The organism is Scytonema sp. HK-05 (genome assembly GCF_963872035.1).
GTDB lineage: Bacteria > Cyanobacteriota > Cyanobacteriia > Cyanobacteriales > Nostocaceae > Kalymmatonema.
Window position 1 is genome coordinate 1 of sequence record NZ_CAWMYC010000013.1, and the last position, 172547, is coordinate 172547.

At 44.4% G+C, this 172547-nt stretch carries 88 protein-coding genes and 10 pseudogenes; 26 read left to right on the forward strand and 72 right to left on the reverse strand.

Features of this window, described 5'->3' with window-relative positions:
• Positions 1-730: 730 nt before the first annotated feature.
• The 4 genes from AACT52_RS03070 to AACT52_RS03085 all read right to left on the reverse strand — a co-directional run bounded on the left by AACT52_RS03070 (position 731) and on the right by AACT52_RS03085 (position 4945).
• Positions 731-2302, reverse strand: coding sequence for an EthD domain-containing protein (locus AACT52_RS03070; protein ID WP_083630151.1), 1572 nt, complete (start codon positions 2300-2302; stop codon positions 731-733).
• A gap of 9 nt (positions 2303-2311) precedes the next feature.
• Positions 2312-2785 (reverse strand): cupin domain-containing protein, encoded by a 474-nt coding sequence (locus tag AACT52_RS03075; RefSeq protein WP_073629287.1) that lies wholly within the window; start codon positions 2783-2785, stop codon positions 2312-2314.
• A gap of 154 nt (positions 2786-2939) precedes the next feature.
• On the reverse strand, positions 2940-3836 hold the full coding sequence (locus tag AACT52_RS03080; protein WP_073629289.1) for an alpha/beta fold hydrolase: 897 nt from the start codon (positions 3834-3836) through the stop codon (positions 2940-2942).
• Between the two features lie 305 nt (positions 3837-4141).
• Positions 4142-4945 (reverse strand): SDR family NAD(P)-dependent oxidoreductase, encoded by an 804-nt coding sequence (locus AACT52_RS03085; protein ID WP_073629291.1) that lies wholly within the window; start codon positions 4943-4945, stop codon positions 4142-4144.
• A 729-nt stretch (positions 4946-5674) separates the two neighbouring features.
• On the opposite strand from AACT52_RS03085, the gene AACT52_RS03090 reads away from it, so the two are divergent.
• Together AACT52_RS03090 and AACT52_RS03095 are read left to right on the forward strand one after the other, a co-directional pair.
• Positions 5675-6073, forward strand: a complete 399-nt coding sequence (locus tag AACT52_RS03090) for a nuclear transport factor 2 family protein (protein ID WP_073629293.1) — start codon at positions 5675-5677, stop codon at positions 6071-6073.
• 60 nt (positions 6074-6133) lie between these two features.
• Entirely contained in the window at positions 6134-7042 is a 909-nt protein-coding gene (locus tag AACT52_RS03095) for an EthD domain-containing protein (RefSeq protein ID WP_073629295.1), read from the forward strand.
• Positions 7043-7700: 658 nt separating this feature from the next.
• Here the strand turns inward: AACT52_RS03095 and AACT52_RS03100 are convergent.
• From AACT52_RS03100 to AACT52_RS03235, 29 genes and pseudogenes are all read right to left on the reverse strand, one after another.
• Positions 7701-9086 carry an HlyD family secretion protein gene (locus AACT52_RS03100; protein ID WP_073629297.1) on the reverse strand — a complete coding sequence of 462 codons (1386 nt, stop codon included), beginning with the start codon at positions 9084-9086 and terminating at the stop codon, positions 7701-7703.
• A gap of 53 nt (positions 9087-9139) precedes the next feature.
• The gene (locus AACT52_RS03105; protein ID WP_143172733.1) at positions 9140-9328 is read right to left on the reverse strand and encodes a hypothetical protein; all 189 of its coding nucleotides are present in this window, start codon (positions 9326-9328) and stop codon (positions 9140-9142) included.
• A 56-nt stretch (positions 9329-9384) separates the two neighbouring features.
• Positions 9385-10971, reverse strand: a complete 1587-nt coding sequence (locus tag AACT52_RS03110) for a DHA2 family efflux MFS transporter permease subunit (RefSeq protein WP_073629299.1) — start codon at positions 10969-10971, stop codon at positions 9385-9387.
• Positions 10972-11277: 306 nt separating this feature from the next.
• Positions 11278-11889, reverse strand: a pseudogene (locus tag AACT52_RS03115) (magnesium transporter); the annotation flags it as partial.
• A 27-nt stretch (positions 11890-11916) separates the two neighbouring features.
• Positions 11917-12903 carry an ATP-binding protein gene (locus AACT52_RS03120; protein WP_198940866.1) on the reverse strand — a complete coding sequence of 329 codons (987 nt, stop codon included), beginning with the start codon at positions 12901-12903 and terminating at the stop codon, positions 11917-11919.
• Positions 12889-13344, reverse strand: a pseudogene (locus tag AACT52_RS03125) (response regulator); the annotation flags it as partial. The gene AACT52_RS03120 and the pseudogene AACT52_RS03125, both read right to left, overlap by 15 nt.
• Positions 13345-13584: 240 nt before the next feature.
• Positions 13585-14970 carry an ATP-binding protein gene (locus AACT52_RS03130; RefSeq protein WP_073629303.1) on the reverse strand — a complete coding sequence of 462 codons (1386 nt, stop codon included), beginning with the start codon at positions 14968-14970 and terminating at the stop codon, positions 13585-13587.
• Between the two features lie 20 nt (positions 14971-14990).
• Positions 14991-16649: an FAD-dependent oxidoreductase gene (locus AACT52_RS03135; RefSeq protein ID WP_073629305.1), complete on the reverse strand. Its 1659-nt coding sequence runs from the start codon at positions 16647-16649 to the stop codon at positions 14991-14993.
• 233 nt (positions 16650-16882) lie between these two features.
• The gene (locus tag AACT52_RS03140; protein WP_073629307.1) at positions 16883-19054 is read right to left on the reverse strand and encodes an AGE family epimerase/isomerase; all 2172 of its coding nucleotides are present in this window, start codon (positions 19052-19054) and stop codon (positions 16883-16885) included.
• A 175-nt stretch (positions 19055-19229) separates the two neighbouring features.
• Positions 19230-21347 carry a glycogen debranching protein GlgX gene (gene glgX, locus AACT52_RS03145; RefSeq protein WP_073629309.1) on the reverse strand — a complete coding sequence of 706 codons (2118 nt, stop codon included), beginning with the start codon at positions 21345-21347 and terminating at the stop codon, positions 19230-19232.
• Positions 21348-21398: 51 nt separating this feature from the next.
• Positions 21399-21650: pseudogene (locus AACT52_RS03150) on the reverse strand (DUF1830 domain-containing protein); the annotation flags it as partial.
• A 29-nt stretch (positions 21651-21679) separates the two neighbouring features.
• Entirely contained in the window at positions 21680-22309 is a 630-nt protein-coding gene (locus tag AACT52_RS03155; RefSeq protein WP_073629311.1) for a DJ-1/PfpI family protein, read from the reverse strand.
• A gap of 78 nt (positions 22310-22387) precedes the next feature.
• Entirely contained in the window at positions 22388-22954 is a 567-nt protein-coding gene (locus AACT52_RS03160; RefSeq protein WP_073629313.1) for a hypothetical protein, read from the reverse strand.
• 409 nt (positions 22955-23363) lie between these two features.
• Positions 23364-23768 carry a carboxymuconolactone decarboxylase family protein gene (locus AACT52_RS03165; RefSeq protein ID WP_073629315.1) on the reverse strand — a complete coding sequence of 135 codons (405 nt, stop codon included), beginning with the start codon at positions 23766-23768 and terminating at the stop codon, positions 23364-23366.
• A gap of 30 nt (positions 23769-23798) precedes the next feature.
• The gene (locus AACT52_RS03170) at positions 23799-23924 is read right to left on the reverse strand and encodes a hypothetical protein (RefSeq protein WP_272937072.1); all 126 of its coding nucleotides are present in this window, start codon (positions 23922-23924) and stop codon (positions 23799-23801) included.
• Positions 23925-24507: 583 nt separating this feature from the next.
• On the reverse strand, positions 24508-24678 hold the full coding sequence (locus AACT52_RS03175; RefSeq protein ID WP_158054549.1) for a helix-turn-helix domain-containing protein: 171 nt from the start codon (positions 24676-24678) through the stop codon (positions 24508-24510).
• Between the two features lie 485 nt (positions 24679-25163).
• Positions 25164-25614, reverse strand: a pseudogene (locus tag AACT52_RS03180) (RNA-guided endonuclease InsQ/TnpB family protein); the annotation flags it as partial.
• A gap of 1091 nt (positions 25615-26705) precedes the next feature.
• On the reverse strand, positions 26706-27521 hold the full coding sequence (locus AACT52_RS03185; RefSeq protein ID WP_073629317.1) for an MIP/aquaporin family protein: 816 nt from the start codon (positions 27519-27521) through the stop codon (positions 26706-26708).
• Between the two features lie 98 nt (positions 27522-27619).
• Entirely contained in the window at positions 27620-27802 is a 183-nt protein-coding gene (locus AACT52_RS41165) for a hypothetical protein (protein ID WP_096549590.1), read from the reverse strand.
• A 51-nt stretch (positions 27803-27853) separates the two neighbouring features.
• Complete coding sequence (locus AACT52_RS03190) at positions 27854-28366, reverse strand: general stress protein (RefSeq protein ID WP_073629319.1); 513 nt, start codon at positions 28364-28366, stop codon at positions 27854-27856.
• 214 nt (positions 28367-28580) lie between these two features.
• On the reverse strand, positions 28581-28739 hold the full coding sequence (locus tag AACT52_RS03195; protein WP_233153847.1) for a hypothetical protein: 159 nt from the start codon (positions 28737-28739) through the stop codon (positions 28581-28583).
• 41 nt (positions 28740-28780) lie between these two features.
• Positions 28781-28948, reverse strand: coding sequence for a hypothetical protein (locus tag AACT52_RS03200; RefSeq protein ID WP_158054550.1), 168 nt, complete (start codon positions 28946-28948; stop codon positions 28781-28783).
• A 636-nt stretch (positions 28949-29584) separates the two neighbouring features.
• Positions 29585-30223, reverse strand: a complete 639-nt coding sequence (gene hxlA, locus AACT52_RS03205) for a 3-hexulose-6-phosphate synthase (protein ID WP_073629321.1) — start codon at positions 30221-30223, stop codon at positions 29585-29587.
• A gap of 120 nt (positions 30224-30343) precedes the next feature.
• Positions 30344-30940, reverse strand: a complete 597-nt coding sequence (gene hxlB / locus AACT52_RS03210; RefSeq protein ID WP_073629323.1) for a 6-phospho-3-hexuloisomerase — start codon at positions 30938-30940, stop codon at positions 30344-30346.
• Positions 30933-31088, reverse strand: a complete 156-nt coding sequence (locus AACT52_RS03215; protein WP_233153848.1) for a transaldolase family protein — start codon at positions 31086-31088, stop codon at positions 30933-30935. The genes hxlB and AACT52_RS03215 overlap by 8 nt, the downstream gene beginning before the upstream one ends.
• Complete coding sequence (locus AACT52_RS03220; protein ID WP_073629325.1) at positions 31088-31279, reverse strand: hypothetical protein; 192 nt, start codon at positions 31277-31279, stop codon at positions 31088-31090. Before AACT52_RS03220 ends, AACT52_RS03215 begins: the two co-directional genes overlap by 1 nt.
• Before the next feature lie 108 nt (positions 31280-31387).
• Positions 31388-31699, reverse strand: a complete 312-nt coding sequence (locus AACT52_RS03225; protein WP_073629327.1) for a hypothetical protein — start codon at positions 31697-31699, stop codon at positions 31388-31390.
• 423 nt (positions 31700-32122) lie between these two features.
• Positions 32123-35926 carry an AAA-like domain-containing protein gene (locus AACT52_RS03230; protein ID WP_073629328.1) on the reverse strand — a complete coding sequence of 1268 codons (3804 nt, stop codon included), beginning with the start codon at positions 35924-35926 and terminating at the stop codon, positions 32123-32125.
• 171 nt (positions 35927-36097) lie between these two features.
• Entirely contained in the window at positions 36098-37522 is a 1425-nt protein-coding gene (locus AACT52_RS03235) for an AAA-like domain-containing protein (RefSeq protein WP_073629422.1), read from the reverse strand.
• Between the two features lie 831 nt (positions 37523-38353).
• Here AACT52_RS03235 and AACT52_RS03240 point away from each other — a divergent pair.
• The 3 genes from AACT52_RS03240 to AACT52_RS03250 all read left to right on the forward strand — a co-directional run bounded on the left by AACT52_RS03240 (position 38354) and on the right by AACT52_RS03250 (position 40433).
• Complete coding sequence (locus AACT52_RS03240; protein WP_272937073.1) at positions 38354-38485, forward strand: hypothetical protein; 132 nt, start codon at positions 38354-38356, stop codon at positions 38483-38485.
• Positions 38486-39011: 526 nt separating this feature from the next.
• Positions 39012-39617 (forward strand): nitroreductase family protein, encoded by a 606-nt coding sequence (locus tag AACT52_RS03245; protein WP_073629329.1) that lies wholly within the window; start codon positions 39012-39014, stop codon positions 39615-39617.
• Between the two features lie 144 nt (positions 39618-39761).
• On the forward strand, positions 39762-40433 hold the full coding sequence (locus AACT52_RS03250; RefSeq protein ID WP_073629330.1) for a glutathione S-transferase family protein: 672 nt from the start codon (positions 39762-39764) through the stop codon (positions 40431-40433).
• Positions 40434-40764: 331 nt separating this feature from the next.
• On the opposite strand, the gene AACT52_RS03255 is transcribed toward AACT52_RS03250, so the two are convergent.
• The gene (locus AACT52_RS03255; RefSeq protein ID WP_143172734.1) at positions 40765-40944 is read right to left on the reverse strand and encodes a hypothetical protein; all 180 of its coding nucleotides are present in this window, start codon (positions 40942-40944) and stop codon (positions 40765-40767) included.
• 416 nt (positions 40945-41360) lie between these two features.
• On the opposite strand from AACT52_RS03255, the gene AACT52_RS03260 reads away from it, so the two are divergent.
• From AACT52_RS03260 to AACT52_RS03295, 8 genes are all read left to right on the forward strand, one after another.
• Complete coding sequence (locus AACT52_RS03260; protein WP_073629332.1) at positions 41361-42329, forward strand: TauD/TfdA dioxygenase family protein; 969 nt, start codon at positions 41361-41363, stop codon at positions 42327-42329.
• A 137-nt stretch (positions 42330-42466) separates the two neighbouring features.
• Entirely contained in the window at positions 42467-42646 is a 180-nt protein-coding gene (locus AACT52_RS03265) for a hypothetical protein (RefSeq protein ID WP_073629334.1), read from the forward strand.
• Positions 42647-43148: 502 nt separating this feature from the next.
• Positions 43149-43286, forward strand: coding sequence for a hypothetical protein (locus AACT52_RS03270; RefSeq protein WP_158054551.1), 138 nt, complete (start codon positions 43149-43151; stop codon positions 43284-43286).
• An 18-nt stretch (positions 43287-43304) separates the two neighbouring features.
• A complete protein-coding gene (locus AACT52_RS03275) occupies positions 43305-44651 on the forward strand; it encodes an LLM class flavin-dependent oxidoreductase (RefSeq protein ID WP_073629338.1) in 1347 nt (448 codons plus the stop codon).
• Positions 44652-44686: 35 nt separating this feature from the next.
• Positions 44687-44998 carry a hypothetical protein gene (locus AACT52_RS03280; RefSeq protein ID WP_073629340.1) on the forward strand — a complete coding sequence of 104 codons (312 nt, stop codon included), beginning with the start codon at positions 44687-44689 and terminating at the stop codon, positions 44996-44998.
• Between the two features lie 1354 nt (positions 44999-46352).
• On the forward strand, positions 46353-47027 hold the full coding sequence (locus tag AACT52_RS03285) for a cadmium resistance transporter (RefSeq protein WP_073629342.1): 675 nt from the start codon (positions 46353-46355) through the stop codon (positions 47025-47027).
• Complete coding sequence (locus AACT52_RS03290) at positions 47028-47525, forward strand: hypothetical protein (RefSeq protein ID WP_233153850.1); 498 nt, start codon at positions 47028-47030, stop codon at positions 47523-47525.
• Between the two features lie 249 nt (positions 47526-47774).
• Positions 47775-48398 carry a pentapeptide repeat-containing protein gene (locus AACT52_RS03295; RefSeq protein WP_073629344.1) on the forward strand — a complete coding sequence of 208 codons (624 nt, stop codon included), beginning with the start codon at positions 47775-47777 and terminating at the stop codon, positions 48396-48398.
• Between the two features lie 104 nt (positions 48399-48502).
• Here the strand turns inward: AACT52_RS03295 and AACT52_RS03300 are convergent, their stop codons facing one another.
• The 14 genes and pseudogenes from AACT52_RS03300 to AACT52_RS41170 form a co-directional block, all read right to left on the reverse strand.
• Positions 48503-48844: a 4Fe-4S binding protein gene (locus tag AACT52_RS03300; RefSeq protein ID WP_073629346.1), complete on the reverse strand. Its 342-nt coding sequence runs from the start codon at positions 48842-48844 to the stop codon at positions 48503-48505.
• A 13-nt stretch (positions 48845-48857) separates the two neighbouring features.
• A complete protein-coding gene (locus AACT52_RS03305) occupies positions 48858-50504 on the reverse strand; it encodes an FAD-dependent oxidoreductase (RefSeq protein ID WP_233153851.1) in 1647 nt (548 codons plus the stop codon).
• A gap of 30 nt (positions 50505-50534) precedes the next feature.
• Positions 50535-52394, reverse strand: coding sequence for an ABC transporter ATP-binding protein (locus AACT52_RS03310; protein ID WP_233153852.1), 1860 nt, complete (start codon positions 52392-52394; stop codon positions 50535-50537).
• Positions 52391-53113, reverse strand: coding sequence for an HAD family hydrolase (locus AACT52_RS03315; protein ID WP_073629350.1), 723 nt, complete (start codon positions 53111-53113; stop codon positions 52391-52393). Before AACT52_RS03315 ends, AACT52_RS03310 begins: the two co-directional genes overlap by 4 nt.
• A 156-nt stretch (positions 53114-53269) precedes the next feature.
• Entirely contained in the window at positions 53270-54268 is a 999-nt protein-coding gene (locus tag AACT52_RS03320) for an aldo/keto reductase (RefSeq protein WP_073629428.1), read from the reverse strand.
• Between the two features lie 449 nt (positions 54269-54717).
• Positions 54718-55374 (reverse strand): carboxylesterase family protein, encoded by a 657-nt coding sequence (locus AACT52_RS03325; RefSeq protein ID WP_073629352.1) that lies wholly within the window; start codon positions 55372-55374, stop codon positions 54718-54720.
• Positions 55375-55487: 113 nt separating this feature from the next.
• On the reverse strand, positions 55488-56927 hold the full coding sequence (locus tag AACT52_RS03330; RefSeq protein WP_073629354.1) for an NAD(P)-binding domain-containing protein: 1440 nt from the start codon (positions 56925-56927) through the stop codon (positions 55488-55490).
• Positions 56928-57030: 103 nt separating this feature from the next.
• Positions 57031-57846, reverse strand: a complete 816-nt coding sequence (locus AACT52_RS03335; protein ID WP_073629356.1) for a class I SAM-dependent methyltransferase — start codon at positions 57844-57846, stop codon at positions 57031-57033.
• Positions 57847-57947: 101 nt separating this feature from the next.
• Positions 57948-59174 carry an MFS transporter gene (locus tag AACT52_RS03340; RefSeq protein ID WP_073629358.1) on the reverse strand — a complete coding sequence of 409 codons (1227 nt, stop codon included), beginning with the start codon at positions 59172-59174 and terminating at the stop codon, positions 57948-57950.
• Between the two features lie 148 nt (positions 59175-59322).
• On the reverse strand, positions 59323-60291 hold the full coding sequence (locus AACT52_RS03345) for a TauD/TfdA dioxygenase family protein (protein WP_073629360.1): 969 nt from the start codon (positions 60289-60291) through the stop codon (positions 59323-59325).
• Between the two features lie 117 nt (positions 60292-60408).
• Complete coding sequence (locus AACT52_RS03350; protein WP_073629362.1) at positions 60409-60636, reverse strand: hypothetical protein; 228 nt, start codon at positions 60634-60636, stop codon at positions 60409-60411.
• A gap of 95 nt (positions 60637-60731) precedes the next feature.
• On the reverse strand, positions 60732-62270 hold the full coding sequence (locus AACT52_RS03355) for an amidohydrolase family protein (protein ID WP_073629364.1): 1539 nt from the start codon (positions 62268-62270) through the stop codon (positions 60732-60734).
• Between the two features lie 131 nt (positions 62271-62401).
• Positions 62402-63766, reverse strand: a complete 1365-nt coding sequence (locus tag AACT52_RS03360) for an LLM class flavin-dependent oxidoreductase (protein WP_073629366.1) — start codon at positions 63764-63766, stop codon at positions 62402-62404.
• A 351-nt stretch (positions 63767-64117) separates the two neighbouring features.
• A pseudogene (locus AACT52_RS41170) lies at positions 64118-64488 on the reverse strand (GFA family protein).
• Positions 64489-64581: 93 nt separating this feature from the next.
• Here AACT52_RS41170 and AACT52_RS03365 point away from each other — a divergent pair.
• Positions 64582-65085 (forward strand): hypothetical protein, encoded by a 504-nt coding sequence (locus AACT52_RS03365; RefSeq protein ID WP_073629368.1) that lies wholly within the window; start codon positions 64582-64584, stop codon positions 65083-65085.
• Positions 65063-65308 carry a hypothetical protein gene (locus AACT52_RS41175; RefSeq protein ID WP_073629370.1) on the forward strand — a complete coding sequence of 82 codons (246 nt, stop codon included), beginning with the start codon at positions 65063-65065 and terminating at the stop codon, positions 65306-65308. Before AACT52_RS03365 ends, AACT52_RS41175 begins: the two co-directional genes overlap by 23 nt.
• Before the next feature lie 164 nt (positions 65309-65472).
• Here the strand turns inward: AACT52_RS41175 and AACT52_RS03375 are convergent, their stop codons facing one another.
• Complete coding sequence (locus AACT52_RS03375; protein ID WP_158054554.1) at positions 65473-65610, reverse strand: hypothetical protein; 138 nt, start codon at positions 65608-65610, stop codon at positions 65473-65475.
• 506 nt (positions 65611-66116) lie between these two features.
• Between AACT52_RS03375 and AACT52_RS03380 the strand changes: the two genes are divergently transcribed.
• The 8 genes from AACT52_RS03380 (at position 66117) to AACT52_RS03415 (ending at position 109458) form a co-directional block, all read left to right on the forward strand.
• Complete coding sequence (locus AACT52_RS03380; RefSeq protein ID WP_073629372.1) at positions 66117-66374, forward strand: hypothetical protein; 258 nt, start codon at positions 66117-66119, stop codon at positions 66372-66374.
• A gap of 161 nt (positions 66375-66535) precedes the next feature.
• Complete coding sequence (locus tag AACT52_RS03385; protein ID WP_073629374.1) at positions 66536-73291, forward strand: type I polyketide synthase; 6756 nt, start codon at positions 66536-66538, stop codon at positions 73289-73291.
• Complete coding sequence (locus AACT52_RS03390; protein ID WP_073629376.1) at positions 73288-83172, forward strand: non-ribosomal peptide synthetase; 9885 nt, start codon at positions 73288-73290, stop codon at positions 83170-83172. Before AACT52_RS03385 ends, AACT52_RS03390 begins: the two co-directional genes overlap by 4 nt.
• A 3-nt stretch (positions 83173-83175) precedes the next feature.
• Positions 83176-87429 (forward strand): type I polyketide synthase, encoded by a 4254-nt coding sequence (locus AACT52_RS03395; RefSeq protein WP_073629378.1) that lies wholly within the window; start codon positions 83176-83178, stop codon positions 87427-87429.
• Between the two features lie 150 nt (positions 87430-87579).
• Positions 87580-97551, forward strand: a complete 9972-nt coding sequence (locus tag AACT52_RS03400) for a non-ribosomal peptide synthetase (protein ID WP_073629380.1) — start codon at positions 87580-87582, stop codon at positions 97549-97551.
• Positions 97548-106256 carry an amino acid adenylation domain-containing protein gene (locus AACT52_RS03405; RefSeq protein ID WP_073629382.1) on the forward strand — a complete coding sequence of 2903 codons (8709 nt, stop codon included), beginning with the start codon at positions 97548-97550 and terminating at the stop codon, positions 106254-106256. Before AACT52_RS03400 ends, AACT52_RS03405 begins: the two co-directional genes overlap by 4 nt.
• Positions 106257-106386: 130 nt before the next feature.
• On the forward strand, positions 106387-107232 hold the full coding sequence (locus tag AACT52_RS03410; protein WP_233153854.1) for a phytanoyl-CoA dioxygenase family protein: 846 nt from the start codon (positions 106387-106389) through the stop codon (positions 107230-107232).
• A 198-nt stretch (positions 107233-107430) separates the two neighbouring features.
• Positions 107431-109458, forward strand: coding sequence for an ABC transporter ATP-binding protein/permease (locus AACT52_RS03415; RefSeq protein ID WP_073629386.1), 2028 nt, complete (start codon positions 107431-107433; stop codon positions 109456-109458).
• A 452-nt stretch (positions 109459-109910) separates the two neighbouring features.
• Here AACT52_RS03415 and AACT52_RS03420 read toward each other — a convergent pair whose 3' ends face one another.
• Positions 109911-110237, reverse strand: coding sequence for a hypothetical protein (locus AACT52_RS03420; RefSeq protein ID WP_096549592.1), 327 nt, complete (start codon positions 110235-110237; stop codon positions 109911-109913).
• Positions 110238-110585: 348 nt separating this feature from the next.
• Here AACT52_RS03420 and AACT52_RS03425 point away from each other — a divergent pair.
• Positions 110586-111176: pseudogene (locus tag AACT52_RS03425) on the forward strand (IS701 family transposase); the annotation flags it as partial.
• Between the two features lie 41 nt (positions 111177-111217).
• Here the strand turns inward: AACT52_RS03425 and AACT52_RS03430 are convergent.
• Positions 111218-117160, reverse strand: a complete 5943-nt coding sequence (locus tag AACT52_RS03430) for a non-ribosomal peptide synthetase (protein ID WP_073629390.1) — start codon at positions 117158-117160, stop codon at positions 111218-111220.
• Between the two features lie 41 nt (positions 117161-117201).
• On the opposite strand from AACT52_RS03430, the pseudogene AACT52_RS03435 reads away from it, so the two are divergent.
• A pseudogene (locus AACT52_RS03435) lies at positions 117202-117414 on the forward strand (adenylyl-sulfate kinase); the annotation flags it as partial.
• A gap of 898 nt (positions 117415-118312) precedes the next feature.
• On the opposite strand, the gene AACT52_RS03440 reads toward AACT52_RS03435, so the two are convergent.
• From AACT52_RS03440 to AACT52_RS41180, 21 genes and pseudogenes are all read right to left on the reverse strand, one after another.
• Positions 118313-118537: an MbtH family protein gene (locus AACT52_RS03440; protein ID WP_073629392.1), complete on the reverse strand. Its 225-nt coding sequence runs from the start codon at positions 118535-118537 to the stop codon at positions 118313-118315.
• A gap of 266 nt (positions 118538-118803) precedes the next feature.
• Positions 118804-123183, reverse strand: a complete 4380-nt coding sequence (locus AACT52_RS03445; protein WP_073629394.1) for a non-ribosomal peptide synthetase family protein — start codon at positions 123181-123183, stop codon at positions 118804-118806.
• Positions 123184-123216: 33 nt separating this feature from the next.
• Positions 123217-123435 (reverse strand): MbtH family protein, encoded by a 219-nt coding sequence (locus tag AACT52_RS03450; protein ID WP_073629396.1) that lies wholly within the window; start codon positions 123433-123435, stop codon positions 123217-123219.
• Between the two features lie 181 nt (positions 123436-123616).
• Positions 123617-124918 (reverse strand): MFS transporter, encoded by a 1302-nt coding sequence (locus AACT52_RS03455; protein WP_073629398.1) that lies wholly within the window; start codon positions 124916-124918, stop codon positions 123617-123619.
• Between the two features lie 93 nt (positions 124919-125011).
• The gene (locus AACT52_RS03460) at positions 125012-134425 is read right to left on the reverse strand and encodes a non-ribosomal peptide synthetase (protein ID WP_073629400.1); all 9414 of its coding nucleotides are present in this window, start codon (positions 134423-134425) and stop codon (positions 125012-125014) included.
• Positions 134422-139077 (reverse strand): type I polyketide synthase, encoded by a 4656-nt coding sequence (locus tag AACT52_RS03465; protein ID WP_073629402.1) that lies wholly within the window; start codon positions 139075-139077, stop codon positions 134422-134424. The genes AACT52_RS03460 and AACT52_RS03465 overlap by 4 nt, the downstream gene beginning before the upstream one ends.
• A complete protein-coding gene (locus tag AACT52_RS03470) occupies positions 139070-142555 on the reverse strand; it encodes a non-ribosomal peptide synthetase (protein WP_073629404.1) in 3486 nt (1161 codons plus the stop codon). Before AACT52_RS03470 ends, AACT52_RS03465 begins: the two co-directional genes overlap by 8 nt.
• Complete coding sequence (locus tag AACT52_RS03475; RefSeq protein ID WP_143172735.1) at positions 142552-142713, reverse strand: beta-ketoacyl synthase N-terminal-like domain-containing protein; 162 nt, start codon at positions 142711-142713, stop codon at positions 142552-142554. Before AACT52_RS03475 ends, AACT52_RS03470 begins: the two co-directional genes overlap by 4 nt.
• On the reverse strand, positions 142706-146152 hold the full coding sequence (locus tag AACT52_RS03480) for a non-ribosomal peptide synthetase (RefSeq protein WP_083630173.1): 3447 nt from the start codon (positions 146150-146152) through the stop codon (positions 142706-142708). The genes AACT52_RS03475 and AACT52_RS03480 overlap by 8 nt, the downstream gene beginning before the upstream one ends.
• A complete protein-coding gene (locus AACT52_RS03485; protein WP_073629406.1) occupies positions 146149-151053 on the reverse strand; it encodes a type I polyketide synthase in 4905 nt (1634 codons plus the stop codon). Before AACT52_RS03485 ends, AACT52_RS03480 begins: the two co-directional genes overlap by 4 nt.
• A gap of 1 nt (position 151054) precedes the next feature.
• Positions 151055-154747: a type I polyketide synthase gene (locus AACT52_RS03490; RefSeq protein WP_073629408.1), complete on the reverse strand. Its 3693-nt coding sequence runs from the start codon at positions 154745-154747 to the stop codon at positions 151055-151057.
• The gene (locus AACT52_RS03495; RefSeq protein WP_073629410.1) at positions 154732-157944 is read right to left on the reverse strand and encodes a type I polyketide synthase; all 3213 of its coding nucleotides are present in this window, start codon (positions 157942-157944) and stop codon (positions 154732-154734) included. Before AACT52_RS03495 ends, AACT52_RS03490 begins: the two co-directional genes overlap by 16 nt.
• Before the next feature lie 17 nt (positions 157945-157961).
• A complete protein-coding gene (locus AACT52_RS03500) occupies positions 157962-164972 on the reverse strand; it encodes a type I polyketide synthase (RefSeq protein ID WP_233153855.1) in 7011 nt (2336 codons plus the stop codon).
• Between the two features lie 1455 nt (positions 164973-166427).
• A pseudogene (locus AACT52_RS03505) lies at positions 166428-166574 on the reverse strand (ATP-binding cassette domain-containing protein); the annotation flags it as partial.
• Positions 166575-166697: 123 nt separating this feature from the next.
• Positions 166698-167102 (reverse strand): hypothetical protein, encoded by a 405-nt coding sequence (locus AACT52_RS03510; RefSeq protein ID WP_073629414.1) that lies wholly within the window; start codon positions 167100-167102, stop codon positions 166698-166700.
• Positions 167103-167258: 156 nt separating this feature from the next.
• A complete protein-coding gene (locus AACT52_RS03515; RefSeq protein WP_073629416.1) occupies positions 167259-169361 on the reverse strand; it encodes a patatin-like phospholipase family protein in 2103 nt (700 codons plus the stop codon).
• 216 nt (positions 169362-169577) lie between these two features.
• Positions 169578-169979, reverse strand: a pseudogene (locus AACT52_RS03520) (MvdC family ATP-grasp ribosomal peptide maturase); the annotation flags it as partial.
• A 384-nt stretch (positions 169980-170363) separates the two neighbouring features.
• On the reverse strand, positions 170364-170507 hold the full coding sequence (locus tag AACT52_RS03525; RefSeq protein WP_073629418.1) for a microviridin/marinostatin family tricyclic proteinase inhibitor: 144 nt from the start codon (positions 170505-170507) through the stop codon (positions 170364-170366).
• Positions 170508-170987: 480 nt separating this feature from the next.
• Positions 170988-171440 (reverse strand): annotated as a pseudogene (locus tag AACT52_RS03530) (ABC transporter ATP-binding protein/permease); the annotation flags it as partial.
• A 39-nt stretch (positions 171441-171479) separates the two neighbouring features.
• On the reverse strand, positions 171480-171965 hold the full coding sequence (locus tag AACT52_RS03535; protein ID WP_158054555.1) for a transposase: 486 nt from the start codon (positions 171963-171965) through the stop codon (positions 171480-171482).
• Positions 171917-172081, reverse strand: coding sequence for a helix-turn-helix domain-containing protein (locus AACT52_RS41180; RefSeq protein ID WP_443216617.1), 165 nt, complete (start codon positions 172079-172081; stop codon positions 171917-171919). Before AACT52_RS41180 ends, AACT52_RS03535 begins: the two co-directional genes overlap by 49 nt.
• Here AACT52_RS41180 and AACT52_RS03540 point away from each other — a divergent pair.
• On the forward strand, positions 172052-172210 hold the full coding sequence (locus AACT52_RS03540; RefSeq protein WP_233153856.1) for a hypothetical protein: 159 nt from the start codon (positions 172052-172054) through the stop codon (positions 172208-172210). The two genes, AACT52_RS41180 and AACT52_RS03540, sit on opposite strands and share 30 nt — an antisense overlap.
• The last annotated feature ends 337 nt before the right edge of the window (positions 172211-172547 follow it).

Sequence of the window (172547 nt, forward strand, 5' to 3'; positions counted from 1 at the left end):
AATGCCCTTTGACCCACCAGTCACAATGGCAACTTTATTTTTTAGCTTCATGATTCAGCCTCACTAAATTAACTCAATTGGTTGAGAGACAGATGCGTTCAACTGATGATATCTTGCACCTGCTTCCAAAACCGGCTACGCGTGCAAATCGTGAAGCCTGATAGCGCAGCGTGGCGACGCCAGTTAAAAGTGGAGGTTTTCCCAGATTCAGGACTAGGTCACAAAGGTGCTATAACTCTTGATTGTTCGTTCAAAAACCGGATTTTATGCCCCTTGGGGACACGCTTCGCTATTAGGTCTTGTTGAGAATAGTGCAAGATGTGATATCAAATCCGTTTGCATCGGAATTATTTACTACCTGTGTTCTCCTCCTCTGTGTACTCTGTGCCTCTGCGGTTTTTTATCGCTCTTTCATCACTTTGGTAAAAGAAAAATCAAGTCCAATTTTTAAACTTTAGATCCGGCAAAGGTTCGAGAGTTTATTTTTTAACCAAACAGTTGAAACCAAGGTTTTTGGTAAAAGTGATGTGCTGCAAGGATTTTAGATTATCCTCTCACAAAAGTGATGGAAGAGCGTTATAGCGGTTCTCGTTTGGATGCAATACAGTTTTGATTATCTTATGGAACGGGCGTCTCGCCCGTTTTGGGTGGGCATTAGCCCAGACCACAAGAACTGTATTGGATGCAAGTGAAAAGCGCTATAATCATTCAGATACAATGGGAAACGATATCATACCTTGGCGAGCGACCATTTAGACGATACATCAGACCATTTGGGGGCAAATCCCGTTGCTACGCGTTTTTTTCCTTCATCGTGTTCGCTGAAGTACTTCCTGAGTATGCCTGGTGGAGTCAGTCTTTGTCCTTGGCTTATAGTCAATACAGAAGACGTGCTAGGGACAGGAATGGTTTCGTCAGATACGGGATTCGCATCCATAAAAATCCGCAACTCTGAGAATTTGTCGCCCTCTAGTCGGAAGATATCGCAGCAAGGAAGGGTAACTACGGAGCCATCTTTGCGCCAGTAAATCACATCCATTTCAACGAATACGACCTCACCAACTTCCCACATCATCTTGATTTCGTGGTAAAGTGCAGAAACCTGACTGAAAAAAGCATCCACAGATTGCTTGATGGCAGCTTTAGTGAAACATGGTGGAAAGTTGCCAAACTGATACACTGGTGTATCAGTAAAGAATTCAATAAACCCCTCCGAATCAAATGCTTCGCCTCTAGCAAATAAGCGCGTTACAATCTCTGAGGCTGTTCCTGGCAGTCTTTCTAACATGTTGCTTTTCTGGTTTGTAGTTTGACTGGAAACTTTGTTGTCTGAAACTGACTGTTCAGGCTTGATATTCTGCTTACCGTTGGAGAGAGAAAACTGACTGCTCATAAGAGAAACTACGTCCTTCTTTAGTTGATTGATTGCACCGATATTTGTAATTAATTCGGCAACTGTGCAACTTCGCTGACCAGCTATGGTCAACTGACCGTTGTAGACAAAGGTGTATGCTGCTCTTTCTGGAAAAGTGTTAATTTGCTTAATGTATTTTGGCTGGGACTTAAACGTTGAGGTGTACTCATCAGAAGCAAAGAAGTTAGCCATATCCAGGAAATTAGAGAAGGCAATTTCAAAAGCAGCCTGATACTGATTTTTTGGAGGTTCAACATGAATAACCCCCGGTGCATCTGGTCTGGAATTGTCTACTTCTTCAAATAGATGTAGTCGAAATTTGAGAACAAAATTACTTTTGACAATTGCAGGAGCAAAACTGTCTTTCATGTATTTGCGAAAAGCTTCCACACTCACGCCATCTGCTTTTTTGACCATGACGTGAAATTTCGGAATCCCTAACTCTCCATTGGGATCGCCTGTGGAAATGCCATCCACATAAGTTTGAGAATTACCAGGACTAGTGTTATATCCAATCGCTTTGCTGAAAATGTTGTATTCGTCATCCATTAAAATGCCAGAGGCATTAAACCAGGTTTGACGGTCGTTTTCTGTAGCAAAGGTTAATTCGGCAATGCCATCGAATTGGTCTGATTCTAGATAGTTATAGTCTATGCCATCTAAAGTAGGCCAAATACCGCCTTGATTATGAGCTACGTGGAATTGCCAATATTGATATTGACCTGGTAATCTGGCGCAGACTGGACCATGTACATTGCGCCAGTAGTCATCAAACATATTTAAGGTGATGCCTTTTCTTTTCCACAAGAGAACGTAAAAGACGGCTTTCCCAGTGCGATCGCGCGATGCATAATTGGCTTGTGCCGTTTCCTGATTAAGAGTTTTCATGGGTAATAGCTATAGTATTTCGACTCCGTACTTGGGACCAACTTCAAGCATTTTTTTGATTTGGTCTTCGGGTGTGACAGTTACAGGGGTATCCTTGTCCTTCACCAAATAACCCACTTCCTCAAAAAACTTTTCAAGCCCTGCAGGAATAGCTGTTGTCAAAGTTATTGCTGGTGTCGTGCCCATATTTTTAAAGCAATGAGGAACGCCTTTAGGCGCATGGACAAAGCTACCAGCGGACAAAACTATCTCTTGGTCTCCAACTTGGAAAAATAACTCCCCTTCCAGGATATAGAACGTCTCGTCTTCCCGCCAATGAATGTGGGGTGGAGACCCGTTCTGGGGTGGAATGAAAAACTCGAATGTTGAGTACGCTCCGCCAGTATCTTCACCTACTGCCTTAAAGGTATATATATCACCCACGACTGAGTAAGAACGACCTTCACCTGTTGGCGTCACCACTAAGTTATCATTGCCTGCCAATGTAGTTCTCCTTTGTTTGCAAATGTCTGCAAAGATTTTTCCGAATGTAAATTGCATAAATACTACTTAATGTAGTATTTATGCATAAGTAAAGTATGAACCGCTGCTCTAAGCTAAGTTGTCAATGCTCTTTGCAGCGGTTCCAAACCCAATGTTAGGATTTGTAATCTTCGCCAAAGAATTGGAGCATTTGTTCAATTAGGTACTCTGGACGCTCCTCGGGAATGAAATGTCCGCAGCCTTCAATGACAGTACCACGAACGTCCTCAGCGACTGCCTGCATCGCCTTAATTGGGCGATCGCCTAAACCGTAAGACGCTCCTAGAACCAGCACTGGCATTTTGAGTTTCGTCTTGGCGTTTTCTCTGTTTTGTCGTGCTGACTCATGGATAGCGCGGTAAAGTCCAAGAGAACCGCGTACCGCACCAGGAGCAGAATACCAACGGACATACTCGTCAATTTCAGCCTCAGAAATTCCAGACGGGTTATACGAATATTTATTAAAGAAGTAGGAAATAAATACCCGCTCTCTTCCTGCAATCAGTGTCTCTGGGAGGTCAGGCACCGCATTAAAGGCAAAATGCCAAATTCCGCCACCTAGGCGCGAGGTTTCCGATGAATACTGGGCTAGATCCTCCCAGCCAAAACCAGGAAGCGTTGCATCAAGGCTCACAATCCTACGTACATCCTCTGGATGAGCAGACGCATACGCATAGTTCACTGGGGAGCCCCAATCAGACCCAGCTAAGAAAACACGCTCGAAACCGAGATGGCGAACTAATTGGTAAATATCTTCAGCTTCGGTACGGCTATCGTAACCAGTAGCTGGCTTTGAAGAGTCACCAAAGCCCCGCAAATCAACTGCAACTACAGTATAGTGTTCGGCAAGAGCTGGCATAACTTTATGCCACTGACACCAAGTATGGGGCCAACCATGCAGCAAAATCACTGGGTCTCCTTGACCGCCTATTACGTAGTGCAGACGTATGCCGTTGACAAAAGCATATTGATGGGTGAATTTTGTTTCGATATCTGTTAAAGCAGTTGTCATATTTGTATCCTTGTGTAGAAGTGCATTGATCCCTTGTTAGCTAAACGGTGGTTATATCTTTTAAAGCTTTACTCACATCTTGCACCTATCCGTATAAGCCTGAGCTTAGTCAAAAGTAATGCAATAAAGTTACATCAGTTTTGTTGGCTTTTATTGGTAAAACAAAGACTTCAGGCTTAGTACTGAGTTTAAAAATTACATCAATTTTTATTGGTGCAAGATGTCAGTTTATTAGTTTTTTGGCTGCTTTAATGGATACAACCACTGTCACTTTTAAGTTTGTGTCAGAAATGTAAGCGAGCAGATTAGTTAATTGCTCCTACACCCCCGCCGTCCACCCGAATGTTCGCGCCGTTAATGTAATCTGCAAGTGGGCTTGCCAAGTACGCAATTATATTTGCTACTTCTTCAGGACGCCCAAGACGACTGCTTGGGTTAGGCCAATCCTCAAGCACCAAGTGCTTTTCAATCTCCGCCCACTCAGTACCCCATCCTTTAGTTAAAGCAATCTGATGGAAAATACGTTTGGCTCCTTCAGTTGCAATGAGACCGGGGCTTACCGTGTTGACTGTGATACCTGTTTGCGCCAACTCCTTTGCTAGGCTTACAGTCATATTCAAAGTTGCGGCTTTAGTGGCTTGATAGTCAGGTCGAGCAGCGAAGGGCTGAATCGCTAATCCGCTAGCAATTTGAATGATACGTCCCCAACCTAGCTGCTTCATATGAGGTATGAGAAGCTGAATCATGCGCACCATAGAAATCACATTAGCATTATAGATTTCAGCCCATCCGTTTGGAGGGCTGTCCATCCAGCCACGGTCTTCATATATGCCAGCATTATTGACCAAAATGTCTACACCGCCAAGAGATGACAACACTTTATCAACTACTTGACGTGCACCTTCATCGGTTGAGATATCTCCGACAGCAACAAATGCTTTGTTACCATCCGCACTAATCTCCTGAGCCATCCGGTTTGCCTGCTCTTGCTTTCGTCCATGTACGATAACGATCGCACCTTCTTGTGCGAGAGCCTTCGCGATGGCTGCACCAATACCGCTGCTACTACCAGTGATAAGAGCCCGCTTATCACGTAAATGTAAATCCATGAACTTACCTCATGGTTATATTTCTTGTAGCCTCTTAAAATTTGCTCCACACAGTGGAGTAAAAAACCAGTCCTAGCTTGAGGAGTAGTTTAATAAACCGAGGTTTTTACCCAAGGTTGTGGTAAACCTCATGACTAAGAAGATAAATTTAGTTTGTCTGATACTAAAAAACTTTGACCAGGGAATTTCATTATCTTAAGAACAAAGTTATACTCTTTCGCCACAAAATTTTCAAATTAACGTTGAAACTTAGCTTTAGCCTCTGTTACATAATGGTTGTAACAGTTAGGTATATAAAAATACTCAATTGTAAAAACTAGTAGGAGACTCATAAACATACATTTGGTTTTTACTGTAGATGAACAAACATTTTGGAGTTCCAATAATAAGCGTCTAAAAACAAGTATTTGAGCGGGTTTGAGCAAGTTATTTATCTCAAAGCTACTCAGAACACTGATAAAGCGGTTTTCACAGTTGATAGATTAGTGTAGTAACTTTTGATAACAGTAGAGAATACTTGCTTAGTACTTAAGCTTCTTCAGGCAATATAATCTTTTGCAAATATCATTTAATATAGCTTCCAACTTTTACTCATTTACAATCAATTAAATTCAATTAAGAAAATTTTATACAGCGTTCATAAGTTTATTCTTAAAATTATGAACTTCACTGGTTAAAAAGTTTTAAAATAGACAAACTAAATTTACCTTCTTAATTACGAGGTACTCAATGTCAAATTTAGTAGCAACATCAGCTAAAACAGAAATCATTAAGCGCCTGTTTGACGCGTTTGAGTCTGGACCTGATGCTCCAATACAAGCATCTGACAAATATGTTACATACTTGACTGAAGATGTACACTTCCGGTTAGGCAACTTAGATACTTTAGTTGGACGTAAAGCCATTAGAGACTCTTTGGTTGATTTTTGTCAACAAGTAAAGAGTATATATCACGACATCAAGCAAAAGTGGGAGATTGGAGATGTGGTGTTCCTGGATATGGAAGCCACCTACTACCGTCAAGACGGCACTACCGTGACACTTCCCGTAATGGATGTCTTTCGATTTAAGGGTGACTTAATCCAACAACTGCAAATTTTTATGGATATCAATCCGATATTTGGCTGAGTCTACGGTTTAGCAACTCTTTGCAGCCAGAACAATTTTCATAGTATTAGGAGAAGAACTATGGCAAAGGTCGATTACTCAACACGCGATCAAGATGTGAAAATAGTATTATACATACTTATCAAAAAGAGAAAGGAAATAGATTTACATACATTCGATAGCTACTGGAAAAATGTTCATGGCCCAGTAAGTGCACGGTTACCAGGTCAGTACCAATATTGGCAGTATCACGTTACACATAATAGGGATGGTATTTGGCCAAGTATTGATGGAATAGAATATGAAACTCCGGAAGAAGACCAGTTCGATGGAATAGCAGAATTGACGTTTTTATCAGAAGATGACTGCCAAACTTGGATTAATGCTGCTGCTATTCTAGATTCTGACCAGCAAAACTTTGTTAGTAAAGCCGTTATATACGTAACGAATAATGGCAATTCTAAAACGTATGTTGATACGATACAAAATGGTGCTCCAATAGGGAATTTGGATGTAAGAAAGTTCCACGTTATGGTCAGAAAAACAGATACCATAACTGTAAATGATTTTCGGAAATACATGGTGGATAGATTTGCTCAATTTTTTGTAAAAAGCGATTTAGTTCTTAAGTTTAAACTGCATCTCCTTGAAGCACATGACAATTCCCTCCCACCAGCCCCCGGAGTATCTCATTACGAACCATTAGAAAAGCAATATCAAGCAGCGTTTGAAATTGCCTTTAAGAATTGGATAGACATGGAAAAGTTCTTTGATTCACAGGCATATGCTGCTGTAGTAAAAGACCAGAAAAAGTATATAAAGCACTTTGCTACTTTTCCAGAACGGGGTACTTACACTTTTGTGTACAATAGCGAATTGACCTTAGCAGGACAGAGAACTTCCACAGTAGCAGAACTGATTACAAGTCTAGGTGCAACCAATCAAACACAGGACAAAATACTCAATCTTATGTTTGACAATGTTGCCTAGTCTAGTGCTTTTAGCATACATTCACAAAATTCCACAAAATCAATAACTAAGCTAGATAAAATCGTAGTTAAATCTACTCATAGTCTTGCATTAAAAGACAGAAGTCTCGGTTTTGTAGAGATGCAAATATTTGCATCTCTACATCTGTTTTAAAAGTTAAAAGCTTTATCCTTTATACTTCAATACGGGCATTGCATAAAATTCTCTTTTTTTCGAGGCGCTTCTCTTCGAGAGGCGTAGCCAAAGCGAACCCAACCTGCTATGAAAGAAATACTCTTCCTCTGAATTGAGGAAAGCTCAAGCAGGCGGACCCCTTATATCAAGTTCGCTTAATCACTTATAAATCCCGAAACACCCCACCCGCGCTGTCGCGCACCCTCCCCTTGCCAAGGGGAGGGTTGGGGAGGGGTAACGCGAGGACTGCAATGATAACTAATGATCCGAACTTGATATTATCCATTCATAGAAAACCCGCAATGCATGGTTGCAGGGGACGCGGTCTTTTATACAAAATAACCAGCTACCTTTTCTAATAAAACCGCGCCCGCCGCAAAGGCAGTTCTGTTTGAGTAATTTTCGTGAAACCCGCCTACACTCCACACCCCTTACACCCCCACACCCCGTGTTTCTTCAGAGTTTACCGACTTCTAAGCTTTCCTCAACGTGTTTCCACATTCACAATTACAGACATACCGGGAGCAATCTGCGATTCGTAACCGCGAATGCTATCGGAATCGAATACAACTTTGACCGGCAGGCGCTGCACAATTTTGGTGAAATTTCCGGTGGCATTATCGGGTGGTAAGAGGGCGAATTTTGCGCCCGATGCGGGGGATAAACTATTGACTGTGCCTTTGAATAGACGATTTGGGAAGGCATCAATTTTGATTTCAACCTGCTGGCCTGACTTCATCCGACCGAGTTGCGTTTCTTTGAAATTGGCAACAATCCAAGGCTTTTGCGACACCACAGACATTAGCGTTTGTCCAGGCTGGACGCGTTGTCCTGCTTGCACCGTTTTGTTGCCGACAATACCTGCAGTGGGTGCCATAATGGTAGTGTAAGACAACTGGAGTTGCGCGTTATCGACTTGGGATTTGGCTTGATCAATGGCGGCGATCGCCGCTTTATACTGCCGTTGATTGACTTCAGTTTGCTGCTTTGTCGCGTTTGCCTGCTGCAAAGTGCCGCGAGTGGAAGCAAGCTTTGCTTTGGCGTTCCGGAGATTTTCCTGGGCTTGAGCCACCCGTGCCTGAGCCTGTCGTACTTGTTCTTGAGCGGCATTGCGTTGAGCCACGAGGGCATCGTAGGTAGCTTTTGCCGCATCAAATTGGTTACGGGGCACCGCCCCTTCCTTGGAAAGCTTATTGTAGCGATCATAGTCAAGCTTGGCTTTGACCAGATTAGCTTCCACCGCCGCAAGTTGGGATTGGCTTGCTGGAACTCCTGCCTGGGCTTCGCTCAAAGCAGCTTGAGCGGTGGCGATACTGGCACTCGCCGCATCGATATTGCCCTGAGCCTGAGTAGTTTGCCCTGCGGCATTAGTGGAAGTAACGTGAATGTTTGCCTGCGCCACATTAGACTGTTCTTTCGCCACTGCCAAAGCGGCTTGGGCTTGCTCTAAGTTCACCTGATAGTCGCGGGGATCGAGTTTGACCAATACGGTACCTGACTTCACTACCTGGTTGTCATCCACAGCCACTTGCACAACGGTGCCAGCGATACGTGCATTCACTGGATGAATGTCTGCGGTGATGTAAGCATCATCGGTTTCCTGATGGATTTGGGCATACTGCCACCAGTGATAACCGTAGATGGCACCGGCAACAATTCCTAAACCAAGACTTCCGATTAAAATAAGTTTTCGCACTGGAAGATGGAAGGATTGTTTAGGAGGGGGTAGCCGTGATGAATCAGCAGGGGGATGTTCGGGAATGACCACCGCTTGCTCGACTTGTATCGGATTGCTGCTAGGTTCTACACGACCGTTCTGTTGTGTCACTGCTGTAACAGCAGGCGTAGGAGAAGATTTAGGAGACTGCATCGATCACCTCAGTAGGTTTGGAACTAATGATCAACAAGGAGCGAAAAGTTTAGTTAAATTGATTTAAATAGACGTTGACATTCTGGACAATCATAAAAAGCTGGTGGATGGTCTAAAGGTGGTATCCGATAGCCACAAGTTGGGCAGGGTCGGTTAAACCGAGGTGTTTGAGAATTGAAAAATACTAAAACTAAAATTTGAGTTAATAAACCAAGAGTAGAAATCAAAAGTACTAACATCATAATCTTTTACCAAATAATGGATAAAACAGACTCTTAATTCTGATTGAATAAGCGACTTAATGAGCAGCACCTCCTGCACCTGGTTTAACTTTTTGGAAAAACAACACTAAAAAAGCGCTAAGAAATAATACGCAACCCATAAAGAAAAAACAATCATTAAATGCCATTATATTAGCTTCCCGCCGTACCATTTTATCTATCAAAGCGTAGGCTTGATTTTGTGCTTGCGTTGCATCATTAGTATGCTGTAGAAACATCTGAGTCATTTGGTCAATGCGATCGCGTGTCATTGGGTTCGATAAAGAAATAGCATCAACCAGACGATTTGAATGAAAGCGTTCGCGTACCGATTGTAAAGTTCCTAAAGTCGCAATCCCAATCGAACCACCTAAGTTACGTGCCATATTATAGATAGCAGAAGCCGAACCAATTTGTTTAGGTTCAATTCCAGCAGTTGCAAAACTCGAAAGGGGAGTCATTACCAATGGTTGTCCAAAAGCGCGTACTATTTGCGCGGGAATAAGTTGTAGATAACCAGTGTTCTGCGACATGGTGGTGTTCATAAAACAACTTACCCCAAACAGTGTAAATCCTACCGCTACCAACAACCGTAAATCAAACCGCTTCATTAACTTGGGGACAAACGGTGTAATAAATAACTGCGGCATCCCTGCCCACATAATAGTTTCCCCAATTTGCATGGCGTTATAGCCTTGGATTTGTGCTAAATATAGCGGCAAGATGAACGTGGAACCATACAGCCCCATTCCCAAACCCGTTGTCGTCAAAATAGAAATTAAGAAATTTCGTCTTCCCAACAGCCGCAAATTCAGTAAAGGTTGCTTCTTGATAAACTGGATAATGACAAAAATCGGTAGTGTAATACCAGCGAGAATCGCCGCATGTTGAATTTCTTCCGAACCTAACCAATCTTTGCGGTTACCTTCTTCCAAGAAAAATTCTAAAGAAGCAAGCCCAATCGCCATCATTGCAATACCGAGCCAATCACCTTTTTTAAGTAACTCTAATTGCATTGATCTCTGTGGTAAAGCATACCAAACCCCTGCCAGCAGCATTAGTCCCGGTAGCACATTAAGATAAAAAATATACTGCCAACTATAACTATCTGTCAGCCAACCGCCAACCGTTGGACCAAGTGATGGAGCAAGAGTTGCAGAGAGTCCAAACAAAGCCATCCCTACAGGTTGTTTTGGTGGTGGTAGAGTCATTAAAATGACAGTAAATGCCATCGGAATCAGTACACCTCCGGTAAATCCTTGTCCAGCACGAAACAGCATCATCATCGGTAGGTTGGTAGCAAAAGCGCAGGCAACGGAAAAGCAAATAAATAGTGCTGCATTGTAAAGCAAATAACGCCGTACAGAGAATACTTGTGCTAACCAACCAGTGAGGGGAATAACAACAATTTCGGCAACTAAATAAGCAGTAGAAATCCAAGCACCCTCATCTAAACTTGCACCCAAAGCACCCGTAATATCGTTTAATGAAGCATTAGTAATTTGGATATCTAACACTGCCATAAACGCACCCAAAAGTGTTGCAGACACTCCAACCCAATCTTTGAAAGAGACATCTTGTACGGGTTTATGTACAGTTTGATTTGTAGCGCTTGGATTTGTCATAAAATTTTTCTAAATTACAATTTTTTTTGCCTAAAAAATTATTTTTTTAAACTATTAGTAACATTTATTTATGTTTTTTGTCACTTTCAATAATACAAAAAAATCGCTTTTTTCAACGAAAAATCAAGGCTTTTTTAGTTATATGATTGGCAAAAAACCTGGTTTTTGAACTAGGTGCAAGATATAAGAAAACTAAGTTCAACCCCAAGAATCCAACCAAAAAGTCAAGCGATTCCAGTATCTTTAAAAAAGTTGATGTATTCTCTAACTTTGAGAATTGGTATCAGTCCATCCTTCAAATGATATTTATCCCAATACAACTGAAATGAGTGATAAGAAGCTTATAAAACTTACGGCATCCAGCATTGTAGTTAATAACGCTCCACTAATGAGTGCTGGATCAAGGTTTAATTGCTTCAATCCTATTGGTACTAATGCTCCTAGTATAGCTGCTATTAGCACATTAATAGCCATTGCTGTTGCTGCAACTAACCCTACCCATCGCTCACTAGGAGTAAACCAAATTAAGCAAAGGATGCTGAAAGATATCCCTAATGCTGTAGCTGTACCTAACCCTGCTAAAATCTCCTTACGCAGAATTTTCAAAGTATCTTGGGGTGTCACTTCACCTACGCTTAATCCTCGGACTGTCACTGAGAAAGCCTGGATAGCAACATTACCACTGGTATTAGACAGAATCGGCATAATTACCGCTAGTACAGGAACCAGTGAAATAACGTTTTGAAAAAGTGCGATCGCACTGGCAGCACCAATATATAAACCAATGTTTGCTAGCAACCACGGCAACCGTTTACGAATAGTCACTTGGGGAGAGGACAAAGCGGCTTCATCACCACCACGTAAAGAAGCGAGTTTTTGAATCTCTTGAGTAGCTTCCTTCTTTAAAATGTTTTCCACTTTTTGTGTGACAACCTTTTTTCCTGTTCAAGAATGATTGATGGGCAGACGCACCTGAAAGCGTGTCTCGCCTGGTTCAGAAAAGCAGCGAATGTCTCCGTTATGCTGACCCACTACAATCCGATAGGCAATTTCTAGACCTAACCCTGTCCCTGCACCAACCTGTTTTGTCGTAAAAAACGGCTCAAAGATCCGTGACTGAATCTCAAGGGGAATGCCAGGTCCATTATCAGCAATCTCTATTGCAACGTAATTTTTCTCACTTGATGTACGCACCCAAACCTTACCTCCGCTGCCCACGGCATCAATGGCGTTGTCAATCAGATTTGTCCATACCTGATTCAATGCACTCCCGTGGGCTGAAATGTGTGGAAGGTTTTGCAAGTACTCACGCATCACTATGATACTGTGCGATTTTAGCTTGTAGCCTAAAATAGTGAGCGTATTGTCGAGACCTTCATGCAAATCTACATTCTGTAGGGGTTCCCGATCCATATACGAGTACGCTTTGACAGCTTTGACTATTTCAAAGATGCGATCAGTGCTCTGCTCAAGCACATTTACCACACTTGCAGTAGTTAGCGTTGTTTCTAACCAAGTCAGTACATCTTTCAGCGTATTGGTCGCTACTTGTGAGCTAATTGCTTCTAACGTGAGAGTGTTAAGTCCACCCGCAACCAGGGTAGGAGCAAGTCTCCACCCATCGGTAATGCCATGTGACTGCAGCCAGCCCGTTAATTCATCTTCCAAATCAATCAGAGCTAAGGAATCCAAATGCTTGAGCCTAGCAGCGTGCTCAAAGGCATCACGCTTTAGATCCAATATACGCTCAAGTTGAATCGGCGTGAGGTGTTGCTCAATACATCTAACCGCGAAAGTCTGTAGAACCTCCATTTTATGGCACAAATGTCCTGTAGCTCGACGTGCTGCTGTTGCTGGATTATTCAGCTCATGGGCAAGTCCAGCAGCCAGTTTACCTAAAGCTACAAGCTTTTCGTGTTGTTGAGATAACATCTGAAGCTCTTGGACCTTGATTTGTGCCGCTTGTCGTTTCACCTCTTCTGTTTTCTTAAACAACTCGACAAATACCGTGACTTTAGATGTTAGTATTTCTGGCGAAATCGGCTTGAGCAAGTAGTCCACCGCTCCAAGAGAATAACCTTTGAACACCATATTGTCACTTCCGCTGAACCCTGTCAGGAAAATGATCGGGATATAGCGCGATCGCTCTCGTTCTCGAATTAACTTTGCCGTCTCAAAACCATTCATTTCTGGCATCTGGACGTCGAGCAAAATTAAGGCAAAATCTTGATTCAAAAGACATCTTAAAGCTTCCGCACCCGAATTAGCCTTTACCAGATTCTGACGTAGGCTGTCCAGTATCGCCTCCAAGGCCAGCAAATTTTTCGGCTCGTCGTCCACCATCAAAATGTTTACTTTTGGTTCGGGCTGCATATACTCACCTTAATGTGGGGTAACAGTTAATCAAGAGATAACACGCGCTTTATTCACAGAGTGATCAAATACCATCAATTTTTCTTAGTGCAAGATGTGAGCCTCTTACCAGCGCGGCGATTGCGCTCCCGCGCAGTGCCCCTTGGGCAATCGCTCCCGTTACGTATGAAAGAAACACATTTTCCTTGATTGCTTAAAAAGCATGCTATATAAGGGTTTGAGAATGTGTTTCTTAAGAGTTTAAGAATTGTTGATGGGCAGACGCACCTGAAAGCATGTCTGACCTGGTTTAGAAAAGCAGCGAATGTCTCCGTTATGCTGAGTCACTACAATTCGATACGAAATCTCCAGACCTAACCCCGTCCCTGAACCGACCTCCTTAGTTGTAAAAAACGGCTCAAAAATTCGAGACTGAATCTCAGAGGGGATTCCTGGTCCGTTGTCTACAATATCCACAACAACATAATCTTTGTCTTTGGAAGTACGCACCCAAATTGTACCTTGTTCACCTAAGGCATCTATGGCGTTGTCAATAAGATTCGTCCAGACCTGATTTAGTGCACTTCCATGAGCGAGAATGCACGGCAGGTTTTCTTCATACTCGCGAATCACCACGATATTATGCTTTCTCAACTTATAACGCAAAATAGTCAGGGTATTTTCGAGACCTTCGTGCAGATCTACCTTCAGCACGGAAGCCCGATCCATGTACGAGTATTCCTTAATAGCCTTGACTATTTCGGAAACGCGAGCAGTACCCTGCTCCAGCGTCTTCAATAGCCCTGCTATAGTCAGCGTTGTCTCGAGCCAAGTCAGCACATCGATAAGTGTATTAGCTGCTAAATGCTCACTAATGACTTCTAACTTGAGAGTGTTAAATCCACCGGCAACGAGAGTAGGAGCGAGTTTCCACCCATTGGCAACACCATGTAACTCCAACCAATGCGCTAGTTCATCTTCCCAATCACTCTGAACCAAAGGGTCGCAAAGGTTGAGTTTAGCAGCGTGTTCAATGGCAACTTGTCTGAGAGCCAAAAGGTACTCTAGTTGAGTTGGCGTAAGATATTGCTCAATAAATCTCAGTGTAACAGAATCCAACGATTTAATTGTATCGTGCAACTGTCCTGCGGCTCTATGTGCTGCTGATACTGGATTATTTAATTCATGGGCAAGACCTGCGGACAATGTACCTAAAGCAACAAGCTTTTCGTGTTGCTGAGATAACAATTGTAACTCTTCCATTCGGCTTGCCATGTGACCGAGAACAATTTTTCTAACTGAGGGGCATATGGTAATCATTTGCCAAAAATCATTCTCGTGCAGACAATACATATGGCTTCTACGCACTGCTTGCCCACTGGCAAGGTGAAGCGTACCTGCAAGGAGAGGGACTTCACCAAAGAACATACCAGTACCGTATGTAGCCAATACAATTTTTTGGTTAACAATCTCTCGTGAAAGCTGGATGGCTCCTTCAAATACTACATAGAAGTACTCTACAGGATCTCCTTGCTGAAACAGTATGTCTCCTGGATTCAGCCATAATTCAGTACCGTTTAGGAAGCACTCAAGCTCATTCTCAGTTAAGTTTTCAAAAACCGATACCTTACGCAATTTTTCAAGCATGGCGACAACCTGGAATGTTGCTATAAAGATGCAAGATATTGGTGGACTAATTGAACGGCGATCGCTCCTTCGCCGACCGCCGAAGCGACTCGTTTCACTGACTGATGACGCACATCACCAATGGCGAAAATACCTGGCACGCTAGTCTCAAGAAAAAAAGGACTGCGTTCTAATGTCCATCCTTTCGGAGGCATCCAGTTTCGTAATGTGTTAACTCCAGTGAAAATGAATCCATGTTCATCACGCTCTACAACGCTTTCCAACCAGTCAGTATGCGGTTTTGCACCAATAAAGTTGAATAGAGCATTGGTGGGAAGAATTTCGACTTCATCAGTTATTAAATTAGAAAAGGCTACAGCCTCCAGCTTCTCTTTGCCCAACAATTCAATAACCTGAGTTGATAGCTTTACTGCAATATTCTCAGTCTCCTCAATCTGCTCAATCAGGTACTGAGACATACTTTTCTTGAGTGAGTCCCCGCGTGCAACAATGGTAACAGAGCCTGCGTACTTAGAGAGGTACATAGCAGCTTGTCCAGCCGAATTGCCTGCACCAATAACAAAGACGTCTTCCCCTTGGCAGCTAAGCGCTTCGGTGATTGCAGCTCCATAGTACACCCCTGCACCTGTCAACCTTTCACTTCCAGGCACGTTGAGCTTGCGATAAGATACGCCAGTTGCAATAATCAACGTGTGAGTACTGAGTTCCGAACCGTCTGCTAGGGTTATGAACCGATATTGGTTGTGCAAACGAACATCAGTAACTTCTTGCGGAGAGAGAATTTCTGTTCTAAACTTCTGAGCCTGTGCGACAGCACGCTGAGCTAAATCACCGCCAGTGAGACCACTTGGAAAACCGAGATAATTCTCGATTCGAGAACTGGTTCCCGCCTGTCCTCCTGGAGCCTCTCGTTCAATCAACACTGTGCGAAGTCCCTCAGATGCCCCATAAACAGCTGCCGCTAGACCAGCCGGACCAGCACCCACAATAACTAAATCGTAAAACGGCATTTTGGGGCGTGTTTTTAGTCCTATTTTCTCAGCAATTTGGATATTTGTTGGCTCCACAAGATGTGAGCCGTCCGAGAACAGGACTACCGGCAGCTGTTTAATATCACAGTTAGTGTAACTAATTAGGCTATGTGCCTCCTCTGACTCAATGTTTAGCCACTGGTAAGGAATATGATTGCGAGCTAAGAAATCTTTGGCTTGATGCAATTTAGGCGACCAACGGGAACCAATAACGCGAACACCTTCAAACGGTGGGCGGAAAGAAGCCTGCCAAACCTCAAGCAAATCGTTAAGCATGGGATATAAACGCTCTTGAGGGGGGTTCCAGGGCTTCAACAGGTAATAATCAATCTTTGCTTTGTTAATGGCATGAATAGCCGCATTCGTGTCTGCATAAGCCGTGAGCAAGACACGTTTGGTCGTTGGAAAGATTTCCATTGCCTGTTCTAGGAACTCCACACCAGTCATCTGTGGCATTCGCTGGTCTACAAGGAACAGTGCTGCTGAATCGTTACGCAATTTCAACTTTTTTAGCACCTCTAAGGCCATCAAAGCTGAGTTTGCTCGCAGCAATCGGAAGCGGTTGCCGTATTCACTTCGTAAGTCGTGTTCGAGTGCTTGCAAAACTTCCGAATCGTCGTCCAATATCAGTATTACAGGTTTAGCCATAAGTTCGTTAAAAATGCTGCTTGAAGCAACATTTAGCAAAAGACACAATTTTCTTCTCTAGTCGCCATGTATTTGGATTCCTCTCGAGTGTTCTAGGTGAATCTCGCTCCTAGCAGTACGCCGCAAGTGAAATATGAAAGAAACACAATTTGCTGAAAACCTTAGTAAATAAGGGTCACAAAATGTGTTTCTTAGGAGCTTGAATAACAAACTTAAGAGGCTGTTGACCTTATTTACACTATGGCCATTTCAACAGTGTCATACTGCTCCAAAACAGTGACACCCTCACAGAATGCGCCCTTCCTCAGAAAATCCAAGACATGCTCACTAGCGCCAACTACATAGATATCAATATTGCTACCCAGTTTTTGCTTGGTGAAAATCAGATACCGGAGACCAGCCGCGCTTATACATTTCAAATCCTGTAGTAGCAAGACCAAGCGGTTGATTGACTGGGCTGTTGCTTTCTCCAACTCTTCCTCAAACAGCTTTACAGCATTGGCATCTAGTAAGCCGCTTAAAGATATTTTGGCAGTACCTTCGGTGACTTCTAACAAGGTTGCATTGAAAAATACTTGAGTGGGAATAACTCGAACTCTAACTTTTAGTTCGTCCTGAGTAGATGGCAGTTTGATTGTCAGGTTTTCGGCATCAAAGTCGGAATACGATTGCCCATTAATCCATACTTCGCTAATGTACACGCTGCCAGGGGGTAAAATATCTGGCTGAACCCGCAGGATATTATCTTTGAAACCTCCTTGTTTTGGCTTGAAATACAAATCCATTGGCTTCTTAGTAAGCAGCAGGTTAGTATAAACACAAGCCAAGTACGCCAGTTCAAACGAGTGGTAACCACTCATGGAGTGACTACCCTTTCCCCTCTCAGTTCCTAGCAAGTAGGGAATTCCATTTGCCAAAACATTGAAGTAGACACCCCCAGATGCGTAATCCAGGAACCAAGAGTTATAAAAAGCTGACGATTCACGTGCTAATTTTTGATACTGAGACTTATCAAGTGAGCCAGCCAAGATGAGGTAGGCTAATATGGCTTGTTCCTGCTGCCACCAAGCTTTTCGGTCGTGCCAGACAAAGCGGTGTACTTTTTGCCCCTGTTCTAAGATGCGCTCTACCACATCGTACCACCCTCCACGCTGTTGGTCACTGCCAACCGCAGGCATGATGTCTGCAATTTTTTCAGCTAGAGCAACATACTTTTCTTTTGGTTTCAGGTGGTTCATCCGCATTAGATTCCAGGCGATTTTGAGGTTGTGACCCACAACTGCTCGGTTCTGTTGCCATCCCCATGTTGTGTCATGGCTCCAATTTTCATAAAAACGCTCTTGAACAAACGGACTATGATCGTAATCTGGGAAATGCTTTTCAATCGTGTCAAAGGTGTACTCAAGGAAATCAGCGTATTCATCCTTACCAGTTGCTAGCCAAAGATTGATCAGGTACGCTGGGGCATGGTCACCTACCGAGTTCCAATTCTTTTTCGCCCGATTATGACCCAAGGTATCACTATAGGGGCTGAGAGTAATTGGATCGATGTGTGAGAAAAATCCTCCTTTGTCCGTTTTATCTTGAAAATAGCTTTTGAACAGATTTACGGTTAATTCAATGTCGTTCATGATACGTGGATCGCCTGTCACCCGGTAAGTTTGGGTGGGACCAGCTAGTGCATAAATCTGCTCATAAGCTGGAATAGCGTCATAGTCATCCCCAAATTCTGAGGAAAATATTTTCTGCTCAGTACCATCTGGCTTCACATCAATTGCGTGATACCAATAGCAAATTCCTTCGCTCTCATCTAGAAAGCGCATGTGTTCACGCAGATATTCGGTGCCTTTTTCGGCAGCCTCTAGGTAACGGTCATCCCCAGTCATCAGGTAGGCTGTAGCAAAACCGTAAACTAAGCGTGAAATCGTGTCAGTTTCTTGACGATTGCTTATTTCTTTTGTACCAACTAAACCAACATTGGTGCGATAATTCCGATAGTCAATTTCTCCATCTTCAAACTGCGCTTTTAGGTAAAAATTGGCAAGGTTTCGTACTTGATTGACCCACCAGTCTTGCTTTTCAAATACATACTCACTTTCCGTCTTGCCAAGGAAAACGATATGTTTGGCTTCAAACTTATGCTCGCCAGCCTCAGGAAAGAAAGTGCCATACGCGAAAAGGTAGCGATCGCTTACCAACATTGTTCTCATTTGAACAGTGCAATCATAATAAGGCTCTCCTAGATTCCGCACTAGCTCAGCATAAGTCATTGAGGTCAGTGCTACCTCAAACTCCCTTCCATCAGACGTTTTAAGATTGAAAGTTCCAAAAGCTCCCTTCTTTTCATCAAAAGTGGTAACATATCCAGCAATTAAATCTGAGAACGGGAAGGTAATGTTATTCATTGGATTATCTCCAAAAATGTAATATTGATTCAGTAACTCGGCATAAGTTAACGTATTTACCCTAATTAGTAGTTAGTAGTTAGTGGTGAGTTGTTAATTGCTTTTAACAACTACCACTTAACAACTAACAGTCCTTCTAGTTATGTTTATTTACGCCTAGTTACTAACTGGAAAACTACTTTGAAATGAGAACAACAATGCTACGACCTTGAACAAAACAGCCATCCTCTGAAATTAAAGTCTCTTGTCCCGGTTCTAGAATATCCATAGGGGAAGGCTGGGCAGTGTCTACGACTTTGTACCATTTCCTAACAGCAATAGAAGGAATTTCAAATTTGAGAGTATCCCAGTACATATTAAGCATGACGTGAATATCTGCTCCTCCATCAAAGTCTGCTAATGTAAAAGCGAGAACTCTGGCATCAGGGTTATCCCAATCCGGTTTGAACAAATTTAAGCTATGCCAAGAGATGTCCGCTAAACCGCGCTCGTTAACTTCGCCGTTGAAGAAGTGGCGGCGGCGTAATGTTGGGTGACAATAGCACTTACGGAAATTAATCATCAGTTTGAAGAACCTGAATATATCAGTGTTCTTCTCCACAAGATTCCAATCAAACCAACTAATCTCGTTATCCTGGCAGTAGGCGTTGTTGTTGCCCTTTTGAGTACGCCTGATTTCATCACCTGCCACAAACATTGGTACACCTTGGGATAGCATGAGAATGGCTGCGAAATTCTTAATCTGTCGCCGACGCAATGCATCGATTTCTAGATTATCAGTCTCTCCTTCAAGACCACAATTCCAGCTCAAATTGTCATTTATTCCATCCCGGTTGTCCTCACCATTGGCTTCATTGTGCTTATAGTTGTAAGAAACTAAATCATTGAGAGTAAATCCATCATGGCAAGTGATGAAGTTTACACTGTTAATTGGTAAATGTCCGCTTGCTTGGTAAAGGTCGGCACTTCCGGAAATGCGCCAAGCAACTGCCCCAACCAGTCCTGGATCTCCCTTGATAAAGCGCCGAACGTCGTCTCGGAAGCGTCCGTTCCATTCCGCCCAACGATATCCTGGGAAGTAGCCAATTTGATACAGTCCAGCAGCATCCCAAGCTTCAGCAATGATTTTTGTCTCAGCTAAAATTTCGGATGTTTCAATTTGCCATACTACCGGTGGATGAACCATCGGAACTCCGTTTTGGTCACGGGATAGGATTGAGGCTTCATCAAACCGGAAGCCATCAACGTGCATCTCTTTCACCCAAAATTCCAGGCAATCTACAATCAACTTCTGTACTAAAGGATGGTTGCAGTTGATAGTGTTTCCGCACCCAGAGTAGTCCATGTAGTACTGCTTGTCGAAGGGCACTAGGTGATAGAATATGCTATTGCTAAGACCCTTAAAGTTAATAGTAGGACCTTGATGGTTTCCCTCACTCGTGTGGTTAAAGACCACATCTAGGATGACCTCAATTCCCACATTATGTAATGCCTTGACCATATCCCGAAACTCCGTGATTGGGTCTTTCTCACTAGGAGAAGCAGAATACGAGGTTTCTGGGGCAAAATAGCTGTGCGGGTTATATCCCCAGTAGTCTTTCAGTTGTTTACCATTGACTTCTCGAAGAAGTTCCGTTTCATCAAAGTCAAATATTGGTAATAATTCAACAGCAGTGACTCCTAGCTCTTGTAAGTAAGGAATCTTCTCGATAACTCCAGCAAAAGTACCGGGAGATTTGCAGCCAGAGGAAGGTGATTTAGTAAATCCACGAACATGCAACTCATAAACGATACTTTCATTCATGGGTCGGTTTAGAGGGCGATCGCCTTCCCAGTCATAATTCGATATATCGATAACTACACTACGCATTGAGGTAGTCAAGTTATCTTTTGACCCTAAAGCATCAGTGCGCTTCCAAAGTTTATTACTGTTTCCCTTAGCATAGGGATCAATCAGTACTTTGTTTTTGTCAAAGCGGTATCCTTTCCCGTGTAAATTCTGAGGACCATCAATGCGATAAGCGTAAGCAGCGCCGGGTTTTAAGTCTCTTACGTAAATATGCCACAAGAAGAACGTTTTATTGAGCTTTGGGTCTAACTGAATAATTTGTATGGGTTCTGGGTCATTAGGTTGCTCAAACAACAACAATTCTACAGATGTGGCATGCTCGGAAAAGATTGAGAAGTTGACTCCATCTTTATCAGGGTTTGCACCTAAAGGATATGAACGTCCTACTTCTACTTGGTACTTTGTTGTAGCTGATTTTGCTTGATATTGAAGTGTTTTAATCATTTTGCCCCTCTTGTTATTTTGGAGCGTCAATTGGTAATTGACTCACAATTAGTTGATACGTAAAAGGTTGCACGGAATTTTATCTGAGAGAATTGCACTGACCATCATGCTCGTGTGAATTTCCAGCTGGGCGTCGGGCGGTGCTTCAAACCAAAAACGTTGTTCTGGGAAAATAACTCGCTCAAAGTACCAATTGGGAATATTTGCGATCCGAAGTATCTGAATGTGGCTAGTAGCGTTAACGTAGCCACAGACAATCCAACAGGACTGCTCAGGAGGTAGCAGGGTTTTTCTTTCCCACATGAAAGACTCGGTTCTTTAATCCTGGTTTTTTACCTGGTAACTACCTGTAGTTTCTGCTCGTTAATAGCCTTTAAGAAGACTTCCATGAAGTCAGTGACTACATTAGGATGTTTTGCTGTGATGAGATTGTCATCAATATGTATGTTCTTAGTTCCATCACCATCGAAGATAATGATGCCTCCGGCGTTTTGGACATCACAAAGGATGTTATGGGCACAAGTAACCTCACGATTCTTAAGCAGTTCTGGATCAGCACAAAACAGCCAAAGACTATGACAGATAGTACCAATTTTTAATCTGCCAGCATCCATAGCCTTTACAGCTTTGCGGAGAAATTTGACAGCTGGAGATTGATTAGGTTGACCCTTTTTAAGATGCTCTTGATAGCGAAGACGATCCATAGCATATGCACCGATGAGAATAATGCCTTCATAATCGGTAGGCTCAATATCGTTCACTTCTACCGTAACAGTGACTTCTTCTGTTAATTCAATACCCCTAAAGGTCAATTGCTCTTGGTTCCAAAGATGGGATATGTACTCTACCTCGTATCCATTTGCAGGGAAAAACTTATTAAATGCTCGAAACTCAATTTCATCAAAGTGATCCTCAATGAGTACACCTATTTTTCCCAAAGTTTTAGAAGCTGTAGATGCCATTGTGTTCTCTCTCCTTTATACTTAGTTTCGACAGCTTTTTAGCCAATGCAGTTATCTAGTGACTTGCCAGATTTCCTATTAACGCCGGATCAACTTCAGCCATGTACTCGGTGCAAACACATCGCGGTAAAATGTGAGTTGTTCGCATTTTAAGTAACATGCGCCTCTGTGTCCGCGTCGGAGCCAGGTAACGTTTCCCTTGGCGATTGTTTCATTCGTTTCCTCATCCAAACAGTTCCATTCAAAGTAGACGACTTCCCCGTGAAACATAACGAAAGGCCAAGTCATTGATACATTAGGCTGGGCAATAATTGCCCACCAATTTGCCTCTCTCTCTGTCCCGGCTGCTCTACCAAAAAAAGGTCCATCAGAGCACAGATATACTAGATTAGTGGCGTATTCACCTGCTAGAATATCTCCCCTCCCTCGTCGCAAGGCTTCACAGTGGGTAGGCCACCATTCCTTGTTTTCCTGTTCTATTTGGGCTAAGGTATATTCTGGAGTAATATCTGGTAAATTTTCTTCACGAAAAGAAATGTATTTTTCAGCGTCCTCAAGGAGTTTGTCTCCTAACTCTTTGGGAACCAGCCCTGGCTTTGAATAGTCTGCGGATAGTTCTTTGTAGTAGTTGGTTCGCGTTTGCATCTGAAACCCCAGCGATATTGATAGAAATTGTACTGTTCGAATGGATGTAAACTTTTTACTCGGCTGTTTTTAGATAGTAAAGTGTGTGTGGTTCTTGGTTCATTAGCGATAGCGTAATGTACCTTACATATATGCAACTTGGATGCATATTACTCCCTTCCCGATCTAAGATTACCTATAGTGATTCACTCCTAGAAAACACATTTTGAAACCTTTATATAGCAAGGTGTTCAGGGAATTAAGCCAAATGTGTTTTTTGCATGATTCACTTGTGGTAAACACGCCGCTAGTTGGACGCTCATATCTGTGTGTCCTCTCTTGCCTCGTGCAGTTAAAAAATTAGGTAATATAGCTGGCGATTCGGGAGTAGCTTATGATTTGGTGTCCAAGCTCTTGGTCGTGCACTAAATCATTCTGCTATCTTTTTGGTTGGACCGAGAATATCATTAAGGGTACCAAAGCACCCTGCACCCTTATTGAATCCTGCATAAACGCACATGAACAAAAGGACTTCCTCGATTTCTGCACGTGTAGCTCCTTGTTGCATAGCCATATTCACGTGTGCTGCAAAAGGGCTACCAGTTCCTACTTGATCCTGATTAGCAACATCAACAGCAATTGTTATTAATGCCTTGGTTTTTTGGTCAATTAACGGAAGTCCCCATGCTTCACCTGCTACGCGAGTACAAAAATCTCCAAACTTCGGATTGATGCTTTTTAAAGCATCTTGAAGTTTTACATCATCTAAAACAGCGTTTTTGTATACTGTTGAGTTTCCATTTTGGTCAAGGGACGCATAATTACCCTGATTCATAGTTTTTCTCCACCTTGTACATGGGTTTTACTATTCTACAGCCAGAGTTTTTTTGTAACACAAAGAGCCACTAAACTGCTTTGCTTGTATGATAAGACCAAAAACTTTGATGAAGAACTTGACTTGGGTTTCCATCGATAGTGAAAGTGCTGCCATCCTAATCATTCTTCTTTGCACTGCACTGTTAGAAATCAATGAGAACCATCTCTTTATGCATTTTTTACAATTTAGGGAAGTATCACCAGCTAAAAACTTTGAGTTAAGGTTGAACTTAGAGGATGTTTGAAAAGTTAAGAAGGTGCAAATTTTATGCCAATCGCTTTACTATTATTCGGATCATAGCGAGGTAGATAAATGTCTGTGCAGTTTCAGGTAGTAGCTCGTATTTATAGCTTTGTGGCAAAAAGTTTTTCCTAGAGCAGTAATTTTGCTGATATTGAAAAAGTCAAAGTCTAGGTACCATAAGGCTTTTAGCGTATGCGATCGCGTTGTTGGAAAATGGATAAAGTCAAGCTTAGGTAAGGCGTCCGCCAGACTTCTTTTTTTAGTTTTTCACAACTATTCCCGTCTGAAGCGATCGCCTGACTGTAGGCATGTCAGGTCAAATTTTTATGTTATATATTTTACAGCCTATACTTATATTCCTCTTGGTCAGACATAATTGCAGGATATGTGACACTTTAAGGTGCTGATCATTTGCCTTAGCTTCAAAACTTAACAATCGCTCAACCGCCGCTAATCACCGCTCACGCCATTGCCTTACCGTTTCGCGGTGAATGCTCAAAACTCTTGCAACTTGCTGGTTGTTTAAACCATCGCCCGCTTTTAGGATAATTTGAGAGCGTCGCACTAATTGCTGGGAACTGTGCTGATGCCGTGCTATTTTTTCTAAAATCTGCTTTTCTCGCACGCTGATAATAATCCCTTGCGGTTTTAGACCTGGGAATTTTTTTGTTTGAATGCAACTCTCTACTATTCTACCTAACTGACGAATGATTTCCGCGCTGTTGCACTAGTTATGTAATACCGTTTCTGCGTGAAGCTGCAATGTATTTTACCCCCCCGGCTAACGCCGTCCCCCCGCGAACTCGGGGGGACTACAGGGGGGTTTTATAAGGCGCACCTTCATACAGAATTGGTATAACAATACATTCCTAATCACGTTAAGTTTTTCCTTAAATTATCGATCTTCATTAGAAAAAACCTTACACAGATGAAAAACTTAATAATAACCAACCTTAGTACATTAGAACGATTATGAAGACCATCGCCTACGATTTACCTGAGTTTCACTTTGGACAACGCTACTGGGTTCTTAGCCAGACTCATAACGTTCTCGTAGCAAAAACCTATTGACACTATCATGAGACAAACCTTGTGACATACTCCTACAAGTCATGCTATCGCATACTGTGTAGGCTTCTCAGCGACTCCGGCTATTCCGTCGGACATTAACTGAGCTTTAAGAACGCGATGCCCCAGCGCTCTATTTCTTATATTTATGGCTGCATTATGGTCACGCTCCAGTGAACAACCGCATTGGCAAGAATGCCAGCGTTCATGCAACTTTTTAGGGACTTTTGTACCAGAACTAGAACAATTTTGTGACGTACCAGAAGCATTCACCGCTATTACCAACAACCCAGCATTCTCGGCTTTGGTGGTTAGAGTTGACAGGAAGCGGGTGCCCTCCGGCATTATACACAGATTTTGCTAATCGAGATTTTGAAAGCCCTTTAACGTCGAGGTCTTCATGGACAACAACGTCATCTTTTGACAGCAATTGCTTTGCTGTTTTGAAGTGGAAATCTTTGCGTTTGTCAGCAACTTTCTTGTGTTGCTTACCTCATATCTTGTACCAATAAAAATTGATGTAAATGAATAACTCAGTATTAAACTAAAACCCTTAATTTAGCGATAAAAGCTAACAAAAATCAGGTGTCCTTATTGCGTATCTTTTTACATTCCCTGAATTTGTACGGGGAGGTGCAAGATCTGAGTAACCTAATTGCTTGATAGCTTTACGTCCCAGATTCCGCAGGTACGATTGCGCAGAGCGCAGTGGCGAAAGGGCAATCGCACTCGCATTGTATTTTTGAAGCATGACAGCTTCACCGTTTGATATAAGGGTACAGGATATTGACCACTGTGCATCTGTGATGAGATGAACGAGGTCGAGGGGAAAACCTGCACCGAAAGTGCCAACCCTTTTACGATTATCCGTTCTGCGCTCCACGATTAATCATGGAGGCAGCCAAATCAAGCAGTTTATTAGAAGAAATTTTTAATTAACACGAAAAATCCTGCTTGATTTGGTGAGACAGAGAAAGCAGGCGAGTTTCCCACGCCCAGGGGACTGCTCTCCCGTTGGGCAAGGGTTGCGCGTTTTGTGTAGATAAATGCGTCGTCAGGTTATAAAAGCGATGATTCTCAACGGGTTGGGGTACGCACCCGCGCCCCGTTATACCTATCCCTCTTTTATCACTCTTGACAGAAAATAATCTATAATCCTTACAGCATAAAACTTTTAGCAAAAATCTTGATTTGCGCCATTCTGTTAGAAAATAAACCCCCAAACGCTTACTCTACCTACACTTGAAAAATTGGCTCTGATTTTTCTTTTCCCAGAGTGACTAAAGAGGGTTAAAACGTAGCAAGTGGGATCGCTAGGGTTAATCTTTTTTGGACAAGTTTGTATTGTTTCGGTCATGCTTGCTGTTGTGTGATGAATGCCAATAGACATCTCCGAAAAAGAATGTAGAAATCAGACATGCTTAGTCTCTACAAGGTTTTCAGGGAACGCATAATTCATTTCCACCAAATGTCTAATGACTCGTTACTCTCTAGCCTCCTCATTTTTCCACCGTCTTTCTTGGTAAGGGTGCCTTCTCGATTTGGGGATGATGTCTACGATGTCTAACGCACTCAAACCCAGGTCTAGCCGGAATGTTTCTCCTTACGATGTGCTACTTTGACGTTTTTGAAAATACAACGATAATTAGGAACATGAAAAAGTTTGCCTGTCAAAACCTCGCGCTTATCCATAGCGAGTAATCGAAAGGCTGCTACAGCAAACATTGCCCCCATTGGTGGAGCAATGCAATAAAGCCACTGGTCTTTCCAATACCATGAGACTAAAGCAGGTCCAATACTGCGTGCAGAACTTAGACTCGCGCCAGAGATGGGTGCTTCTAACCAGACTATTGTTGCCACTAAAAGCCACGTCATCAGTGGTGTCCAGCGCATTAGCCGATGACTGCTTAGAAATATAAAGATAGACAGCACCAGCAGAAAGGTTATGCTAACTTCAGCAAGAAATACATACCAGAGAGCGTAACTATCCCCTGGTAAAGTCATACCATTCCAGACACTAGTAGCGTAGCTTCCCCAAACAGCTACCACCGCCACAGCAGCAATAATTGCACCAAAGAATTGTGCAATTATGTACCCAATGATGTCATGTTGATGCATCTTGCCTTGTGCCCAAAATGCCAGGGACACGGAGGGGTTGAGGTGAGCGCCACTCAATTTCCCCAGTGGTGAAATCGCAAAGAGTGACCCACTTCCAGCAAATAGCAGCCCTGTAATCAGCAAACGCATACTTTTGTCAGGTATGAGAGCCTCCATCGGTAAGCCCTTACCAAAATTGAAGACAACTGCACTGAGTCCAACAAAAAGATTAAACGTAGTTCCGAGAAGTTCTGCACCATATTCAGACCAGTGCAATTGTCTCCAAAGTGTGAAAGTAACCATGATTTTCTTCCTGCATCATTAGGTGATTTAAGCGTTTCAATCGATAAGCAATTACGAGGGTCACTTGGAAGTAAAACACCCTGAACTGGAGCAGCTAACTATTTTTTCAATGTCAAATCCTCCCTGATATAACACGGGTAGTTACTGCGTGCCAAGTTGTAAAGGGCGGGGATAAGCTTGCGCTTAGTTAAGTCTCCAGCAGCGCCGAAAATTACTATCACACAGGGATTTGTTGGTTGGTCTAATTCATTAGTCAAGTAATTCGTTTTTACAAAAGTCATGGCTTTATTTCTCAATGTCTGATATTGATACACTATTGAGCTAGTGCAACCTCAAACAGCGATTGCCTCATGAATGTTGTACCCGGCATCTTTTAGGACTTGTATCGCCTTTTCTCGCTCTTTTGACGTTCCTCTGGTCATCAAAGCAAACTTTCCTGCTTTGATTTCGTTTTCGTATATGGGAATTTCCAGTTCTCCAAACAGTGCACCGCCTAGAGCTCCTACTAGTGCACCAACAGCCACTCCCAAAGCCAAACCTTGTACGGCTCCCAAAAGCAACCCAAAGATTGGTCCGGCAACAATAATCTGAGCAATTGGGGGAATCAATAGGAATTCAGTCCCCGTTAGCGTACCCAAGACGGCACCTAACACGGTTCCCCAATACCCATATTCTGTTGCTCCTTCCTTTGCAGTATCTTTCCAGCTAAAAAAGTCACGGGTTTGGAAATCTTTACTAAAAATCGAGATTTTATTTATGTCTAACCCTGCCTTTTGCAATTCTAGTACAGCATTTTCTGCCTCGGTTTGAGTGGAAAAAATGCCAATCAACTCATGTTGTATCATGTCATTACTTTGTGATGCAAAAAACTTTAGAAGTATTCAATCAACAGTGTTTAACACTCAAGTGGCAAGGATTGCACATTTACTAACGTTATCCCCTAACTGTGTTGCTCAACGTGCCCGCTAAACTTGTAGAGCATGGCAAGACAGGACTTTCTCAGCAAAAGTATGCTCCTGTCGAGCCCGGAAACGAGCGTAGAGTGCGGCCGATAGTACATCAAGCAGGGACGGCTTCTTCAATCGCCGCCATGATTGTCCAGCGCCCCTCGCCAGAGTCCTGTACATATCCGGTATACTCAAAAAGCCTGGGATTCTCTACCAGTGCCATTGCTGTATTAGCACCCATGCGTCCAAGACCAATTACACCAATTTGCATCGTTTTTCTCCTACAGTAATGCACTTTATACCAAGCTGCGGTTAAACGTAACACTTTGGGCGATGGGGTGGTGTGGTGATATTGTTCTCCCCATCTCCCGATGCCTCAGTTACTATTTTTGAATGCAACTTAGTATTAGCTAGCCAAGCCCCAAACATCACAGTTGGCTTGGGGTGCATACCACTAATAGGCACTGTAGGACTGACCATTACAGTGCTTATCAGTGAATGAGCTACAGCGTCGGTAAGTAATATCGTGTCCAGTTAAAGACTTATCATTAAGACCGCAAGGGGCACGGAGCAGTGAGAGAAAGGTTTTCACTCTTTTTGCACAGATGCGGGAATGATGAGTGATCAGGCGAACAACAGATGCGGGAATGATGAGTGATCAGGCGAACATGATAAAATATCAAAAACCCAGTTTCTTTAAGTTGAACATACAAGATATTAAGCTTTCCGATAGAAAGAAACCGGGTATGCATGCCTCCTTTTTGACTACTGTATCAACGCTCTAGTACTAAGTAAGTCGGCAAGAAAAAACCAAACTATGTAAAGAAAAGTAAAATCTCTGTATTTGGCTCGTAGTAGCGCTATGGCTGACGCCACGCTGCGCGAACAGCGCTAAAGCGCTACTACAAACCAGTGATGATTATTTGCGCCGACTTACTTAATCTCAATTAGTCCAGCTGTGCTTTTAGTGGTTTGTGCCATTACGCTGACACCAATAAGCATGAAGGCAAAGGTTCCTATAAACTCAACAATTAGAGTTCTTGCGTTCATAGCCTTAAGTGTCAGATTGGTCTCTCCCCCGACAGAAGTCAGGGGATTCAAGGTGTGTCCTGCTCGTTATCCTTTTGAATTAATCTTCTCCCGTAAACGACGGGCAGATTCGGCAGGAGACTTAGCGCTGTAGATGGCAGCACCGACTGCTGCTACATCGGCTCCCGCGGCTTCTACTTCCTGAATCGTCTTCTCATTGATACCCCCTGCAGCCGAGAGAGAGATTGAAACCGCACCTCGTAGAGCCGCAAGTTCACTTGCAGTAGAAGCGCACAAATGATTAGCCTGCTCGTCCAACCCGCAGTGCAGCTCCAAGTAATTAACTCCCAGCCTTTCTAAGTTGCGTGCACGTTGCACACGATCTGAAACAGAAATCATATCAGCAGTGACGTACTTTCCATACTTACGAGCAGCAACTACAGCTCCTTCAATCGTGCTGTCATTCGATACAGCTAGGATTGTGGTGAAGTCCGCTCCTGCTTTGAATGCCATTTCAGCTTCTAAGCCTCCAGCATCCATCGTCTTCATGTCTGCAAAAATCAGCTTATCGGGGAAAGATTGTTTGAAGGTTTCGACAACCTTCAGTCCTTCTTGCTTAATCAAAGGAGTGCCAGCCTCAATGATATCCACGTAAGAAACAACATCTTTAAGCAAGTTCATTGCTTGCTCTAATGACAACAAATCTACAGAAACTTGTAACTTCATAAAACAACCTCTCGTTTATTGAAATGGTGTACTCTAGTGCGTTGTTAGTTTTTGGTTATTCTTGACCACTAAGCACTAACTACTAAAAATACGTTTATTTGTGGCGATTTACTGAGTTAGTTATTCTAGATTGGCATGCAATGCCCAAAGATTTTCAGAACTTTTATTTAAATTCTGAGATAGAACGTGGAACAAAGCATCAAATAAAAGCAAGGAGGATTGCTCGAATAAAGAACCACTAAATTGTTCTGACTGTTGATGGCTATGGTCTTGTTTCGCTGCGGCTTCAATCTGGATTAAAAAGTCAGCAATTTTGGCTAAAGGAGAGTCTTTTTGGGTTGTGACACTAGCAATATAAGCGCCAATTTCTTTTGCTTTGTGAGCAATCTCCAAAACGTGTTCCGTGGTACCTGAACCAGAAAAGTCAATCAGTAAATCACCTTGCTGAATTGCCGGAGTAATCGTTTCACCTACGACATAGACCTGCCGTCCTAAATGCATCAGCCGCATAGCAAACATACGAATCACTAAGCCACTGCGACCTTCACCCGCAACAAAGATTCTTTGGGCATTCATAATTGCTTGCCCAAGTTGGGTAACCGATAGGTAATTGACTTTTTCTAAAACTTGTTTGTTCTCGAGTAACACTAATTCAATGGCTTTACCAAGATCGGCATTAATGTCTGTGGGAGTGATGGTTTGAGAAACATTAGTCATAATAATTATTTCCTCTCAAATACTTGAGTTTGATACTCATGCAACTGATCGCAACCAGAGTTACAAAAAATTTCTTAACATTGATGCCCTCACCGATCAGTTCTTGAATGGCAGGGATACCAGCAGGTGTAGCAGGAACTTTAATCATCAGGTAAGGTCGTCCAACTCCTTGCCAAAGCCGAGGCGCTTCTGAAATGGTTCCCCTCGCACCCCATCTTCATCAATTACGCGTTGCACGTCACTGCTAATCAAGCTGCGCCGGATATAATCGAGCCAGATGGACTGCCTATAATTTTGTAAAGCTTGCAAAGGGTTGGTTATTATTTCCAAAGCGGTCATGTTTTAGTCTCCTTAAGCTTTTACTAATTGCGCCTTAGCTGGGACGACGATATTCTCTGGGATGAAGCCAAATTTGTGCTTGCAATTTCATATATTGGTACTGAAGTCCTAACTTAAAGGCTTTAACCGAGAAACTTCTGCCACAAACACGCTTGCTACTGGAACCATTGCTGTCGGTATGCCGGAATGTCCAGATTTTGCTTGTTGAATTGCATCCATTAAGAGAGTACAAATCAATTTGATGCACAGTTCATCAAGTCCTGGGATGAGTACTGTTATTTTCTCCTGTAAGCTAAGGAGCAGAGAACAAGAGAAGGGGAATTGAGAAATAAGGTAAAGGCAAAAAGAGAATAAAAAGTTAACTTTTCGCCTTTGCCTTTTACTGACGTATGCGGCATTAAAGAAGAGAAATACTATCATTAGTATTATTTCGCTTCAAGCCTGTCTTTACCAGCGAAGATCCACACGTTAATGTTGAACTTAAGGCTGTTGATAAAGTTTTCAGAAAAATAACTTATTTTCTACTTGCTGTCACCTTTGCTTTTCTGCCTTCCCTTACAGTAGCAAAGCTCAGATCTTGCACCTCCCCGTACAAATCCAGGGAATGTAAAAAGATACGCAATAAGGACACCTATTTTTTTGAGCTTTTATCGCTAAATTAAGGGTTTTAGTTTAATACTGAGTTATTTATTGACATCAAGTTTTCTTGGTGCAAGATGTGAGAAAGGCAACTGACAATTCATTCAAGCTTCTACTACCTTGCTGTTACTAACTGGCTTGGTAACAGCAAGATTCATGACATGAGGAAGCTTACGCTATCTCCATCGCCGTCAGGAAACATTTCTAATAGTTCTCTTGATGATTGCAAAGCGAGCGTTCCTTGCGGGACTGTGCAGGAGTTTCGCCTTTCTCCACTCCTATATTAGTTTTTAAATAATCTTGCACCAGAGCGCAACCATAAGCCAGTGCATCTAGATTGAGAATCCGCTGCAAATTCCACAGAATGAGTGTGTTATCATCACCCCCTGAGACGAGCAAAGTCCCATCGCGGCTGATAGCAATTTTCCTAATCGCTGCGGTATGTCCTCTGAGGGTCGTGAGTTCCGTACCAAACTCCTGCACAGACGCTGTCTCCTGCCCAGAGGCTGAGTCTTCTGGACTCACAACTTTCCAAAGCTTGATGGTTCCATCCCCACTCCCAGAAGCAAGTATCTTACTGTCGGGACTAAACGCCACCCCCCAAATCGCAGCTGTGTGACCTTTGAATGTTTTGAGCAATTTCCCCCTTCGGGGTGAATCCTTCGGATACGCTTCGCGTTGGCGGAGCCTGCGCTTTGCGCTTACCCCAGTCGCCAGCGCTGAAGGCGCTGGCTCACCGTCAAGTGTCCACAACTTAATAGTATTGTCACCGCTTCCAGAAGCCACCATTTTACCGTCAGGACTAAAGGCAACTACCCATACTGCTGCCGAATGTCCGACAAGGGTTTTGAGCAACTTACCCTCCAGCGTCCATACCTTAACAGTACCATCGTTACTGGCTGAGGCAACCAGCCGACCGTCGGGACTAAATGCAACTTCCCATACTTCGGCTTGATGTCCTTTAAGAATCTGTGGTGCAAGACGATTATTATACCATATCCGGATATTATGGTCAACATTAGCTATGGCGATCGCTTGACCAAACCCCTGCGGGGACGCTACGCGAACGGGACTCAATACCGCACCTGTAATTTTGCCATCAGGGTTTTTGTAACTAGCAATTAATTTACTGTCTTGCCGCTTGAGTTTTACCGTACCATCATTACCAGGAAAAGCAATTAACTTGTTATCCTCACTGAAAGAAACCTGGAAGACTACGCTTTCTTCAGTCAAAGTTTTCCGTAATTTGCCTTGACGACTCCAAAATTTAACACTGTTTTCGTGGCTGGCTGTGGCGATGCTAGAACTATCGGAGGCGATCGCTATTGACCAAATCCCTGCTTTATGAGCTATCACACTCTTTTGGAATGGATTTTCACTCTGCCAAAGTCTAACAAGGTTTTCTGCCCCCGCCGAAGCTATAAAGCTGCCGTCAGGACTGAAAGTAACTCCCCAAACAGATGCACTATGTCCTCTAAGCGTTCTGTGTTCTGTACCATCAATGTCCCAAAGTTTAATGGTTTTGTCGAGACTAGCGGAGGCAATAGTCTGACCATCCGGACTAAAAGCGACTCTCGAAACTCCGGCACTATGACCTTTAAGAGTTTTATATTGGCGATAACTGCCATTTGTGCTGTCTCGCTGCCAAAGTTTGACAGTTGTATCTTCACTCGCCGAAGCAATGGTTTGACCATCAGGACTGAAAGCTACACCGACAACCCAACCTGTATGCCCTTGGAGAGGTTGTAGGGTTTTGGCATTCTGCCAGCCTGAGATGTCTCGTCTCCAGAGTTTTACTGTCCTGTCTAGATTGGCAGCTGCAATGGTTTGACTATCAGGACTAAAAGCAACTCCCAAAAACCCAGCTTTATAACCTTGAAACGTTCTTAGCAAAGTGCCGTCTCGCTTCCAGACTTTCACCGTTGTGTCCCAACTAGCAGAGGCAATAGTTTGACCATCCGGACTAAACGCTAGTCCCCAAACTGAAGCTGTGTGACCTTTGAATGTTCTAGAAATGCGCCACGATGCGTTTTTGGCATCGCGCTGCCAAAGTTTAATAGTACCATCCTCACTTGCCGAGGCAAGTATCTGACCAAACCCCTGCGGGTACGCTACGCGAACAGGGCTAAAAGCAACTGCTTTAACTGCTGCGGTATGACCTTTGAGAGTTGCAACTGGTGTACCATCACGCCGCCAAAGCTTAATTGTTTTATCCATACTTGCTGAGGCAATTAGAGAACTGTCAGGACTAACATCTACTGCCATAACAGTTGCTGTATGACCCGAAAAACGGTTGTATTCATCTGCTCCATAAACTGCTTGCTTTAGTGCATCTTCAACCAGAGGCGCAAGATTTGTGTTTGCTATTCCTAGCTTTTGCAGTCTGTCTTTGGCTTTAATTGCTTCTACAAGCGCATCTAATCTCCGATTGGAGGCAAACAGTCCAACAGAAGAAGATACAAGCGCTCGAATTTCGCTGCTCTTAGCTTGAATTGAGCTTTTCTTGGTTTGACGATACAGAACAAAACTCCCTATCCCCAAACTGCTAGAGACGAGCAACCCAATAGACACTCCAACTAGCAACAACCTTTGCAATCTAGCTGTCTTTTTCTCTTGTACGAGTCGTGCTTGCTCTTGTATAAGTCGTGCTTCTACTTCTTTAGCACGTGCTGCTTCCAATGCCGTTTGCACTTCAATGCGATCGCATTCAGTACTTGCAGCTAAAAACTGATAATCCAAATCGCTCAGACTTTTGCCCTGCGACCATTTTTGGGCATCTCTCAATGCCTGTCCTCGTAGTAGACGCGATTCATCTTGATAGTTTGAGATTACCCAAGCATTGAATGTCTGCGAGTAAGGACGGAGATTGTCTAATTGCTTTACCACCCATTCACTATTGAAAACATGGCGGTAGATAGGATTTTTAATTTTGAGATAGCCGTTGTGTTTCTCCACTAAACCAGATAATAACAGTTCTGTTTGTTCTCGACTATCATCAGTTGGGACAGAATTCTTTAAGAGTTCTCCATTTTCTGTTGAAGAAGCTTGCAACAGTTGCTGATAAATACCCAACAACCGCCCTGCCTGTTGTTCATTGAATAGAAGGCGATCTCTTATAGTACGCAGATGTTCGGGTTCGTCTTGTGATTGCCAATTTTGAATAATGTGCGCTCGCACTAATTCCTCCACCCAAAATGCTTCTGTACCTGGAGGCAGGGTAATCATTCCTGTAGCAGTAAGAGAAGCAAGTTCGGTAATTAAATCACAGAGTTTTTGTGTGAGAAACGGTTGTCCCCCTGTCCAATGAATAACCTGTTGCAGTATTGCTTGTGGTTGACTGACTACTTCCTTTAATCCTTGAAGCAGGGGCGTGGCTTCATGTAGTTGAAAGCCTTGTAACTCAATTGCTTTACCAAGGTTAAAGGGCGTGCGGCGTTTATCAACAATGAGATCTGAGGGACTAGTTACACCAAATAGTGCAAATCCTAAGCGATCAAAATTTGAGTTCTGTGGTCGCAGGTTATAGCACTGACGAATCCAGGCAAAAAAGTCGTTAATTGGGAAACTTAAACTCAGCAGGCTATCAATCTCATCAATAAAGATGAAAATACGCTCAGTGTGAACATTCGGTAGTAAAACATCTTCAACAAACAGGTGTAGTTTTTGCACCGAGGAAATGCCTGTTTGCTTCTCCCACCAACGCTTAAAGTCAACTTCTGACCCTAAATTGAAGCTGTAGAATAAGCTGATAACAATGCCTTGGTACCATTGATCTGGTGTAGTATCTTCAATACCCAAGCGGGTCATATCCAAGTAAACACAGCTATGTCCTTCTTCCCTAAGACGATAACTTGTGCGCTGAAGCAAAGATGACTTGCCCATCTGACGAGAGTTGAAGACGTAACAGAAATTACCAGCTTTCAGACTGGCATAAAGTCTTTCGTCTGCATGACGGATAACATATGTCGGATCGTCACTGCGGAGACTACCTCCTACCTGATATCTCATATTTAACAGTTACCAGTTATCAGTTATCAGTTATCAGTTATCAGTTATCAGTTATCAGTTATCTATGTTTAATCTTCAATTTTTGGTAGTTTTGAACAGAGGCGATAGGCAAAATCATCCGATAATTAAGGGGAATTGTAACTCTCAAATCTCCTTGATTATGGAATTTTGTCAAACAATTGTAGATAGTTGCTTTGCAAAATAGGCACGGTAGAGTTCGCAACGCGGTAACACGCGCTCGCCCTCAAAGCGAATTAATCCCAAACTTTCAAGCTTGTAAGCTTCAATAGGATTAAGAGAAATACCTTGTTTTGCTTCCAGAACTGTAGCATAAGTCTGTGCCAGTCTAGGATTTTCTTGCAGTTTGACAAAAAGTCGCCATAAATGATAGCAGTAGATCCCACCATTGGCAATCGCATCCTCTATCAGTTCTTGCAGGGTCATTTCTTGAGAGCAAAGATAGTACAAACTAATCTGAATTAATGCTGGATGTCCCCTTAGGAGTGACATAAGTTGGTCAACATCCTTAAGCAAACTCCCCTTTAAACCATACCGCCTAGCTAAATCTTCTACTTGTGGTCGGGTAAATTCTGGAAGACGAATAGGTAGACCGATATTAAAAGGGGAGCGGTTAATATTTAGAGAGATGTACTCTTCTGTAGAGTAAACCATTACTAACCTCAGCTTTTGCCAGTTGGGATTGTGTCGTGCTTCTTCACACCAAGATCGCAATAAAGTAAAAAACTCATGACAGATGTGAGGATATTCAAAAAAATGGTCAACTTCATTCAACACCAAAACCACTGGGCTTTGACATTGATTGAGCAAATAGTTTTCTAAATAGAAGCTGCTACTCAAGTTATAGCCAATTTCTTCATCCCATTTTTCTTTGAGGTTAGGGTCAATACCTAATTGAGTTGCAATTCGCCAGCAAAAACGACGCAACAGCTTATTTAAGTCAGTTAGACACTCACTCTCAAATTGGTAGCAATTCAGATTTACGGTATGATATCCTTGTTTGTGTGCAAAGGCTAACAACCGCAATACTAGAGAACTTTTACCCATCTGTTTTGGGGCGCGAATCCGAATCACGCAGCCACTATGTTGTACCTCATGATAAACCTTTTTCTCTAGTGGGGGACGTTCAATATAAAAGGGAGAATCTAGAGCTACGGGACCATCCGGGTATGACCAAAGATTTTCTATCTGTTCAGTTTGTTCATGATGTTCTTCAACAAATGAGGTGAATTCCGAAACTTGAGATGAATCTTCTTGTGTGTATGAACTAAGAGACGATAACTCACTTGTCTCAGTCTCATTCGCTTCATTAACGATAGTGTAGTCTTCGCTATGTAATTCCAGATTAAAAGCGCTAAAGCAGAGTTTTACAGTTTTTTGGTCTACACTTTCACTTAAAGACCATAATTTACTCAGAGTTCTAGTGGAAACATGAATGCGCGAGCTTATTTCTTCTAAACTCAAGTGTTCGCCTTTGTATTCTGCTATCTCCACGGAAAGAATTGCTGACTGTAACCGTTTAACTCCTATGGAAGTGAGTACAACTCCTCGTCTTCGTTTCGTTACTTTTTGCTTCATTTTATACATGGCATTTACAAAAATCACTAGCGTCTAAATTATGCTTAAGAGCTTTTTGTAATATGCTATACTTAAAATCTTAACAATCAACCCGTAGCATTGGTGTTTTTATTATTACTATATTAATCACCCGTAGAGATACTGTATCATCAAAATTTATAAAAAGCAGCGTAGTTATTGATTGTAAATTAATAGACTGGAATTTAAATTTACTTGAGCTATCTCTAATACACTATCAATCGATTTTTCTATAAAAACCATTAAAACTCCAGTTAATTAAACTACACCATATTAGCTTTCTAGTAAACACTTTAAATGAATTTACTTACTTTTCCTACTTTTCTTACTTTTCCCACTTCCAGTGTTTCTGTAACTGTATTGCAAAAACTTTTTTATGAAACCGCAATGCTTGTACAGTTTTATACTTAATTGTAAAAAAAAGGCGTAATAAATTTTACTTATATAATTCGTCATTTTTTGATTGGTTATGTTGCAAAAACAATATCGCTTTGCTAAAAACTTAAACCTCATCCATCTTGAAACCTGGAGTTTTTCAAGAATGTATTAGGGGTCGCCCCCCATAGGTCATGCCGCGCTTCATTGACTCGGTACGTAACAGTGTGATTTAGGTGTCCCACTCATTCGTTAAGCGATCTCATCGTTGGCTGACTTCGTTTGAAGAAGTTGCGTGGTTCAAATGCTTAAAACTACGCACAAACGATTATTCCTTTTAAACGTTGTAGGAATAGGTAATCGAACAGGGCTATTTCATTCTAAATGTAAAAGTTGTATGGTAAAATACAGCCCTAAAAATGGAATGTATCTACTACCATGAGTCAACCAGCAATTATCGAAGCTTTTGTGGAGCTTAGAGATCCCCGTCGCCGTGCTGCTTTTAATTCAAATTGGCAATATTATCGTTCTAATGTCTCTAATCCTTGCAGGCTATACATTCGACAATAAAAGGGTTGATAACACACCTGGACTAAAAATGTAGGATTGAAATCCCCGAAAACTGAAACCCTTTTGGCATAAGTATTTGACAATCCTACACAAACCTAAAAATCAAATCTTAAGATTACCTTTTTTTGGCAAGCTCATGATTCCATTTTTGGGTGACGACAATGTTATGGTTCCAATGCATCAAAAAAGAATGCGATCGCTCGAACGGAAGAATAAGTATTACAGCCCTTAAAGCGGCAATGTTATGGTTCCAGTCGCGGCAATCTTATCCTTCCACCGACAGTAAGATTTTCAGAGCTTGCATGGCGGCTGGTGACAGCTTCGCCACTTTCCCCCCCTACTTGATTAACTGCTGATGGATGCAGTAAGATAATTAAACTTCGATTAATACACGTATTTACAGTAGTATTGAGTGTTAATTCTCTAAACAAGGTTTTTTAACCGCTATAAGCCTTTGGCAAGCCGCAATCAAATATTAATCGGTGATGTAGATCTAGTCAGTTCTCACCCAAGGAAATTTACACACATGACTCAGAAACTTGCCGAAACGCAATACCCTGTTCATGACTTCATTCGGAGTCGCTGGAGTCCTAGAGCTTTTAGCGATCGCGCAGTTGAACCAGAAAAACTACTTTCGTTACTAGAAGCGGCTCGTTGGGCACCTTCTTCCTATAATCATCAGCCTTGGAGTTTTATTGTTGCTACCAAAGATGACGCAACGGAATACAACCGTCTACTTAGTACCTTGGTGGAGTTTAATCAAGGATGGGCGAAAAACGCTCCAGTATTGATACTCACGGTGGCGAAAATTCGCACTGACGATGGGAAGACAAACAGACACGCATTTCATGATCTGGGGCTGGCGTTAGAAAACCTGATTCTTCAGGCAACTTCTCTGGATTTATTTGCCCATCAAATAGGAGGATTTAATCCAGAAACCGCAAGGGAAATATACCAGATTCCGGAAGGCTATGAGCCTGCAACTGTGGTGACAGTTGGCTATCCTGGCGATCCGCAGAACCTCCCTGATGGACTACGCGATCGCGAATTAGCACCTCGTACCCGCAAGCCTTTGACAGAATTTGTGTTTACGGAAAAGTGGGGACATACCTCACGCTTGTTGAAAGGCTAAGACAATTTTAGATTTTAGGTTTTGGATTCAGAATTCATCCAAAACCATGTTACTGACATTAACTATTTAATATTTGGGATTTTTAGATTGAAACTCTATATCCCAATGCCAAACAGCAAATCCTATTTACAGAGGAACTTCAACATGGCTGACATTAAGATTTATAGTGCAGTTGTTTGTCCTTATGCCCACCGTACACGTCTTGTACTTCAAGAAAAGGGCATTGATTTCGATTTAATTGAAATTGATTTGCAGAATAAGCCAGAGGGTTTTACAAAAGTTTCTCCCTATGGGAAAGTACCAGCAATTACACATGGTGAAAGTCCCGTTTGGGAATCGGCTGTAATTAACGAGTATTTAGATGAAGTATTTCCCAATCCACCACTTTTACCTAATAGTCCAATTGCTAAAGCTCAAGCTCGAATTTGGATAGATTTTGCTAATACAAGATTAGTACCTGCTTTTTCTACTCTCTTACGCAGTACAGATTCTCAAAAACAAGAAGAAGCCAAACAAGAACTTTACAAACACCTAGAATTTATTGAAACTGAAGCTCTAGGAAAACTATCTCAAGATGGCCCCTATTGGTTTGGTGAATCTATCAGTTTGGTTGATTTCACTTTTTACCCTTGGTTTGAGCGCTGGCCTGCACTTAAAGAGTATCGCGGTTTCGGCATACCTGCAGAATTTACTCGTGTAAAACAGTGGAAACACGCTCTTAAAGAACGTCCATCAGTAAAGGCGATCGCTAACTCTAAAGAGTTCTACATTGAGCGATATGCAAGGTTTGCTACTCCTACTCCTGTTGCTGCCTAGTAATTATTAATCCGTAATCCTTAATTCGTAATTCGTAATTCTGATGAGGAATTATCAATTACGAATTTTTTTTATTTAATTTTTAACAGAAAGAACTCAGGTGTCAGTCGCCAGAATTCAGAATTGAATTCTGTGCGACTGGTGAACCAGTACTGCAGGAGGTGAGACCAGTGCTGCAGGAGGAGCCAGCACTGCAGTGAGGCAGCGCCCTTTGGAGGGTTTCCCTCGTGCCGGCTCTGCCGAAAGGGTTTCCCACGCCCAGGTGACTGGTGAGTCCAGTCCTGTGCCTCCTGCGGAGGAGCTTCGCTAACGCGAAGCGTGCCCGAAGGGCTTAGGCGGGTTTCCCGCCGTAGGGAACTGGCGAACCCGAAGGGCGTCGGTTTCCCGAACTCACAGCAACTGGCGTAAGCGCAAGCGCACGCCAAGGGCGAACGCGTAGCGTCTCCGTTCGCCCTTGGCGTGCCGCAGCCATAGGAGATACCCGTTCGCCGTAAGGCGTGGCGTTAGCCATAGGGGTTTCCCGACAGCCAGGTAACTAGTGTTCGCGTAGCGTGCCGTGCCTCCTCCGAAGGAGCTGCGCTAACGGCGATAGCCGTGGCCGTACCCACTGGGCATACCCGTAGGGAGGCAAGAGAGGACACAGAGAGAAGAGTTAATTATTATAGGTAATCTTAGACCGGGAAGGGAGTAACACTTTTGCCTATTGGGTATTGGCATCGAACACTATAGGCAATGGTTTGTCTGCAAAATATAGGAAATTACTATTTAGCAACCAATACTACGATAAATTTATCGGAATATAGTATAATATTCTCAGTTATGCTCCCAGCATGGGAATATTGCTGGCAGATATTGGGTAACGGCAAATTCCCTAGGAAATAGGAGAGTGTGAACACCTCCCGACGGATCAAACTCTGGAGAATCTTAATGGGCTACAAACATATAGAAGTTAAACAAGTAGCTGGTTTCATCGGTGCAGAAATCGGCGGCGTAGACCTTTCCCGTCCTCTTTCTGACGAGCAAGTCCAAGAAATTCGCAAAGCGCTATTAAAGTGGAAAGTTATCTTCTTTCGTAATCAGAACATCGATCATGCTGCCCAGGTCGAGTTCACATCTCGTTTTGGCGAAGTAACTTTCGCCCATCCTTTGGGAGAGCCGGAACCAGTTCCCCGATTTCCTCAGATTAAACCTGTAGACCGTAAGCTTTATGAACGGCAGTACGGTTTTCGTACTGGCGGTCCCTGGCACACAGATGTAACTGCGGCCATTAACCCACCAGCCGCGTCAGTTTTACGCGCCGTTAATGTCCCTAGCTTTGGTGGTGATACCCAGTGGAGTAATCTTGTTGCCGCTTATGAGGGGCTCTCAGCACCCTTGCGCGCCCTAGCAGATACATTGAAAGCGGAACATCGCTTCAATGGAGGCGGTTATCAACCCCGCAACGGCAAATTCAACGATCGCATTGCTGTTAATCCCCTAGTTTCTATTCACCCAGTCGTCAGAGTTCATCCGGAAACTGGTGAACGTGCTTTGTTCGTCAACCCTGGCTTTGTCTCCCGCATTGTGAATGTGTCACCAGAAGAGAGCAGACTGTTGCTAGAATTGTTCTTTAACCAAGTCACCAAACCTGCCTATACCACCCGCTTCCGTTGGAACAACGGTGATATTGCCTTCTGGGACAATCGCGCCACCGTGCATTTAGCTCCGCAAGATTTGGATCATTTAGATGTGGAACGTCTGCTCTATCGCACCACCATCACAGGCGATGTCCCAGTAGGGGTTGATGGTTCCCGTTCCGAAGTGGTTCACGGTGAAGCTTTCAGTAGTGAAGTACCAAGTGTTTTCAAGCAGAAAGCTAATTCTCAGGAAGCACAACCAGTACTTTCATCAAACTGAGTTCTGAGCCATAAGTGCTGAGTAAATTAAAAACTACTCAGTACTTATGAACGCAGACATTAACCCTTGTTGCTCTACAAGGGTAACTTGGCATGACCAGTTGATCGTCATAGCCCTAAATCTAAAGAGACCAAATCATGACACTCACAGCCAGCCGGATTGATATTACACCCACCGACGCGGCTCTAGGTGCGGTAATTACCGGAATTGATGTCAGTCGTTCTGTAGATCCAGAGGTGATTTTACAACTGAAGCAAGTATGGCGCGTAGACGCGTCCCTTGCGCGTGTCCCCTTGGGACTCAGCGGCTTGCCGTAGACATCGCCATCTTCTCATCTTCAAAAACCAGACATTAACTGACGAGCAGTTCTTAGCTTTTGCCAATTACTTTAGACATCTCCGAAATATAAAAAAGTCAACTAAAATAAAAATCAATAATCTTTTATAACAACAAGAATATGAGTTCTATATCTGCGTACATTGAACAAAATCGTCAGGATACACAACAATTAGTGGGTCTAAAGTACTGATCTGATTCCAACTGCACTCGATTTGGTCAATCCTAACCATTTTAAAAGCTGGTTTACAAACTGTTGTTATTGTACCTCAGAAACCTGCAATCCACTGTATTACTTAGTTCCCAGCGATTGGCTCCGCCACTACCCCTTGGGCAATCGCATCCGTTCTTTCGCCAGTTGTACACCAAAGCAGAACTCATCGACTAGTCAAGCAACCAGTCAAGCCGTCAACCAGTTAACTAAGACAGCACGACTCAAAGTCGGGTCTCGAAATACTGTCTCTGAAGATATTTTCAAAAAATATGCAATCCTTCTTAGCAACTGTGCAATCAAAAGCAAATGACCCCAACATCCAAAAACTGAATCAATTGGTTGTCGATCCCCAGTTGAAGGATTATATTAACAACTACTTCAAGGGGACGATCGCCCCTGCATTATAAACATGATACGGAGGGCTAATGAGCGGAGCGAAGCAATTGAAACTGGGTGCGTTCATGCGCCCGGTCGCGATACACACAGGCGCTTGGCGCTATCCTGGGGCTTTGCCTGATGCCAATTTCAACTTCCCGGCGCTAAAACGATTCATCCAGAAACTAGAACAGGGCAAATTTGACGCATTCTTCATGGCCGATCACTTAGCGGTGCTTAATATGCCAATCAACGCGCTCAAGCGCAGCCACACTGTCACCTCCTTTGAGCCTTTCACCCTACTTTCTGCCCTCGCCAGCGTCACCGAACACATCGGGCTGGTAGCTACCGCTTCCACCACATATGACCAGCCTTACCACATCGCTCGCCGTTTTGCGTCTCTTGACCATATCAGCGGCGGTCGCGCTGGCTGGAATATCGTTACCACATCAAATCCAGATGCAGCGCTTAACTTCGGCTTGGAAGAGGAAGTTGAGCATGACGAACGCTACGTGCGGGCTAGAGAATTCTATGATGTCGTAACGGGTCTTTGGGATTCCTTCGCGGACGATGCGTTCATCCGGGACGTGGAATCAGGGATTTATTTCGATCCTGCAAAAATTCACGTTCTGGGTCATAAGGGAAAACATCTCTCGGTGCAGGGGCCATTGAACATCGCCAGACCTGTCCAGGGTTGGCCGGTAATCGTCCAGGCGGGCGCATCCGATGCAGGACGACAATTAGCCGCCGAAACCGCCGAGGTCGTGTTTGCACCTGCTGGTAATCTGGAGGCAGGTAAAGCTTTATTTGCTGACATTAAGGGACGGGCGCGGGCGATTGGACGTGACCCAGAAAGCATCAAAATTCTTCCAGGTGCTTTGGTGATTGTGGCCGAAACTGTGGAAGTAGCGATCGCCAAGCGTAAACATTTGGACAGCTTAGTACACTATGACAGTGGGATCGCCAGCTTGAATAGCGCCCTTGGCTACGATGTTTCGGGTTTCGATCCGGACGGCCCTTTGCCAGAAATCCCGCAAACCAACGCCAGCAAGAGCGCGCGAGAACGAGTGATAGCGCTGGCGCAACGCGAGAAACTGACCATTCGACAGCTGGCTCAACGCATTGGCAGTTACAGCGGACTGGCGTTTGTCGGTACGCCCCAAACGATTGCCGATGACATGGAGCAATGGCTGACCGAGGAAGGATCTGACGGTTTCAACGTCATGTTCCCTTTTGTTCCTGAAGGGCTGAACGATTTTGTAGACAAGGTTGTGCCAGAACTTCAACGGCGTGGGATCTTCCGCAAAGAGTATGAGGGGAAGACGCTGCGCGAAAATCTTGGACTGGCGCGCCCTGGTAACCGCTTCTTTGAGACCACAAACGCCTCTGTAAGCTAGATGCGCCCATTCCCAAAATATCAGAGAGAGAAACAATGATTAAGACTCCTGAGAAAGTTGCAGATTCCACCTTCCAGTTTTCAGCTCCTGTCACAGTCCACTCGCCGGAACTCCAGCAGCTTTTCGATTTTATCGCTGCTGGGGCTGCGGAATGCGATCGCCTCCCTGCTGCCAAAGCCCAGGGTGAAGACGCGGAAACAGCAGCAGCACTAGCAGCTTCTTTAAGTGCATCCAAAGCCAAATTGATTGTTGATGACCTAGCGCTACGTTCTGCTACCCTGTTATTTGAAGTTGGTGGGGGCAACGCTATCAAATCGTCACCATGTATGCTCAGATTGTGGATTTGAAATACCGCGTGATGTGGGTAGCGCTTCGGGTAATGTACAACGTTGTGACTAATCAACAACCGGGGTTGGGAACCGGCCTCGATAGTCTTGGATGTCTAAGTACAGCATTTCATTAATTCGTAACGTTTTTGAACGCTGAGGAGCGCTGAGGTCAACGCAGCGAAAAGTTCTGCAGGAGGTGAGACCAGTGCTGCAGGAGGAGCCAGCACTGCAGTGAGGCAGCGCTGCAGGAGGGTTTCCCTCGTGCCGGCTCTGCCGAAAGGGTTTCCCACGCCCAGGTGACTGGTGAGTCCAGTCCTGTTCGCGTTGGCGAAGCCTCTCCGCAGGAGACAGCGTGCCCGAAGGGCTTAGGCGGGTTTCCCGCGCCCCGGGAACTGGCGTTCACCGAAGGTGTGCCGAAGGCATACCCGAAGGGCGTCGGTTTCCCGAACTCACAGCAACTGGCGTAAGCGCAAAGCGCAGGCTCCGCCAACGCGTAGCGTCTCCGTTCGCCCTTGGCGTGCCGCAGGCATAGGAGATACCCGTTCGCCGTAAGGCGTGGCGTTAGCCATAGGGGTTTCCCGACCTAGGAAACTTTTCAAGACAAAGGTATACAGAGTCTTCGTTCGAGTTTTCGCTATGAACTTATGAAATCATGTACTAAGCTCTACTTCAAAGACTGGTAAACGAAAGAATACTGGATCTATGAAGCAACTTGGGCAGATGAAGAGACAAAAATTCAGCAGCGCGGCGGAACCGGGCGAAACCCCGTCCGCCGGGAGCGGCAGGGTAGTTCATTCGTAGAGTTTAGAGATGCTTTCCGCGATTCTGCATAAGCCGTGCTGATGGTTTGGAGTCAGAGACACTCACCATCTAGTAGCTTTCATAATTAAAAATTATTCTCCCTTATATACGGTATCTTTGTGGTGAATCGCTATTTCTACACCATGTCAAAAGTCAGATAGGTCGTCTGTGACTAATTTTTCCTCTAGTCATTTGGACTTATTTTGGTAATTATCTGCTCTTCTTAACGATTATTAGTACTTATCTCATAAATTCTGTTTATTATTAAAAAAAAAAAGAATGTTTGCTCTTATCTGGGTGAAACCATAATATTGAGAACAAGCTAAGTTGTTAAGAAAAAAATCTCAAATTTGATAATAGCGATCGCCCGTATATGCCCGAAGGGTTTCTTTCAGAAACCCTTCCCTCGAATCTCCGATTCGAGGCAACAAAGCGGAGCTTTGTTGGGGCATAGGGCGCGCCTTGCGATCGCATCGAAAGAAAAGCAATTCAACTATCTCCTAAACTGCCTTCACTTCTAGAAGCGGAGAAGGATTAAAGAAGTCATTATGAACCTTTGTGAACAAAAACTATGAGTTGGCTAGTTAGTACTTTAATTCTTGGCATTTCTGCCGCTTTTGCAACTACCTTTGACGACAATATTTACTTGACGGCTTTTTTTGGAAAAGTCAATCATGTCTTTCGTCCTAAGCACATTATCATTGGCGAATTTGTTGGATTTACCGCGCTAGTACTTGCTAGTCTCCCTGGTTTTTTCGGCGGTTTAGTTCTTCCAGAAGCTTGGATTGGATTGCTAGGCATTCTACCAATTGTAATTGGTATCAGCAATCTCATGAGTCGAGATGATGATGGCGATACAATCCAAGATGTGTCAGTTGACTTCCGTCATACAGTCAAATCTAGACGTCATAAGAAATCATTATTTGCGACTCTGCGCGATCCTCAAACTTACCGCGTTTCGGCAGTAACTATTGCCAATGGAGGAAATAACATTGGTATCTATGTGCCATTGTTTGCTACTACTAATTTGCCAAGTTTAGGAGTGATTTTGTGCGTTTGCTATTTCACTGTTGGAGTGTGGTGCTTGCTCTCTTATAATCTGACTCGTAATCCTCTCATGGCTCCGCTTATGGCTCGCTATGGTCGAAAAATCTTCCCATTTGTGTTAATCTGGCTGGGATTCTCGATAATGATGAAAAGCGGTACTTTCCAACTTGTTCCCAGTCTAGCAATGCTTTTCCATTAGATGTCAGGCGATAGCTTCGTTGCTGCGCTCCGCGCAGATCGCGCTTTAGTTGAAAACTTGCTACCATTGTTCCATGAAGAAAAAATTGCTCTTCTACCTCTAGTACTGATTATTCCTCACTTCTGGCGACCTCCCCCTAGCACTGGATTAACAGATTGGGGAGAAAAGCCAAGTTTTAAAGAACCTTCAAAGTTAATTTGCAACGAATCGATGAAACTTTTCCAAATCGCTTTAGTCGTCTTAATGCTTTTAATCAATCTAGTAAGTCCTTTAAGCGCATGGGCAGATGAAGCACCGCACTTAAGTAAACATCCTGACTACTTCGTAGGTCAAAAAGTAGTTTGGCTTTATAAAGCTCGCGCTGATTCTGACAATGTCCAGAGAATTCCTGCCGAAGTAGTCAAGCTAGGCTCAAAGCAAGTACAAGTTAGGGTACGGAAACACAACAACGACTTCGTTAATCGTTGGGTGAATCGAGACAGGTTAGAAAATCATTAAATATAGTATTTTTTTTAATTCACAAGCATAATTGCAGAATTACAAACAAAAATTCAAAAAGCTCTTTTAAAAGGCAAGAGAATATCATCCGTTTGCAGGCTAAATTACTGACTAAAAGAAAACCATAAATATTATTATTGTTAGGAACAATAATAATATTTGCTTTGAGAGTTTGATTGGTTCTATCTTGAAATTAAGGTGAACTAAAAGCAGATAAAAAAGATTACCAAGTTTGAGAGGAATAAACTAATGAACAAACCAAATTCAAAAAAACTAACTTCCTGGATTGTCACTGCTGTATTTCTTGTACTAGTAGCGGGATTTTCTTTGCTTAACCAGCCCAACGCCTTAGCTCAATCAGAAACACTACCTGCACCTACAGAATCCGCACCTGCTCCTGTAGTATCTCCAGCTCCAGCAACACCTCCAACAACATTCTTCGTAGATCCTGTAGCAGCAAATGTTAGACGTTTATTAACAACTAATGAATGTGTTGGATGCAACCTGGCTGAAGCACAACTAGAAAGAGTAAACCTGCTGGGAGCTAATTTGGAAGGTGCAAACTTACAAAAAGCAGAATTAGAAAAGGCGAATTTAGAGGGAACTAACCTACAGACAGCTAATTTGCAAGGAGTAGATTTAAGCAAAGCAAACCTCTCTGGAGTAAATCTACAAGGAGCAAACTTATATGATGCAGATTTAGAGGGGGCTAATTTGCAAGGAGCAAATCTATCTGGGGCAAACCTACAGAAGGCAGATTTACAAAAAACAAATCTCACAACAGCGAACATAGAAGGGGCAAACCTGCTAGGGGCTGATTTAGAAGATGCATTCTTACCCTCAGGAATCGCAACTCAGTATCAGTATCACTAATGAAAAGTATGTAGTACCCTGCCAAGAGAACTTGACGGGGTAAAAGGTAAGGGGTAAAGGTCTTTTATCCCTTACCTTTTGCCTTTTCCGTACAGTCGAATGCTTTAACTTTGATAGGGGCGCGGCAGTTGGCGCAGTTTATGAGCAGTATCTAATTCACTATTGTTTTTTCTGCCATATCCCCAACCCAAAATGCGACGATATTCACCCATAATGCCACTGTCAATTAAATCATCCTCGTTGACTGCAACATTGGTATGAGATTGCGGCGCAACATAGAGCGCATCCGCAGGACAATATGCCTCACACATGAAACAAGTTTGGCAGTCTTGTTGTCGGGCGATCGCAGGCGGTTGGTTGGGAACTGCATCAAAGACATTGGTAGGGCATACTTGAACGCAAACATTGCAATTAATACAGAGTTTATGGCTGACAATCTCGATCATGATACTGCTCCTGCTACAACTTTGATACCGAGGCTGTGGTTTGAGTAGTTAATACTGGTGGTGTAGGGCTGGCATCCTTCACCCAATCCCGTCTCACCCAAAGCCTTTCTAAGCCGCCTGTTGCTTGGTAATAAAGCTGATTTGGATCGGTTTCGGGATAGTCCACGCGAATATGTTCGCTGCGCGTTTCTGTGCGATGTAAAGCGCTAAAATATGCCCATCGTGCTACAGCCACAAGAGCTGCCGCTCGACGAGAAAATTCCACATCGCGCACTGTATCTTGTTTCGGGTTGCCTTGTACTTGCTGCCACAGCGTTTCTAATTTGGCGAGGGAATCCAAAAGTCTCTGCTCACAGCGCAAGTAATTCTTCTCCAATGGGAACATCTCGGCTTGTACACCGCGCACAACTCCCTCGCTATCGAATGTTTCGGAAGCGGAGGAGTGCGATCGCAATCCAGCTTGACCTGCTGGACGCACAACCCGTTCATGGGCATGAGCGCCCAGACTCTTGGCAAAGGCGGCTGCACCTTCCCCTGCCCATTGTCCTGTGGAGATTGCCCAGGCGGCATTAGGACCACCACCCCCAGAAGCTAAACCAGCTAAAAACTCCCGCGATGCAGCATCACCTGCAGCGTAGAGTCCAGGAACCTTTGTACCGCAACTATCATTCACAATCCGAATTCCACCTGTACCACGGACTGTACCTTCTAAAACCAGTGTTACAGGTACTCGTTCTGTATAAGGATCAATGCCAGCTTTTTTATAGGGTAGAAAGGCGATGAAATGAGACTTTTCAATCACTGCTTTGACTTGAGGTGTAGCTCGATCCAAACGAGCATAAACGGGGCCTTTTAAGAGGGCATTGGGAAGGAATGCGGGATCGCGACGACCATTGATATAGCCACCTAAATCGTTACCTGCTTCATCGGTGTAACTAGCCCAGCCAAAAGGAACACCCCTTGTGACTGTAGCATTAAAAGCGGTCGAGATGGCATAGTGGTTAGAAGCTTCCATACTGGAGAGTTCGCCGCCAGCTTCCACCGCCATCAGCAGTCCATCGCCTGTATTGGTATTGCAACCTAATGCTTTACTCAAGAATGCACAACCGCCATTCGCCAGGACTACTGCACCAGCACGAACAGTATAGGTACGATGATTTTGCCGCTGCACACCTCTAGCTCCAGCCACAGAGCCGTCCTCGGCTAATAACAGTTCTAGAGCCGGGCTTTGGTCGAGAATTTGCACACCAACACGCAACAGGTGTTTGCGAAGTACCCGCATATATTCCGGGCCGTAATAACTCTGGCGCACAGATTCCCCATTTTCTTTGGGGAAACGATAGCCCCAATCTTCCATTAGGGGCAAACTCAGCCAAGTTTTTTCGATCACACGTTCGATCCAACGTAAGTTAGCGAGGTTGTTTCCTAGGCGATAACGCTCCGATAAAACTTTGTCCCAATTCTCTGGAGAAGGTGCCATGATACCATTGCCACTGGCAGCAGCTGCACCGCTCGTACCCAGAAAACCTTTATCAACAATGATGACTTTGACACCTTGGGCTGCGGCTGCCCATGCTGCCCATGCGGCAGCAGGACCACCACCAATTACTAGCACGTCAGCAGTTAATTGTAGTTCAGTGTCGCTATAGGCTGTAAGCAATTCCTTTTCCTCCTTAGTTGGCAGTCAAGTTCATACTTTGCTACTTTGAGCGGCTTCTTGTGGCAAAAATCCACCTGCCTGCATTTTCCATAACCTGTAGTAAGCACCTTTGCGTGCCAGGAGTTTAGTGTGGGTACCATCTTCAACAATGCGACCTTGGTCAAACACCAAAATGCGGTCTAGATGCGCGATGGTGGACAAGCGATGAGCTACTACAATCACCGTTTTTCCATGCATCGCTAAATCTAGGGTATCTTGGATCGCTTTTTCGGTGATGGAATCAAGGCTGGAGGTGGCTTCATCTAAGATCAAGATTGGTGCATCTTTGAGGATTACTCGTGCGATCGCAATGCGTTGCCTCTGCCCACCGGACAGCTTAACACCGCGTTCGCCGACCAGAGAATGATAACCCTCACTCATTGGCACGATAAAATCGTGAGCGTAAGCCTTACGTGCTGCTTCCATCACTTCCTCATCGCTTGCTTCCAGTCGCCCGTAACGAATATTTTCCAGTAACGTGCGATGGAATAGAGACGGATCTTGGGGAATCAAGCTGATTTGGGCGTGGAGGGCATCCTGAGTCATATCTCGAATATCCACCCCATCAATAAGAATCTGTCCAGATTGGGGATCGAACAAACGCAAAATCAAATTGACAAAAGTGGATTTTCCAGAGCCGGAAAAGCCCACCAGCCCCACACGCTGTCCCGGTGGGATGGTGACACAAAGGTTATGGAATACTTTTTTCTCAGGTGAGTAGTTAAAATTTACTCGCCGAAACTCAATGCGTCCTTGGGTGATTGGGTGGGCGATCGCTTGATCCCGATCAATCAACTCGTGGGGTTGAACAATGGTGAAGACACCATTGGCGACATTGCCGATATGTTCAAAGAATTCTAGAAAGCGTTTACTTAAATTGCGGGCTTCACTGATGATCAACAGCGACAAACTAGTTGCTACCACAAAGTCAGCAGTAGCGATCTTTCCTTGACTCCAGAGGGAGAGCGAGTAATACAGGGTGCCAATTTTTAGAACGGCTGCTGAGATAAACTGAAACCAGCGGATTCGCTCCGAGTACCAGTTGGACTTTCTCACCTGTTTGAGTTCGCCCCTTAATTGCTCATTCAAATAGCGTCGTTCAAAACCCAGACGAGCAAATAGTCGGCTACTGGTGAGATTTGTGACTGCATCTACGATGATACCAGTTGTCTCACTTCTTGCGGCTGCAGCTTTGCGGGAGTAAATTCGGCAGCGAGTTGCCAGCCAGAACGAAATACTGATGAAGAGAACTGCCCACACCCCCACGAGTGCAGCAAGCGGAGGATAGGCGCGATACAGTAATATTGTACTAACAGTATACACGATGATGACTGGCATAAATTCAGTAATCATCATTTGCATCGTTTGGGTTACACCCAGAGAAGTTTCGCTAATCCGATGTGCTAAAGCCCCAGCAAAACTACTACTCAGGTAGCGATGGGAATGGTGCTGCAAGTAAGCATATAGAGACCGGACGATGTGCTGTCGGTGGATTGGGTGGCGGATAGTCTGTAAGAGTCCAGACGAGCGCCCGAATACCACTTCACCCACACTCAAGGCGGTGAACAGCATCAGGGGTTGCCTCACGGCATCAAAAATGTGCTTGCTGTCGCCCGCCCCTCGCGTCACGCTCCTGATGATCTCACCAATGGCATACGGTAACATAATGCCACAAGTTGCGTGTACTACCTCCAGGATCACCATTGCCACATACCACCAGCGGAACTGGTTAACGAAATAGCAAATGAACCTGAATGGAGTCGCTGGTAAGTCTGGCGCACTAGCAGCACGTTGGAACGGTTGAGATGAACGAGGACTTTTGATTAAAAAACGGCGATCGCGTCGTATCACTTCAGCTTCTCCCTAACATCATCACAATCTCCCAGTATTTCACTGATTTCAGTAAGTCTGCTAATGCGTTCCACTCTTGGAGGAATATCCTCCAAATTGACACCATACCGATCAAGCCAGATCCCAACCATTCCAGCCTGCTTGGCTGCAATCGCATCCAGTTCAAGATTGTCGCCGACAAAAAGACTCTCCTGTGTCTGTACTTCCAGTTGGCTACAAGCTTGGAGGAATATTTCAGATTCAGGTTTGGCAACTCTCGCCTTTTCGGAAATAACAACAATGTCTAGAAAAGGCAAAATGCCGCACCTTTGTAGCTTTTCAATTTGCTGTGTTTCTTGCCCATTTGTAACTACCCCAATTTTATAGTCTTGTAGTTTTGCAAAGCATTCAGTGACATCATCAAAAACTTGACATCGACTGATGTAACATTCCCAATATTCTGCCAATAAAATATCGACTTCTGTATCCTCAAATCGATAACCATACATTGAAAATGCTTCTCGCAGTTTTCCTCGCCCTGATTCTTGAAACGTGACCTGCTGAGCAAAAAACTTCTTGTACCACTCTCGGTTTAATAAGATCCACCTTTCTGTAAATGCTGTGCGCTCTTCTTCTCGATTAGGCAAGACCTGATCAAATAAAGCACCCGTTGCATCTCTGATTGCGGAATCATGATCGATTAGAGTATCGTCAAGGTCAAACAACACAGCTTTGATCATAAGGTCACGACAAAAACGACTGATACCAACTAGCTTTCAACACTCACAGATCTCTTTGGAGTACTTGCCTCACCGATAATATAAAACCGCACAACACGCGAGTAGACGCCTGGATCAACCGTCCGGTGATGTTAAATCAAATCATCATAATTGCTGCTAACGTACAGAATCTCCCTTTCGGTATTCGGCAGTGATGTCGTCTAGCTTTTGTTTTAAACTGTCATCGAGTTTTACTTCCACTGCCTTTAGGGTGTCAGCAAGTTGTTCTGGACGGCTAGCGCCAATAATCGGGGCAGTGATAATCGGATTAGCGAGCACCCAAGCTACCGCTAGAGTGGTGAGTGACAATCCAGCCAAATCTGCTACTGTGCGTAATTCCTCAACAGTATCAAACTCGCGATCGTGCCAATAACGTTCTTGATAACGTTCTGCGGCTGCACCCAAGGTAAAACGAGTTCCTGCGGTGGGTCCTTGAGCAAGATTGTGTTTACCAGTGAGTAGACCACCCGCCAAGGGATTGTAGGGAATGACACCAAGCCCTTCTTCTTTCGCTAGGGGCAACAGTTCTCGCTCAATTTCGCGGAATAACAAATTGTAGCGGGGCTGAACCGAGACAAAGCGAGTCAGATTGCGAACATCGGCCCGACCTAAAGCGCGGCTGAGTCGGTAAGCTAAGAAATTAGAAACCCCAATGTAGCGTGCTTTACCAGCTCGAACTATCGTGTCCAGTGCTTCTAAAGTCTCATCTAGAGGCGTTGAGGCATCATCAGAGTGTAATTGATACAAATCAACATAATCGGTTCCCAGTCGTCTGAGGGAAGCATTGATCGCATCTAAAATATGTTTGCGCGAAGCACCCTGATCCCAAGGGGCAGGACCAACCTTGCCTACAGCCTTGGTAGCTAGGATAAAATGTTCGCGTTTGCCTTTCAGCCAGCGCCCAATAATTTCTTCGGTACGTCCAGCATTAGCAATTCCGCCGCCAAGTGGATAAACATCAGCCGTATCCAAAAAATTGATACCAGCATCGGCGGCTGTGTCGAGGATGGCTGTGGAAGTTTCTTCGTCAGTCTGCAATCCAAAGGTCATGGTGCCGAGAACAAGGCGCGAAACAGTCAATCCAGTTTTACCGAGATTCGTAGTTGGTAAAGTCATGGTGATGTTGTTGATTGAAACTAATTGATTGAAATTAGTTGATTGAGAAAGAGTTGAAATTTCTAAATAGAATGCGATCGCGAAGCGGGCACTCTGTGCCATCGCCTCCGGCGGGGCGTAGCCCATTGCAGAACTCTAGCTTTTCTCAATTGAGTGCAATACATGAAGAAATAAGAACCACAGATGGACACCGATGGACACAGATATATTTGTACTTCATTTAAACCAGAAGTGGTATAAATCGCAGAACTAAGCAGTTACTAAGGCGTGGCGTTAGCCATAGGGGTTTCCCAACAAGCGGGAACTGAGCGCAAAGCGCACGCTCCGCGAACGGGGCATTGCTCAGAAAAGCTTATGTAATAGACATTTGAGATAGTAGTGAGCAATGCCCACCTTACAGAAAAATGCTGTAATGTATTGCACTCAATTGAGAACGGCTAGATTTCGCCTCAGACAGCTACAGAAGTTTTACCACGGCTGTGTGAAACCAGCCATTGTTGCAATTTCGGGTTGCTGTATACTTCATCGGCAATAAAATGATCGCCATCAGGTAGCACTGTAAAATCTACTGTCCCTCCAAGTCCGCGTAAGGTAGCGACAATATACTCTGTATCGTCAATCGGCAGTTTTTCGTCCTTTCCACCTTGGAATATCTGGATGGGAATTTCCTTGAGCGCAGCTAGTTGAGTTTCTTCTAATGTCTTGGGTACACGACCGGAAACTGCTACTAAACCAGCAAAGCGTCCAGGATGGGAAGCGGCGATATGCCAAGCCCCAGCCGTACCCAAGCTGAACCCAGACAGGATCACACGAGATGGATCGATGGGCTGGGAGGCGATCAGTTCATCCAGTAAAGCAATCACATCTGATTCTCGCTCTACCCAAGTCTGTCCTTCAGAAAGCTGGGGAGCTGCAAAGACATAAGGTAACGGGGTTGACACATCCACGAAACGAGGTAAACCCCATTTCAGCAACACATTTAAATCATTGCCACGGTCCCGCGCTCCGTGCAAAAACAGCACAAGAGGCGCGGGTTTGTTGGCAGTGTCAGAGACAGGTGAGAAAAGATAAGGCAAGGAACCATTGCTGATGTGTTGGACGGGCATAGTTGTAACTCCTAAATAATTTGGGTATGAGGCAAAGTATTCTTGTCATAAAATTTCGTAGTAAGCACTTTAGTGCTTAGATAATCAAGGACTAAAGTCCTTACTACGAGCATTTAGCTAACCGCCGCCTTAGCTGGTTGTTTCCACACTGCGGCGACGTACAGTGACTCTTCAAAGTCTGGTGTGATGTCGCTGGTGATGCGTGCTTCGTGCTGCTCCCAGTCGCTGAAAAATAAGTCATGGCTAATGCGCGACACTATGGCAGGCACGTCACGGCGGATACTCGGTACGTCACCAATTGGCAGACCAAAGCTGACGAAACCAGCTGGGTTAAATACGTGAATGTCTTTCAGGTAGGGCGCAGTGCCAGGTACTTTCTCTAGGTATTCGTGGGCACTGCCGAGGTAGGGGTGCGTCCCCAGATCGTCGTCGCGCTGGTCTCTTGGTGGTTGGTAGCGATCGCGCCAAAGTGCGATATGCTGCGCAAAGTCGGCTAGTTCGGGTCGCTTTGTTGGGTCAACGAAGTAACCAGTGCCAGCGATCGCAAAATCAAACTCGAAAATATCGTCGTTCACCTGGGCAACGATACGCCCACCCTTTTCCTGCGCCAATTTCCAAGGTGCAGACAGGTGCAGATGGAAGTTGGAGAAGGCGATCGCTCGCTCAATTGCGTCCGGTGGTGGTGTGGAGCCTACCTGCCGAAAGCGCCAAGCCTGGAACCAGCGAGCTGCATCAGGTAGTTGTGGATAGTTGTAGTAAGCACCAGGATACCCACGCACCCGAATCACTGGGAGGGATGCGATCGCCGAGCGCCGTGCGAACAAATGTACTGCTTTGGCTCCCGATTCCAGCGCTACCCCTGCTGCGTCGAAAGCTGAAGCCGCCGCACCTAGCACCGCCACAGTCTTACCCCGCAGTGCTTCAAAATCTATGGCATCGGCGGTATGTGCATACAGCGTGCGTGGTAAGTCAGCCAGTACAGGTGGTATGTATGCGCCACCAGTGCCAGCTACGCCGTTGGCGAATATAATCTTACGCGTGGTCTCCACCTGCGGGACACCGTTCACTTCAAGGTGCAAGCGAAAGAAACCTGACTCTGGCTCAATTCGCACCAACTTCGTCCGGTAACGAACTGAGATACCGAGAAACTGCCGATACCAGCTGAGGTACTCAGCCCAGGTCACTCGTGGAATGCGGTCGATCGCCGCGTAGGCTTCAGCACCGTGCCGCGCTTCGTACCAGGCTTGGAATGACAGTTCTGGGATGCCTAATTCAGGACCGGGTAGGTTCTTCGGTGTGCGGAGCTTTTTCATCCGCGCTCGCGTCAGCCACACACCAGCATGAGCCTCGTCGTCGGCTGCGTCGATCACCGTCACGCGACCGATGCCAGCACGCCGTAGCGCAAATGCAAAGGTACTACCGCTGCCGCTACCACCTACTATCGTGACATTGTGATCGATGTCTGGGCGATGGCTTACCCAGTTCTCGGGATCGGAACCGAGTAGGCGCAGCGCCTCGCGAGCGGCGATATCAGGGTCAGTCGTTGTTGTCATGTCGCTTTCTCAGGATGAAGGGATTGGGGATTGAGGACTGGGGAAAGGTTAAAGGGAAGAATCGTAGTGGCGTGGCAAGACTAAAATGTTGCATTATTCGGTATTATGCCCAATTTCGCACTACAACAATTTTGAATTTGGTTTCACTAGATAAGTCATAGTCTAGAGAACCGTAGTGTTCTAAAGCCCATGCGCGTAAATCATCAAAGGCTTTGGCAAAGACATCATCACTGAGATGCCAACTATGACGATAGACTCTGTTTTGATAGTGTTCTAGTAATTTTTGAACAGTTAATTCCCACTTCCATTGAGCTGCAATTACTGTTTCTAAACTTGCACCTTGGGTGCGTAGTTCTGTTAAGACCTCTTCCTCTGTTGCACCGTAACGGGGTAAAGGATAACCATAACCAGCAATGATATCTTCCCAACGTTGCTGAAAAGTCAGCCTACCTTGATTGTTATTGAGATTTGTTGAGATGGAATCGAGAGTGCCGTGAGTATATAGGTAAGGACTACCAGGTTTGAGGACGCGGCGGATTTCGGAGAGTGCTTGCTTCCAAGCAGAAACCAGATGGAACACATGAACCGTCAACCCGACATCAAAGGAGTTATCAGGAAACTGTAAAGCAGTAGCATCTCCTTTGACGGCTGTCAGGCGGTGGGAAATACCTTCTAGCTTGCGGTGTAACTCAGCTAACATCTTTTCTGAGACATCTATACCTGTGTAAGAATAGCCTCTTTTGGCAATCGGAATAGCGATTCTGCCGGTACCCACACCAATTTCAAAGAACTTAGTCTCTGATGTTGGTGAAACTATGTTGAGGATAGTGTCAGTTACTTGTTCAGATATTCCTGGTGGTAATCCTCTTGTAGAATCGTAAACATCAGATACACGGTCAAATGAAATTGTTGCAGTCATCTTTTTCTCCTTTGTGGATAAGTTAATTGGCAAAAATTGAATCAAATAGATAATTAATAAATTTGCAATTTGCCAATTTTTTTTAAAGCAAAAAATATATTTTATGAATTATTTGCATTTAAATTCAAGCGAACTAAATTCCGAAAGGTAGAAATTTGCTGCATAAAAATACCTGAACCTGTAATACAAATACTTGCGCCAAGGATGATAGTATTCACAACACCGATACGGCTTGCTAGTGCGCCAGCTATCAAATTGCCCAGAGGAACTGCACCTGTAGATGCCATAACGTAAAGACCTGTGATTTGTCCGCGATTTTCATCGCTGACTAACAACTGAAGTAAAGTACGTCCGGCGATTATCTGCAAAATAAAGCCGAAACCAGCGGCTAACAGTGACAGCAAAGAAAGCCAGAACACACGCGATAGGGCAAAAACAATCAGACTCATGCCCATAAAACCTATACCTAATGCCAAAATTTTTCCTAATCCATGTACATTTTGATGCCTAGTTGAATAGATACCACCGGCTAAAGTTCCTAAGCTGGATGCTGTCATCAGAAAACCAAAAGTGTTAGATTCACCGTGCAAAATCTCTTTGGCAAAAATCGGCCCCAATGCTAGGTAAAATCCCCAAACGCAGCAGACTAAACTTGAACTAATCAAGATAGAGCGAATTGGCAAAAACCCTATGGCATAGTTAAAACTAGTTTTTAATTCTTCTAGAGGTTTGCGTGTAGAAAGGACTGCTTTTTTGTCAGTAGTTCTTATTGCTAAAAGAGCAATAATTACAGCAACATAACTGATACTATCCAATAAAAAACATAGCCCCGCTCCCCACGCTGCAATCAACAAACCTGCAATCGCTGGCCCCACCATACTCGTCACACTTACAAGAGAAGAGTACAAGGCAAGCGCATTACCGAGATTTTCTTTACCTACTGTTTGGGGTAAAAAAGCTTGCCGAGTTGGAATATCAAAGGCGTTAATCGTCCCTAACAGTACACCCAAAAAAGTAATGTACCAGACGTTAATTGTACCACTCAAGGCTAACCACGTTAGAGCCAGAGACCGCAACATCCCCAAAATTTGGGCGACAAGCAGAATGCGGTGACGATTAGTGCGATCAGCAATAATTCCACCCAGAGGAATCAAAAGCAATGTGGGAATTTGGCTGGCAAAACCCACTACACCCAATAACAAAGCAGAATCAGTAAGGCGATATACCAGCCAGCTAGTAGCTACCTGGGTCATTGAAGTACCAATTAGAGAAATGGCCTGACCTGTGTAGAACAAGCTAAAATTTCCAGAACTAAAAGCACGGAGCATGACTTATGATTTTCTGGTGTCTGCATATGAGCATTATAATACGGTAAATTTATAGGTTTACCGTATTATAAAACGTGATTGCTTTGTGCGATCCCTTAATTTGTCTTATATATATTGTTAGCCTTTGACCCAACTAGCACTTCATAACTTAATTGAGTGCTGGTTCTGCTAACACCTTCTCGGCTTTTTGCTTGAGGACAGCTGGTAATTCACTCGTTAACGGCTCGCCTTCAACTATTTGCGAACGGAAGCCATCAGGCCCGGCTGGAATATTACCCGTAATAGTGGTGCGATAGAGTACGCGCTCAACTTCTATATGATCCAAATCTTGTGGGGCTAAATGCGCGGTAGCGCGGTTATCCCAAAATGCAATATCACCATTGTTCCAACGGAAGCGAGTGGTATAAGCGGGTTTAGTGATTTGGTTGAAAAACAACTCAAGCAGCAGTTCGCTCTCTTGTGGTGACACATCAAGAATGTGCGAGGTGAAGCCAGGGTTCACGAACAATGCACGTTCACCTGTCTCAGGATGAACGCGTACCACTGGGTGAATCGAAACCTGCGGATTGGCAGCAATGCGCTGGGCATATTTGCTATTGCTAGGTATCCGTAAACGTGCATTGAACCGATGCTCGGCTTTCAATCCATCTGCTAGGGCGCGTAGGGGTGCAGATAGACCTTCATAAGCTGCAACTAGATTAGTCCATTGTGTGTCACCACCAAAGCCAGGGACGTTAACTGCTCGCAGAATTGAACCCGCAGGTGGGTTAACAACAGCAGTGACATCAGTATGCCAACGGCTTTCATAGCTAGAACGTCGTAGACCGTTGCGGCGCTCGAAGCGGCTGCGATCAATTGGTAAGATTTGGGAAAAACCTTCTATCGGCTCGTCTTCGTGGGGATGCGCGTAGGTCACTTCACCAAAACGAGCCGTGAAGGCAATCTGTGCAGCATGATTGATGTTCTGATTGCGAAAGAAAATGACCTTCCACTTCAGTAATGCTTGACGAATTTCGGCAACTGCTTCATCGTGCAGAGGACGCGAAAGATCCACGCCGCTGATTTCAGCACCAGTGAAACCAGAAGTCGGTTTAACTTCAATGTGCTTATAGCTCATGTTTATTCTCCAAAGCTTGATCTATGGGTGAATGTTTGTACTCGTCAGCTTCCTTTGGAAGATTTTTATTTCGTCCCAGCAATATACCAAAGAAGCATCGTATCCCATCATTATACTTTAATTCGATAGATTTAACGTAGTATAAAGATGGGCAAAGTCGGCAAATTCAGGTCGCGCCGCCGGATCAACGAAATAGCCGGTACCAGCGATAGCGAAGCGCTGCTGCGAAGCGCAGATCGCAAAATCGAACTCGAAAAGATCATCGTTCACCTGCGCGACGATGCGGCCGCGTTGGTCGTGTGCTGTTCTCCACGGTGCAGATAGGTGCAGGTCAGTTGTTGTCATGTCAATCTTCTAGGGTAAAACGCTATGGGCCTTAGTTCCTGAAGAAGGGGATGTAGAGGAGCCAGGAAATTATTCCCCGATCTCCTCCTAATCTCTTACGCCGTTACCAAACTCTTATCTGCTTGTGGAGATTCGGTCTTACCTACCTTAGATTCAATCGCCGTACCCTTAAAGAAATCGGGGTTAGCTTCGGTGTAAAACTTGTAGGGATTAGCGAATACATAAGCCTTGAAGTCAGCTTCGGAAATCACGCCTTCTTTCACGAGATCCCAGCTTTCAGCTAATGGGGCGGTGAGATCGGGTACATCCCAGTGACCTACATCCGAGGAATAGATGGCGTTGATCTTGACACCCAACGGATTGGCTTTGTCGTTGAATGCTGCTGCGATAGTGCGATCGTCGGACTCGGAACCAAAGAAGAAACTGTTCACCCAGCGATCGCGGATATCTTCAATTGTTTCAATACCTGCTGCGGCAAAATCTTCCAGTTCGCTACCAACTGGCTGACGGCTGTGACGGCTGAAGGAAGAACCTAGCACACTCTTGGTCAATTCCTCTTTATCGAGGGAATACCCTTGAGTAATTTCGCCACCGAAGCGTTCAAACAACTCGAACAGTTCCGAAGCATTGGTCAGGTCTGGGTTGTAATTTTGTAGTGCCTTGAGATTGCGCTTGGAGAAACGATCCACCAAATGAATGTAGACGTGGGCACCCCAATCTGCACCACCTTCAAGCATACCGACTCGCAACTGTGGAAAACGCTTGGTCACACCACCGAAGAACAGTGCCTTGGCAAATGCTTGCGAACCATCAGCAAAATGACCGATATGGTTGTTCATGTAGTTACTGATGGAAGAGCGTCCAGTCCAACCTTGACTACCGTAATGAGTAGTAACTGGTACACCCAATTCGACAACTTTAGCCCAGAAAGGATTGTAGTCGTATTCACTATCCAATCCGTAGAAGTCGATATAGGACGCATACTTGGCGATTTCGGGAAATTTATCCGCTGGATACTTATCAGCGATCGCCTTAATCGGTCGTTTCACACCACCAGGAATATTTGCCACCTTTAGCCCTAGTGTTTTTACGGCAAACTCTAGCTCCTCAATGGCTTCTTGAGGAGTCGTCATTGGAATACCAGCTACCACCGTCAGGCGATCGCTATATGGACGATAAATATCAGCATGATAGTGATTTACCGCACGTTGCAGAGCCTGACGGTTCTCTTGACTTGCTCCAGCGGGTGCCAAGACATTATTGGGAAACAGCACCGAATAATCTGATCCCTGCTCCGCCTGACGCTCATAGAACAGTTCGGGAAGGGTGTAAGTAGCGAGATCCAACGTGTTGCGAGTGACTCTCGCCCACCAAGGTGAGCGAATTGTGCGGTTGTATTGGCGTTCTTCAGGAGTTTGTTGATACCAGTCTTTACCATCACTCTTGGAGTTGAGACGAGAGGATTCCGCCTTGCGCAATTCGTCTACGAGTTTCGCACCGCCGTAATTAGCGATGTAATCTTCAAGTGCTGGGGTGAAATCATTAGTGTGAACGTCAGTGTCGATGACCGGATAGTCAAGAGTGGCTCTAACTGCGGCAGAGGGCGAGGTCTTCAATCGGCTATATTCAGTCATGTTTTTCCCTTGTTTTTAGCTAAGATTTTCAGGCTGCTGTAGAGGGTTCGGCGTACCTTAAACCGGTGGCGATCTACAGAAAATGCGGTTTAAAAAGTATGGTTTAAGCATCCGTGCCGTGAAAAATTTATTTACGCCAGCACCAATTTCTCATCCACTTGTTTAGCGGCAAAACGATTACCCGGACGGCGTAGTCCCAGATTTTCACGCAAGGTTCTGCCCTCGTATTCGGTACGGAACAGTCCGCGTTTTTGAAGGACAGGAACGACTAGATTAACGAAGTCATCTAATCCTGTGGGCAAGATTGGCGGCATGATATTAAAGCCATCTGCCGCACCATTGTTGAACCATTCTTCTAGTTGATCGGCAATGGTTTCGGGAGTACCAAGTATGGTGCGATGGCCTCGTGCGGTAGCTAGAGAGAGATATAACTGACGCAGGGTCAGATTGCCACGAGTAGCCAAATCCTTGACTAGTTTGAGACGGCTCTTGTTGGCGTTGGTGTCGCTGGGCAATTCGGGAGCTAGATCATCTAGGGAATATTTCGACAGATCCACGCCCTTGTAGTAGTTCTTTAAAATACCCCACGCTACATCGGGATGGATCAACGATTGTAGGAATTCGTATTTCTCTTGAGCTTCTTCTTCTGTACGACCAATGATTGGGAAAGCACCAGGCATGATTTTTAGATCATCTGGGGAACGCCCATATTTTACCAACCTGCCTTTGATATCAGCATAGAATTCCTGTGCATCAGCTAGGGTTTGATTGGCGGTGAAGATGACCTCAGCAGTGCCTGCAGCCAATTCCCGTCCTGTTTCAGAGGCTCCAGCTTGCACAATCACTGGGTAGCCTTGCGGCGGACGACCGACGTTCAAAGGACCTTTGACAGAAAAATGTTTGCCTTTGTGGTTAAGTATATGCAGTTTGTTTGGATCGAAATAAATCCCAGATTCTCTGTCACGGATAAAAGCATCATCTTCCCAGCTATCCCACAGTCCTTTTACGACTTCCACAAACTCTTCAGCGCGTTCATAACGCTGGTTGTGTTCTGGGTGATGCTCTAGTCCGAAATTAGCTGCGGCATTCTCATTGCCCGTGGTAACTACATTCCACCCCGCTCGTCCCTGACTCAAGTAGTCCAGGGAGGCAAACTTACGTGCAAGAGTATAGGGTTCTTCGTATGTAGTCGAGGCAGTGGCTATAAAACCAATGTTTTGAGTCACAGAGGACAAAGCAGAGAAGAGAGTCACTGGCTCGAAATGGACTATTTTTCCATTGCGGCTCTGAGTTTCTGGAGCCCCGCCCCAAACTCCTGGACTGTCCGCTAAGAAAACTGCATCGAACAAGCCGCGTTGGGCTGTCTGGGTAATTTCCTTGTAATGCTCGAAATTAAGCCCAGCATCTATTTGTGAATCAGGGTGTCGCCAGGCTGAGATATGATGTCCAGTGGCTTGAATAAATGCACCCAAACGAAATTTACGTGTTTTGCTCATCTGGTTTTTCTTTTCTTAGTAGTGCGTTTTGGCCAAACCCTCATGAATATTTGGTAAGGGGCTTATCAGAAAACGACAGTATTAAGCTTTCAACCGCTGACATACTCCCAAAAAATACTCGGATGGCAGAGTTATAAAATCCTTTTTCTATAAAGTTTTCAGGTACTCGTGTCACGCTTTCAGGAAAACACAAGTGTATTATATACTAATTGTTAGTTTATCAAACATTAAATATTGCAAATTATGATGTATCGGTGAGACAATAGCCACAGATGCTTGCTTAAGCGATCGCATCCTAAATAAAGTAAGATGGATTACAGCTTCAAACCCATCCTGTCTGGACTAAGAAAGTCATACACTATCGCGATTTCGGGAAAAACCGGGTAGTTCAGGATCAATATAAGCCCAAGATACTGCTGAATCAGTCCAAATTTGATCCCTCGGCTTAACCCACTGGGGATTGTCCAGACTTCCTGCTTTGAGCCAGACAAATTCCGGCTTTGCTGGCGCTCTTGTAAACAAGGGTGAACCGCATTCCGGGCAGAATTCGCGAGTGATTTTGTTGCCACTGTCCCCTGTTTTCGTATAACTCCTAACTTGACCTGCTACTATACAGAGTGCGGCTGATTGAAGACGAACCCAATCTTGAAAGCACTACCTGTGGTCTTTCTACAATCTCGACAATGGCAATAATTCGCTGCTCCTAGTTCTCCGTCATACAAACGTGGGTATGCCTTAGTTCTGGACTTTAGACTAAGGGACTTCCAAAGAATAAATTAATCAAAAAAAACTTAAGAGACAGTTATTAAGCAATAATGATAATCATTGGCAGGGGGGGGGGGAGAAAGCGCAAGTGGCAAGAGTATTTGCAGGAAAACGGTATTACAGAACGCGACGCGAATAAACGGATAAAGCTTGTGCGGTTGCCATTGGTGTTATGGCAGGTTGGGACAATCATGGCGCTTCAGTTAGTCACACCGATGATGGAGCCTGTACGAGATTACTTTACCGCGACTGGTGATAAGGTAACTCAAGAGGCTGTGCAAGCCAAGATGGACGACGTGAAGCTGATGCGGAAAATGGAGCGCGAACTACTGGCGGAGGAAGAAGAGGTCAGTGTTTGGAAGGTGGATAAGAATGGGCGACGGTATTGGGAGAGTGGGAAAAGTTATGACCAAGAGGCGGGAGTTGTATTGGAGGAATTGGTCAAAGAAACTGGGAAACTTCCTCAAACAATCATTTCTGAAGCGCTTTTGCAGATGGTAAATGGTGGCGTGAGCGTCTCGCGCCCCAGTGATGGACAAAAATCAGCTTGGTAAACCCACAGCTTCTCCAACGCTACGCTGGGTATTCCAATGTTTTCTATCAATTCACCTTGTCACAGTTTCTGGACACAAGCAGATTGCGAATCTAACTCCTGAGCGCTGCTGGGTTCTTCAGTTTTTCGGCAATCAGGCGAGCAAGCTCAACTCTACTTCAGTCGATGCCTACATCAATCAGGGCTTAACCTACTACCATTTTGAACAAGTTAAAAGTGAGTGAATTTTGTCAATACGTCTATAAGTATATAACTTTGCACGGTTTCTGATTCTCTAAATAGCACTGCTGGGTCGTTTTGTCAATTAATTAGTCTAAAAATCAATAGAGGAAAACAATGTAGAAAGCGATCGCTTCATGTGCCAGTGCCAGAATGCGATCGCTTTTTCTTAGAGGAAATTAGTAACAGTGTAGAAAGCGATCGCTACCACCAAAATAAATATTCCCGCAATCAAAAACCCTGCCCCAATCTCTGGAATTTCAAACCCTAACCCTACCTCATTAAGGAAAATTACCTCAATACCCATAGCTCTATTAATTGCTCGCGGTAGCTGGCAATCCAATCTCCTATTGCTAAAAATCCTTTATTTACGGCCGCGATTGCAAAGGTGCCAGTGCCCGCGCATGGCAATCGCCAGGGGAAATAAGGCTAGACACAATGGCAGGGTATGACGTTAACCAGCACGGCGACGGGGGTCTCTAAGCTCCACAAAAGCTTCGATAATTGCTGGTTGACTCATGGTAGTAGATACATTCCATTTTTAGTGCTGCATTTTACCATACAACTTTTACATTTAGAATGAAATAGCTCTGTGCATTTACCTTGATTTTTTTGTTAATTACTTTCTTAACTTTCTTAACTTTCTTAACTTTCTTAACTTTCTTAACTTTCTTAACTTTCTTAACTTTCTTAACTTTCTTAACTTTCTTAACTTTCTTGTTTTAAATGCTGTTGCATTGTATCTATAAAAATGAGATTATGCTTGAGTTGAAATTATTAAGTATGTTAAGTTAAACTAAGCAAGCTTTTTCAATGATAAATTATAAATTAGTCTTTATTAAAAAAAAAGTAAAGTCATTAGTCATATCAGGAGTTAGTTATGTTGCGGTTGCAGCCGCCCTTACAGCGCTGGGAATTGCGTTTGGTATCGTAGGAGGTATGGAGATGTTTGGTCTAATAACGGTTGTAGGAAATACTCTAATGAGATATGGAATTAAATTTATTATCAAGGCTATTTATGCAAAATGTAGCAAGACCGAATCTGTTAAGATTTCTTCTCAAATAAATTAAAAATTGACTTATTATAGAAGAGCGAAAACCTTGTCATATAATTTAGAGCATTTTTATCAAAAGTGTAGTAAGGTAATATTGATTTTAAAAATACAATATTTAGGAAGATGTAGAAGCTAATACAGTTAAAGAATTAGAGTTAGTTTTGAGTGAGTTGAATTATGAACGATGAAGCAGAGATTAGTAACATTGAGTCAGAGGCGATCGCCATTATTGGTATAGGGTGTAAATTTCCAGGAGCAAATAATTATAATGAGTTTTGGGAAAATTTAGAGAAAGGGGTTAATAGTATAACTGAGATACCTCAAGAGCGATGGAATATTGATAATTTTTATTCTTCAAATATGGAACTTCCCAATACAAGTACTAGTAAATGGGGAGGGTTTATCGAAGATGTAGATAAATTTGACGCAAATTTTTTTCAGATATCAAAGCGAGAAGCTCGGCGAATAGATCCTCAACAAAGGATCATGCTAGAACTGAGTTGGTCATGCTTAGAAGATGCTGGATATTCACCATTAGAATTATCAGGAAATAACGTTGGTGTTTTTATTGGTGTTTGTAATTTCGATTATAAAGAATTACAAGATAAGGGCGAATTCATTGAAGGATATAATTCTACAGGTACATATACTTCTATTATTCCAAATCGAATTTCCTACTTTTTCAACTTTCATGGACCGAGTATTCCTATAGATACTGCTTGTTCTAGCTCACTTGTAGCCATACACCAAGCAGTGAATGCACTCAATCAAAATGAATGTGAGATGGCATTAGTTGGTGGTGTCAGTGTATTGTGTACGCCGACTAGTTATATCTCTTTTAGTAAATTGGGTATGTTATCACCTGAAGGTAAATGCAAAACCTTTGATGCTCAAGCAGACGGTTATGTGCGAGGTGAAGGGGCAGGTGTCATTTTATTAAAACCTTTAAAGAAAGCAATTAAGGATAAAAATTATATTTATGGAATAGTTAAAGGAAGCGCCATAAATCATGGTGGTCATGCGCGTACTTTAACCTCTCCCAATGCTTATTCTCAATCACAAGTTGTGAGGTCTGCATGTATAAAGGCAAATATTACACCTGATACAGTATCTTATATAGAAGCTCATGGAACAGGTACGCCGTTAGGCGATCCAATTGAAATTAATGCTTTAAAACGAGCATATACACAACTATATCAGCACTATGGTATTGAACAAACCGCAGAAAGCTATTGTGGATTAGGTTCAGTCAAAACAAATATTGGACATTTAGAATCAGCAGCAGGTATTGCCGGGATTATAAAAGTATTATTGGCAATGAAATATAAAAAATTGCCAACAATTAACAACTTTCAGCAATTAAATCCTCGGATCAAGTTAGATGGTAGTCCCTTTTATATAGTTAAAGAAACAAAAGATTGGGAACATTTAAAGACAAAAGAAGGAAAAATTATTCCTAGACGAGCAGGGGTAAGTTCCTTTGGTTTTGGGGGTGTTAATGCCCATGTAATTCTAGAAGAGTCGTCAGTGCCAGAAGAAATAGTGGTGACGACAATTGAGCGTCCAAGTCACTTGATAGCACTTTCGGCGAAAACTGATAAAGCTCTAGAAGAACTAGCAAAAAGATATCAAATTTATTTAAAATCTGATTTAAAGATATCGTTAGCAGATATTTGTTACACTGCCAACACTGGGCGAAGCTCCGGAGGAGCCGCTTCGCTAACGCATTTTGACTACCGCCTTGCTATTGTGGCCGACTCTAGAGAGCAGTTGGTCGATCGACTCACTGCTTTCGCATCTGGGAAAGACACCGCCGGCTTAATTAGCGATAAACCTGGCAAAAAGCCAGCAAAGATAGCTTTTTTATTCACTGGTCAAGGCTCCCAGTACATTAATATGGGTCGCCAACTCTACGATAGCCAACCCATCTTCCGCCAAACTATCGAGCAGTGCGATGAAATTCTCCGTCCTTATCTGAAGCATTCTTTGTTACAAGTACTTTATCCTACCCAGGCTCTTGAGCAATCATCTTTGTTGGATCAAACCGCCTATACCCAACCAGCATTGTTTGCTTTTGAATATGCCCTGTATCAACTGTGGAAATCTTGGGGCATTGAACCAAATGTGGTGATGGGTCATAGTGTAGGCGAATATGTTGCGGCAACTGTCGCAGGCGTTTTCAGCCTAGAAGATGGACTTAAACTCATCGTCTATCGGGGGCAGTTAATGCAGCAATTGCCTTCTGGAGGCGAGATGGTTTCACTGATGGCTTCAGAGGAAAGAGTGCGAGAAGTTATAGCGCCATTTCATGACACAGTGGCATTAGCAGCCATCAACGGGCCTGAAAGTGTAGTGATTTCGGGAGCCGGTGAAGACATTGCTGCTATTTGTCAGCAACTGTCAACACAGGGGGTAAAAACGAAGCGGTTACAAGTATCCCATGCTTTCCATTCTCCATTCATGACACCCATGTTGAAGGAGTTTGAGCAAGTAGCTAGTCAAATAACCTACAATCAACCCCAGATATCATTAGTCTCTAATATCACCGGACAACTTGCTAACGAGAATATCACCAATGCACAATACTGGGTGAATCACATCCGGCAAACAGTGCGGTTTGCCGATAGTATGCAGACATTGTATCAACTTGGGCATGAAGTCTTTTTAGAGGTTGGGCCTAAGCCAATTTTGTTGGGTATGGGTCGTGAGTGCTTGCCTGAGGGTGTGGGTTGGTGGTTGCCTTCTCTGCGTCCGGGAGTGCCAGAATGGCAACAGTTGCTTTCTAGTTTGGGTGAGTTATATGTAGGTGGAATGGCAGTAGATTGGTCAGGGTTTGACCGCGACTATTTCCGCAAGAAAGTTACATTACCCACTTATCCGTTTCAACGACAGCGCTATTGGATTGAGAATACACCCCCTAAACCTCAACGGCAACAAAACTCGACAAAACTGCACCCATTATTAGACAAAAAGCTTCAGTTGCCCTTAAGCAAAGAAATTTTGTTTGAGTCTGAATTCAGTACCCAAACCCTACCGTTTTTAGTAGATCATCAAGTTTATAACCAAATTGTTGTGCCTGGAGCCTGTTATCTCTCCTTGCTATTGGGTGCAGCAGGATTGACTTTCGCCAGTGAGTCATGTTTGTTAGAGAATATAGTTTTCCCTCAGGCATTGGTTATCCCTGAAGATAAAGCACGCACAGTGCAGGTGGTGCTGTCTTTTGAGGAGAGTAGCGCATCTTTCAAACTCATCAGCTTTGATACAGTTCCGAATGGGAGTACTCAGGTAAGTCAGTGGCTAGTCCATGCCACAGGGAAAATCTCACAAGGCGTTAACATTACACCAGAAACTGTCTTTCTCCAAGAGATACAGACGCGCTGTACTCAACAAATAGCTGCTGTGGAAATTTCCCAAAGTTTGCAAAAGCGGCAGATTCAATTTGGTGCAAGCTTCCAGTGGCTTGATTGTGTTTGGTGTGGAGAAGGAGAAGCCCTAGCCAAGCTCAAATGGCTTGACCTAATAAATGATTTAGAGGAGTATCAATTATATCCAGGTCTTCTGGATTCCTGCTTGCAACTGACCAGCATTTTCTTCCCTAGCGAAGACACTTTTGTACCCTTCGCAATTGAGAGTTTCCAATTTTACCAACGTCCCCAAAGTAAGCAGTTATGGTGTCATGCAGTACGATGTCTACGAGGGGCTACGCCTACGCAGTCTGAGAACTCCGATTCAGACAACCTTGTAGCAAATATCAGGCTATTTGACGCTAACGGACAGTTGGTTGCAGAAATCAAAGGCTTCGAGGCTAAAAAAGCGACTCCCAACACTTTGTTGCAAAGTCTCCAGCTAGACTTTAAAGAAAATTCTGTAGAGAATTGGCTGTATGAAGTAGAGTGGCTTCCTCAAGTGCGCTTTAGCAATGAGCAACTGTCTCCAAATTACCTGCCAGCACTTGCAGAAATTAGCCGTAAACTTCAGCCACAATATTCTCAATTGATGGCTGAACCACAGCTAAAAGTTTATCAGGCAGCAGCCAGCCAGTTAGAAGCACTCAGCATTAACTATGTGCTGCAAGCCCTGACAGCAATGGGGTGGAAATTACAACTAGGGCAGCGCTTCACAACAGGTGCGATCGCTAACCAGTTAGGAGTAGTCAGCCAACATCAACGGCTATTCAAGCGACTACTAGAGATGTTAGCAGAAGTAGGGGTGTTAGAGGCAAAAGCTTTGGAATGGCAAGTTATCCGCGAGCTAGAAGACATCGCTCCGCAAGCTGAATTAAATGCTCTGTTAACTCAATATCCAATAGCAAATGCTGAATTCACTCTTCTAGGACGTTGCGGCCCATCATTAGCCCAAGTACTAAGGGGCGAATGCGATCCATTGCAATTGCTTTTCCCCGAAAACGACTCAACTACAGCCCAGTTATATGAAAATTCGCCACTGACAAAAGTGGTGAATATCTTAGCTCAACAAGCCATAGTTTCACTTGTCGAGCATTTACCAACTGGACGGGGATTAAGAATATTGGAAATTGGTGCGGGAACTGGTGGAACAACCTCTTATCTACTACCACATTTATCCTGTGAGCAAACCGAATACCACTTCAGCGATATTGGGATCTCTTTTACTCAAAAAGCCCAAGAGAAATTCCAGGATTTCCCATTTGTAAAATATCAAGTATTAGACATTGAAAAAGATCCCTTCAGCCAAGGATTTGAAAAGCAGCAATATGATGTAATTGTGGCTGCCAATGTCTTGCACGCTACCCAAGATTTACAACAAACCCTCAAACACACCAAGCAATTATTAGCACCACAGGGCATATTAATTTTATTGGAAACAACTCAGCGTCAGCGTTGGCTGGACTTAATCTTTGGGTTAACTCCAGGATGGTGGCGATTTAGTGATTTGCACTTGCGCCCAGACTATCCCTTAATTAGTGCTACCCAATGGGAAGAAGTATTGCAAGAAAGTGGGTTTACAAGCACAGTTAATATATCATCTACTCAACAGACTCAAAGCGTTTTATCTCCAGCAATGCTAATGCTGGCACAAGTACCACCATCACCAAACGAGTCGGTACAAGTTGAGCCAAAACATTGGCTGTTATTCGCAGATCAGCAAGGCATAGCGCAACAGTTAGCTGATAAGCTAGATACTCACTCACAACTTTGTACCTTGGTATTTGTTGGTGAGGAATATGAACAATTAGATCAGCAACAATTCAAAATTAACCCAAGCAACCCACAACATTATCAAAAGCTATTGCAGGCAATCAATAGCAAACCCTTGAATTTGTATGGTGTCGTTCATTGCTGGAGTTTAGATACAGTTAAAGCAGCAGAACTCACCGCAACCGATTTAACTGCGGCATCTTTACTAGGATGTGGTAGCACCTTGCATTTAGTCCAGGCATTGACAGGGGCTAATTTATCTGCCCATCCTCGCCTCTGGTTAGTAACTCAGGGAGCAGTGGCGATCAGCTACGCTGGGCGGAATGCGATCGCCAATCTAGAGGGAGTAGCGCAATCAAGCTTGTGGGGAATGGCAAGGGCGATCGCTAGGGAACATCCAGAATTCAACTGTGTGCGGGTAGATTTAGCTCCAAAGGCAGATGCAAAAGTGGTGCAAGCCTTATTTGAGGAAATTTGGTTCCCGACTACAGAAGACCAGGTTGCCTTTACAGACCAACTGCGTTATGTCGCTAGGTTAACTCGCTACCAGAAGCCTAAAGATTATCTAGAAACAGCAGCGCCCAAAGCTCTAAGGTTCCGTGAAGATAGTACCTACCTGATAACAGGCGGTATGGGTGGTTTGGGTTTATTGGTAGCTCGTTGGATGGTGCAACGGGGAGCAAGGCATTTGGTGTTAGTTGGGCGTAGTAGTGCAAGTGTTGCTGTTCATGAGCAACTTCAAGAGTTAGAACAGGCTGGCGCTCAAGTAAATGTTGTTCAGGCTGATGTGTCTAATGTCGAACAAATCACAAAAGTACTCTCGGAAATTGAGCAAACTCTACCACCACTGCGCGGAATTATTCATTCTGTTGGTGTTTTAGATGATGGCGTTCTACAACAACAAAACTGGCAACGCTTTACAAAAGTTTTGGCTCCAAAAGTAGAAGGAGCTTGGCATCTGCATACTTTAACTCAGAACCAGCCTTTAGACTTTTTTGTGATGTTTTCTTCTATAGCTTCTTTACTTGGTAATGCAGGTCAATCTAACCATGCGGCAGCCAATGCTTTTCTTGATGCTTTAGCCTATCATCGCCAGGCTCAAGGACTAGCAGGTTTGAGCATTAACTGGGGAGCTTGGTCACAAGTAGGAGCCTTCGCAGAGCGTCAACTTGATGAGCAAACAAAAACACGGGGTATTGGAACGTTTGCCCCAGAACAGGGATTAGTTGCTTTGGAGCAATTACTGTGTCAAACCTCTACTCAAGTTGCAGTTATGCCTATGAATTGGGTGCAGTTTTTGGAAAAATCCAATTCAGTTTCGCCGTTGTTCACTAACTTTTTGCAAACTTCAGTAAAAACTGTGGTTATGCAATCTGAGATGGTTGAACAAATAAAGACAACAAATATTACCAAGCGCCGAAAACTTTTGCAGGATCATATTTTTTCATTAGTGGCTAAAGTCCTCGGTTGGCATCTATCAGAATCCATTGATATACAGAAAAACTTTTTCGAGTTAGGGATGGATTCACTAACTTCTTTAGATTTGAAAAATCACCTGCAAAAGACTTTAAAATGCTCTTTACCGCTAAATTTGGTTTTTAAGTATCCTACTGTAGATTTGCTAACTGATTATTTATTGAAAGAACTTGGCTTCGATTCTGATGATAAATCAGAAAAAGAAGTTCAAGAGCAAATTAATAAGCCATTTCAACTAGTAAATATCAAAAGTAATAATAGAATTAAAATAGAGTTATGAATTTATTAGAATTTTTACAAGATATTTCTTTTAAAGGAATTGAGTTGGGGCATGATGGAGAAAAATTGCTAATAGATGGTTCGGAAAGTTTATTAACTCCTGATGTCATTGCTAAACTCAAACAACACAAAACTAAAATTTTACAGTTACTGCGCGATCGCCCAGATATTTTAAATATTTATCCTCTTTCCTACGGTCAACAATCCCTATGGTTTCTGTGGCAATTAGCACCTAAAAGCGCAGCCTATAATGTAGCTTTTACCTGTCGTATCTGTTCACCTATAAATGTTACGAATTTACAAAAAAGTCTACAAATTATTCTTGAACGTCATCCACAATTACGTAGCAAATTTTTTAAGCAAGATAATAATATTGTTCAACAGAGCCATCAAACTCAGTTCACAGATTTTCAGCAGATAAATGCCTCTACCTGGAAAGAGCAGGAGCTTGAGCAAAGAGTTTTTCAGGAATACCAACAACCCTTCAATATCGAAAATGATTCGATAATGCGGGTGCGTTTGTTCAGTTGCTCACAGCAGGAACATATCTTGTTAGTGACCATACACCATATTGCTGTTGATGCTTGGTCTGTACTATTACTAATAGAAGAGTTAATAACGGTTTATCTTGCACTAGAGCTAGGTGTTCAGCCATCTCTAACTCCTCTAAAGCACTCCTATATAGATTATGTTCGTTGGCAAAGAGAATTATTAACTAGTACTCAAGGAGAAAAGCTATGGAACTACTGGCAGCAAAAACTGGCAGGGGAGTTACCTGTACTCAACTTGCCAACAGATAGACCAAGACCAGCCATACAAACCTACAACGGCGCTTCTTATAATTTCAAAATATCCCAAAAGCTCACAGAACAACTGAAAAAGCTAGCTCAAGCAGAAGGCGTGACCCAATACATGGTTCTGCTAGCTGCATTTCAGGTTCTCTTGTATCGTTACACGGGGCAAGAGGATATTCTGGTTGGTGCGCCTACATCAGGTAGAACTCAACCGGAATTTATGCCATTAGTTGGCTATTTTGTCGATCCAGTGGTTATGCGGGCGAATCTTTCAGGAAATCCTAGTTTTCAAGAGTTTCTGACTCAAGTTTGCCAAACAGTATCAGAAGCATTAGCGCATCAGGATTTTCCCTTTGCTCTACTGGTAGAAAGATTGCAGCCACAGCGCGATCCGAGCCGTTCTCCTATCTTTGGGGCTGTATTCAACTTCCTTTTCCAGAACTTGGGGCAGTTTCAGCATACGCAACAACTGTGGTTAGGACGTGAAGTAGATAAAGAAGGAATTAAACTCAAACCTTTTGAAATGCCTCAGATGGAAGGTCAGTTTGATCTAAATCTGACGATCGCAGAAGCAAGTTCTTCTTTATCTGGGATTTTCAAGTACAACAGTGACCTTTTTGATGCCAGCACTATCGAGCGGATGCTGGGGCATTTTGTGACCTTGCTGGAAGCAATTGTAGCTAATCCACAACAAAAGATTTCGCAATTGCCAATGCTTACAGAAGTTGAGCAACACCAGTTATTGGTTGAGTGGAACAACACACAAGTGGAGTATCGCCAGGATAAGTGTATCCATCAGTTATTTGAGGAGCAGGTTGAGCGAACCCCGGATGCAGTAGCAGTTGTATTTGAAAATCAACAACTGACTTACCACCAGTTGAACTGTCGCGCTAACCAGTTGGCGCATTACTTGCAGTCTTTGGACGTGGGAGCAGATGTGCTGGTGGGGTTGTGTGTTGAGCGATCGCTAGAGATGCTGGTGGGACTATTGGGTATTCTCAAAGCGGGTGGAGCTTATGTGCCACTTGACCCAGAGTATCCGACTGAGCGTTTAAGCTTCATGTTAGAAGATGCTCAAGTTTCGGTGCTGCTGACCCAACAGCAATTAGTAGAGTCTGTTCCCAAACATCAGGCGCGTGTCGTCTGCTTAGACAGTGACTGGGAAAAAATTTCTCAAGAGTGCGAGTCAAAGCTGAAAAACACCGCGACATCAAGTAATCTAGCTTATGTCATCTACACTTCCGGTTCCACAGGTAAGCCCAAGGGCGTTTTAGTCAATCACTCAAATGTAGTTCGTTTGTTTGCAGCGACAAATTCTTGGTATCATTTCAACCAAGATGATGTGTGGACAATGTTCCACTCTTATGCATTCGACTTTTCCGTGTGGGAAATTTGGGGTGCTTTACTTTATGGTGGACGACTGGTAGTAGTACCTTATTTAGTGACGCGATCGCCCGAATCCTTCTTCGAGTTATTAACTCAAGAGAAAGTCACAATTCTCAATCAAACACCTTCAGCTTTCCGTCAGTTGATTCAAGCCGAACAGTCAACGGCAACTACTGGGGATTTGAACTTACGCTTGGTAATTTTTGGTGGAGAAGCCTTAGAACTCAAGAGCTTACAGCCTTGGTTTGAACGCTACGGCGACCAATTGCCACAGTTAGTAAATATGTACGGTATTACGGAAACAACTGTACATGTAACTTATCGTCCATTGAGTAAAACCGATTTAAATGGCACAGCAAGTGTAATTGGTCGTCCGATTCCCGACTTACAGGTGTATGTGCTGGATGAGTATAAACAGCCAGTGCCGATTGGTGTTCCTGGTGAAATGTACGTTGGTGGTGCAGGGGTGGCGCGTGGTTATCTCAATCGTCCGGAACTTACAGCACAAAGGTTTATATCTAGTCCTTTTGACAATTCAAAATTATATAAAACAGGAGACTTGGCTCGGTATTTGCCCAATGGCGAGTTAGAGTATTTAGGACGAATTGACCAACAAGTGAAAATTCGTGGCTTCCGCATTGAGTTGGGAGAAATTGAGGCACTACTGGCGCAACACCCAGCTGTTTGGGAAAGCGTGGTGGTGATACGAGAGGATGAACTTGACGACAAACGTTTAGTGGCTTACGTAGTGCCGAAGGTGAAACAATCTTCTACAGCCGCAGAATTACGTCAGTTCCTCGCCAACCAACTCCCCAGCTATATGGTGCCAAACACTTTTATGATGCTGGAATCCTTACCCCTAACATCTAACGGCAAAATAGACCGCCGCGCATTGCCAAAACCGGAGTTAGACAGCACACTGCTAGAAAAATTTGTCGCCCCACGCACTCCAATTGAAGAAATGCTGGCACAAATTTGGGCGCAAGTGCTGAAAGTAGAGCAAGTAAGCATTTACGATAACTTCTTTGAACTTGGGGGGCATTCGCTACTAGCAACCCAACTGCTTTCACGCATTCGCAACATTTTCAAAGTAGAACTACCATTGCGTAGTCTGTTTGCCGCAGCAACACTAGCCGAATTGGCACAAGAGATGGGGCAGTTGCAGCAACAAAACTTAGAAAAAACCTCCCTACCCATCTTACCAAGAGCAAGGGATGCAGAATTACCACTGTCCTATGGCCAACAGCGTTTGTGGTTTTTAGACCAGTTCGAGCCGAACAGCGCCATTTACAACATACCTACAGCTTTGCATCTTCAAGGAACTCTCAAGGTTGCGGCGTTAGAACAAAGCTTGCGAGAAATTATTTATCGCCATGAAGCGTTACGCACTAACTTCATCACAGTTGATGGAAAACCTTCTCAAATCATTCAAACACAAACAAATTGGACGTTCTCAGTTGTTGATTATCAGCATTTATCCACAATTGAACAAAAAATTGCCACACAGCAATTAGCGCAAAAACAACTTATTCAACCCTTTGACCTAGCAACTGAAGCATTAATCAGGGCGACATTAGTAGTGCTTAATAAGACAGAACACGTCTTGTTAGTGTATATGCATCATGTTGTCTCTGATGGCTGGTCAATGGGTGTATTTGTTCAGGAGTTAGCAGCACTGTACAATGCTTATTCAATAGGTCAACCGTCATCATTAGCACCACTACCGATTCAGTACGCAGATTTCGCAATCTGGCAAAGACAGTGGTTGCAAGGAGATATTCTCCAAAGCCAATTGATTTACTGGCAACAACAACTAGCAGATGCACCAGGTTTATTGTCGCTTCCCACAGACCGACCAAGACCTGCTGTGCAGAGTTTTGCAGGGGCATATCAACAGTTTGCACTTTCCAAGCAGCTAACTAGTGGGTTAATACAGTTAAGTCAAGAGCAAGGAGTTACCTTGTTCATGACGCTGTTGGCAGCTTATGATACTCTACTTTGCCGCTACACAGGCGTGGCAGACATTTTGGTTGGTTCACCGATCGCAAATCGCGATCGCAGTGAAATTGAAGGGTTGATTGGCTTTTTTGTCAATACCTTAGTGATGCGTACAGACTTATCAGGCAATCCTAGTTTCTGTGAGTTACTGGATCGTGTTCGGGAAATGGCGATGGATGCATACTCTCATCAGGATTTGCCTTTTGAAATGTTAGTAGAAGCATTACAGCCAGAACGGGATCTTAGCCATACACCACTGTTTCAGGTGGCGTTTGTCCTCCAAAATGCTCCCATGTCTCAATTGGAGTTGACTGGGTTAACCGCTAGTCCACTGGTAGTAGAAGGTACAACTTCCAGGTTTGATCTTACCTTATCAATGGAGAATACTGCTACTGGACTGGTTGGGCTTTGGGAATATAACACTGATTTGTTTGATGGCAGTACTATTGAGCGAATGACTGGTCATTTTATGACGTTGCTTGAAGGTATTATTGCTAATCCAGAGGAACGGATTTCTCAATTGCCTCTGTTGACACAAGTTGAGCAGCATCAGTTATTAGTTGAATGGAACGATACTCAAGCGGATTATCCCCAGGATAAATGCATCCATCAGTTGTTTGAGGAGCAGGTAGAGCGCACCCCGGATGCTATAGCAGTTGTGTTTGAAAATCAACAGATCACTTACCGAGAGTTGAACGCCAAAGCAAATCAGCTAGCACATTATCTACAAACCTTGGGTGTGGGGCCAGATGTGCTAGTGGGGTTGTGTGTTGAACGATCGCTAGAAACAATTGTGGGAATATTAGGTATTTTCAAAGTGGGTGGGGCTTATGTGCCACTTGACCCCGATTATCCGGTTGAGCGTTTGCAATTTATCTTAGAAGATGCTCAACTTTCAGGGCTGTTAACCCAACAGCAATTAGTAAAGTCTCTTCCCAAACATCAGGCGCGTGTCATCTGCTTAGACAGCGACTGGGAAAAAATTGCTCAAAAGTGCGAGTCAAACCCGAAAAACACCACCACACCCGATAACCTAGCATACGTTATCTACACTTCCGGTTCTACAGGCAAACCCAAGGGCGTTTTAGTCAACCACTCAAATGTAGTTCGTTTGTTTGCAGCGACAAACTCTTGGTATAGCTTCAACCCTCAAGATGTGTGGACAATGTTCCACTCTTATGCATTCGACTTTTCCGTATGGGAAATTTGGGGTGCTTTACTTTATGGTGGACGACTGGTAGTAGTACCTTATTTAGTGACGCGATCGCCTGAGTCTTTCTATGAATTGTTATGTCAAGAGAAAGTTACAATTCTCAATCAAACACCTTCAGCTTTCCGTCAGTTGATTCAAGCCGAACAGTCAACGGCAACTGGCAATTTGAACTTACGCTTAGTTATTTTCGGTGGGGAAGCCTTAGAACTGAAGAGTTTACAGCCTTGGTTTGAACGTCACGGCGACAAGTCACCCCAGTTAGTGAATATGTACGGGATTACGGAAACTACTGTACATGTAACTTATCGTCCATTGAGCAAAGCCGATTTGAACGGCACGGCAAGTGTAATTGGTCGTCCGATTCGCGACTTACAGGTGTATGTGCTAGATGAACATCTTCATCCAGTACCGATTGGCGTCGCAGGTGAGATGTATGTTGGTGGTGCTGGGGTTGCCCATGGCTATCTCAATCGTCCTGAACTGACAGCACAGAGGTTTATCTCTAATCCCTTTAGCAATAATCCAAAAGCGCGACTATATAAAACAGGTGACTTAGCACGTTATTTGCCTAATGGCGAGTTAGAGTATTTAGGGCGCATGGATCAACAAGCGAAGATTCGGGGCTTCCGCATTGAGTTGGGAGAAATTGAGGCATTACTGGCGCAACACCCAGCTGTTTGGGAAAGCGTGGTGCTGGTTCGGGAGGATGAACTTGATGACAAACGTTTAGTGGCTTACGTAGTACCGAAGACAGAACAATCTTCTACAGCCGCAGAACTGCGTCAGTTCCTCGCCAACCAACTCCCCAGTTATATGGTGCCAAACACTTTTGTGATGCTGGAATCCTTGCCCTTGACATCTAACGGCAAAGTAGACCGTCGCGCTTTACCTGCACCAGAATTAGACAGAACACTGCTAGAAAAATTTGTCGCCCCGCGCACGCCAATTGAAGAAATGCTGGCACAAATTTGGGCGCAAGTCCTGAAAGTGGAGCAGGTAGGTATACATGATAACTTCTTTGAACTTGGGGGACATTCACTACTAGCAACCCAACTGCTTTCACGCATTCGCACCAGCTTGAAAGTAGAACTACCATTGCGTAGTCTGTTTGCCGCCGCGACAGTTGCCGAATTAGCTCATCTTATTGGGCAGTTGCAGCAACAAAAGATAGAACTAATTTCTTCACCCATCTTACCAAGGGCAAGGGATGCAGAATTACCACTGTCTTATGCTCAACAGCGTTTGTGGTTTTTAGACCAGTTACAACCGAACAGCGCCTTCTACAACATACCCATAGCATTACATCTAGTAGGAACTTTCAATCAAGTAGCCTTAGAACAAAGCTTGCGAGAAATTATTCATCGCCACGAAGCGTTACGCACCAACTTCGTCATAGTTGATGGAAAACCTTCTCAAATCATTCAAATACAAACGAATTGGACAGTCTCAGTTGTTGAATTGCAACATCTGCCAACAAGCGAACAAGAAATTGCAAGACAGCAATTAGCGCAAAAACAAGCTATTCAACCATTTGACTTGGTGAACCAAGCATTAGTTAGGGCAACATTAGTAGTGCTGTCCGAGACAGAACACGACTTGTTGGTGTGTATGCATCACATTGTCTCTGATGGCTGGTCAATAGGTGTGTTTGTCAAAGAGCTAGCGGCACTGTACAATGCTTACTCTCAAGGTAAGCCCTTACCCTTAGCCCCATTGCCAATTCAGTACGCAGATTTCGCCATCTGGCAGCGAAACTGGTTGCAAGGGGATGTACTGCAAACTCAACTCTCGTACTGGCAACAACAACTGGCAAACGCACCAGCTTTCTTGTCGCTACCAGCCGACCGACCTAGACCAGCTGTGCAAACCTTTAATGGCGCACATCAAGAGTTTACACTTTCAAAGGAGCTAACTGCTAGACTGGCAAAACTGAGCCAGCAACAAGGAGTAACGCTATTCATGACGCTGTTGGCAGCGTTTGATACCCTACTTTACCGCTACACAGGACAAGAAGATATTTTAGTGGGGTCTCCTATTGCTAACCGCAATCGCAGTGAAATAGAAGGGTTAATTGGCTTTTTTGTCAATACCTTAGTGATGCGTACCAACTTATCAGGCGATCCTAGCTTTAGCGAATTACTTGGTCGCGTTCGAGAAATGGCAATGGATGCCTACTCTCATCAGGACTTGCCATTTGAAATGCTAGTAGAAGCATTACAGCCAGAACGGGATCTAGGCCACACACCACTGTTCCAAGTGATGTTTGTCCTTGAGAATGCGCCCATGCTTCAAATAGAGTTGGCTGGGTTAAATGTCACTCCATTGATGACAGCAAGCACAACGGCAAAGTTTGATTTAACTTTAGCAATGGAGAGCACCGCTACTGGACTAGTGGGGTGGTGGGTATATAACACAGACTTGTTTGATGTATCTACCATTGAGCGAATAACGGGTCATTTTTTGAGATTGCTTGAAGGTATTGTTGCTAATCCCAAAAAGCGAATTTCTCAATTGCCCCTGTTGACACAACCTGAGCAACAACAGTTATTAGTTGAATGGAACGATACTCAAGCGGATTATCCCCAGGATAAATGCATCCATCAGTTGTTTGAGGAGCAAGTTCAGCTTACCCCCGATGCGATCGCAGTTGTGTTTGTAGACGCGCAAAGCGCGGCTTCTCGTTCGCGTAGCGTCTCCGACAGGAGAAGAGTAAATCAACAACTGACTTACCAGCAGTTGAATACCAAAGCTAATCAATTGGCGCATTACTTGCGTTCTTTGGGCGTAAAACCAGATGTACTGGTAGGGTTGTGTCTAGAACGCTCACTAGACATGGTGATAGGACTTTTGGGAATTCTTAAGGCGGGTGGGGCTTATGTGCCACTTGATCCTGACTATCCCCAAGAACGTTTGAGCTTCATGTTAGAAGATGCTCAAGTTTCAGTACTGCTGACTCAACAGCGACTTGTTGACAAACTGTCACAGCATCAAGCAAACCTTGTCTGTTTGGATGAGGTATGGTCACAAATTAGCCAAAACAATCAAGATAATCCCGTCAGTGAAGTCAGAGCTTTTCATATAGCTAATGTAATTTACACGTCAGGATCTACAGGCAGACCCAAGGGCGTGATGGTTGAGCATACCGGACTGTGCAACTTAGCTCAAGCTCAAATTCAAACTTTTGGCTTGCAAAACTTCAGTCGTATTCTCCAGTTTGCTTCCCTGAGTTTTGATGCTTCTATCTGGGAAGTCGTGATGGCTTGGGGATCAGGGGCAACACTTTACCTGGGAACAAAAGACTCTTTACTGCCAGGGAAACTATTAATTGAGCAGTTAGGCAATCATGCCATTACCCATATCACGCTTCCACCATCGGCCTTAGCAGTTATGCCAGCAGAGGAACTTCCGGCATTGCAGACTATGATTGTGGCAGGAGAAGCTTGTTCTTCTGAATTAATAAGGCAGTGGTCTGCTGGCAGAAACTTTTTCAACGCTTACGGTCCGACGGAAGCTACTGTCTGTGCCACGATTGCAAAATGCACTGATGGCGATGAGAAAATTTCTATTGGTAGAGCGATCGCCAATACACAAGTCTATATTTTAGACAAAAATTTGCAACCACTGCCGATTGGTGTGCCTGGAGAGTTACACATCGGTGGTGTGGGGTTAGCCAGAGGCTACCTCAACCGTCCAGAGTTGACACAAGAGAAATTCATCTCCAATCCGTTTGAAGAGGTAGGGAGGAGTAAATTATATAAAACTGGAGATTTGGCGCGTTACTTACCAAACGGCAATATCGAATACTTGGGCCGAATTGATAACCAAGTAAAAATACGTGGTTTCCGCATTGAGTTAGGCGAGGTTGAAGCAGTATTGAGCCAACATGATGATGTGCAGATATGTTGTGTCATCGCCCGTGAAGAAATTCCAAGTAATAAACGCTTAGTCGCTTACATAGTACCGCATCCACAGGCGATACCCACAACCAGCGAACTACGACAGTTCCTTTCTAATAAACTGCCTGGGTATATGGTGCCAGCCGCTTTTGTGATGCTGGAGTCTTTACCCCTGACACCTAACGGCAAAGTAGACCGTCGCGCTCTACCTGACCCAGATTTACATCAGGAAGTATCAGATTATGTAATGCCAAATACGGAAGTAGAAAAAATCATTGCTGGCATTTGGCAAAAAGCGCTGGAAGTAGAAAAGGTAGGAGTTTACAATAATTTCTTTGAACTAGGAGGGCATTCGTTACTACTAGTACGAATTAATCAGCAATTGCAAGAAATATTTGGTTTAGAACTATCAATAGTTGATATGTTTAATTACCCAACTATACATACTTTAAGCCAATATTTGAATACTAAATCCAATCAAGAAAATAAGTCTATAGAAAAGAGTTCTCGTACTCAAGCTTATAGTGATAGTAAATCTTTAAGGAATCAACAATTACAACTTAGACAACAGCATCGTTCTCAGAAAAAAAGGTAAAAAATGAAAGTAAATTCAGTTAATAATAATGATTTAAACAATTCTGAGATAGCAATAATTGCTACTAATGGACGGTTCCCAGGAGCAAAAGATATTGAATCTTTTTGGCAAAATCTACGTGATGGTGTAGAGTCTATCTCCTGGCTGACGGATGAAGAATTAATAAATTATGGGGTTTCTCTAGATTTACTGAGTAATTCTAATTATGTGAAAGCTAGTGCTGCTTTACCAGAAATTGAATTGTTTGATGCAAATTTCTTTACTTATAGTGCGAAAGAAGCTGAGTTAATAGATCCACAACAACGCCTATTTTTAGAATTAGCTTGGGAAGCTGTAGAAAAGGCTGGTTATGATCCACAAACTTACAACGGTTTAATAGGGGTTTATGGTGGTGTGGGGATGAATAGTTATTTGCTCAATAATCTCTATCCTCATCATCAATTATTAGAGACATTTAGCCTGTTCCAATTGGGAATTTCCAACGATAAAGATTTTTTACCGTCACGAGTTGCCTATAAACTCAACTTGACAGGGCCAGCAGTGAATGTGCAAACTGCCTGTTCTACTTCTTTAGTAGCTGTTCATTTAGCTTGTCAAAGTCTATTAAATGGTGAATGTGATATGGCTTTAGCTGGTGGAGTTTCTATCAGTATTCCCCAAAACAGAGGTTATTTGTATCAAGAGGAAATGATTCTTTCTCCTGATGGACACTGCCGTGTTTTTGATGCTCAAGCACAAGGAACTGTTGCCGGTAGCGGTGCAGGTATTGTTGTTTTGAAAAGATTAAAGGATGCAATAAGCGATCGCGACCACATCCATGCAATTATTAAAGGCTCGGCGATCAATAATGATGGTGCAATGAAAGTCGGCTACACTGCTCCCAGTGTCAGTGGTCAAGCAGCAGTCATTAGCGAGGCTCAAGCTATAGCTGGTGTAGATGCCGAAACAATTTCCTATATTGAAGCTCATGGCACCGCTACACCTTTAGGAGATCCGATTGAAATCGCAGCGTTAACTCAAGCTTTTAGTCAAACTACTGATAAAAAAGGCTTCTGCGCCATTGGTTCGGTAAAAACCAACTTTGGACATTTGGATACAGCAGCAGGTGTCACAGGTTTGATTAAGACTGCATTAGCACTGCAACATCAAATGCTGCCTCCTAGTTTGCACTACCAGACACCTAATCCCAAAATTGATTTTGCTAACAGTCCTTTTTACGTCAATACAACCCTGACTGAATGGAAAACAAATGACACCCCTCGCCGTGCTGGGGTTAGTTCTTTTGGTATCGGGGGTACTAATGCTCATGTAATTTTAGAAGAAGCTCCTGTGTTTGAGCGGGGGAGCAGGGGGGCAGAGGAGCAGGGGAGAAATTATCAATTGTTGTGTCTGTCGGCTAAAACTGCGAGTGCGCTTGAGAAGGCGACAGCTAATCTAATAGAGCATTTAAAAGAGCATCCAAAACTCAACTTAGGCGATGTAGCTTATACGCTCAATAGTGGTCGCCGGGGTTTTAATCACCGACGGATGTTAATTTGTCAAGACTTAGAAGATGCTGTTACAGGTTTAGAGTCAAAACAAGTATTTACCAACTATACAGAGATTACAGAACAATCTGTTGTCTTTATGTTTCCCGGTCAAGGTTCTCAATATGTCAACATGGCACGGGAAATTTACCAAACCGAGACAGTATTTAAAGAACAAGTTGATTATTGCTCAGAAATTCTTAAACCCTTACTAGGGCAAGATTTACGTCATATACTTTATCCTAGTGAGGAAAAGATTGATGAAGCATCGCAGCAACTTCAACAAACAGCCGTTGCTCAACCTGCTATTTTTGTAATTGAATACGCCCTAGCTAAATTATGGCAGTCATGGGGAGTGGAGCCACAAGCTGCGATCGGTCATAGTATTGGCGAGTATGTAGCAGCAACTCTAGCAGGAGTTTTTTCCCTAGAAGATGCTTTATCTCTGGTAGCAGCACGCGGACAGATAATGCAGCAACTTCCTAGTGGGGCAATGCTTTCTGTTCCCCTGCCCGTAGACAAAGTAAAATCCCTATTAGGATCAGAAATTTCTGTTGCAGCGATTAATCAACCTTTGCAATGCGTGCTTTCCGGTTCTATAGCAGCAATAGAGGCACTACAAAATCAGCTAGCTACTCAAGGGATTGAATGTCGCCGTCTGCATACTTCTCATGCCTTCCACTCCCAAATGATGGAACCAATTTTAGAGGCATTTGCAGAGCAAGTTAAAAAAGTTACTTTAAATCCCCCAAAAATTCCTTATATCTCCAACCTAACTGGTACTTGGATTACAGTTACCCAAGCCACAAATCCTGACTACTACGCTCAACATCTGCGTTCCACAGTGCTTTTTGCCCAAGGTGTAGAGAAATTATTGGCAACACCTGAGCAAGTCTTACTAGAGGTAGGGCCAGGACACACACTGACTACATTAGCTAAAAGGCATCCAGACAAAGCAGCCGCACAAACGGTGTTGACTTCGTTACGTCATCCTCAAGAAAAGCAATCCGATACTCGTGTTTTATTCAATACATTAGGTCAACTCTGGCTGGCTGGAGTCAATATAGATTGGTTTGGATTCTATAGTCACCAAGAATCTTATCGTCTTCCCTTACCGACTTATCCCTTTGAGCGCCAACGTTATTGGATTGACCCCCCACAAAAAACATCTGGGGGGCAGTTGCAAACCTTACCCACAACATCACAATTGTGGACATCGCTCATAGAAGCAGGCCAGAATCAAGCAAGTGTTAGAGATGGAGAACTCAACGAGTTAACATATCGAGAGAACAGACAGTGGTTGGATCGTTTATGTACAGCCTACATCAACTCTGCATTCAAGCAATTAGGGGCTTTTAAGAATGCCGAAGAAAAGTATTCTTTAGAGAATTTGTTGGCGCAATGCCATATAACTCCCCGTTATCAACAATTGGTGTCTAGATGGTTGCAAATATTAGTAGAGCAAGGACAACTACAGCAGCAGGAGGGGTTATTTACTGGACTAGTGCCATGTTCGCAAGATTTGATTCATGAACTTTTAAAAGAAGTCAGAGTGAGAATGGCTGCTAAATCTCTAACAGTAGATTTAGTGCAGCGTTGTGGTGAAAATTTAGCTGCTGTTGTTGTTGGTGAACAAGAACCCTTAGAGTTTTTCAATGAACTGATTTATCAAGAAGAAAACAACGGTTCAAATTCAGAATTGGCATTACTAAATTACTACAACTCTATCTTGCGCTCAAGCCTGGAACAAGTGGTCAAGTCATTGCCATCATCGGTTCACTTGAGAGTTTTGGAAATCGGCGCGGGTACTGGTATGTCTACGCAAGCATTACTACCTGTGTTGCCTTCACAACAAACCAACTATACTTTTACTGATATTGGTAGCGGCTTTCTGACTAAAGCGCAACAGAAGTTTAACGAATACCCATTTGTTGAATATCGCTTGCTAGACATAGACAAGTCGCCAACTGAGCAAGGGTTTGAGAAGCATAGCTTTGATGTAGTAATCGCTTCTAATGTGTTGCATGCAACTCGGAACATAGATCAAACCCTCCAGAATGTGCGCTCTTTATTAGCTCCTGGGGGCTTCCTCTTATTGTGGGAAATAACTCAGCCGAAAATAGACTTTGATATCAGTTGGGGTCTGCTGTTAAAACTTTTAGACGACGGAAGACGCAGCCCAGGTCAGCCTTTTATCACCAAAGACCAGTGGTTTGAAGCACTACGCGATCGCGATTTTGTCCAAGTTGCTGCTTTTCCAGAAACTGAAGCGTTTGAGCATAAGATTATTATGGCTCAAGCTTCTGTACCAGTCGCATTTAGCACAAAGTTTGGGCAAAAAGAGACTGACCAAAAATCACAGCTTTCATTACAAACAAAGCCGGAGAATTTTCAGCCAGAAAACTTATCCGCACTCCACTCAAGACCCAATTTACCAAATTCATATATAGCTCCCCGCGATGAACTTGAGCAAAAAATTGCTGATATCTGGCAAGAATTCTTGGGAATCAAGCAAGTGGGAATCAATGACAACTTTTTTGAATTGGGAGGAGATTCCTTAATAGCTGTTCAGGTTTTGTCACGATTACGAAATATTTTTTCTATCAAATTATCTTTAGCAAGTTTGTTTGAGTCTCCCACAATAGCTGAAATAGCACTAAATCTAGAGAAACAACATCCAGAACCAGATATTAACTTAGGTGCAATTGATAGAGAAGAAATAGCAATATGAACCGTATCCAATAATTTTAGATTTTAGATTAAAAATATTTTTTAATCTAAAATCTAAAATTCAAAATCTAAAATTGAAAGACCTTTTGTAATCTTTCAATCCAAAATCCAAAATTTAAAATCTAAAATTCGGTATGAAGGTAATAATTATATGAATATCAAGCAATTTGTAACTGAACTTTCCCAGCAAGGTGTGAAATTGTGGGTTGAAGGTGAACAGTTACGTGCTAATGCTCCAAAGGGAGTATTGACAGCAGAAACTCGTGACTTATTAGTTAAGAATAAAACAGAACTTATTTTGTGGCTGCACCAAAAAAATGAGTTAGCGAAGCTCACCGGAGGTATCGCCACTGATACTGATTTACCCCTGATCAAAGGCGATCGCACTCAGAACTTACCTCTGTCTTTTGGTCAAGAACAAATCTGGTTATTGAACCAGTTGGAACCAAATAACCCCTTCTACAACGAACAAGCAGCTCTACGACTTCGTGGTAATCTAAACGTCGTGGCACTAGAGCAAAGCCTCAACAAAATTATTGCTCGCCACGAAGCTTTACGTACCAACTTCCGAACCTTTAACGAGCAGCCAATTCAAGTAATTGCTGAAAGCTTAACCTTAAATTTATCAGTAGTAGACCTAACAAAGCTACCTGAAAGTGAAAGAGAAATCGCTTGCCAGCAATTAGCCACGGCAGAAGCTATTCGACCCTTTGACCTCGCTAACTCTGGTTTAATCCGAGCTTCTGTGCTTAAAGTCACAGAGCTAGAACACGTCTTGTTACTAACATTACACCACATTGTCTTCGATGCTTGGTCAGTGGGTGTATTGATGCGGGAGTTAGCAACCATTTACTCAGCTCTTTGCAATAACTTGTCCCCAGAGCTACCTGAGCTACAAATTCAGTATGCCGACTTTGCTATTTGGCAACGGCAGTGGTTGCAAACAGAGGTACTCCAAAGGCAGCTTAACTACTGGCAGCAACTACTCAAAAACGCTCCTAGCTTACTAGAATTACCCACAGATCGACCTAGACCAGCCATTCAAACTTTCCGAGGAGCGCGTCAACATATAAAACTTTCAATTGAACTGAGTGAAGCACTTGCCAATTTTAGTAAGCAAGAGAAAGCCACCCTGTTCACGACGCTGTTTACAGCATTTGTTACCTTACTTTATCGCTATACAGGCTCTGATGACATTTTAGTGGGTACGCCCATTGCTAACCGCGATCGCTTTGAAACTGAATACTTAATTGGCTTTTTTGTCAATACCTTAGTGCTACGTACCGATTTGTCAGGTAATCCCAGTTTTAAGCAGTTACTGAGTCGAGTGCGTCAACTGATGTCGCAAGCTTACGCTCATTCAGACTTGCCTTTTGAGGAGTTGGTAAAAGCATTGCAGCCAGAACGGGATCTCAGCCATACACCGTTGTTTCAGGTGATGTTTCTCCTCCAGAATGCTTCCGTATCTCAAGTGGATCTGACTGGGTTAACTGTCAGTCCATTAGTGACAGAAAGGACAACTGCCAAGTTTGATTTGACTTTATTCATGGAAAACACTACCACTGGACTAGTGAGTACGTGGGAGTACAACACTGACTTGTTTGATGCAAGTACTATCGAGCGGATGGCGGGTCATTTTGTAACTTTGCTGTCAGGCATTGTTGCTAATCCCAAAGAGCAAATTTCGCAATTGCCCCTGCTGAAAAAACCGGAACAACGAGAGTTACTTGTCGAATGGAACGATACTCAAGCTGAGTATCCCCTTGATAAGTCTATCCATAAGTTATTTGAGGAGCAGGTGGAGCGTACACCAGATGCTGTAGCAGTGGTCTTTGAAAATCAACAACTGACTTACCAGCAATTGAACTGTCGCGCTAACCAGTTGGCACATTACTTGCAGTCTTTGGGTGTGAAAGCCGATGTGCTGGTCGGTTTATGTGTGGAGCGTTCTTTAGAAATGGTCGTGGCACTACTCGGTATTCTTAAGGCGGGTGGGGCTTATGTGCCACTTGACCCAGAGTATCCCAGTGAGCGCCTGAGTTTCATGCTTGAAGATGCTCAAGTTTCAGTGCTACTAACCCAGCAGCGACTGCTTGAGAGACTGCCTGAGCATCAAGCACATATTGTTTGCTTAGATACTGACTGGCAGGCAATTTCTCTTTCAAGTCAGAATAATACCATCACTGGTGTACAAGCAAATAACCTAGCTTATATAATTTACACCTCTGGTTCTACAGGTAAACCTAAAGGTGTAGCTCTTAATCAGCTTGCTCTTTGCAATTTGATCCTGTGGCAACTTCAAAATAATACAATTTCTACTGGAGCAAAAACCCTGCAATTTGCCCCTATTAGCTTTGATGTCTCCTTCCAAGAAATATTTACTACCTGGTTTTCGGGAGGCACATTGTTCTTAATTGGGGAGGAACTACGCCGAGATCCAGTAGCTTTGTTAGGCTTCGTTGAAGAAAAAGCTGTTGAGAGACTGTTTGTTCCCTTTGTTGTTTTACAGCAACTAGCTGAAGTCGCTATTGATAGTGAGTTAGTTAATAATCATCTGAGGGAAATTATTACTGCTGGGGAACAGTTGCAGATTACTCCGGCGATTTCTCAATGGTTGGGCAAACTTAGTGATTGTACATTGCACAATCATTATGGTCCATCGGAAAGTCATGTGGTTACTACTTTTAGACTGACTGATCCAGTGGAAAATTGGCCGTTACTTCCTCCCATTGGAAAGCCAATTGCAAATACACAAACTTATATTTTAGATAAATATTTACAGCCTGTACCTATTGGTGTCCCAGGAGAGTTGTACATCGGTGGTGTCTCCCTAGCTAGGGGCTACCTCAATCGTCCAGAGTTGACACAAGAGAAATTCATCTTAAACCCGTTTGATGAGACAAGAGAGAGTAGATTATATAAAACCGGGGATTTAGTACGCTATTTAACAGATGGCAATATTGAATACTTGGCTCGTATCGATAACCAAGTAAAAATACGTGGTTTTCGCATCGAGTTAGGCGAAATTGAAGCAGCATTAGTCCAACATAGTGATGTACAAGCAGCTTGTGTCATCGCCTGCGAAGATACCCCAGGTGATACTTGTACTGAGCGGAGTCGAAGTAAGCGCTTAGTCGCCTACGTAGTGCCTCATCAGCACTGTATACTCTCAATCAGTGAACTGCGGCAATTTCTCAAAGCAAAGCTGCCAGAGTACATGGTGCCAAATGCTTTTGTGATATTGGAGTCGTTGCCATTAACTCCTAGCGGCAAGGTAGACCGCCGCGTTCTACCCGCACCAGATTTACACAGCAAAATCACAAAGAAATATATAGCCCCGCGCACCCCAATTGAAGAAATGCTGGCACAAATTTGGGCGCAAGTGCTGAAAGTAGAGCTTGTAGGCATTTACGATAACTTTTTTGAACTTGGGGGACACTCGCTACTAGCAACGCAACTAGTTTCACGCATCCGCAACATTTTCAAAGTGGAACTACCATTGCGTGAGTTGTTTGTCGCTGCGACAGTAGCTGAATTGGCGCATCTTATTGGGCAGTTGCAGCAACAAAACTTTGAACTAGCTTCCACGCCCATTTTACCAAGAGCAAAGAATGCAGAGCTACCACTATCATTTGCTCAACAGCGTCTGTGGTTTTTAGACCAGTTAGAGCCAAACAGTGCCATATACAACATATCTTTAGCTTTGCGTCTAGTCGGAACTCTCAATCAAACAGTCTTAGAACAGAGCTTGCATGAAATCATTGCTCGCCACGAAGCTTTACACACTAACTTCGTCATAGTTGATGGACAACCAACTCAAATTATTCACACAGAAACTGCTTGGAGGATGTCAGTAATTGACTGCGAAGAGTTATCGACAACTGAGCAAGAGATTGCTAGTCAGCAATTAGCAATCACCCAAGCTATTCAACCTTTTGACCTGGCAAGTGAAGCATTGGTCAGGGCAACATTAATTGTGCTGTCTGAGACAGAACACGTCTTGAGTATATGTATGCACCATGTTGTCTCTGATGCCTGGTCAATGAGTGTATTTGTCCAAGAGCTAGCAGCGCTGTACAATGCTTACTCTCAAGATCAGTCCTCTGGTGCGTCCGCTAGCCGTAGCTTGCTTTCCGAAAGGGGTACACCCTTAGCGCCACTGCCGATTCAGTACGCAGATTTCGCCATCTGGCAAAGACAGTGGTTGCAAGGAGATGTACTACAAAGGCAATTGATTTATTGGCAGCAACAATTAAAAGATGCACCAGCTTTATTGTCGTTACCAACTGACCGACCCAGACCTGCTGTGCAGAGTTTTGCTGGGGCATATAAAAAGTTTGCACTTTCTAGGGAGCTAACTAGTGGGTTAATACAGCTAAGTCAAAAGCAAGGAGTTACCTTGTTCATGACGTTGTTAGCAGCGTTTGATACCTTACTTTACCGCTATACAGGATCTGATGACATTTTGGTTGGTTCACCGATCGCAAATCGCGATCGCAGTGAAATTGAAGGGTTAATTGGCTTTTTTGTCAATACCTTAGTCATGCGTACGGACTTATCAGGCAACCCCAGTTTTAGCGAATTGCTCAATCGCGTTCGAGAAATGGCAATGGATGCATACTCTCATCAGAATTTGCCATTTGAAATGCTAGTGGAAGCATTGCAGCCCCAACGGGATCTCAGTCATACACCACTGTTCCAGGTGATGTTTGCACTCCAGAATGCCCCTATATCTGAAGTAGAGCTTACTGGCTTAACTATCAGTTCTTTACCAGCAGCAGGCGCAACTTCCAAGTTTGATTTGTCTTTGTTAATGCAGAACACTGCTGCTGGACTAGTGGGTGTATGGGAATATAGCACTAATTTGTTTGATGCCAGCACAATCGAGCGCCTGACTGAGCATTTTGTGATCTTGCTTGAAGGTATTGTTGCTAACCCACAGCAGAAGATTTCACAGTTACCTCTGCTGACAGAAGTTGAGCAACAGCAGTTATTAGTTGAGTGGAATGATACTCAGGCGGATTATCTCCAGCATAAGTGTATCCATCAGTTGTTTGAGGAACAGGTAGAGCGTATCCCTGATGCTGTAGCTGTGGTGTTTGGAAATCAACAACTGACTTATGGTGAGTTGAATAGTCGTGCTAACCAGTTGGCGCATTACCTGAAGTCTTTGGGTGTGGGAGCCGATGTGCTGGTTGGGTTGTATGTGGAGCGATCGCTAGAAACAATCGTGGGAATATTAGGTATTCTCAAGGCGGGCGGTGCTTATGTGCCACTTGACCCAGACTATCCTCAAGAACGTTTGGCATATATGCTAAATGATTCACAGGTATCAGTCCTGTTGACTCAAGAGAAATTGCTGACTAGCCTACCGGAACATGGGGCACATGTACTGTGCTTAGATAAAGACTGGGAAGACATATCTACCGAAAGTAAAGACAATCTCCTTAGTGGCTTGACAACTGATAACTTAGCTTATGTCATTTACACATCAGGATCTACAGGTCAACCAAAAGGCACCTTAGTTAACCACTCAAATGTAGTTCGTCTATTTGAAGCGACAAATTCTTGGTATCACTTCAACCAAGATGATGTCTGGACAATGTTCCACTCTTATGCATTTGACTTTTCCGTGTGGGAAATTTGGGGTGCTTTACTTTATGGTGGACGACTCGTAGTAGTGCCCTACCTGGTGACGCGATCGCCTGAGTCTTTCTTCGAGTTATTGTGTCAAGAAAAAGTTACAATTCTCAATCAAACACCTTCAGCTTTCCGTCAGTTGATTCAAGCCGAACAGTCAACGGCAACTACCGGCAATTTGAACTTACGCTTAGTTATTTTCGGTGGAGAAGCTTTAGAACTTAAGAGTTTACAGCCTTGGTTTGAACGCCACGGCGACCAATTGCCACAGTTAGTAAATATGTACGGGATTACAGAAACTACTGTACATGTAACTTATCGTCCATTGAGCAAAACCGATTTGAATGGCACGGCAAGTGTAATTGGTCGTCCGATTGGCGACTTACAGGTGTATGTGCTAGATGAATATCTTCATCCAGTACCGATTGGTGTCGCAGGTGAGATGTACGTTGGTGGTGCTGGGGTTGCCCGTGGCTATCTTAATCGTCCTGAACTGACAGCACAGAGGTTTATCTCTAATCCCTTTAGCAATAACCCAAAAGCGCGACTATATAAAACAGGTGACTTAGCACGTTATTTGCCGAATGGCGAGTTGGAGTATTTAGGGCGCATCGATCAACAAGTGAAAATTCGCGGCTTCCGCATTGAGTTGGGAGAAATTGAGGCACTACTAGCGCAACACCCAGCCATTTGGGAAAGCGTGGTGCTGGTTCGAGAGGATGAACCGGGCAACAAACGTCTAGTGGCTTACGTAGTGCCGAAGACAGAACAATCTCCCACAGCCGCAGAACTACGTCGCTTCCTCAAACAAAAGCTGCCAGAGTACATGATACCAAGTGCTTTTGTGCAGTTAGAAGCTCTACCACTGACAGCAAATGGTAAGGTAGACCGCCGTGCTTTGCCTGTACCTGACACCACAAGACCAGAATTAGAAGATGTTTTTGTCGCACCTAGCACTCCAGAAGAGAAAATATTAGCCGCCATCTGGACTAAGGTTCTCGGTGTGGAAAAAGTAGGTATTAATGATAACTTCTTTGCTTTAGGTGGAGATTCTATCCGTAGCATTCAAGTGCTGTCTCAAGCTAAAGAACAAGGTTTGAGTTTCTCTGTGCAACAGTTATTCCAATATCAAACGATTCACGAGCTAGTCCAAGAACTGAAAACACAAGAGAATGACATCACAAAATTAGAATTAACTCAACCATTCAGTCTGATTTCTCAAGCAGACAAACAGCAGTTACCTGATGGTCTAGAGGATGCCTATCCCCTTGCTATGCTGCAAATGGGAATGATTTATCACAGTGAGTACAGTCAAGATAGTGCAGTCTATCACGATATTTTCAGTTTCCACCTCAAAACCCCTTTTGATGTTAAACTTTTACAGGTCGCTATTCAAGATTTAGTCAATCATCAGGCTGTACTGCGGACTTCATTTGAGCTTAGTAACTTCAGTATTCCGTTGCAACTGGTTCATCAGCAAGTTGAGGTTCCCTTGCAGGTGGAGGATTGGTGTGATTTGAATCATTCTGAGCAAGAAGATGCATTAGCTGCTTGGTTTGCAGCTGAAAAGAAACGGCATTTTAATTGGACTCATCCTCCCTTAGTGCGTTTCTTTGTTCATCGTCGCACACAGGAGACATTCAATCTGGCTTTGAGCTTCCACCACGCCATTCTCGATGGATGGAGTGTTGCCTCGATGATGAGTGAGTTGCTTAAGCGTTACTTGTCGCTTTTAGGCGAACCAGTTGATTATGTATCGCCACAATTCAGTATTGCGTTCCGGGATTTTGTGGCTTTAGAGCAACAAGCGATCGCTTCATCGTCAACTGGGCGATACTGGAGTGAAAAGTTAAACGACAGCACTTTTACCAAATTACCTCGCTGGTCTTTTGTGCAAACAAATACTAATGTTCGAGAAGTTGGTGTGCAAGAGGTAACTTTATCCCCCGAAATTTTTGCAGGCTTAAAACAACTGGCTCAGTCGGCAGAAGTTACACTCAAGAGTGTGCTGTTGGCTGCTCATCTGCGAGTATTAAATTTCCTCACTGGTGAGTCAGATATAGTAACGGGTGTAGCAGCTAACGGACGACCTGAGCAAAGTGATGGTGAACGAGTCCTGGGACTATTCCTCAATACATTGCCATTCCGCCTGCAATTTACTGGAGGCACTTGGATAGACCTAGTGCAACAAGTGTTTGCAGCAGAACGAGAAATGTTGCCACACCGCCGCTATCCTTTGGCAGAAATACAGAGGAGTTTGGGTAGTGAATCTCCTCTGTTTGAGACGGCGTTTAATTTCACCCATTTTCATGTCTACGAACAGGTGCTGGGACTTGATAATTTGCAGCTGTTAGGTGGAAAGTTTTTTGAACAAACAAACTTTACTTTTCTTGCTCAATTCAGCGTCAGTCCCAACTCCTCTGAGGTAGCACTGAATTTGAAATATGATCCCTGTGAATTATGTTCCGAACAAATTAACAGGATTAGCGATTATCACCTTAGAGTTCTTGCTGCAATGGCGAACCAGCCACAAGGACGTTATGAGTTGCACTCTCTTATTTCTTTAGAGGAGCATCATCAACTTCTAGTGGAGTGGAACCAGACAGCAGTAGAATATCCCAAAGATAAATGCATTCACCAGTTGTTTGAAGCGCAAGTAGAACAAACACCCAATGCAACGGCGGTGATATTTGGGGATCAACACCTTACATATACTAAGTTAAACGCCAGAGCAAATCAACTTGCCCATTATCTACAAACCCTTGGGATAAAACCAGAAGTACTGGTTGGGTTGTGTGTGGAGAGATCATTAGAAATGATAGTGGGAATGTTGGGAATTCTCAAGGCGGGTGGGGCTTATATACCTCTCGACCCAGAATATCCTCAAGAGCGCTTAAGCTTCATGCTCGAAGACACTCAGCTATCAGTCGTATTGACTCAAGAAAAACTAGTTAACAAACTAGGCGATCGCCTCCGGCACGGCTTTGCCGATTCTTCAGAGAAGACGCTACGCGATCGCCAAGCTGGTGTAATTTGCTTAGACTCAAACTGGGATATCATCAGCCAACAAGCACAACACAACCCAACTACTAGCATCAAAGCTGATAACTTAGCTTATGTAATGTACACAAGCGGTTCTACAGGTCAACCCAAAGGCGTTAGCATTGTCCATCGAGGTGTAGTTCGATTAGTCAAACAAACCAACTATGTGAGCATTTCTGCTCAAGATGTGATTGCACAAGCCTCAAATTACGCCTTTGACGCTGCAACATTTGAAATTTGGGGTGCGCTACTCAACGGAGCGCAGTTAGTAGGGGTGAGTAAAGATTTGGCACTTTCACCACAAGACTTTGCAACCTTTATTCGAGCGCAAGGTATCAGTGTGTTATTTTTAACAACTGCTTTGTTCAATCAAATTGCTCAAGAAGCCCCCTCTGCTTTCAATACAGTGCGGCATCTTCTATTTGGAGGAGAAGCTGTCGATCCTAAATGGGTCAAAGAAGTACTGAAAAATGGTGCGCCGCAGCGACTACTGCACGTTTATGGGCCGACAGAGAATACAACATTTACTTCCTGGTACTTGGTGCAGGAAGTAAGCGAAGACGCTACAACTATTCCCATCGGGCAGCCAATTTCCAACACGCAAATCTATGTGTTAGATTCTCAACTGCAACCAGTAGGCGTTGGTCTACGCGGAGAAGTATATATTGGGGGAGATGGTCTAGCAAGGGAGTACCTTAACCGACCAGAGTTAACACAACAGAAATTTATTCCCAACCCCTTTAGTTCTGACGATCATTCGCGCCTCTATAAAACTGGGGATAAAGCACGTTATTTACCAAATGGTAATATTGAATACTTGGGACGTATTGACAACCAAGTTAAAATACGCGGTTTTCGTATTGAGCTAGGCGAAATTGAAGCAATCCTGAGCCAACATAGTGATCTGCAAGCATCTTGCGTCATCCCCCGCGAAGATACCCCTGGTGATAAACGCTTAGTTGCTTATTTAGTGCCACATCAAGACTGTACACCCAGAATCAGCAAACTGCGGCAATACCTGAAAGCAAAACTCCCAGACTACATGGTGCCAAATGCTTTTGTGATATTGGAGTCATTGCCGCTAACTCCTAATGGCAAAGTAGACCGCCGTGCTTTACCTGTACCGGATTTATACAGCGACCTTGCAGATAAATATGTTGCCCCACGCAACCCAATTGAAGAAACACTGGCACAGATGTGGTTACAGGTGCTGGGATTAGAGCAAGTAGGAATTCATGATAACTTCTTTGAACTTGGCGGACACTCGTTACTTGCAACCCAACTAGTGTCACGCATCCGCGATCGCTTCAAAGTCCAACTCCCTTTACCAGAATTTTTCAAGGCTGCAACAATAGCTGAATTAGCGCAATCAATCGGGAAGTTACAGCAACAAAACTTAGACCTAACTGTTCCACGCATTCTACCAAGGAGCAAAAGATGATGACTGAAGAATTACCCCTATCTTATGCTCAACAGCGTTTGTGGTTTTTAGACCAGTTAGAGCCGAACAGTGCTTTTTATAACATACCCATAGCTTTGCGTCTAGTAGGCAATCTCAATCAGGCTGCCTTGGAACAAAGTTTGCAAGAAATTATTCATCGCCATGAAGCATTACGCACCAACTTCATCACCGTTGATGGACAACCAACTCAAATTATTCACACAGAAACGAATTGGACAGTATCAGTTCTTGAATGGCAACATCTCTCACCAGCCGAACAAGAAATCGCTACACAGCAATTAGCGCAAGAACAAGCACTTCTTCCGTTTGACCTGGCAAATGAAGCATTAATCAGGGCGACATTAGTAGTGCTGTCCCAGACAGAACACATCTTGTTAGTGTGTATGCACCACATTGTCTCTGATGGTTGGTCGATGGGTGTGTTTATCCAAGAATTAGCAGCACTGTACAAGGCTTATTCTCAAGGTGAGCCGTCACCTTTAGCACCACTACCCATTCAATATGCAGATTTTGCCTTATGGCAAAGGGAGTGGTTGCAAGGAGATGTACTGCAAACTCAATTAAGTTACTGGCAACAACAATTAAAAGATGCACCAGCCTTGTTGTCGTTACCCACAGACCGACCAAGACCTGCTGTACAGACTTTTGCTGGCGCAACTCAAGAATTTAAACTCTCAGTTGAGTTGACTAATAGACTGACAAAACTGAGCCAGGAGCGAGGCTGTACCCTCTTTATGACGCTTTTGGCAGCTTATCATACTCTACTTTACCGCTACACAGGTGTGGCAGATATTTTGGTGGGGACACCGATCGCTAACCGCGATCACAGTGAAATTGAGGGGTTAATTGGCTTCTTTGTCAATACCTTAGTCATGCGTGCTGACTTATCAGGCAACCCCTCTTTTAGCCAATTACTCTCTCACGTTCGGGAAATAGCTCTAGGAGCCTATGTTCATCAGGAATTGCCTTTTGAGATGCTGGTGGAAACATTGCATCCAGAACGGAATCTGAGCCATACGCCACTTTTCCAAGTGATGTTTGCACTCCAGAATGCGCCTATGTCTCAAGTAGAGCTTGCTGGCTTAACTATCAGTTCTTTACCAGCAGAAAGGGCAACTGCTAAGTTTGATTTGAGTTTATCAATGCACAACTCTGCTAATTTTGCTGAGGCTTCGCCAACGACTACGCTCAGTACAGGTGCTGGATTAGTGGGTGTATGGGAGTATAGCACTGACTTATTTGATACGCGCACAATTGAGCGGATGACTGGACATTTTGTGACTTTGCTGGAAGGAATTGTTGCTAATCCAGAGGAGCGGATTTCACAATTGCCAATGCTTACACAAGTTGAACAGCATCAGTTATTAGTTGAATGGAACTCGACTCAAGCAAAATATCCTTTTGATAAGTGTATCCATGAGTTGTTTGAGGAGCAGGTTAAGCGTACCCCGGATGCTGTAGCAGTTATCTTTGACAATCAACAACTGACTTACCAGCAATTGAACTGTCGCGCTAACCAGTTGGCGCATTACTTGCAGTCTTTGGGTGTAAAACCAGATACATTGGTGGGTATTTGTGTAGAGCGATCGCTCTTAATGGTCGTGGGACTACTAGGTATTCTTAAGGCGGGTGGGGCATACCTGCCACTTGACCCAGATTATCCTCAAGAACGCTTGAGCTTTATGTTAGAAGATGCTCAAGTTCCAGTCCTACTGACCCAACAACAACTCCTTGAGAAGTTGCCTCAGCATCAAGGGCAGGTTGTATGTTTAGATACTGACTGGCAGTTTATTTCTCAGTCAAGTCCAGACAATCTAATCACCCTTCGGGTTCGGCAGTTTCGACTCGACGGAAACCGCCAAGACTCGAACTGCCTCGCTACTGTGCAAGCGGCTAACTTGGCTTATGTGATTTATACCTCTGGTTCTACAGGTCAGCCTAAGGGAGTAATGCTTTCTCACCGCAACCTTTGCAACCATATGTTCTGGATGCAAGCAACATTCCCCCTGACTGAAAAAGACAAAGTGCTACAAAAAACTCCCTTTAGCTTTGATGCCTCGGTTTGGGAATTCTACGCTCCTTTGTTAGTAGGTGGACAGTTGCTATTAGCTCAACCCGGAGGTCATGCTGATACTGCTTACCTGTTAAAGTTAATTGCCCAAGAGCAGGTCACTACTGTTCAATTTGTACCATCTTTGTTACAAATACTTATAGAACAAGGAGGACTCGAAACTTGTCACTCCCTTAAACAAATCTTCTGCGGAGGTGAAGCCTTACCAGTTGCTCTGCAAGAGAACGTGTTAAGTAATCTCAATGTGAACTTGCACAATCTCTACGGGCCGACAGAAGCTTGTATTGATGCAACCTTCTGGACTTGCAAACAAGGAATTGAACGACAAGTTGTCCCCATCGGTCGCGCGATCGCCAACACACAAATCTACATCTTAGATGAGTATCTGCAACTAGTACCTGTGGGTGTACCAGGAGAATTGCACATTGGTGGTGCTGGATTAGCAAGAGGCTACCTCAACCGTCCAGAGTTGACAAAAGAAAAATTCATCCTTAACCCTTTTAGCGATGAACTACATTCCCGCCTTTATAAAACTGGTGATTTAGCACGTTATTTACCGGATGGCACAATTGAATACCTGGGACGTATTGACAACCAAGTAAAAATACGCGGTTTCCGTATCGAGTTGGGAGAAATTGAAGCACGGTTGAGCCAATATGAGGATATGCAGGCGTGTTGTGTCATTGCTCGTGAAGACACGACTGGGGATAAACGCCTAGTCGCCTACGTAGTGCCACATCTAGGACAGACACCTACAGTCAGCCAGTTGCGCTCTTTCCTCTCTGGTCAACTGCCACAGTACATGATGCCTCATGCTTTTGTGATGCTGGAGTCCCTACCTCTTTTGCCAAACGGCAAGGTAGACCGCCGCGCATTGCCTGCACCAGATTCCCGTGGAGAACTGGAAGTCGGTTTTGTAGCCCCACGCAATCAAATCGAAGAAACACTAGCACAGATTTGGGCAGAAGTCCTGAGAGTAGAGCAAGTAGGTATTCATAATAATTTCTTTGAATTGGGTGGAGATTCAATTCTCAGTATTCAAATCATCAGCCGAGCAAAGCAAGCTGGATTGCAACTGACTCTTAAACAATTATTTGCACATCAAACAATTGCAGAATTAGCGACAGTGGAAAACATAGCAAGTGTTATCCACATAGAACAAGGATTAGTCACAGGGACATTACCTCTAACACCAATTCAACACTATTTCTTTGAGCAAAATTTACAACAGCCGCACCACTTTAATCAATCATTTCTGCTCTCAGTACCATCTGACCTCAAAGCAGAGTTATTAAAGCAAGTATTGCAGCAATTGCTAGTACATCACGATGCTCTGCGCCTACGTTTTACACAATCTGAGCCCACTTGGCAGCAGATTCACTCTGCTGTAACTGATAGCGTTGCTTTCTCTCAAATAGACTTATCGGCACTTCCAGAAAGTGAGCAACAAGCTGCCATTGAAACTAAAGCAGCTTCCTTTCAGGCGAGTTTGAATCTGTCAGAAAATCTAGTGCAAGTCGCCTTTTTCCATCTGGGTATTGACAAAAGGGCGCGACTATTAATAGTCATCCATCACTTAGTAGTTGATGGTGTTTCTTGGCGAATTTTATTAGAGGATTTACAAACAGCTTACCAGCAAGTTGCTCAAGGTAAAGCCATTGCTTTGACTGCCAAAACAACTTCTTTCAAGGATTGGTCTGAAAAATTAACAGAATATACACAATCACAAGCCCTCAAATCTGAAGTGGCTTATTGGCTGAATAAATCTTGCGCCGCAGTTCCTCCCATCCCAGTTGACTATACACAAGGGGCGAATACTGTTGCGTCTGCCAGTACAGTATCAGTGTCATTAAATGAGATCGAAACTCGTGCCTTACTGCAAGATGTGCCAAAGGCTTACAACACTCAGATTAATGATGTGCTACTGACTGCCTTGGTGCTGGTTTTGGCAAAATGGACTAACTCAAGCTCTGTGCTGTTCAATTTAGAAGGTCATGGGCGAGAAGATATTGTTGATGGCGTGGATTTGTCACGCACTATCGGTTGGTTTACGACCATTTTCCCTGTACTTGTGGAACTCCAAGCAACAGAAAATCCAGCAGATGCCTTAAAATCTGTCAAAGAACAACTGCGCTCTATTCCCAACAAAGGAATTGGCTACGGCTTATTGCGCTATCTGAGTCAGGATGCAGAAATTGTTGCTCAACTCCAAGCATTTGGGCAAGCAGAAATCAGTTTTAATTATTTGGGTCAATTCGATCAACTTCTCAATACATCTTCTTGGATGCAGCCAGCTAGTGAGTCTGCGGGATACAGTCAAAGTTTGCAGAACAACCGCGCTCATTTATTAGATATTAGTAGCATTATTACTGGAGAACGGTTGCAAATAGAGTGGATTTACAGCACAAATATCCACCAGCACGGCACGATCGCAACTCTGGCGCAAGATTTTGTTAAAACATTGCAAGGGTTGATTGCTCATTGTTCATCACCTGAGAGTGGAGGTTATACACCTTCAGATTTTTCTTTGGTGAAGCTAAACCAGCTAGAACTAGACCAAGTGTTGGCAAGTTTAGGCAAAACTAACTCCAAGAATATTGAAGATATTTATCCACTTTCTCCTATGCAGCAGGGAATGCTGTTTGAAAGTTTGTATGCTCCAGACTCAGGAGTATATTTTGAGCAGTTAAGTTTTACTTTTAAAGGTGAGTTGAACGTAGTAGCTTTTGAGCAAGCTTGGCAGCAAGTGGTAGCACGGCATTCAATCTTGCGGACTGCTTTTGTTTGGGAGCAATTGGCCGAGCCACTTCAAATCGTGTATCGGCAGGTTGATATTAACCTCAACAGACATGATTGGCAACAACTATCTGCACAAAAGCAACAACAGCAATTAGAGCTTTTCTTGCAGTCACAGCGAAAAGAGGGTTTCCAACTGAATCAAGCACCACTGATGAGCCTCAGCCTGATGCAATTGAGTGCGGATACTTATCAATTCGTTTGGAGTTGTCATCACTTATTGCTTGATGGCTGGTCAACGCCTTTGATTTTCAAAGACTTATTATATTTTTATCAAGCAATTTCTCAAGGTGAAACTGTAGCCGTTCAACCAGCCCAAAGCTATCGCAACTATATTGCTTGGCTACAGAAACAAGACTTAACCCAAGCTGAACAATTCTGGAGAGAAAAACTCCAAGGTTTTACCTCACCCACTTCTTTGATAGTTGATAAACCATCGTCAAAACGACAACAGCTAAATTCTAGTTACAGCGAACAACAAATCCAACTGACAGAGCAAGCCACAGCTACCCTCCAGGCTTTTGCACGGCAGCATCAACTAACAATAAATAATTTGGTGCAAGCGACTTGGGCATTACTACTGAGTCGTTACAACCAAGAAAAAGATGTAGTTTTTGGTGCTACTGTTTCTGGTCGCCCTGCCTCTCTTGTCGGCATTGAGTCGATGGTGGGGATATTTATCAATACCTTGCCAGTACGAGTGCAAGTTACAGATGATACCCAAGTCTTGGCTTTGTTGAAGGATTTACAAACACAACAAGTGGAGTCTGAGCAATACTCATATAACTCATTGGTAGATATTCAAGGCTGGAGTGAAGTCAAGAGAGGAACGCCTTTATTTGAGAGTATTGTTGTCTTTGAGAATTATCCTGTGGATGAGGCAGTAAAATCGCCTAATTACAGTTTCTCTATAGAAAGTATTCACAGCATTGAACAAACTAATTATCCGCTAACTGTAATTGCTGCTCCTGGTAAGCAATTGTTGGTGAAGATTAACTATGATACCAGCCGATTTGATGATGGTGCGATCGCTCGTTTATTAGGGCATTTCCAAACATTACTTGAGGGAATTATTGCTAACCCACAGCAACAAATTTCCCAATTGTCACTAATCACACCAAAGGAAAAACATCAGTTATTAGTTGAGTGGAACAATACCCAAACTGATTACCCAATTGATAAATTTATTCATCAGTTGTTTGAGGAACAAGTAGAGCGTACCCCAGATGCAGTGGCAGTGGAGTTTGAGAATCAACAACTTACTTACTACGAATTAAACTGTCGGGCAAATCAATTAGCACACTACTTGAAGTCCTTGGGCGTGAAACCAGATGTGCTAGTCGGATTGTGTGTAGAACGCTCATTAGAAATGGTTGTGGGACTGTTGGGGATTTTAAAGGCTGGTGGTGCTTATGTGCCACTTGACCCAGACTATCCAATTGAGCGTTTGCACTTCATGCTCGAAGATACTCAGGTAAGGGTGCTGCTTACCCAACAACAACTGATTAGCAAACTACCCCAACATGAAGGGCAAGTTGTTTGTTTAGATACTGACTGGGCAATAATTTCTCAATCTAGCCATGAAAATCTCATCACTGGTGTAGAACCTAGTAACTTAGTTTACGTGATATTTACCTCTGGTTCTACAGGTAAACCAAAAGGCGTAGCTTTGCCTCATCGAGCAATCACTAATTTGATTCAATGGCATTTAGCTACTCTACAAACAGAAGTGGGAATTCTTCAATTTGCCTCATTGAGTTTTGATGCCAGCATTCACGAAATGTTTGTTGCTTGGTGTTCTGGTGGAACGCTATTTATAGTTTCCGAAACTGTGCGTTTGGATTTGGACAGTTTAATTCACTTCCTAGCAAACAAACCTATACAGAAGGTAATTCTTCCAGTTGTTGTGCTTCAGCAATTGGCAGAGGTATACGGACAGCAAAAACATTTGTTCAAAAATCTGACAGAGATTATTACCACTGGCGAACAACTGCAAGTAAATCGACCCATTGTTAATTTATTTAATAATTTGGAAAATTGTTCGCTGCATAACCATTACGGGCCTTCCGAAACCCATGTGGTAACAGCTTTTACTTTCTCAGGTACACCAGATACTTGGTCTGCTTACCCTCCTATTGGACAACCTATTGACAATACGCAGATGTACATTGTCGATAGTAATTTCCAACCAGTTCCTATCGGTGTGACTGGTGAACTATACATAGGCGGCGTTGGGTTAGCTAATGGTTACTATAATCGTCCGGAATTAACAAAGCAAAAATTTATCCCTAATCCTTTTAAAGCTGAAGATTACTTGTACAAAACTGGGGATTTGGCGCGTTATTTACCGGATGGCAATATTGAATTTCTGGGTCGCATTGACCATCAGGTGAAAATTCGGGGATTTCGGGTTGAACCAGGAGAAATTGAAACTGTACTCAATCAACATCCGGAAATTCAAACAACTGTGGCCATTGTCCGGGAAGATACCCCAGGTGATAAACGTTTAGTGGCCTATGTAGTACCGCATGAAAACTGTGTACCGACAATTAGCCAACTGCGTCAGTTCTTGAAAGCAAAACTACCGCCTTACATGGTTCCGGCAATAGTCATTCTGGATTCCTTGCCACTAACACCCAACGGTAAGGTAGACCGTCGTGCATTGCAAGCACCTGCTGACACCAGTGACGCAGACAAATTTGTTGCACCACGTAGCCAAGTAGAACTGCAATTAGCGCAAATCTGGTCAAGAATTTTGAAAGTTGACAAGGTGGGAGTACAAGATAACTTCTTTGATCTCGGTGGTCATTCCCTTTTAACTCCTTACTTAATGGCTCAAATTAAACAGCAGTTTGGTAAAGATATTCCTATAGCTAGCCTTTACCAAAATCCAACTATCGAACAGTTGGCAACTATTGTGCAAGCGGATTCGGATTCCTCAATTTGGTCTTCCTTAGTAGCAATTCAGCCGAACGGTTCCAAGCCACCTTTGTTTTGCCTTCCAGGAGCTGCTGGTACTCCTTTCTACTTATATGACTTAGCGCGTTGTCTGGGTTCAGACCAACCATTTTACAGTTTCCAAGCAAATACTCTTTCTGGAGAATCGGAATCAATTACTCCAGTTGAGGATGTAGCCGCCCAGTACATTCAAGAACTAGAGGTTGTTCAACCGCAGGGGCCTTATTTTTTGGCAGGGCATTCTTTTGGCGGTAAATTAGCCTTTGAAATGGCGCAGCAGTTACTTCGCAAAGGACATAAGGTTTCTTTCGTTGCCATTCTTGATACTACAGCACCTTTTTATCAGGAAAAGCCAGAAGGATTTGATTGGGATAATGCTAAATGGCTAGCTCAATTGGCAGGTGCAATCGAAATTATTTACGCAAAGAAACTAGATATTTCAGACGATATTCTTCAATGTTTTGTTTGGGAGGATCAACTGAAATACGTTCTAGAACGATTAAAAAATGCTGATATCTTGCCTCCCGACGATGAAATTATGCAGCTTAATAATATGGTGCAATTGCTCAAAGCTAACTCTCTAGTTAATTATGTGCCACAACAGGTTTATCCAATCCGAATCACCTTGTTGCGGGCCAGCGAAACTTCCACAGTCGAGGAGTCTAATAATGAAGTACTTTCTGAGATATTGCAGGATTCAACCTGGGGCTGGAGCAAGTTTTCTACCGAGCCAGTGGATATCCATTTTGTCCCAGGCAACCATGTCACGATGATGACTCAACCCCATGTTCAGGTCTTAGCTGAACGGTTGAAAGCTTGTATCCAAGAAGTACAGAAAACTACGGGTTACGGGGTATGAACCTTCTTTTGATCATTATATTCTGCTCATAAGGAGCATTCTACTGTGAAAGAGCGATCGCCTGACTCAATGTTAATCAACACAACTTTCTATTAGTAATTAGTTGGTTTTAAGCATCAAAACAATAGTTATGTCCCATACCAATCAGATAGATAAAACAATGAAATTAACGAAAGACCAAATAGAAGATTACAGAGAAAACGGGCTACTGTTTATCCCAGAGCTTTTCTCGACAAAAGAAGTTGAGGCAATGCACGCTGCTGTTGAAGATTTGATAGTAAGAGATATACCAGGACGGATTTTAGAAAAGGATAATAAAACAGTGCGTGCTCTTCATGGATGCCACGCCACCACGGAAATTTTCGATTCTTTGACTCGACACCCTAGCCTCCTAACATCTACCTGTGAAATTCTCAATAGCGATGTATATGTCTACCAATTTAAAATCAACTTTAAAGCAGCTTTTGGAGGAGATATATGGCCGTGGCATCAAGACTTTGTGTTTTGGGATCAAGAAGATGGTATGCCATCCCCTAAAGCATTGAATGTTGCTGTTTTCTTGGATGAATGTAATGAGTTTAACGGGCCTATGTATTTCATTCCAGGTTCTCACAAAGAGAGCCTTGTTCACTTAGGACAAATAGAGTCATCTGAAGTTAATGATCAAAAAAATGACTGGAAGTCTAATGTTAGTGCTGCTCTTAAGTACTCTCTTGGGAAAGAAACGATCGCCAAACTAGCTACTGAAAAAGGTATCGTTGCACCAAAAGGCCCTTTAGGCTCTGTCCTTTTCTTTCACTGTAATTTAGTACACGGATCAGCACCCAACATTTCTCCCTACGATCGCAGGCTCCTAATTATCACTTATAATAGCGTCAACAATATACCAAGCTTCAAGGGGCAACCCAGACCAGAATTCTTGGTGAGCCGCGACCATACACCACTACAGCCTCTATTTAACAAAGTTCTTATCTAGCCTGCATCCTGTAGATAATGCGATCGCCTAAATCTAAAAATGGATGAAGTGGAGCCAGCACAAGCAAATATCTAAGTGCAAACATGGTTCTGAGTATCGAGTGCTATATGTAATTTCTTACTCGGTACTTATTACTTGTTATTCAGCACTAGAAAGTATTATATCTAATTATAAAAGATTTCAGTTTATTTTTCAAATATGCCAACCCAAGTTCTTCAAACTCAACCCGGAACAAATCCTGTTTCAGATTTTATCCAATTCTGGAAAAATGTCGGAGCGATCGCAGGGCCTTACTGGTATCCAACAAAGCCAGGAGAAAGAGCATTTTCAGATGTGATTCGTGCATGGGGAATGCTTATTCTGCTGATATTATTAATAATCGCACTTGTAGGTATAACTGCTTTTAATAGTTTTGTTAATCGTTATTTGATCGATATAATTATTCAAGAAAAAGATTATTCTAAGTTCATTAACATAGTGTGGCTTTATGCTGTTGGGCTTGTCTCCGTAACCCTCTTAGTTGGATTTTCTAAATTTTTTAGAAAAAGAATCGCTCTTGATTGGTACCAATGGCTTAATAATCAGATTTTAGATAAATATTTGACCAATCGTGCTTATTATAAAATTAATTTTAAAGCTGATATTGATAACCCAGATCAACGTTTATCCCAAGAAATTGAACCTCTTCCTAGTAATGCCCTCAGTTTTTCAGCTACTTTCCTAGAAAAAGTACTGCAAATGGCGACTTTTTTAATAATTCTCTGGTCAATTTTCCCAAAGATCGCTATTGCTTTGCTGATTTATACGATTATAGGTAATTTGATTGCTGTTTACTTAAATCAAGAATTAAATAAAATTAATCAAGAGGAACTTGAATCTAAAGCAGACTATAATTATGCACTGACTCATGTTCGGAATCATGCCGAATCAATAGCTTTTTTTCGAGGAGAAAATCAAAAATCAAATATAATTCAACGAAGATTTAGTAATATCTTAAAAAGTGCTATACACAAAATTAATTGGGAGAGAAATAACGAAATTTTTAACAGAGGGTATCAGTCTGCTATCGAATTTTTTACGTTGTTATTACTCGCACCTTTATATATTAGTAATGAAATTGATTTTGGACAAGTTGGACAAGCTACTTTAGCTAGCTATCTGTTTGCTACTGCTCTGGGAGAATTAATAAGTGAATTTGGCACTTCTGGAAATTTTTCGAGTTACGTTGAACGTTTAGCTGAGTTCTCAGATGCATTGGAAGAAGTCACTAAACAACCTGAAAATCTGAGTACTGTTAAAACAATAGAAGAAAACTATTTTGCTTTTGACAATGTCACCTTACAAACACCAAACTATGAGCAGGTGATCGTCGAAGATTTGTCACTTTCTGTTCAACGTGGAGAAGGTTTATTGATTGTTGGGCCTAGTGGTCGAGGTAAAAGTTCTTTGTTGAGAGCGATCGCTGGTTTGTGGAATGCGGGGACTGGTCGTTTGATGCGACCTCCCCTAGAATCCGTCTTATTTTTGCCCCAACGTCCTTACATAATTTTGGGAACTTTACGCGAACAGTTACTCTATCCTAATACAAATCGTCAAATGACTGATCGAGAACTCGAAGAAGTTTTGCAACAAGTCAACTTGCAAAACTTGCTAAGTCGAGTCGATGGCTTTGATACAGAAGTTCCTTGGGAGAATATATTATCTTTGGGAGAACAACAACGCCTTGCATTCGCACGACTGTTAGTTACTCATCCTAGCTTCACAATATTAGATGAAGCAACCAGTGCCTTAGATTTGAATAATGAAGCAAGTTTATATCAACAGTTACAATCAACTCAAACAACTTTTATCAGTGTTGGGCATCGGGAAAGCCTGTTTAATTATCATCAATGGGTTTTGGAGCTTTCACAAGATTCCAGTTGGCAACTTTTAACCGTGCAGGATTATCAGCTTCAAAAAGCAAAAGAAATTGTCATCAATCCTACCCAAAAAGCTGAAATCAAAATCGATGATTTTTCCAACAAAGAATCCCAAATCCAACCAGAAAGAGCAGTAGAAATAGACACAATCGAAGGGCTTTCTCATCAGGAAATGCAGATGTTAGCAAACTATTCAATTGCTACCATTAGAAGTAAGGCAAGCAAAGGCCAATCCATCACTACTAAAGAGGGCTTAACCTACCGCTATAACAAAAACCCAAAGATATTGAAATGGGTAAGGCTTTAGCACCATATTTTCAACTAATTGCGTCATCCTTGACTTAGAGCTTTACCTATCGACGTTGCACGCTCATCCAATCGGCGTTAGCGTACCCCTTTCCTACGGAACGCGCTCCACGAACGGGGAAGCAAGCTACGCGGAAGCCTCGTAGAGAAGCTTAACGTACCTCTACGGCGAAGCAAGCTACGCGTAGCGTCTCGCAGAGAAGCTATCGCTCAATTCACAACTTGCAAAATTTTTCTTCCACCAGTTCAACATGATTTGTCAGCTTTCGCACCCGATTTGAATTACTTTACTTTATCTGACGTGCTTTTTCTCTAATTCTTTGTGAGCAAGCTTTTTGAGGCTTAAGAGGAAAAGTCAGACTCTCTCGAAAAATTCAAGCTTGAAACCTATAAAAGCTGGAATGCTTATAGGGGGAAAAGTAGCTCTGACACTGTTGGCGAATTCGGAAACGGCTATGCTCGGTTAGTTAATTCAGCAATGAAACGATTAAGAGCTTTAAGTGCCGTTTTGTATCCGGTGGCTTGCTTACCTAACTTCAGTTCAAACAAAATGTGATCGCGTAAAGTTTCAAGTGCTTCCAGTTGAGGTAGTAAGGTGGCTGACCTTTTTTGATACCCCTCGTCCGGTGTAATACACGGTTGAAGGGGTTCGGCTTTCCGTGTATTACATGGTAGATTTTGTGATTCATCTCGTGTGATACTTGGTAGAGTATTTTTCCGCACAATTTCTTCTAAGTAGTCAGCCCTAGTTAAACCGTTACATTCTGCTGCAATACCCAAAGCTTTCCAAGTTTCATCGGTGAGTCTAACTCAGATCTTGCACCTGCCGAATAAACCCGTAAAAAACAAATAAAGAGTATAAAAATCTAACACTAGAATCTGCAGAAAGCTTATGTGTATTAAAGTAATTTAAATTACTAATAAAATTAAAAAACTACGAGATTTACTCATAAATCTGATGCCACGTTTTGTTAGGGCATGATATTCCTTGTAACGAGTCGTAGGCGTATGCGAAGCCCGACAGGGCGGGCGGCTACGCCATCGCTAATAATGAGAGTGACTCGATTTGTGGAAATGTTCAAAGTATGAGAGAAAGGGCGTGAAATACATTACAGATAAGCAAGAAAAATGGTTTCAATTCTTGCCCACGCCCAAAGTCTAGTTTACACTTTGCTGTCATTGATGCCTTCTATTTACCAACAAGAAAATCTTGAAGCAATGTTGGGAATGTTCTTGGAAGCGCAGGGTTATCCTCTACCTCAACACAGTAAAAGTAAGTCACCCAGCGCCTTAAGCAGATTTCTCAATATCTACGCTTGGTCAACCAGAGGTGTAATTCGCACAACTCGTAACCGTATTATTAAGGAGATTTTATCTGAGCGTTCGTTGGGACGCCAACCATTTTTACAGGTTATTGTTGACCTGACAACTTTGGAGAAAGCCGGAAAATTTAAGGCACTGGAAAACTTAATCAGCGTATACCACGGAAAACGAGGTTTGCATTTGGTTGTGGTGTATTTGGTTGTTGGTCGGTGGCGAGTACCTTGGAATTTCCGGGTTTGGAGAGGAAAAGGCGCTACCTCTCCGGCAAGGCTAGGATTAAAAATGGTTAAATCTTTACCAAAAAAATTAACCTTGCACTTCAAGGAGGTGATGGTTTTGGTAGATACGGGCTTTGGTAGTATTCAATTTATACATAGTGTTCCAGAGAAAAAATATCACCCAAAATGCATGATTTTACAAGGCTAGAAGCTCAATGCCTAAAGTCTATGAACTGCGTATAAGATTTCAACATAATTCTGAACCATTGAGCGAATCTCAAGGCAGCTAAAATACATCTGGTCATATTCCACACGTATGCTTACATCTTCTGAGGATGGCTTCATTGAAACAGCAAAATTTAAAGGAAAGTTGAACTTGTCATGAGACCTTCTCGCATTCACCTTCAAGTCGGTCTGCTCGAAAAGCTCTTTGGCATTATGGAAAGACATGAAATTAAACGTAGCGCAAAATAACTCTGCCCCAGCTCCAGGTTTTAACTGTTGGTCTGACAAAATTTCCAGAAGTGGATATCGAACATAAGGTTCGATATCAATTAGAGATTGCTGCACATTTTGAATTTGTACCTCTTTATCTTTTATAACTTGTTGACAAAAGGGAACAATATTCCAGAACAAGCCCAAAGCTCCAAACGGGTCAGATAATCTTTCTGTTCTACTATTTGAGATAATTCCTACAGAAACCATGTTTTCTTTCATCACAGTACCAATGAGGTCAAGGTAGGTACTCAGGAAAAGTGCTTTCGGTGAAACTTTCAATTTCCGACAGAATTCACGTAAGTCAGCAATGATTTCTGAGTCAAAGTTGTATTCTTGAGCAACAGCTTCTACTTGAGCTACTGGAGTGGTTAACGGCTTGAATGGTTTATATGTATAGTTTTTCAAGTGAAACTTCCAGAAATTTGATGCGTCTTGTGACCCAAGAATCTCTTTCTCCAAAGCGACAAATTCCTTATACACATTGGCAGCAGGAGATAGTGTTATTTCTTCTCGTTTCTTGAGAGCCAAATAGAACTCATACAGTTGGTTTAGAAATTCAATATTGCTCCAACCATCTATAATTGCATGATGAGTTGACATGAAGAATTCAAATCTATTCTTTGCTTTGCAAAAAATATTGAATCTAAAAAGTGGCTCGTTGGAATTTTCAACATTGAATAAATTTTGCCTATCTTGCTTCACCACTTCATTAACATAACTTTCTTGTTCATCCGCTTTCATGTTGCTAATGTCATGCTCATTGATGGAAAATCTCAGATTTTTTTTGACCACCTGAACTACTGGTTTTCCGTTTTGAGTGATAAATACCGTTCTCAAAGCCGGATGTTTTTGCACGCTTATTTCTAGTGACTTCTTAAAGGCATTCAAAGAAAGATTGTCATCATATATATCGTATGATTGCTGGAAATGGTAAACCCCCATTTTTTGATGGTCATTTGCGTAATGATGCAACATAAACTCCTGCATTTTGGCAAGAGGATATGCCGATTCTATATCTGAGGGAAGTAACTCAGAGATTTCCTCTGGAAGTTCTAATAAGTGTAGGGGTATAGAAGCGTTATTTTCCTGACGCTGATAATTATTTATTGGTTGAGGAAAGCTATGAATGGTCTCAGATACATTAGATGTGTCGCCCCCTGCATCAGCAGATAAACAATGAGCGATTAGCGATCGCAAGCTTGCTGCAAAATCTTGGGCTAGACTTTCAATTGTGGCACGTTTGTGAAAGTTTTCGCTGTATGTCCAATCCAGTTGTAACTGACTTTCTACTACGAATCCGTTAATATCTAGCAAATGACTGCGACTTCCTAGCTGGCTGTGTTGTGAACCGACTGATTCAGGGGCTAATTTGAATAAAGAATTTTCTTGCATTCCCCAATCGAATTGCCCCAGGTAGTTGAAACTTACCTCAGCTTGTGGTAGAGCTTGCAGTGTGGAGGTAATTTCCGCATCCCCACTCAAATAGCGCAGCAAACCGTAGCCGATGCCTCGGTTGGGTACGGCACGGAGTTGTTCTTTGATAGACTTTAAGCTCTCTCCTACATTGTCTGTTGCTTTTAACTCTAAAAGCACGGGGAAGATTGTCGTAAACCAACCAACTGTGCGCGATAAGTCCACATCTTCAAAAATATCTTCCCGCCCATGACCTTCGAGGTTCAGTAACACAGAGTTATTGCCAGTCCACTTACCTAAAACCTGGACCAGAGCAGTTAGCAGGATATCATTGATCTGAGTTTTATAAGCTTTGGGAACTTCCTGCAAAAGAGCGCGGGTTTCGCCCGGTGAGAGCGACACTGATACTGTGCGGGCAGATGCTACGGTGTTAGCATCGAACGCATTGTCCACTGGTAAACGGCTTATGTCTGTGCGTGAAATACCTTGCCAATAAGTCAGCTCTTTCTTTGCCGTGTCTGAGCGTGCGTAAGAAGTGAGTTGCATAGCCCAGTGTTTAAAAGACGTCGTCTTGGGGGGAAGCACGATCGCTTCGCCACGACTGAGTTGCTGGTAAGCTGAAAGCAAATCATCTAACAAAATTCGCCAAGAAACGCCGTCCACTGCTAGGTGGTGGATGACTATTAGCAGTCGGCTTGGTTTATCAGTACCCAGAGCAAAAAACGCTACTCGCATTAGTGGTCCAGAAGACAGGTTCAAGCTGGCTTGTAGGGAAGCAGCAGCGGCTTCAATAGCAGCTTTTTGCTCTGCGTCTGGTATTGTTGATAGATTTACATGGGAAAAAGGAATGGTATCATCAGGGATAGCGTTAATCTGTTCCCAATGTGAACCAGACTGCACAAAACGTAAGCGCAGCGCATCATGATGCACCAATAATTGTTGCACCACTTGCGACAACAAAGCGGGGTCGAATGTTTGCGGTACTTCTAGTAGAAATGACTGGTTGAAGTGGTGAGGTTCTGGTAGATTTTGTTCAAAAAACCAATGTTGGATGGGTGTCAGAGGTAACAAACCACTTAAGTGCCCCTGTTCTGCCTCCGCCGTTTGAGTAGCGTTCGCCGCTGCTGCCAACTCAGCAATTGTCAGGTGTTCAAATATCTGTTTAGCAGTCAGTTGCAGTCCAGCCTGTTTGGCTTTAAAAATAATCTGAATGCTGAGAATGGAATCCCCGCCCAGTTCAAAGAAGTTGTCATGGATGCTAACTTGCTCGAGGTGCAGAACCTCACGCCAGATTTTGGCTAGTATTTCTTCAGACTCTGTGCGGGGTGGGGCTAAAACTGTTTCTCGTTCATGACGTGTTGTATCAGGCTTCGGTAACGCCCGACGATCTAGCTTGCCATTAGGGGTAAGCGGCAGAGAATCCAAAATCACAAAGGCAGACGGTACCATGTAATCTGGCAGTTTCTGTTTGAGGAAGGAGCGCAACTGGCTCATTGTCACTGCTGTGCGTGTATCGGCTACGACATATGCGACTAAGCGTTTGTCTCCGGTCGCATCCTCGCGGACGATGGTGACGCAAGAGTTGACATCAGGGTGTTGAGTTAGTACTGCTTCGATTTCTCCTAGCTCAATGCGGAAACCACGTATTTTTACTTGGAAGTCAATGCGACAAATGTACTCTATATTGCCATCGTTTAAGTAGCGGGCTAAGTCACCAGTTTTGTACAGGCGAGAACCTGGTTCTGAACTAAAAGGGTTGGGAATGAATTTTTCGGCTGTCGTTTCCGGGCGGTTGAGATAGCCTCGTGCTAAACCCACACCACCAATATGCAGTTCTCCCGGTACCCCAGTAGGTACTGGCTGTAAGTGCGGGTCGAGGATGTAAATTTGTGTATTGGCGATCGCCCGACCAATTGGCACACTCAGGAGAATGCTGTCTTTATGGCATTGCCAGTAAGTAACATCAATTGCTGCTTCTGTCGGACCGTAGAGATTGTGTAAACTGCACCCCAGACGCGCAAAAAACTTTTCTTGCAGTTCTTTTGGCAGGGCTTCGCCGCTACAGAACACTTGCCGCAAGCTTGTGCAACTTTCCAGACTTTGTTCTTCTAAGAACACCTGTAGCATTGAGGGGACGAAATGCAGTGTGGTAATCTGCTCTTTGGCAATCAGCTTCACTAGATACGCACTATCTCGATGTCCTCCCGGTTGCGCCACCACTAGGCGTGCGCCAGTCATTAATGGCCAGAAGAATTCCCACACCGAGACATCAAAGCTGAATGGGGTTTTTTGTAAGATGCAATCATCTGGTGTGATTTGGTAAGCTTGCTGCATCCACACCAAGCGATTGCAAATCGCCTGATGAGTGTTCATCGCTCCTTTGGGCTTGCCTGTAGAGCCGCTCGTGTAAATCACATAAGCCAGGTGATGAGGTAACACTCCCGAGCGTGGATTTTCTGCGCTTGACTCACTAATAGCTTGCCAGTTTGTATCCAAACACACCAGATGCGCCTGCTGTTCTGCAAGCCTTGCTACTAATTTTTCCTGAGTCAACAGCACTTTGACCCTGCTGTCTTCTAGCATATATGCCAAGCGTTCTTGCGGATACTCTGGATCCACTGGCACATAAGCTCCACCCGCCTTGAGAATGCCCAGCAATCCCACTACCATCTCCACAGAACGCTCTAGACAGACACCAACCAACACTTCCGGTCCCACGCCCAATGCCTGTAAGTAGTGCGCCAGTTGATTGGCGCGTGTGTTTAATTCGCTGTAGGTCAAGCGTTGCTCTTCAAATACTACTGCCACTGCATCTGGTGTCTTTTGAACCTGTTGCTCAAACAAGGAATGCAGACACTTTTCTTGAGGATAAGGAGCGTGTGTATTGTTCCACTCGATCAGGATCTGATGTTGTTCAGTAGCACTTAACAGTGGTATGTGCGACAGCTTTTGGTCGGGATCGGCGACTAGACCCTGTAGCAGAGCTTGGAAATGCCCTACCATTCGTGTCACACTCGCACTCTCAAAACGCTGACTATCATAGATGAAGCGGAACGACAATTGCACACCCGGCTGGGCGATGAGAGTGAGTGGATAGTTGTTCCGCTCGAAGGCACGAACATCACTGATGTGCAACTTTTGAGAGTTCTGTTCTAAAGCCGAATCTACCGGATAATTCTCAAACACTACGATGCTTTCAAACAAAGGCAGCCCTTGCGGCACATCACTCAGACGCTGAATCTGTACCAGTGGTGTGTACTCGTAACTAGTGATTTCAACTTGTTGCTTGTGTATTTGCTTGAGCCAAGGTAGAACTGTATCCTCATCGGTAACTCCCACCCGCATCGGCAAAGTATTGATAAATAGCCCAACTATCGATTCTACGCTTATTATGGGAGCTGTACGACCTGAGACAGTCACACCGAAAACTACGTCGGTTTCGCCACTGTATCGCAAAAGAAGTGAAGCCCAAGCTGCTTGCACTAAGGTGTTCAACGTCAGTTGATATTTCCTTGCGAAAGATACCAGGGCTGTTGTTGCTTCACTTGATAGCAGAAGAATCTTTTCGCTATAGCTTTGTTGCAAGGACTTGCTGTGGTGTGCTTTATCAATTACGAGCGGTGTTGGTGCCGTCACACCAAAGAGTGTTTGCCGCCAAAATTCTTCGGCTTGTGCCAAGTTCTGCTTCTGTAACCAGGCAACGTACTCGCGGTAGGAACGAGTTGGTGGCAATTGTAACTGTTGCCCCAAAGACTTTGCTTCATAAAACAACAGCACTTCCTTGAATACCAACGGCAATGACCACCCATCTAGAAGTATGTGGTGATAACTCCAGACAAATTGGTAGACATCATCTGACATTTGAATCAAGGTCAGACGCATCAGTGGTGCCTTGGTCAGTTGAAAGCCACGATTTTGATCCGACTCCAGAAACGCTTGTAGTTGCTGTTGCTGCTCCTGTGGAGATAGTCCGATCCAAGAATGAATTTCTATTGGTAGTTTCACCTGCCGAGACACCACCTGGAGCGGCTGATCTTGGCGTTCCCAAACGAAAGCAGTTCGCAAAACCACATGCCGCGCGACTACTTGCTGCCATGCTGCAGTGAATGCCTCAACATCCAGCTTGCCTGTAAAAGTACAATTAAACTGCTGACAATACACCCCATAATCGGGAGCATAAAGGGTGTGGAACAGCATCCCCTGTTGCATTGGGGATAGCTGATAAATGTCTTCAATATTATTCTTTTTCATTAGACCTCTACAGAAATTAAATATTAACCCAGACGGCCCAAGGCTTTAGCAAACAAGACCGAGACATTAACATTCGTCGCATCGGGTTTGTAGCAAATCTACTCAGTCGCGATGGGGTAGTGGCAATTACAGCTGCGATCAGCCCCTATCGCGCTGTCCGCAATCAGATCCGGATAATGATCGAAAACTTTGTAGAAGTGTATGTAAACGCACCGATTAGCGTCTGCAAGTCCCGGGATGTAAAGGGGTTGTATAATTAACAGTTACCAGTTATCAGTTATCAGTTTCATCCGCCCATGTTTAAGTTCCCCACCAGTCCGCTGGCGTCACTGTTCACTGTTTTAAGGATTTTACAGGGATTGATGACCTCTACAAGGAATTGCTAAGTACAAGATTCCACAATGCAAGTAGCGTTATAGTTCATAGTTGCGCTAAGCGCGAAGACAGCGCAACTACAACCCCCTTATCGCGATATGAATTTATGAAATGCAGTACTAAGTCTTGTAAAGCGTAGTGTTACGCCTCAATGGATCATTTCTCAACCTCACTTTTATAAAATTGACAGTTACTATCAGCCTGTTGAAGGGATGCTTTACACCTTGTTAAGCAACAGGAGCGTTCAGGAATTAGGAGTTGTTAATTAAACGCTCACAGCAGCGCAGAGCCTGAGCGCCTACAGGCATTTTTTGCTTGACTTTTGCCGCAATAAATGATATTAAATTTAGCTGCACGACCCAGAGGTTTTCTGGGTCATCCAGCAGTCGTGGTTTATTGACTCTAGAAAAAGACCCGACAACTACCTAGCAAAAAGCCCTGTAGCGGGCAGTTCTTTAAGGGACTAACACAACCCACTACTTTATTGTTGACTGCTATGGTGACGCCGTTTTTGCAACACAGTTGCTTAAATGTTGAGAAATGTAGTTTAACAGCAGCGATCGCTCGGTGTGCAAAAAGAAATGCTTGCGTCTTAGACATTCCTAATTGAAACGAATGACTCGTCTGGTTTCGCCAGACTAGCAAATGCTCACACTTGACTAAACCATCCTCAAGATCTCCGAAAGCAGAAATGGGACAATTGATTTTTGCTTGTGGATTTGGTTTAAGTTTGACGAGCTAGTTGTCAACAGACGATGTTCGTACCATGATGCATCTTTAGCTTGGTTGTGCTGATTTTTCCATTTGCTGACGTAGGCTAAGTGGTCTCATATCAGTCCATACTTCTTTTATATAAGCTAGGCATTCTGCCTTTGTCCCGCTTTTACCAACATCTGCCCAACCAACAGCATTTGAGCGATCGCTAGGCCAAATTGAGTACTGTTGTTCGTGATTTACAACAACTTTGTAGATAGTTGTATCTTCTTGGTCATTCCAACTCATAATTACTCCAAAAAAATTGACACTTAGTAGAGAATTTCACAAGTTCGTAACGAATTAATTTCAGAAAGGCTCTGCGTTACTCCCTTCGGGTATGCCTACGGCACGCCTGACGGCGAACACCAGTCGCCTGCTGTCGGGAAAGCCGTCATTCGCGCTGGTTCACTGCGTTGACTCCGCGTCCCTCTGCGTTTTAAAACGCTACGAATTAATGCAAAGCTGTACTTAGTTTACTTGATTTGCAAGTCACATTTTGCGACTCGTTTGCCCTATAATGTCATAGCTTCAGGTGCTTTATTTAACTCATATCCAACTTGCTCAATCTGCTGCGGAGCCGACAGAAAACCACTACTAACGTAGTATGACAAGTAAGTGTTTAGCAATTCTGCACTGACTGATGGACAGGTGATAGAGGTTCCTACAAGGCTATTAAGCGTATTCTGACAGTCGAACTTGACTGAGTTATCGGGTGCTTCCTCCCCAAAAAAAGGTATTAATGAATACAATGGATTTTCTGAGGAATGCTCTGCAACCTTGAGCAGTTCTGCTCGCCATTGATCGTACGAAATCACCTTAAGCGAGTAACCAAAAGAGCGCAGCCAAGTCATCACGTTGCTCCAGTGAGCAGGGAGAGGATTAACCACATGAAAAGTTTCCTCCAGAAATTTTTTCTGCATTGATAAATGAACAATACATTTGCTCGCATAGTCCACAGGTGTCAGATCCACCATCATGTTGAAATCTGGAACACTTCCAAGTTGAATACACCCCTTTATCATTCTGGACATTAAGTCATCTGTATTGCAGGTTCCTGTTTGGCTGTGCCCTGATACTCTTCCTGGTCTATAAATATATACAGGAAGTCCTCGATTGCGTGCGATCGTGACTAACTTTTCCGCCACCCATTTAGTCTGCTCGTAGCCACCTGCAAGAAGACCTCGATCTAAAGAGTCATTTTCCCGGAAGACATGATCTTTAGAGAAGTCCTCCTCCCAGGGGAAAACGGCAATGCTAGAAATATAATGTACAGGCTTGACTTTAATTTGGCTTGCCAATCTTAGAGCTTCCTGAGTTCCAAGAACATTAGCTGCCTTAAGTTTAGGGTATGGATCGACGAAATTAACTAATGCGCCATTATGATAAATGACATCTATTGTACTTGCCAACAATTGAAACTCTTGATTGGAAAGACCAAAAAGTGGTTGAGATAAATCTCCGAGAACTGAGATGATTCTGGAACTAAAACATTCATTCCAGAGCGAGTAGGATTGAAGATTTGCTTGGATCTTCTTTTTGCCTTCTTCCACATTAGAAGAGCGTACCAAGCAATAAATGTCAGCATTGGTCTGCTGTAGGAGTTCGTAGAGTAAAAAAGCTCCCAGAAAACCTGTTGCTCCAGTCAGAAAGATACGTGCTGGGTGTGCGATAGACTCAACAGAGATACCGACCGGGCAGATTGTCTCATCCAAAACAGCTTCTGCATTAAGATTTGTGACAGATATTGTTGCAGATGGAGTCGGTTTGGAGTCACGAACATTATCAATAGCTTCAGCCATCCCCGCAACTGTAGGTGTTTCGAGCAGGGCGTGTAAAGGCAATTCTAATTTGAACGTATTTTGTACGCGGAAGAGCAGTTGAGTCGCTATAAGGGAATGACCACCAAGGTCAAAGAAATTGTCATAGACACCAACTTGCTTTTGCCGAAGCACTTGAGTCCAGATTTCAGCCAGTACCTCCTCAGTTGATGTGCGGGGAGCGACAAAAGTTTCTTCCAAATCGGGACGTAACGTATCAGGTGCTGGCAAAGCCTTACGGTTTACCTTACCGTTAGGAGTCAGTGGCATAGCCTCTAACATCACAAATGCCGATGGTACCATGTAATCTGGTAATTTCTCCTTCAGCAAGGAGCGAAGTTCGCTAACCTTGGGTACTTGTTCTTGGTCATGAACTATATATGCCACCAAGCGCTTGTCACCGGGTACATCCTCTCGATCTATAACTAGAACTTGTTTCACACTAGGATGTTGACTCAGCAACGCTTCGATTTCTCCCAGTTCAATGCGGAAACCACGAATTTTCACCTGGTGGTCAATGCGACCAAGAAACTCAATGTTACCGTCGGGTAGGTAACGAGCTAAGTCACCAGTTTTGTAAAGGCGTGCCCCTTGTTGTTGACTAAAGGGATTAAGGATAAACTTCTCTTGGGTTAACTCGGGACGGTTGAGATAACCGCGAGCTACACCAGCACCACCGATATACAGTTCACCCGTGACCCCAATTGGGACTGGTTGGAGATGGGAGTCAAGAATATAGATTTGTGTGTTGGCGATGGGACGACCGATTGAGAGTTGATTGCTGCTTTTGGTGCATTCAGCTACGGTAGCGCAGACAGTTGATTCAGTTGGTCCATAGGCATTGAAAAAACGCCGGTCTTTTGACCATTGCGCTACCAAATCGGGAGAACAAGCTTCTCCTGCTACTATCATTGTTTGCACTGGCAATTCCTCATAAGGTAGAACAGCCAACGCAGAAGGGGGGAGCGTAACATGTGTAATGTTATACGTACGCAAAGATTGCATCAAATTTGGTCCTGGGAGTAAGGATTCCTTTGTTCCCAAGCAAAGCCTTGCTCCACAACAAAGAGTCATAACAACTTCATAGATAGAAGCGTCGAAGCTAAAGGAAGCAAATTGAAGAACACGGCTATCTGAGTTGACATCAAACAGGCGAATCCCTGCCTGAGCTAAGTTGCACAATCCTTGGTGGGCGATTAAGACTCCCTTAGGCTTGCCAGTAGACCCCGAAGTGTAAATCACATACGCCAAATCACTGGGTTGCACATTACTGAGAAGATTCTCCTGATTCTCACAAGAAATAACCTCCCATTGTGAATCCAAGCAGACCATATGCGCTGTGTGAGCAGGCAAATCTGCAACCAACTTTTCTTGAGTCAATAGCACCGATACCTGTGAATCTGAGAGCATATAGGCTAATCGCTCTTGGGGATAAGTTGGATCTAACGGCACATAAGCTCCTCCCGCTTTCCAAATCCCCAAAAGTCCCACTATCATCTCTAACGATCGCTCAACACAAATACCTACCAGTACCTCTGGTCCCACTCCCAACTTGAGTAGGTAATGTGCCAACTGATTGGCACGAGTATTTAACTCTCGATAAGTTAGCTGTTCATTATGATACACTAATGCCACTGCATCTGGTGTCAGTTCCACTTGCTCTTCAAACAGCTGATGAATACACTTATCCTGGGGATACTCGGTCTGGGTATCATTCCACTCAAAGAGCAACTGCTGACGCTCGGACACGTTGAGCAGTGGTAGGTCTGCAAGGCGCTGGTTAGGGTTAGTCACTATACCTTCAAGCAAGGTCTGGAAATGCCCCATCATCCGTGTGACACTAGCACTCTCAAACCGCTGACTATCGTAGACGAACCGCAACGACAATTGCTTACCCGGCAAGGCTACTACCGTAAGTGGATAATTGGTTCTCTCAAAGGCACGAACATCGCTGATGTGCAACTTTTGCGAGTTCTGTTGTAAAGCCTCATCTACCGGATAATTCTCAAACACCACGATGCTTTCAAACAATGGCAGCCCTCGCGGTACATCAGTCATTTGCTGAATCTGTACCAGTGAAGTGTACTCGTAAGTACTGATTTCGACCTGTTGCTTGTGTATTTGCTTGAGAATAGCTAAAACTGTGTCCTCATTAGAGAGTGTCACCCGCATCGGCAGGGTATTGATAAATAGCCCAACTATCGACTCCACACCTGTTATACCTGGGGAACGACCTGAGACAGTCACGCCGAAAACCACGTCGGTTTCGCTACTATAACGTGAGAGTAGTATTGCCCAAGCTGCTTGCACTAAGGTGTTCAACGTCAGTTGATGCTGCCGTGCTGCCATCACTAGCGCTGAAGTTGCTGCAGTTGATAGCGTAAGGATCTCCTCACTATAGCTTTGTTGCACCTGATTGCTGTGGTGTGTATCAACTACCAACGGCGTTGGTGCGGTCACACCTAAGAGTGTTTGTCGCCAAAATTGTTCGGCTACTGCCAAGTTCTGCTTCTGTAACCAAGCAATGTATTCCCGGTAGGAACGAGTTGGTGGCAGTTGTAACTGTTGCCCCAAAGACTTTGCTTCGTAACAGCCCAGCACTTCCTTAAATACCAACGGCAGTGACCACCCGTCTAGAAGTATGTGGTGATAACTCCAGACAAATTGGTAGACATCATCCGACATTTGAATTAAAGTCAGGCGCATCAGTGGTGCCTTGGACAGTTCAAAGCCACGATTTTGATCCGACTCCAGAAACGCTTGTAGTTGCTGTTGCTGCTTATCTGCAGATAGTTCGATCCAAGAATGAATTTCTATTGGTAGTTTCACCTGTCGGTACACCACCTGTACCGGCTGGTCTTTGCGTTCCCAAATGAAAGCAGTTCGTAGAACTGCATGCCGTGCGACTACTTGCTGCCATGCTGCACTGAATGCTTCAATATCCAGCTTGCCTTTAAAAGTACAGGTAAACTGCTGGTAATACACCCCAGAATCGGGAGCATAAAGGGTGTGGAACAGCATCCCCTGCTGCATTGGGGATAGTTGATAAATGTCTTCAATATTATTCTTTTTCATTTATTGATCTCAAGTTAAATTTAATATTTAGCTTTATTGTGCTGATTTTTCCATTTGCTGACGCAGGCTAAGTGGCCTCATATCAGTCCATACTTCCTTTATGTAAGCTAGGCATTCTGCCTTTGTCCCGCTTTTACCAACATCTGTCCAACCAAGAGCATTTTCCCGGTCGGCAGACCAAATTGAATACTGTTGTTCGTCATTTACGACAACTTTGTAGATAGTTGTGTCTTCTTGGTCATTCCAATTCATAATCACTCCAAAAATTACAGAGACTTTGCTTGAGCCAGCCCGATGACTGCTATTGAAGTGCAAAACTGGCAGTTATAAGCGGTTCTTACTTGAGTGCAATACATCAAGAAATAAGAACCACAGATGGACACGGATGGACACAGATAAATAATTACTTCATTCAAACGAGAAGCGCTATATTTTACTGGGAGATTACATTTGGTAGCTCGGATTCGACCAGTCGCAAGCGCGGAGAAAGATAGCTGGTAACAGTTGCTACAATCAAGAAGATTCCCATGATGATGAAGAACAAGCCAATGCCACGTCCCGGTCCGACACCAATTATCTTTCCAACACTTCCAGCTAACGGTCCATTGACGGTAAGCAGTGGCTCAAACACTAGGTCAGCTAGCGGTCCAGCAACTAGATAAGCAAGCAGTAGGGAGAAATTGATGAGCATTCCGTTCACGGCGAAAACTCTTGCCTGCAGATTAAGCGCAACTTTACTCTGCATAATGGCTTGCTTAGAACTAATAATGATCGGCAGACTGAAGAAGTGAAGGAAAATAGCAACAGTACACAGCACAACATCAGGACGCAGCCCAGCTAGCAGCATACATAACCCGCCTAACACCATAAACCCAAGTACGTTATATATGCGACGCTTGCCTCCACCCCAAGTGCTGATGAATGCCGTGCCGAGTAGCATACCGGTGCCACCGATGGACAGCATTATGCCAAGTACAGAGGTTGAGGTAAAGGAAAGGAACAGTGGTGTTGATAGCACAATGGTAGTTCCTTCAACAAAATGGTAGACACAGAAAAGAATCGATAACCAGAACAAACCACGGCGACTTGTGATATAATTCCAGCCTTCCAAGGTATCATTCCAGAGTATGCTTCTTTTCGACATTTTGGCTTTTGTCGTAGTTCCAGATTTAGTTCCAGGTTTGGGTAGCCGAACCAGCAAAAACATCACAACGCAGAAAACGAAGCTAATTCCGTTAAGTATAAAGACACCTTTAATCTGAATGGTCGCTAACAGAAAACCTCCTAGCACTGGTGAAATTAGCTGCGAGACGGCTAGTGCTACTTGGAACATACCATTAGCACGAACTAAATGCTGCGGTGGTACAAGCAGTGGGATTACAGCATTATAAGCAGGCCACTGCAAGGCGTTGAAAGCGGAGCTAGCAGCAGTTGCCACGTAGATGTGCCAAATTTCAAGATGTCCAATATAAAGTAGCACTGCGATCGCAAGGATGCTCAACCCAGCTCCACAATTGCTCAAAACTATTATCTTCCGTCGGTTGCGCCGATCTCCAAGCGAACCCGCAACTGGGGAGAAGATCATGGCTGGTACCAGAGTAAGCACAGACATCAGCGCAAACTGAGTAGCTGATTTCGTATTTTCATACACCCATATACTTAAAGCAAAGTTAGTAACACCAGAGCCAAGGAGCGATACCAGTTGTCCAATCCAAATGATTATAAAGGTCTGCATTTTTTAATTGCTGAATTATCTGCCTGTACCTGCTCAATGCAGCTTTTCAATTGTTCTGCCAGAACTTGAACGTTCGGTTTGCCAAGTGATTTTTTAGCTCTCTACCTCCTCTTCCAGTTGTGCAAATAACTCGTCAAGGTCTGTTTGGCTTAAGCCTGCTGCGGGAAAATCAGAAGGTGTATAACCGCCAGTCTCAGGAGCCAAACAATGAGCAATCAACCCCCGCAACGCTTGCAAAAACTCGTGGGCAGCACTCTCAATTGTGGTTGAGTGGTGTAAGTTTTCACTATATGTCCAATCGACTTGCAACTGAGAGCCGATGATCATGGTATTGACCTCAAGCAGATGGCTGCGGTGGTTTTGAGGGCTACGGCTAGGACCGCTCGATTCGTCGGCGAGTTGAAACAGTTCTGATGTCTGTACAACGCCGTCAAATTGACCTAAATGGTTGAATACGACCTGGGCTTTTGGTTGCGCTTGCAGTTGGGCGGTAATTTCTGCGTCTTCTAGTAGATAACGCAACCAGCCATAGCTAATCCCTTGAGAAGGAATGCGACGCAATTGCTCTTTGATTGACTTTAACGCTTCCCCTAGCGAGTTTGTTGCTAACTGTACGACCACCGGAAAGATGGTGGTAAACCATCCCACAGTGCGTGAGACATTCACCGAATCCAAGAAATCTTCTCGTCCATGTCCTTCCAAGTTGAACAGCACATGACTTGATTGCGTCCAGTTCCCTAACACCTGCACTAAGGCTGTGAGCAACGCATCGTTGATTTGTGTGTTGTACGCTTTTGGCACCTCTTGCAGTAATGCACGCGTTTCTTCAACTGATAACGACATCGACACTGTACGTGCAGATGCTTCGGTGTTTGCACCATTGGGATAGTCTAGTGGTATGCTTGGCACTTGCTGTTGTGATTGCACCAGCCAAAAATCCCGGTGCTGTTGCAAATCTTGCGATTGTACATACTCCAACTGCAGTTGCGCCCAATCTTTAAACGCTGTGGTTTTCGGTGGTAATTGTATCACCCCACCAGCAGATAGTTGCGAGTAGGCTGTTTGCAAATCTTCCAATAAAATTCGCCATGACACCCCATCCACTGCCAAGTGGTGGATAACCACCAACAACCGAGAGTTTAACTCATGACCAAGATTGAACCACGCTACTCGCACCAGTGGTCCACTTGACAAATTCAAGCTGGCTTGGAGTTCTGCTGCTTTTGCTTGTATGGCTGCAAGTTGTTCTGATTGTGAAATTGTTGATAAATCTACGACTGTAAACGGCACCGTATCATCCACAGGTGCATTCATCTGTTGCCAACCAGAATCGGTTTTCTCAAAACGCAAGCGCAGGGCATCATGGTGTACTAGTATTGAGTGCACCACTTGCTGTAAAAGATTTGGCTGTATACCTGGTGGCATTTCTAACATTACCGCTTGGTTCCAGTGTGCTGAAACCGGGTAATTTTGCTCGAAGAACCACTGCTGAATTGGTGTCAGTGGCAATGTCCCAGTCACCACTCCTTGTTGTGCTTGATTTGCCCCAACTGTAGAAGTGACTGCTGCCAACTCAGCAATTGTTTGATACTCAAACATCTGCTTTGCACTCAGTTGCACTCCAGCAGTATTGGCTTTGGCTATGATTTGAATACTCAGAATCGAATCGCCACCGAGTTCAAAGAAGTTGTCATGGATGCCCACCGACTCGATTCCCAACACCGATGCCCAAATGTTTGCCAGTATTTCTTCTGTTGGCGTTCTGGGTGCGACAAAATTGTGGGATACTTCCGGTTGCTCAAATGGTTTGGGTAAGGCACGACGGTCTAGTTTGCCATTCGGTGTCAGTGGTAAGCTATCGAGTACTACGAAAGCACTCGGAAGCATGTATTCTGGCAGCTTTTGTTTGAGGAAAGTGCGTAACTCACCTATCGTTGGTGCTGGTTGCTGGTTTGCTACTAAGTATGCTACCAACCGCTGCGCGCCTACCACCTCTTGTGTGGCGATGACTACAGTTTCGCGCACATTTGGGTGTTGCCCCAGCACTGCCTCAATTTCTCCCAACTCAATACGGAAGCCACGTATTTTTACTTGGAAGTCAACGCGACCAATGTACTCTATATTGCCGTCGCTCTTGTACCGGGCTAAGTCACCAGTTTTGTACAGGCGAGAACCTGGTTCTGAACTAAAGGGGTTGGGGATGAATTTTTCGGCTGTCGTTTCTGGGCGGTTGAGGTAGCCGCGTGCTAAACCTACTCCACCAATGTGCAATTCCCCTGCCACACCGACTGGTACTGGTTGATTGTTGCGGTCGAGGATGTAAATTTGTGTATTGGCGATCGCTCGACCAATTGGCACACTCAACAGTTCACTGTTTGGTTGGCATTCCCAGTAAGTAACATCAATTGCTGCTTCTGTCGGTCCATAGAGATTGTGCAAACTGCAGCCCAGGCGCGCAAAAAATCTCTGTTCCAATTCTTTTGGCAGGGCTTCGCCACTACAGAACACTTGCCGCAAGCAACTGCAACTAGAGAGATTTTGTTCTTCTAAGAACACCTGTAGCATTGAGGGGACGAAATGCAGTGTGGTAATCTGCTCTTTGGCAATCAAACTCACCAGATACGCACTATCTCGATGTCCTCCCGGTTGCGCCACCACTAGACGTGCGCCAGTCATTAATGGCCAGAAGAATTCCCATACCGAAACGTCGAAACTAAATGGTGTTTTCTGTAAGACTCTGTCTTCTGGTGTTAGTACGTACGCATTCTGCATCCAAGAGAGGCGATTGCAAACTCCAGAGTGAGTGTTCATCGCGCCTTTTGGCTGGCCTGTAGAGCCGCTAGTGTATATCACATAAGCCAGGTGATGGGGTAACACAAGAGCGCCTGGATTTTCTTGGCTTGAGGAACTGATAGCTTGCCACTCTGTATCCAAAGACACCAGTTGCGCCTGCTGTTGTTCAAGCCTTGTGACTAATTTTTCCTGAGTCAACAGCACCTTCACATTACTGTCACAGAGCATATATGCCAAGCGTTCTTGCGGGTACTCTGGGTCGATTGGTACGTAAGCCCCACCCGCTTTGAGTATGCCCAACAATCCGACTACCATAAGGACAGAACGCTCAACACACACACCCACCAACACTTCTGGTCCCACTTCCAACTTGAGTAGGTAGTGTGCTAGTTGGTTGGCTTTGGCATTTAATTCGCGGTAGGTCAAGCATTGCTCTTCAAACACCACAGCAATAGCATCTGGTGTCTTCTGCACCTGTTCCTCAAATAACTCATGCAGACACTGTTGTTGAGGGTAGTCTATTGAGGTGTTGTTCCACTCCACCAGTATTTGATGTTTTTCTGCGGCACTTAACAGCGGTATGTGCGACAGCTTTTGGTCGGGATTGGCGATGAAACCCTGTAGCAGGGTTTGGAAATGCTCCATCATGCGTGTGACACTTGCACTCTCAAAGCGCTGAGTATCGTAGATGAAGCGCAACGATAATTCCACTCCAGGCTGAGCGATAACCGTGAGTGGATAGTTGGTCTGCTCTATGGTACGGACATCACCGATGCGCAGGTTCGAGTTTTGCTGTTGTAAAGCTGCATCTACTGGATAATTCTCAAACACCACGATGCTTTCAAACAACGGCAGTCCTTGCGGCACATCACTCAAACGCTGAATCTGTACCAGTGGAGTGTACTCGTAAGTACTGATTTCAACTTGTTGCTTGTGTATTTCCTTGAGAATAGGTAGAACTGTGTCCTCATCCGACATTCCCACCCGCATTGGCAGGGTGTTGATAAATAGCCCAACTATCGATTCTACGCCTTTGATGGCTGGGGAACGACCTGAGACAGTCACGCCGAACACCACGTCGCTTTCGCCACTGTATCGTGAGAGCAGTATTGCCCAAGCTGCTTGCACTAAGGTGTTCAACGTCAGTTGATGCTTTCGTGCAAAAGATACCAGCGCTGTTGTTGCTGCAGTTGATAGCGTAAGAATCTCTTCGCTGTGGCTGCTTGAGCTTTGTTGCACTTGATTGCTTTGGTGTGTTTTGTCCACTAGCAACGGCGTTGGTGCTGTCACGCCCTGAAGTGTTTGCCGCCAAAATTCTTCTGCTGCTTTCAAGTTCTGCTTTTGTAACCAAGCAATGTACTCGCGGTAGGAACGACTCGGTGGTAGATGTAACTCTTGCCCCACAGATAATGCTTTGTAATAGCCCAGCACTTCAGTGAACACCAATGGCAGTGACCATCCATCTAGAAGTATGTGATGATAACTCCAGACAAACTGGTAGACATCATCTGACATTTGAATTAGGGTCAGGCGCATTAGTGGTGCTTTGGACAGTTCAAAGCCACGCTGCTGGTCTTGTTCTATGAAAGTCGCCAGTTGTTGCTGCTGCTCTTGTGGAGATAGCCCGGTCCAAGAATAAATCTCTAATGGTAGTTTCACCTGTCGGTACACCACCTGTAGCGGCTGCTCTGAGTACTTCCATGTGAAAGCAGTTTGCAAGACCACATGCCGTGCTACTACTTGCTGCCATGCTGCAGTGAATGCCTCAACATCCAGATTTCCTGCAAAAGTACAGCTAAACTGTTGGCAATATACTCCAGAATCGGGAGCATAAAGCGTGTGGAACAGCATCCCCTGCTGCACTGAGGATAATGGATAGATATCGGCAATATTTTTCCAGTTGCTTGTGGTTATCCCTTGCGGGGGCACAACATTGCTCAACAATTGCTCAAGTACAACATTGTTAAGTGGTGCAAGTGGAAAATCAGAAGGTGTATAACCGCCAGCCTCAGGAGCCAAACAATGAGCAACAAGCCCGCGCAACGCTTGCAAAAACTCGTGCGCCAGGCTCTCAATTGTGCTGGATTGGTGTAAGTTGTCACTGTATGTCCAATCGACTCGCAACTGAGAGCCGATGATCATGGTATTGACCTCAAGCAAATGGCTGCGGTGGTTTTGGGGGCTACGGCTAGGACCGCTCGATTCGTCAGCGAGTTGAAACAGTGCTGATGTCTGTAGAACCGAGTCAAATTGACCCAAATGGTTGAAAAGGACTTGAGCTTTTGGTTGTGCTTGCAGTTGGGCGGTAATTTCTGCGTCTTCTAGAAGATAGCGCAACCAGCCATAGCTAATCCCTTGAGAAGGAATGCGACGCAGTTGCTCTTTGATTGACTTTAACGCTTCCCCTGGCGAGTTTGTTGCTAACTGTACGACCACCGGAAAGATGGTGGTAAACCATCCCACAGTGCGTGATACGTTCACAGAATCCAAGAAATCTTCTCGTCCGTGTCCTTCCAAGTTGAACAGCACATGACTTGATTGCGTCCAGTTGGCTAACACCTGCACCAAGGCTGTGAGCAACGCATCGTTGATTTGTGTGTTGTACGCTTTTGGCACCTCTTGCAGTAATGCACGCGTTTCTTCAACTGATAACGACACCGACACTGTACGTGCAGATGCTTCGGTATTTGCACCATTGGGATAGTCTAGTGGTATGTTTGCCGATGGCTGTTTTGATTGTGAAAGCCAAAAATCCCAGTGGTGTTGCAAATCTTGTGATTGTACATACTCCAACTGCAGTTGCGCCCAATCTTTAAACGCTGTGGTTTTGGGTGGCAGTTGTATCGCTCCACCAGCAGATAGTTGCGAGTAGGCTGTTTGCAAATCTTCCAACAAAATCCGCCATGACACCCCATCGACTGCCAAGTGGTGGATAACCACCAACAACCGAGAGTTTAACTCATGGCCGAGATTTAACCACGCTACTCGCACCAGTGGTCCATTTGACAAATTCAAGCTCGCTTGGAGTTCTGCTGCTTTTGCTTCTATTGCTGCAAGTTGTTCTGATTGTGGTAGTGCTGATAAATCCACAACTGTGAACGGCACCTTATTATCCACAGGCGCATTCATCTGCACCCACCCGGACTCGGTTTTCTCAAAACGCAAGCGCAGGGCATCATGGTGTACTAGCATTGAGTGCACCACTTGCTGTAAAAGATTTGGCTGTATACCTGGTGGCATTTCTAACATTACCGCTTGGTTCCAGTGTGCTGAAACCGGGTAATTTTGCTCGAAGAACCACTGCTGAATTGGTGTCAGTGGTAATGCCCCACTCACCACGTCTTGTTGTGCTTGATTTTCACCCACAACAGAAGCGACTGCTGCCAACTCAGCAATTGTTTGATGCTCAAACATCTGCTTTGCACTCAGTTGCACTCCAGCAGTATTGGCTTTGGCTATGATTTGAATACTCAGAATCGAATCGCCACCAAGTTCAAAGAAGTTGTCATGGATGCCTACCGACTCGATTCCCAACACCGATGCCCAAATGTTTGCCAGTATTTCTTCGGTCGGCGTTCTGGGCGCGACAAAGCCTTGGGAGAGTTCCGGTTCCCCAGATGGTTTGGGTAAGGCGCGACGGTCTAGTTTGCCATTCGGTGTCAGTGGTAAGGTATCAAGTACCACGAAAGCACTTGGAAGCATGTATTCCGGCAGCTTTTGTTTGAGGAAAGCACGCAACTCACCTGTCGTTGGTGCTGGTTGCTGGTTTGCTACTAAATATGCTACCAACCGCTGCGCGCCTACCACCTCTTGTGTGGCGATGACTACAGTTTCGCGCACATTTGGGTGTTGCCCCAGAACTGCCTCAATTTCTCCCAACTCAATACGGAAGCCACGAATCTTCACCTGATGGTCAATGCGTCCTAGATACTCGATGTTGCCATCAGGAAGATAGCGGACTAAATCGCCTGTTTTGTACAAGCGTTGGCTCGATTTGTCAGTTGCAAACGGGTTGGGAATAAATTTTTCTGCCGTCAATTCTGGACGGTTGAGGTAGCCTCTTGCTAAACCCACACCACCAATGTGCAACTCCCCTGCCACACCGACTGGTACTGGCTGATTGTTGCGGTCGAGAATGTAAATTTGTGTATTGGCGATCGCTCGACCAATTGGCACACTCAACAGTTCACTGTTTGGTTGGCATTGCCAGTAAGTAACATCAATTGCTGCTTCTGTCGGTCCATACAGATTGTGCAAACTGCAGCCCAGGCGTGCAAAAAATCTCTGTTCCAATTCTTTTGGCAGGGCTTCGCCACTACAGAACACTTGCCGCAAGCAACTGCAACTAGAGAGACCTTTTTCTTCTAGGAATACCTGCAGCATTGAGGGCACGAAATGCAGTGTGGTAATCTGCTCTTTGGCTATCAAATTCACCAGATATGCACTATCTCGATGTCCTCCCGGTTGCGCCACCACTAGGCGTGCGCCAGTCATTAATGGCCAGAAGAATTCCCACACCGAGACATCGAAGCTAAATGGCGTTTTCTGTAAGACTCTGTCTTCTGGTGTTAGTACGTACGCATCCTGCATCCAAGAGAGGCGATTACAAACTCCAGAGTGCGTGTTCATCGCGCCTTTTGGCTTGCCTGTAGAGCCCGAAGTGTATATCACATAAGCTAGGTGATGCGGTAACACTCCCGAGCGTGGATTTTCTTGGCTTGAATGACTGATAGCTTGCCAGTTTGTATCCAAACACACCAGTTGCGCCTGCTGTTGTTCAAGTCTTGTGACTAATTTTTCCTGAGTCAACAGCACTTTCACATTACTGTCAGAGAGCATATATGCCAAGCGTTCTTGTGGATACTCTGGGTCGATTGGCACGTAAGCTCCGCCCGCCTTGAGTATGCCCAACAATCCGACTACCATAAGGACAGAACGCTCAACACACACACCCACCAACACTTCTGGTCCCACTCCCAATTTGAGTAGGTAGTGTGCCAATTGGTTAGCTTTGGCATTTAATTCGCGGTAGGTGAGCTGTTGTGAATCAAATACTACTGCTACCGCATCTGGTGTCTTCTGCACCTGCTGCTCAAATAACTCATGCAGACACTGTTGTTGAGGGTAGTCTGTTGAGGTGTTATTCCACTCCACCAGTATTTGATGTTTTTCTGCGGCACTTAACAGCGGTAGTTCTGATACCTTCTGATGGGGATTGGCGACAACTGCTTCCACTATACTTTGGTAGTGTTGTGCCATGCGCGTGATGGTGGCAGCATCAAATAAGTCAGTGCTGTATTCGATAACCCCCATCAATCCAGCGCTTGTGTTTTCCACAACTAGAGTCAAATCAAACTTGGCTGTGGTGCTTTCGGCTGCTAATAAACTTCCTGTTAAGCCGGGAAATTGCAAGTCTGATAGCGGCGCTTGCAGCGTAAACATCACTTGGAACAGTGGTGTGTGGCTTAAAGAACGCTGTGGCTGCAATTGTTCGACTAACTGCTCAAAGGGCGTGTCTTGATGGGCATAAGCACCAAGAGCAACTTTCCGCACTTGCGACAGTAAATCGCTAAAACTGGGGTTACCAGACAAATTGCTACGTAGTACTAAAGTGTTGGCGAATAACCCAATTAACCCCTCGGTTTCGCGACGATTACGATTGGCAATTGGTGTACCCACACAGATGTCAGTCTGGTCGGTGTAGCGATACAGCAATGTTTGGAATGCTGCCAACAGCGTCATGAACAGCGTCACTCCTTGTTTCTGGCTCAAGGCAGCGATCGCCTCGCTCAGTTCTTTCGAGAGTGAGAATTTCTCAATTGCCCCCCGGTAACTTTGAATCGCTGGTCGCGGTCGGTCGGTGGGCAGTTCCAACAAAGAGGTCGCACCCGTTAATTGTTCCTTCCAGTATGCCAGCTGCTTTCTCAGCACTTCTTGTTGCAATGACTGCTGTTGCCAATAAGCAAAGTCGGCGTACTGAATGGTCAACTCTGGCAGCGGTATTGGTAGATCATTAGACGTAGCTTGGTAGACTGCTGCTAACTCGTTCACCAACACGCCCATTGACCACCAATCTGAAACCATGTGGTGCATCACCAGTTGCAGGACGTGTTCTTTTTCTGTCAGCTTGAACAAACTAGCCCGCACTAATAGATCAGTTTCGAGGTCAAACGGCTGCGCTACTTCTTCAATTCTCAATTGTCGGCAAGCGCTTTCTCGCTCTGTTGGCTCTAAGTGTTGCAAGTCAACGATCACCAGTTTTATGGTCTTGCTGCTGGCAATCACTTGCATCGCTTGCCCATCTACTGTTAGAAAGTTGGTGCGTAGAACTTCATGGCGGCTGATGATGTGATTGAGACTGGACTCAAGGGCAGCGATATTGTAGAGATGACCTTCAAAACGCACTGCCGCCGCGATGTTGTAAAAGCCACTGTTAGCCTCTAACTGCTGTAGGAACCACAAGCGTTGTTGGGCAAACGACAGAGGTAGTTTTTCTTCTCGTGAAACGGGGAGAATCGCAGCTTGAGTGGAACTTGAGGTCACATTCGCCTTTTGCAGAAAAGCGAGGATTTCTCCTTTACGCTCTTGCAACTGACCACGCAACGACGGTGTCAGTGTTCCCTCAGGAGCGCTACACCGCAGGCGCTCCCCATCCGCCGACAACTTTATATCCAAACTGGATAGGTAAGACAAAAATTCTTCGATAGTTTTCATAACTCTATCTCCTCTCGGTTGTTCGCCATATCATTAGGAACAGCGTGTATTTGTTGTACTATCGAATGAATTCTTTCTATGCGCTCGGCGAGTCCTGCTACACTAGACTCCTCAAACAAGCTGTTTAAAGGCAACTCAACTTGCAAGGTTTCGCGTATCCTAGAAATGAGTTGAGTAGCCAGCAAGGAATGTCCCCCTAATTCAAAGAAGTTGTCGTGAATGCCCACTTGCTCAATTCCAAGTAACTGTTGCCAGATATTGGCAATAGTTTGCTCAAGTTCATTGCCAGGAGCAACATAAGCATTACTGAGTTCAGGTCTTGGATGCGTTGGTCTTGATGAGATTGTCTTTTCTAGCGGTTCCGACAAATCTTTTGGAGTATTTTCCCAGTCTTCCCGAATTTGTAAATCTCTGGGACATATCACAACTTGGGACAATTTACTTTCCAAAATGCGGCTGAAGGCATCTACACCTTCATCGGGCGCGATCGCACCTTTAAGCATCTCATTACGCATTTTTTGGAATTCGGCTGGTAGCGCTACGTTTACTGCCATGCCCACTTCTTGCCAAGTATCCCAGTTAGTACATACCGTGAAAGTGCCACGTTTGGAATTCTTGTAGTGAGTAAAGGCGTCAAGAAAGGCATTTGCAGAAGCATAATCTACCTGCCCCACACCTGCGATGATTGCAGTAATGGATGATGTCAGAACAAAGAAATCTAGCGGAGTATCTTTAAAGATAGAATCGAGAACTACCGTGCCTTTCACTTTGGGTGCTAGGATTTTCTCTACGCCATCTCGAGTTTTGCCTTGAATTACACCGCCTCCTGGAACTCCTGCGGCATGAATGACTCCATTAATCTCACCAAATCGGTTCTTTGCTGTAGCAATAGCTTCTTGCATTTGTTGCTGATTGCTGACATCTGCTGCGATCGCCAAAACCTCAGCACCGAGTTCTTCCAGTTCCTGAACTTTCCGAATTTTTAGGCTAACGCTATCCTCAACTTCATGACTAGCAAGCCATTGTTCCCACTCCTCTTTTAGGGGCAAAGCTGAACGTCCGATCAGAATGAGTTTGGCTTGTGCAGTTTTCGCCAAATATTCCGCCAGCACAAGTCCAATACCTCCAAGTCCACCCGTAATTAGATAGACTCCTCCTTTCCTTAACTGTGGTGTCGCTTCGTTGGATTTATCCAACTGAATTGGTTCAAAAGTTTGTACCCAACGATGAAGACCACGATAAGCAATAACCTTGTCAGAAGATTGAGTTGTCAGTTCTGCCAGTAGCTGTTCTGTGAGTTCTTCCTCCAGCCGACTTCCTTTTGGAGGAATCACAACATCAATACTGCAACAGCTAATATTTTGGTATTCTTGCGCTATGACCTTAACAGGTCCAAGTAGAGTTGCTTTCTGTGGACATAGCACCTCAACACCTGTGACTTCCTGCATATTGTTGGAAACAACCGCGATATGCAGCTTGTCATTAATAGTTTGTTTCCCAATGGCTTGTGCTAGAAACAGCAAGCTATTAAACCCTAAATATTGAGATTTGTCAATCGATTCAAGTCCTAATTCTGCTTCACTGTTCGGCGTGACATTCCATAAATGAACAATTGTTTGTGGAGTTTTGCCCAGTGTGCGTAGTTCATTAAGCAGGGTATTGTAGTCATTACCTTGTCCGGGATTTAAGGTATATACATCGTCCCTCAACTTTGTAAAATCCGACCCGACCTTCACGGTAATGACATTGTGTCCCTCAAGTTCCAGTTTTTTCACCAGTTGAGAACCTAAGCCACACTCATCAATAAACACAAGTGTATTCGACTGAACTGGCAGTTCATCTCGTTTACGGGCGCTGAGTGGGGAGCGTTTCCAGGAAGGAATGTAAAACCAGTCGGCAATGTTTGGGTTTTTGGGTGGTAGAGATGCTGAAGACAAAATCTCTTCTCTACTTACCTTGACAGTATTAACAGTATCTGCTAGATCTCGTGGCTCAAGCCAGTAACGCTGGCGCTCAAAAGGATAAGTTGGCAAGGGGAGGCGATGACGCTGCTCACGGGCATAAAATCTTGACCAATCCACCTGTACGCCAGCAAGCCAGAGTTTGCCTAATGTCGTGAGCAAGAAAGCAACATCCGATTGGCGGTCTTGCGGATGGCGTAACGAAGAAAGCACGAGTTGCTGAGCTGCCTTATTTGGATGCTGTCTGGCTAATGTGCTTAATGTCCGTCCTGGACCGACTTCCAGCAGAATTTGCTCTGAGTCATTCAAGAACTGTTGCACACCGTCAGCAAAGCGTACTGTGGAGCGCAGATGGTTTGCCCAATACTCTGGATTTGTTGCTTCTGCTGCAGTAATCCAAGTACCCGAGACGTTGGAGACGTATGCAATTTCTGGGGGGTTTAAGCTGACTTTTTTGACTTGCTGAGTGAACGTCTCAAGTATGGGTTCCATCATTTTTGAATGGAAGGCATGGGAGGTATGTAGACGACGGCACTCCACTCCTTGTTGTGCTAAGTGCTTCTCTAATGCCTCCACAGCCTCAGTGATACCTGAAACTACGCAAAAGTTCGGTCCGTTGACTGCAGCTAGGGAAAGTTCCTTGCCCAAGAGGGTTTGCACCTTGTTTTCTGGGAGAGGAACCGAGAGCATTGCTCCTGAGGGCAGTTGTTGCATCAGCTGTCCCCGTGCAGTGACTAAGGCTAAGGCATCTTCCAGGGAGAAAACATTTGCCAAACACGCTGCAACATATTCACCGATGCTATGACCAATCATCGCTTGAGGATGCACTCCCCATTCGATCCATAACTTAGCCAAGGCGTACTCAATCACAAAGAGCGCTGGTTGTGCGATCGCTGTCTGTGTAATTTGCTGTGTAGCAACTTCGGTGAGTTTTCCGCTTGGGAACAGCACATCGCGCAGATCTAGTTTCAAGTGGGGCTTGAGGAGTTCTGAGCAAATATCCACCTGCTCGCGAAATGTCGGCTCTGTCTGGTAAAGTTCTAGAGCCATATTAACGTACTGCGCTCCCTGTCCCGAAAACATGAACACCACAGGTCGCGCCTTGGGTTCTATGAAGCTTGTAAAAACTTGTTTTGGATCTAGGGGATTGAGTGCATTTGCCGCCTCGTTAATATCTTGGCAAACCAGTATCCGTCGATGCTCGAAAGCACGGCGACCAATGCTTTGCGTGTAAGCAACATCAGCGAGGTTAATTTCAGGATGCTCTTTTAAGTGTGCCGCTAGATTTGCAGTTGCAGTATCAAGTGCAGAGTCGGTTTTAGCTGAGAGAAGCAGCAACTGCCAAGGTCTAGATTTTCCAGAAGGCTCAATCGTAGGCGCTTCTTCTAGGATGACATGGGCATTAGTCCCCCCGATGCCAAAAGAACTGACCCCTGCTCGGCGCTTAGTTCCGTCGGTTTTCCATTCGCTTAGAGTCGTGTTGACGTAAAAGGGACTATTAGCAAAATCAATTTTGGGATTGGGCTTTTCAAAATGTAGGCTCGGTGGTAAAAACTTGTGTTTAAGCGCTTGGACTGTCTTAATCAGACCTGCAATACCAGCCGCTGTATCTAAATGTCCAATATTTGTTTTCACCGAAGCGATCGCACAGAAGCCTTTCTTTTCGGTTGTGCCACGAAAAGCTTGTGTCAGCGCGGCGATTTCAATCGGGTCTCCCAGAACTGTTCCGGTTCCGTGTGCTTCTATATAAGTGATTGTTTCGACGTCAACCCCAGCTATGGCTTGAGCCTCTGAAATCACTGCTGCTTGACCTTCCACACTAGGAGCAGTGTAACCAACTTTTAACGAACCGTCGTTGTTAATAGCTGAACCTTTTATGACTGCATGGATGTAGTCTCCATCAGCAATGGCATCCGATAGACGCTTCAGAAGGACGGTTCCTACACCGTTGCCACCAATAGTTCCCTGAGATTGGGCATCAAAAGCTCGGCAATGTCCATCGGGAGAAAGAATCATGCCTTCTTGATACAAATAACCTGTTTTTTGTGTTATCCCGATGGAAACGCCGCCAGCTATGACCATATCACACTGGTAATTCAGCAAGCTCTGGCATCCCATTTGCACAGCCACTAATGATGTAGAGCAGGCAGTGCTAATATTAAGACTCGGTCCCTTTAGGTTGAGCTTGTAAGAAACTCGCGTAGGTACAAAATCCTTATCATTGCTAATAAAAGTTTGATAAGTGCCTATCGATTCGATTTGGTCGCGGTTTGAAATTAGGTTATAGAGTAAGTAGGCATTCAGACCAGCACCAGCATAAACACCAATTTGACCATCGTATGCTTCAGAGTCATAACCAGCATTTTCCAGAACTTCCCAAGCACACTCCAAAAACAGGCGGTGTTGGGGGTCCATAATTTCAGCTTCTTTAGGTGTAAACCCGAAGAATGAGGCGTCAAACTTCTCTACGTCTTCTAACCAACCATTTGCTTTGACGTAGTTTGGGTTCTTCAGTAATGCTGGGTCTATGCCTGAAGCCTCTAATTCCTCATCAGTGAAAAATGAAATAGACTCAACACCGTCGCGCAAATTCTGCCAAAACTCATCAACATTCTTGGCTCCTGGAAAACGACCAGCGATGCCAATGATAGCGATTGGTTCCAAACCATCGTGTGTTTCCCAGTTATCCATTGGTCTTCTTCCTTTGTTTAATGAGTGGTTGTCGTTTTAGAGCTTCTATGCGCTTGCTGGCACGGTCATTGCTTTTCTGCCTAGTTGGTACAGGAGCATCCTGTTCCTGACCGAGATATTGTGCCAAAGTACTTATAGTTGGATATTTAAATAAGTCAACGACTGAGATATCTCTGTTAATTCCGAGTAACTTATTATTCAGTTTGCTATGAACTTGGATGACCAGAAGTGAATGACCGCCGAGTTCAAAGAAATTGTCGTTGACACCCACCTTCTCCAGATTCAGCACCTCTTGCCAAACACTACTTAGGATTCGCTCAACCTCGTTTCGGGGTGCAACGTATGCTTCGGCTTCTACTCGAGTGTGCTCCGGATCTGGTAGTGCTTTGCGGTCAACTTTGCCATTAGGTGTAAGTGGTAAGGACTCCAATACCACAAAATAAGATGGCACCATGTACTCAGGTAGTTGCTGTTTGAGGAACGAGCGCAACTCACCGGTTGCAGGCGCTGCCTCAGCTTGGGGTACCAAGTATGCAACTAAGCGCTTGTCGCCTGCAATCTCTTTAGCAATAACAACGGCTTGCTGCACAGTTGGATGTTGACTCAACAGTGCCTCAATTTCCGGCAATTCAATCCGGAAGCCACGCACTTTCACCTGGTAGTCAATGCGTCCAATATACTCGATGTTGCCATCTGTTTTGTAGCGAACTAAATCTCCGGTTTTGTACAGCCTTGAACCAGCTTCGCCAAAGGGGTCAGGAATGAATTTTTCCGCCGTTAACTCCGGTCGGTTCAGGTAGCCACGCGCCAAGCCATCGCCACCAATGTGCAATTCACCTGCCACACCTACTGGTACTGGTTGATTATTGGTATCCAGGACGTAGAATTGGGTGTTCGCGATCGCCTGACCTATGAACACCGAAGAACCTGCCTGTACTTGAGACACCGCAGACCAAATGGTGGTCTCAGTCGGACCGTACATATTCCATAAGGTGTCTGCGCGCTCAAGTAATTGAGTTGCCAGTTCCCGAGACAAAGCTTCACCGCCACAGAGTATTTTCAATTGCGGGTTGCCAACGAAGCCGACTTGCATCAGTGTTCGCCAAGTGGCTGGTGTGCCTTGCATCACTGTGGCGCTTGATGTTGCTAAGGCGGCAGTGCTTTGACCACCATCGACCATTAAATCGGGGGTGAGGACGACGCGTGCGCCTGTACTCAATGGTAGGAACAACTCCAACGCGGCAATATCAAAGGTAATAGTTGTTACCGCCACCAGCACATCTTCTGGTACTATCCCCGGTTGATCTGCCATTGAGGTTAAGAAATTCACCACGGCGCGGTGGCAAATTTGTACTCCTTTGGGTCGTCCGGTGGAACCGCTTGTGTAGATGGCATAAGCTAGGTTCTCGGGGCAGACATTGCTGTTCGGGTTGGACGAACTTTGGGATATGGGCAAATTTGAGTCTAAGTAGACAACACGCCCCTTGAAATCGGGTAGTTTGTCCGCTACCGCCTGTTGTGTAAGCAGTACACGGGCACAGGAGTCTTCTAGGATATACGCCAATCGCTCTGGTGGGTAGATCGGGTCGAGGGGTACATATGCGCCACCCGCTTTGAGGATTGCCAGCAGCCCGACTAACATATCAGTTGAGCGTTCTGCACAAATGGCGACCAATACTTCTGGTCCGACACCCAATGAAACTAGGTGATGTGCCAGTTGGTTAGCTTTGGCGTTTAACTCACTGTAGGTTAGTTCTTCCGAATCAAACACCGCTGCTACTGCATCGGGTGTTTTCTCGACCTGTTGCTCAAACAACTGATGCAGACACAATTGTTTGGGGTAGTCTGCTTGGGTATCGTTCCACTCTCGTAAGAGCTGATGTTGTTCACGCTCACTTAGTAGTGGTAGTTCTGATACCTTCTGATGGGGATTGGCAACAACCGCTTCCAGTAAAGTTTGATAGTGTTGTACCATCCGCGCAATTGTGGCGGCGTCAAACAAATCTGTATTGTAATCAAGAAACCCACTCAATCCAACCGCTGTGTCTTCACTGAATCCTTGGGCGGTGTTCTTTAACGTTAGGGTCAAATCATACTTGGCAGTTGAGCTTTCGAGTTCCAATGGAGAGAGCGTTAAGTTGGGAAGCTGCAACACTTGCATCGGTGTATTATGCAGCACAAACATCACTTGGAACAGCGGGGTGTGGCTTAAAGAACGCTCTGGCTGCAATTGCTCGACCAACTGCTCAAATGGCAGGTCTTGATGAGCGTAAGCACCAAGGGCAACTTGCCGCACTTGTGATAGTAAATCAAGAAAACTGGGGTTTCCAGACAAATTGCTGCGCAGCACTAAAGTGTTGAGGAATAACCCGAATAACCCCTCTGTTTCGGCGCGATTGCGGTTGGCGATCGGTGTGCCGACACAAATGTCAGTCTGATTGGTGTAACGATACAGCAATGTTTGAAACGCTGCTAAGAGCGTCATGAACAGCGTTACGCCTTGTCGCTGACTTAAGGCAGTCAGCGCGTCACACAGTTCCTGGGAGAGTATAAATTTTTCAGTAGCCCCCCCGTAAGTTTGAATTGCTGGTCGCGGTCGGTCGGTTGGCAGTTCCAACAAAGCGGTCGCACCTTGAAGTTGTTCTTTCCAGTATCCCACCTGCTTCCTCAGTTCCTCCCCCTGCAACCACTGCTGCTGCCAATGAGCAAAATCAGCGTATTGAATCGGCAACTCAGGCAGGGGAATCGGTACATTATTGTACACAGCTTGGTAGATTGCTCCTAACTCGCTCATCAGTACGCCTATTGACCACCAATCTGAAACGATATGGTGCATCACCAGTAGCAAGACGTGTTCTTTTTCTGCCAGTTTGAACAAACTACCCCGCACTAGTGCCTCAGTTGCCAGGTCAAACGGTTGCGCTGCGTCTTCAAGGATCAATTGTCGGCAGGTGCTTTCTCGCGCTTGTGGCTCTAAGTGTTGCAAGTCTACGGCTGCCAATGTTATCTTCACGCTGTTGGCAATCACTTGCATCGCTTGTCCATTTACCTGAATAAAATTGGTGCGTAGGACTTCGTGGCGGCTAATGATGTGATTGATACTGTACTCTAGGGCAGTGACATCAAGCTGACCTTCAAGGCGTACCTGCACATGAATGTTGTAAAAGCCACTTTCGGGTTCGAGCTGCTGTAGAAACCACAAGCGTTGTTGGGCAAACGACAGAGGTAGCTTTTCCGAGCGTGAAATCGGCAGAATCGGGGCTAGACTGGAACTTGAAGCCAGATTAGTCTTTTGCAGAAACGCGAGGATTTCTGCTTTGCGCTCTTGCAATTGAGTACGCAGAGATGGTGTCAGTACTCCCTCGGGGGCGCTACACCGCAGACGTGCCTCCTGGGTCGCAACTCCGTTAACACCATCCGCCCACAGCTTTACATCCAATGTGCAGAGATAAGACAAAAACTCTTCAATAGTTTTCATAGCTCTATCTCCTCTTGTTCACCAATCAATGAAATGGACTCAACACCGTCGCGCAGATTCTGCCAAAACTTATCAACATTCTTGGTTCCTGGAAAACGACCCGCCATGCGGATTACAGCGATCGCATCCATTCCATCGTGTGTTTCCCAGTTATCCATTGGTCTTCTTTCTTTGTTTAATGAGTGGTTGTCGTTTTAGAGCTTCTATTTGCTTGCTGGCACGGTCATTAATTTTTTGCCTAGTAGGTGCGTTTATACCCTGCTCTTGACCGAGATATTGTGCCAAAGTACTTATAGTTGGATATTTAAACAAATCAACTACTGAAATATCTCTGTTAATTCCAAGTAGCTTATTATTAAGTTTGCTATGAACTTGGATGATCAGCAGTGAATGACCGCCGAGTTCAAAGAAATTGTCGTTGACACCCACCTTCTCCAGATTCAGCACCTCTTGCCAAACACTACTTAGGATTCGCTCAACCTCGTTTCGGGGTGCAACGTATGCTTCGGCTTCTACTCGAGTGTGCTCCGGATCTGGTAGTGCTTTGCGGTCAACTTTGCCATTTGGTGTGAGCGGTAGCTTATCAAGCACCACAAAATAAGATGGCACCATGTACTCAGGCAGTTGCTGTTTGAGGAACGAGCGCAACTCACCGATTTCTGGTGTTGCCTCATTCTGGGGTATCAAGTATGCAACTAAGCGCTTGTCACCTGCAATCTCTTTGGCAATAACAACAGCTTGTTGCACAATTGGGTGTTGACTCAACACTGCCTCAATTTCTGCCAGTTCAATCCGGAAGCCACGCACTTTCACCTGGTGGTCAATACGTCCGATATACTCGATGTTGCCATCTGTTTTGTAGCGGACTAAATCCCCTGTTTTGTACAAGCGACTCCCCGCATCGCCAAACGGGTTGGGAATGAACTTTTCAGCCGTCAACTCCGGGCGGTTGAGGTAGCCACGCGCCAAGCCATCGCCACCAATGTGCAATTCACCTGCCACACCTACTGGTACTGGTTGATTATTGGTATCGAGGATGTAGAATTCGGTGTTGGCGATCGCCTGACCTATAGATACCGAGCCAGAACCTGCTTGTACTTGAGACACTGCAGACCAAATGGTGGTCTCAGTCGGACCGTACATATTCCATAAGGTGTCTGCACGCTCAAGTAATTGAGTTGCAAGTTCGCGCGAGAGAGCTTCACCACCACAGAGTATTTTCAATTGCGGGTTGCCAACGAAGCCGACTTGCATCAGTGTTCGCCAAGTGGCTGGTGTGCCTTGCATCACTGTGGCGCTTGATGTCGCTAAGGCGGCAGTGCTTTGACCACCATCGACCATCAAATCGGGGGTAAGGACGAGCCGTGCGCCTGTGCTCAATGGTAGGAATAACTCCAACGCGGCAATGTCAAAGGTAATAGTTGTTACCGCCACCAGCACATCTTCTGGTACTATCCCCGGTTGAGCGGACATTGAGGTTAAGAAATTCACCACGGCGCGGTGGCAAATTTGTACTCCTTTGGGTCGTCCAGTGGAACCGCTTGTGTAGATGGCATAAGCTAGGTTCTCGGGGCAGACATTGGTGTTCGGGTTGGACGAACTTTGGGAAACAGGCAAATCTGAGTCTAAGTAGATAATAAGCCCATGTACGTCGGGCAGCTTGTCAAAGAGCGCTTTTTGTGTAAGTAGCACACAGATACAAGCGTCTTCTAGAATGTACGCTAATCGCTCCGGTGGGTAAATTGGGTCGAGGGGTACATATGCACCTCCCGCCTTCAGAATTGCCAGCATTCCCACTAACATATCAGTTGAGCGTTCTGCACAAATAGCAACCAATACTTCCGGTCCGACACCGCATGAAACTAGGTGATGTGCCAGTTGGTTGGCTTTGGCGTTTAACTCACTGTAGGTTAGTTGTTGAGAATCAAACACCACTGCCACAGCGTCCGGTGTTTTCTGCACCTGCTGCTCAAACAATTGATGCAGACACAATTGTTTGGGGTAGTCTGCTTGGGTGTTATTCCACTCCACCAGCATCTGATGTTGTTCGGTGGTAGTTAGCAGTGGTAGTTCTGATACCTTCTGATGGGGATTGGCAACAACTGCTTCTAGTAGAGTTTGATAGTGTTGTACCATCCGCGCAATCGTGGCGGCGTCAAACAAATCAGTGTTGTATTCGATGAACCCACTTAAACCACCAGCGGTATTCTCCAGAAGGAGAGTTATGTCAAACTTAGCAGTTGAATTTTCGATTGGCAACACAGAGAGCTTTAAGTCGGGAAGCTCCAACTTTGGCATCGGCGCATTCAGTAGCACAAACATCACTTGGAACAGCGGTGTATAGCTTAAAGAACGCTTTGGCTGCAATTGCTCGACTAACTGCTCAAATGGCACGTCTTGATGGGCGTAAGCGTCGAGTGCTACTTTGCGTACTTGCAACAGTAAATCGCTAAAAGTAGGGTTGCCAGACAAATTGCTGCGTAGCACTAAAGTGTTGAGAAATAATCCAATTAAGCCCTCTATTTCGCTGCCATTGCGATTAGCTATCGGTGTGCCCACACAGACGTCAGTCTGATTGGTGTAGCGATACAGCAATGTTTGAAACGCTGCTAAAAGCGTCATGAACAGCGTTACGCCTTGCCGCTGGCTTAAGGCAGTCAGTGCCTCACACAGATCCTGGGAGAGTACGAATTTTTCACTAGCCCCCCCATAAGTTTGAATTGCTGGTCGCGGTCGGTCTGTTGGCAGTTCCAACAAAGCGGTCGCGCCTTGAAGTTGTTCTTTCCAGTATCCCAGCTGCTTCCTTAGCACTTCTTGTTGCAACCACTGCTGCTGCCAATGAGCAAAATCAGCGTACTGAATCGGCAACTTTTGTAACGAAATTGGCTTTTGACTGCACACAGCTTGATAGACTGCTGTTATCTCCCGGATGAGTACACCCATTGACCAACCATCTGAAACTATATGGTGCATCACCAGTAGCAGGATGTGTTCTGTCTCTGTAAGCTTGAACAAACTAGCCCGCACTAGCGCCTCAGTTGCCAAGTCAAACGGGCGTTGGGTTTCTTCTATAGCTAATTGCTGGCAATAGATTTCTAGTTCACTTTCAGCAAACTCGGATACGCCGTGTAAACGCAAATCCACAACAGTCAGTGTCAAGGAACGGGCAGGGTGGATGATTTGAAAGGGTTGTCCCTCTACCTGAATAAAGTTAGTGCGTAGAACTTCGTGGCGGCTGATGATGTAATTGATACTGTACTCAAGGGCACTGACATTAAGCTGACCTTCAAAACGCATAGCCGCCGGCAGGTTGTAAAAGGCGCTTTCTGGCTCTAACTGCTGTAGAAACCACATACGTTGCTGAGCAAACGACAGTGGTATGTGTCCATTCCGTTCTATAGGACACAGAGGAATGGTTTGAGCCGTCTCACTATGCTTTTGCAGCAGCAGTATAATTTTTTCCTTAACTCGCTTAATATCGTTTAATAATTCTGGAGTTAATACATCTTGAGGACCTCGATAGCGCAGTTTGCCGCTATCGACCCACAGTTCTACATTCTTTGCCGAAAGCTCTTGCAAAAACTCAACTAAATTCATAATTCACCCTCTATCCAACTGTCCTGGCTTGATGTAGCTGCTGATGCAAGAGATGCAGAGGTAGAGCAGACTTCTACTGGTAGTTTGATTACCTCCAAATCATTTTCTAAGGGGGAAGATGGGGATACCGATGGCCTTGTGGTTATTATGGCTAATTCGTCAAGTAATAGCTCTGCTAGTTGCACAATGGTAGAACCATCAATGAACTTTTCTAGAGGAACATTGAGATTAAGGTCAGTTGCGATCGCGTTTTTGAGTTGAACAGCCATTAAAGAATCAAGGCCTAATTCCACCAAGCCCTGCTGTGGATTTAAAATTAACGATCCGTCAAACCCCAAAACCTTAATGACAGCCGATTGCAGGTAGGCTACTAAGAGATCCAAGCGATCGCTATTTTGAGCCTGCGACAATCGTGGTAGAATATCAGACCGTCGCACCGATGCCAACTCAGTTTGCTCCTGGGTTTCTGTTTTAGTAAATTCAAAGAGCAACGGCGGCAGTTGACCACCAGCTAGGCTTAATTGCTGCCTCAAAATTGACCAATCGATTGGTAGCACCCCAATCTGTGAACTGACTTGTAACAGTTGTTTTAGCACCTGCAATCCAAGCTCTGGAGCGATGCTATCGAGTCCCATCGCGTTGGCAGCTTCGTGACGGTTTGCCTTGCTTGCTGCCATCCCCACCTCAGCCCAAGGTCCCCAATTGATGCTCAATCCTGGTAATCCTTGGGAACGGCGATAATGAGCCAGAACATCCATGAAGCTGTTGGCTGCTGCGTAATTCCCTTGACCTGGCGAGCCGAGTAATGAAGCTGCTGAAGAAAATACAACAAAGAAGTCTAACGGTAGACCATCGGTCAAGGTGTGTAGATTCCAAGCCCCTCTTACCTTGGGAGCCATTACTCTACTAAAGCGTTCCCACGACTGCTGTTGCAAGATGCCGTCATCTAAAACTCCGGCAGCATGAACAATTCCTCGCAACGGTGGCATTGTTGCCTGGACTGTCTCAAGTAATTTCACCATATCCGCTTCATCGGATACATCTACCTTTTGGAGGAATACCTTGGCTCCTAGTTGTTCCAATTCCCTCAGGGTTGATTGTGCTTCATCGGAAGCAGTGTTGCGCCCAGTCAGCACCAATTGTCTCGCTCCCAGGGACATCAGCAGGCGGGCTACTTTTAGTCCCAAAGCACCCAAACCGCCAGAAATTAGGTAAGTGCCATCTGAATGCAACCTCACCTGTTTGGATTCTTCCTGTTGCTTGGGTACCAAGCGAGCGACATAGCGATCGCCGTTGCGAAAGGCAATATGGTCTTCCCCAAAAGAATTCTCTATTTCTGCTAACAACTCTGTGGCTTCATCACCAGTATATTCCGGAGCTAAATCGAGCATTCCGCCCCACAATTCTGGGTGTTCCAGCGCCAGGACTTTGCCTAACCCCCATAGAGGCGCTTGCGCCACCCCAGGAAGCTCTGAACCGGCTGGCACCGCTCCCCGTGTCACTAACCACAATCGGGGTGAGGGTGATTCATAATGCTTGACCACCGTCTGGAGCAAATACAATACGCTTCTAGAACCCAAGTTCTGCGCCTGCTCCAGAGTTGTGATGCACAGTGCATCTGGCAAAGCCGCCTCTAAACTCCAAAGGTGGATTATGCCCTTTAATGGCGGAACTCCGGTCCCTAATACCTCCTGAAACAGACGCTCATAGTCCTCAGGGCTGGTTGGGTTGATGCTCCAAGTTCCTGTTTTTAAGGTTTGATATGCCTCCCCAGTATAAACCAGAACACAGTTCTGCCCACGCCGTTGTAAAATTTCTCCTAGGGCTTGTCCCACACCACTAGCGTCGGCAAAAACCACCCAAGTTCCTGGTGGGTACTCTAAGCCTTCCTGTTCGGGCGTCTGCAACCGCTGCGGCATCTGTTGCCACTGTACTTCATAGAGCCAATCTTTAATGACAGCAGCTTGTACTTCTTGTCGGTGTTGCGTAACCAGGGCTTCTAGCAACTGGGGCAGCATTTTCATCTGCTCTTGTGAGAAATTGCTTGCTCCCTCTAGCTGCTGTGCTAACTGTTTTACATTGCCGTGATGCAGCAGATTGACAATTGATGTCTGGATTTGTGGTTGGGATGGTAATGCTTGTTGATAATCGCTGTGAGCCTTTTCCACCCAATAGCGCTGTCGTTGGAAGGGATAGGTGGGCAACATCACACGCCGACCCCCGTAGTCCCGGTCAAAGCCCGACCAATCTACGTCTGCTCCACGCACATATAGTTCCCCTAAACTCTGGAGTAATACCCGCCAATCTTCCTGTCCTGAGCGCAAGGAAGGCAACCAAACTCCCACCTCTTCTGGTAAACAATTGCGCCCCATCCCCAACAACGTTGGTTTTGGTCCTATCTCCACAAATACCTCATAACCACGTTCATGAAGTGTGTTGAGACTTTTGGCAAATTGTACACCAGAGCGCAAATGACGACACCAGTAATCAGCCGATATCTCCTCGAATGTCAGTTGAGAACCTGTAAGGTTGGAGATGATGGGAATTTTGGGAGCAGCATAACTTACCTGATTAGCCACCTCAGCGAATTGAGCGAGTATCGGCTCCATCAACGGTGAGTGGAAGGCGTGAGAGGTTTGTAGCTTTTTGGTCTTTATTCCTGCTGCCTCTAAGTCAGCACAAACTGCTTGAACTGCCTGTGCAGAGCCAGAAATCACCGTGTTTCGCGGTCCATTAAAGGCTGCAAATCCTACTATATTATCGTTTGTCTTAGTAATTTCACGTATTTCTTTTTCCGAAGCAAACACTGCCACCATTTCACCACCAGCAGGTAGACTCTGCATCAGGCGGCTTCTGTGGGCTATCAGCTTCAGTCCATCCTGTAAACTCAATACTCCCGCGACAGTGGCAGCTACGTATTCTCCAACACTATGACCCATGACAGCATCAGGATGAATGCCCCAGGATTTCCACAGTTGCACCAAAGCATACTCTATAGCGAATAGGGCAGGTTGAGTGTAAGCGGTTTGGTCTAGTGGTGAACTTTCCCCTGGTTCAGGATACAAAACTTGCAGTAGCGATTGCCCCAAGTATGGACGCAGAATTTCATCGCACTGATCAAGGGCGGCGCGGAAAACCGGCGCATTTTCGTACAGTTGGCGTCCCATACCCACATATTGAGACCCCTGACCTGTGAACAGGAAAGCTACTTTGGGCAAACTGCTGCTGTGTCCTTGAAATACCTGTGCTGTTTCCTGTCGGCTAGAGAAGTTTGCTAGCTGTTCACGCAGTTGTGCAGATGAGGACGCAATTAAAGCAAGGCGATCGCTGAAATGAGTTCGACCCGCATTGGCAGTATAACAAATGTCTTTTATATCTAACGACGGATTGACAGCTAGATGATTCTCATATTTTCGTGCTAACTGTAACAGTGCCTCTTGAGTCTTTGCCGATAGCGTTAGCAGATGCAACGGGCGCTCCACTTCAGCTTGTACAGGCTTTGATACTGGTGCCTCTTCCAAGACTATATGAGCGTTGGTACCACTTAGCCCAAAGGAACTGACTCCTGCCAACCGCCGCTTTTCTCCTGGAAACCAAGGTATCGGCGACGTTGGCACCTTCACTGGCAGCTCATCCCAGTTGATGTAAGGACTCGGCTGTTTGAAGTGCAGGTGAGCTGGAATTTCGTTGTGTTGCAGGGAAAGCACCACCTTAATTAAACCTGCGACTCCTGCTGATGCTTCCAAGTGACCGATGTTGGTTTTCACCGAACCAATGATCACAGGGTTGTCTGGCGATCGCCCTTCACCCAGCACAGCTCCTAAAGCTCTTACCTCAATCGGGTCTCCCAAAGGCGTTCCCGTACCATGAGCTTCGACATAGTTTATTTCCGACGGTTCTACCTTCGCGTTCTTCAGTGCTTGCCGAATCAGCACTTGTTGAGCCGAGCCATTGGGAACCGTCAAACCACTACTTGGTCCATCGTGGTTCATTGCTGAACCCCGAATCACAGCTAAGATGTTGTCCCGATCTGCTTCAGCATCCGAGAGACGCTTGAGGACTAAAATCCCGCAGCCCTCGCCTCGAGTAAAACCATTAGCTGCGGCATCGAAGGTCTTGCAGCGACCATCAGGGGAGAGGGCATGAGACCTAGATAGAAAAATATTTGCTCCTGGTGACAACATCAATTGTACGCCGCCAGTCAAAGCCATATCGCACTCTCCCGTGCGGAGGCTTTTACAAGCTAAATGGATAGCCACCAACGAAGAAGAGCAAGCAGTATCCATAGATACGCTTGGACCTTGTAGCCCTAGAATATAAGACAATCGACCAGACGCAAAGCAAAAGCCATTACCCGTGCCGTCATAAACGCTGATACTTGTAGGGTCACTGGAAAGTTGCAATTGTCCGTAATCATTTTGACCGATTCCTACGAAAACGCCAGTTCGGCTACCAGCTAGAGACTTTGGTGCAATTCCAGCCCTTTCCAAAGCTTCCCAGCTCACCTCTAACAGTAACCGCTGCTGCGGATCTATGCTCGCCGCCTCCCGAGCAGAAATCCCAAAAAACACGGGGTCGAACTGGTCTACCTGTTGTTGCAGAAATCCACCCATACGGATGTACATTTTCCCTTGGGCATCAGGGTCTGGGTCATAGTAAGCATCAATATTCCAGCGGTCACGGGGAATTTCTACAATCGCATCTACACCATCACGCATGAGTCTCCAGTAACTATCTGGATCGTGAGCACCCCCTGGGAACCGACAGCCGAGACCAATAATTGCGATCGGCTCTGTTTTTGAACGCTCAACCGCCTCAAGTTTGGTTCGCGCTTCCTTCAACGCCAGAAGAAGTCGTTGCGATTCAGATAATTTTTCTACTCTCTCAGAAATGTTGCCCATTTCAGTTCCCCCTCACCAAATTTTCTAGTTTTGCGAGTTCCTCCGCAATTGACGCTTCTACTCCATCATCGGAAAGCTGTTCTACCTCTGACAAAGCCTCGGCTTGCTCGTCTTCGCCTTTAGGTAACTCCGTCTCATTTGCCGCAGGGACATCCCAATCCATAACTTCCCTAACCAGATATCCGGCAACATCTTTAATCGTCGGGTATTCAAAGGTTAAAGTCACTGGAAGAGAAGCACCAAAACTAGCTTCCAAACGGTTCTTGAACTCGACCGCCATCAAAGAGTCCATACCCATGTCAAAGAAACCTTGTTGCGGATCTGGCAATTTGGATGGCTCAAGCATCAGTACCTTGGCGACTTCTCCTTGAATGTAAGCAGTTAAGACAGAGAAACGTTCGCTTGCTTGGTGCTGTTTTAACTTTTGTAAAATCTCACTTTCGCTCGCCTTTAACTGTTGAGAACCCAGCGCGCCTCCTTGTGAGAATACTTGGCGGCTCAACTTCGAGAGAAAAGGAGATTTAGCAGCGAACTGGTCCATTTGCAGAAGCTGTGACCAGTTTATTGGAATTGCCCAAACAGAAGGTGAGTTTTGGCGTAAAGCACGGCTCATTGCTTGCAGTCCCTGCTCGGGGGTAATACTTCCAATTCCGAAGCGTGCAAGTCGCTCGTCGTTGCGAACCCGTGCAGCCATACCCACGGACGCCCAAGGTCCCCATTCAATGCTAACTGCTGGCAACCCTTGAACTGTACGATAATCAGCAAGAGCATCCAAAAAGGCATTGGCAGCACTGTAATCTCCTACTCCGCGACTCAGTAAGCCCAGTTGGTGCGTTGCCGAAGAAAAAAGTATGAAAAAGTCTAAATCGACTTTTTCAAAAAGGCGGTGCAGAAGCCATCCTCCCATCACTTTTGGACGCAATACCTGATTCGCTCGCTCAGCATCCAGTTCTACTAATAATTTTCCTCCGGGTATACCTGCCATGTGTACCACACCTCGAACTGGTGGACAACCTTGGTCTTTCAGTGTTTGTAGCATTTCGGACATTTCTGTCTCATCTGCTACATCAGCTGAAGCGAGATACACACTGGCTCCTTGGGCTTCCAAGTTCAGAATAGCAGCTATTTGGTTAGCTATACTACCTTCTTCTACCTCACTCCAAGTTGAGCGTGGAGGCAAGGGAGTACGTCCTAATAAAATGAGATGCCGAGCACCTTGTTCTACCATCCATTGAGCGACTTGAAGCCCTATACCCCCTAACCCTCCAGTGAGTAGATAACTGTAATCGTTGCGCCAACTAAAGGTCAGCGCATTTTCTACTGATTCGCGCTTTTGTACGAGACGGGGAACATAAGGCTGTCCATGACGGAAAACAAGTTGATCTTCTACGTCCTGAGTGCAAATGACGTTCAGCAATTGAGACGCTGTTTCATCTTCTGTCGCCTGAGGATCTAGGTCTACCATTCCTCCCCAGATATCTGCATGCTCTGTAGCACAGGTTTTACCTAAACCCCAAAGTGGTGTCTGGGCGATCGCTGGAAGTGAAGACTCTGTACCTATTGACTGAGCACCTTTAGTAACAAGCCATAAACGAGGGGGCACGGTTTGTTTAACATTGCTTAGTGCTTGAAGTAGGCTCAATACACTACTAACTCCCAACACTTGGCTCGTTTCCAAAGATGAAGATGTCATCTCATCAGAAAAAGTTTCATTGAGACTCCACAAATGGATCGCACCTTTGTACAACGGTTGATTCGGTTCGAGTACATTCTCAATGAATTGATGCATCTGCTCTGGACGATTTGGGTCGATCCAAAATTGTCCCTGTTCTGAAACCTGGTCTTTACTTGGGGAAATTATAAAACATGTTTCTCCGCGTGCCGTGAGAAGTGCTGCCAGTCTCTGTCCAACACCACTGCTGTCTGTAAATATTAGCCAACTCCCTGGCTGTTCTGGTTGCGGGCTGTTGATTTCTAGTGGTGATGTTGGTTCCCATTCCACTTCATAGAACCAATCGTTAAGGTTTTCTTGACTGGTCTGTTGTTTAGGAGTTTCAGTTCGCCGTAGCTGTAAACCAGAGGCTTTGACCAGCATCTTTCCTTGGCGATCGCGGATGTACACGTCTCCCACTAACTCGTCCGCACTATCGCTCACCGATGACCGCAGAACCGCGTGGCTCCATACCTCTTTGTCAATTGGATCGTAAACTTGCAAACTGCGAAGACCAGAAGGTATGTAAAGCGTACCTTGATTATTAGAGGAATTGTAAGTTGGTAATGCTGCTCCTAACACCTGGAAACAAGCATCCAAGAACGCCGGGTGGATTTTGTAAGCATCTGCTGATGGTTTGAGTTCTTCCTTAAGCTGCACTAGCCCTAGGGCTTCCCCATCACGTCGCCAGATGTGTTCTATACCCTGAAAACTTCCTTCCAACTGAACCCTGTGTTCGTGCAACTTGTGATAAAATTCCGAACCAGGAATTTCTTCTTGACATCGAGCTTGGATTTGTTCTGGTAGCTCTAAAGTAGGATTAGCACCATTCGTTGAAGTCTCCGAAAAATTCAATGTAGTCAACACTTCGGCTACAGTTGAATGCCCATTGGGCGGCGATTGCGCAAAGCCTAACGTCAAAGGCGATCGCTTTTGTTCGACATTGTAACGCTCTTTTAGTTGATTTAAATAAGGTAGATGCTTGAGAATTAAATCTGCGTTCGGTCCAAAGTCGAGCAGACAGGCAGCTTCATTCACACCTATATTATCTAATTGCTCCAGTAAATCAACACAGGTTTCTGGTGTTCCGATGAGTCCTCTAGAAGCAGCAAATCTTTCAAATAAGAAATTAACAAAATCATCCAGGTCTTTTGCAGACATGGCAGCGATATTTACGCTGTGACCTCTACTGCTGCCAAGATTGTTAAGTAAACCGATGTTCGACTTGAGATATTCGCAGTAAGGTTTGCGAACCAGCTCGCGGACGACATTCATGTCCTCTCCAACAAAGGTATGCAACATTACCGTTACCACACCTGTTTCCGGAGCGTGTCCGTGATTTGCCCGTGCTTGACGATAAAGGGCAATTTTTTCGCCTAACTGTTCAATGGTCTGATCTAAAAGATGAGTTAAAAGATTGGCACCAATCTCCCCAGCTTTAATAAAAGTTTGGGGATTTCCAGAAGCTGTGAGCCAAACAGGCAATTTTTTTTGAATTGGCGTTGGGTAGATCCGGATGTCAATCTGGTTACCCTTGCCATTTGTTGCCGAGATGGATTCTCCCTGCCAAAGTTTTTCTACAATCTGGATGCCAGAAAGCATTTCTTTATGGCGGTCTTGATATCTTTCTGGAAAGAAAGCAAAGTCATCAGGGTTCCAGCCAGGAGCAAAGGAAATTCCTACCCGACCTCCTGACAAATTATCGACAACAGCCCACTCTTCCGCAATCCGGATGGGATTGTGTATTGGCGTGACTACACTGCCAGCCTGCAAGCGGAGGTGCTTAGTTTCTCTTGCTAGTGCCGCATGCAGCACTGCTGGGTTTGGGTAAAGACATCCAAACTCAGTAAAATGTCGTTCTGGTACCCACAAACTAGAAAAGCCGTGTTGGTCTGCAAATTTAGCACTCTCAATAACCAGATGATATTTATCTCCGATTAAAGCCTCTTCACTACTGGCAAAGAACATTAAGCCAAACTGCATAATTTTTTCTCCTGTTCGTTACTGTGAGCAATTTTTGCAGTTGCATGCAATGTCCACTTTTTAGAGGATGGTTCTCCATCTGTTGGGCGGCTGTAAACTTGAAAAGATGCTAAGCCATCCCCATCAGTAGTAAGGATAATTTGAACGGTTTGAGTGCCATTCTCAGGGATGAAGAGTACATTGTGCAGTTCCAGATCTCTGATTTGATGAAATCCCCCAAAAGCTTCTTCGCAAGCAACCAAAGCCATTTCTGCGTAAACCGCGACAGGGACAACTGCGGCTCCCAGGAGTCGATGCTGCGTGAGATAAGGGAGGCGGTGCCTATCAAGCTCAAGTTCCCAAAAGTAACTGTTGGGAAGATGCGCAATTGTTTTTAATTGAGAACCTAAAAGTGGATGTCCTGTGGTATAGTTTGCGTTTTGAGGTGCTTGCAGACGGTGCGAGTTTTTGTCAGCTGGTTTTGGCTCAATCCAATAGCGCGATCGCTCCCAAGGATAAGTTGGTAGGCTAACTCGTTGTCCCAAATTGTCTTGGTAAAAACTAGACCAGTCTACGTCTGCTCCGCGCACGTATAGCTCCCCTAAGCTTTGGAGTAATACCTGCCAATCTTCGTGTCCCGGACGCAAGGAAGGCAACCAAACTCCCACCTCTTCTGGTAAACAGTTGCGCCCCATTCCCAACAACGTTGGTTTTGGTCCTATCTCCACAAACACCTCATAACCACTCGCATGAAGTGTGTTGAGACTTTTGGCAAATTGTACACCAGAGCGCAAATGACGACACCAGTAATCAGGTGATATCTCCTCGAATGTCAGTTGAGAACCTGTAAGGTTGGAGATGATGGTCATTTGGGGAGCGGCATAGTTGATTGTAGCTGCTACTTCAGCGAATTGAGCCAGCATCGGCTCCATCAACGGTGAGTGGAAGGCATGGGAGGTTTGTAGCTTTTTGGTCTTTATTCCTGCTGCCTCAAGCTCATCACAAATTGCTTGAACTGCCTGTGCAGAGCCAGAAATCACCGTGTTTGTCGGTCCATTAAATGCTGCAAATGCTACTTTTTTTTCATTTATTTCAGTAGCTGCACGTATAGAAGCTTCATCAGCAAACACTGCCACCATCTCACCACCAGCAGGTAAGCTCTGCATCAAGCGGCTTCTAGAAACAATTAGCTTCAGCCCATCCTCCAAACTCAAGACTCCAGCAACAGTGGCAGCTACGTATTCCCCGACACTATGACCCATGACAGCATTAGGATGAATCCCCCAGGATTTCCACAGTTGCACCAAAGCATACTCTATGGCGAATAAGGCAGGTTGAGTGTAAGCGGTTTGGTCTAGTGGTGAACTTTCTCCTGGTTGGGGATACAGCACTTGCAGTAGCGATTGCCCCAAGTAAGGACGCAGAATTTCATCGCACTGATCAAGGGCGGCGCGGAAAATCGGCGCACTTTCGTACAGTTGCCGTCCCATACCCACATATTGAGACCCCTGACCTGTGAACAGGAAAGCTACTTTGGGCAAACTGCTGCTATGTCCCTGAAATACCTGTGCTGTTTCCTGTCCGCCTGAGAAGTTTGCTAGCTGTTCACGCACTTGTGCGTTGTACGAGGCAACCAAAGCAAGGCGGTGGTTGAAATGAGTTCGACCCGCATTGGCAGTATAACAAATGTTTTTTATATCTAACGACGGATTGACAGCTAGATGATTCTCATATTTTCGTGCTAACTGCAACAGCGCCTCTTGAGTCTTTGCCGATAGCGTTAGTAGATCTGCTCTTGGTTCCACGGACGCTTTGACAGGTTCTAATATCGGTGCTTCTTCCAACACTATATGAGCGTTGGTACCGCTCATCCCAAAGGAACTGACTCCTGCCAACCGCCGCTTTTGTCCTGAAAACCAAGGCATCGGCGACGTTGGCACCATCACTGCTACCTCATCCCAGTTGATGTGAGGATTCGGCTGTTTGAAGTGCAGGTGAGGTGGAATCTCGTTGTGTTGCAGCGAAAGCACCACCTTCATTAAACCTGCGACTCCTGCTGCTGCTTCCAAGTGACCGATGTTGGTTTTCACCGAACCAACTACCAAGGGGTTGTCTTGAGAGCGTCCCTTGCCAAATATGGTTGCTAAGCTCTCCACTTCAATTGGGTCACCTAGTGCTGTTCCTGTGCCGTGAGCCTCTACATAACTTACCTCAGAAGGTTCTACTTTAGCGTTTTGTAGAGCCTTAAGAATGAGTTTTTGCTGAGCTAGTCCATTTGGAACTGTCAAACCTGTGCTAGGTCCATCGTGGTTAATTGCTGAACCTCGAATCACAGCTAAGATGTTATCTCGATTTGCTACAGCATCCGATAGGCGCTTAAGCACCACCACTCCGCAGCCTTCACCTCTACCAAAGCCATTGGCATCGGCATCGAACGTCTTGCATCGACCGTCTGGGGAGAGAGCGTGTGTCTTAGACAGAAAAATGGTGATTTCTGGCGATAAGATTAACTGTACACCGCCTGCTAAAGCCAGATTGCACTCTCCTGTACGCAGGCTTTGGCAAGCCAAATGAATGGCAACTAACGAAGAAGAGCAAGCGGTATCAATCGCCATGTTGGGACCTTGTAGCCCGAGAACATAGGACAACCGACCAGACGCAAAGCAAAAGCCATTCCCAGTTCCGCTGTAAGCGTCGATTTGTGTCGGATCATCGAACTTCAATTGTGCGTAGTCATTTTGTCCAATGCCCACAAAAATGCCGGTTTGACTATTATCTAACTGATCCGATGGCTGTCCGGCATTTTCCAAAGCTTCCCAACTCACCTCCAGTAGCAAGCGCTGCTGGGGGTCTAAGTTGATTGCTTCCCGAGGGGAAATCCCAAAGAACGTGGGGTCGAACTGGTCTACGTTATCTACAAAACCCCCAGTCCGAGCGTACATTTTCCCCGGTGCATCAGGGTTTGAATCGTAGTAAGCATCAGTGTTCCACCTTTGGGCTGGCACCTCAGCGATGGTGTCTACACCTTCATGCAATAGCTGCCAGAATGCCTCCGGGTCATTGGCTCCACCAGGAAACCGACAACTCATGCCGATAATGGCAATTGGCTCTGTTTTTGCATTTTCAATCTCAGCAAGCTTGGATTTCAATTTCTGCACTACAAAAAGCGATTGTTGCAGTGGAGAGAGTTCGTTAGTATTTGATGGGAACTGACTCATATAAAAAGAAATCCTCCTTAGCGATACGCTTCAAATTCTTGAGAAATTAAAACCATCACCTCGCTCTCAGAAAGTTGTTTAAGTTCTTCTAAAGAAGTGGTCAGTTCTTCTTGACTTTCCAGCAAATCCTGACTTGCTTGAGCAGACATTTCTAGGGACAAAACTTCTTGAGATAGGTATTGGACAAGGGCGTTAATGTTGGGATAGTTAAAGACTAAAGTTGATGGAAAGAATCGCCCGAAATGGTTCTGCAAGTGGTTTTTGAACTCAACTGATGTCAGAGAATCCATACCCATATCGAAGAAGTTTTGTTTTGGATCGGGCAATTGAGATGATGCAAATTTGAGAACCTTGGCGACTTCTCCTTGAATGTAAGCAGTTAATAGGGAGAGGCGATCGCTTGCCGGAGCCGCCTGTAATTTTTGTAGAATATCAGACGGTTGCACCGATGCCAAATCGCTTTCTGCCTGGGTTTTTGTCTTACCAAACAATTCAAAGAACAACGGCGGCAGTTGACCACCTAGGCTTAATTGCTGCCTTAACACTAACCAATCGATTGGTAGCACCCCAACTTGTGAACTGGCTTGTAAAAGCACCTGTTTCAGCACCTGCAATCCAAGATCTGGAGCGATGCTAGAAAGTCCCATCGCGTTAGCAGCTTGCTGATGGTTTGCCAAGCTTGCTGCCATCCCCACCTCGGCCCAAGGTCCCCAGTTAATGCTTAATCCTGGTAGTCCTTGCAAGCGGCGATGATGAGCCAAAGCATCCATAAAGCTATTGGCTGCTGCGTAATTCCCTTGACCTGGCGAGCCGAGTAATGAAGCTGCTGAAGAAAATACAACAAAGAAGTCTAACGGTAGACCATCGGTCAAGGTGTGTAGATTCCAAGCCCCTCTTACCTTGGGAGCCATCACTTTACTAAAGCGTTCCCAGGATTGCTGTTGCAAGATGCCGTCATCTAAAACTCCGGCAGCATGAACAATTCCTCGCAACGGTGGCATTGTTGCCTGAACTGTCTCAAGCAATCTCACCATATCCGCTTCATCGGATACATCTACCTTTTGGAGGAATATCTTAGCTCCTAGTTGTTCCAATTCCCTCAAGGTTGATTGCGCTTCGTCTTTTTCAGTGTTGCGCCCAGTGAGCACCAATTGTCTCGCCCCTTGGGACACCAGTAGGTGGGCTACTTTTAGTCCCAAAGCACCCAAACCTCCAGTAATTAGGTAAGTGCCATCTGAGCGCAGCGTCACTTGTTTGGATTCTTCCTGTTGCTTGGGCACTAAGCGAGCAACATATCGATTGCCGTTACGCAAGGCAATATGGTCTTCCCCAAGGGAATCCTCAATTTCTGCTAATATATCTTTTGCTTCATCATTCGTGGAATTGGGCGCTAAATCGAGCATTCCACCCCATAATTCTGGGTGTTCCAGTGCCACGACTTTGCCTAGCCCCCATAGACTCGCTTGTGCCACCCCAGGAAGCTCTGAACCTGCTGGTACCGCTCCCCGTGTCACTAACCACAACCGAGGTAGGGGGGAAGCAGATGCGAAGTTTAGTTTCTTTATTACAGCTTGCAGCAAATGCAGCACGCTCCCAACACCGAAGGTCTGAGCCTGTTCTAAAGAGGAGACTGTCAGATCCCAAGCCAATTCTGCCTCTAAACTCCACAGGTGGACAATCCCCTGTAAAGGTCGCTCCATTCCTAAAACCTTTTGGAACAGAAATTCAAAATCTACTGGGCTATAAGGGTTGATGCTCCAAGTTTCGCCCTCTTTGATGTTATAGCTATTCCCTGGATAAACTAAAATACACGTGTTACCCCGCGATCGCAAAAGTTTGGCTAGGGTTTGTCCCACACCTTCCAAGTCAGCAAAAATTAGCCAAGTACCAGCTTTCCGAATCCCGTTCTTCTGTACAGACGAGCCATGGCGCGTCTCTACATCACGCGGCAACTGCTGCCACTGTACCTCATAGAGCCAATCTTTGATGGATGCTGTTAGCAACTGTTGATCTTGTTTAATTAACAGTTGCAAGAGCTTGGGCAGTAATTGTAACTCATTTTCTGAAAGTTCTCCTGCCTTTTCTAAATTTTGGACTACCTGTTGAGTATCTCCTTGGCTCAAGAGTTTCATGATGGGACTTTGAGTCTTTTCTTGAAATAAATTGCCTGCTTGTGAATGCTCGTTTTCGCGGATATTGACCCAATAGCGCTGTCGTTGGAAGGGATAGGTGGGCAACATGACGCGCCTGCGCCCATAGTCCTGGTCAAAGCCCGACCAGTCTACGTCTGCTCCACGCACATATAGCTCCCCTAAACTTTGGAGTAATACCCGCCAATCTTCGTGTCCCGGACGCAAGGAAGGCAGCCAAACTCCCACTTGTTCGCTTAAGCAGTTGCGCCCCATCCCCAACAACGTTGGTTTTGATCCTATCTCCACAAACACCTCATAACCACTCGCATGAAGTGTGTTGATACTTTTGGCAAATTGCACACCAGAGCGCAAATGACGACACCAGTAATCAGGTGATATCTCCTCGAATGTCAGTTGAGAACCTGTAAGGTTGGAGATGATGGTGATTTGCGGAGGCGCATAGTTGATTGTAGCTGCTACTTCAGCGAATTGAGCAAGTATCGGCTCCATCAACGGTGAATGGAAGGCGTGAGAGGTTTGTAGTTTTTTGGTCTTTATTCCTGCTGCCTCAAGCTCAACACAAACTGCTTGCACTGCCTGTGCCGAGCCTGAAATCACCGTGTTACCCGAGCCATTAAATGCTGCAAATGCTACTGTTTTATTATTGATTTTGGTGACTTCACGTATTTCTTTTTCGTCAGCAAACACTGCTACCATTTCACCATCAGCAGGTAAGCTCTGCATCAAGCGGCTTCTGTGGGCAATCAGCTTCAGCCCATCCTCTAAACTCAAGACTCCAGCAACAGTGGCAGCTACGTATTCTCCGACACTATGACCCATGACGGCATCAGGATGAATGCCCCAGGATTTCCACAGTTGCACCAAAGCATACTCTATGGCGAATAGGGCAGGTTGGGTGTAAGCGGTTTGGTCTAGTGGTGAGTTCTCCTCTGGTTTGGGATACAGCACTTGCAGGAGTGACTGCCCCAAGTATGGACGTAGAATTTCATCGCACTGATCAAGGGCGGCGCGAAAGACGGGCGCATTTTCGTACAGTTGCCGTCCCATACCCACATATTGAGAGCCTTGACCAGTAAATAAAAACGCAATCTTCTGGCGCTTGTTACTTACCTGACCGTTCACCAGTCTGTCGTCCCTGCTATCGGCAAAAGCATTTAGTGCTTCTTGCAACTGCACACTAGATTTGGCAACTACAGCAAGGCGGTGGTTAAAATGCGATCGCCCAGTGTTAGCTGTGTAACAAACATCCGCCAAAGAAACTTCAGGATGATTTGTTAAGAAATCAGCATAACGTTGCGTCATCTCGCCAAGTGCCTTCTCACTTTTAGCTGACAAAGTCAGAAGATGGAATTGACGTTCAATTTTATCTTCTTTTTGGATTTTGAGAGAAGTTAAAGCGGAGGAAACCTCCGTTCGCGCAGCGTCTCCGGAGGAGACTCCAATCTTCGGTGATTTTGAATTTTGAATTTCTGGAGGTGCCTCTTCCAAGACTACATGAGCATTGGTACCCCCAAACCCAAACGAACTGACTCCAGCCAACCGAGGCTCTTTTCCTGTAGCCCATTTCTGAAGCTTAGTTGGGATTGACAGTGGTGTTCCGTCTATAGAAATATACGGATTGATCTGCTCTAAATGCAGGTGGGGAGGGATTTCCTTATGCTGCAAAGAAAGTACAACCTTAATTAAACTAGCAATCCCAGCTGCAGCTTCCAAATGACCTATGTTGGTTTTAACCGAGCCAATCCAACAGGGTTCGTCTGGCGATCGCCCCTGCATCAGTATGTCCTTGAGCGAATTTAGCTCGATTGGGTCTCCAAGAGAGGTTCCAGTACCGTGTGCTTCTACATAATTAATTTGGGCTGGCTGAACTTTCGCATTTTCAAGAGCATGACTAATCACTGCCTGTTGTGAAAGTGGATTGGGCGCTGTCAGTCCATTGCTGCGACCATCCTGGTTAACTGCCGAGCCTCTGATCACAGCTAGGATAGTATCTCCATCCCTAACGGCGTCAGAGACGCGCTTAAGAACCACAACACCGCAGCCTTCTCCTCGAACATAACCGTTAGCTTTAGCATCGAAGGTCTTACAGCGACCATCAACCGCTATCATTCCTGCCTTGGAGAAGGTCATGCTCACTTCAGGGCTGAGGATGAGATTGACTCCACCAGCTAAAGCCATCTGGCATTCGCCTTGCTGCAAACTCTGACAAGCCTGGTGAACAGCTACCAGCGATGAGGAACACGCCGTGTCTACCGCCCAGCTTGGTCCTCGTAAATCTAGCACATAGGACAAGCGGTTAGCAGCAATGCTCAAAGCGTTGCCAGTACCGGAATAGGGGTCAATGGCGACTTTCGGGTTAAACACCAATCGGGAATAATCATAGTTGCTGATGCCAATGAATACCCCTGTTTGACTGCCTGCTACTTGCTTTTGTGTCTGTCCAGCATTCTCCAACGCTTCCCAACTAACTTCTAGTAGCAGCCGTTGTTGGGGGTCCATCAGCTCGGCTTCCCGTGGAGCAATACCGAAAAACTGTGGATCAAACTGATCCACTTGTTCGAGAAACCCACCCCATTGGGTGTGCTTTTCTTCAATCTCTGCGGTCGTCTTGTTAGAGAAACGACTCATGTCCCAGCGTGACGGAGACACTTCTTTGACAGCATCAACCCCATCATGCAACAGTTGCCAGAAAGTTTCCGGGCCTTTTGCTCCAGGGAAACGACAGCCGATTCCAATAATGGCGATCGCTTCTTCAGTCGTTGCTGTACGGTGAGCATCTTGTTGATGCCCAGTTTCTAATCCAGCTAAATACCGAGCTAAACTTTCAATCGTCGGGTAATCGTACAAGAGTGTAGGAGAAAGCTCACGTCCTAGCCATTCCTGTAAGTCACCAGAAATGCCTACAGCTGCCAACGAACTTAGACCATATTGGACTAGGGGTTGCCGAATATCTATTTCATCAGAAGAAGCAAGTTGCTTTGAAATCTTTGAAATTAACCAGGCTTCGATAGCTTCTTGACTTGGAGATACCTGTTGATTCGATGCTTGCTCTTCAGAATGGTTGTTGCTGGACTGCTCTGGTTGCAATTTGCCTGTTTGCAGTTGTTGCAACAGCAATTCTACTTCCGTTTCCAGGTCGCGGAAATTTGTTTTATATTTCGGATTCGGACTCCAATCTGCCACTATGTCTAGAGTTCCAGCTAGAAATTTAGCCCGACAAGCACTCCGCTGTACTTTACCACTGGATGTTTTGGGAAGGCTGACAGTCTTTAGCAGCAGCACCGCATAAACTTCTAGATCGTGCTGTTGGGCTATGGCTCGACGAATCGACCCAATCACTTCGTTAGCATTTAGCTTCCTGAGGTAACTCCGCTCTACTTCTTGGGCAACGACTAGCTTTTCTTCTCCAGCAATATCGACTGAAAAGGCAGCTCCAGCGTTAGAACGCAGTGCTGGATGGCTTTGTTCTACCGTGAGTTCAATATCTTGAGGATAATAGTTGCGCCCCCGGATGATAATTACATCCTTGAGTCTACCAGTGACAAACAATTCCCCATTGAGCAAAAATCCCAAGTCCCCTGTCCGCAGGAATCGTCGGGCTTTAGTGTCTCGCAGTTGTGCTCGAAAGGTTTGCTCAGTCTGCTCTTGACGATTCCAGTAGCCTTGAGCTATGCTTGGTCCAGATACCCAAATTTCACCGACCTCATTCGGCTGACACGGTTCCATTGTCTGTGGATTGGCAATGACAATTTCTAGTTCCGGCAAGCATTCACCGCTACCTACTAATGTTTGGCTGTCATCGTTTTGTCTTAAGGCTGGAACTACCCGATTTTGCTCTAGCGCTTGTTTCTGGACGTTTTGCACAATCGGCTGGGCGCTTACACGACCACCAGAAACAATGAGAGTTGTTTCTGCCATGCCGTAACATGGGTAAAATGCCTCGCGGCGAAAACCACAATTAGCAAAAGCTGCTGTAAACCGTGCCATAGTCTCTGCACGGACTGGTTCAGCTCCGTTGAAAGCCACTTGCCAGCTACTCAAGTCGAGACTCGCCCGCTGTTCGTCCGTAATCTTGTTCACACATAAATCGTAAGCAAAATTAGGTCCGCCGCTGGTGGTAGCTTTGTATCGTGAAATAGCTTGCAGCCAACGGAAAGGTTTTTGCAGAAAAGCCTCTGGAGACATGAGAATGCACGGTATACCCAAGTACAAAGGCTGCAGCATATTCCCAATCAGTCCCATGTCATGGAAAAGGGGAAGCCAACCCACGAAGATTGTTTTCTCCGTGTGCTGCATACCATGCTGGATAATTTTTTCATTGTGCATCAGGTTCTCATGACTCACCATCACCCCTTTCGGTGTTCCCGTAGAACCCGAAGTGTACTGGAGAAAAGCCAGAGTGCTTCCGCACAAGGGTGTTTCCTGCCATGAATCTGCCTGATTTTCGTCTATGTTGTCGGTCGCCAAACAGGACAATGCAGCTAATTCTGGATTCTGGGCAACTCGACTCTTAATGTTAGGTAATAAAGCTTCAGTTGTAAGAATCACCTGAGCTTCGGCATCTGCGATAATCGCCTCTAGCCGGGACATCTTCTGATTAGCCCTGGGTGGGTAAGCGGGAACAGCTACTACTCCTGCATACAAACACCCGAAAAAGGCGGCGATGAATTCTAGACCTGATGGATACAGTAGTAAAGCTCGTTGTCCAGATGCTCCCATACTCTGGAGTTGAGCCGCGATCGCCTTTGAAATTCGATCCAATTCTCCATAAGTTAGACTATTTAATTCTCTCTCTCCATCTTGTAAAAAAGTATAAGCTCTCTGCTCTTGCTGAGATAGTGCCCTGTTTCTTAATACATCTACTATTGTTAGCATGCTCGTATCATTTCTCATGAAAATACCTTACTTTTCAATAAAAATCTCAAAAATAAACAAGCTTTTCTCAGGTCATGAATAGTGTTTTTAGCCTTCTTTGGTAAACACCAACCGCAATATTGTTACAGTAACATTTCTAAATATCGAAATTTTCCCAAATTCAAAACTTTATCTTAACTTTGCATTTTTACCAGTATTTTACTTTTCTGCCTAAACTAGCTTAAGCAAAGGTAAATTGTATTTCTAGCCGCGTTTCTGGCTACTAAAAAATTGCTGATTTTCTTAAATTTTCTTTTTCTGTAGCTATTTTTTCTTCATAAATCACAACCCTGTAAAGCGATTTTTTGAAATAATCAAGCTGCTTTCATCACCTAATTTTTCAGATAATGTGGAAAACAAATAAAGGTTCATTTTCCTAAAACTGCTTGTAACTCATACAAGGTGCAGATGCACTACTAATATAATTTTTTAGTTTCATTCTTTTATCAATACTATAAAAATGATAGTAACGGTAGTAAGAAAAGTGGGAATTTAAAAAAGTAGGAAAAGTGGGAATTTAAAAAAGTAAGAAAAGTGGGAATTTAAAAAAGTGGGAAAAGTGGGAATTTAAAAAATTATGAATTTAAAAAAAGTGGGAAAAGTGGGAAAAGTGGGAATTTAATAAGTTATTCAGTAATTGCTCCTAGGAAAAAGAAGGAATGATAGCAATACTTATAGGAGCATCCCAATTTTGCAAAAATAAAGGGACATTGCTGAATCAGGGTATGAATTGTCATTCTGAGCATAAGGAAGTGAAGCGTGCCTCCTAAGCTCGACAAAATCCATTTAAGCGGCATAGCCCAAGGTATCGGTCAAACGTTCCAACAAAGCACGAGGGATTTTTACCATATCGGTATCGGAGTGCGACATTGAAAAAGTACAAGACCATAGAAACTGACGGACAAGAGCGATTGCGCTCTGCGCACTGCTCCTTGGGCAATCGCATCAACGAAAGTGGGTAAGGATCTAGCATACCAAGGTGCCTGTCGAACCGAAAACTTCTGTGTTTAGCATACCAAGGTGCCTGTCGGACCGAAAACTTCTGTGAGTTCTGTAGATGGTGTGCCACCAAAGTCACCAGCGAGAACAATCGCGAGTTTGGCGCTTTGTAGTTCGAGCTATTGACAAGTCAGCCCATTGCCGCCCCTGGACTGCTCCTGCTCAAAATTGACCTGCGACTTCCATATCTACTCATAGAAGCTGCCTTATAAGCTGGTGCCTGCTTGCCTAGTTTCAATTGTCCAAAGTAACGAAGCGCTATCGCGCCGCTTCGCGAACGCGTATTCCTTGATAGTCTGGTACAATCGTCGTCTCCTTAAGTATGCTACTAGTGTGCTGTTGCCTGAGGAAACAGTTCTCGTCCCCTAGCTCTGACACTCATAGGTGAACTATAATCTTAAGGCGAGTTATTTATTAAGCGATCGCTCTCAACAAAGAACTTTTACCCCTACCACTAGGGCCAACAATCAATAACCCTTCGCCTGGCTGAACAGCGAGTGACAAATCTTCAACAATCACTTGTTCATAGTTTGGGGTTTGCAAAGTGACATTCTCAAAAGCTAAGTAGATGGGCGTAAATAAACATAACTATATTGCAATGGGTAAAGGCGCAGGGAAAAAGGGGAAAACCTTTCCCCTTTTCCCTTACAAAAGGTTACATAGTTCGATTTAATTGTGTCAACCTACTTAGGTTAATGGTTCCTCATCAACAATTTCGACTGTTCTCGGACCAGAACCTTCTCCAGGCTCAGTAATGACTACTGGGCTAATATGATGTTTCAGTTTGAGTTTTAGGTCATCTGTAATGGGTAATTCTTGAATTTCTTTGAGAAGAAATCTCACAGATTCGGTTTTGCTACGTTCTGCATAAATGAGCTTGAGAACGGTTTCAATCCCAAATGCTGCTATATATTCCCCTAGAATGCCTACCAAACCAAGCAGTCCTAAACCTCCTAACAAGCCCAACGGTCCCCCTAACGATGAGAGTAGAGTGACAACGGCAGCGACACTACCCCCTGATGTAGCCGTTGCAATCACAAAGAGTATACCAGGAAGACCTAAACCAGCAATTTTTTTGACGAGTTCATCCATTGTATTTACTTACAATCCTTATAAGGTGAAAACATGACTCAGAAATTAATGACTAATTTCTTTTTTGCAGCCATTAAAAATTTTACTTGTTGCAGATTCGCTTGGCGATTATAAAATGTACGCCAGTTACCTGGTGTGACATCCAAGCAATCTGATTTAGCCCAACAAAAGACTACAGAGTTCATCAATTTGTTGGCTTTTTTCAGAAATTAGGCGGTGGGCTACAGCTTGTAGCTGACGAGTATTTTGTAGTTTGGTATTATCTATCTCTTCTAGTTCCTCATCTAAAAATGTTTGAAAGCGATAATAAAAACTTTTAGCTTCTCCATCGCTAGATTCAAACAACTGTTCTAATTGTCCAGACACCACTTCGCTACCACCGTCAAACACAATATTTAAAAGCGGTTTTCCCCATTGTAAGAGTCCCCAATTTTTGACTTCTTTATAAAGGTAGGCACTCGTCAGCGAACCTGTACCTAAAGAAACTACTAAAATGTCTTCTGTATTGAGGGGTTTTTGTGCTTTTCGTTTACTACTAATTTGTGCTTCTAAAATAGCTAAATGGGCTGGATTATTAGCAAATACTCCACCATCTATTAAAGTATAGACGATGCCGCTATTGTGGGAATTTATAATACGATGAGGAGCAAAATAAGTCGGAGTGGCGGTAGTTGCTAATGCTGCATCTAGGAGTGAAAAACCACTACATAACTTGCTAAAATTTTTCGATTCTATCTCTTGTTTTTCTAGTTTGTTTGTAAAAAATATCGGAATTCGCTGCTCGATATCGTAAGTCGTTACAAAAACTTCTTTGAGATTATTTTCTAAAGGGGCGTTACCAAAATATTGCCTTAAAATTTTTTCTTTGCTTTCGGAAGGATATTTTGGCTGGAGAAATATATCCTCTAATGGACCAAGTAGTCTTTCAAAGAATGGCTCATAAAATATTTCCACCCCATATTCAAGAAATAGTTGTATGAGATCTTCAGCAGTGTATTGCGCTTGTGGCAAGTCATCAGATGAACTTAATCGGGGTTTAGTTAGTCCCAATGCCAAAATTCCGCCGCTTGAAGTGCCAGCAATTAAATCAAACAAACTAAATATAGGCTTTTGTGTCCGCCTTTCAATTTCTGCTAAGAGAAATGCAGGAATAATGCCCCGAATACCACCTCCATCAATGGAAAGTATTTTATATTTGGGACGGGCTTTTGTATTCATGCTTTCTGGCAATTCCTCCTGAGTTAATATTTGTGCTTCTTGGATATTGACGGGCTCTTCAGTTTGGTCTATTTTGGTTTCCTCGTCATGTGGCTGGAGAGCGAGCGGGGTTGGAATAATCTCGGATTCTTCGCTGTTTGTTTCTGTCTGTTGAATTTCCTTTGGTTCGTCTTCGTCGTTGCTGACTAAGGATACCGATGCTGCTAATAAATTTGTAGTTAGTGGTAAAATATTTTCTTCGGAAATAACTGCTGTTTCAATTTGGATCTCTTCTTGAATCTCTTCTTGAATCTCTTCTTGATTGGATGATTCTGCTGCAAATGGAACTGGATTTGATGATTGTGTTGCAAATGGAATTTCTGCTAAAGTCCAAATAGGATTACCACGAAAATTGCCATGATAGGACTTTCCAGTTTGGTTTTTGACTGTTGTTCCTTGCCCGTCATCTAATTTCCAGTAAGCCACTAATCCTTCTTCATCCCCGACTATTAGTCCACAACGATGGATCTGGATTTGTGCTTGAGTACAGGGATAATTCCAAACGCTAATGTTTGCTAATTGTCCTTTGAAATAAACCTGTTTGTGTAACGTTGCGCCCAGAGTTACAGAACTTGTTGCTTTATTTAAAGATGAACCTCTAAGAGAATCGTTGTATTCATGCTCATCAATATATACTGTTATTTGACCGCTATTAAAAATAATAGCAAAAAAGTGCCATCGTCCTATAGTTAATTCTCCTTGCCCGAAGGTTTTGATACCCTTGCTAACACTTTCATCAATGTAGACATCTATGCTTCCTGTTTCACTGATTCCGAATTCAAAATTATCGCTGTATCTCTCTGAAGAACGGGCAAAAAATACATTGCGTGTTCCGTAACTAGTAGCTTTATTTGTTAGTTGATATGGATTTACCCATCCTGAAACCGTAAAAGCTGAACTCCCTTGAGCGAAAACGCCGCCAATATCGTTTCTGCCAAAATCTATATAATCATCTACCCCATCAAATGTCAAAACTGTTCGTGTATTTACTAGGTTTGTCACAAGGATTTCATCTCCAAATAGAAATAATTCGTGATTTTAAATAAGAAGTTTACTATAAATCAAAATAATAGTAAAATCCTACTGTCAACTTTCAAAGCGGTATGGGATGTAGGCGCGCTCGCGGCTACTTTTATCTACATAATGCTACTACAAAAAGGTTTTTCAAATGAGTACCTATAGGATAGAAGACAAGAAAAATACACAATGCTCAATACCCTAGTTTCTATTACTCAGTAATACTTCTGCGATCGCACTTGCAATGGGCAAGTCCAAATCTTTCTCCAGCATTCCCCACTCTCCTACGGGGTTGATTTCCAAAAAGACGTATTCGCCTGATGGTGTGAGGATAAAATCTAAACAACCAAATGAAAGCCCAAATTTACCCATAAAGGTTTGGAGACGACGCACAAATTCATTATTGAGCTGGTGATGTTGCCATGCGCCAACCTCAACACCTGGTTTACGCCAATCAACTTTGGCTGCTGCATACACATCTGCGTTTAGCGCCCCCACAAATACATTACCATTGACATACACCACTCGCAATTCCTGTTGCTTCGGAATTTGCTCTTGAAAAACCATCGGGCAATAGCGTAGTGACTCAGCATCTTGTAAGTCTTCGCGTGCGAGTAGCATTGGAACCAAAATGTACGCGCTCCGACTGATTCCTGTGATAACAATAAAATTTCTACCTTCTTCAATGCCTCATTCTTACCAAGAATTCAGGCTTTGAGAGGATTTTTCCTGTGATAAAGATTGTTATCACAGGAATAGACACCTTTAAAGGCTCAGGCTACAACTTAAGTACAGTAAGCATCTTGGGCAAGCGCGTACATTCCTGTTCCAATGCTACTCACGGGCGATAAGATAATATGAAAGCGATTGCGTTTACAAGAGCAGTTTTCAGTTATTTGATAACTGTTACTCCCTTAAATTATGATGAAGCCAATTACAAGATATCTTCCTGCTCACAAAGGTACTTTCCAGATGCAGAAGACTAAATTATTTGTCTTCCATATCTGAAGGAAACTTGTAAGTGAAAGGGAAAGAAGGAGTATCTGTTCCTTCAGTAGTTTGCTCTTGCAAGAAACGTGCAAAGAATGGTACTGATCCGACATCCACTGTTTTGACTGTGTTTGTAGGCATAGTGTTTTCCTTAAAGGAAATTATTTTTGCAACTCAAAGTATATCAGGAATTACATATGTGTTCAAGGTCAGTTAAGATAAAAAGTAATTATTTCCAGGTAGTGAAGAAAGTTAAGAAAGTTAAGAAACTTAAGCGCACAGTCAAGAAAAAAATTAATAATTATCAATTTTAAGTAATGAATTTCAAATTATAGCAGTTTTCTTGGATTATTGAACAAGTAGGGGTGGGTTCGCCGAGATCATCATTAGTAATAAATAATATTTTTAAACCCGCCCCTACTCTTGCCTCTTTTCTTTGCTGAACCAGATTCCATCTATAATTATGTTTAATAGGAAACCAGGTTCCTATACACACTAGTAATAAGTCATTCATTAGTGAACAACAAGAACCCTGACTTTTTTAAAAACTTGGGGTTCTGAGGAAGCGCGATTTTTACTAATCAAAATAAAAAAACTATTCTTTCATATGGGATAATTCAGCTAAAGTCTCACCCACTTCAACACACTTGGGTTCTTGTCATAGCAGTACGTCAAGCCGTCCCTAGTGGTGATAGAATTTCCTTTGCTTGCCTTACTTCTGATAGTGCTAATGAAATAGTTAGTTAATTCACTTATTTCCTTATGAGAAAGCCCTTCACTTGTGATTGCTTCCGTGAAGATTTGTGATTAACTTTGCAACTCATTATTAGGCGTGCTTTGAATATTTATTGTTTTTTGATTTCGATATTCCTGCACAGTCACAAGTTGCCAACTGGAATCTTGTGAAAGTTCTAAAATCCATTGATGATAATCAGATAGACTTTCTCTATATCCTATACTAATAAATGTTTTTTTTGTTACTTGTAACTGTTGATATAAACTTCCTTCATTTTTCAAATCTAAGGCACTTGTTGCCTCATCTAATATTGTGAACCTGGGATGAGTAACTAATACAAGACTTACGCAACTGTCACAGGTAATCGTCACCCATAACTAGACTAATGACATGGCGAGCGCCAGAGGTTTCAGTTGTTGAATTAAATAGTTTGAGAGTAATGCGTACTTGATTTGATATAACTTGACGTGTGCATCTGTAGTTTTAAAGCGCCAGTTTACACTTGCCCGTTGGTGATTGCGCTGCTGTTCCCAGGAGGCAATTTCTAACTCTAAGCAGGAGCGATCGCCAATCCGTCGCTCCAAACATTGGCGGGATAAAACCGACAATTCAATTTCCACCTGATTCAAGCAACTCGCATGCTTGAGTGTGTAGTGAAACTCCAGTTTTTGTATGATGCGGCGTGCTTCAGGCGGCGCAAATACTTCATACAAGGCGGCTGGATGATGTATATTTAGGTTATCGACTACCAGACGAATAATATCTGCGTCCCGGCAATAAATGTCCACCAAGTCTTTCATCTGGTAGGCAAAATCTACCTTTGTGCGCTTACCAACTGATCTGCTAAAAGCTGTATTGTCCAACGAGTGCGTCCAGATGGAGGAGTCGAACAAGCAGTGGCAATCAAGAACGCTTCTTGCTTACCATCAAGTTTACGAGGTTTTCGGGGATGAGAGCGGCCGACTTTAGCATACTCCAACCCACCAACGACAAATTTCTCACGGGTGCGCTCTACAGTCGAGACATTAACTCGAACGGTGGCGGCGATCGCTTGATCTGTTTTCCCCTCATATCATGTCCGGATAAAGACTTATCATTAAGGCAGTAGGGGAGCAGGGGGGCTCAAGAGCCGGGGAGCGCGTTTTCCGGTTTTTGCACAGAGCCTTTAATAATAACTAATTAACCGGACTTGATATCATATGCCTGTAAGAGAATATGAGCGCGGGTGATCGTTCTAGCCGAACGCTTACCCGTTTTAATTACTGAGCGCAGTTCGCTTAATTCTGCTTCGTTCAAGTCCACTTCGGTACTTCTTTGCCATACTACCCCTCAGTTTTCAGGTAGCTTACCAATAAAAGAGAGTACTAGGCAAAGTTGCCTTGGCAGACTACTAGTGCAGGCTGGCAAAAATAACTGACCAGTGATAGATGTTGGCTTGAATACTG

What these genes read in the sequence shown, in the direction of transcription:
- AACT52_RS03525 (WP_073629418.1), bottom strand. Translation starts at nt 170,507, where the DNA reads ATGCCTACAAACACAGTCAAAACAGTGGATGTCGGATCAGTACCATTC.
- glgX (WP_073629309.1), bottom strand. Translation starts at nt 21,347, where the DNA reads ATGATTAAAACACTTCAATATCAAGCAAAATCAGCTACAACAAAGTAC.
- AACT52_RS03270 (WP_158054551.1), top strand. Translation starts at nt 43,149, where the DNA reads ATGCAATCCTTCTTAGCAACTGTGCAATCAAAAGCAAATGACCCCAAC.
- AACT52_RS03350 (WP_073629362.1), bottom strand. Translation starts at nt 60,636, where the DNA reads ATGACAACAACTGACCTGCACCTATCTGCACCGTGGAGAACAGCACAC.
- AACT52_RS03455 (WP_073629398.1), bottom strand. Translation starts at nt 124,918, where the DNA reads ATGCAGACCTTTATAATCATTTGGATTGGACAACTGGTATCGCTCCTT.
- AACT52_RS03235 (WP_073629422.1), bottom strand. Translation starts at nt 37,522, where the DNA reads ATGAAGCAAAAAGTAACGAAACGAAGACGAGGAGTTGTACTCACTTCC.
- AACT52_RS03200 (WP_158054550.1), bottom strand. Translation starts at nt 28,948, where the DNA reads ATGGTCAGTCCTACAGTGCCTATTAGTGGTATGCACCCCAAGCCAACT.
- AACT52_RS03315 (WP_073629350.1), bottom strand. Translation starts at nt 53,113, where the DNA reads ATGATCAAAGCTGTGTTGTTTGACCTTGACGATACTCTAATCGATCAT.
- AACT52_RS03240 (WP_272937073.1), top strand. Translation starts at nt 38,354, where the DNA reads ATGAGTCAACCAGCAATTATCGAAGCTTTTGTGGAGCTTAGAGATCCC.
- AACT52_RS03385 (WP_073629374.1), top strand. Translation starts at nt 66,536, where the DNA reads ATGAACGATGAAGCAGAGATTAGTAACATTGAGTCAGAGGCGATCGCC.
- AACT52_RS03295 (WP_073629344.1), top strand. Translation starts at nt 47,775, where the DNA reads ATGAACAAACCAAATTCAAAAAAACTAACTTCCTGGATTGTCACTGCT.
- AACT52_RS03230 (WP_073629328.1), bottom strand. Translation starts at nt 35,926, where the DNA reads ATGAGATATCAGGTAGGAGGTAGTCTCCGCAGTGACGATCCGACATAT.
- AACT52_RS03490 (WP_073629408.1), bottom strand. Translation starts at nt 154,747, where the DNA reads ATGCAGTTTGGCTTAATGTTCTTTGCCAGTAGTGAAGAGGCTTTAATC.
- AACT52_RS03260 (WP_073629332.1), top strand. Translation starts at nt 41,361, where the DNA reads ATGGGCTACAAACATATAGAAGTTAAACAAGTAGCTGGTTTCATCGGT.
- AACT52_RS03485 (WP_073629406.1), bottom strand. Translation starts at nt 151,053, where the DNA reads ATGGGCAACATTTCTGAGAGAGTAGAAAAATTATCTGAATCGCAACGA.
- AACT52_RS03090 (WP_073629293.1), top strand. Translation starts at nt 5,675, where the DNA reads ATGTCAAATTTAGTAGCAACATCAGCTAAAACAGAAATCATTAAGCGC.
- AACT52_RS03440 (WP_073629392.1), bottom strand. Translation starts at nt 118,537, where the DNA reads ATGAGTTGGAATGACCAAGAAGATACAACTATCTACAAAGTTGTTGTA.
- AACT52_RS03475 (WP_143172735.1), bottom strand. Translation starts at nt 142,713, where the DNA reads ATGGATAACTGGGAAACACACGATGGAATGGATGCGATCGCTGTAATC.
- AACT52_RS03165 (WP_073629315.1), bottom strand. Translation starts at nt 23,768, where the DNA reads ATGAATCAGGGTAATTATGCGTCCCTTGACCAAAATGGAAACTCAACA.
- AACT52_RS03510 (WP_073629414.1), bottom strand. Translation starts at nt 167,102, where the DNA reads ATGGATGAACTCGTCAAAAAAATTGCTGGTTTAGGTCTTCCTGGTATA.
- AACT52_RS03275 (WP_073629338.1), top strand. Translation starts at nt 43,305, where the DNA reads ATGAGCGGAGCGAAGCAATTGAAACTGGGTGCGTTCATGCGCCCGGTC.
- AACT52_RS03105 (WP_143172733.1), bottom strand. Translation starts at nt 9,328, where the DNA reads ATGATGTTAGTACTTTTGATTTCTACTCTTGGTTTATTAACTCAAATT.
- AACT52_RS03445 (WP_073629394.1), bottom strand. Translation starts at nt 123,183, where the DNA reads ATGAAAAAGAATAATATTGAAGACATTTATCAACTATCCCCAATGCAG.
- AACT52_RS03120 (WP_198940866.1), bottom strand. Translation starts at nt 12,903, where the DNA reads ATGTTATCTCAACAACACGAAAAGCTTGTAGCTTTAGGTAAACTGGCT.
- AACT52_RS03395 (WP_073629378.1), top strand. Translation starts at nt 83,176, where the DNA reads ATGAAAGTAAATTCAGTTAATAATAATGATTTAAACAATTCTGAGATA.
- AACT52_RS03430 (WP_073629390.1), bottom strand. Translation starts at nt 117,160, where the DNA reads ATGAAAAAGAATAATATTGAAGACATTTATCAGCTATCCCCAATGCAA.
- AACT52_RS03340 (WP_073629358.1), bottom strand. Translation starts at nt 59,174, where the DNA reads ATGCTCCGTGCTTTTAGTTCTGGAAATTTTAGCTTGTTCTACACAGGT.
- AACT52_RS03380 (WP_073629372.1), top strand. Translation starts at nt 66,117, where the DNA reads ATGATAAATTATAAATTAGTCTTTATTAAAAAAAAAGTAAAGTCATTA.
- AACT52_RS03140 (WP_073629307.1), bottom strand. Translation starts at nt 19,054, where the DNA reads ATGAATAACATTACCTTCCCGTTCTCAGATTTAATTGCTGGATATGTT.
- AACT52_RS03465 (WP_073629402.1), bottom strand. Translation starts at nt 139,077, where the DNA reads ATGGATAACTGGGAAACACACGATGGTTTGGAACCAATCGCTATCATT.
- AACT52_RS03450 (WP_073629396.1), bottom strand. Translation starts at nt 123,435, where the DNA reads ATGAATTGGAATGACCAAGAAGACACAACTATCTACAAAGTTGTCGTA.
- AACT52_RS03410 (WP_233153854.1), top strand. Translation starts at nt 106,387, where the DNA reads ATGTCCCATACCAATCAGATAGATAAAACAATGAAATTAACGAAAGAC.
- AACT52_RS03255 (WP_143172734.1), bottom strand. Translation starts at nt 40,944, where the DNA reads ATGGCTAACGCCACGCCTTACGGCGAACGGGTATCTCCTATGGCTGCG.
- AACT52_RS03135 (WP_073629305.1), bottom strand. Translation starts at nt 16,649, where the DNA reads ATGGCTAAACCTGTAATACTGATATTGGACGACGATTCGGAAGTTTTG.
- AACT52_RS03220 (WP_073629325.1), bottom strand. Translation starts at nt 31,279, where the DNA reads ATGACCGCTTTGGAAATAATAACCAACCCTTTGCAAGCTTTACAAAAT.
- AACT52_RS03460 (WP_073629400.1), bottom strand. Translation starts at nt 134,425, where the DNA reads ATGAAAACTATCGAAGAATTTTTGTCTTACCTATCCAGTTTGGATATA.
- AACT52_RS03070 (WP_083630151.1), bottom strand. Translation starts at nt 2,302, where the DNA reads ATGAAAACTCTTAATCAGGAAACGGCACAAGCCAATTATGCATCGCGC.
- AACT52_RS03215 (WP_233153848.1), bottom strand. Translation starts at nt 31,088, where the DNA reads ATGATTAAAGTTCCTGCTACACCTGCTGGTATCCCTGCCATTCAAGAA.
- AACT52_RS03365 (WP_073629368.1), top strand. Translation starts at nt 64,582, where the DNA reads ATGATAATCATTGGCAGGGGGGGGGGGAGAAAGCGCAAGTGGCAAGAG.
- AACT52_RS03130 (WP_073629303.1), bottom strand. Translation starts at nt 14,970, where the DNA reads ATGCTTGAAAAATTGCGTAAGGTATCGGTTTTTGAAAACTTAACTGAG.
- AACT52_RS03250 (WP_073629330.1), top strand. Translation starts at nt 39,762, where the DNA reads ATGGCTGACATTAAGATTTATAGTGCAGTTGTTTGTCCTTATGCCCAC.
- AACT52_RS03195 (WP_233153847.1), bottom strand. Translation starts at nt 28,739, where the DNA reads ATGCAAATTGGTGTAATTGGTCTTGGACGCATGGGTGCTAATACAGCA.
- AACT52_RS03400 (WP_073629380.1), top strand. Translation starts at nt 87,580, where the DNA reads ATGAATATCAAGCAATTTGTAACTGAACTTTCCCAGCAAGGTGTGAAA.
- AACT52_RS03280 (WP_073629340.1), top strand. Translation starts at nt 44,687, where the DNA reads ATGATTAAGACTCCTGAGAAAGTTGCAGATTCCACCTTCCAGTTTTCA.
- hxlB (WP_073629323.1), bottom strand. Translation starts at nt 30,940, where the DNA reads ATGACTAATGTTTCTCAAACCATCACTCCCACAGACATTAATGCCGAT.
- AACT52_RS03080 (WP_073629289.1), bottom strand. Translation starts at nt 3,836, where the DNA reads ATGACAACTGCTTTAACAGATATCGAAACAAAATTCACCCATCAATAT.
- AACT52_RS03110 (WP_073629299.1), bottom strand. Translation starts at nt 10,971, where the DNA reads ATGACAAATCCAAGCGCTACAAATCAAACTGTACATAAACCCGTACAA.
- AACT52_RS03245 (WP_073629329.1), top strand. Translation starts at nt 39,012, where the DNA reads ATGACTCAGAAACTTGCCGAAACGCAATACCCTGTTCATGACTTCATT.
- AACT52_RS03160 (WP_073629313.1), bottom strand. Translation starts at nt 22,954, where the DNA reads ATGCAAACGCGAACCAACTACTACAAAGAACTATCCGCAGACTATTCA.
- AACT52_RS03405 (WP_073629382.1), top strand. Translation starts at nt 97,548, where the DNA reads ATGATGACTGAAGAATTACCCCTATCTTATGCTCAACAGCGTTTGTGG.
- AACT52_RS03470 (WP_073629404.1), bottom strand. Translation starts at nt 142,555, where the DNA reads ATGAAAACTATTGAAGAGTTTTTGTCTTATCTCTGCACATTGGATGTA.
- AACT52_RS41175 (WP_073629370.1), top strand. Translation starts at nt 65,063, where the DNA reads ATGGACAAAAATCAGCTTGGTAAACCCACAGCTTCTCCAACGCTACGC.
- AACT52_RS03355 (WP_073629364.1), bottom strand. Translation starts at nt 62,270, where the DNA reads ATGACTGAATATAGCCGATTGAAGACCTCGCCCTCTGCCGCAGTTAGA.
- AACT52_RS03095 (WP_073629295.1), top strand. Translation starts at nt 6,134, where the DNA reads ATGGCAAAGGTCGATTACTCAACACGCGATCAAGATGTGAAAATAGTA.
- AACT52_RS03540 (WP_233153856.1), top strand. Translation starts at nt 172,052, where the DNA reads ATGAGAGCGGCCGACTTTAGCATACTCCAACCCACCAACGACAAATTT.
- AACT52_RS03265 (WP_073629334.1), top strand. Translation starts at nt 42,467, where the DNA reads ATGACACTCACAGCCAGCCGGATTGATATTACACCCACCGACGCGGCT.
- AACT52_RS03100 (WP_073629297.1), bottom strand. Translation starts at nt 9,086, where the DNA reads ATGCAGTCTCCTAAATCTTCTCCTACGCCTGCTGTTACAGCAGTGACA.
- AACT52_RS03330 (WP_073629354.1), bottom strand. Translation starts at nt 56,927, where the DNA reads ATGACAACAACGACTGACCCTGATATCGCCGCTCGCGAGGCGCTGCGC.
- AACT52_RS03170 (WP_272937072.1), bottom strand. Translation starts at nt 23,924, where the DNA reads ATGGCAGCACTTTCACTATCGATGGAAACCCAAGTCAAGTTCTTCATC.
- AACT52_RS03185 (WP_073629317.1), bottom strand. Translation starts at nt 27,521, where the DNA reads ATGGTTACTTTCACACTTTGGAGACAATTGCACTGGTCTGAATATGGT.
- AACT52_RS03190 (WP_073629319.1), bottom strand. Translation starts at nt 28,366, where the DNA reads ATGATACAACATGAGTTGATTGGCATTTTTTCCACTCAAACCGAGGCA.
- AACT52_RS03335 (WP_073629356.1), bottom strand. Translation starts at nt 57,846, where the DNA reads ATGACTGCAACAATTTCATTTGACCGTGTATCTGATGTTTACGATTCT.
- AACT52_RS03500 (WP_233153855.1), bottom strand. Translation starts at nt 164,972, where the DNA reads ATGCTAACAATAGTAGATGTATTAAGAAACAGGGCACTATCTCAGCAA.
- AACT52_RS03325 (WP_073629352.1), bottom strand. Translation starts at nt 55,374, where the DNA reads ATGCCCGTCCAACACATCAGCAATGGTTCCTTGCCTTATCTTTTCTCA.
- AACT52_RS03320 (WP_073629428.1), bottom strand. Translation starts at nt 54,268, where the DNA reads ATGACTTTACCAACTACGAATCTCGGTAAAACTGGATTGACTGTTTCG.
- AACT52_RS03495 (WP_073629410.1), bottom strand. Translation starts at nt 157,944, where the DNA reads ATGAGTCAGTTCCCATCAAATACTAACGAACTCTCTCCACTGCAACAA.
- AACT52_RS03375 (WP_158054554.1), bottom strand. Translation starts at nt 65,610, where the DNA reads ATGGGTATTGAGGTAATTTTCCTTAATGAGGTAGGGTTAGGGTTTGAA.
- AACT52_RS03285 (WP_073629342.1), top strand. Translation starts at nt 46,353, where the DNA reads ATGAGTTGGCTAGTTAGTACTTTAATTCTTGGCATTTCTGCCGCTTTT.
- AACT52_RS03360 (WP_073629366.1), bottom strand. Translation starts at nt 63,766, where the DNA reads ATGAGCAAAACACGTAAATTTCGTTTGGGTGCATTTATTCAAGCCACT.
- AACT52_RS03300 (WP_073629346.1), bottom strand. Translation starts at nt 48,844, where the DNA reads ATGATCGAGATTGTCAGCCATAAACTCTGTATTAATTGCAATGTTTGC.
- AACT52_RS03225 (WP_073629327.1), bottom strand. Translation starts at nt 31,699, where the DNA reads ATGATAGTATTTCTCTTCTTTAATGCCGCATACGTCAGTAAAAGGCAA.
- AACT52_RS03415 (WP_073629386.1), top strand. Translation starts at nt 107,431, where the DNA reads ATGCCAACCCAAGTTCTTCAAACTCAACCCGGAACAAATCCTGTTTCA.
- AACT52_RS03085 (WP_073629291.1), bottom strand. Translation starts at nt 4,945, where the DNA reads ATGGATTTACATTTACGTGATAAGCGGGCTCTTATCACTGGTAGTAGC.
- AACT52_RS03290 (WP_233153850.1), top strand. Translation starts at nt 47,028, where the DNA reads ATGTCAGGCGATAGCTTCGTTGCTGCGCTCCGCGCAGATCGCGCTTTA.
- AACT52_RS03390 (WP_073629376.1), top strand. Translation starts at nt 73,288, where the DNA reads ATGAATTTATTAGAATTTTTACAAGATATTTCTTTTAAAGGAATTGAG.
- AACT52_RS03480 (WP_083630173.1), bottom strand. Translation starts at nt 146,152, where the DNA reads ATGAATTTAGTTGAGTTTTTGCAAGAGCTTTCGGCAAAGAATGTAGAA.
- AACT52_RS03155 (WP_073629311.1), bottom strand. Translation starts at nt 22,309, where the DNA reads ATGGCATCTACAGCTTCTAAAACTTTGGGAAAAATAGGTGTACTCATT.
- hxlA (WP_073629321.1), bottom strand. Translation starts at nt 30,223, where the DNA reads ATGAAGTTACAAGTTTCTGTAGATTTGTTGTCATTAGAGCAAGCAATG.
- AACT52_RS03345 (WP_073629360.1), bottom strand. Translation starts at nt 60,291, where the DNA reads ATGAGCTATAAGCACATTGAAGTTAAACCGACTTCTGGTTTCACTGGT.
- AACT52_RS41165 (WP_096549590.1), bottom strand. Translation starts at nt 27,802, where the DNA reads ATGACTTTTGTAAAAACGAATTACTTGACTAATGAATTAGACCAACCA.